This is a genomic window from Veillonella criceti, from assembly GCF_900460315.1.
GTDB classification, from domain to species: Bacteria; Bacillota; Negativicutes; order Veillonellales; family Veillonellaceae; genus Veillonella_A; species Veillonella_A criceti.
Map to the genome: position 1 here is coordinate 325,343 of NZ_UHIO01000001.1, position 230,686 is coordinate 556,028.

Consider the following 230,686-nt stretch of genomic DNA (forward strand, 5'->3'; position numbering starts at 1 on the left):
GTTATATATACATTACGCAATATTAGTGATAATGGACATAGCTGTATGCCTGCTGATGAATTAATCGGTTTAGTTTTTGATCGTTTAGGTGGATATGCTGAAGAAATTGCAACTCGTATAGAAGAATTATTAGAGTATGGTCAAATTATTGGCACTGATTATGATGGTCTCTTATATATCTACAGCCCTAATATCTATCATGCAGAGTCTGAAGCAGCGTATTTAACTCAGCAGTTAATGGCTGATAGTGAAGTCATTCCGCTAGATATGGAAGCTTTTATTGAGCAGTTTGAAAGGAATAAACAAATTCATTTAGGCGATGCTCAGAAAGAAGCTATTCAATTGGCTTTACAAAATAAAATGGCCTTAATTACGGGCGGACCAGGTACGGGTAAAACAACGATTATTCAAGCGCTGGTGGAGGCGTTTCAGCAAACACCTCAAAATCGGATTCTTCTTTGTGCGCCTACCGGGCGTGCGGCTAAACGTTTGACAGAAGCTACTGGTTATGAAGCAACTACGATTCATCGCTTGTTGATGCCTATACAAGGTAGTGATTCGTATGATTTTACAAAAAATGAAGATAATCTATTAGAAGCTGATGTTGTGATTGTAGATGAAGCTTCTATGCTTAATGTTCAGTTATATTATTCTTTATTGGCTGCTATACCCGAATCAGCTTATGTAGTGATTGTAGGAGATGTCGATCAGTTACCACCGATTGGAGCTGGTTTTGTTTTACGTGATTTGCTAGATAGTGAAGTAATACCGTTTGTACGTTTAAACACTATATTTCGTCAGAAAGAAGGGAATCGCATCGTCCGTAATGCCCATGATATTAATCATGGGGATATGCCTGAATTGACACCTGTTGGGGAATTTACTTTTAGGGAAGTGCGTAGTGTAACTGAAATGATGCATCAGATAGTAGCTTTTTATACTTCATCACTAGAGAATGTAACAGATGAATTGGATGTACAAATTATTTCACCTATGCGTCGGGGTGTGGCTGGTAGTGTAGCTATTTCAAAAATTATTCAAGAGGCAGTGAATAAGAAGTCTACTTTACGTAGTGAAGTGAAAATTAATGGCCAAATCTATCGTGTAGGTGATAAGGTTATTCAAGTATTAAACAATTATGAGTTGGAAGTGTTCAATGGGGAAATTGGTGTAATTTTTGCTATTTCAAAAACGGAAGTATCAATTCGATTTTTAGATAAAGAAGTTAAAGTTCCTATGGAGGATATGACATCTTTCATGTTAGCCTATGCCATTACTGTACATAAAAGTCAGGGTAGTGAATATGGTATCGTGATTATTCCCTTTATTCCTACATATAATCAAATGTTACAACGAAATTTATTATATACGGCCGTTACACGGGCTCGTAATAAAGTCATTGTTATTGGCACTAAGGGGGCTATACAAAAGGCTGTGCAGACGCAAAGTGGTACGGCACGTTATAGTTTGTTTAAGGAACGTTTACAGGGAGTGATATAAGTGCAGTGGCTTGATTTTTTATTTCCACCAACGTGTCCTAGTTGTGGAAGTGAAGTATGGCATGATGGAGAATGGTGCAAAACTTGTTTTGAAGAACTATATGATGTACGTTGTATTACTGATTTAGAAGGACAAAATTTAACTTGTGTATATGTAATAGGTCATTATGATAAAGGATTAAAAAGCATTCTTCGTGATATAAAATTTCGCGGTCAAAAGGAGCGAGCTGTAGGCGTCGCTCCTTTTTTATATTCTTTTATGCTTGCCTTGGCCAAATACAAATTAACACCTGATTATGTTATGCCTATACCAGTTAGTGAAACAAAGCGTAAATTAAGAGGTTATAATCAAGTTGATATTCTTTTTAAGCATTGGATACAGCAGGTAGCCTTACATAATCAAACGAGTTGGCAGTGGATAGATGGCTTAGAAAAAACTGATTCTACTCATGCTATGTTTTCCTTAGGCCGAACTGAACGACATGAAAATATGAAACATGCCTTTACGCCATTATCTAGCATATTAGCAAAGAATATTTTGAAGGATAAAGTAATTTTACTTGTAGATGATATATTTACTACAGGTGCTACCTTGGAAGCAGCAGCACAGGTACTTGTGAAGGATTATAAGGTGAAGGAAGTCGTGGGATTAGCTTTAGCAGGTGGGCATTAAACAGAAGATACAAAAAAGCAGCCTACCGAAGTAGACTGCTTGCTGTATGAATTGGATAGTTACATAATAGCTTTATTGTTTAGCCGATAATTTCAATAAAAGCTTTAACTAAATCAGGATCAAAATAGATACCAGATCCACTAAATAATTCCTGTTTAGCCGTTTTTTTGCTTTTAGACCAAGATTCTGTAGAAGGATTAATAGCGGAGTCGTAATAATCAGCAATACCAATAATACGAGCGCCTAGTGGAATATTACTCCCACAAAGATGTTTTGGAAAACCAGAACCATCCCAACGTTCATGGTGATAGCGAATATAAGGAATAATCGGTTGGCAACATGGATAGTTTTCAATCATGTTTGCCCCATTCGCTGGATGTTGACGATATTTAGACATTTCTTGACGATTAAAGAAGGGTGCTTTTTTTAAGACTGTAGAAGGCATCATAAGTAATCCTAAGTCATGCAATAATGCACCATGTCTAATCTGTTCTATTTCGTTGGCTGGTAGTCCTAGTTTAGCGGCAATACTCACAGAATAATTGGCTACATTGATGGAATGTGTATAAAGCTCGTAGCTTTTCATGCGAATCATCTGTAGTAATTGGGCGCTAATGGCTTCTAAGCTATCTTGCTCCAATTCATATAAGCCTGATGGCTGCATTAAAGATAACATAAACATAATACTGAGTCCTTCCCTTTGTGTCCCCATTTAACAAGTATACACATTATACAATATTATGAGCATTTTGGGTATAGGTCTATATTGCTATCTATGTATAAGCAATTGAGGTAAAAATGAAAGAATTTTGAGAATCTAAAAGAGAATACAATAGGCAAGGGCTTTATAAACATTGAATCCTTTAACTAATGAAAGTAGCAAGTGGAAATTATCATATTCTTATATAATTTTTGTATAGACAAAGTAAAATTCTTTGCGTATAATTTCTTCATACGGGTCTGTGGTTGAAAGTCGAGGCCAGTCGCAGGCAAAACGATCCACGTAAGTAATGTAACGACATTATGAGCATGGTGCGGCTTAGATGTAAGACCTACCGATAGAATCGAGAGAAGTAGTAGTGGGGAGCCACAGGCTTAGGAGCGAACCTTCCAGTAGGCGAGTGTGGGGGCAAAGACCAGGTCAGCCGTATATAAAAGACAGCTTTTTAGCTGTCTTTTATTTTTATACAAAAAATTCTGAATTTTTATTCAATTAACTATTGACTACTTATGCATAGTTATGTATAATCATGTCATACCAATTAGAAAAACTCAGATAAAGAGAGAGTTTGAACTTATTATTATACAATGTAGAGTAGGAGATGGAAGTTATGTTTACACAGAAAATGAAAAAAATTATGCTCACAGGTTTGGCTGTATTAGCCATGGGCGCATTAGTGGCTGGTTGTGGTAGTGATACAGCAAGTACACAAGGTGATAATGGGAAGAAAGTTATTAAGGTAGGCACGAATGCAACTTTTGTACCGTTTGAATTCAAAGATGAATCCTCTCAAGATTTAACGGGCTTTGATATTGATATGGTTAAAGCTATCGCTAAAAAAATGAATGCTGATGTAGAATTCAAAAATGTAGCATTTGATGCGTTGATTCCAAGTTTGGGAAATAAAGATATTGATATGGCCGCTTCTGGTATGACAATTACTAAAGCAAGAGCCGGTAAAGTATTATTTGCGTCGCCTTATTATGAATCCGGTATGGCTGTAGTTGTAAAAGGATCTTCTAGTATTAATAACTTGCAAGACTTAGAAGGAAAAAATATTTCTGTTCAAATGGGCACAACCGGTGCTGATTTAGCTAGTAAAATTGCTAATGCAACATTAAAACAATTCGACCATAGTAGTGATGCCCTTTTAGAACTTAATAAAGGAAGTGTAGACGCGGCTGTATTAGATTTACCAGTTGCTCAATATTATGCATCTAAACATCCAAATGATGATGTTAAAGTGATTTCGTATCCAAATACTAAAGAATACTTTGGCTTTGCTTTTGCTAAAGATAATAAAGACTTACAGGCTGCTGTAAATAAAGCCATTGCTGAAATGAAACAAGATGGTGAATTAAATGCTATTTATCAAAAATGGTTTAAAACTGATGCACCTGCAGATATGCCAACGGAATGGTCTGGTAAGTAATAATTAAAAAATAATAAAATAATTAAAGTTAATATTATAGTGATAGATATACAGTACTATGCCTAAGTCAGTTTAAGTGTAGTACTGTTTCTTTTATGAATATATATTCTTATGGCTTAAACTGTTCGTCATCCGTTTTAGTAAAGTGGATGAGTTTATGATTAAATAACTATTGACATTGTATAAAAATACAATTATAATTACCTAAGCATAGTAATATAAGTCTATGCGTATTTGTACTTGTATAAAGTTATTAATTTTAAGCGTTAAGAAAAATACTTTAAGATGTATACAAAGGAAAGGGTTAGCTATGAGTTTTGATTGGAGTTTAATTTGGGACAATTTCCCCATATTATTGCAAGGGGCCGTCATTACAATCCAAATTACAGTAATGGCTGTAGGTTGTGGTTTTTTCATTGGTATGATTGCTGCATTAGCGAATTTATCGCGTTTTAAAATTATTCGTTTATTAGTAAAATGTTATGTAGAATTATTCCGTGGTACACCACTGTTGGTACAAATCTTTATGATTTACTTTGCTTTGCCTATGGTAATCGGTCAATCCATCAATCCATATGTAGCAGCTGTTACGGCATGTAGTATTAACTCTGGTGCGTATGTATCTGAAATTTTCCGGGCCGGGATTCAATCTATTGATAAAGGACAAATGGAAGCTGGTCGTTCCTTAGGTTTAACTTGGGCACAGACTATGCGCTATATTGTAATGCCACAAGCCTTTAAAGCGATTATTCCGCCTCTTGGTAATGAATTTATCGCTATGATGAAAGATACATCGTTGGTATCTGTTATTGGCTTTGAAGAATTAACACGTCGTGGTCAACTTATTATTGCGCGTACTTATGGTTCTTTTGAGATTTGGACAGCTGTGGCCATTATCTATTTGGTAATGACATTGAGTATTTCACAGTTAGTGGCCTTCCTTGAAAGGAGATATAATATCAAATGATTAAGATGATTGATGTTCATAAAAGTTTTGGCAAAAATGAAGTGCTAAAAGGGATTAATCTTCATGTAGAACGCGGTGAAGTAGTAGTTATTATTGGTCCTTCTGGTTCTGGTAAAAGTACAGTATTGCGTTGTATGAACTATTTAGAAGAACCTACGTCTGGCGATGTTATCGTAGATGGGATGAATTTGAATAATAAAGAAAATATCAATAATGTGCGCGCTGAAGTGGGCATGGTATTTCAACGTTTTAACTTATTCCCTCATATGACGGTATTAGATAATATTACATTAGCCCCACAAAAAATTCGTAAGAGTTCTAAAGGGGAAGCTGAAACGATTGCTCTTGAGTTATTGGATAAAGTAGGGTTAAAAGACAAGGCTCATTCCTATCCAGAACAGCTGTCAGGTGGTCAACAGCAACGTGTGGCTATTGCCCGTGCTTTAGCTATGAAACCAAAAGTAATGCTGTTCGATGAGCCGACATCAGCCCTTGATCCAGAAATGGTTAGTGAAGTATTAGATGTAATGAAAGAGTTAGCCAAGGAAGGTATGACAATGGTTGTCGTAACTCATGAAATGGGCTTTGCTAAAGAAGTAGGGACTCGAGTTCTTTTTGTGGATGAAGGAAAAATCTTGGAAGAAGGTACACCTGTTGATGTGTTTGAGCATCCCAAAAATGAACGTACGCAGTTATTCTTATCTAAAATTTTATAAAGTTGTTAGTAAAACGTCTTCCTATATAGGGAGACGTTATTTCTTTTATTCATATACAAATGATTGAACATATATATATTAAAAACACAAAGAAAACGTATGTATTTCATCAAATAAATGACTATGTATTTATTGAATGAAGATGAATAAATTTGAATAATTTATAACTGATTAACTTAAAAATAATACATAAAATAAAAATAAATCTAATTTTATAAACTTGAATTTCAAAACTATAAATTCGCTGAAAAAGCCCATGGATTCTAGAGTTTTTAGCTGTTTAGAAATTATAAATCAAATTTAATAATCAACAAGATGTTTAATTTTGCATAATACTGCTATAAATAATTGTATGTATACTTATAATGCATATACAGTATAATATCCTTGTTTTTTAACACCTACTGTGCTAACATAGTTGAAGGGTACTATAGGTACTCTAATGCAGGGATTTTTTAGGAGGAATTTTTTATGCTCGGTAAAGTTAAGTGGTTCAGTGCAGAAAAAGGTTATGGATTTATTGAAAGAGAAGACGGTGGCGATGTATTCGTACATTTCTCCGCGATTCAAGAAGATGGTTTCAAGTCCTTGAATGAAGGTCAAGAAGTGAACTTTGAAATCGTTGATGGTGAACGCGGCCCACAGGCTACGAATGTCACTAAAGCATAAATAACTACACTGAAAGATCGGCTTCGGCCGGTCTTTTTTCTTTTATATTAAAACTTAAAGAAAAATTAAAAAATTTTTTCAAAAAATAAAGAGGACTTTTGTACTTCCTTGGAGAATTAATATAATATAGAAACAAGTTCGATGTTAGAACTTGGAAGAAAGGATGTTTGCATATGAAAGTAACAGTAAGAGGTAAAAATTTAGAAGTAACTGCAGCACTACGTGAATACTTAGAAAAACGTGTGGACAAGCTTGCTCGTTATTTTGATGCACCATTTGATGTACAAGCCGTGCTTTCTGTAGAAAAAGAAAATCGAGTAGTTGAATTGACTTGTTTTGTTGAAGGTGTTGTACTTCGTGGTGTAGCATCAAATACGGACATGTATGCAGCTATCGATTTAGTAGTAGATAAAATTGTTCGTCAAATTCATAAGTATAAAACTCGTTTAGCTCGTAGATTTAAGAAGGAAGCTGGTTTCAAACCAGATGCTTATGTGCCTGAAGTACCAGTTCAAGAAGAAGAAATTAGCGTAGTTCGTCGTAAACATTTTGCGGTACGCCCTATGAATGTTGAAGAAGCTATTATGCAGATGAATTTAGTTGGTCATGACTTCTTTATGTTCTATAATGCAGAAACAGAAGTAATGAATGTAGTGTATCGTCGTAAAAACGGTTCCTATGGTTTGATTGAGCCAGAGGTTTAAGGGCTACTCCAGTGGGAGAGTAAACATAGGACGTTTAGATAATTAAATATTGATGTGAAGGATCATAGCCATTACAAAGCACAGTGTGTAATTAGGTTATGGTCCTTTACATTTGTTTTAATTAATTTTTTCAAATAATTCATTCATAGGGCAGGTAATTTTTAGTTAAGCCTTGACAAATGAGAATTTAAAACCTATTATATTAGTATGTTTTAAAAAGAAACGCGATGAACAAAATAAGTACAAGCAATGAACTAGACAGAGAAACAAGCCTTGGCTGGAAGCTTGTTATAGGGTAGTTGCTATGGAATGCCTTTGTGAGCGGGAGTATCGAAGCAGAGTAGATTCTCACGGCGTCCCACCGTTATGGGGTATGAGTACAACTTAGGTTGTAAACAGAGTGGAACCGCGGGCCACCGCCTCTGTATAGGGGGGCGGTGGCTTTTTTGTGCAATTTTTAGGAGGTGAACTATGATTGAATTAAGGCATATTAATAAAGAATTTGTTGTAAAAAAACAACGAGTACAAGCTTTACAAGATGTATCGTTGACAATTAATGATGGCGATATATTTGGTATTATTGGCTTTAGTGGAGCTGGCAAATCTACTTTATTGCGTATGGTGAATGCTCTTGAAACACCTACGAATGGGGATGTATTGATTGATGGGGTTAATATTAATGCCTTAAGCCATAACGAATTACGGCAAGTACGTAAAGGAATTGGCATGGTATTCCAGTCATTCAATTTGCTCAACTCTAAGACTGTATATGATAATATTGCTATTCCCTTACGGCTTAATAAAGTGGCGGAAACGACTATAGAAAAACGAGTGAAAGAACTATTAGAATTTGTTAATTTGCCAGATAAAGCTAATGCGTATCCAACTCAACTTTCTGGCGGTCAGAAACAACGGGTAGGCATTGCTAGAGCATTGGCTACTAATCCATCGATTTTACTTTGTGATGAAGCAACTAGTGCGCTTGATCCAGAAACGACCGAAGCGATTTTGGAGTTGCTTAAACGAATTAATAAGGAATTTAATATTACTGTATTAGTGGTTACTCATGAAATTCAGGTTATTAAAGAGATTTGTAATCGCGTAGCGGTTATGGAACATGGTCGTGTTGTTGAAATGGGGTCGGTACTTGATGTATTTAGCCATCCTACACAGGCTATGACAAAGCGATTTGTTCAAACTGTTATTCCAGAGCGCATTCCTGATAGTATTGTGGCTAATTTACAAAAAGATACACGTAACTATGAAGTCATTAAAGTTCGTTTTTTAGGTGATACCGTAACAAAGCATGTCATTTATGAAATAAATCGTACCTTACTAGCGGAAACAAATATTATTTTTGCTTCGGTTAATCAATTGCAAGATTCAGCCCTTGGTATTTTTATTCTACAAGTTGTGGGTGATACTGAGGCGATTCAATCTGTGAAACAATATATTACCGAAAGTGGCTTAGAATGGGAGGTGGTGAATTTATGATGCCAGATTTAGGTGTACCTAATGATCAAATTATTTTGGCGGCACAAGAAACATTATATATGGTATTTGTATCGCTTATCATTGGTTCTATTATTGGTTTGATTTTAGCAGTAGCATTAGTATTGACAAATAAAGACGGTATTTTGCGCAATGATTATGTTTTTGTTGTGATTAATACAATCGTTAATATTATTCGTAGTGTACCGTTTATCATTTTAATGGTATTTATATTGCCGCTTACCAAACTTTTAGTGGGAACTCGTATTGGCACAACGGCCGCGTTAGTACCGCTTGTTATTTTTATAGCACCGTATTTAACGCGCTTATTTGAAAATTCCTTATTAGATGTGGATAAAGGAATTATTGAAGCTGCTCAGGCCATGGGGGCTTCTCATTTTGAGATTGTGTGGAATTTCATTTTGCCGGAAGCTAAAGCCTCCCTAATTTTGTCGGTTACAACTGGTACAATTGGGCTTATTGGTGCGACGGCTATGGCTGGCGCTATAGGGGCTGGTGGTGTTGGTGATTTAGCTCTTACTTATGGCTATGAACGACTTAATTTTCCATTAATGCTTTTTACCGTCGTAATTCTTGTAATTTTTGTACAGATTATCCAATCTATTGGTAATCACTTTGCCTTTAAAATGAGAAATCATTAATTGTAATTATTAAATTTGTTGAGAAAAGAAAGAAGGAGTAGTATGAATTTGAAACGTTTTAAAAAATTAGGTGCGTTAGCTTTGTCTGTTGCATTAGGTGCAGTGCTATTAGCTGGTTGTGGTAATGATGCTGGTTCCGCTGATAAGAAAGAATTAGTTTTTAGTAAATCGCAAGGCCCATATTCGGAATTATTTGAACAAGGCATTCAACCGATTTTGGAAAAGAAAGGCTATAAAATTACGGCTCGCGATATGTCGGACTTGGTACAGGCTGATGTAGCTTTAAATGACGGGGAAGTTGATTTCAATGTGGAACAACATACCGCTTATATGGAAAATTTCAACAATAAACAAGGCGGTCATTTAGTGGCTTTAACGGCAATTCCAACAGTACCAGCCGGTATTTATCCAGGGGCTAAAACACAATTAAGTCAAATTGCCGATGGAGATACGATTGCAGTGCCAAATGATGCTTCCAATACAGCACGTGCTTATGCTGTATTACAAAAGGCTGGTCTTATTAAATTAGATCCAAGCAAAGATTTGTCGACTGTCACTAAAGCAGACATTATTGACAATCCTCATAATTTAAACTTTGTAGAAATGAAATCTTTAACCATTCCTTCTGTTCGTACTGATTTTGCTTTTATTGTAATTACGGGCGCTATTGTTTATAATGCTAAAATTGATCCGGCTACCGCTTTAGTAAAAGAAGATATTTTACCACATCTTTTACTTCAATTAGTTGTATTGGATAAAAATAAAGATACTCAATGGGCTAAAGACATTAAAGACGCATATAATTCCCCAGAATTTAAAGAGTATATGAAAACGCATAACAATGGTTTATGGTATGTACCAGAAGATAAATAAGAAAAATAGTTAATTCATTTGACGGTAGTGAACATCATTCAATGATGTTTGCTACCGTTTTTATATACTTTGTGATATAATAAATTGAATATGTATATATGAGAATATACAGTCTTAAGGAGTTGATTTATTTGTTCGGTTTTATACAACGATTAATTGGTAATAATAGTGCGCGTGAAATAAAAAAAATGCGCGCCATTGTAGAAGAAATTAATGGCTTAGAATCTAGTTTTAGTGGTTTAAGTGATAGTTCTTTAGCAGGGAAAACAAAAGAATTTAAGAAACGCTTAGCTGATGGGGAAACGTTAGATGATATTTTGCCAGAGGCGTTTGCTGTTGTTCGCGAAGCATCGAAGCGCGTGCTAGGCATGCGCCATTTTGATGTGCAGTTAATTGGCGGTATTACATTACATCGTGGTAATATTGCTGAAATGCGTACTGGTGAAGGTAAAACCTTAGTAGCCACTTTACCTGTATATCTTAATGCGTTAACAGGTAAAGGCGTTCATGTTGTTACGGTTAATGATTATTTAGCTTCTCGTGATAGCGAATGGATGGGAAAATTATATCGTGCGCTTGGTTTATCAGTTGGTTTGATTGTAGCTAATCTTGATTATAATCAACGTAAAAATGCTTATGCAGCCGATATTACTTATGGCACGAATAATGAATTTGGGTTCGATTATTTGCGTGATAACATGGTTGTACATGCAGAACAAATGGTGCAACGACCACTTAATTATGCTATCGTTGATGAAGTGGACTCCATTCTTATTGATGAAGCGCGTACACCATTGATTATTTCTGGCCCTGGCGAACGTTCCACTGACAGCTATTATACATTAGCTAAAGTAGTGCCTCAGTTAGTTGCTGGTGAAGATTATACAATTGATGAAAAGCAAAAAACGATTGCGCCTACTGAATCAGGGATTGCTAAAGTTGAAAAATTACTTAAAATTGAAAACTTATATGATTCGGCTAACTTAGAACTTAATCATTTGTTAAATGCATCACTACGTGCGTATGCTATGATGCATCGTGATAAAGATTATGTAGTAAAAGATGGTCAAGTTGTTATTGTTGACGAATTTACGGGGCGTTTAATGTTTGGGCGTCGTTATTCGGATGGCTTACATCAAGCGATTGAAGCTAAAGAAGGTCTTAAAGTAGAACGTGAAAGCCAGACCTTAGCCGCTATTACCTTCCAGAACTATTTCCGCATGTATGAAAAATTAGCGGGCATGACAGGGACGGCTAAGACAGAAGAACAAGAATTTAACAATATTTATGGTCTTGAAGTGTATGAAATTCCACCAAATCGTCCTTTATTGCGTAAAGACTTACCTGATTTGATTTTTAAAACTAAAAAAGCTAAATATAAAGCTGTTGTCAAAGATGTAGTGGAACGCCATAAAAAAGGGCAGCCAGTTTTGGTAGGTACGACTTCAATTACTCAATCTGAAGAATTGAGTGATATGCTTCTTAAAAGTGGTGTACCTCACAATGTACTGAATGCTAAACATCATGAAAAAGAAGCTGAAATTGTTGCAAATGCTGGCCAACGAGGTATGGTTACGATTGCTACGAACATGGCTGGCCGTGGTACGGATATCTCCCTTGGGGACGGTGTGGCTGAATTAGGAGGCCTACATATTTTAGGTACGGAACGCCATGAAAGCCGTCGTATCGATAATCAGCTTCGTGGTCGTTCTGGTCGTCAAGGTGATCCAGGTTCTAGTCAATTCTTCTTATCCTTAGAAGATGATTTGATGCGAATCTTTGGGGCTGATAATATTTCGGGCATGATGGATAAATTAGGTATGGAAGAGGATGAACCAATTGAACATTCTTTGATTACTAAATCTATTGAACGTGCTCAGAAAAAAGTGGAAAACCACAACTTTAACATTCGTAAATATATCCTTGAATATGATGATGTAATGAATCAACAGCGTGAAGTGCTCTATGATCAGCGTCGTAAAATTTTAGGGAATGACTCCTTGAAAGATACGATTATGGACATGGTAGACTCTTTAGTTGTTAAAGCAATGGATCAATATGCGGATGAAAAATTGTATCCAGAGGAATGGGATTATGAAGGGTTACTAAAACATTTAGAACTTTTCTTCTTAGAACCTGGACAATTAACTGTGGCTGAAATGGAAGAATATGGTCGCGGTGAATTACAAGAGAAATTACTTTCTATTGCGCATGAAGAATATGAAAAACGGGAAAACCTTATTGGCGAAGCTAATATGCGTGAACTCGAAAAAGCTGTTATGCTTAAAGTTGTAGATAGCAAGTGGATGGAACATTTAGATTCTATGGACATGTTACGCGAAGGGATTGGTCTTCGCGCTTATGGACAAAAGAATCCACTCGTAGAATATAAATTTGAAGCATATGACATGTTTGAAGCTATGATTGAAGCTATTCAAGAAGATACAATTATGTATCTCTATCGCATTCGCATTGAATTAAATGATGAAGTGATTGAAGAAGAAGCCACAGCAGATCCCCTGGCCAATGCGCAAACCCATCATGATGATGTGTTGGAACCACAAAATGTAGACTAGATAACGCAGAATGGTTCGTTGCCGGGAGTTTTTATTTCGGCACGGCCATTTTCTGTTTTTATTGGATGTAATTAAGAAAGAGGTGAATAAATTGTTAGAGGATTTAAAAGGCCCTATTGACAATTTAGAGGAGCGAATTTATGGAATGAGGGATTCACTTTAACATCGCTCAAAAGGAAGATAGAATTTTTACTTTAGATGTTAAAATGAGTGACCCTGAATTTTGGAATGATCCTGAATCAGCTAAAGAAATTTCACAAGAAGCTACACAATTAAAAGATGCAGTAGAAGGGTACAAGGCCTTAGTCAGTGAGATTGAAGATGTGAAATTGATGCTTGATATGGCTATAGAAGAGCAAGATTCTTCAATGGAAAGCGAGCTGGCCGCTTCGATTCAACAGATTCAAGAAGAAGTGGAGCGGCGTGAAGTATTATTATTGTTAAGTGGCGAATATGATACAAATAATGCGATTTTGACATTTCATGCTGGTGCTGGCGGTACAGAAGCTCAGGATTGGGTATCTATGCTTATTCGTATGTATTTACGCTGGGCTGAACAACATGGCTTTACGATTACGATGATGGATGAACAACCGGGTGATGAAGCCGGGATTAAAAGTGCTACGTTCCTTATTAAAGGCGAGAATGCTTTTGGTTACCTGAAGTCAGAAAAAGGGGTACATCGTTTAGTTCGTATTTCCCCATTTGATGCCAATGCTCGTCGTCATACGTCGTTTGCTGCGGTTGATGTGATGCCTGAAATTGATGATACTGTTGATATTCAATTAGATATGAAAGATGTACGTGTTGATACATATCGTGCTAGTGGCGCTGGTGGTCAGCATATTAATAAAACCGATTCGGCTATCCGCATGACACATATACCAACAGGTATTGTAGTACAATGTCAAAGTGAACGGTCACAAATTCAAAACCGAGAACAAGCTTTGAAGTTATTACGGGCTAAATTATTTGAATTAGAATTAGAAAAACAAGCAGAATTGAAAGAAAAAATTGGTGGTACCTATCAAGCTATAGAATGGGGCAGCCAAATTCGTTCTTATGTATTCCATCCGTATAATTTGGTGAAAGATCATCGTACGGGCGTGGAAACAGGGAATATTCAGTCTGTTATGGATGGTAATTTAGATGCATTTATGGAAGGTTTCTTGAAAAAAGAAGCTAATTTAACAGTTTAGGAGAGTTTAGACTTATGAAAAAGTTTATCGCTTTCATTGTAGTGGTTATAATTGCTATTGTTGTAGCGGCTCAGTTCTTCTTACCTAGCTTTGTGGCTAAGCAGTTAGAACGAGAAATTAGTAATAAATTAAATCCTGAAACAATTTCTTTGCGCATTGAATCCTCACCAGCAGTGACTATGTTAGGTGGTCATGTGGACACAATGCGTGGCGTATTAGAGAATGTTAAATTAGGTCATTTAAATTTTGCAGATATTCATTTAGATGTAACCAATTTAGAATTTAATCCTATTGCGTTGTTGATGAATCAAACTATGGAAATCAATCAACTGGGGAATGGTGAAATTGAAGGTACTGTAACAGCTAGTGATTTACAAAACTTTATGGAACAGTCGGTTAAAGGCTTATCCATTAAGGACGTAGTAATTAATTCAAATGGTATTGAAGTTATTGGGTCTGTAGATATGGGCTTTGTTAAGGGGACTGCTAATATCAAAGGCTTATTAGAAATTAAAAACAACGCACTTGTATTTTCGCCACAACGTTTTGAAATCAATGGTGCAGGTATTGGTGGTTTAAATGCATCTGTATTAAAACCAATTACCATTTATGATTTTGCAGAATTTCCGATTCCTGTAAAAGCGGATCGCATTGAAACAATGAATGATGAACTTCATTTATTTGTGAATCCCATAGCAAAGTAAGAAAGGTGTTATTGTGAAGGAAGCTATTAAAAAGAAAAGAAAACATTCGTTAATACTTATCGCCATTATTCTTATTGGCTTACTGGCTGGTTTATTTTTAGTTCAACAACGACATCAAATTGAATCAGCGCAGAATCAGGTAGAGAACATTGTTGATTATGACGCAGCATTACGAGCGGCTTCCTTTGAGAAACGCAGTACTGCTGATGCCTTGCAGGCTTTAAAAGATGCTGGCGTAACAGCTATGGCCATTTATGACCGCACAATAACTAAAGCCCGTGATGCTGGTGAAATTATTGTGTATCAAGGATTGGAAGCTAATGCACTTCAATTTTATGGCACACAACCAGCACCAGGGTATACATATTTGGTGGCGGCTCATGGGAAAGAAGCCTATTTTAAGGAAATTCAAGATGACTTGGTTCAACGATTGGGTAAAGAAAAAGTAGGAATTCTATACTCTAATCGTGGCCCTGTAATCGCCCTAGGTCAACCCTATGAGGCTCTTATGGATATGAAGCTTAGCATTTCACGTTTGCAAGCTCAAGAAGTAAGTAATTTAGGTTTTAATGTCATTGTGCGACCAACCAATTTTAAACAAGTAACACGGGATAATATTGATCATGTGTTTAGCCGTATTGATGGGATTCCTAATGTAACGGGCATTGTGTTTGTTGGTAAAGAAGCACTAGGCTATCCAGACTTTATTGGTGTAACAAATGAGTACTTGCATAATTTGCGCATTCCTGTAGTGGGCATTGAAGCTGTGAACCAGCTCCAATATGAAAATCAAGTTGGATTCAATAATGATTTAGCAGTAGCGGATGAATATAGTATTGGTCGTTTATATACAATCTCTAAAGATGAATTAAAAAAATTAAGTCCAGAAGAAGTATCGCAGCGTTTTTATATTAGTGATATTGAACGAAATATTCGCTTTAATTTATTGCCAATTTATGAAGAAGGTAGTGATAATAAAACAGCGTTAGCTACGAGTATTACATATATGAATTCGTTCAAAGAAAAAATGATGGATCGTGGTTTTACATTTGGACGAGCTTCTATTTATCCTGCTTATACACCAAGTCCGATTGCCGTTGTACTGACTCTAGCGGGTTCAGTCGCTTTATTCACGTTTATGTTGAATTTGTTCTACCCTATGCGTAAGCATCGCCAGTTAGTAGTAAATTTTACATTACTTCTTATTACGGTTGTTTTATATGCTGTAACAGGCGGTACTTTGATTACTCAGATTTGGGCGCTTAGCGCTGCTATTTGTGCACCAGTAGTAGCGATTATATTGATTATGGATTGCTGGGTACGTCGTTCTACAGGCCCTGTAATAGGGCCTTGGCGTGCTACTTTGGAAGCGACTATTTATTTAGTCGGTGCTGCTCTTATAGCGGCGATTGGCGGTATTTTAATTGCTGCTATGTTAGGCAATACTCGTTTCTTCATGGAGTTTGCTTTATTCCGTGGTGTAAAATTAGTCTTTGTAGCGCCTATTATTTTGACAGCGATTGCCTATTTACAACGATTCCCATTATGGCAAGGGCGTACGGTTGACTCTTGGCCTGAATGTCGTAGTTTCATGCGTTCTTTCTTTACGTTAGATGTGAAACTGTATATGATTATTGCATTTGCTTTTATAGGCATGGCTGGCTGGATATTTGTAGGTCGCAGTGGTCATACGGCAGGGGTACCTGTTCCAGGTTTTGAAATTGCTTTGCGCCGTTTCTTAGAAAATACACTGTATGCACGGCCTCGTGAAAAAGAATTTTTAATTGGTCATCCAGCGCTTATGTTAGCTTCCTTTGCAGTACTTCGTCGTTGGCCTATGATATTCCATTTCCTCTGTACTATAGCTGGGGTTATCGGAATTGGTTCTTTAGTTGAAACTTTTTGTCATTTGCGAACTCCAGTACTCATGTCAATTGCTCGTGGTTATGATGGTTTATTAATTGGAATTATAGCTGGTGTAATCGCTATTTTAGTTTTCCGATTCTTAGCCTATATTATTACCTGGGCCCGTCGTGGGGAGGTGTCGAATGACTAGACTTGTTATTTCTGGTTATTATGGTTTTGGCAATGCTGGTGATGAAGCTATGCTAGCTGCCATTTTAGAAGCAATTCTAGAAGTAGTGCCAGATGCGGATATTACTGTTATTTCAGGAAATCCAAAACAAACAGCAGCTAATCATGGTGTGAAAGCTGTAGGTCGTTTTGACATGTTTGGTATATTAAATGCCATTGGTCGTTGCGATTTATTGATTAGTGGTGGTGGTAGTTTATTGCAAGATGTAACAAGTAAACGAAGCTTATATTACTATTTAAGTATCATTACTTTGGCTACCACGTTTGGTAAACGAGTGATGTTATATGCGCAAGGTATTGGTCCATTACGTCGTAAACGAGCTCGTCGAATTGTAGGGCAAGTGTTAAATAAAGTGACGATGATTACCGTACGTGATGAACGGTCAAAAGCTGAATTACTTGACATGGGTGTTACGAATGTGCCAATTCAAGTGACGGCGGATGCTGTGCTTGCTATGCATCCAGTAGATTTAACGATTGGTAAACGACTTTTAAAACCGTATCAATTATCAGGCGTGCGATATCGTGTGGGTGTATCTGTGCGTAATTGGAAGCAATCCATTGCTTATCGTAGTGAGTTAGCGCAAGCACTTGATCAGCTTCATGATGAGTTAGGGGCCCAAGTTGTGTTTATTCCTATGCAACATCCTGCTGATACTAAAGAAGCATTAGCTATTAAGGCGCTTATGAAAAGTGAGCCGGTTGTGCTAGAACGTATGTATAACACGACTGAATTATTATCGCTGGAAGGCTGTATGGATGTATTGATAGGTGTGCGTTTACATGCCCTAGTATTTGCTTCGCTTATGGAAAAGCCTGTAGTAGGTATTTCTTATGATCCTAAAATTACTAACTTCTTACATATGATTGGTCAAGAGCCAGTGGGTACGTTAGATGAAATTAGTGCCCATACTATTTATGCAGCAACAGCAAATTTCTTAGAAAATACAGCGCTACAACAACAGGTTGTGCAACGTATTAATAAATTAAGAGATGAATCTCTTAAGAATGCGCATATTGCGTTGTCCCTCTTAGATTCATAAAACTAGATTTTACTAAGACAAAGGGGTACAATAAGAATTGATTCCTATCATTATTTTGTATACGATTTCATATAATGAGTTTACTTATTTTCCAACTAGGAATGGAGGGTCTTTATGACAACATTAACAGCTGAACAAACATCTTTAGTTCAGGAAAAAGCGACAGCGATTCGTGTAAGTATTTTAAAAGCCGTAACTGCTGCTAAATCAGGACATCCAGGTGGTTCTTTATCGATTACGGACCTCATGTCGTTGTTGTATTTTGTAGAAATGAATGTAAATCCAAAGGACCCAAGAGATCCCAATCGTGACCGCTTTGTTCTTTCCAAAGGCCATGCAGCACCAGCATTATATGCTACCTTAGCAGAAAAAGGCTTTTTTGAAAAAGACGAATTACTTAATTTGCGTAAAATTGACTGCGTATTACAAGGTCATCCTGATATGAAACATACACCAGGCGTTGATATGTCTACGGGTTCTTTAGGACAGGGAATTAGTGCTGCTTGTGGTATGGCTTTAGCAGGACGTATTGATAAGAAAGATTACCGTGTATATGCTGTTCTTGGTGATGGTGAACTCGAAGAAGGCCAAGTGTGGGAAGCGGCTATGTTTGCTGGGCATTATAAATTAAATAATTTAACAGCTTTTGTCGATTTTAATGGTCTTCAAATTGATGGAGATATTCGTAAAGTTATGTCACCATTGCCAATTGGTCCTAAATTTGAAGCATTTAACTGGAATGTTATTGAAGTAGATGGTCATAATTTAGATGAACTTCATAATGCTATTGAAGCTGCTAAAGCTTGCACTGATAAACCAACTGTAGTAGTGATGCATACTGTTAAAGGTAAAGGTGTCAAAGAGATGGAAGGCCAAGCTGGTTGGCATGGTAAAGCGCCATCGGCTGAAGAATGTGAAAAATTTGTAGCAGAACTCTTGGAGGTGTAATATGGGAAAAGCAACTCGTGAAGCATATGGTAATGCCTTAGTGGCTGTAGGGGCCACCCATGAAAATGTAGTCGTATTAGATGCAGACTTATCAAAATCAACAAAAACTGATAATTTTAAAAAAGAATATCCAGATCGTTTCTTTAATGTAGGGATTGCTGAACAAAATTTAATTAGTGTAGGGGCTGGCTTAGCAGCCGCGGGTAAAATTCCTTTCGTATCTTCATTCTCAATGTTTGCTACAGGTCGTGCTTTTGAACAAGTACGTAATGCTGTATGTTATCCTAAATTGAATGTAAAAATTTGTGCTACTCATGCAGGGATTACTGTAGGGGAAGATGGAGCTACACATCAAAGTTTAGAAGATATTGCTTGCATGCGTGCCATTCCTAATTTGACAGTTGTTGTACCTGCTGATGAAGCTGAAACAACTGCTGTAGTGAAATGGGCTGCTGATTACGAAGGACCTGTATACGTTCGTTTAGGCCGTGCTGGTGTAGATGATGTAACGCCAGAAGGCTATACATTTACACCTGGTAAAGCGGTCGAATTAGTAGCTGGTTCTGATGTGACTATTATTGCTTGTGGTGCTTTAGTAGGCCCTGCTGTTCAAGCATCTAAACAATTAGCAGAAAAAGGCATCAAAGCTCGTGTACTCAATATGGCGTCGATTAAACCAATTGATGCTGACGCTATTGTAAAGGCAGCTAAGGAAACAGGCGCTATTGTAACGGCTGAAGAACATAATATCCTTGGTGGTTTAGGAGCGGCTGTAGCTGAAGTAGTCACTGAATTGGCACCAGTGCCAGTGATTCGCGTAGGCACTAAAGACACCTTTGGGGAATCTGGCACGCCTAAAGAATTAATGGCTAAATATGGTCTTACAGCTGAAGATATCGTAGCAGCGGCTAATACTGCTATAGAACGCAAATAGTAAAGGAAGTTATCAATGATTGATTTTAACCATGTCAACAAAGTCTACGACAATGGCTCGTTAGCTTTGGATGACGTAACTATACATATTGAGAAGGGTGAGTTCGTACTCATTTGTGGTCCTAGTGGGGCTGGGAAATCCACGTTTATAAAACTATTATCACATGAAGTCGTACCTGATTCGGGAACCGTTATCGTAAATGACATGGAAGTATCTCATTTGAAAAAACGGAAGATTCCGTATTTACGTCGTCGTTTAGGTATTGTATTTCAGGATTTCCGCTTATTACCTAATAAAACGGTATCAGAAAATATTGCGTTTGCTCTTGAGGTTATTGAAGAAAAACCTAAAGTGATTAAGGAGCGCGTTGCCGCTGTATTAGAGATGGTTGGTCTTAGTCATAAGGCTAATGATTTACCACAAGATCTTAGTGGTGGTGAACAACAGCGTGTAGCAATTGCGCGTGCTATTGTTAATAAACCATTAGTACTTATTGCTGATGAACCAACGGGTAACTTGGACCCTAATACAAGTAAAGGTATTGTTGAGCTTTTTAAAACAATTAATAATTCAGGTACAACGATTGTCATGGTTACTCATGATATGGAAATGGTTAAGTATTTGAATAAGCGGGTTATTGCATTGGAAGATGGCCGCGTAACGAGTGATAGAATGCGAGGTGCTGAATTCAATGAAGCTTAGAACATTTAGATACTTTGTGAAAGAAGCGCTTAAGTCCATGACACGGAATGGTCTTATGACATTGGCGTCTATTTCAACGGTAGCCTTATCTTTGTTTATTCTTGGTGTATTTACTTGCGGTGTTGTTAACTTAAACAATTTAGCTTCTAACTTGGAAAGCCAAGTAGAAATAAGTATCTATATGAAAGATGGCTTAACAACTAATCAAGTTATGGAAGTTGGTAAGAAGTTAAAAGCATTGCCTAAGGTTAAAAACCTCGAATTTGTTAATAAAGACGAAGCCATGAAACGATTTAAAGAACGTTTAGGTGATCAACAAGGTTTGGTATCCGCTTTAGATGGTAATAATCCATTGCCTTCAGCGTATGTAATTACCTTTGAAGATCCAGAAGAAGTAAAAAATACGGCTAAGTTAGTTGCGACTTTCCCTGAAGTTGAGAGCGCTCACTACGGGCAAGATGTGATTGAACAAATTTTCAAAATGACACAAATTATCCGTATTGGTGGTATTGCACTAATCGCTTTCTTGGCAGGCGCTACTTTATTTATCATTTCTAATACCATTCGTTTGACTGTATTTGCACGTCGTAAAGAAATCGGCATTATGAAATATGTAGGCGCTACTAACTGGTTTATTCGTTGGCCATTCCTCATTGAAGGCATGTTATTAGGTTTTATCGGTGGTGCTATTGCCACTGCTTGTGTATGGGAATTTTATCATTTTATTACAGTGGAAGTTGAAAATTCCTTGGCCTTTTTACCATTGGTACCTATGTTACCATTCTTCTATGATTTGAGTGCGATCCTTTTAGGTGTTGGTGTATTAGTAGGGGCCATTGGTTCTACTATTTCTTTAAAACAGTATATGAAAGTATAGAAAAGAAGGGTATGTATGGCAAATAATAAATTATCCATGCGTGTAGCTGCCGTTCTTTTAAGTACTACTGTATTAGCATCTATTCCATTTGGTACCTTACGAGCAGAAGATGAAGACTTAACGAATCAGTTAAGCGGTATTCAACAACAGATGGATGAAGCGAGTAATAAGAAAGCAAATGCTGAAGTTACAATAACAAATGTATCTGAGCAATTGCATCAAATTCAAGTGGAGTTGGATCAAGCGACTAGTAATTTAAAAAATTATGAACAGCAACGCATGGCTGTAGAAAAAGAAATTGTTAAAAATGAAAAACTACTGGCAGAAGCTCAAGCTCGTTTAGCAACACGAGAAGGTGTATTTAATAAACGAGTACGGGATATTTATATCAATGGACGTCTTAGTTATATAGAAGTTATTATAGGGGCTAAAGACTTCAGTGATTTTGCCAATCGTTTAGAAATGCTTAAACGTATTATTGATGCTGATATTAAATTAATCAGCAGTATTAAAACAGAACGAGAAGAAATTGCACAGCGTAAAGCAGAGTTAGAAGCGGATCGTGCTAAAGTTGTAGAACTTGAAAATAAAGCGCGGGAAGCTCAAGCTGTTATTCAGAAGAAAAAAGATGAACAATCTGCTATTTTAGCTAAGGCTCAGAATGATAAGGCAGTCGCTGAACAGATGCAGGCTGATTTACAAGCGTCTTCTAATGCGATTAAAGCCATGTTACAACAGCGAGCTGCTGAACGCGCGGCGGCAGCAGCAGCGTCTGCAGCTGCTCAAAGTGGTGGTAGTAGCGGTGGTGGCGGTTACACCTATGTACAGGGATCAGGACAGTTAGGCTGGCCTGTATCGGGTGTTATCACCTCTGATTTTGGTTGGCGTGAACATCCTATCTTTGGTCGTCAAATACTTCACTCTGGTATTGATATTGGGGTGGATGAAGGCACACCAGTTCATGCCGCTGATGGTGGTTATGTTGAATATTCTGGCTGGATGGACGGTTATGGTTATGTAGTTGTTATTGACCATGGTAATGGCATGTCTACTTTATATGGTCATAACTCTGATTTGGCTGTATCAGAAGGTGAATCGGTAGGCAAAGGCTCAGTTATAGCATATGCTGGTAGTACGGGGAACTCCACAGGTCCGCATGTACATTTTGAAGTACGTGTTAATGGTGATCCTGTAGACCCTCAAGGATATTTATAAGATGAAAGAGAATTTTATTAAGCGTTGGTTGCCAGACTCTTTAAAGTCTGGTATCCAATTTGCTATTAAATTTACAATTGCAGGTCTTGTATTTTTATGGCTTGTATTTTGGTATATTTCAGGTTCTCCTGCAGGCGCCATTAAATTCTTCTTTACCTATTTTGTAGCTAGTCACTTTTATATGGACCCTGTTGCTAAGAACACCTTATTTGAAGGTAGTTTAGCAGGTATGATTGATTCGTTAGGTGAACCGCATAGTCAATTTTTAAATGAAAAAGCATTTAACGATATTTATATGCAAACTTCAGGTAGTTATAGTGGTGTAGGTATCGTGCTTGGTCAGGACAAGGAAGGCCTTATGAAAGTCGCTACGGCTATTGAAGGACAACCGGCGGCTACAGCAGGTATTAAGTCTGGCGATATTATAGTGGCTATTGATGGTATCAAAACGAGTACCTTGGCTATGGAAGATGCTTCAAAAATGATTCGTGGCGAAGAAGGCACTCAAGTCACCCTTAGTGTAATGCGTGATAATGAGATTAAAGAGTATATAATCACACGTCAACAAATTACATTGCCAACTGTAAAAGGAAGAATGTTGGATGACCATATTGGCTATATTCGCATTAGTCAGTTTGCAGAGCCAACGGGCCCTGATTTTGCAAAGATTTATAAAGAGTTAAAAGAGAAGGGCATGACAAAACTTGTCCTTGATTTACGTGATAATCCTGGTGGTCTTCTTACAACAGCGCAGGAAGTATCTGATTATATTTTGCCAGCCGGCCCTATTGTTACCATTCAAGATCGGTCTGGACGAGTAGAATCTTATGATTCTAAAGGGTTAGAGGCAACGATTCCTCTAGTTGTTTTAATTAATCAAGGCTCAGCGAGCGCCTCTGAAATCATTGCAGGGGCTGTACAAGATGAAAAAGTAGGTACCATTGTAGGTACTAATAGTTATGGTAAAGGTACAGTACAAACAGTATTAAGTGTATTAGGTGATGAAGGTATTAAGATAACAATTGCTAAGTATCATACACCTAATGACCGTGTTATTGATGGTACTGGTATTAAACCGGATGTGGAAGTGGCTCTTCCTGAAGAGATATCATCAGAAGCTGATGACACACAACTTCAAAAAGCAATTGAGATTTTAATGACAAAATAATAAGTGGCGGTAGCTAAACTCAGTTACCGCCCATATTAGTATTAGTAAAGGATGAAAACTATGTTTATCGATCGTGCACGAATTTTTGTGAAAGCCGGTGACGGCGGCAACGGGATGAGTAGTTTCCGACGCGAAAAGTATGTTCCTAATGGCGGCCCAAACGGCGGCGATGGCGGTAAAGGAGCAGACATCATTTTAAAAGCAGACAGAAATATCAATACTCTTGTTGATTTTAGATATAAACGTCAATTTAAAGGCCCTGCTGGTGAAGGGGGACAAAGTAGTAATAAATATGGTCGTGGCGCTGAAAATATGATCATTCCGGTGCCCTTGGGAACGACTGTCAAAGACGAAGAAAGTGGTAAATTAATGGCTGACCTTATAGAAGACGGTCAGACTTATGTTGTAGCCAAAGGTGGCCGTGGTGGTCGTGGTAATGCTCATTTCCATACCAGTGCTAATCGAGCACCTACTTTTGCTGAAAAAGGGGAGCCTGGAGAAGAACGATGGCTACAATTAGAATTAAAAGTATTAGCTGATGTTGGTTTATTAGGGTATCCGAGCGTAGGTAAGTCTAGTATTATTCGTAAAGTATCTTCGGCTAAACCTGAAGTAGCGGCGTACCATTTTACCACCTTAACACCTGTTTTAGGGGTGGTTTCTGTAAGTGAGGGTCAAAGTTTTGTCATGGCCGATATTCCAGGTCTCATTGAAGGGGCTAGTGAAGGGGTAGGTCTTGGTCACTCCTTCTTACGCCATGTGGAGCGCAGTAATATTTTGATTCACGTTTTAGATGTATCAGGTATGGAAGGACGAGACCCTATTGAAGATTTCCATACGATTAATGCAGAATTGGCAAAATATAGTGAAAAATTAAGCAAAAAACCACAACTGATTGCTTTAAATAAAATAGACATGCTACAAGATGAGGAAACATTACCGCGTGTAAGTGCATATTTTAAAGATAAAGGGTATGAAGTATTTCCTGTTAATGCGCTTACTGGTGAGGGATTACCTGATTTAGTAGCACGTGCTTGGTATTATGTAGAAAACTATGTACCAGAGCCAGAAGCAGTTGATGATACTGTTTTATATGAAGCAAAGCCAGATACTGATTTTACAATTACTCGTGGTGATGATGCTTCCTTTATTATTAGTGGTCCACGTATTGAAAAATTAGTGGCTATGACTAATTTAGAAGATGAGCAAGCGCTTCGTCGTTTCCAGAAAATATGGTCTTATATGGATTTAGACCGACGTTTGAAAGAACGAGGTTGTAAAGATGGCGATGAAGTTGTCATTGGGGACCAACGTTTTACATTCCATGATTTATAAGGTAGGAGATAGTATGACAGGGAAACAAAAACGATTTTTACGAGCCTTAGCAAGCACAATGCCAGCCGTTGTTATGATTGGCAAAGGTGGTTTAGAAGCCTCTGTCGTGGATAGTGCAAGGGCTGCTATTACGGCACGGGAATTAATTAAAGTCAAAGTATTAAATAATGCACCAGTGGACCCAACAGATACATTTGAAGAATTAGCAGATATGTTAGGTGCAGAATTAGTGCAAGTAATAGGCCATAATGGCGTATTATATAAAGCCAAAAAAGAGCCTAAAATTATTTTACCTCAATAAAAAGTACAAGGAGATGCCTATGAGTGGGAGAGAGGAAGTACAAGTAGTAGAACATTGTTCTAAAGAGCGAGAGGCTCTAACTAAGGCACAGCGTATTGTTGTGAAAGTAGGCACTAGTACGCTTACTTATTCAAATGGTCGTTTAAATTTGAACCGTATTGAAGCAATAGTAAAACAATTAGCTGATTTAGCGAATCAAGGCAAAGAGATGATTTTGGTTAGTTCTGGCGCGGTAGGTGCTGGATTAGCTCCTTTGGGTTTTAAAGAAAAGCCCAAAGATATTGCCATGAAACAAGCAGCCGCCGCTGTAGGGCAAGGAATTTTGCTTCATATGTATGAAAAGTTATTTCGCGAATATGGTCATACAGTGGGACAAATTTTATTGACTCGAGAAGATAGTACACATCGCTCACGTTATGTTAACTTACGAAATACTTTATTTTCTCTCATTGATTTAGGTGTCATTCCTATCATTAATGAAAATGATGTAGTGGCTATTGATGAAGTTAAGATTGGTGACAATGACACCTTATCAGCCACTGTGGCCAGTATTGTAGAAGCTGATTTATTAATTATTTTATCTGACATTGAAGGTTTATATACAGCCAACCCGCAAATAGATCCAAGTGCTACTTTAATATCTACTGTAGAAACGATTACACCACATATTTATGAAATTTCAGGTGGTGCTGGTACCACTCGTGGTACGGGTGGTATGTTCACTAAAATAGAGGCTGCCAATATTGCCGTTAATTCAGGGGTTCACATGGTCATTGCTTCAGGTGAACATAGCGACTCTATTCAAGTTGTCGCTCAAGGGGGACTTCGAGGCACGCATTTTGTTGCTAGAGATACAAAGCCTCATATGAGAAAACGTTGGATGGCGTTTGGTTCACGTCTTAAAGGAGCCGTTTCTGTAGATGCTGGTTGTGCGACTGCTATTTTGAAAAATGGTTCTAGTTTATTACCTGTGGGGATTACTGAAGTTATAGGTGAGTTTCACGAAGGGGAGACAATTAGTATCCTCTATAATAATGAAGAAATTGCACGGGGAATGGTTAATTTTGCCTCTAAAGATATTGATTTGATTAAGGGCTGTAACTCTCATGAAATCGCAGATCGTCTACATGTGCAAACAGCTCATGCAGAAGCAATTCATCGTGATAATTTAGTTATCTTGCGATAGGAGATTCTTATGACAGATTATGCAACTATATTTAAAGACATGGGGCAACGAGCCCGGCAGGCTGCTAATGACTTACAAGCGGCTTCAACAGATGTAAAAAACAATTTATTATTAAGCATTGCAGACATTTTAGAAACGAATATAGAGGTCATATTGGCAGCTAATAAAAAAGATATGGCACAAGCTGATTCTTATAATTTGCCGGCTATTATGTTAGACCGTTTACGACTTACAGAAGAACGGATTCAACAGATGGCATTAGGTGTTCGACAATTAGTGGAACTAGCGGATCCTATTGGTGAAATTATGGAATCCAGTACACGTCCTAATGGAATGAAGATTACTAAAGTTCGTGTACCACTTGGTGTTATTGCTATGTTCTATGAGGCTCGCCCAAATGTAACAGTCGATGCGGCGGCCTTATCGCTTAAGACGGGTAACGCAGTGATTCTTCGTGGTGGTAAAGAGGCGTTTCACTCTAATCAATGTTTAGTTGACTTAATTAGACAAGCCTTGATTAAGGTACAGTTACCGGCAGATGCGGTGCAATTGGTGACGATAACCGATAGAGCAGCGGTTTCTGATTTATTGAGACAGCGTGATTATATTGATGTAGTTATTCCGCGAGGCGGAGCAGGTCTTATTAAACGAATTATAGAAGAAAGTCGAATTCCAGTTATTGAAACTGGTAGTGGTGTAGTTCACGTATATGTTGATAAAGACTGTGATGCTAACAAAATAGTGCCTATTGTAATTAATGCTAAAGTACAGCGACCTTCTGTATGTAATTCAGCAGAAACATTGCTTATCCATGAGGCGGTAGCTAACACTTATCTACCGGTGATAAGTAAGGCTTTATTTGAAAATCATGTTGAGCTTCGTGGTGATGAAGCGAGTCAAAAAATCGTGCCAGCTATTCACTTAGCGGAATCGTCTGCTTGGGCTACGGAATACAATGATTTAATTATGAATGTTAAAGTAGTTTCTAGTGTGGAGGCTGCCATTAATCATATTAATCAATATGGGACTAAGCATTCTGAATGTATAATTACTGAAAATAAAGAAGCAGCGCAACTTTTTTTACAACAAGTAGATGCTTCAACGGTATATGTGAATGTATCAACTCGTTTTACCGATGGTTTTGAATTTGGTTTAGGTGCTGAAATTGGCATTAGTACACAAAAATTACATGCCCGTGGACCTATGGGGCTATTAGCCTTGACTTCTTATAAATATTATGTGACAGGCGATGGTCAAATTCGTTCATGAGTAAACCGTGGTTCTATAAAATACAGGCGTATTGGCAGTATATGAATAGCCCTAAGGGACGTTATGAGTGGCGCTCTTATGGTGTGGCTATTTTGTTGTGGATTGTATTATCGATACTAGCAATGAGGATAATAGGTAGTTTATGAAAGAAACTGGCAAGATTGGTATTATCGGAGGAACGTTTAACCCCATTCATTTGGGGCATTTAATGATAGCTGAAATGGCACAAGAAACATATAATTTAGACCGTGTTATTTTTGTGCCTGCTTATCATCCGCCTCACAAACATGAGGATGTGATTGAGGCTCGTTATCGCTATGAAATGACAGCAGCAGCGGTTATGGATAATCCTAAATTCACTATCTCTGACATCGAATTTAAGCGAGAGGGTCCTTCTTATACAGTAGATACAATTAAATATTTTAAAGAGTTGTATGGTGAGGATAAAGAATATTATTTTATTGCTGGTACTGATACGATTCAAGATTTACCAAATTGGAAATATATTCATGAGTTGTTGCAACTTTGTCACTTTATTGGAGCTGTGCGTCCTGATGGTTCAGCGGCTATTGAGCCAATTATCCAGTTTTTTGGTGAGTTAGGCCGTGAGCGGATTCATTTATTAGAGGTCCCGCTTATGCAACTATCTGCTACTGATTTAAGGGCGCGTTTGCGAACTAAACGAAGTGTACGTTATATGATTCCTAAAGCTGTTGTACAATATATAGCAAAACATGATATTTATAAGAAGTGAGGCAAGAGTTTATTCATGTATGAAGAAATAATTGATGATTTACAGAGACGTTTGAGTTCTAAACGGTTTGCCCATACGCTGGGAGTTGCGAGAGCAGCTGTGGCATTAGCCGATAGATATGGTGAAGATCCTGAAGAGGCGTATTTGGCTGGTTTATTACATGATTGTGCCAAAGAGATTCCTTTATCACAAATGCAGGAATTGGTAGATAATAGTAGCTTGACCATCGATGTAGATATGTATGTAAATGGGGCCTTATTGCATGGTGTAAGTGGTGCTATTTTAGCTAATGCACGATATGGTGTGAGGAGTTCTTATATTTTAGATGCCATTCGTTATCATACAACCGGTCGTGTAGGCATGACAACGCTAGATAAAATTATCTTTCTGGCCGATTACATTGAGGAAACTCGTGATTTTCCAGGCGTTGAAGTATTACGTAAAATAGCTTTTGAAGACTTAGACCAAGGTGTATTGGCCGGCTATGATAATACTATTCATCATTTGTTAGATCAGGGGTTGAGTATTTATTATAAAACGATTTTAGGGCGCAATGATATTATACGTCGTATTAAGAGTCGATAGGATGAATCATTATGGAACAAGAAGAACAAAGACGACCTAAAAGGCGTGTACGAAAAAAGAACTCTGTTCGATGGGGCCGCGTATTAATAGCTTTGCTTATTGTAATCTTAGTATTAGGTGGCTTAGGATTTGGCCTTATGAAAGGCTATGAGGCTGCGAAAGGATACTTTACCGGTAATGCTGATACGGTGGTTGCGACTCCAAATACAGAGGCGACCTCTTCGTCTAATGTGCCTAAAGGACCGACAGTACCTTTGGAGCAAAAGTCTTTAGATAAACCTATGTATATTCTAGTTGTAGGTAAAGATAATTCTAATCCTGCACAAGGAGATGCATTATTTTTGATGGCGGTTAATGAACAACAGAAAAATGTTGATATCATCGGCATTCCATCAAATACAAAGATTGATAGTCGCGATAAAAAATCAGTGTCGATGATAAATACGATGTATAGTTCGGGAAATATAGAATTAACTAAAGCTGTTGTGGAAGATTTATTCCATATTCCTATCCCATATTATATCGTAGTTGATGAGGCGGCTTTCAAAAAGACTTTAGACGTGGTTGGCTCTCAAGATATGTATGTGGAAAAAGAAATGGTACACATCGATAGTAATACGGGGAATGCAGATGTAAATTTAGCCCGTGGTTATCAGACTTTAGATGCGGATAAAGCCTTACAATATGTGCGGTATGTAGATAATGATAATAATGCTTTTAGTCGGACACAGCGACAAGAACGTTTGTTAAAACAAGTATTAAGCACGCAAGAAGATACATTTACTATTTTACGAATGTGGCATATATGGCGACTTTGGAGTCATTTTGATACTAATATAGCTACTTCTGATGCTGTTAAATTAGTTATGAATTTAGGTAGTTTATCATCAACTCAAATTCAATATTACATTTTGCCAGGTACAAAAGAAACAATTAATAGTGAAATATATTGGAATTATGATCCGGTAGAAGCACAACAGTTACTAGGAATTACGTTAGGTAACGCTCCTATTGAAGGGGGTAATGATGGTAGTACTAATGAGTCTACTGGTAGTAATGCTAGTAAAGGTAAAGAAGGATAGTTATATTTTATAAAAAGGAGTATTCATGAAAGAGAAACAAGATATTAAAAAAATAACATTAGCGTTGGCACAAGCAGGTTTTGATAAAAAGGGAACTGATATTGAAATTATGGATTTAGAAGGACTATCTAGCTTAGCTGATTATTTTGTCCTTGTTAGTGCCTCTAATGTCAAACAAGCACAAAGCATTGCTGATGAAATTGAAGATAAAGGAGCTGAAGAAGGTGTAACCGTATTACATCGTGAAGGCTATCATGAAGGTGAATGGATTTTATTAGATTTTGGTGATATTATCTGTCATGTTTTTGGTGGCAAAGAAACACGTACTTTTTACGGTTTAGAACAACTTTGGAGCGATGCAGCTCGCGTAGAATTTGTAGGGGCATAATATGGCAACACAATTATCAGAAAATACTTTAGCTACCTTAAAAGTATTACGTGAAAGTGAGCAAGGCGCCTTTTTAGATGGAGGCACAGGTAACACCAATGATGATATTTTATTACATAAGGAACAGCAAACATCAGCTGTTGCTATTGGTGATGAAGTACCTGTTTTTTTGTACCGTGATCCTAAAGGGCGTTTAACGGCTAGTATGCGTTTACCAGCTATTAAAGAAGGTCAAATTGGGTATGTGGAAGTGATTAACACAACGCAATTTGGCTGCTTTGTAGAGGTAGGTACAGAACGGGGTATTTTTATGCCTCATGCTGAAATGCGCGGTCGTCCGCAATTGGGTGAAAAAGTTTGGGTCCGTTTATATACGGACAAATCAGGTCGTCTTGCTGTATCTATGGATGTGGATGATGCTATGCGAAGAGCGGCTAAGCCGGCTATAGAAGCAACCGTGGGGCAAATTGTACGAGGGGCTATTTATAATTTTACTCCTGATGGAGCTTTTTTCATTACCCCAGAGCGCTGGATTGCTTTTTTACATCGTAGTGAAATGACACGTCATCTTAAGGTAGGCGAATTGATAAAAGCACGTGTTACCTATAAACGGGAAGATGGACGAATCAACGTATCTATGCGGCCTGTGAAAGAAACCGCGTTAACGATTGATGGGGACCGTTTATTACAGTACTTATTACAGCGTAATGGACGTATGCCTTATAGTGATAAAACATCAGCTGAAATTATTAAAGATAAATTTGGCTTTAGTAAGGCCGCTTTTAAGCGAGCTGTAGGGCATTTAATGAAATCCGGTAAAGTTATCCAAGAAGAGGGGTGGACTTTATTGACGGAAACAGGCCGTGTAGCCGCTGAATCAATTAGTGAAGTCGCAGATGGTTTAGATACGCCGAAAGCGTCTACGCAAGTGAGTGAATCAATTAGTAAAACAAGTGAGGCGTAATTTTATTACGCCTTTCTTTGCTTTCCTTGTAAGTGTGTATGAGGGTTTTAATATGAAAATTATTGTTGTAGGTGCTGGAAAAGTAGGCTATTCAGTAGCACAGCGTCTCGTACAAGATGAACATGATGTATATATCATTGAAAAGTCGGCTGAGCGAATTCGTAATTTAGAGAATAGCTTAGATGTAAGTTTAGTACAGGGGAATGGGAGTAGTTTGCAACTCCTTAAAGAAATTGGCATGGATGATGTAGGCATGTTGATTGCTGTTACTGATTCTGATGAAGTTAATATGCTAGCCTGTTCAGTAGCAAAAATTGGTGGCATTCCGCGTACAATAGCTCGTGTTCGTGATAATGATTATTTAAAAGAAGAAAATCGTGAATTACAACAGCAATTAGGGGTTGATTTATTTATTAACCCAGAAATGGTCTCAGCACAGGAAATTGTACAGGTTTTACAAACACCAGCCGCATTAGATGTAGAAGATTTTGCCAGTGGTGCTGTACGGCTTATGGAATTTAAAATGCATGAAGATGTACAATATGTGGGAAAACGTTTGCGTGATATTCAATTTCCTGAAAGTGTTATTATTGTTGGCATTTTGCGTAATGGGGAAATGATAATTCCTCATGGGGAAAGTCGTTTAATGCTTATGGATAAGGTGTTTTTTCTAGGTTCTCGTGATTCGATTTTAAAAATTGCTGAAGAATTTCACGAAGAAGCGATGATGGAAGAGACGAAACGTATTGTTCTTGTTGGAGCTGGTTTGATTGGTTGTAATTTGACAGTGTTATTAGAAAAAGCAGGCTATATTGTCAAAGTAATTGAAAAGGATATGGCCCGATGTGAGCACTTAGCAGCTATGGTAGATAATGCTATGATTATTAATGGCGATGGGACTAATATGGAGCTGTTAGAAGCTGAGGAAATTTCTGATTGTGATGCTATTATTTGCTTAACTGATGATGATAAATTGAATCTATTAGTTGCTTTACTGGCAAAACATTTGGGTGTACCTAAAACGATTGTACGTGTAGGTCGCCCTGAATATATCGTTTTGATGGAACAAGTGGGGATTGACATTGTATTTTCACCACGCCTATTAACATCTGGTGAAATTTTACGTATGGTACGTAAAGGTGAAAATGTAGTTAGTATTTCTACATTTGAAGGTTCAAAGGCTGAAGCAGTAGAAGTTGTTCTAAGTCCTGTATCACCGATTGTAAATTGTGCATTAAAAGATCTTAAGTTGCCAGGGAAAGCCTTAGTTGGCGCTATCGTGCGTGATGGCTCTACCATTGTACCAACTGGTAATACCGTACTTCATGCAGATGATCATATGGTATTTTTTACATTGCCAAATCATGTTAATAAATTATTGACTTATTTAAAGCCAGTTCAGTAGAGGTGGAGTATGCGTATACAAATTGTTATGCATTTGGTGGGACAATTAATTTTAATTGTTGCTGCTATTATGTTAGTGCCATTCTGCTATGGTTTAGTATTTGAAGAGATATACGTCTCTTTTTTGTTGAGCTCATTAGTGGCAGCTATAACAGGCGGTTTACTTTACTATTATGGGGAACCTAGCACGTCTTATAGTTTGCGTGATGGTTTTTTAACGGTAAGTTCTATATGGATTTTAGTTTCCTTTTTTGCCGCCTTGCCCTTTTATTTTGGTGGCGTATTGCCTAGCTTTATTGATGCTCTTTTTGAATCCGTATCAGGCATTACGGCTACTGGTGCTTCCGTTGTACCAGATATTGATGCGTTACCACAAAGTTATGTACTATGGCGAAGCTTAACACATTGGCTAGGAGGCATGGGGATTGTAGTCTTAGTTTTGGCCTTTCTAAAGAATTTAGGGGCTGATTCAGCACATCTTTTTAACGCAGAAGCTTCAGTACCAAGACCTGGGGTTGTATTGCCTCGTATTCGATCGATGGCCTTTAAATTATGGACGATTTACTTGCTGTTTACGGCTGTTTGTTTTACTGCGCTTTGTCTGGCTGGTATGGGATATTTTGATGCGGTAAATATGACGTTTACAACAATTGCTACCGGTGGTTATACGCCAAATACGGGTGTGACTGATATTTATTCTGAAAATGGTATTATTCGTGGTATATTAATCTTCTTTATGATTTTAGCTGGTGGTAATTTTACAGTTTATTATGCCGTATTTCAACGTGGCTTACAGGCCGTATGGCAGGATTTTGAATATCGTATGTACTTACTTATTTTAGGCATTGGTATTTTTATTGTAGCCCTATCCTTATTTTTTGGTGCTGGTGAAACGATTAGCAATGCTTTGAACCATGCTACTTTTATGTTAGTGTCTATGCAAACAGGTTCTGGTCTTGTGCTAGGGAATTATGACATATGGCCGCCATTGGCACAGATGATGCTTTTTTCAGCCACTTTCTTTGGTGGTTGTAGTGGTTCTACTACTGGTGGTATTAAAATTATTCGTATTATCATTTTAATTAAAAGTGTGATTATTTATTTACGTAAAGCTATTCACCCAGATATTGTGCAATCGATTACGATTAATGGGAAACGAATGCCTCAGAAATGGGTACAGATGACACAAGAGTTTTTCTTCTTGTATATGACAGTATTTGCTATTTCTGCTTTAGGCATTTCAGCTACGGGGCTTAGCTTTGGTGAATCATTACAGTGTGTAGCAGGGATTTTAGGGAATGTAGGCCTTGCTTTTGGGGCGTTAGGTCCAGAAGGGTCATTTTCAATTTTACATCCTATAGCTAAAGTTATTTGCATTGTAGATATGCTATTAGGTCGTTTAGAATTATTTACATTGTTAGTTTTATTACATCCTGATTTTTGGCAAGGCTATTTTCTAAAACGACGTAAACGTAGTTATAAAGTATGGCAACCAACAGGGACTCACCGTCGTTTATAAAAAAAGGCATTTCATAGGAGAGGAAGGAGCTTCTTATGACACAAATTTTAAAACAACCGTTAGGTTTATATAAGGCGAATTGTTATGTGTTAAAAGAGGCTAAACAAGCTATCATTATTGATCCAGGGTTTCACGCACACAAGGTATTAGATATGGTAGGGGATGCTGAATTGTTGGCTATTGTATTGACACATGGCCATTGTGATCATATTTGTGCTGTGGATGGAGTGCGTCAAGTGACATCAGTACCTGTATATATGCATCCTGGTGATGATGAATTATTGCATACTAAACGACGAATGCCATCTGCCTATAAAGGCTTATGTCAGTCACCTTATATACCGCTTCAGGAGGGAGCCTTGAAAATAGGGTCTTTTGATCTTTACATATTTGAAACACCAGGACATAGTAAGGGCAGTGTGGTGATACAATGGAAGCAACATATTTTTACTGGAGATACCTTATTTAAAAACTCTATAGGCGCTACGAATAATTACAATGGCGATGCTGATGTATTAGCTAAGTCTTTACAACGGATTATGAGCTGGGATCCTAGCTTGATTATTCATCCTGGTCATGCAGATGATACAACGTTAGAAACTGAATTAATACACAATCCGTACTTAAAAGTTTGATTTATAGGTATTGTTGCAAAATAGGGACTTATACGAGCCTTTTAAGTGGTAAGCTAATGTCTTTTTACCGGTCTATAAAAGGGATTTTTAAACTTTGAAATAAAATTTTAAATTTAGACTAGACAAAGTATATTAAAACATGGTAGAATAATTTTCGTTGTTAAGGGTAACGGCAGTAAACAAAAACAAGCTTAAAAATCTTTTAAAAAAGTTGCTTGACAATTACTTCTGAAACACCTATAATAACGTAGTAACGTAAACGGCCCCGTGGTGTAGCGGTTAACATGTCGCCCTGTCACGGCGAAGATCGTCAGTTCAAATCTGATCGGGGTCGCCACGTTTGCCCCGGTAGCTCAGTCGGTAGAGCAAAGGACTGAAAATCCTTGTGTCGACAGTTCGATTCTGTCCTGGGGCACCATGTGTGCGGAAATAGCTCAGTGGTAGAGCACCGCCTTGCCAAGGCGGGGGTCGCGAGTTCGAATCTCGTTTTCCGCTCCACTATTTGGCGGCATAGCCAAGCGGTAAGGCAGAGGTCTGCAAAACCTTTATTCCCCAGTTCGATTCTGGGTGCCGCCTCCATATATATTCCACCCATGCCGGGGTGGCGGAACAGGCAGACGCAACGGACTTAAAATCCGTCGGTTGGAGACAACCGTACCGGTTCGATTCCGGTCCTCGGCACCATTTAGACTGAACATTCGTGTTCAGTCTATTTTTATTTTAAGAAGTTTTATTTCAAAAGCAGGAATTTTTATTCTCCGTAGCGAATTAATACAATACAGAATGAATCGTAGCAGTTATATGATTCTTTTAGCAGGTAGTTTATAGTCTGTAAGTTGTAAAGTTAAATGCTAAGATAGTGCTATCTATAGGCTTTTAAGCTAATGATTATGATGCTTAGCAAAAGGAGGATTTTGTATGAACTTTGAACTTCGGGATGGTCACAAGTATATTGATGAAGTAAAAAAACTATTTGTTGATTATGTTCGGTCGCTAGGAGTAGCCGCTGATATAAAAGAATTTGAAGGATTAGAAGAGAAATATAAAGGGGATAGAGAAGCTTTATATATTGCCTTCGTTGACGGTATACCAGCAGGTTGTGTGGCTTTGCGTCATGTTAATTATGAAACGGCTGAGATGAAACGTCTTTATGTACGCCCAGAATTTCGCCGTACAGGCCTTGGTATGAATATTGCCCATATTATAGTGGAAGAAGCCAAAGAAAAGGGCTACAAGACTTTATTATTAGATAGTTTGCCAAGTATGGAAAGCGCTAAAGAATTATATAAAGCGTTAGGATTTAAGAGCACTGATAGAAATGTAAAGAAACCAGTGCGTACAGTTGTTCATTTATCGTTACCATTAGCTTAAAGAATTAAGTAGCCTAGAAATTAGAAATAGGCGTACACACTAGAAATAGACATATATAAAAAGCGAAGTAAGGCGTTTTAGCTTTACTTCGCTTCTTTTTCTTTATAGGCATCTTATTATCATGTCCTTACGGGTCTACCGCTTCAGGATCATTCGATAATGGCTCTTGGCCTAATAAGGTTGTTAAATTGTATTTATCGAAACGATAATTTGGATTAGAGAAGTCACGACTTCGGTCATAACGATTAGAAGGCGCTTGTAAGATGCCGGATACTAAGTCATAAAGTAAATCATTTGTGAAATATTTATGCTCATGATCACGGAGAATAGAGGTTGTTTCAGGAAAAGCAGCTTCATATTCTGGTGAGACATAGACCCAGAGAGGAATGCGTGTCATATCGAAATCGAAAATATCAGGATTATGGGAATGATGCAAACTTTCACCGTGGTCGGAGAAGTAAATCATAGCTTGTAAGTTTAACTTATCCTTGGCATAGGTATAAATTTGCTGTAACAACCAATCTGTATATAGCTGGCTATTAGCATAGGCTTCTTTACCTTGCGGTACTTCGCCAATTTTCCATTTACTGAATTCATGTGGATAGCGATCATTATAGTAAATGTGACTTCCCATAATGTGAATAACGATGAAGTTATTTTTATAAGGTTCGATTTGATCTAATAATGGTAATAAAACGCCATCATATTTGTCAGAGAACATATATGCTTCATGCGCCCATAGCGGACGATCAGCTGTTTTAGCAATTAAGGAAATCGCTGTATCATATTCACCATATACGCCTTGATTGCTGAACCAACTGGTAAAATAGCCCGCTTTTTTGGCTACGTCTAAAATACTAGCTGACTCTAAGAATGGTTTATCATCGTATTGATTACGTTCTGTTAAAGCTCGCTCTAACGTTGGTACTGTTTGTACATAGGAAGAGTAAGCATTGCGGAAAAAGATAAAATTAGGATTGTTAGTAGCCATGTCACTTTGCCATGGTGTGTCATCGTATTCAAAATTAGGGTTGTACACTTTCATATAGTTTTTGGAGGATGATTCACCAATGACTAAGATGACAGTACCTGGCACTTTTTGAGCTGCTGTTTCTTTAGTTGCTAATTGCAAATCAGTGTAAATAGTTTGATGTTTTTCACTATACTGTTGGAGTTCTTTCATATAGGTGGCCACATCACACCAGTTTCTTACAATATCAGTTTGATAGAAACCAAATGGTAAGTAAATAGCACAAGCTAAGCAAATAAGACTTAAACCACCTAAACGGAATTTGGTCATTACTTGACGACGAGCTAATTTGCTCATACCTTCATTTGACCAGTAATAAAAGATAAAAAGGAGAATGGCGCCTGCCGTCATGGCAATAAGCCCCCAAACACCACCAGCGCTTTTTAAAAAGCCGAAAGCTTCTTCTGGATTAGTTTGATATAAAGCCATAAGGGTAGCCGGGGTTAGACAATGCCAAGTATTGATATAATAGCCAATTTGTATCAAGGGTATGATAGAAAGGAGCCATTGTACAAGGGCCATAATTACACTGACTCTTCGACGATAGGGCAAGTGATAAACAATGAAGTAGTGAATCAGACTAAGCCCCATAAAGAGGAGTGCTCCAAATAAAAAATCAGGAAAGAATTCATAGAAGTAAAAAGGCTTTGTATAGGACCAGTGATATAATAATGGATAGGTAAGGGCCCAACTTAGTCCTAACACGCCATGGCCTAAAAATACACGATGCCATAAGGTACTACGGATTAGTTGTTGAAATAGGGCTAACCCTAAAATGGAAGGAATCGCTAATAAGGTTAAATCTTCCCAGTCAAACCCCAGTGTAATAGGTTCATAAATGTAATAAAAGACGGCAAAGATGAGGATACACCACAAGGCTGCCTGCAAGATGGCGTTACGCCACCAAAAAGTTAATGGTTTCATAGTCAAGTCCTTTGTAATATAATATCATCAATACGATAGCAGAATTACTGTAAAATTACAAGGAGATAATGGGATTTTACGGGTTTATTAGGTTGTTAAATGGTAAATTTCTGTGATACAATGAAAAAAAGGTTATCGAGACTTCGTGACAGCAATAAAGAGGGGCGTATAACCCCTCTTATTTGTTTGAATAGTAAGATGAGGAGACAGGATGCAATCCTACGAATATAAGTTGGCCGTATTTGAAGGGCCATTGGATTTATTACTCCATTTAATTGAAAAGCATAAAATAGATATATATGATATTCCTATTGTAGAGATTACGTCGCAATATATGGCGCAACTTGAATTGTGGCAAACCTTCGATATTCAGTATAGTAGTGAGTTTTTGGTCATGGCTGCTACATTATTACAGATTAAATCTCGTATGTTGTTACCGCGGACAGCTCCGTTAAATCCAGAAGAAGCTGAAGACCCACGGGATGAACTAGTTGCTAATTTATTGGAATATAAACAAATCAAGGAATTAACAGATGCGTTAACCGCAAAGACTGAAATGAGTAGTCAAAGTTTTAGTCGCCCTGATGCGCTAAGTCAATGGGGGCAAGAATCAGTGTTTCGATTTGATATTGCACAACTATATTCCATTTTTAAAACATGTTATGAGCGCTCTCAGGAGATTGTTCCAGAGCCACCTAAAGTTAAAGTAGAAAAAGAAGCCTATAGTTTGGAGGAAATGATTGACTCCTTATTACTAAGAGCTAAACAAAAACGACGGTTTAGCTTTGTTGCTTTATTAAATGAAGTGACTGTAAAGGCGGCTAAAGTAACTATGTTTATTGCTGTATTAGAATTGTTGAAACGTCAAACTTTTAGTATTACGGCGCCTATAGTTGAAGGAAATGATGGTTCTTTACAGGATGTAACGTTAATTAGTGAAATTATATAATGTGTAAAAGTAAACTAAGAAAACAAGTAAGAAAGGTAAGAAATAGCTTATGACAGATGTGAATCAGCCTACAGATGCTATGATATTGGCCCATTTAGAAGCTGTTTTATTTTCAGCGGCTAAACCGGTACCACTGGCACTATTATGCGAGTTATTTACCCTCTCAGAGGAGGGGTTAGAACAGTTATTACAGCATTACAGCGAGCAGTTGGTAGTTAATCAGCGAGGACTTCGTTTGAAACTTAGTGGTGTTGGGGCTGAATTAGTAAGTGCCCCTGAAAGTAGTGTTTATGTAAGTCAAATCCGGCAACGGGAGGACCGTTTATCGCCAGCTGCTATGGAAACACTAGCTGTGATAGCTTTTAAACAGCCAGTAACTAAAAGTGAAATTGAAGAAATTCGTGGTGTTAACTGTGAAAAAGTATTAAAGCAGTTGAGTTCACGTGATTTAATTATAGAATTAGGACGTAAGGAAAGTATTGGTCGGCCTGTATTATATGGCACTACCGATACGTTTTTACGGAGTGTTGGCATTGAATCGGTAGAAACGTTAAAACAAGAAGTAGCTACCAAAGAGGAGTTACCCGTGAGTAAGGAGGCGTAATCGTATATGGAAACAGAACGTTTACAGAAATATATTAGTCGTTGTGGTTATGTATCACGACGAAAAGCAGAAGAATTAATTGTAGCTGGTAAGGTACAGGTGAATGGTCGTTTTATTACCGAATTAGGTGTAAAAATCAATCCAGCCATTGATCGGGTTAAAATTGATGGTCAACGGATTGAACCAGAAACATTAGAATATTATATTTTTAATAAACCAAAAGGAAGTATTACCTCTGTAGGTGACCCTCAGGGGCGAGCAACCGTTATGGATTATTTAAAAGATATTAAGACACGCGTATATCCAGTAGGGCGTTTAGATTATAATACGGAAGGCTTGTTACTTTTTACTAACGATGGGGCTTTAGCGCAGGCTTTAATGCATCCGTCTAAAGGAGTAACTAAGACCTATGAAGTTAAATTAAAAGGGCGTGTACTTGATGAACATTTAGAAGCCCTGAGTCAAGGTATAGAACTAGAAGATGGCGTGACTTCGCCTGCTGAAATAGTTGATTATGGGTTTGACAGTAAAACAAATACGACGACTGTAGAAATTACTATTCATGAAGGGCGTAATCGTCAAGTTCGTCGCATGTTTGAACATTTTAAGTACAGTGTATATAACTTGAAACGAATTGCGTATGGTGGCTTAACACTTGCTGGATTAAAGCGAGGGGCCTATCGTAAATTACAAGGCGAAGAACTCCGTCAATTGAAGGCGCTTTGTAAACTACCGTTTAGTAAACATGATAATGTTGAAGACCATAAACGGGTGGTACCGAGAGATAATAAAAAACAGTTTGGCCGTAGTGGTGCTACCCGTAGTAGTAACAGAAATAATCAACGTCGTCCAAAAGGAGGCCGTTAATGAAACATATCATTGTAGTAGGAGCGGGGGCAGCTGGTCTTATGGCCGCTACTATAGCGGCTCGTGAAGGGGCAAAAGTGACGCTTCTTGAGAAGATGAATATGGTGGGTAAGAAGATGGGGATTACTGGTAAAGGTCGCTGTAATATTACCAACGATGCCCCCATTGCTGATTTTATCGCTAAAACACCTGGTAATGGTAAGTTCTTGATGAGCGCGTATCAACAGTTTGATAATCGTGATTTGTTAGAACTATTGCATAGTTGGAAATTAGAGACTAAGGTAGAACGAGGTGGTCGTGTATTTCCTGCATCAGATTCAGCGTTAGATGTGCGCAATATGTTCATGCGTGTTTTTAAAGGCTATGGTGGCATTTTACATTTGAATGAAGCAGTTAAGCAAATTATTGTTCGCGATGGGATTGTGAAAGGTGTTATTACAGACCAAGAGACTTATTATGGTGATGCCGTTATTTTAGCGACAGGCGGTTTATCGTACCCTTTAACGGGATCTACCGGCGATGGGTATAAAATGGCTAAAGATATTGGTCATACCATTACCGATTTACGTCCTTCTTTAGTGCCTATAGAAACAAAAGAACCTTGGGTCAAAGACCTAATGGGCTTAAGCTTGCGCAATGTAGAACTATCGGTAGTGGCTAAGGAGAAAGTGCAAGCTAAGCAATTTGGTGAAATGATGTTTACTCATTTCGGGATTACAGGCCCTATTGTATTATCGCTAAGTCATACCGTAGGAAAGTTGTTAAAGAAAAAGAATATGGGTTCGATTCAACTGTTGATTAATTTAAAACCAGCCTTAACTGTCGAACAATTAGATCAACGCGTCCAACGTGATTTTATCACCTATTCTAAAAAACAACTGGTTAATGGATTAAAAGATTTACTACCACAGCGTTTGATTCCTGTTATTATTGAATTAGCTGGTTTGGCACCTGACAAATTTATTAACCAAATTAGTCGTGAAGAGCGTATGCAGTTAGTTTATATATTGCAACATATGCCATTAACATTTAAACAAATGCGTCCTATTGCAGAAGCTATTGTTACAGCTGGTGGTATATCAGTTAAAGAATTTGTCCCAAAAACGATGGAGTCAAAATTGGTTAAAGGCCTTTATGCTACTGGTGAAGTGTTAGATGTGGATGCGTTTACAGGTGGTTATAATTTACAAGCTGCTTTTGCGACAGCTTACGTGGCGGCCCAACATGCCGTGTATGGAGATAAAAAATAATAGTTGTATTTTAAGTCCATGAATTCATGTCATGGCGAGGAGTTTGTCGATATGAGTAATCAACGAATTGCAGTAGCAGTTGATGGACCAGCTGGGGCCGGTAAAAGTAGTATCTCAAAAGTAGTAGCCAAAAAATTAGGCTATTTATATATTGATACAGGGGCTATGTATCGTGCTGTTACATGGGCCGTATTGCAAAATGGTTTAGATCCTACTGATGAATCGGCTGTAACGGCTTTACTAGGAACTTTAACTTTACGCTTAGAACCAACAGAGGAAGCCTTTATTGTATTTGTAAATGGTCAAGATATTACAGAGGATATTCGTAGCCAATCTGTAAATCAAGCGGTTTCACAGATTGCTTCTATTAAAGCAGTTCGTGAGTTTTTAGTAGCACAGCAACAAGCTATGGCAGCCGCTGGCGGCGTTATTTTAGATGGCCGGGATATTGGCTCTGTGGTATTGCCAAATGCAGAATTAAAGATTTATTTAACCGCGTCTGTAGAAGCGCGTGCTAAACGGCGTTGGTTAGAAACTAAGGATAAGGAATCTATTTCATTAGAGACCATTAAAAAGAGTGTTATGGCGCGCGATGAAATGGACATGAATCGTAAAGAATCGCCATTAGTATGCGTACCAGAAGCGATTGTGGTTAACTCTGACAATTTAAGCTTTGATGAAACGGTTGATCGTATGATACAATTAATTGCAGCAGCTGAAAAATAAAGGAGTATCGCTTTATGGATAAGTTTTCAGAGTGTTTATGGCGTTCAGCCTTCCAAATTGTATATGGCTGGCTTTATAAGGCCGATGTTATAGGACGTGAAAATTTTCCTAAGACTGGGCCTGTGATTGTGGCACCAAATCATAAAAGTAATAATGATCCATGTATTGTAGGTCTTGCGTTGCCACGACATGTAAGTTTTATGGCCAAAGAGGAATTATTTAAAAATCCTATTTCTAATTTCTTTTGCCGTTGGTTAGGTGCATTCCCTTTAAAGCGCGGTGGGGTCGATAAAATTGCTATTCGCCATGCTATGGGGATTTTAAAAGATCAATTAGTTTTGGGTATTTTTCCTGAAGGCACACGCCAGAAAAGAGATAATACATTAGGGCGTTTTCATGATGGGGTTGCGTCTATGGCGCTTCGTACTGGCGTACCTGTAGTACCGGTTGCTATTATGGGCTCTTATAAAATGAAACGAGGTCAAGTAGCTACTATTATTGGTAAACCCATTCCTGTTGCCAAGGCGAAGCCAACAGCGGAAGCGATTGCGGCTTTAAATGAACAGGTAAAAATTGCGTTAGAAACTTTGATGGCTGATTATAGAGCCAGTCATCCTGAGTTTAAACGCTAATATAAAATAAAAGGAGGCAAACGTGGAAATACGTATTGCAGAAAATTGTGGCTTTTGTTATGGTGTGAAACGAGCCGTTAACATGGCACAAGATACATCAAATCATTTGGACCATAGTTATACATTAGGTCCAATTATTCATAATCCACAAGTTGTAGCTAACTTGGAGAATCATGGTGTGTATGCAGTTGATTCATTGGATGAAATTCCTAAAGGAACTGTTATTATTCGTTCTCACGGTGTAGGACCTGCTATTTATGAAGAAGCTACCGATAAAGGACTTCATGTAGTAGACGCTACTTGCCCGCATGTAAAAAAAGCACAGCAAGATGCGAAGTCGGTTATTGACTCAGGAATGTCACTTGTGATTTTGGGCGAAAAAAAACATCCTGAGGTGATTAGCATAAATTTGTGGGCGCAAAACAAAGGTATAGTCATTGAATCGGAAGAAGAAGCTAAAATTCTGCCTTTCGTGGAAAATAGGGGTGTAGTTGTACAAACTACCTTTTCACAATTTAAATTTCAAAGTATAATAGATATATTAGAGAAAAAAACTCAAAATCTAAAGGTTTTCAAAACGATTTGCACAGCTACTCAAGAACGTCAAAATTCGGCCGTAGACTTAGCAAAAACGGTGGACCTTATGATTGTGGTAGGTGGTAAAAACAGCGGTAACACTAACAGATTAGCAGAGGTCTGTCGTGACGTTGGATGTACTACTTATCATATAGAGACCGCTGCTGAATTAGAACTGGCTTGGTTTAACCAAGTCAACACGGTAGGGGTTACAGCCGGTGCATCGACACCCGACTGGATAATTAAGGAGGTCATTGACACAATGAATGAATTTGAAGAATTGTTAGCCAAAGAAGCTGACTGGGCAGAAGACTTTAAGAAAGGCACTGTAGTAGAAGGTACTGTAGTAGAAGTTGACGACGATAAAGCGTACGTTTCTTTCGGTTATAAAACGGAAGCAACTTTGAACCGTACTGAAATCGCTTATCCAGCACCTGCCTCTGCTAAAGACGTGCTAAAAAATGGCGATCATATTAAAGCCGTAATTATGAACCATATCAAGGAAGATAATCCTATCTACTTGTCCATCACACGTTTGGCTAAAGACGAAGATTGGCAGTATGTACAGGAAGCTCAGGAAAAAGACGAACCAATCATCTGTAAAGGTGTGGACGCAATTCCAGCTGGTCTTGTTGTAACTGTAAAATCCCTTCGTGGTTTTATTCCACTTTCTCAAGGGGATGTACACTTCGTTAAATCTCTTGATAGCTTAGTAGGTACTGAATTCGAAGCTAAGGTATTAGAAATCGATGAAAAGAAAAATCGTTTAGTTCTTTCCCGTCGTGCTGTATTAGAAGTAGCTCGCCAGGCTAAATTGGAAGAAGCCTTGAAAAATATTAATGTTGGCGACAACTATAAAGGTATTGTTCGTAAAATCATGCCTTATGGTGCGTTCGTTGATATCGGTGGCATTGAAGGTTTACTTCATATCTCCGATATTTCTTGGCACAAAATCAAACGCGTTGAAGACGTGTTGACAGTAGGTCAAGAAATCGAAGTTAAATTGCAATCTTTTGACGCAGAAAGCAACAAACTTTCCTTGTCCTTGAAAGCATTGACTAAGAGCCCTTGGGACGTAGCTGAAGAAACTATTAAAGTAGGCGACGTTTTAACTGGTAAAGTTGTTCGTTTGGTAGCTTACGGTGCATTCGTAGCTGTTAACGATGATATCCAAGGTTTACTTCATATTTCCCAAATTACGAAACAACGTAATGCTAAAGTGGAAGACTACTTAACTCGTGGTCGTGAAGTAGAAGTTAAAGTAATTTCTCTTAACAAAGACGAAAAGAAATTGGGTTTAGCTTTAACTGAATTAATGGAACCAGTAGAATCTGCTGATTCTGATGCTGAATAATTTTAGCAATTAGCGCAATGCGCTCATATAAAGAGCTGTAAAGCGGAATATCCGCTTTACAGCTCTTTTTGTCTATTTTATGATGGAAGATAGTCGTTAGAAAAATAAGATTTTGAGCATTTTTAGATTGTCATAACCAGTGAAGTTCTTTATGGATTACGTTGAATATGTTACAATATAGAATGATATTTTATGTTTGATTGAGGTGACAGTATGGCAAAACCATTAGTAGCAGTAGTAGGGCGTCCTAATGTGGGAAAATCTACATTGTTTAACGCCATAGTAAATAAACGTATTTCTATTGTGGAAGATATTCCTGGCGTAACTCGGGATAGAATTTATTTTGATGCAGAGTGGCTAAATAGAGAATTTACTATGATTGACACAGGGGGGATTGAGTTTATTACCGCTGATAGTCATGTGATTCCTAAAATGATGCGTTTACAAGCACAATTGGCTATTGAAGAAGCTGATGTAATTTTATTCGTAGTGGATGGAAAACAAGGTGTAGTACCGGCGGACGAAGAAGTCGCTAATATTTTACGTGCTAGCGGTAAACCTGTAATTTTAGTCGTTAATAAAATAGATAGTGTAAATCAAGAAGCTAACATTTATGAATTTTATAATCTAGGTATCGGTGATCCTATTGGCATTTCTGCCAAAAATCTAATGAATTTAGGAGATTTATTAGATGATGTAGTTAAACATTTTCCTGATGGAGCTACAACGGAGGATGAAGAAGATACAATTCATGTTGCTTTGATTGGCCGGCCAAATGTAGGTAAGTCTTCCTTAACCAATGCATTGTTAGGGCAAGATCGAGTTATCGTTAGTGATGTGGCTGGAACGACTCGTGACTCTATTGATACACATTGGACACATGATGATCAAAAGTTTGTTCTTATTGATACAGCAGGGATGCGGCGTAAGGCAAAAATAGATGCTCCTGTGGAACGGTACAGTATTGTTAGATCCCTCCGCTCTGTTGACCGTGCTGATATTGTAGTTCTGGTTCTTGATGGTGTAGATGGTGTGACCGAACAAGATAAAAAAATTGCTGGCTATGCTCATGAAGCTGGTAAAGGTATCATTATTGTAGTCAATAAATGGGATTTAGTGGAAAAAGACGATAAAACGACACTTCGTTATACCGAAGATATTTATGATGAAATGGGATTTTTGCGTTATGCACCTATTCTGTTTGCATCTGCGTTAACCAAACAACGTATTCATCGATTAGCGGATTTAATTAAATTTGTATCCGAACAACAACATATGCGTATTTCCACAAGTGTGTTGAACCAAGTATTATCTGATGCACAAAATGTAAATCCGGTACCATCTAGAAGTGGTCGTTTACCTAAGATTTATTACATGACACAAGCGTCTGTTAAACCACCAACTTTTATTCTCTTTGTTAATGAACCTGAGTTAATTCATTTCTCGTATATGCGTTTCTTGGAAAATCGTCTGCGCGAATCATTTGGGTTTGAAGGCACGCCTATTCGTTTAATTTTACGTGGCAAGAAGGGAAATGATGACGACTAATGTTTACACTGTCTACGTTTTTATTTGCTTTATTAGCCTATCTACTGGGTTCAATTCCTAGTGGCTTAATTATTGGTAAGCTGTTTTTTAACACAGATGTGCGTCAATATGGTAGTAAAAACATTGGTGCTACTAATACCTATCGCGTGTTAGGGATGAAAGCGGCCTTACCTGTATTTCTGTGTGACGCGGCTAAAGGAATGGCTGGAGTTGCTATTTTTTCACCAGAACCTAATTTAATGCTCTTAGGTGGCATTTTAGCAATGGTAGGTCATAATTGGTCCGTTTTTCTAGGCTTTAAGGGTGGCCGTGGTGTTGCCACAGGACTAGGGGTACTTATTTATTTAGTGCCAGTCATTTCTGCGATTTGCTTTGCCACTTGGGCTGTTATCGTTTATTTTACGAAATATGTATCACTAGGATCTATTATAGGTGCGGCCTTAGTGCCTATTCTTATGATAGTATTTGGTGAACCGTTTTGGTACATTATATTTGGTACAGTAGCTGCTTTGTTTGTTATTTTACGGCATCGTGAAAATATTTTACGACTTTTACGAGGCAAAGAACTTAAAGTTGAGCGAACGGAGCGTGATGATTCCTAATGAAAATTGGTATTATTGGTTCTGGGAGTTGGGGGACTGCATTGGCTTGTAAAGCGGCGCAAGCCGGTAATGAGTCGTGGCTTTATTGTCGCCGTGAAGAACAAGCGATAGCGTTGCAAACAACAAAAGAAAATAAAGAGTATCTAAAAGGTGTGATCTTACCAGATACGCTTACAACAAGTTCTAATTTAAAGCAGGTTGTTCAAGATTGTAATATTTTATTAATTGTTACGCCTTCTATTTATGTTCGTTCTATGTTACAGCAATTACGATCATTAGTGAGTGCTCATACAACTGTTGTAATTTGCTCTAAAGGAATTGAACGGGAGACTGGTAAGCGATTATCAGAAGTAGCTAATGAGGAGTTAGGAACTGTTACTTCGCGGTTAGCTATTTTGTCAGGTCCTAATCATGCTGAAGAAATTGGTCGTGATTTGCCGGCTACTACTGTAGTAGCTGCTACCACTAAGGAAACAGCTGAGTTTATACAAAAAGCATTGAGCACCTATAATTTTAGAGTCTATGTGAATGAAGATATGATTGGTGTAGAGCTAGCTGGTACAACTAAAAATATCATTGCCTTAGCTGCTGGCATTGTTGACGGTATGGCGTTAGGTGATAATTGTAAATCGGCTTTACTGACCAGAGGTCTTCATGAAATGACAAAATTTGGTGTCGCTTTAGGAGCCCGACGTGAAACTTATGCGGGACTAGCCGGTATGGGTGATTTAATTGCCACTTGTATGAGTCCTCATAGTCGTAACCGTGCAGCGGGTCAAAAACTGGCTGACGGGGAAACTATGGATTACATTATGAATCATTCCAACATGGTTGTTGAAGGATTTTTTGCTGTTAAAACAGTGTATGAAGTGGCTAAGGCGAAACAACTAGATATGCCTATTACCAGTGCTTTATATGAGGTGTTGTATCATCAAAAAGCCCCTAAGGACGCTTTAATGGATTTAATGGGACGCCACTTAAAAGATGAAATGTTCCTATAAATAATTTTTCACAGGACATGTACTTTTATTTTGTAACATAATATACTATAATTAAGAGACAAGTGTAGGCATAAAGAGGGAAGTATGAGAATTATTGCAGGTCGAGCCAAAGGGCATAATTTAAAAGCGCCAAAAGGGATGAATACGCGTCCAACTCAAGATAGGGTGCGTGAGAGCATTTTTAACGTGCTAACAAATTATGGCTTAGTAGAAGCGACAGTTCTAGATTTATTCTCTGGTACAGGCGCTTTTGGGTTAGAAGCGGTCAGTCGTGGTGCCTCACTAGCCGTTTGTGTTGATAAACGGACAGCTCGTATAATTAAAGAAAATGTAACGCATTGTCATTTTGAATCAAATGTTGAAGTGTTGCCAGTTACGATTGATGTAGCGGCTAAACAATTAGCGGGACGACAGTTTGATTATATTTTTTCAGATCCGCCGTATGAACAAGGCTTTGTGGCGGCTACGTTAGCTGTAGTAGTCAATCAACAATTACTAAAAGAAAATGGAATGCTTATTGTGGAGCATCATGAAAAGGAACCACTTGTGTTGCCAGAGGGCTGGTGTGTAGTGCGAGAACAGCAATTTGGCTATACGAAGGTTACGTATTGTGTACCCTATGAGCTTGAAAGGAGCTAGTAAAGTGCGTATAGGCATTTGTCCAGGGAGTTTTGACCCTGTTACAAATGGGCATGTCGATATTTTCGAACGAGCGAGTAAGCTTGTAGATACATTGATTGTGGCGGTTTTAGATAATCCTAATAAACATAGTTTATTCACGCAACAAGAGCGTGTTGAATTAATTAAAGCCTCCGTAGCCCATATACCAAATGTTGAGGTTGATTGTGCATCGGGATTATTAATTGATTATGCGAAGTCCAAGAATAGTTATATGATTATTCGAGGCTTGCGCGCGCTTAGTGATTTTGAATATGAGTTTCAACGGGCTTTATTTTCAAAATTTTTAGATGATGATATTGAGACTGTGTTTATTATGACGAATAATAAGTACTCTTTTGTTAGCTCAACAGGAATTCGAGAATTAGCTAAATTTAATGGCACCTTAGAGGGTCTAGTTCCTGAAACGGTAAAAGAGGCTTTGGAAGCAAAGTTTGCAAATCGTAGTAAATAGTACTAATAGGAGTGGCGAGAATGAAAACAGAAAAACTTTTAGAAGATTTGGAAAATTTAATCGAAACCAGTGGTCGCATTCCTATGACCACCAAACGGGTCATTGAAGAAGAAGAAATTATGCGTGTTTTAGACGCTATTAATGAATCCTTGCCGTTAGAGCTTGAAGAGTCTCGTCGTATTATGACTGAAAAAGATAAAATCTTAGCTGATGCACAACGTCAAGCCGATACATTAATTGCACAAGCTAAAGATTATATTGCTAAACTCACTGAAGAAAGTGAATTAGTAAAACAGGCGCAGACACAGGCAAATCAAATTATTATGCTAGCCAATCAGTCTTCTCAAGAATTGAAAGATAGCTCTATTCAATATGCGAGTGATGTATTGCGTTATGTTGAAAATAATTTAGAAAAAACATTAGAAAGCTTGCGTCAAAATCGAGAAAGTTTAAAACAATCGAATCGCGAATAAGTTAAGAAAGAGGCTCTCAGGAAGTATCCTTAGTATATAAGGAATTTCCTGAGAGCCTTTTTAAGTACATGTCTGTGTTAAAGATAGTAAAGATAGCTAAATGCAGGGTTAGAGTTATAACCTAACCCTGTATCTAGATTTAATATATGTTGTAATTTATTCATAAAGTTTAGTATTGTTATTGAAAACAGGTGCTTTGGGGTCGATAACAGCTGTTTTTTGATTGGTATAAATAACGAAGCCCAAGGGAGAAGCGGGTGGTTTTTTTATATATTTAATAGGCGTATAATCAACTGCGACTTTAGAGGACTCTCTTGCGCGGCTAAAATAAGCTGCATATTGGGCTGCTAGGGTAATCATCTCATCAGTTGCTGTAGTGCTTTCAGTGGGGCGTAAGATAACATGACTGCCTTGTACTTGTAAGGTATGAAGCCATATATCTGTGGGTTTGGCAAAGCGATGCGTTAAATACTCATTTTGTTGATTATTACGGCCAATGAAAATTTCACCACCATCAATGAGGTAGTGCATGAAGTTGTGCTTTGGCGATTTATAACTAACCGGTTTTTTAGACTTTTTAAGAAGTCCGGCTTGTTCACATTCTGTATAAATCTCTTGCACCAATTCCTTGCTGTCAGCAATGGTAAGACTATATAAGACTGATTGGAGATAGTTGATGCGTTGAGTGCTTTGATTTAGTTGATATAAGCCACTTTGCATGCGATTTTTTAATTTAGTATATTGCTTATAATAGTGTTGTGCATTTTCAACAATAGTTAATTCTGGTAGTAAAGGAATCGTAATAGGTTTTACGGGATCTACTAAAATATTGTCTAATGTAATACTGGGTTCATATTGTGTATCTAAATAGGCGTTAATCATTAGTAAATCACCATAGGATTTATATTCATCCGCTTTGTCGCTAGCATCAAGTTCAGCTTGAATCTTAGTGTGACGTAATTCTTCTTTTTTTATGGCTTGCTGTAAAACTCGTTCCAATTCATGGGTCGTTGTGTTAATGCCACCCTGTGTGGCAACAGCTATTTCAAGAGGCTCTGAAAGGGACGAATAGATAGTACGTAACTGTATGCCTTGATCTTCTAAGTAAGTTAGGGGAATGGGACTATATATTTTTTTACCTTTGTCATTTTCGTATTCTAATAGTTGGGTTGCTTTAGAAATTGATTCTTTTATATCAATTAAGGCGTTGCCTAATGCAGTAAGCTCCCTTTCATTACTTGATGAAATATTTGTTTTTTCTGTGAGTTTAGCTTTATAGCAGACTTCTTTTAATAAGGCAGGGCCAAAACCATTAAAAATACGGCGCACTGTTTCTGCCACTGTTCCTTGATTGAAGTTTTTTAATAAGTCCTTAATCTCTTCATTATTAAATTCAAATAAACTGCCACGTTCACTATTAGGTGGTAATTCATAAGGTAATTTAGGGGAAATAGACCGTTCGCGATTCATCAATGGTGTTACGTGAATTAAAGCTTCTAAAATGATGTTATCTTGTACAAAAATACAATTGGAATATTTACCCATTAACTCAATATATATGCGATTGGAAATTAAGGAACCGTCGAGTGCTAATTTATCAGCACTAATACGCAATATACGGTCTCCATTAAGTTGTTCAATAGCCGTAATACGTGAACCTTCTATATGTTTGCGTAAAAACATACAAAGGGCTGAAGGTTCCTTGGGTAAGTCAGTTATACCCTGACTTAAATAACAGGCGGGCATATTGCCAGCCGTAATTACTAAATCTTGATTGCCCTTACTTGTATTTATCTTTAGAACAATCGTAGTTTTATCTATTTGCAATAGCCGTTGAATTTGCCCAGTTACAAGATGTTGGGCTAACTCGTTAGTTAATACGGCTAAGGTTAAACCATCTAAATTCATAGTTCACTCCTTTAATATATTTAATATAATAAGTATATCACATTTATCACATATATAAGGGGTTAGATTCCTTTACCCTACGTAAGTAACATGATAAAATGAAAGAAAATGATATATAACATGAAGTGTAACTCAATAAGTTCATGAAAGCAGAATAGAAAGGATATCATATATCATGAATAGTATGACTGGCTTTGGTCGTGGAATTAGTACCGATGAAAGTTTACAGATTACCATTGAAATAAAAAGTGTAAACTCGAGATTTTTGGACCTTCATCTTAATATGCCAACGGCTTTATATTTCTTAGAAAATGCAATACGTCGTTATATTAAAGAGCATTTACAACGAGGTAAAGTGGAGGTTAATGTATCTTTAAAGAATACGAGTGATCAGGAGAAAGTGTTTACTGTTAATCATTCTTTAGCAAATCAGATCCGTGAGTTTTTAGTGGCCGAAGGCTTTTCACAGACAAAGGAACAAGCTTCGTTAAAAGATATGATGAGTATATCTAAGGATTGGTTACTTTTGGAAGATGTGCCTTTTGAAGAAGCTAAATTGGAGTCGGCTGTATTACTTGCATTGCAGACAGCAGTAACTGGTTTATGTGAAATGCGTGCGTTAGAAGGGGTTAATTTAGAACGTGAAATCGAGGGGCGCATTGCGACCTTAGAAACGGTATTACAAGAGGTAGCAGATAATAAAGATAGTGCAGTCAAAAAGTATGAAGAACGATTATTACAACGAATTTCGAACGTGTTAGAAAAAACGGATATAACGGTTAACATGGACCGTTTTTTGCAAGAAGTAGCCACTATGAGTGATAAAACAGATATTACAGAAGAAATTGTACGTTTTGGCTCTCATGTGGTACAATTAAGAAACACACTAAAAGAGAATCAACCGATTGGGCGTAAGTTAGATTTCTTATTACAAGAGATGAATCGAGAAGTAAATACAATGGGATCAAAAGGATCCGATTTAGCCATAACAGACCGTGTTGTAGTATTGAAATGTGAGTTAGAGAAAATTAGAGAGCAAATTCAAAATATAGAGTAGGTTGCAAGAGTAAGGAGTCACTAAGTATGAGTACAAAGCTTTTAAACATTGGATTTGGTAACATGGTTTCGGCAAATCGTCTAATTGCTATTATCAGTCCAGAGTCTGCGCCAATTAAGCGAATGATTCAAGATGCACGTGAAAAGAGCGTATTAGTTGATGCTACCTATGGTCGTAAAACGCGAGCTGTCTTAGTGATGGATAGTGGCCAAATTGTGTTGTCAGCAATTCAACCAGAAACAGTAGCACATCGTATTGTTCAAGCTACACCAGCTGAATCTACGGAAGCGTAGGTGCTATTATGACGGATAGAGGGATTTTGATTGTTTTATCTGGTCCTTCAGGGGCAGGTAAAGGAACTATTTGCGCAGCCTTGCGTCAGCAAATGCCAAATCTTGTATATTCTGTATCAATGACTACTCGAGCACCCCGAGTAGGTGAAGAAGAAGGCGTTAGTTATTTTTTTCGAGACAAAGAAGAGTTTAAACGTCTTATTGAAGAAGATGCATTCTTAGAATATGCACAGGTATATGATAATTATTATGGTACACCAAAACAGCATGTTATGGATTTATTAAGTGAAGGCAAAAGTGTCATATTAGAAATAGACATTCAAGGAGCAATGCAAGTTAAAGAGCGCTTTAGTGAAGCTGTATTTATTTATATTGTGCCACCATCATTAGATATTTTATCTAATCGCTTAAGAGATCGTGGAACGGATGCAGCGGAAGTTATTGATAAACGTTTATCTAAAGCTAGTTCTGAATTAGCGTTGGCACATCGTTATGATTATATTGTTGTGAATGATGTGTTGCCAGATGCTGTTGAAAAAGTAGCTTCTATTTTACGAGCTGAAGCTTGTAAAATTAAACGAAATAAAGAAAAAATACAATATATTTATAAACAATATGCAAAATAAGGAGTAATGCGTTATGATGGTAAAACCTTTATTAAAGGATTTGGAAAAACATGTAGACAGTAAATATACCTTAGTTACATTGGCAGCTAAACGAGCTCGTGAATTAACCGATGGTGATGAAGCAATGGTAACGGGGCTTGATACTGATAAGCCAGTGTCAGTAGCTCTTCATGAAATTGCTGAAGATAAGATTGGTTTTGCTCGTACTAAAGATGGTATTAAATAAACCTGTAAGAAACAGAGAATTATAATAGGTGTTGAGGATGAAAAATAAACACGTAATTGTAGGTGTATCTGGTGGTATCGCTGCTTATAAGGCAGTGGAAGTGGTTAGTCGGCTTCGAAAATTAGGGGCGGACGTTAAAGTCGTTATGACTGAAAATGCGACTAAATTTGTATCGCCCATGACATTTGGAGAAATTAGTGGGTATCCAGTAGCTGTTAAAATGTTTGAAGATGTGCATGATTGGAATGTAGAACATATTGCATTAGCTACTTGGGCCGATGCCTATATTGTAGCACCGGCTACTGCCAATGTGATTGGTAAATTAGCTTCTGGGATTGCTGATGATATGCTAACTACACAACTTATGGCAACAAAAGCGCCTATTTTCTTATGTCCAGCAATGAATACTAACATGTATGAAAATCCTGTTACACAACGGAATATGAATACCTTACGTGAATTAGGTATGCATATTTTAGAGGCTGATAGTGGCCATTTAGCTTGTGGTGTGACTGGTAAAGGTCGTTTGCCTGAACCAGCGCGAATTGTGGAATGGTTATCCTTCCATATGATGAAAACAGATTTACTAGCTAATAAAACAGTAATCGTAACAGCTGGTGGTACGCAAGAAGCCATTGATCCAGTTCGGTTTATTGGCAATCGTTCTAGTGGTAAGATGGGCTATGCGATTGCAGAGCAAGCAGCATTGGCGGGTGCTCGCACCATTTTAATTTCAGCGCCTACCAATTTACCAGTTCCTTTTGGGGTAGAATTAGTATCTGTTGAATCTGCTAGAGCTATGGAAGAAGCGGTTAATAGTCGTTATGAAGCGTGTGATGCTGTTATTATGGCCGCGGCTGTAGCTGATTTTAGAGTCGAAAATATGGCGGATACTAAAATTAAGAAGATGGATACATTAGAACTTAAATTAGTAAAAAATCCAGATATATTAAAAGGGTTAGGTGCGAATAAAACTCATCAAAAATTGATAGGTTTTGCGGCTGAAACACAAAATGTTATTGAGTATGGCAAATCGAAGGTGCTCAACAAAAATCTTGATATGTTAGTTGCTAATGATGTAAGTAAACAAAATGCAGGCTTTAATGTTGATACTAATGAAGTAACTTTAATTTATCCAGGTGGTCAAGTTCGGCCCTTACCACTTATGACAAAAATTGATGTAGCTAAGCGAATTATTTCAGCCTTGGCAGAATTGTGATTCTATTGTATAATGAATCAGTGATATGAACTATCACAATTAATTTAATAGTAACTTTTGTCTCATCAAGAGTAGTGGAGGGAAAGGCCCTGTGAAGCTACAGCAACCATTCATTTTGAAAAGGTGCTAAGTCCGACGGTAATATGCCGAAAGATGGGGTTTGATTCCTCATCGCTTGGCTGATGAGGAATTTTTTTATGGAGGTAATGGGTAAATGGCTGAAAAACATGTTTTTTTCACATCAGAATCCGTAACAGAAGGTCATCCTGATAAAATTGCTGACCAAATTTCGGATGCTGTGCTTGATGCAATCCTTGCACAAGATCCAACGGCTCATGTTGCTTGTGAAACATTGGTAACAACAGGTCAGGTTCATGTAGTGGGGGAAATTTCCACTAAATGTTATGTAGATATTAATCATATTGTCCGTGAGACGATTCGTGAAATTGGTTATACGCGTGCTAAATATGGTTTTGACTGCGACACTTGCGGTGTTAATGTAGCAATTGATGAACAGTCTGTCGATATTGCTATGGGTGTTGATGATGCGCTTGAAACACGCGAAGGTGGTAGCGATAAATTTGATAAAATTGGGGCTGGCGACCAAGGGATGATGTTTGGTTATGCAACAAATGAAACTGAAGAATTCATGCCTATGCCAATCGCATTAGCTCACCGTTTATCCCGCCAATTAACTAAAGTGCGTAAAGAAGGTGTATTACCTTATCTTCGTCCCGATGGTAAAACTCAGGTAACTGTTGAATATGTAGATGGCGTTCCTAAACGTATTGAAACCATCGTAATTTCTACACAACATGGTCCTGAAGTTTCTCGTGAACAAATTGAAGCTGATCTTAAAGAGTTAGTTATCAAACCTGTATTGCCAGAAGGTTTCGTTGATGAAAATACGAAATTCTTTATCAATCCAACAGGCCGTTTCGTAATTGGTGGCCCTCAAGGGGATGCTGGTTTAACTGGTCGTAAAATTATTGTAGATACTTATGGTGGCATGGCTCGTCATGGGGGCGGAGCTTTCTCCGGTAAAGATCCTACAAAAGTAGACCGCAGTGCAGCGTATGCCGCTCGTTACGTTGCTAAAAACATTGTAGCGGCTGGTCTTGCTGATAAATGTGAAATTCAGATTGCGTATGCCATTGGTGTAGCAAAACCTGTATCTATTATGGTAGAAACTTTTGGCACAGCTAAGGTGGCGGAAGAAAAAATTGCTGAACTTGTTAAGAAGCATTTTGACCTTCGTCCAGCAGGTATTATTGAAATGCTTGACTTGCTTCGTCCAATTTACCATCAGACAGCAGCCTATGGTCATTTTGGTCGTACAGATGTTGACCTTCCTTGGGAACATACTGATAAAGCGGATGTTCTTCGCAAAGAAGCTGGTTTATAATTAAAATATCGTCATACAAATACTTATTCGGCACTTTAGTGAACCTTGTCGTTTTGTTATTTGTATGACGATTTTTTTATGTCTTTACAGTCGGCCCTTTATTTAAAAATATCGAAAAAAATGGTATAATAAAAAATACTGCAAAGGAGGGATAGTATGCGTGTAGCGGAGGTTATTATCAATCGTCCAGCAAAGAAAATGAATAGTCCATTCAGCTATGCTGTACCACCACATTTAGGTGAGATTGCTCCTGGTACACGGGTGGCTGTCCCTTTGGGGCGAACAAAAGAGGAAGGGATTCTCATTGGCTATCGTGACTTAGCAGAAGCTCCTACCTATGAAATTAAGCCGATTCAAGCAGTGTTAGATAAAGACCCTTGGTTTACTTCTGAAATGTTAAGTACGGCCAAAAAATTAAGTAAATATTATTTATGTGCTTTATCAGAAGCGCTGAGTTTATTTACGATTGATAAAAAACAATTGAAAAGTTATGAACGCCCTAAAGAACAGTGGCTAGTAGTGCAACCGTGGTTTCAACCAGAACATATTCCTATGAAACGGAAACGGCAACGTGAATTGGGATTTTATTTACAAGAGTTAGGTACAGCTTCTGTTCATAGTTTACAAAAAGACGGTTTTACCTTGCCTGTTATTAAACAAGTCATGACTTATGAAGGTATTATAGTAGAGGAACGGTATACACAGACTAAGACGAAGTTCAATGCTTGTGTGGTAAAGGAACTACCACTTACTGAGGAGCAGCAACAGTGTTATGAACCAATCAAAAGGGCTGTAACAACTTGTACAGCGGATACGTTTTTATTACATGGTGTTACGGGGAGTGGTAAAACACAAATTTATATGAAGGCAGCTAGTGAGTGTCTTGCTAACGATCGCATTGCTATTGTGTTGGTCCCTGAAATCATGCTAACGAATCAAATTGTGACTCGATTTGTAGAGGCTTTTGGTGATGAAGTTGTTGTATTTCATAGTAAGTTAACGATTAGTGAACGTTATAATAATTGGGAACGATTACGCCGCAAAGATAGTCATATTATTATTGGCGCTCGATCAGCTATATTCGCGCCTACCGACGATATAGGGCTCATTATTGTGGACGAAGAACACGATACTTCGTATAAACAAGAAGACATGATCCGTTACCACGCACGCAAGGTTGCTAAATGGCGTTCTGAAGCGAATCATTGTCCTTTAATATTAGGCTCAGCTACACCGTCGATTGAGTCCTATTATTTAGCTATGCAGGGAATATATCGTTTATTAGAATTGAAACATCGAATTTTTCATCAACCGTTGCCTAAGGTACAGATTATTGATATGAAAGAAGAAATGATGTATGGCAATTACTCTGTCTTTTCAGGCGCTATGAGTCATTTAATTCGTCAGACTTTAGGTAATAAGGAACAGATGATTATCTTATTAAATCGTCGTGGTTATAGTACGTTTGTCATGTGTCGTGAATGTGGCGAGCCCATTAAATGTCCTCATTGTGATGTGGCGATGGTGTATCATCAAAGTGGTGAGGCACTGCGTTGTCATTATTGTGAATATCATGAACCAGTGCCAAGAGTATGTCCTCATTGCGGGAGTCAGAAGATTAAATTCTTTGGATCGGGCACGCAAAAAGTAGAAGAGGAACTACAGCGTAATTTCCCAAAGGCACGTATTGCTCGGCTCGATCAAGATGTGACAACTAAGAAGGGGCAGGGTGAACAAATTCTTGCTGATTTTGGTGCGGGACAGTATGATATTCTACTGGGTACCCAAATGGTAGCAAAAGGTCATGATTTTAAAGGTGTTACAGCCGTAGGTGTATTGACAGCAGATTCGGTACTAAATATTCCCTTATATAGTGCGTCAGAGCGAACATTTGACTTGTTGACGCAAGTGGCAGGACGAGCTGGACGCAGTAATGGAAAGGGGCAAGTAGTAATTCAAACCTATAACCCTTTACATTATGCTATAATAAAGAGTAAGGCTCATGATTATATTGGCTTTTATAAAGAAGAAATACAAGCGCGTGAAATGTTAGGATATCCACCGTTAGGTGCGATGATACATTTTCGAATTCAACATAAAGATAAAGCTAAGGCCATGGCTATAGCTGAGAAAATTGTAAACGCTTTAGAGGTGTTTCTTGTTCCTGGTGAACTTGATATTATGGGACCTTACGAAGAAGGTATCAAGAAAGTACGTGATTTGTATCGTGTGGCTATTATGGTACGAGGTAATGATTTGAAGTCAATTAAAGACTTTATATATAATTCGTGGATTTTTACACAAGAAGGATTACATATTGATGTAGATCCTGTTTGATAGGAGGATATATGGCAGTTTTAGATATTGTAAAAGCGGGACATCCCGTATTAAAGAAAGTGGCAGAGCCAGTTGACTTTGTGAATAAAAAATTACGCCAGTTATTAGATGATATGGCAGAGACTATGCGTGTGGCTGATGGTTGTGGCTTAGCCGCTCCACAGGTGAATGTGTCTCAACGTATTATTGTTGTTGACGATGGTACAGGTTTACAAGAATTTATCAATCCTGAAATTGTTAAGGCTGATGGTGAACAAGTCGGGGTCGAAGGTTGTCTTAGTGTACCTGGCTATTTTGGTGATGTAAAGCGTTATCAAGATATTGAAGTTCATTATATAGATCGACATAATAAAAAGAAAAAATTAAAGGCTGAAGGCTTTCTAGCCCGTATTATTCAACATGAGATTGATCATTTAAATGGTATTTTATTTATTGAAAAAGTAGAAACTGCTTATAAATTGAAAGATGAAAATGCAGTGGCTATGGCAGAAGCTGAAATTGTAAAAGAACCAGCACAGGCATAGGAGGCATTCATGGATTCATTACGCGTTGTTTTTATGGGAACACCGGACTTTGCAGTGCCTACCTTACAGGCACTCATTGAGGGGCCTCATGAAGTGGTAGGTGTTTTTTGTCAGCCCGATAAACAAAAAGGACGTGGTAAAAAAGTACAAATGCCACCTGTCAAGGAATGTGCGTTAGCGGCCGAATTGCCAGTCTATCAACCTATTACGTTACGCGATGAAGATTCGGAAACATTACTTCGTACATTAGCTCCGGATGTAGTTGTTGTCGTAGCGTATGGCAAAATTTTACCACCATGGTTAATTCGATTGCCCCAATATGGCTGTATTAATGTACATGCTTCTTTATTGCCTAAATATCGTGGAGCCGCGCCGATTCATTGGGCTATTTTAAATGGTGATACAGAAACCGGTGTTACTATTATGCAAATGAATGATGGCCTAGATACCGGTGATATGTTAGACATTATTCCTGTATCGATTAAAGCTGGTGAAACAACAGGAGAATTATTTGATCGCCTAGCACCGATAGGGGGACAGGTCATTAATGAAGTGCTTGCTAAAGCTATGGCAGGTACTTTGCAGCCTGTAGTTCAAGAAGATGAGCTGGCTACTTATGCGAATAAAATTACTAAGGAGATGGGCGCTATAGATTGGCACCGTAGTGCCTTTGAAATAGCCAATCAGATTCGTGGCCTTAGTCCAGCACCAGGTTGTTTTACTTTTTTTGATGAGGGAAAACGAATTAAAGTTTGGCAAGCAAGTGAAGTAACGATTGAAACTTTAGATTTGTCGTTAATTGAAACAGCCAAAACAGCTACTGTAGGGACTATTATAGGGGTAAAAGAGAAAAGTTTCCTTGTAGCGACTGGTAATGGTGTATTAGAAGTTTTTGAAGTACAGCCAGATAACAAGAAACGCATGAATGCTGGCGATTTTTGTCGTGGTCATCAAGTAAAGGCAGGACTAATTCTGAATGCGTAATCAACAACAAAGCTTAGGACAATATCCTTTGTATTTTAAATTAACTTTTGCAGTATTTGTTATTCTTACCTTATTATGGGGCGTATTAGGGTATCTACTATGGCCTGGCCTACATCGTTGGGGGGAAGGCGTAGCTATTACAGCAGAAGTTATGTTAGCAGTCTTTCCCTTGCTATGTTGGGTAATGTGGGGAAGCATGGCGTTGGCTTCAACCAATCATTTGCGAATACATCCGATTTGGCTTCGGATTAGCAATCGATGGCTTTATGCCTTTTTTCCATTAGTCTTACTAATCGGTAAAGTGGTGGGAATCACAAAAGATAAAGCAAGCCAAGCCCTCATTGATTTAATCAATCATTTAGTGGAACTTAATTTATATAAGGTACCAGCTGAACGAGTGTTATTATTAACACCGCATTGTTTACAACAGAGTGACTGTGTACATAAAGTGACAACTGATGTACATAATTGTAAACGTTGTGGCCGTTGTCAAGTAGGCACTTTGCTTGATATTGCTGACACCTATGGTTGTAAATTTGTTGTTGTTACAGGTGGTACGCTTGCTAGATTAATGATTAAAAACATTCGCCCTAAAGCCATTGTAGCGATTGCTTGTGAACGAGATTTGGTAAGTGGTATGAATGATGTATTTCCTATACCTGTTATTGGTGTATTAAATGAAAGACCTTGTGGGCCTTGTTGCAATACACGGGTAGATACAGATAGGATTAAGGAAGTCGTGGAGAAACTAATTAATGGATAAGGTACAAAAATCAGGGAGAATTCAACAAGGACAAGTTAATATTCGACGTTTGGCTGTACAGGCCTTATTAACCATTAATCGTGATGGTGCTTATGCCAATATTGTATTACAGCAGGTATTAGCTGAGCATCAATTAAGTGATGTGGATCGACGCTTTTTTACAGAGCTTGTATACGGTGTTGTTCGACGACGTAATTATTTGGATGCTATTATTGAAGCATTGGCTAAGCGACCATTACGTAAATTATCGTCTATTGTGGTAGAGATATTACGATTAGGTTTCTATCAATTGATTTATATGGACAAAGTACCAGATAGTGCAGCCGTTAATGAAAGTGTAAAATTAGCAAAGAAAATGGCCCGTGGTCTTGATGGCTTCGTCAATGGCGTATTACGTAATTTTTTGAGAAATCGAGAGGCATTTAGCATTGATGAGTTAGCTAAGAGTGACGTAGAACGACTCGCCTTTATTTATAATCAACCTATTTGGCTATTAGAACATTGGCTAGCTATTTATGGGGAAGAAAAAACAATTGGTTTATGTGTTTGGTTTAATGAACGACCTCGTTTAACAGCCCGCATCAATACTTTAAAAAATTCAATTTCTGATACAATGGTTGCTATTGAAAAAGAGGGCTGGCATGCTGTACCGACGGGTAAGGTACCAGAGGCTATCTACATTACTAAACATCGAGGCTCTTTAGAATCATCCCCATTAGTAAAAGAGGGTCTATTAACATTTTCAGATGAAGCGTCTATGGCAGTGGCCTATGTAGTGGATCCAAAAGAGGGCGAACGCGTTCTTGATTGTTGTGCCGCTCCCGGTGGTAAAACGATGCATATGGCAGCACGAATGAATAATAAAGGTCATATTGTAGCTGATGATATTCATGAACATAAATTAGGCCTTATGGAAATGAATGCTAAACGTTTAGGTGTTACTAATGTAGCATTTCAATTACAAGATGCGACACGTTTACCGAGTGAATGGGGCGGTTCCTTTGATAAGGTATTAGTTGATGCGCCTTGTTCTGGTCTTGGTATTTTACAGCGAAAACTCGATATGCGTTGGCATAAATCTGCTGAATCGTTGACTACGCTGCCTATTTTACAACTCCAAATCTTAGAACAAGCAGCTAAGGCAGTTAAACCTGGTGGCGTTTTAGTATATTCTACGTGTACGATAAATGAAGCTGAAAATGAAGATGTTGTTACTACATTTTTAGCTAGTCATCAAGAATTTTCCTTAGAGGATGCGGCTCCATTTTTGCCATTTGAAGTAACGGGACCTATGATTACCTTGTGGCCACAACGAGATGAAATGGATGGTTTTTTTATAGCTCGTCTTAGAAAACAAGGGTAATCTTATAAAATTGATTACGTAAGGATATAATTATGATAGAATTATTAGGTAAGAACCTCACTGAATTGCAAGCTATAATTGTGGAAGCAGGGTTTCCAAAATTTAGAGCTAAGCAAATTATGGATTATATATATAAGCGCTATATTTTTGATTTTCAAGCTATGCAACAGTTGCCAGGCAATATGCGAGATTGGTTAACAACTCATTGTGCGATTTCGATTCCTGAAATTGTAACGGAAAAGACGGCACCCGATGGATTAACCAAAAAACTGTTATTGAAATTATCTGATGGTAATCAAGTTGAAACAGTCTTGATGAAGCAACATTATGGCAATTCAGTTTGTGTTTCCTCGCAGGTTGGTTGTGCCATGGGGTGTGTATTCTGTGCTTCAACGACAGGTGGGTTGTATCGTAACCTGGACACTCACGAAATAGTGGCTCAAGTATTATTATTTGGATCACTCCTAAAAGAGCGTATTCACTCTATTGTTGTTATGGGGGCTGGCGAACCACTTCAAAATTATACGAACACAATTAATGCGCTTCGTTTGCTTCACGAAAAAGAAGCGTTTGATATAGGGTATCGTCGTATGACCTTATCAACTTGTGGGGTTGTTGAAAATATTTATTTATTAGCTGATGAAGGAATTCCTATTACATTAGCCCTTAGTTTACATGCACCGAATGATGCCATTCGACGTGAAATTATGCCGATTGGAGCTCACTATAATTTAGAGAATGTCTTAGCGGCAGTAAAGACGTATTATGAAAAGACAGATCGCCGAGTTACTTTTGAATATATTTTAATTGATGGTATTAATTCATCTATTGAAAATGCTCATGAACTAGGCACATTAGTAAAGGATTTCCCCAATTGTAATGTTAACTTAATTCCTGTGAATGGAAATGAACATATTCAGCTTTTTAAACCGTCTCGACGCCAAATGGAGGCCTTTAAAAATATTGTGGCCTCTTATGGTGTGGCTGTTACGGTGCGTAAGGAAATGGGCGATGCGATTCAAGCGGCCTGTGGTCAATTAAAAGTACAACATGCACAAAAACAGTCAGAATAATTGAGGCATGTGTGAAGGAGGACCTATGAAAAGTATAGGCATGAGTAAAATTGGTTTAGTGCGTCAACGCAACGAAGATCGATTTTATATTGGAGATTCCTTTTGCATAGTCACTGATGGTATGGGTGGCTATAAAGGAGGCGAAATTGCTAGTACTATGGTAGTCGACACCATTGCGGCGGATATGCAAAATTGGCAAACTGTATCGGTAGACGCATTGCGTCAAGCCGTAGCCAAAGCTAATACTGCCGTTTTTGAACGCGTTCAGGCGACTCCAGCATTAGAAGGTATGGGGACTACCGCCGTAGTTGCCTATGTGGAAGGAACAACCTTATATTGGGCCAACGTAGGCGATAGCCGACTCTATGTATTTCATGAGGGGCAACTGACACAAATTAGTACTGATCATTCTATGGTACAAGCCTTGTATGATGCGGGGGAATTAGCAGCTGATGATATGTTGCAACATCCACAGCGCAATGTATTAACTCGTGCGGTTGGTGTTGGGCCTGTTGTTGATATTGATGGTGGTGCTAAAGAATTAGCATCAGGCGATAGAATTTTGTTGTGTTCTGATGGACTCACTGGTTATATTGAAGAAGCGGTGATTGAAGAGGCTTTTCGCAAGGAAGCTAAGGATGATCGACTTGTGGAAGATTTGATGACCTTAGTCTATGATCATGGCGCTCGTGATAATGTAACAATAGTGATTGGCACCATTGACTAGGAGTGAGGTGAGAACATGAAAGAAACAGCAACAAAATTACAAGGTTTAATCCTTGATAATCGCTATAAAATTATTTCTAAAATTGGCGTTGGCGGTATGGCCGATGTGTTTAAAGGGGAAGATTTATTGCTAGGCCGGCCCGTGGCCATTAAAGTATTGCACCAAAATTTTGCTGGTGATGATGACTTTGTAGCTCGGTTTAAACGAGAGGCACAAGCAGCTGGTAAATTAAGTCATCCTAATATTGTCAGTATGTACGATGTAGGCTTTGATCAAGGCTATCATTACATCGTTATGGAATATATTGAAGGGGAAACCTTAAAAGAGTATATTACTCGACATGAACGGTTATCTATTGATAATGCTGTTAAATTTACCATTGCCATTGCAGAAGGACTAGAACATGCTCATGCTATGGGGATTGTACATTGTGATATAAAGCCTCATAATGTCTTAATTACCAAGCAAGGTCGTATTAAGGTAACTGACTTTGGTATTGCCCGTGCTATGAATGCAGGCACAACAATGATGTATACTAATTCTATTATGGGTTCGGCACATTATTTATCGCCAGAGCAGGCGAGCGGTAAACCTGTTAATGGAAGTACTGATATATATTCATTAGGGGCTGTTCTTTATGAAATGCTAACAGGGCGCGTTCCTTATGAAGGTGAAACGCCTATTAGTGTAGCTTTGAAACATGTGCGTGAAAAGTTAATTCCGCCGACCCGTTTTAATCCGAGTATTCCTACCTTATTGGAGTCGGCTGTCATTAAAGCCTTAGCAAAACGTCCAGAAGAACGTTTTAGTAATATTACTGATATGATTGCGGCTCTTCGCATGTCCCAAGGATTTGTAAATAGTAATAGCGGACGTCGGGTGCCTCATGATTTCGGAACTCAGGTTATGGTGCCAGTTACTGAATCACCTTATGGCGATGTAGACGATGAGGATACTTATTATGGTGGTGAACCGATTAAAGAGGGCTGGTTAGCTAAACTTTCACGTTTGCCACAAAAATATATTTTATTAGGTGCCTTTTTTGTATTCTTATTGGCTTTTGCCTGGGCTTTCTTGAGTTTTGGCAATTTCTGGAGCAATGCTACCGTTGATGTACCTAATGTAGTAGGTAAACAGGTATCAGTGGCTAAACATATTTTAGAAGATAACCATTTGCGCGTATCGACTAGTGAAGTTTCTAATCCTGATGTACCAGCAGGACAAGTTATTTCACAGAGCCCTGAAGCTGGCGAACAGGTGAAAGAGCAACGAACAGTTCATCTGGTAGTAAGTAAGGGTGTAGGTGATATTACAATGCCTGATTTAACAGGTATGACCTTAGATCAAGCTAAAAGCCGCTTGAAAGGTTTAGGTCTTGTAGTTGGTAAGATTACAACCGCTTCAGAAGAGGGGAAAGAAGATGGCGTTATTCTTATGCAATCACCTCCAGGTGACTCTAAAGTAACAAAAGGAACGACCGTAGATATTACAGTCAATCGCGTGAAGAGCCAGAAAGTGGAATTACCTAATTTAGTTGGTATGACCATTAAAGAGGCAAAAGAAGCCTTGAGTTCTTTAGGGTTATCGGTAGGCCCTATTGGTGGTAGTAGTGATGAGGCGGCGCTAGTTACAGCGCAAAGTCCAGAACCAGGAAGTTCTTTAGATGCTAATACAGCTGTTTCTTTAACTGGTGAGGTTAAGAAAGAAGTACCAGCTCCAACGGCCACAAATAACACAGTCACTAAGGGTACCGTTGATATTACGGTTCCTTCTGGTAAAGCTAATCAATCTGTACGCATTGTAGTGGCTGATGATGCAGGTTCACATACTGTCTTTGATGGCACTGCGCAGCCAGGCGAACGAATTGTTAAAGATGTTTCAGGAACAGGTAAGGTTCAAATTCAGGTATATTTAAATGGTGCCTTAGTACAGGATCAAACATTGTAGGAGGAATATGAATACAGGCATTGTCATTAAAAATATGAATGGGTATTTCTATGTTCAGGATGAAGTAGGCAACATGCATGAGTGTAAGGTGCGTGGTCGCTTGAAACAAGGTCGTTATTCTTTGTTAGTAGGTGATCGCGTAACCTTTGATCCGGCGGGAACAATTGAGAAAATACTACCTCGCCATAATGAATTAAAGCGTCCTCATGTGGCTAATTTAGATCAAGTCATATTAGTTGTTGCAGCTCACGAACCAGATATTAATGAGTTATTACTCAATAAATTAATTGTTATGATTGAGCATGCTGATATTCCCTTAGTGCTGTGTATTAATAAATGTGATTTACAAGATGACAATACGGCTGCTTTAGAAGCTCTATATCGTCAAATTGGTTATACTGTTATTTTAACCTCTACACGGACTGGTGAAGGTTTGGATGTTTTAAAAACACAATTACACCATAAAGTAAGTGCTTTTGCTGGACCATCGGGGGTAGGCAAAAGTAGTTTACTCAATGCCATTGAACCTACATTTGCTTTTCAAACTGGGGCAGTGAGTGATAAAATAAAAAGAGGTCGTCATACGACTCGGCATGCTTCATTGTACAGTTTAGATGGTGATTCCTTTATTATGGATACGCCTGGTTTCAGTGCTATTGATTTTAGTGATATTTCAGAAGAACGTTTAACTTCCTTATATCCTGAGTTTTTAGCTGTGGAAGAAAATTGCAAGTTTAATCCTTGTTACCATGAACATGAACCGATATGCGGAGTGAAAGAGGCCTTAGCGGCTGGTCAAATCAGTACGGGTCGCTATGAATCCTATTTAGTCATTCGCGAAGAAATTCGCAGTCAAAGGAAATGGTGAGACTATGGTAAAAATTGCACCTTCTATGTTATCCGCTGATTTTGCGCGCTTACAAGAAGAAATTAAAAACATTGAATTAAGTGGGGCTGATTTATTGCACATTGATATCATGGACGGGCATTTTGTACCCAATCTTACCTTTGGTGCTCCGGTGATAAAGTCATTGCGTAAACACACAGCTTTACCTTTTGATGTGCATTTGATGGTAACAAATCCAGCTGATTATGTAAAAGCCTTTGCTGATATTGGAACAGAATATTTTACATTTCATGCAGAAGCGACACCACATATGCATCGGTTAGTGCAAGAAATCAAATCATATGGTATGAAAGCAGGGGTATCATTGAATCCGTCAACACCTGTGGCTATGTTAGAAGATATAGCCGCTGATTTAGATATGATTTTAATTATGAGCGTTAATCCTGGCTTTGGTGGTCAATCATTTATTCCTCACGCTGTACGAAAAATCAAAAAGGCTAAGGCATTATTTGATTATTATGAAAATAGTAATGGCGTTGTTGAAGTAGATGGCGGTGTTAATCTTGAAACGGCGCCATTAGTTCGTGAAGCTGGGGCTGATATTCTCGTAGCTGGGTCGGCTGTATTTGGTGCACCTGATCGGGCTGAGATGATTCGCTCTTTGCGTGGTTAATACTAAAAGCTCCTGACCTTCAGGGGCTTTTATTTTAAATTAATTGTGACCGTATAGTAGTAACGGTAAGCAGGAAGTAAGGAATATTCATGAAAATTGGTACTGACATTATTGAAATTGAACGTATTGCTAAAGCTGTCACTAAATCTCATTTTGCAACGCGTGTGTATACCTCTCAAGAACTTGCCTATGCTACGAGTCGTGGTAAACAACGTGATGCTTCATTAGCGGGGATGTATGCGGCTAAAGAAGCCTTTGTAAAAGCATTAGGCACAGGGTTTCGAGATGGATCTTGGCAAGATTTAGAAGTGTGTCGTGATAAATTAGGGGCCCCTTATATGGTGTTACAGGGGGTATTTAAAGATTTGTATACGAGCCGTGGTTTCACTCAATTAGAAGTAACGATTAGCCACTGCCGAACATATGCCGTAGCAACAGTATTATTGCAATAGTATTATCACTGTCTTAATCTATAAAGGAAAGGAGTTTATATGCGTATTTTAACAAAAGAAGAAGCAAAATTTATTGATCAATGGGCCCCTACTAAAGGTCACTTACCGCTAGCTCTATTGATGGAAAATGCAGGCCGAGGTGTAGCAGAAGCTATTGTAACCGCTACTGAGGAAGAGAATCGGTCTTTAGATGTAGTAATTGTGGCTGGTAAAGGTAATAATGGGGCTGATGGTTTAGTTGCTGCTCGGCAACTAGAAGAATGGGGGCATGAAGTACGTGTTGTGATTCCTTGTGATGATAAAAGTGGCTCACCATTATTTCAACAACAATTAGCCGCCATTGAGGCCTTAGAAATTCCTGTATTAACTTTAGCTGATGGCGATGTTTTTGAAGCTGCAGATGTAATTGTAGATGGACTTTTAGGTACAGGATTACAAGGTGAATTACAAGGACCAATTTTAGAACTTTTAGATCGCATGGAAGCCCATGTAGATACATATCCTGATACCCTGTTAGTTGCGATTGATGTACCATCAGGTCTCAATGCAAATACTGGGGCTGTAGCTGAGGGCACATTGGGTATGGATTTAACGGTTACCTTTGGAGCCCCTAAACAAGGCATGTGTTTATATCCTGGTAAATCATATTGTGGTGAAATTATTGTAAAGGGGTTAGGCTTTGCTTGGGAGACAGCTTTATTGGATGAAAGTAATGAACATTTTCCTACAGAATTAATTACGGCTGAGTTAATTGATGCTTTATTACCAGAACGAGAACCGACTTATCATAAAGGGTCTAACGGTCACACACTTATTATTGGTGGATCTGATGGCATGATAGGCGCGCCTTTATTGGCAGCAGAAGCGGCTGTTTATGCAGGGGCTGGTAAAGTAACGACTGTAGTACCTTCCGATTGCTTACGTATGTTACAAACAAAAATTATGCCAGAAGTTATGACAGGTTCATTCGGAAATTTACTTCATCTACGTATGCATAGTTCAGAAAAACAAGCCGTTGCTATTGGACCTGGGTTAGGACGCAATGAAGAAACAACCACGTTAGTGAAGAACTTTATGACTACAACAGAAGTTCCTTTAGTTATTGATGCTGATGCTCTTTGGGCATTAGGTCATATGGATATTGTAGGCCACGAATTTAGCAAACGAGAACGACCGGTGATTATGACACCGCACCTTGGAGAATTCGCTCGTCTTACAGGCCTTACCATTGACTCTATTGAGGCAAATCGTATTGAAGTAGCTCGTCAATTTGCTATTAAGTATCAGGTTGTATTAGTTTTGAAAGGGGCTCCTACGGTAGTAGCATCACCAGATGGGTTGGTGGCCGTTAATAGCAGTGGTAATGAAGGTATGGGCACTGGTGGTATGGGGGATACCTTAACAGGGATTATAGCTAGTTTATTAGGGCAAGGCTTGGAAGAAGTCGAAGCCGCTATGGCCGGTGTGTTTCTTCATGGAGCAGCCGCTGATTTTTTATATGAAACGCGCCATGTAGGTTTTATGCCATCGGAAGTAGCCCGTCAAGTACCTTATATAATGACGGAAGTAGTAGGCAGTGAATAATTTAAGTTATCCTCTTTTTAGGTGACATGAAACTATTTTATAGTTTTAAAATTTAATATAAAGTGTTTAAGGTGATGTATGCAATATTATATTAAACGTTGGTTAACATATATTACGCTAGTTATAGTGTTAGTAGTAGGCTCTTTATCTTTAAGTGGTTGTAATTTAGAAGCTTCTATTCCTAATATGGGCGCAGCTAACCATACAACGGCGACACAAAGTAATGATTCCCTATCTGGCACACTTGACGTATATACGTTAGATATTGGTCAAGGGGATTCTCACTTAATTAAAGTGGGTGATGACTATACTTTAATTGATACAGGTGATGTGGATCATCGTGATCGATTAATCGCTTTATTAAAGCAATATAATGTCTCTTCTTTAAAGAATGTTATTATTACACATCCTCATGCGGATCATATGGGCGGTTTTTATGCATTGATAAAAGCGGGGATTCCTATTGGACATGTGTATGATAATGGTATGGAAGGATCTACTTCAGTATATAAGACCTATTTAAAGAATATTAATAAGAAACAGATTCCTCATAGTGCGCTATATAAAGGGGCAGTCGTGGATTTAGGTCATGGTGCTACGTTTACCGTTTATGCACCAGAGGAAGGAAAGTATCTCTTAGATAATAAAGGTAGGCCAGACCCTAATGACAATAGCATTGTAGGCAAATTAACATTTGGTAAATTTTCTATGCTGTTTACTGGTGATGCGTCTCGGGCTGAAGAGAATCGACTTATTAAAGAAGAAAATACAAAATTAGCAAGCCGTGTTCTTAAAGTTGGCCATCATGGGAGTGCTAGTTCTTCACAAAAAGATTTTATTCGTTCAGTACGCCCTGAATTAGCGGTAATTTCTGTAGGTTTACATAATGATTATGGTCATCCTACTTCGCAAGCACTTAAACGACTTGCTGAAGAAAAAGTATTAGTCTATCGTACTGATACACAAGGCACAATTCGTATTCACACAGATGGGAACACGTGGAGTGTAACTACGGAACGATAAATCTTGTCAAGTAAAAAGTAAAAGTCCTTTAATTAAAACATACGCTCCTATAGGGATTGGAAAGTCCTGTTATATAAAGACTTTCCTACTATGGGAGCGTATGTTTGCTTTGTGAACAGTCTATGAAAATATTGAGCTTTTCAAGATTCTAAGAAATCTTATGTTATAATAAACTAAACATGTCCATATGGTTTACTAAATTAAATTAGGAAAGTATACGGACTTGTTATAATCTGTGTTATGTAGATAAATTACTTTAAAATTAAATACGAGACTTCATTAGGTCATAGGTTAGTGATAGGAGTGAGATTGTTGCGAAAACTATGGTTAGCTCTGTTGTTTACAGTTATAGCATTTCCATTATGGGCTATGTCTGTACGTGCAGCAGATGTAACAGATGTTAATTGGGTGACACGAAATGATGCACCTATTCCTTTTGTACGAGTTGTATTAAGTTTAACAGCTCCTGTAGAAGCATCAGCTTCGATTGATAAAGCGGGGACTACAACAACAGTACAGTTAAAAAATGTAAAATTAAAAACAAAAGACACATCCATTAATATGGATCCTAAAATTGCATCTAAAGCACAGTTAAAACAAACTGGCAAACATGTAAATGTTGTTTTGAATACTCCAACATCTATAGATGTGGGCGATATTAAAGTATTTTCTTTGAAAAAAGATAAAGTTAATAATAAACCAGATCGTATGGTTATTGATATTCAACAAAAAGGAGTAGCTCCACGCAGTGTCTATTATGGTAGTACACCAAAAGTAACGACTCCTAAAACAACAACTACAAGCACAGTTAACACCAATAAAAAACCAAATAAAAAAAATACAACTACGACTCAGCCAGTAAAACCGCCAACTGTGGTAGCTACAGCGAGTCAGCCTAAAGCAGTTACCGTTGATTATAAAACAACAGGTGGCATTGCTGGTAAAGTCATTACTATTGACCCTGGTCATGGTGGTAGTGATCCCGGTGCTATTGGGCCTACTGGTTTAATGGAAAAAAATGTAACATTGCCAATTTCTATGAAATTGAAAAAAGCCTTGGAAGCTAAAGGGGCTAAAGTTAATATGACCCGTACGACTGATGTAGACGTATATGGGCCTAATGCATCTGGTCCAGATGAATTACAAGCTCGTGTAGATGTGGGCACGGCTAATGAATCAGATCTTTTCATTAGTGTTCATATTAATTCATTCAGCAATCCAAATGTAGGTGGGATTTCGACATATTACTATGATAAGACACAATATGATACGCGATTAGCTTCACGAATTCAGGCTAAAATAGCGGATGAATCCGGCTTTGGTGGTGATCGTGGTATTCAGCCTGGCAACTTATATGTCCTTCGTCGTTCCTTAATGCCAGCAGTACTTGTTGAATTAGGGTTTATTTCTAATCCAAGAGAAGAAGCCTTACTAAAAACAGATAAAGTGCAACAGGCATTTGCTGACGAAATTGCTGATGGTATTGAAAACTATTTTAGGGGGTAATAACTATGTTACGTAATGTAAAATTATTGTCTACTACCCTCTTAGCGGTGATGTTATTGGTAGTTACCGGTTGTAGTTCAGTTGCTACTGAATCATCAGAGGGGACAAAATCAGCTGTCACATCGACAAGTAGTTCACAAGATAAGAGTACAAATGAAGCTAATGATAAAATGGCTAAAATGGTGGTCTATGTACCACGTGATGATGGTAAAGGTGTACGACCTCAGACAATTACCGTAGATAGTGATAAAAAGACGTTAAAATATGCTATTTCGTTCCTCTTTGACGAAGATAGCCGTCAAAGTTATCCTGTCTTTCCAAAACAAGTGACCGTTAAAGAGGTAAGTATTAAAGACGGTATCGCTCGCATTAACTTGTCTAAAGAATTTTTAGAAGGCGGTCAAGTTGATGGCTTAAGTGCTCAACTTCGGTTAGCCTCGATTGTGAATACGGCGACTAGTTTTGATTCCGTAAAGAACGTGTTACTCTTAGTTGATGGGAAAACACTTGAGACTTATGGTGGCTATGATGTAAGTGAACCGATGAGCCGCATGGAACAGCAGATTGTTAAATAAAATACATTGTTTAAAAAGTCGCAGTTTAACTTGATAACGTAAAGGACATACCACTTGTTGGTGTGTCCTTTTACTATTTGCTCTATATAATGAGACACAATTTGAGATGGAAAGAACACTGAACCATTCGTTAAAGTATGCTATAATAATAACGATTCATAACTTGTATACTAATAATAGGAGAGGACTATGAAGGTTTCAGACACCGGTGAATTTGGTTTTATTGATGCTATTAAAACAAATACGCTCTTTGATGAGTCTACCGTAGTAAAAGGAATTGGTGATGATTGTGCCATATATCGGGCGGCCATTGGTTACGACCAATTAATAACCACGGATATGATGGTCGCAGGTATTCATTTTTCCTCTCAAACGACAACACCTTTTGATGTGGGGTATCGATTAGGGGCTGCCAATATTAGTGATATTGCGGCCATGGGCGGAATCCCGCGACAGGCTGTAGTAGCCGTTGCAATGCCTAAAGATACAGAGGTTAGTTATATAACATCTGTTTTTGACGGGCTAAAAGCTATATGCCGTACTTATGCAGTGAATCTTATAGGTGGAGATACAGTTACAACAACAGGGCCATTAACACTAACGGTAACGCTTATTGGTGAAGTTCCCGCTGGTCAGGCCCTTTTACGCAGTGGTGCCCAAGTAGGAGATATAGTGATAGTCACTCATCATATAGGTAGTAGTGCGGCTGGCTTAGCGTTGTTGTTGGCGGGCATAACCGATGAACAATTTGCCGTTTGTAAAAAAGCGCATCAACGGCCTGAACCACAAGTCATCTTAGGTCAATGGTTGCGACAACAAGGAGCGACTTCGTTAAATGATATTAGTGATGGTTTAAGTAGTGAACTTAATGAAATAGCTAAGGCTTCAAAGGTGAATATAGAAATTGATAGTACCGCTATCCCAATTCATAAATCTGCAGTACAAGTAGCTCAACAGTTAGGCGTTAATCCTTTGGAATGGGCTTTATATGGTGGTGAAGATTTTCAATTGGTAGGTACAATGCCAGCTGCGCTCCATTCTGTGATAGCTAAGGAAGAATCTATTCATTGTATTGGTCGCGTAGTATCTGGTGCTGGACAGGTTATATTAAGAACGGCAGACGGTGAAACATATCCTTTAGAGGCTAAAGGATATGATCATTTTAAATAAATAATCATAAAGGAGACATTACATTTATGATAGATAATAATACGATGACGCAATGCTTACATTGTTGTACAGCTACTGTCACAGATACAGAACAATTAGGATATCAATTAGGTAAGTTTTTAAAAACTTTTTCAAAACCACTTTGCATGGCTTTAGTGGGGGATTTGGGTACGGGTAAAACCCATTTTTCCCAAGGTGTAGCTCGTGGTTTTGGTGTTACTGATGAAGTAACAAGTCCTACATTTGCTCTTATGAATACATATGATACAGAAGCTGGTACATTGTACCATTTTGATGTGTACCGACTAGATGATGTATATGAACTAGAAAATATTGGTTTTAGTGAATTTACAGAAGATACATTAAGTTTAGTAGAATGGGCTGATAAATTTCCTGATGCACTGCCTTTGGAAGTGTTATGGATAACATTAACGGCACAAGCTGACGGAAGTCGCCTCAGTGTATGGCAAACTTCAGAGCTTACAGAAGCGGAGCTCTTACAAATAGGAGGACAGTATGTACTTAGGGATTGAAACGAGTAGCGCCGTATCAAGTATTGCCTTGATGAATGAAGCTAAATTGGTGGGAGAACTGACTGTGCAAGCAGGACTTACTCACTCAGAACAATTGGTGCCACATATTGAATTATTAATGGAACAAACGGGTGTTAATAAAACAGATATTCGAGGAATAGCTGTTAGCATAGGTCCTGGTTCTTTTACGGGACTACGCATCGGGCTAGGTACGGCTAAAGCCTTGGCGTATGCTTGGAAAGTACCTCTTCTAGGTGTCATGACAATGGATGTATTAGCTCATAATTTTTGGCAATTTGAAGGCTTACTAGCCGTTATGATTGATGCGCAAAAGAAGAATGTCTACGAAGGTGTATATCGCTGGCTTGATGGGCATATAGAATGTATTCAACCACCAACCGTAAAAGTACGAACTGAAGCCTTAACCAGATTAGGCGAACAAGAAGAAGCTGTTACCATAATAGGTGATGGCATTGTAAAAGTGGCTTCTTCAGTGAGTGAATATGGCTCTCAACTTCAAGTGGGGCCCGCTTCATTGCGGATTCCAAAAGCTAGTAGTTTATTACTAGCTGCGTTACCGCGATTTTTACGCAATGAGCCTGATGAAGCTTCGACAATAGCGCCTTATTATATTCGCCAGTCTGAAGCGGAAGTTGTTTGGGCTGCTAAACATCCAGAATTGGCTGCCAAAATGCAAGGCCAAGAGCCTACCGTCGTAGTCACTGAAGCAGCGTCTGATTTAAGCGACGAGGTGCCTCATGCTTAATTTACGAGTGGCAACCTTAGATGACAAGGATGCTATTTTTGAAATAGAAAAAGCTTGTTTTTCCATACCGTGGTCTTTAGATTCAATCACTACGGAACTATCAGAAACAGAACAACGATTATACTTAGTAGTTGAAGCCGAGGGCCAAATTATTGGTTATGCTGGTGCCTGGCTCGTATTAGATGAGGGACAAATTACTAATATTGCTATTCATCCAGACTTTCGTCGTGAAGGATATGGTGTTATGCTGACCCGTAAATTAATTCGAGAATTATTTAAGCGGGGGATGAATGAAATATTTTTAGAAGTACGCATTTCTAATGTAGCAGCCCTTACTATGTATCGCCGTTTAGGATTAACCGTAAAAGGATTACGGAAAAATTATTATACAGCGCCCGTAGAGGATGCGTATATTATGTCAATTATTAGAGAGGAGGCCCTGGTGTGAAAGATATTTATACACTAGCCATTGAAAGTAGCTGTGATGAAACATCGGCGGCCGTATTAGTCAATGGTCGCCAAGTATTATCTAATGTTATTTCGAGTCAAGTACCAATTCATCAAAAATTTGGTGGTGTTGTTCCAGAAATTGCATCACGTCATCATATTGAACAAGTGATTCCTGTAGTTGATCAAGCCTTACTCGATGCTAAGGTGAATCTAACTGATATTGATCATATTGGCGTAACTTATGGACCAGGTTTAGTCGGTTCTTTATTAGTTGGTGTGGCAGCAGCTAAAGGGCTGTCTTTTGCTACGGGAATCCCATTAATCGGTGTCCATCACATGGAAGGTCATATTTTCGCTAATTTTTTAGCGCATCCTGAATTAGAACCGCCTTTCTTGAGTCTTGTTGTTTCAGGTGGTCATACAATGCTTGTGGTTGTTAAAGATTATGAAACTTATGAAGTCCTTGGACAGACGCGCGATGACGCAGCTGGAGAGGCTTTTGATAAAATAGCGCGTGTTATGGGGTATCCATATCCAGGGGGCCCACAAATTGAAAAAGTAGGTGCTACGGGTAATCCAAAGGCCATTGATTTTCCAAAAGCATTACAAGAAAAAGGCAATTTTGAATTTAGCTTTAGTGGCTTAAAATCAGCCGTGCTTAATTATTTAAATAGTGCTAAACAAAAAGGGACACCGATTAATGAAGCTGATGTGGCGGCCTCTTTTCAACAAGCAATTATTGATGTACTGGTGCATAAAACTTGTGAGGCGGCTCATGAAACGGGCCAAACAAAAATTACATTAGCTGGTGGAGTATCTGCGAATAAGCATCTTCAAGAGGCGCTCGCTGCTATGTGTGAACAAGAAGGCTTTACTTTTTATCGACCTAGCTCTATCTTGGCCACTGATAATGCCGCTATGATTGGCTGTCGTGCATATTATATGTCTAAAGCAAACAAATTTACTGATTTACATTTAAATGCAAAACCGTCTATTCCATTAGGTCAATCATAAGGTGGCGACTGTATGTTTAGGGACCATTTACAGCAATATACTGAGTTATCTGAGTCACAGCAACGTTTATTGCTTCAAGTAGCTCAATTACTTCCTTTTGGTGCTTCATTGCCACAACAGGATGTGTGTATTTTCACAGCTACCTGTGACAATCAAATTTTGGTCTTTGGGGCTATTAAAGACTGGCCTGAACAACATATAGATACACAGAGTATCTTATTGAACCGTTATGAAGTCAGTCTTTGGCAAGAACTTTTACAGTCAGGACAAGCTGTTAAAGGATTTATGGAACTTCAATATGGGCACTTGGCTAGATTATTAGCATTTCCAATTATAGACAATGGGGGTAAATGTATTGGTGGCTTAGCTATTATTCATAATGGCTTAGAACCCAATACAGATGCCTTGTTATTAGAAGCTTCTGATGTGCTAGCTGAAACAACGTATATGGCTATGATTGTCCCTCAGCAGAACCAAAATGAACTGTATAAACCCTTGTCATATCAAGATGGTATTATTATCTTTGATGAAGCTGGCAGTATTTTATATGCAAATGAAGCGGCTGCCCATTTAGTTGACTTACTCGGCTTTGATCGTCGGTTATTAGGAACTTCTATTTATGGTGGTTCTTTAAAAATGAGCTGGGTCAAACAAGCCATTCGTGAACATCGAGGGGCTATTGCAGAAGAAATCTACGGTGATATTATTGTTGAACAAACGATTTTACCGGTAACGGGAGGCAGTCGCGCTAAACGAAGCTTTCTATTTTTAAAAGATAAAACAGCCTTGCGTCGTAAAGAGCAAGAATTATTAGTGAAAAACTCTGTTATTAAAGAGATTCATCACCGTGTTAAAAATAATTTACAAACAGTAGCTGGTTTATTGCGCATGGAAGCTCGCCGTTCTGATTCTGAAGCGGTAAAAAAAGCATTACAAGAAGGGGTTAGCCGTATTGAGAGTATGGCTTTAGTTCACGAAGTCATTTCTCATTATGAAGAAGATTATATAGAGTTACGCACTATTGCTGAAGAATTAATTCGACTTTTGAAACGAGCTTTATTACATATTGATGATGTTGTTGTCTGCGAATACGTAGGGGACTCCATTTTATTGTCATCACAGCGGGCAGGTTATGTGTCTCTGATTTTAAATGAATTGATTTCTAATAGTTTTGAACATGGTTTTGGTAAAGGTGGTCATATTACAGGGGCCGTACCAAATACTAAGTCATGTCATTGGAATGATGAGCAGGTACCGACTCTTTGTATAACAGCAAAACTTTCAGCTGGTCAAATTACTCTGACAGTGGCTGATAATGGCTATGGTTTGCCTGAGAATTTTGATTGTAATACTTCAAAACGTTTGGGATTACAAATTATAAAGAATTTAGTAACGAATGAATTAGGTGGCACGTTTCAAATTAAAAATGGTGAAACAGGCGGAACTGTAGTAACAATCCAATTTGCCGAAGGTAGCGAATAAAGACAGGGCATGGTAAATAGAAAAGAGAATAAAGAGTTTGAGGAGATGGCAATGAAAGTTTTAATTGTAGATGATGAATCCTTAATTCGTATGGATTTACGAGATCAATTGGAAGCTGCTGATTATGAGGTTATTGGGGAAGGGCGAAATGGTGTAGAAGCCCTTAAGTTAGCTAAAAAATTAAAACCAGATGTAATTTTGATGGATGTCAAAATGCCCGAGTTAGATGGCATTGAAGCGGCCAGACAAATACGACACAATCAGTGGGGCCCCGTTGTGTTATTAACCGCATATAGTCAACAAGATTTAGTAAAAAAAGCGGGGCAGTCAGGGGTTTATGGCTATTTAATTAAACCTGTTAGAGAAGATCAATTGGTACCGACATTAGAAATGGCCTATCACCGTTATGCAGAAGAGTTAGCACTAAAATTCAATATTGAAAACTTAGAAAATACGCTGGAAGAACGTAAATTGATTGCAAAAGCGACTGGAATTTTACAAAGTTTGTATCAGATAACGGAAGATGAAGCTTACAAGCGATTACGTTCTTTTAGCATGGATAAACACATTACGCTTGTTGAAACTTGTCATAAAATTATTAGTGCTAGTAAAAAACGCAGTGTATAAACATTGCGTTTTTTTATAAATAAAAAGTCAAAAAATCAAAAATAATACTTGCAATTATTTTCAATTCGGATATAATAATACTTGTAGTTAGCACTCAAGGTTAGTGAGTGCTAACAAAATAAAAATTTACAATCCATTAGTACAAAGGAGAGATTGACAATGATGAAACCTTTAGGCGACCGTGTTATAATTCGTGTCCTTGAAAAAGAAGAAAAAACAAAAAGTGGCATCTTTTTACCAGATACAGCAAAAGAAAAACCTTCCGAAGGTGAAGTAGTTGCCGTAGGTGCTGGTAAGGTATATGACAATGGTCAACGTGTTGCTCCTGAAGTAGCAGTTGGTGATAAAGTAATGTTCTCCAAATATGCCGGTACAGAAGTTAAAATTGATGGTGTAGACCATCTTGTAATTAGCGAACGTGATATTTTAGCTATTTTATAATTCACAATAGCACTAAATATCTAAGATATATTCACTAATTTATATATTGAGGTTATTTAGATAACCTTAGGAGGTAATAGATTATGGCAAAAGAAATTCTTTTCAATGAAGACGCTCGTCGTGCATTAGGCCGTGGCGTAGATGCATTAGCAAATGCAGTAAAAGTTACATTAGGACCAAAAGGTCGTAACGTAGTATTAGACAAAAAATTCGGTGCACCTACTATCACTAATGATGGTGTTACCATTGCTCGTGACATCGAACTTTCTGATCCATTTGAAAATATGGGTGCACAACTTGTTAAAGAAGTAGCCACTAAAACAAACGATGTAGCTGGCGATGGTACTACAACAGCTACTGTATTAGCTCAAGCTATGATTCAAGAAGGTATGCGCAATGTAGCAGCTGGTGCTAACCCAATGATTTTGAAAAAAGGTATTGAATTAGCTGTTAAAACTTTAGTAGAAGAAATTAAGAAAAAATCTATTAAAGTCAATGGTAAAGCTGATATTGCTCAAGTAGCTTCTGTATCTGCTGGTGACACTGAAATTGGTGGTCTTATTGCTGAAGCTATGGAAAAAGTAGGTAATGATGGCGTAATTACGGTAGAAGAATCTAAAGGTTTACAGACTGACCTTTCTGTTGTAGAAGGTATGCAATTTGACCGTGGTTACATTTCCCCTTACATGGTAACGGATCCAGACAAAATGGAAGCTGTTATGAACGAACCATACATTTTGATTACCGACCGTAAAATCAGTGCTATTGCTGATATGTTACCAACACTTGAAAAAGTAGTAAAACAAGGTAAAGAATTGTTGATTATTGCGGAAGACCTTGATGGTGAAGCATTGGCTACTTTGGTAGTAAACAAATTGCGTGGTACCTTCAAAGCCGTAGCTGTTAAAGCTCCTGGTTTTGGTGACCGTCGTAAAGCTATGCTTGAAGATATTGCGATTTTAACTGGCGGTACTGTTATCACTGAAGATATGGGCCGCAAATTGGATAGTGTAGAACTCGAAGATCTTGGTACAGCTCGTCAAGTACGTGTAACTAAAGATGAAACAGTTATCATCGATGGCGCTGGCGACAACGATGCTATTAAACAACGTGTTGGCCAGATTAAAGGTCAAATTGATGAAACTACTTCTGAATTTGATAAAGAAAAACTACAAGAACGTTTAGCTAAATTGTCTGGTGGTGTAGCTGTTATTGAAGTTGGTGCTGCTACCGAAGTTGAATTAAAAGACAAAAAACTTCGTATTGAAGATGCATTAAATGCAACTCGTGCCGCTGTTGAAGAAGGTATCGTAGCTGGTGGTGGTACTACTTTAATCGATATCTTGCCTGCTCTTGAAACTTTGAAAGAAGAAGGGGATGTACAGACTGGTATTAACCTTGTTAAACGTGCTGTAGAAGAACCACTTCGTCAAATCGCTTATAATGCTGGTTTAGAAGGTTCTGTTGTTGTAGAACGCGTTAAAAATACAGAATCTGGCGTAGGTTTCAATGCTCTAACTGAAGAATATGTAGACATGGTTAAAGCTGGTATTGTTGACCCTGCTAAAGTAACTCGTTCTGCTCTTCAAAATGCAGCGTCTATCGCTTCTTTAGTATTAACTACTGAAAGTATTGTTGCTGATAAAGTAGAAGAAAATGCACCAGCAGCACCTGCTATGCCTCCAATGGGTGGCATGGGCGGTATGATGTAATTTAATATTTACATAACTCGCTAAGTCTTATGACTAATTAGTTAGTAATTGGTTCATATATAACCTAAAAATGCTCGTATCCGTTGTGATGCGAGCATTTTTATTTTTCTATAGAATTGACGAACGGTGATTAAATTAAGTATAATCAAACATATACTTAAATTTGAAATTATATATTTATACAAGGGCTGACAATTATTACTAATTGCAAGGTCATTGAGTGAGGAGAAAGATTGATGAATGAGAAAAAACTACCGATTACGGCGGCCCGTTTAGAAGAAATTATTGCTGAATATCCGACGCCATTTCATTTATATGATGCGCAAGGTATTGTTACTAATATTCGTAAATTTATTAAAGCCTTTAGCTGGGCTAAGAATTTCAAAGAATATTTTGCTGTCAAAGCAACACCTAATCCTTACATTATGCGTTTATTGCAACGTGAAGGGGTAGGTGCTGATTGTTCATCATTAGCAGAGTTAGTATTGTGTGAAAAAGTTGGTATTACAGGGGATAATATTATTTTTTCATCCAATGATACACCTTATGAAGAATATGCTAAAGCGATGGAACTAGGCGCCATTATTAATCTTGATGATATTACACATGTGGCCTACTTAGAAGCTCATGGTACATTACCTAATCGGCTAGCCTTTCGTTATAATCCAGGCTCTTTAAAACATGGCGGTAATACTATTATCGGTTTGCCCGAAGAAGCTAAGTATGGTATGACAGGGGATCAGATCATAGAGGCTATTAATTATTGTAAAACTCGAGGTGTGGAACGTTTTGGCTTACACACGATGGTGGTATCTAATGAATTAGATATTCAAGGATTAATTGGCACTGCTGAATTAATGTTTAATTTAGCTTTACGAGTGAAAGAGGCAACAGGTATTGAAGTTGATTTTATTGATTTTGGTGGTGGCATTGGCGTTCCATATCGTCCTGAAGAATCAGCCGTTGACTTTGAAGCCTTAAGTGCTGGTATTAAAGCCGCTTATGAACGTTTAATAGAAGGTAATGGCCATAGTTCTATTTCTTTGGCGTTTGAATGTGGCCGTATGGTAACGGGGCCTTATGGGTATTTAATAGCAACTGCTATTCATCGTAAAGATATTTACAAACACTATATTGGTTTAGATGCTTGTATGGCCAACTTAATGCGACCTGCGCTCTATGGCTCTTATCATCATATTACTGTTGTGGGTAAAGAAACAGCTCCATTAGACCATGTATATGATGTAACCGGTTCACTTTGTGAAAATAATGATAAATTTGCTATTGATCGTCAATTACCTAAGATTGATATAGGTGATCGCATAGTAATTCATGATACCGGGGCCCATGGGCATTCTATGGGCTTTAATTATAACGGTAAATTGCGTTCGGCTGAATTATTGCTAAATGAAGATGGTTCTATTACACAAATTCGTCGTGCTGAAACCTTAGATGATTTATTTGCAACATTGGATTTTAGCGATTTATAAGGAAAAACCTATTAATATAGTCGATAATGTGGTATACTTAAAAAGTAATCCTATAATTTACTATTGTATAGAAGATAGTAAGAAGTCAATAAATACCATATTTTTTGATAATTTTCAAAAAATTCGATGATATAAACAAATTCATAGTAAAATAGTAGAAATTAACTTGCACTGGATACAGTTAGATTGTATAATGTTTATTAGGAATAGATGTTGTAAGATTGGCTGTTTACCGAAGTGGTAGAATATTTTTGCTGTTATAAGCGGTGTTTCACTTTGGTGGGATACCGCTTTTCTTATAAAATCTAACAAATACACTATATATGACTTAAAGACATAATTAATTATAAAAGGAGTGACTGTACTGTGTCAGAATTACTTCGCGTAGAGAATCTACACGTGTCCGTTGAGGGCAAAGAAATCTTAAAAGGTATTGATTTAACGATTAATAAAGGTGAAATCCATGTAGTTATGGGGACTAATGGGGCTGGTAAATCCACATTAGCTAATGCTATTATGGGGAATCCTGTATATGAAGTGACAGAGGGCTCTATCACATTTGATGGAGAAGACATTACGGAAGAAGCTGTTAATGACCGTGCTAAAGCAGGGATTTTCATGTCCTTCCAAAACCCAATTGCCATTCCTGGCATTACAGTAGAAAACTTCATTCGTACCTCTAAAGCAACTGTAACTGGCGAAAATGTTCGCGCCTTAGCTTTTAAAAAAGAATTAAAAGAAAAGATGGATGAATTATCTTTTGATGCATCCTATGCACAACGCTATGTAAACGAAGGTTTCAGCGGTGGGGAACGTAAGAAAAATGAAATTCTTCAAATGTCTATTTTAAATCCTAAATTGGCTATGCTTGATGAAACAGACTCTGGTCTTGACGTTGATGCTGTACGTATCGTATCTGATGGTGTAGATCGTTTCCATACTAAAGATAATGCAGTACTTATTATTACACATCACAATTCTATTTTACAAAAATTAAAACCTGATTTTGTTCACGTTTTAATCAATGGCAAAATTGTAAAAACTGGGGACGCATCCTTAGTAGCAGATATTGAAAGTAAAGGCTACGATGCTTATAAGGCGTTAGTTTAGGAGGCACTCATGGAAACTAGAAAGAAAACCTATGTGGAGGATATGGACCGTGGCGTCTATGATATAAAGAATGACTTTGAATATTCTTTTAAATCTGATGCAGGCCTTACGGAAGATATTATCCGCGAAATTTGGTCTAATAAAAATGAACCGGAATGGATGCTGGACTTCCGTTTAAAATCGTTAAAAATTTACAATGAATTAGATATTCCAACTTGGATTCCTGATATTAGTGGCCTTGATATGGGCAATATCGTTACCTATGTTAAACCAAAAGTTGACATGAAGGGTGACTGGAATGAAGTACCAGAGGATATTAAGAGTACTTTTGATCGCTTAGGGATTCCTGAAGCTGAAAAAACATCCTTAGCTGGTGTAGGGGCACAATATGACTCTGAAGTTGTGTATCACAGTATTCAAGAAGATTTAGTAAAACAAGGGGTTGTATATACCGATATTGAAACAGCTCTTCATGAATATGAAGATATTGTTCGTCAGTATTTTATGACCTTAGTACCGCCAACAGATCATAAATTTGCTGCTTTACATGGTGCTGTTTGGTCTGGTGGTTCCTTCGTATATGTGCCAAAAGGAGTGCAAGTTGACATTCCGTTACAGTCCTATTTCCGCTTAAATGCGCCAGGGGCTGGTCAGTTTGAACACACCTTGATTATTATTGAAGAAGGCGCTAAAGCTCACTTTATTGAAGGTTGTTCAGCGCCAAAATATAATGTGGCAAACCTTCATGCTGGTTGTGTTGAATTATTTGTTAAAGATAATGCGACACTTCGTTATTCTACGATTGAAAACTGGTCGAAGAATATGTACAACTTAAATACTAAACGTTGTACAGTCGGCAAAAACGGCACGATTGAATGGGTAAGTGGTTCCTTTGGCTCCAAAGTATCTTGCTTATATCCAATGAGTATTTTAGCTGGTGAAGGCGCACATTGTGAATTTACCGGTGTTACATTTGCTGGTGAAGGTCAGTTCTTAGATACGGGGGCTAAAGTAGTCCATGTAGCACCACATACAACATCTAATATTAATTCTAAATCTATTTCTAAGAGTGGTGGCGCTGCTATTTATCGTGGTGTTTTAAATATCGGTAAAAAAGCAGAACATGCAAAAGCTACAGTATCTTGTGAATCTTTGATGTTAGATGAAATTTCTCAATCAGATACGATTCCTTCCATTTCTATTGAAAACGACAACGTAGATTTAGGTCATGAAGCTAAAATCGGTCGTATTTCAGATGAAGCTATTTTCTACTTAATGACTCGTGGTATTAGTGAAGAAGAAGCACGTGCCATGTTAGTCCGCGGCTTCGTAGAACCAATTTCTAAAGAATTACCATTGGAATATGCTGTTGAAATGAATAACTTGATTTCCTTAGAGCTTGAAGGCTCTATCGGTTAGGAGGTACTGATGAGTAACGTATTATTTAATGAACTCCCTAGACCTACTTTCCGGTGGTTAAAGGTAAATCATACGGAAGGTGTAGTGGCTACTGGCAATACACCAGCAGTGGTAACAGTAGAAGCTAATGATGGGGTAGTTACAGAGTTAACGAATAAAGCTTTATTAAAAGCAGATTTTGAAGGTGCTGAAACAACGTCACTAGCCCTTGTTACTAATGAGTATACAAAAGGGTTGGCAATTAATGTTCCAGCTGGTGCTACTGAAAAAGTAGTTATTACTATTAATGCTGAAGGAGCTAGTGTAGGTGATAAAACTCGTCTAGCTATCGATGTAGCAAAAGATGCTTCTTTAGACGTATTATATGTAGTTAAAGGAGAGGCTACCGAAGGGGGCTTAAATTTATTAACTGAAGTTAATGCAGAAGAGAATGCTAATGTAGTTTTCAAAAAAGTCCAGCTATTAAGTGACGGTGTGCAACAAATTGAGCATCGTTACACGAAATTAGCGGCTAATAGTCATGTAGAATTTCTAAATGTTGAGCTAGGTGGCGGTGAAAACTTCTTACATTACACGCAAGATTTAGTCGGTAAAGAAGCGCATATTGAACATGATTTAGCGTACTTAGGTGATAATGAACAACGCTTCGATATTTCTATGCTTATGTCTCATGTGGCTCCAAAGTCGGTTAGTGATATTCATGTATTAGGGGCTTTAGCTGATAATTCTAAAAAATCTTTCCGTGGTACTTTAGACTTTATCCGTGGCAGTATAGCTGCTGAAGGGGCCGAAGAAGATACTTGTGTATTGCTTGATCCTACTGTAAAATCTGTATCGTTACCATTATTATTGTGTAAAGAAGATAATGTAGTAGGGAATCATGCAGCCAGTGCTGGTCAATTAGATAAAACAAAATTGTTCTATTTAATGAGCCGTGGTTTTAGTGAAGATGAAGCAAAACACATTATTGTAGAATCTATGTTACGCCCAGTGATTGATCGACTTGACAATGCTGAGTTAGAAGACATTGTATTAGCCACTGTACGTGCAAAAATTTAATTTGTACATACGATGAGATTGAATAGAGAAGGTGTATTATGAAGTCAGTTGCAGAAGCATATAAAGATTTTCCCATATTACAAAGAGAGCATAAAGGTCACCGCTTAGTATATTTAGATAGTGGGGCTACTACACAAATTCCAAATGATGTGATTAATGCGCTTGAAACCCATCTAAAACAGCATAATGGTAACCCTCATCGAGGCGCTCATATATTGGCTGTAGAAGCTTCTGAAGCCTATGAGACAGCTCGTGATGCTGTACAGCGTTTTATTAATGCTAAAACACGTGAAGAAATTGTGTTAACTCGTAATACGACGGAAAGTTTAAATTTAATTGCCTTTAGCTACGGCTTACATAACCTAAAAAAAGGCGATAAAATTGTCATTACTATTGCCGAACATCATGCCAATTTAGTCACTTGGCAACGTGTTGCTCAAACTACGGGTGCTACATTAGAATATATGTATTTAGATGAGTCAGGTCATTTAAAAGATGGCGAAATGGATAAAATTGATAGTCAGACTAAAATTGTATCCTTTGCTCATGTAAGTAATGTATTAGGCATGGAGTTTCCCGTAGAAGAGTTAATTAAACGAGCTCATGCTGTAGGAGCGATTGCTATTTTAGATGGTGCGCAATCAGCACCACATAAAAAAATTGATGTACAAGCGCTAGATTGCGATTTCTTTGTATTCTCCGGTCATAAAATGTGTGCCTCTCAAGGTATTGGTGTTATGTATGGTAAACGCCATCTATTAGAAGATATGCCACCATTCTTATTAGGCGGTGACATGATTGAATATGTACAGGAACAAAGCACTACCTACAATGAAGTCCCTTATAAATTTGAAGCTGGTACACCAAATGCTCATGGAGCTGTTACACTTAAAGCGGCTATCGAATACTTAGAACAATATGGTATGGATGCTATTAATGCTTATGAAAAAGAATTAGTATCTTATGTATTGCCAAAATTGTTGGCTATTCCTCATGTTCACGTATTAGGTTCTGAAGATTCAAGTGAAAAACATGGCGTAATTGCTTTTATGATTGACGATGTTCATCCTCATGACGTAGCTACTATTTTAGATAGTTATGGCGTTTGTATTCGTTCGGGACATCACTGTGCGCAACCATTAGGGGCATATTACAATGTGCCAGCATCGAGTCGTTTAAGCATGTATATTTACACTCGTAAAGAAGATTTAGATATTTTCTTAGAGGCAGTAAAGCAAGTCCGCCCAACTATGGGATTTAAAGACTAAATACACCATATCCCTAAGTATTAACTAAGGGGAAATAGCTAGTAAAAAGGAGTTCTTACTTATGGAAATGGATCAGTTATATACTGAGTTAATTTTAGAACATAATCAAGATAAACGAAATAAACGCTTATTAGATGTGTTTACAGTTTCTGAACATGGTCATAATCCAAGTTGTGGCGATGATTTAACGTTACAATTAGATGTAGAGAATGGGGTAGTAAAAGATGCTGCTTATACAGGTTCTGGTTGTGCCATTAGTCAAGCATCGGCCTCTATGATGATAGATATTGTAAAAGGTAAATCTGTAGAAGAAGCGTTTCGTTTAGTTGATATCTTCTTAGGTATGATAAAAAAAGAAGTGACTGATGAAGCTGAATTAGAAGAGTTAGAAGATGCGATTGCACTCCAGAACATTTCTAATATGCCAGCTCGTGTAAAATGTGCCGTATTAGCATGGCATACATTGAAAGAAGCACTCAAAAAAGAAAATGCTTAATACCTAGTTGATTTAAATTGAATCATGTATAATAAAAGGAGTTAACCAATAACAACCAAGTTGCTATGAGTTAACTCCTTTTTTACAAAGCCTATAGAGAATGAATTAATCTTCTTTTTTGGCACCAGGCTTTGGTAATTTGCCCATATCTTGTAGTAGTTTTACTATGCGGACACCACAATTCTTGCCACCGCAAGATCCTGTGCCAGCGCCTGTACGTTCTCGAATTTTAGGAATTGTATCACAACCATCATTGATAGCTTCCTTAATCGTTTTGCGAGAAATGCTACGACAAGTGCAGACTTTAGTATATTTATCTAAGATACTGTCTGGTACTTTTTGTTCTTCGAAATCCATACTATTACCTCCCTATACTACTTAGTATAGCTATTAATATAATATATTGTACCATAGATTTATCATTCTATGTATAGTTAAGAAAGGATTAACTTATGATTTGTGTTTTATTTGATTTAGATGGCACGTTAACTGACTCTGCAGAAGGTATTAAAAAATCTGTAGTATATGCACTAGAGAAAAAAGGAGTACCCGTACCTGCTGATGATATTCTTACTTTATTTATAGGGCCCCCTATTGTAGACTCCTTGCGTGAGCATTGTGGCATGACAGAGGCTGAAGCTGAAGAAACATATGGCTATTTTAAGGAACGTTATCATACAATTGGTAAATTTGAAAATAAAGTTTATAAAGATGTGGAGAGCATGTTAGTAACATTGCGACAAACAAATACGTATGTAGCCGTTGCAACGGCTAAACCAGAACCTTTAGCGAAAGAGGTGCTAGAACATTTTGGTTTAACTAAGTATTTTGAAATTATCAAAGGCGCTGATACTGCACGGGGAATGGTGCATAAAGAGGATATTTTAAAAGAAGCTTTAAACGATATGAAAGAGATTTCATCAAATCGTACGAAAAAAGAAATTACTGGTTGGTACATGGTAGGGGATCGTAAATATGATATGGAAGCTGCTAAAAAATTAGGTTGTCGTGCTGTAGCGGTTACCTACGGCTACGGTACCCAAGAAGAGTTAGAGGCTGCAGGCGCTGATTATATTTGTCATACACCATCTGATGTAATTTTAAATATTGCTGTAGATACTTTGTTATAATAAAAGACTATCCTTCTAGGTATATGACTTAGAAGGATAGTCTTTTATAAATTACATAGTTAAATGGGGGCTTAAGATTACAGGTTTTACACCAATACTGATTATTAGGGATTTTGCACTGAGATTAATCAAGCGGTTGTTGATGACGGTTTTTCTTAGAAATCACTTTAAATACTTTAGCGCCTGTAGATTTTAATTTGGTACCAGTTTGTTGTAAACGCATGCGCGTGCGTGTTACACGAGCTAAAGCGGATAAGGATGTTTTTTTACGTGGTTTCATATCGCGAATGGATCCAAAATCACCACGATTAATACTGGTTGCTTTTACTCGTTCAGCTCCAAACGATTGTTTTAAAACACGCATAATTAAGGTTGCTTGTAGTGGATTATTAAAGGTATAAATATCGACAGCTACATAGCCCATATCAGGATACGCATGGACGGCAATATGACAATGAGGAGACACAGCGAATAACACAACTTCATCATCTAAGACTTGGCAACTAATTTCATCAATTGGCTGTTGTGCAGCCTCTAAGGCATTAGTTACGCTTTCTTGAATAATAAGCGGTGAGTCCATAACATCTTCCAAACAAGTATATAAATCAATAAGTAAATGGGTTCCAACTGAATTAGCCACAATGACACCTTCCTTATATAATATCAATTAATAGGGGATTACTTTTACATAGAAAGATAGAATCTACTAGATAAATAGTAATCCTTTGATGAAAATCAATAGTGATTTATAAACAACATATAAGATATGAGTTTTAAGTATTTATATATCATATTATTATACCGTGAACTGTCATAATTGTAAAACATCAAATATATTTTTTAATTTAAAACTACTAATATTTTAAATATATAGTTTTTATTTTACTTAATGACTCTTCAAAATATAATTGATAAATATGTAGTGTTTATAAGGGTTTATAAGTTTTGTTGAGAAAATTTATTAATTAGATAAATAATGAGTTTAACGAATTAATGAAGCTCAAAATATAAAATTTATTCAATTCGTGTAATAATTTATGAGAACATAATTATCATTTTATTATTTTCTTAGGGATTTAGAGCATATAGAATACATATGACTATAGGTCATAGACTTTTCCTCAATTTACATGATTACTTCAGTATGCTATTCTAAGTTTATATTAAACCGTACTGTCGTGCTGAGTGGCGCAACAATAGGTAGGAGGTCCTAACAAATGAGCATACAATTGAAACGTGATTTTGATACTTTTGTATCAGAAGCCAAAAAGATTTCACCCAATCGAGTATTTACTGATTATTTATTGCGCTATGCATATGGGGTAGATGCCTCTTGCTATAGCTATTTACCAAAAGTTGTTGTTAAAGCAAATACAGAAGCTGAAGTCATTCAATTGGTGTTATTAGCAAATCGCTGTGGTACACCAGTTACCTTCCGAGCAGCTGGTAGTTCTTTATCAGGACAATGTTCTTCTGAAGATGTACTTATTGTCGCTAATGATGGTTTTAAATTTGCACAAGTCTTAGAAAATGGTAATGCCATTCGTTTGGCTTGTGGCGTTATTGGTGCTGATGCCAATGAGGCTTTGGCGCCATTTGGTAAAAAAATTGGTCCTGACCCAGCAACAATTACTACTGCTTTAGTAGGCGGTATTTTTAACAATAACTCTAGTGGTATGTGTTGTGGTACCGCTCAGAACTCGTATAAAACAGTTCGTTCTATGCGCGTTGTCTTAGCTGATGGCACTGTACTAGATACAGGTGATGATCAAAGCGTGAATGACTTCATGCGTACCCATGGCAAAATGGTAGAAGATATCCTTAATTTACGAAGCGATATCATGGCAGATAATGAATTAGTTGATTTAATTAACCGTAAATACAAAATTAAAAATACAACAGGCTATGGGATTAACTCCTTAGTTGATTTTGAAAACATTGTAGATATTTTAAATCATTTATTTATCGGTAGTGAAGGGACTTTGGGGTTTGTAAGTGAAGTTACCTATAACTGTGTTGATGATGCTAAATTTAAAGGTTGCGGTCTTTTATTCTTTGAAAAATTAAATGATGCTTCGCGTGCCGTTGTTGCCTTAGCTAATATGTCACGTGAAAAGGTAGTGGCTGCTGAAATGATGGACTATTTAAGTCTTAAGAGTGTACAACAATTACCAGAAGTACCATCTTTTGTACGTGGCGTGCCAGAGGGAACAAGCTGTATCTTATTCCAATCGGAAAGTAATGATGAAGCTACTTTAGACCAAAACTTAGAATATATTAAAGAACATTTAAAAGATATCCCAACGGTAATTCCAAGTCTATATTCTAAAGAGGCTTCGGAATATAATTCCTGGTGGATGATTCGTAAAGGCTTATTACCAATTGCTGCTGGTCTTCGTCGTCCTGGTACTACAGTTATTACTGAAGACGTTTGCTTCAAAATTGAAGACTTTACTGATGGTATTGAAATGATTACTGAACTATTCCACAAATACGACTTTGTAGATAGTGGTATCATTTTTGGTCATGCCTTAAGTGGTAATGTTCATTTTATTATCACTCCAGATTTTAATGAACAAAAAGAAATGGATAATTTTGCTGCTCTTGTAAAAGAAATGGCAGAACGGGTAGCTGGGGTAGAAGGCTCTATTAAAGCTGAACATGGTACAGGTCGTATGGTAGCGCCATTTGTAGAATTAGAATGGGGTAAAAAAGCATATGCTGTAAACCGTCGCATTAAAGAAATTTTTGACCCTCAACGACTCCTTAATCCAGATGTTATGATTACTGATGATCCAGACGTTTACAAGAAAAACCTCAAAGCCATGAATGATATTGATCCATTATACAATATGTGTATGGAATGTGGCTTCTGTGAAAAGAATTGTCCAAGTCGCAACTTAACCTTAACACCACGTCAACGTATTTCATTACTTCGTGAAGAACAACGCTTGCTTAAGGAAGGCAATACAGCTATGGCAGCAGAACTTAAAAAAGGGTATGAATACTATGGTGTTGATACGTGTGCTGCTTGTTCCATGTGTTCACAACTTTGCCCATTAGGCATTGATACAGCACAAATTGCTATTTCTATGCGTAAAATTGATCCAAAAGGCCGTGGCTTAGCACAAGCGATTTACAATAACTTTAGCACAACGTTAAAAGCCGCTAAGGTAGGGGTAACCTTAGGTGGTGTAGCTGGTAAGGTTGCTACTAAAACATTATTGGCAAAAATCTCTGAAGATGCTCATCAGTTAACTGGTTTAACACCATATTTGCCAAAGACAATGCCTAAAGCTAATACGTATAAATTAAGTAATAAACGAAATCCTTTATTCCAAAAGAATGTAGTATATTTCAGTACTTGTGCTAACCGTGCATTCCGTCAAAACCAAGGGTATGACGATACTCGTAGCTTGCAACAAGTATTTGAAAGTTTATGCGATAAAGCAGGGTATAATGTAATCTATCCACCACATATCGAAAATCTTTGCTGTGGCTTGAGTTTCGAAAACTATGAAGAAATTGATAAACAAGCGTTAGCTGATTTAACAGAGGCTTTAATGAAAGCTAGTGAAGGTGGTGTTTATCCAGTAGTTATTGACCATTCAGCTTGTTTCAATCATGCCTTCAAACATATTAAAGGTTTAAAAATTCTTGATATTTCAGAATTCTTGTATACAATTTTACCTGATTTAAATGTAACGAAATGCAATGAATCCGTTATTGTTCATAAACAATGTAAGGTAAAAACTTTACACAAAGGTGATTATATTGAAAACTTAGCACGTGCATGTACTGATAAAGTATTCAATATTAAATCCTTTGCCTGTGATGGATTTGCTGGTCAAAAAGGTTTCTTTACACCAGAACTTAATAAATGCGCTACTAAAGACTTAGCTGATGAAATTAAAAGTTATGGCTGTACTTTAGGTGTAAGCTCCAGTTCGACTTGTGAAATTGGTCTTGGTGAAAATGGCGGTATTCCATTTGTAAGTATTGCGTACTTATTGGACCGTTGTTCTACAAGAAAATAATCTTAACAGCTTACTAAAAAAAGTCCTCGATGTATGTCGGGGACTTTTTATGACTAATGACGATTGAACTCTTTAGGGCTTTATGATATAATTACTTCCGATAACGATATATTATCGGAAGTAATTATTTAGTTGTTTTTAGAGGAAATCTAGCTTATATCTTATTTTACCTCTATGTTTACAATTTGAAGTTTTTATATCTACATTTTTATAAGGAGTTTCTTTTATGAGTTCTAATAAGCATTTCTATTTGCGTGATAATGAAGCTCTTATGGCAAGTAGCAAGCTCTCTCAAAAAGCTAAAGAGAGCATTTTATTATCTAAGTCTGAAAATACGGTTGATGCTTATGAATCTGACTGGGATGATTTTGTATATTGGTGTGAATCTCGTCATGTGTCTTATTTTCCAGCTTCACCAGAAACAATTGTTAACTATATTAATGATTTAGCAGATCATGCTAAAGCTAATACTATTTCTAGACGGATTAGCGCTATTTCTGAAAATTTTAATGCTTCAGGTTTGCCTGAGAATCCTTGTAAGACGTCTTTGGTAAGTCAAGCTTTACGTGGTATACGCCGTAAAAAAGGAACTTATCAGCAAGGTAAAACCCCTATCCTATTAGAAGATTTAGAAGATATTTTTCAGGAAATGGAATCCCTTGGGCTACCTGATATTCAGAAGCTTCGTGATAAAGCCATTCTCTTAATAGGTTTTATGGGTGCTTTTAGGCGTAGTGAAATTAGCGCTTTAACAGTAGAAGATTTAACGTTTTCACCGCAAGGATTAGAAATCTTTGTACGGTCTTCTAAAGCTGACCAAGAAGGTCAAGGTGCTGTTGTTGCCATCCCTTATATTGAAAACGCTGAATTTTGCGCTGTAAGGGCCATTAAGGCCTGGCTCCGGTATACTGGTATTCAAAGTGGCCCAATTTTTAGAGGTTTTACGAAAAAAATGGATATTCGTAAAAATGCTTTGAGTGATAAAAGTATTGCAGACATTGTAAAAAAATATACATCACTTATTGGTTTAGATCCAGCAATGTATGGTGCTCATAGCTTACGCCATGGATTTGCCACTACGGCAGCCTCCTACGGTGTTGAGGAACGGAATATTATGCGTCAAACGCGACATCATAGTGTAAATATGGTACGTCGCTATATCAATGAAGCTAATAAATTCGTTGACAATCCAATTAGTACTATATTTAGTAGTAAAAAACGATGAAAAACGGTGATACCTAGCCGCCTAAGTATCACCGTTTTTATTTATATTTAATTGTCTATATAAACCCTAGAGTATAAGACTCTTAGTGGATCTATCATAAGTTTTATTCTTTATTCGTTTTGAGCTAAATAATCAACAGATATTTTATGATTCGGTGTCTTAATTGTCGGTATTTTAATCGTGCTACCAGGTTCTAAGTTGGCTGTTTCATCTAATTGATTCAAGGCTTTTACAGCATGTACCATTTCACGAACATCTATATTACTATTACTGTGCTTAGTAGCAAGCCCCCAAACAGTATCTCCAGCTTTGACGGTAACCGTACGTACATTATGTGTATCTAACTCAATCGTTGGTGTATTGACAAAATAACCAATAGTTAGTGTTAAAAACATACTGAAAACGATTAAAAAATCACGTTTCATACTATCACCTCATTAACAAACTAATCACAAGTCCCTAACCACACATAGTCATATTATTTTAAAATTAATTTCTACGAACATTACAACGGTATGTATGTTTGTTTACAGATTTAGTATACCACACGAATAAATGTTCGGTCAATAGAAAATCGAACAATTATTTGACAATACTTGTCCTTACGTTCTATAATAACAATGAAATAGTTTATATTTTTGCGACATTATATTATATTTTATATATTTTTTTAATATAGAATGAGAGGTTTTAACTGTGAGACGTCCCGCTACCGATATTAACTCTAAACAAAAAAAGATTTTAGATTTTATTACTGAATCCTTACAAAATGAATATCGCTGCCCTAGCGTTCGTGAAATTTGTAATTATATGGGCTTAAGTTCTACCTCAACTGTGCAGAGTCATTTAAATACATTAGAACGTTTTGGCTATATAAAACGAGATGTTAATAAAAATCGCTCAATTTCTGTTGTTGGTATGCAACCTAAAGTAATGCCTGAAGTAACTAAATCTGAAGACGGTCAAGTTACCTCATCAGAACCTTTTGATTTTATGTCTGTAAAATTGCGTAATGTACCATTAATTGGTACTGTACAAGCTGGCATGCCAGTTACAGCCATACAAAATCAAGAAGCTGAAATTCCCTTGCCATTAACATTGATTGGTAATTCTGAATGTTTCTTGCTTCGCGTTCGTGGTGAGTCTATGCGTGATATTGGTATGTATGAAGGCGATTTACTTATTGTTCGTAATCAATCAACTGCTAATAATGGAGATATTGTAGTTGCTCGCATTGAGGATGAAGCTACCGTAAAGCGTTTTTATCGTGAAAGTAATCGTATTCGTTTACAACCTGAGAATAGTGATTTTGAGCCTATTTACACAGAATCTTGTGTTATTGAAGGTAAAGTCATTGGTCTTATTCGTGATCATATTTAATTAATAATTTAAAACGAGTAATAAAAAACGAACACCTGTTTGATTGCCTTTTTATGGGCTAACTAAACAGGTGTTCGTTTTTTATTAGTATGTTAGTTTTATTTAATATATGGTTTAATAGCCGCATTGACTATAGCAGCTTCTTCTTCAGATGGTTCACACATTGGTAGATGGAAAGGTCCTGCTGGTAAGCCTAATTTGCGAACTGCATATTTTACAGGAATTGGATTTGTTGTAACAAACATAGCTTTAAACACGGTATATAATTCTTTATGTAACGATTTAGCTTTAGCTACCTCCCCTGCTTCATAAGCTTGAATCATAGCATTCATTTCTTTACCCACTATATGTGCGGCTACAGAAATAACGCCACAACCGCCTACGGCTAACATAGGTAAAGTTAGACCATCATCACCACTGTATATCATAAAATCTTCTGGTAATAAATGATATATTTCAGAGGCAACATTAATATCACCACTAGCTTCTTTTACAGCTGCTATATTCGCGCAAGTTTCACGCAATCTAGCCAGTGTTGCTGGCAAAATTTTGCCACCAGTACGACCCGGTACATTGTACACGATAACTGGCAATGAGGTTGCTTCCGCCATGGCTTTAAAGTGAAGAAAAACGCCTTGTTGATTTGGTTTATTATAGTAAGGAACAACCCCCATAACTGCATGAACACCAGTTTTACTAGCTTCTTTGGTGAGAGCAACAGTTTTAGATGTATCATTTGAACCTGTATTAGCCACGATTGAACCAATATGACCACATTCTTTAGCAATGATTGTAAATAGCTTCAACTTGTCCTCATTACTGATAGTCGGGCTTTCGCCTGTTGTACCACATACAATAAGACCATCGGAACCATTAGCTAATAAATGCTTAGCTAATACGACAGCGCCTTCAAAATCTACTGAACCATCTGCTTGGAATGGCGTAATCATAGCAGTTAAAACGCGACCTAAGGTTTTCATAAGAACCTCCTCTAATACATATTATTAAAAAGATTGTTTTTCAACAAGATATTCCGCAATTTGCAAGGCATTTAGAGCAGCCCCTTTGCGGATTTGATCCCCTACAATCCAGAAGTTCATACCCTTGTCATTATATAAATCTTTACGAATGCGGCCGATTTCACAATCATCTTTACCTGATGTATATAATGGCATAGGATATTCTTGTTCTTTAGGATTATCTTTGACAATAAGCCCAGGAAAAGCGTCACAAGCAGCTTTAAAATCTGCTACACTTACAGGGGATTCTGTTTCTACTAAAACGGATTCGGAATGGGAGCGAAATACAGGAATTCGGATTGTTGTTGGTACAACTTGAATTGCATCATCATGAAGAATTTTCTGAGTTTCTAACACCATTTTCATTTCTTCTTTAGTATAATCATTGTCCATGAATATATCGATTTGTGGAATTACATTAAACGCAATAGGATAATGTTTTGGTAAAGAGGCACTTGGTAAAATATTAGCTTCCATCTCTTGCTCTGCCATATGTGCTTTGGTTTGGTTATTTAATTCATCAATTCCTTCTTTACCGGCACCAGATACAGCTTGATATGTACTTACAACAATACGTTTGATGGGTGATAAATCATGTAATGGTTTTAGTCCTAGGGCCATAATAATAGTCGAACAGTTTGGATTAGCAATGATACCTTTGTGTGTGTCAATATCTTCTGGATTAACTTCAGGGACTACTAGTGGCACGTTTGGATCCATACGGAATGTGCTGGAATTATCAATGACGATAGCCCCCCGTTTGACAGCTTCTGGTGCTAATGTTTTAGAAATAGAACCGCCAGCAAATAAGGCAATATCAATCCCCTCAAATGATTCTGGCTTAGCTTCTTCTACTATATATGTTTTACCACATACTGAAAGTTCTGTACCAGCAGAGCGAGCTGAGGCTAGTAATTTTAATTCAGCAAATGGAAATTGACGTTCTTCGAATAAAGTAATAAACTCTTGACCTACGGCACCAGTGGCACCTAAAATTGCAACATTTGGTTTTCTCATGTGTATCTCTCCCAATAAAAAATTATAAATAATGTTCTAAACCATACGTAAGACCAGGTTTTTCACCAATCTTTTTACAAGCTAACACGACACCTGGCATAAAGGATAAACGACTAAGTGAATCATGGCGAATCGTTAAGGTTTCATCATAACCCCCAAATAAAACCTCTTGATGGGCTACATATCCAGGAAGTCGTACACTGTGAATTGTTACCTCATCTACTTTGGCTCCACGCGCACCAGGCAAACTTTCCTTAGTGAGATCTTCTGCACCTTTGGCACCAGCTGCTTGCTTTGCTTCATTAATGAGTTTGGCTGTTAATACGGCTGTTCCAGACGGTGCATCATATTTATGATTATGATGTAATTCAATAATTTCCACATTTGGGAAATAGGGGGCTAAATTAGCCGCCGTTTTCATCATCATCACAGCACCTAACGAGAAATTAGGGGCTACTAAACAATTTGCCTTATGGTCTTTTCCAATAGCCGCTAATTCATCACGTTGATCAGCTGTAAGACCCGTTGTACCGATTACAAGGTGTACCCCAGCGTTTAACACAGTTTTAGCATTTTCAAAAATAATAGCAGGATTTGTAAAATCAACGACTACATCAGGCTTTTTATCTGCTAAAGCGGAACTAATATCTTTATATAAAGGTAATCCTAATTCTTCAATCCCTGCATCCTTACCAGCATCGTCACCTGCTTGTTTTGGATCAATGCCACCAATAAAGGTAAGTTCTGGATCATTATGAACCGCTTTTACTACTTCTCGCCCCATTTTACCGGTAGCTCCACAAACCATTACTGTAATCATGTTCATTCCTCCTAAAAAAAAGACCAGCGCATAGCTGCCACTGATCTTGGTATGATTACCTGAACGAACCATCTTTCTTGGTATACACCAAGACTACGATAGTCAGAACAATGAGCTAGCACTCCATCTAATGATGACAGTCATACACCTATTCGATGCATAACCAGCGCTGTTTGTTGGCTCAAACAGGCTTCGGCGAAGTCTCCTTTCCTCATAGTTCAACGTGTGCCCCACTCCATATGAATACTCTTAACCTTCGCGCCTCTATCTCCAGTTATTCAATTTAAAAACTGATTACCATTAGTATACATTTATTTTTTCATATCGTCAAATGATATTATGTATACATAATCAAGTAATGCGTTTATGACTGTTTTTGTTTAAAATGTAAAATCATTTCTTTAGCTGTAGCTAACGCTGTATGTGAGAAGTTTTGCCCACTCATCATGCGAGCAATTTGCTGTACATGTTCTTCTTCAGATAATTCTGTAAGAGTAGACACAGTGCGTCCTTCTTCCTCGTGTTTGCTTAGATGATAGTGATGTTTAGCAATACTGGCAGTTTGCGGTAGATGTGTGATACAGAATACTTGCGTACTGTTACTAAGTTGTTGAATTTTAGCGGCTACTTGTAGTGCAATATCACCGCTAATCCCTACATCAATTTCATCAAATACAAGTGTTTTATAGGTTTTCGTATTGAATACAGATTTAAACGCTAAGGCAATTCGTGAAATTTCACCACCAGATGCTACTTTATGGAGTGGTAATAGCCCTTCCCCTGCATTCGCACTAAAAAGAAGTTCAATATGTTTCGCCCCTAAAGGGGTTAATTCTTCGCTTAAATCTAAGGTAAATTGTAACTCTGCTTTGGCCATCCCTAAATCCGTTAATTGCTCCTTTAAATGCGCGGCAATGGTTGCACTATTGGTTTGACGAATCGTTGTAAGTTGTAGTAATGCCTCTTTGGCTTTAGCTTCCGCTTCACTAACGGCTTTTTCTAAATCTTCTTTAGCATAGCTCTGCGCTTCTAATTCTTCTAAGCGAGCTTGTGCTTTTGTTTCGAAATCTAGAATTGCTTGAATGGAGTCTCCATATTTACGTTTTAAACCATAAATTAAAGAATCTCGTTCTTGGCAATATGCATAACGTTCTTCGTCATAAGAAATAGTGTCACGATATCGATCTAAACCTTGAGCCGCTTCTTCTAACTGAAAATAAGCAGAATTGACTAATTCTGAAAGATCCTTTAACTCTTCATCGTAACGTACTAAATCTTGAACTTCTGCTTTTATACTATTAACAGCTTCTAATATAGCATGCCGATCACTGTAAAATGCAGTATAACAAGCACCCAGCACTTTGTCTAAGTGCTCAAAACTATCTAATCGTTTTAATTCAGTAGTTAAAGCTTCGTCTTCTCCTATTTTTAATTGGGCCTCTTCAATTTCATCAATTTGAAACCGTAACATATCTAATTCGCGAGCTCGTTCGGCAGCCATAGCCTCCAAACCATCAAGTTGTTGCTTGGCAGTCTTATAAACTTTATAAGCGGCTACATAATTTTCAAAGGCTTGTTGGCCCTCTTTGGTATATTCATCTAAATATCGATGATGTACCTCTGGATTCAGTAGCAATTGATTACTATATTGGCCATGAATATCTGCTAAATAAAGCCCAATTTCACGTAATGCTTTTAAGGGGATTGCCTGATCATTTGCTAAAATAGTAGATTTACCTTGCCGATTAAAAGAACGTGATAAAATAAGCTGATTTTCTTCTACCAGGATGTTTTTACTCGCCAACAAAGACAATAAGGCGGTATCTCCTGTTACATCAAAAACGCCTTCAATGATAAAAGCATCTTTGCCGTGACGAATAAATTCATTACTAGCACGTTCACCCAGTAAAATGCTGAAAGCATCCATTAATATGGATTTACCAGCCCCTGTTTCACCAGTAAAAATAGTAATACCATCAGAAAATTGTAAGTTCATCTGTTCAATTAAAGCAAAATTGCGAATCCCCATATGTGTAAGCATAGTAAAGTGGCCTTAATCTTTCATTAAATCAGAAATACGTTTCAAAATAGGTTGTACGTCTTCGACTGAACGAGCAATCAATAATATAGTATCATCCCCTGCTAAGGTGCCAATTAATTCACCCCATTTTGCATGATCGATAGCAAAGGCGACCGATTGAGCTGAACCGGGCAAAGTGTGGAGTACAACCTGATTTAAACTGTAATCTACACGCGTAATAGAGTCTTGGAATAAACGACTAATACGATTACCAATCAGTAGTACATTTTCTTCTGGTGATAAAGCATAGCGATAGTGTCCATCACCAGTTGGAATTTTAATAAGCATCAATTCTTTAATATCACGAGATACGGTAGCTTGCGTTACTTCAATCCCCTCATCAGCTAAAGCGGCTGCGAGTTCTTCCTGTGTTTCAATAGAGCGGGATTGTACAATCTCTTTAATTTTATTATATCTGTAGCGTTTCATAGGTCACCGTCCTTTAATAATATATAAAATGGGAGGCTTGTTAATTTGATTAACTGGCTTCCACGTTGCCACGTCGTATGTTTTTTGTGGTAACGTTGTTAAAAATGTATGTACTGCTTGTGCTTCTGCTTCGCCCGTTGGTGTTCCTGGATAAGCAACTATAGTAATCAATCCTTGAGGGGCTAATTGGGAGATCCCTTTTTCTAGAGCTTCTAGTGTGCTCTCAGGTTGAGTCATTAGTTTATGAGAACTTCCGGGTAAATAGCCTAAGTTAAAAATAAGTAGATCAATTGGTGCGGATAGCCAATCATTTGTTCCTAATAAAAGCTCATGATGACCTTCGATTAAATGATAGTCTAAGTCTGTGCGAGTACATTCTTGCGCTAATTTTGCCTGAGTTGCTTGAATTGCAATAGCTTGTCGATCTAATCCCCATAATGTGGTACCTGTCTGACAGTGATTGGCTAAATAAAGAAAATCATGGCCATTACCTACCGTTGCGTCCACAATGGTTTGTGCCTGATTCAACTGATCAAGCCATAAAGTGCGTTGAAATTGTACGGCGTGATTGAAATTAATCATAAGAGTTCATCTCGTCTAGCTGACAATTTGCGGAATAAAGTGGCAAAGAATTTTTGTTCGTAGAAGCGTACGTAGCGGCTATAAAGTGCACTAGCTTCTATATGTAAGGTATCGTCACTCGTAAATTCATAATCAAAAGTACCATCAATACAAATGTGTAACTTTTCTTGACGTTTTGGCATCGTTAAATCGATACGAGCACTTTCTTTTAAGACTAGCGATACACTTTGTAATAAATGTGGTGCTATTGGCGTTACAATTATCGAATGATTATCTGGGGCCATAATAGGACCACCGGCCGATAAATTATAGCCCGTAGAGCCTGTAGAACAGGCAACGATTAACCCATCTGCCGGATACATTTGCGTATACCCTTCATTAATAGCTAAATTAATGCGAGCCATCCGTCCTGGTTTTTCATGAGTGATGACAACTTCATTGATAATAGGCGTTAATTTCTTAGCGCCTTCAGCGGTGCGAATTTCAGCAGCTAAGTGAATTCGATTTTCTACACGATAATCACCATTAGCAATCTTCGTAATACGATCCTCCATATCGGCTAATTCGATTTGATTTAAAAAGCCTAATTCACCAAGATTAATACCGCAAATAGGTACATCATGCATATAGATTTGACGTGCTAGATGAATTAGTGTACCATCACCACCAAAACTAAAAGCAATGTCCAATCGTTTGAAGATTTCTGGTCTTGGTAATACATGTTCATCTGGTACATTAAGTAGTTTAGGCAAATTAAATTCGTTAAGATCCTCAGGAAGCCAAACTTCAATACCGCACTTGTCGCAAATTCGTTTAGCCTCTTGTAGCACAGAAATTATATTTTCTTTGCCCATATTAGGGATAAAACCTACTCGCATATCATCACCTACATTTCATGAGCGGCTGCCACTACAGAGTGAACTAATTCCTCAGTAATGGGCAAAGCCCCTTCTGCTGTTTTCTTAAAAAATCCTAAAAATTCTATATTCCCTTCAGTCCCCTTAATGGGTGAATAAGTAACTCCATGTGGATATAGTCCACAGCTTTCAGCTACTTGCAAAATACGAAGTAGCACTTCTTCATGAGTGCTTGCTTCACGGACAATACCACCTTTACCAACTTTTTCACGACCAGCTTCAAACTGAGGTTTAATTAGAGCTACTAAAGAACCATTATCTTTAAGTAAAGTCACAGCTACAGGCAATACTTTATCCAGTGAAATGAAGGCTACATCAATGGAAATAAAATCAGAAAGCTCGCCTAATTGCTCAGGCGTTACAGTGCGAATATTCTGTTTTTCCATGTTAACAACGCGGGAATCTTGCCGTAAAGACCAAGCCAATTGATTATAGCCGACATCAATAGCAAATACCTTGGCAGCACCATTTTGTAACGCACAATCTGTAAAACCACCGGTAGAGGCACCAATATCTACCATGACCGCATTGGTTAAATCTATAGGATAAAGTTGTAAAGCTTTTTCTAATTTTAAGCCACCACGACTTACATAGGGCAATGTATTTCCTTTAACGGATAAATCAGCATCAATGGGAATTTTAGTGCCCGCTTTATCAACGCATACGGTGCCCATAAAAATTTGACCGGCCATAATAGCCGTTTTTGCCTTTTCACGGCTTTCAAAGATACCTCGATTCACCAGTAATACATCTAAACGTTCTTTTGTACTCATAAAACTCCCCTACATTACAGAAAATTATAATAAATGATAGAGGCTACGGCATATCCTAAGATAGCGCCACCAAATACTTCAAATGGCGTATGACCTAATAGTTCTTTAAGCATTTGACCGCCTTCAATATGAACTGGAATGTTACGTTTTTTAAAATGTTCCATTAACTGATTGAGTATTTGCGCTTGGCGACCAGCTTCTCGTCGGACACCTGATGCATCATACATAACAATTAAAGAGAAGGTCAAACAAATAACAAATAAATCTGAAGTTGGTCCATGTTCATACGCAGTAGCTGTAGATAAGGCCACTACTAAAGACGTGTGTGAGCTAGGAAATCCGCCAGAGCCAATTAGTCGCTCCCATTGTAAACGACGAATCTGCCATAGGACGATAACAAATTTTAATGCTTGTGCTAAAAACCAGCCCCAAAAAGCACTAATGGCTATGTAATTACTAAATAATTGATTTAAAAACTGCATAATAGATTCGTCCTTTAATTTGTACGGTGTACTAAATAGTCTACTAATGCTTCTAATATTGTTGTATCACCATCAACATTGGCTAACGCAACTTTAGCAGCCTTAGCTGTTTCATTAGCTTTAGTACGAGCGCCTTTTTCCCCTAATTCAGATACATACGTAGATTTATCTTGTTTTTCATCACTACCAGGCATTTTACCTAAATCTTCTATTGTTCCTGTTACATCTAAAATATCATCAGTAATTTGGAATAATAAGCCTAATTGATCACCATAGGTACGATAACTAGCTTGTACTTCTGGGGTTGCTTTACTTAAAATAAGACCAATTTCAATTGCTGCTAAAAATAAAGCACCCGTTTTACCGCGATGTAAGACTTGTAATTCTTCAAGTGGTATATGCCGACCTTCTGACTCTAAATCAAAGGCTTGTCCCCCAACCATACCTTCTGGGCCAGCTGCTTTGGCTAATGCTAATACACATTGCAACTGTTGACTTGGTGTGGCTACCTTATTTTGACACATTAATTGAAAGGCATAGGTCAATAAACCATCCCCTGCTAAAATGGCAAGGCCATCACCATATACCTTATGATTAGTTAGACTACCACGACGATAATCATCATTATCCATAGCCGGTAAATCATCATGTACTAAGGAATAGGTATGAATTAATTCAATAGCGCAAACAATTTCTTTATACGGTTCTGGTGAAACCCCTAATGACTCCATAACGGCTTTAGTTAAAATAGGTCGAATCCGTTTGCCACCCATCAATAAGCTATAACGCATTGATTCATACAGCTTAGCATATTCTGCATTAGGCGACTCTAATAGGGAGGCCAAATACGATTCAGTCCAAGCTTTACTCGCTTTTAAATATTCTTTTAACATAGTTCCTCCTACCCTATATGTATGGACCAATATAAAATATTTTTTATTAATACACCGAAACTATATAGTCAGTCTCTATCTTATTATTATACATCATTTAGTCTAATTTATACATAGTTTATTTCTGCATTTCATCGCCAATTCGCACTTCTTCAATGATTTGCCGAACTTCGCCTTCTACACTTTGTAGCATATCAGAACACTCTTTAACTAAGGTTAGTCCTTTTTTATATTGCGTAAGCAATTCATTAACTGATAATTCATTAGCATCAAGTGTTCGTACAATTTCTTCTAAAGCAGCATATTTTTTCTCATAATTTTTTAATGTATTAGCCATTAGTGTGAAATCTCCTCAATCATAGCTTTTAATATACCATCTTGCATAGTTATATCAATAGAATCACCTACTGTTACATCGTGGGATGATTGAATAGGCTGACCTTTATGTTCAATTTTAGTATAACCTTTGACTAACAGATGAAGCGGATTCAATAATTCTAATTGTTGTGCTAAGAGCGCTATATCATTTTGTTTTTGTCCAATCTGGTTAGTCATTGATGCTGTTAATTGATGTTGTAAACTTGTTAATTTACTACTTTCCTTATGAATTAAGGTCAGTGCTGGAATCCCTAATTTACGATTAAAAATAGCTTGTAAATCTTGTTTTTTTGATTCCAACATTTGCTTCATAAATTGATGTAAATATTGTTCTTTGTCTTTAATTTGTTGCCACAATAAGCTAACTGGATAGACTGTTAATTCTGCGGCGTGACTGGGTGTAGCCCCCCGTACATCGGCTGCAAAATCACATAACGTATAGTCTGTTTCATGACCTACAGCGGACACTATCGGTGTTTTACAATGGTAGACTGCTTCTACAACAGCTCTGTCATTAAAACACCAGAGATCTTCCATTGAACCGCCACCACGGCCCACAATAATAAGTTCAATGTCTTTATCCTTATCAGCTCGTTCAATGCCTTTAGCAATGATAGGGCCGGCTTTATCGCCTTGTACGGGCACGGCAAATAATTTAAAGCGTACCCATGGATTGCGTTGGGCGGCTACATGCAATATATCGTGCAAAACAGCGCCCGATTCAGACGTTACAAGACCTATGCAAGTGGGCATGATGGGTAATGGTTGTTTGTGGAGTTCATCAAAATAGCCCAGTGCCGTTAATTCCTTTTTTAGAGCTTCATAGGCTAATTGATACGGGCTTTTTTGTCCAATTTGCATATCATTACATATTAAACTTAAACGTCCTGTTTTTTCATAGAAATTAATCGTAGCACGCATAGTAACAAATAAGCCATTCTCAAGCGCACCGACGAGTCCTTTTTTTTGAGCGGTACCCGCCCAAAGGGCTACATCAATAGAGGCTTCTTCATCCTTTAAGGAAAAATAGTAATGGCCCGTACTATGACGTTTTAAATTGGAGATTGTTCCTGCTACATAGCAATTTTTTAATATATATTCACGTTCTAATACTCGTTTAACTAACGTGTTTAAACGGGCAACTGAAAATACATCCATACAAACCTCTACTTTCCTAATAAAGAAGCTCCATAAGCTACTCCGGTAGCATTATCTGAACTATATTCTGGTGGTGCAAATTGTACAGTTACGCCCTGTTTTTCTCCAAAAGCTAACAATGCTTCTCGTAAATAGCTATTAGCCATAACACCGCCTACAGCAATTAAACGATTGGCTGGTCGTTGTTGCCATTCATAGGTTAGCATTTTACAGAGGGATTGACAAATACAATGAAATACGGCTAATGCCATGGTTTGTTGCGTTTCTAACGTATAAGGACTTACCATAGGATCTATCATAGCCTTATCGTGACTCTTTAAATCTTCCTCATTCTTCGTTGTTAGGCGGGCTAAGCGACGCATAGCTTCACTACAAGGGCCTCCAAAACTAAGGGCCCCTTGTTTGACGGCCACTGGTAAAGGTATAAATGATTCCTCTTTTACTAACTGTTTCACTGTTTGTAATAAAGAAGCTGAATCTCTACATAGACCCTTTGCCAATTGTTCTAACTTTGGCCCTGCTGGAAAAGGTAATCCTAAGGCAACGCCAATACGATCAACAAATTGGCCACCATGCAAATCAATGGCCCCATTAACCAATTCTGCTGTAAAAAAATGATCCTCGTTTGGCTCACAATATAATAATTCCGTTGTGCCCCCTGATACATGAAGACTGTAAAAAGGTTCTGCTGGCACCGTTTGTAAGACACGCAAGGCGGCTAAAATATGATTTTCTTGATGAGAGAATTCATATAAGGGAACTTGATGTATGTGGCTTAAACTACGTGCTAAACCATGACCTACAAGAAAAGCTGGCATATATGAATTAGCTTCCCGTCTAGGAAACGCACTCACACCAATGCCAGCAAGGGTATAGTCCTGAGGTAACTGCTCAATTAAACTTGGTAATGCACGAGTATGTTGAAATACCATTTGTGATTGTTGCAAACCTCGTGCACCTGGTTTTACATCAAGTAATTTTCGTGCTTCCCCTATTAATTCGCCAGATTCTGAAACAAGTGCGCAGGAAGTAGTATAACAACTGGTATCTAACCCTAAGTATACTTTCATAGCAGCCTCTTAATCTTCAGGTAAAGCCGAAGTTTTTACTTTCTGTTTAGCAATGGCATCAAGCACAGCATTGACAAATTTATAGCTCTTTTCAGCTCCGTAATCTTTAGTTAATTGAATGGCTTCGTTAATAATAATTCGTGGATCGATTGCTTCGTCAGAAATAGTTAATTCCCAAGTGGCTAGCCGTAATACATTTCGCTCTACAGCACCCAACTGAGAAATTTTTCGTTTTGGTGAATGACTTTGTAATAAAGCATCAATAGTCATTTTATTAGCTTCTACACCTTGAATAATAGCTTCTGCATAAGCTACATCCATTCCTTGAGTCGGATTTACTTCTTCAGCTCGAGGTACGGAAATAATGTCTTCTGCTTTATGAAATTCTTTAGCATATAAACTTTGAAAGGCGTATAAACGGGCTTGACGACGATTACGATTTTGTTTCATTAATGGTCTCCTCTGATTTTTGATTAGGGTCTATAATATTTTCAAAATGTACGTCAATACGTACATTCTCTAAGTCTAAATTTTCTTTTAATTCCTTGCGTATTTTTTGACGAATTTGTTCCGCCATAGTCATCAAGGGATAACCGTAAAGGACATTAATATAAATATTAACTTCCAATCCTTCTTTGCGGTGTTTTACATTAATACCCGGTAAACGTTTTTGACCAAAATTACGAGCAATACCATCAACCATGCCATAGTAAAAATTACTATTTAATGAATGATATCCAGGAATTGAGGTTAACGCACGATTTGAAATTTGTAAAATTACACCATCAGATACATCAACAGATTTATTCTTAGTCTCCACTAAGTATCGCTCCTTTCTTCATTGGTCGTACTTATTACTGTATTGTCAAACGCTATATCTTGAATAAAAATATTAACACCCTCTACGGTAGTGCCAGTAAGAGTTTCAATACCTGTTTTTACATGTTCTTGAACGCGTAAAGCTACATCAGGAATGCGATACCCATAGCGTGCCACTAAATACAAATCTAATGTAATAGACGTATCGGATACATGTTGTAGTTTTACCCCTTCCCACTGGCTTTTCATGCCAATAAAATTGGCAAAATCATCACCAGCAGTCGTACTCATAGAGGCAACTCCTTTAATTTCCAACGCTTTAAACAAAGCAATAGTGCCGTATACAGTATCGCTAATTTTGGTTTTACCTTCAAAGAATGTAGTCTCTTCACTCATAGTACGCCAGCCTTTCTACCATAGCATAAAAGCATTTGCCTCTCACAACATGCGCTAAAGACAAATGCTTTTAAATTTAAATGAAATTACGCACGTTCAATGTACTGACCAGTGCGAGTATCAACGCGAAGTACATCGTCAACTTCGATGAACATCGGTACTTTTACTACATAGCCAGTTTCAAGCGTAGCTGGTTTATTACCACCAGTGGCAGTATCACCACGGATACCAGGATCAGTTTCAACTACACGAAGTTCTACGGCTACTGGTAAATCAATACCAATTACAATACCTTGGAAGAACATGATGCTTACTTCCATGTTTTCAAGTAAGAAGTTTTTAGCATCACCTAATTGTTCAAGTGTCAATTCTACTTGATCATAAGTTTCGCTATCCATAAATGTATAAGCACCATCAGCTTCATATAAGTATTGCATGCGACGACGGTCTACATGAGCTTTAGGTACTTTTTCACCAGCGTTAAATGTACGTTCTACAACAGCGCCAGTTTGCAAATTTTTCAATTTACAACGAACGAAAGCAGCCCCTTTCCCTGGTTTTACGTGTTGGAAGTCAACTACTTGCCACACGTTGCCATCGAGCTCAACTGTTACGCCCGGACGAAAATCATTACTAGAAATCATTTAAATCCCTCCGTTTAACCTTTTACTTCTATTAATTCTTTCGAGGTATGAGTTAATAATTCATAACCCTCGTCAGTAACAATAACACTGTCTTCAATGCGAAGACCAATTTTACCAGGTAAATAAACACCTGGTTCTACGGTAACAATCATATTAGGTTCTAATATAGTATCAGACTTTGGTGAAGCCACGGGTTCTTCGTGAATATCGAGGCCTACACCATGACCTGTACCATGATTAAAATATTCACCATAACTATCCTTGCGAATACTATCACGGCAAGCTGCATCCACAAGCTTGCCTGTTACACCAGACTTCACAGCCGCTAAGCCTTTCAGTTGTGCATGCAACACTACATCATATAAAGTCCGTTGTAAATCAGAAGCTTGTCCCATTACAATCGTCCGTGTCATATCCGAGTGATAGCCTTTGTAAACAGCACCAAAATCAAAAGTAACAAAGTCACCTTTTTCAATCACTTTATCAGAAGCAACACCATGAGGCATGCTGGAACGATGACCAGAGGCAACAATGGTTTCAAAAGAGGGCTCTTCTGAACCTCGACGCATCATTTCAATTTCTAAAATAACACGTGCTTCCTGCTCTGTCATACCTATTTTTAATTGCGGTAACATAGCAGCAAAAGCTTCGTCAGCAATTTGAGCAGCCTTCCTCATTAAATCTAACTCATCTGGCCGTTTAACAGCTCGTAATGAGGTTAAATTAACCGAGGCAAACTGACTATTGGTAAGTACTTCTGAAATGGTCTGATAGGTGTCTACTGGCACATAATTTCCTTCAAAAGCACAGACAGCTAACGAAATTTGCTGTTCTTCAATAATATGGGCTATTGTACACCACACGGAAGAAGTATATTGAATTACTTCATAGCCTTCACATTGTTGCTGTGCTTGTTCGGTGTAGCGACTATCTGTAATTATAAACGCTTGTTTTGGTGTTACAAAACCTACTGCCGTAGTCCCTGTAAAACCAGCAAAATACCTAAGATTGGTCTGGCTAAGCAAGAGTATGCCATCATACTGGTGCGCAGTCAAATAATCCTGTAGGCGTAATAAGCCATTCATGATAAGACTCCCTTGCTATAAATTTTTTCATTTCATGATACCACAAATTACGTATTTTGACTATAGTTTTTCCATGTCTTCCGCACTAATATCCGCAAAATCACCCAAATTTTCAAGGCCTTTTAATGTGATAGGACCTACCGTTAGACGTTTTAAATAAGTAACTTCACCACCGGCAGCTCCAATCATACGTTTCACTTGATGATATTTACCTTCTTCAATCACAATATGAGCTTTACCAGGCTCTACTATTTCAAGCGAAGCAGGCTTACACTGTGTACCATCACCGAGTAAAATGCCCTCAGTAATACGACCTATCCCCTCTTCAGATAATTCACCAGCATATTCAATATAATAGGTTTTAGGGATATGCTTTTTACCATTAATGATCTTATGTGCCCACACACCATCATTAGAAAGGAGTAAAAGTCCTTCAGTATCTTTATCAAGGCGCCCTACCGGAACAACCCCCATCGTTAAAAAATCAGGCGGCAATAATTCCATAACCGTAGGATGACGAGCATCTTCTACGGCGCATACATAACCCGCTGGTTTATTAAGTTTTACATAGTACGTTTGACGACTATCTACTAATTCTCCATTGACCGTAATGGTTTGTTCAGGAATTTGAATGGACATGTCTTTTTTAGAGGCAACTACACCATCAACCATAACCAAGCCCTGCTTAATTAAATGATAAACCTCTTTGCGGCTGCCAAACGCTTTATTGGCTAAAAATTTATCTAAACGTAAACGCATTCTATTATCCTATTATTTCTGAGTCATTGTTTCTAAATGTTTTGTATAATTCAATAAACTAAGTGTATTATGGTCGTCTTCGGTTACGCCATAAAATTCAACGCGGCTAATCGAAGTATTTCCTTGGCTAAAGTTCCAAGCAAAGCGAAGGGGTAAATTAAGCATTTTACAAATTAACGTGCGATTAGTACCACCATGTGCTACGACTAAAATAGTCTTATCTTCCCCAACATGAGTCATTTCATCTTGTAAGGCCGACCAAGCTCGTTCTTGTACATCTTGAAACGATTCTCCGTTAGAGATTTTTACTTTATCAGGACTGCGATACATTGTATAAATGGATTGTGGCCATTTAGCTTCAATTTGATCGTAAGTTAAACCTTCCCAATCACCAAAGTTAATTTCTCGCAATCGTTCATCAGTTTTAAAAGGAATTTCTCGAGTTCCTAAAATTGTTTCTGCTGTAATACGAGCACGATCTAAATCACTCGCAATAATCGAGTCAAAATGAACTGATTGCAGTTCATTGGCTACAGCTTTGGCCTGCCATATACCAGTTTCATTTAAAGGTACATTCGTATACCCTTGATAAAAACCAGTGCTATTCCATTCAGTCTGACCATGACGAACTAAATAAATTGTGTGCATAGGCGAACTCCTTTACATAAGAGATTAATAATTGATTATTTGTTCTATCTTTAACAGCTATGCGAAACCAACCAGTTCCTAGACCTTCATAGGCTTCACAATTGCGAATCAGGACATGTTTTGTTTCTAAAAAATTCATTAAATCTTGCAAACTTGGACTATTTGGCTCCCAATGTAGTAACATAAAATTCACACTAGGTGCGACTGCCTTTATAAAAGGAAAGGCTTTAATAGCACCATAAAGCCACTCTTTTTCACGGGCTACTACAGCTCGACTCTTTTGACGATATACTTCATCTTGAAGAGCGGCTCGACCATATTGAGCGGCTAAGTGATTCACAGACCAAGCAGGAATATGCTGTTGTATATTCGTTAAGACTTGTGGATGTCCTAAAAGCGCACCTAAGCGCAGTCCTGGGATCGCATAAAATTTAGTCAATGAATGTAACACCAATAGATTATCATACTCAGCCAGATATGGTCGTAAACTATGACTTTCATTAGTAAATTCAATAAAAGATTCATCGATTAATAATAAACTATTAGATTCATTAGCTAATGTGGCTAATGCTAATACTTCATGGACTGTTTGTAAACTTCCGTCAGGATTATTAGGATTTCCTAAACAAACCAAACTACGTTGCCCCTTAACGGCTGCTTCGCTTAAATATTGGCGTAACAGTTCATAAGGAACTGTAAAATGAACCTGAGGCTCCAATGCTAAAGTTAGCGGATAAGAACGTACATTTAAATCCTGCGCTTTTGCTGCTAGTGCATATTCAGAAAATCCAGGGGCTGGCACTATAACTTGTTGTAACCCCTTTACTTCCATTAACGCATATAACAGTTGGGCCGCGCCATTACCAAATAAAATATATTCATCTGGAACATGTAATACGGTTGAGGCTATATTTAATAAGTCCATATTATTCGGATCAGGATAATGAATAATTTCATCCAAATGGCTCAGTATGGCCGCTTGCCCTTTAGCGCTTAATCCTACTGGATTGATATTGGCACTAAAATCAACAATATCTTGTGGCGAGACACCTTGACTAGCTGCTGTTTTATAAATATTACCACCATGTATATTTTTCATCAGTTAGCCTCCTAGCGTTTCATAAAGGTAATTCCTTCATTAGTTGTCTCTACCGTATCTAAATAATGTAAATTAGGTAATTGCTGTAATACGGCGGCTTTACAATCAGCAAGCGCCGCCCCATCAGAAGGAAATAATAAGCCCATAATAGTACCACTATGAGCAATGATTGTACCAACACTATTAAAATGACTGCCAATTTCATGCAGTTCATATAACATAGGTTTGTGAAGAATTCGTTGATTGGCAAAAGCACTCAAAGTAGCCGCTTGACCGATTAAGGACACATCATGTTGGGCAATGCCCTCTTTAAATAAAGCAAGGGATTCTAAAATATACGGTTCTTTTTCAGCAATTAAATCGCGTAACCCTTGCTGTGCATTAAAGGCTACCGTATCTATTTCGCCCCCTTCATCAAAAATCATAATCTTCATAGGTGGGCAGTTTCCTAAGGGCTCTGTAATAACCCCTGATATGTAATCAAATTGTACAACGCCTGGATAAAAAGAAGCATCACTTGGTTCAATACTCAAGCAAATTTCTTTCAATTCATCAAGCGTTAAAGGTCGTCCATAGGCTAATGCAGTTGCCATAGCTGCGACGCTAATATCAGCACTGCTAGAAGCCATCCCCTTGCCTTGTGCTATATCAGACCGCACATAAACCATTGGTCTTTGTTTGCGGTAAAGCCAAGGCGTAATTTGATTGCCTTCATATCTCATCAATAATTGTTTGACTTGCTGAGCTGCTAACGCTGCTTTAGGTTGTAAAGAACAGAAATATGGCCTTAACGGTTGTTTCACATCGCTAAGCGCATAAGAATAACGATTAATTGGACAGGTAACCAAAAACGGTTGACCATCAATGGAACCTTGCAAAAATTCACCGCACGTTCCTGGTGCACGTACATAATATGACACCTGTCGTTCCTCCATACTAATATACAAAAAATAAATAGAAAACACAGTAAATAATTAGTAAAACTCTTGTAAATATAGATAATATAGTATTTTATAAAACAGTAAATCCCATGGCAATAGCCGCTAAAATTAATAATACTTCTGACGACTCAATAACAAAGCCATATGTATCACCAGTGACACCGCCTAGGTGTTTGGAAATATAACTATTTAATATAAAATTGATTAAAATACCTATACCTAAAAATACTGCATAATCCCAGCGAAAATATAAGACTGGCAATGTGGCAAATAAGGTAGCCCAAGCAAGGGTGGATTTCGGCGAATAGACAGCAAACGCTTTACCCATCCCCTCTGGTCGAGCATACTGAAAGAGACGTATACTGAGAACTAAAGAGTAACGACTAATAATCGGTAAAAATAAAAGTAACTCCCAAAGAAATTTAGGGTCCACATTGGCTACTAATTGCCATTTTAATAAGGTAAGAAATACAAAACCTACAACACCATTAGAGCCTACACGGCTATCTTTCATAATCTCTAGTTTACGTTCTCTATCTCGGCCAGAAAATAAACCATCACAAGTGTCCATAAATCCATCAGCATGAAGGCCACCAGTAAATAGAAATTCAAAAATAACGAGTAATAAAGCTAATAATTGTATAGGCAAATAATCAGCTAACAACCAATATAAAGCAGCCATAAAGGCCCCAATAACTAAGCCTACAAAAGGAAAATAAATTACACTTTTACCAAAATCATGAATATCCCATTCCGTTTGATTCACGATTTTAAGACGTGTTAAAAATTGTAAGCCAATAAAAAATGCCTTCATAATATCACCAAAATTCTAGAAATTAAGGCTGCTAATACAACCCCTAATAAAGAACAAACATACATCATACCAATTGTTTTTTGAATATGAATACCACGCATCGGTACATCTGGATTACCCATAAATTGACGGAATGTCATAGTATCACCATATTTATTATAGCCTCCTAGGCGAATATGTAAGGCACCTGCCACAGGTGCTTCTGCATATCCCCCATTAGGACTTGGATGTTTCGCTGCATCGCGTTTAGCAATATACCAAGCATTACGCCAATCATGACGTAAAAGAAACGCTGTAGCAATATATAGCAATAAAGTAATTCGTGCTGGGATCCAATTAACAACATCGTCAAAACGAGCAGCGACTCTACCAAAGTATAGGTATCGTTCATTTTTATAACCAAGCATAGAATCCATGGTATTAGCAGTCCGATAAAACAGAGCCCCTAAAGGGCCAAAAACGGCAAAGAATAATAAAGGCGATATAATACCATCTACTGTATTTTCAGCTACTGTTTCAATCGTAGCCCGCGTAATTTCACTTTCATTCAATTCCGTAGTATCTCGGCCAACAATCCAGCCCACTTTGCGACGTGCTTCCGCTAAATTTTTTTGTTGCAATAAACGAGCCAGTTCTAATCCTGCTTCCGCTAAGGAGCGAGGACTAATCGTAATATACACAATGATAACTTCGACTGCATAGGCAACCCAAGGATGAATCGTACCGGCAATTAATAATAATACAAAGCCAATCCCCGTTACAGTAAGAAGTGTTAAACAAACGGTTAGAGCCCCATACGCAATTTTTTTACGAGGGGAATCAGTCGTTCCATACAAAAGATGTTCATAAAAAGAAATGACTTTACCGATAAGAACAACTGGATGAAATTTGCTTTTTGGGTCACCCAATAGGCAGTCTAATAAAAACGCCCACAGCGGAATGAAATAATGAGCATTTTGTATGAACCATTCCATTAGGCTTGTTCCTCTAATAATGCATCAATATATTCCATATCTAAATGCTTCTCTACAATATCAGCCAATCGATTATAAGCCGCATCTTTGTGTTCAAAATAATGGAAAACCTCTTCCATAGGAGGGAGGCCTTTTTTAGTACGCAAAGCATTAATTAATTGGCGTCGTAAACTATCATTATCTAAAATACCATGAATATAGGTACCCATAACTTGGCCTGATTCATTAGTGAAGCCATCCATTACATTAACGGGTTGTTCACTACGCGATGTAATATTAAAACATTCTGCCACAGCACCCACACCACGAGTATCACCCATATGAATTTCATAGCCTCTTAGCTCTTGACCACTATAGTTCATACCTAAGAAGGACAAGTTTTCAGTATTAAAACTAACTTGATGTGTCATTTTGGTGCCTGTCATTGTCGTTTCAGTAGGCAATAAGCCTAAGCCTTTTAGTTCAGGAATATCTCCTTCGATACCATCTGGATCATGCAGTTTTTCCCCCAGCATTTGATAACCACCACAAACACCCAAAACTGGTGTACCTTTAGCTACTAAGGCTTGAATATCTTTATCATAACCACGGTCTTGTAAATATTTTAAATCGGCCAATGTATTTTTAGAACCTGGTAAGATAATTAAATCAGGTTCGCCAATAGCATCGCCAGGTTTTACAAAGCGAACCGATACATCTGGTTCATAGGCAAGCGCATCAAAATCAGTGAAATTTGAAATTTTAGGCGTCTGCATAACGGCAATGGTAATTTCACGATTAATGGTAGTATGTTTACTTTCAAGAGCTACAGAGTCTTCTTCATCAATATCTAGGTTTTCAATAGCAGGAATAACACCTACCACCTTACGTCCAGTTCGTTCCTCAATGAAATCTAACGCAGGTTTTAATAAATTTATATCGCCACGGAATTTATTAATCACAATCCCTTTGACTAAATCACGTTCTTCTGGTTCTAATAATTCTAAAGTACCTACAATGGAAGCAATAGCACCACCACGATCTATATCAGCAATGAGCATAACAGGACAATTAGTCATCTTAGCAACACGCATATTAACAATATCATTAGCTTTCAGATTAACCTCAGCTGGACTACCGGCCCCTTCAATGACAATCATGTCAAAATTATGATTTAAAAATTGAAGACTTTCTTTGACTTTATCAAGGGCTGTTAAGGAATATTGAGTGTGATATTCTTTAGCGCTATACACCCCTACTGGTTTTCCCATAAGGACTACTTGCGACGATTGATTACCTGTAGGTTTTAATAAGACAGGATTCATTTGTACAATCGGATCAATACCCGCAGCTTCTGCTTGTGCTACTTGGGCACGACCAATTTCATCGCCCCAACGAGTTACATACGAATTTAAAGCCATATTTTGTGCTTTAAAAGGGACCGTCTTTAACCCTCTACGATAAAAAATACGGCACAATGCCGTAGTCAAAATGCTTTTCCCTACATTGGAACTTGTTCCTTGAAACATAATTTTCTTTGCCATTATATGTGAACCTCCTTGGATTTTAGTTCTGTTGTAATGCCACTAATTGTAAAATATACTTCATCAGCCTCTTTAGCTACCGCTTGATTAACTAACCCTGCTATATCACGGAAAAAACGAGCTAACCGATTTTCTGGAACAATCCCTAAACCTAACTCATTAGTTACAAATACAACCGTTTTATTAGCTTCACGACTTTGGACTAAAATGTGTTTTAGTTCTTCCACTAAAGCATTGGCTATTTCATTACACACCGCTTGTGTGTGTGGTTCTGCTTTTAGCATAGTATTGGTGGCATACATAGTTAGGCAATCCACCAAGATAATGTCGCATTGTTCTAAAACCTTTGGCCATGAAGCGGATAAATCGAAAGGAATTTCATAATTATGCCACACCGAACCACGACGTTCTTTGTGCTTAGCTACTCGATCTTCCATTTCATCGTCAAAAATTTGACTCGTTGCTACATATCCTTTACTGCCTGATAAGGATAATACTAATTGTTCAGCAAACTCGCTTTTACCACTACGAGCGCCTCCTGTGCAAAGTATAATTTTACTCTTATTATTTATCATGAGTCGTTATACTCTCCCTACTGTTTAATTCTTGGACTCTACTTGCATTTAGAGCCTTTATAAGTATACAATAATTCATATCGCTACTTTTAAGTCATACATTGCTACTTAAAAGTATAAAACCCGTATATCCCATTATACACCGTTCATAGTATATTGAGGGAATAAAAAGGAGTGTTTTATTGTATGGAAATGAAAAATTTTTATGTTAAATTGATGGCTACCCTTTGGGAAAATACATATCGAGCTGTCATTACTGACCAAAATGAGCAATATGCAGCTACAGCCCGTGTAATTGTTAATATTCCCTTACCACCAGAAGCATTACCACCAAATGCACCACAGGTTGAAGCACAGTTATTGGTGCTTGTAGAAGATGGCACTATATCACCAGAAGATTTAATCGAATTTGAAACGATATTAGCTGCTAAAATTCGCGAAAAATTTCAATATGAAATTAGCACCGTATTCTTCTACTACCCAAGTCCTGAAGATGTATTAAATACTGGCACGATTGATCAAAAATAGAATAAAATATAAAAGCTATGTTACCGAATGATTCGCGTAACATAGCTTTTTATATGGGATGACCGTATTTCGTATTCACGCGTCAAGCAAGTATGAAGTTTCTGCCACTTCACCTATGTGAACACAATGAGTACATTGAGATGGCCTATTATAGTTCAAACTCAGCACGAGCTAGCATGTAGCAACAATCAGATAAACGATTTAAGTAGCGAATGTTAACTTCGTGAATCGCTTCACCTGATTCAGCCGCACGCAATAAAGCCCGTTCAGCACGACGTGTTACCGTACGACATTGATGCAATAAAGCGGAACTTTTTTTATCACCAGGCACGATGAATTTAGTCAGTGGTTCCATTTTAGCATCATAGCTATCAATAATTTTTTCAAGGTTTTCAATATGAGCATCTGTAATAGTAGGTTCTTGGCCTAAACTTGCTACATCAGCCATCAATTGCCATAATTCTTTCTGAATTCCATAAATAACTTGTTGTATGTCATCATGTTCAGAGAAAGCACGAGCTACGCCAAGTACAGCTTGTAATTCATCAATAGTACCATAAGCTTCTACACGAAGGGATGCCTTAGAAAGGCGCTCGCCTGTATATAAAGAAGTAGAGCCTTTATCACCTGTTTTAGTATATACCTTTGCGTTCATACTATCACCTCTTGTACTGTAAAAGAATTTAAAATTCTGGGAACCATAAAGCGACTTCACGTTTTGCTGTGTCTACCGCATCCGATGCATGCACTACATTTTCATTAATTGCTAACCCATAGTCACCACGAATCGACCCAGGATTTGCTTTTAATGGATCTGTAGCACCATTTAATTGACGTACAGCAGCCACTGCGTTTTCACCACTTAATACCATGGCAAGAACAGGACCAGATGTAATGAAATCAATTAATTCTTGGAAAAATGGTTTTTCTTTATGTTCTGCATAATGTTCAGCCGCTAACTCACACGGTACTTGCATTAATTTTAGAGCACTAATTGTTAAGCCTTTGCGCTCATATCGAGCTAAAATTTCACCACAAAGTTTCTTTTTTACGCCATCTGGTTTTACGAGTACTAACGTGTGTTCCATGATTTCCTCCTAGCGCATGCGCGCAGCTAATTCTTTTAATTTTTCAATACGAGATGTTGTACTTGGATGCGTACTAAATAAAGAGCTCGTAAAGTCCTTTACATTACTTAAAGGATTAATAATAAACATATGAGCTGTTGTGCCTACTTGTGATTCACTAGTTGGCAACGCTCCATACTTGGAATAATAATCGATTTTTCCAAGGGCCGATGCTAAGGATAAAGGTTTACCACTCATTTCAGCGCCACCTTCATCCGCTAAATATTCACGTGAACGTGAAATCGCCATTTGAATTAACGCAGCGGCAATCGGTGCTAAAATGATAGTTGCTAACATAGCAATTGGATTACCACCTTCACGGTCATCACTACGACCAAAAATGGCAAAGAACTGCATCATATTAGCAATCATCGTAATAACCCCAGCAATACTAGCAGCAATGGTACTAATCAATGTATCACGATGTTTAATATGGGTTAACTCGTGAGCTAATACCCCTTCAATCTCATCATCTGTTAATAACTCCATAATGCCTGTTGTTACCGCTACAGCCCCATGTTCTGGGTTACGGCCAGTAGCAAAAGCATTAGGTACTTTAGAATCGATAATATACACCTTTGGCATTGGTAAATTACCACGCTTGGCTAAGCTAGCTACCATATTGTACAAATCAGGATTGTCCGTCGCAGATACTTGGCGGGCATTGTACATGCTGAGGACAATCTTATCACTATTCCAATAACTGAACAAGTTCATCCCCATAGAAAAAATAAACATCGTTAGAAGACCAGTCTTGCCCGCGACTAACTGTCCAATTACCATTAATAAACCAGTCATCAATGCCAGTAAAACAGCTGTCTTTACATTATTCATAGTTTTTGTTTGCCTCTTTCTTAAATATATTGTTTTACACATGGTCGGAACGACAAGATTTGAACTTGCGACCTCTACCACCCCAAGGTAGCGCTCTACCAAGCTGAGCTACGTCCCGATGAATAGTATTATATCAACAAATTTGAAAAATATCTATTCACACTCTAATTATATAGTAATTACCTACTTTTGGCAATTTATGTAGCTAGCACCCACCGTATCTGCTTCTACTATATAAGCATGACAAGCAATGTTATTTTGAACAAATATCTCTGCCATAGCTTCCTTTACTTGGTTTACTGATTGTCTAGAACAATAAGCAATTAAAGTAGAGCCAGAGCCACTAATAGTAGCGCCATAGGCCCCCTGTTCGAGTGCTACTTTAAATACATCATCACAATAAGGGATTAGCGATTTACGATAAGGCACATGTAAATAATCTTCAAGAGCTATGCGCAAATAGTCTAACTTATGTTGTAATAAAGCCGTAACAAATAAGGTAGCATGGCTCACATTGGCTACCGCTTCTTTATGAGCAATTGCCTTTGGTAATACACTGCGAGCATATTCGGTAGACACGATTACGTCCGGTACCACTACAGCAAAAACTAACTCATCTGGCAACGTTACTGTCGTATACAATAAACCCTGTTCATGATTAACAGCACAAACTAAATTACCAAGTAACGCAGGCGCTACATTATCAGGATGTCCTTCAATCTCATTAGCAAGTAGAAGTAACTCATGTTTACTCAAAGGCGTGGCTAGAGTCGCATTGGCTAATAAAAGACCTGCTACAATTGCTGTAGAACTACTGCCTAACCCACGAGATGGAGGAATAGCAGCCTCGCTATGAATAGTGCCATATATAGGACTTACTGCAACTTTAGCAAAAACTTGTTGCATAGCATAACCAACTAGATTATTAGCTTGATCTTCCTTGGCTAATAATTCTGCATCAAAGCCGTCAAAAGTATAAGTATTACATGTCGCTGTTTCATCAGGCATAAAGGTAAATGTATTGTATAACTCTAACGCTAGGCCTAATGAATCAAATCCAGGTCCACAATTGGCACTAGTAGCAGGCACTTTTACAACAATTGGATTCATTCTTACCTCCTAATCCGCCATAATAGGGATAACGCTCCCCACTTCTCGGACAACGCGTAGATTATTAAAGGCATTGATTACATTTACAATGTAAGAGCGAGGACAGGAAGAAGTTACAATGGCAATCGTAGATGTCGTTTCACTTTCGTTACGTTGGGTAACGGCTTGCACGGAAATACGTTGTTCAGCAAGCTTTGTGGCTACTTTAGCAAGAACACCAGTGGAATTATCTACTAGAATTCGAATATAGTAAGATGATTCAATTTTACCAGAAGCATATAAGTTTTTTTCTGAGAAATAGAATGGTTGTAAAGCCCCCAAATGATGGGTTCGAATATTTTTAGCTACTTCCATAACATCGCCTACGATGGAACTCCCCGTTGGCAAACTTCCTGCCCCACGGCCGTAGAACATAGCATCGTCAATACCATTGCCTTTTACATATAATGCATTATATGAACCACGAACAGATGCCAATGGATGATCGCTTGAAATAAAGGATGGATGCACATTTAAAGACAACCCTTTTTTTGTCTCCTTAGCAATCCCTAATAATTTAATGGTATATCCAAATTCCTTGCCAAAAGCAATGTCGGTCGCATCAATTTTGGTAATCCCTTCAACCGATACATCTTCGAAGAAAATACGACGATTAAAGGCAATAGAAGATAAAATGGCCAGTTTACGTGCTGCATCTAATCCTTCTACATCTGCCGTAGGATCAGCCTCAGCATAGCCTAAAGCTTGCGCTTCAGCCAACACTTCTTGATAACCGGCCCCTTTTTCCGTCATATTAGATAATATAAAATTAGTTGTACCATTTAAAATGCCGACAATTTCTGTAATCCGATTGCCCGCTAAGGATTCATACAGTGTACGGATAATTGGAATTCCACCAAGCACACTCGCTTCATATCGCAAATCAACTTTATGTTTGGCCGCTAAATCCAATAAGAATGGCCCAGCTTCCGCCAATAAATCCTTGTTAGCCGTAACCACACTTTTCCCTAAGGTTAATGCTTTTTCTACACATTCACGAGCAAAGGTTGTGCCCCCCATAACTTCAACAACAACTTGAATCGTGGGATCTGTAAATACATCTTCTACAGATTCTACAAATTGTGTACCTTCCGGTAAAGCTATATGACTATATTTTGCTTTATTACGAACATAAATCTTAGTCACTTGAAGTGGCGCACCCACTCGATTAGCAATTAAATCGCCATTTTTTACAAGTAATTCAAAAGTTCCTTGACCTACTGTACCAAAACCCAGTAGCGCTACTTTAATTGATTCCATACTATCCTCTCTCTTTAAAGGAGTGCCCCGGCCTATGTATATAAGTCGGGGCTCTGCCTATATGTGTAATTAATGGTAATAAATTTAAACCACAAGTCATTAATTATGCTTGACCTAAAATTTCTACACGTAAAATCCCACGAATAGAACGAATATTATTTAAACATTCTTCTAACGATGTAGACAAATCTTTAGTTTCAAAAGCAATTGTTACATTCGCAATTCCTTGAAGTGGAATATCTTGATTGATAGTCAAGATACTACCATTACTTTCCGCAATGGTCCGTAAAATACTAGATAACATACCAGCTTCATTGGACATGGAGATAGTAATAGATACAATCTTACCTTGAGCAATTTCATAAAATGGGAATACATAATCTTTATACTTATAATAAGCCGAACGACTTAAATCCATACGTTCTACTGCTTCGTTAATTGTTTTAGCTTCCCCTAATTTTAAAATTTCTTTTACTTTAATCGTTTTTTTAATCGCTTCTGGAAGAATATCTTCTTGTACCAAATAAAATTTGTCTTTTTTTAACTTAGCCAATGTTCTTACCTCCATTTTCTCCTTCAGCTGCCGTCGCGCCAGCAACAAATTGACGGCCGTATAATGTAAAGACGGAATACATACCAATAAAAAATGGTAAATATTCAGCTACCACACGCCAACCAACCGCCACGATGCCAACAGTCCCTACCGGCAAGAATGAAGTAAACAAATAAATAAATAATCCCTCTGCTACGCCTGTACCACCTGGTGTAGGCGCAAAATACAAAATTAAATTTAACAATATCATACGACTGAGGATTTCCACAATCGGTATATCCCAAGTAAAGGCACACATAAGAGCTGGCGCAATAGCATATAATGCTAACAAGCTTAAACCAGATTCTATGAATACCAATAATGACTGAAATGGTTTAGCATATAATAATGAAAACCCCTCATTTAGCTCCGTTAGCTTAGCTAACCACGCCTTAGGGTTTCCTTTTTTTACCCGCTCAGCCATAAGATAGACAAACCGTTTCATTAAATTAGTTCGCAGCACATATAGACCAACAATAGTGCAAATAACCAAAAATAGTGAAATTTCTAGCAATGCTTCACGACTAATATAAGGAATTGTAATGGAGCTATGTAAAAAAATAACAGGCAACATTACAATTAAAAATAAAATAGAAAATACAGTACGAATTAGTACAATGGGAGCCCCTTTCATAACAGGCACACCATAACTTTTAAGAATGAGTACTTGAGCAACTGCACCACCACTAGCACCAGGCGTCAACATGGCCATAAAGTAGTTACCAAAGATAACACGCAAAATAGCTATAATTGGCAAATCATACCCACCAATGTGAACGAGCCGTTGTAACCGTAACCCGTCAAAATACATTCCCACAGCTAAGGCTAATAATGCTAATAATAAAGAACTAATATTAAAAGTTTCCAATGTTGCTAAAGCCGCTAAATCAATCGTAAAGTAAATGGTAAGCCCTGAGATTATGACCAACACTAAACCTAAGAAAAGCCCCCGTTTTACAACTTTATTCATTCACACTCACCATAATTAACTAGCTGAATCTGGTGGAACTGAATAAATTGTTTTACTGGTTCTGCACACATTGCGGCCAATTCGCCTTCCCAATGGTAATTCCAAGGATATAACGCATTAAGAATTCTGTCATTATTACCTGGATGTGTCATAATTTCATGACTGCCTCTAGTAGTAGCTACGCGCTGAAGAATTTCCATTAATCGTTCTTCCGTCAACTGACCACCAGCCATCATACCCCAAAAGTAACGAGGAGACCATATCTTCATTTTACTCGATAACGTATACGCCTTATCCGCTACTTCTGCTAACCCGACTTTACCAGCAAATCGCCCCCACTGATTAATGCCATTACGGAAAAAACGGTCCTCAGCGGGAATTCTCATTTTTTTAATACCATAACGACGTAATAAAGTAACCATAATTGGTGTAATTTGTGGTAATACATGAAGATGTTGATGACCATCTGCATGCGTAATCGGTAAACCAGAGGAAACAACTTTTTCAAATTGTTTGTCCAATTCTTTATACACTTCTTCAAAATTAATTTGCCCCATCATGGCTTTTTTTACAAATTCAGGATAGGACATGAGAAAGCGCCCGTTTTCTAATAAGGTTGGTACTTCCTCTTCGGCACAGAGAGGTTTTAAACCACCTACTAAGGCTGTATGTACACCAATACCTAATTGAGGTGTTGCTTTAGCAAGCGTAACAGCTTGATCAAAAGCATCGCCATTAGCTAGTAAGGATGTACTTGTAATAATCCCCTCAGTATGCCCCTTAATGATACCTTCGTTGACAGCTTCATGTAAGCCAAAATCGTCGGCATTAACTATTAATCGAATCATACGCACCTTCTATTCTTTTAATCCTTGTTCATATAAAGAGGATATATGTTATTTTAACATATGTCTATTGGTAGTGTATAGTGTTATTTTGTGATTATACTATTAATTTTAAGAATAGTTTATAAAATACACCTACATATCTTGTTGTAATTGATGCCAAATACGTTGTTGTAACTCCTTTAATGAAATTTGTAATGCTTTTGAAGCCTTATACAGATCTTCATACTCCAAAGAGGTATTAACTAGGCGTCCTTTATGATAAGCGCGCTTGATGTGAATAACATGACCTTCATAAGTTAATTCACTAAATTCTCGATCACAAATAACACGATTTACAGGATAATATCGAAACCCTATGGTCGTTGTATTTTGAAAAATAATATCACTAAGCTCATTCAGTTGATTCGTAGCCCCTAATACGCTAAGTAAAATAGCCGGTCGGCCCTTTTTCATAATAATAGGTGTTAACCACGCATCATTAGCGCCAGCTTGGAGTAATACATCAAGTAACGGACCATAAAATTCTGGATTCATATTATCGATATTAGCCTCAATTTGTATTAAATCTGTCTCCATAAAGCCGCCTCCCCTTCTTTCTTATTTAATGACAAACAGTCAAAATTGGCTATTACCGCTGACTATTAATCACATGGGCCAATCGACCAGCTCCAAAGCCATTATCAATGTTAACGACACCGACACCAGCTGCACAAGAATTAAGCATAGATAATAACGCAGCTAGTCCCTTAAAATTTGCACCATAGCCCACACTAGTCGGTACAGCAATAATCGGCTTAGTTACAAGGCCACCGACTACACTCGCTAAGGCTCCTTCCATACCAGCTACGACAATGACCACGTTAGCAGCCTGAATATCGCTTAAACGATGAAATAGCCGGTGAATACCAGCTACCCCTACATCGTAAATACGCTTTACTTCATTCCCCATTAGTTCAGCTGTTAAAGCAGCTTCTTCCGCAATAGGAATATCACTTGTCCCTGCTGTCACAACAGCAATTGAACGGTCTTCATTTTGTAAGGACCAATCACTACGTCGATATAAAATACGACTAGTTGCATCATATTGTAAATCAGGAATGAATGGCAACAATGCCTCATAAATACTTTGGCGACCACGAGTGCCCATATAAGTACCATAATGTAAATTCAATTCCTTAAATATTGTAATACACTGTTCATCTGTTTTACCTTCACAATATACAACTTCAGGAAATCCTTGTCGCTTAGCCCTGTCTAAATCAATAACTGCCTCTTGCAATGTAGATACTGTACGTTCGTCACGAATTTCATGACTTACAATATCATTAATAGCTTGTTCACAAGCTGCTAATGATATATGTCCTGCCTTATAGGCCTCTAATAATTCACTAACCGATTTATTCATTCTTTAACCAACTCTCTCTCACCGCATACATGCATAAAGCACTGGCTACTGCTAAATTCAAAGATTCGATAGGCCCATACATAGGAATTGTAATCCGCTCATGGGCAATGTCAAACCAAGGGTCACTTAATCCATTCGCTTCATTGCCCAATAACACTAAAGTGGCTGGTGCAAAATCAACATTTTGAATTGGTTTGGCCTCATCTAGTGCGGTGGCATACACAGAGACATTGTTTGCTTGTAATAGAGGTAGTACAGTTTCAACAGCTACATTCTCATAAATTGGCAATTTAGTAATAGCACTCATGGTACTGCGTACAGTTTTTTCATTATAAGGATCTACACTCCCTTTGGTTAAAAACAACCCGTTAGCACCAGCAGCTACTGCCGTCCGAATAATAGTTCCTAAATTACCTGGATCTTGTACAGCATCAAGCAGGATGTAAAGACCAACGTCAAAAGTAGCATCAGTAAGCTTATACGCTTGCTTCTTTACGATACCTATCAGACCTTGTCCATGAACAGTACTCTCTAAAGATTTTAATACAGAGTCCTTTACTTGATATACTATAGCCCCCATATGCGCTGCTTTCATGGCCACTGCATAAGCATCGCTCGTCTCATTATGACAATCACTGATGAATATAGTTGATACCAAACCAGTAGGTACCATATCAGCCACCGTTCGTACCCCTTCCGCTAAATATTCACCATACTGTTTGCGATATTTCTTTCGCTGCAAGGACTGCGCATATTTTAATGTCTTATTTTCTTTGGATGTAATAAGTTCCATACGCTTCTCCACTATAGTAATGAATACCGCACAGCAAGTAATAGCATTGCTTGTGCGGTATTAGTTATGTTCACTACATTCTATAATCTTAAATTATTATATCACAACTGACCGCGCTTCCCAAAGAGCAAAGAATGAACCTTTTTGAGCAATTAAGGATTCATAACTACCAGCCTCTACAATTTCACCTTGCTTAATTAAATAAATTTGATTGGCACTACGAATGGTTGATAAACGATGAGCAATGCTAATAATCGTCTTTTCACCACGAATGGTTTTAATTGACTGCTGAATTAATTGCTCGGTATGACTATCAATATGAGCCGTTGCTTCATCAAAAATCAGTATTTGACGATTGCGCACTAATACACGTGCCATAGCCAACAACTGCTTTTGTCCAGTCGATAATAAAGACCCTAAATAGCCTACAGGTGTATTATAACCTTGTGGCAAACGTTCAATCATAGTATGTAAGTGAGCCTTTTTGGCTGCCTCAATAAGGGCTGAATCTGAAATTGTATCATCATAAAGTGATAAATTTTCACGAATCGTCCCCTTAAATAAGTGACTATCCTGGAATACATAGCCCATAACTTCTCGCAATATAGCGGGCGCATATTGATTCGTATCATGGCCATTAATGCGAATAGTCCCTTTAGTGGGACGATAAAACCCCATTAATAAAGCCATCAATGTTGATTTACCACCACCCGAAGGACCTACAATACCAATAAACTGCCCACCATGAATTGTCATAGAAATATCTTTTAAGGCATACGTTTCAGAATTATCATAAGAGAACCAAACATGATCAAATTCAATCGTCTCAATAGTTTTAAATTCTTCTGGAATTGTAATAGATTCAATGGCAGTATCGGCTTCTTCATTAATAATCGGTACAAGTCGTTCAGCACCGGCTAAGGCACTTTGTAAATTATTATACTTTTCGGCAATTTCTTTTAAAGGCTGGAAAAATTTATCCATATATTGAATAAAAGCAAACACCGTGCCAGCTTCTGTAACTGAGTCAAACCAATTGGTAAAACTAAAAATAGCAATAAAAATAACAAATAACATGCCATCTACAATCGGTCTAAAAATAGCAAATGTCTTAACTTCAAATAAACCAGCTTGTAAAAACTCACGACTAATGCGGTCATATTGCTTAGCCATGATGCTTTCCCCAACATAAGACTTAATAACTACGATAAAATTAAGCATTTCTTGCACTGATGTATTAGAGGCCGCCAGTTTTGTGCGAACTCCTCTAAAGGCTTTTCGTGCATATTTTTGATAAACAAAAATTAAAACAGCCATTAATGGTACCAGCAAAGAAACAACGGAGGCTAATTTAACGTTTAAGAAAAACATCGAAATTAAGATGCCAATTATCATCAAGGTACTACTGCCTAATTTCAAGACCACATCCGTATATAGAGTACGCAATGATTCCGTATCATTCGTTACCCGTGTCACTAAATTACCAATTGGTAATTCACCAAAATGAGCCGGTGTACGTGCTAGTATCTTAGCAAAAACTGTATTGCGAATTTCAAAGATAATGCGTTGTCCAAACTGCTGCAACGTATAATTGTGTACAAACATAGCCACAATGCTAAATGTAATCGTCAGAAAATAAAGGCCTGCATATTCTAAAATAATGCCTACATCGCGCTGTGGAAACGCTGTATCAATGACACGTTTAATAAGCATAGGGCGTATTAATTCAAGACTAAGCGCAAATAATAGAAACAAAGCCGCCCAAATCAGTAAAAATTTATGAGGACTAATATATTGACCTAAACGTCGCAATAACAAGATGTCTTCATGTTTAGTCAATGTAGTCTCTTCTTGCACGGTATACGAACTCGTATGTTGCTTACTCATGGGGCACCTCCTTTGTCGCCATAATAGCTTCAGTCTCATCTAATGACTCATCAATTTGCTGTGCATACAACCTACAATATTCACCATTAAGCGACAATAGCTCTTCGTGTGTCCCCTGTTCGACTATAGTGCCATTTTTAAATACCACAATACGATCAGCTTCTTGAAGAGCTTCTAATCGCTGTGAAATAAATAATAATGTTTGTTTTCGGCCTTGCCGTAATGTTTTAATTATACGTCCCGCACTAATGGTATCGAGCGCTGAAAAACTGTCATCCAATAACAAATAAGGCGCATTTTTATATAAACCACGCGCAATATTTACGCGTTGTTTTTGACCACCTGATAAATCAGTACCGCCTTCTTTAAGTCGCTTGGCTGCTGGTGCTAAGCGTTCACTTAAATCACGTGTTAATGCGGCACGCTCTGCAGCTTCAGCAAGGACTAAGGTATGATTAGAAGCTTCCCCGAAGGCAATATTTTCCCCTAGCGTAGTACCTAACAAATACGGTTCAGGCGGTACGTAGGCAATACTACGACGCAATACTTGAAGCGGTAATTGAGTGATGTCTTCTTCACCAATGTATATACTATGAGCTGGTGTATCATGCAGACGTAATAATAATTTAAATAAAGTGGATTTTCCTGAACCAGGCCCCCCTACTATGCCAATAAACTCACCCGGTTTCACAGTTAAATTAACCTCGTGTAGCATAGGCTCCTTAGTTTCAGGATACGTAAATGTTAAATTTTTTATTTCAATCGTTGAAAGGGATAATTCTCGTTCATCCTGCGTCAATGCCTCTTCTTCAATCATAAGAAAGTCATAGATACGATCTAATGAGGCTAAGCCCTTTTGTAAAACAGATAACAAAGAACCAATCCCCATAATGGGACCAATAATTAAACTTAGATAGCCATTAATCGCTACAAAATCCCCTACAGAAATTTCATTAGCAATAATGAGTCGTCCGCATATAAAAATAGCAATAGCATGACACATAAAAGGTGCCACAAATGTCAAAGGAGCTAATATAGCGTCTAATAAGGCCACTAGCATATTTTTTTCATAATTAACCTTATTAATATGCTGAAAACGCCATAAACTGCGCATTTCACGATTGAACGCACGAATAACAGGCATACCTAGGAATAATTCCTGAGCAAACTCAGTCAAATCACTATAGGTATTTTGGGCTTCTTTTTGACGTTGCCGCATACGACGACTTACATAAAGCATACCAAATAAGATAAATGGCATAGGTAATAACGTCATGACAGTTAGTGACACACTTATTTCTTTAGCCATTAAAAAGAAAGAGCAAATGCCAAAGAAAATGGCATCCACTAAAATCATAACCCCAAGCCCTAATGACACCCGCAATGATGTCACGTCGTTAGTCATCAGCGCCATAACCTTACCAGGGCCATTTTTCTCATAATACGCTGTAGGAATATAAAGGGCATGATCAAAAAGACGTCGACGCAATAAAAACTCAAAACGGCGAATCGATCCTAGTAGTAGATGACGAGAACCAAACTTCAAAATAGTAATGGTAAGACCTAATATAAAAAAGTACCCTATATACGTAGTAAGGCCTTCCTTACCATAATATAAGGTGTTAATGGCTTCCCCAGTAAGTCGCGGTACATAGAGGAATAATATATTAATTGTTATCAATAGGACAATCCCTAGTAAGTAGATAGGGCCATAGCCTTTGAAGAACTGTGAAAAAATAGTAAGTTTTTTCATTATGTTTATCTCCAGTTGTCATTTTATTTATATTTGTATCTCGTAAGATTACATTATATGCTTCTATTGTATCATATAAACCACAACATCGAAAATTATCAATTTTTATTTTACTTCTGTCATACAGCATGATATACTTAATAGTGTCAAGAGAGTGTACATTTAAACGCTCTATTAAGAACAGGTATGAATTTTGAAATTAATCTTTAGGAGGTTATTTATTATGGAAAAACGTACTGGCGTAATTACTTTCGCAGGTAACCCAATGACATTAGTAGGTAAAGAAGTAAAAGTTGGCGACGCAGCGCCTGACTTTACTGTTTTAGATAATGGTTTAGCAGCAAAATCTTTGAAAGACTTCGAAGGTAAAGTAAAAATTATCTCTGTAGTGCCTTCCCTTGATACTGGCGTTTGTGACGCTCAGACTCGTTGGTTCAACAAAGAAGCGACTGAACTTTCCAACGACGTAGTTGTATTAACTATCTCTATGGACCTTCCTTTCGCTCAGAAACGTTGGTGTGGTGCCGCTGGTGTTGAAAATGTAGTAACTCTTTCCGACCACAAAGATGCAAGCTTCGGTGAAGCTTATGGTTTCTTAATTGAAGAACTTCGTTTGTTAACTCGTGGTATCGTAGTAATCGGTAAAGACGACAAAGTTGCTTATGTTGAATACGTACCAGAAGTAACTCAGGCTGTTAACTTCGATGCAGCTGTTGATGCTGTAAAAAAATTAATCTAATACGTTAATTTTACTTGTTATCCCGTTCTACGTTATTTTTTACTAAGGTAGACATGATAATATGTACGCCAAAGAGGCTGTAGCATTTGCTACAGCCTCTTTTTTATGAAAAAATTTACTTTGCAAATATTTCTGTTTTACTCATTACATCATAACGCAATTGTTCTTCGTCAATCGTTAATAATTCACGGTCTTTCATTACGACTTTACCGGCCACAATTGTCGTTTGCACGTCTGATGAATTAGCCGCATATACTAACGAAGCCACATCATTATAACGTGGTAACCAGTGCATGCCCGTTACATCATATAAACAAATATCAGCGCGGTAGCCTTCTTTAATAAGACCCAAATCTTGATAATCGAGTACTTTAGCACCTTCCACTGTACCTAATGCTAACGCTTGATGAGCTGGAATAGCTTTAGGATCAAAATGTGTTGCCTTATGCAAAGTAGCGGCTAAACGTACTTCTTCAAGCATATCAGCATTATTGTTGCTAGCAGAACCATCAGTACCAAGTCCAACGGTAATCCCCTTAGCCAACATAGCAGGTACATTGGCAATACCACTAGCTAATTTTAGATTTGATTGTGGATTATGGGCTACACGAACGTTTTTAGCTTTCATAATATCTAAATCTTCATCCGTTAGATGAACACCATGAGCCGCTACACAACCCGTATCAAACACACCTAAGTCATTAAAGTGTGCAATTGGCGTTTTACCAGTTGCTTTAACAACATTTTCTACTTCCCCTTTGGTTTCACAAAGATGAATGTGTATTTGTGCACCAATGTCATGACTCAAATCCATTACTTTACGCATATAATCATCTGGACAAGTATAAGGTGCATGAGGTCCTAACATAACTTTAATTCGCTCATGATCAAAGCCATGCCAATGTTCAAATAATTCTCGACTTTCTACTAAGGCCTGTTCAGCGGTGGGCGCTATCCCAGCCATCCCACGGGATAAAACAGCACGAATCCCCGTTTCTTTTACTACTTTAGCTGTATCTTCCATAAAGAAATACATATCACTAAAGCATGTAGTCCCACTACGGAACATTTCAGCGACGCCAAGACGAGTTCCCACTTCCACCAAATCATTAGTCAATTTAGCTTCAGCTGGCCAGATTTCATTTTGAAGCCAATCCATTAGCTCCAAATCGTCAGCATAATTGCGAAATAACCCCATAGCAATATGCGTATGAGTATTAATTAAACCTGGGGCTGCTACTCGGCCATTACCATCTAATATGTAGGCTGCATTACCGCATTCTTTAGTAATGAGTTCCTGACCAAATGGTGTTTTACTTTCTTCCTCTGTCAAAATTTTATTAATATAGCCATCTTTGATAATCAATGTTACATTACGTAACATATCTTTGCCAGATTCAGCAGATTCTCCTGTAATACAATCTATATTGCGAATTACAATATCAGCCATTATTATCTCCTTATTATGATTTACTGTATGTGGTTCTAATTTATTAAGTGATTCAGTTCTAATCTATATTTCCTATTATATTTTTATTCTACTTTACTTTAAGGCATTTAACTTGCTATATTCTACTGTACTTTATGTAAGTAATCATATTGTTCCTGAGTTAATGCATCAATATCGTACCCCATAGAATTAAGTTTTACTTTAGCGATACGTACATCTAATTCATGAGGTAAAATATGAACTGTACTTTCCATAGTCGTACCATGATCAAGTAGGTATTCAGCAGCCAATGCTTGCATAGCAAAGGATAAGTCCATAATTTCGGCAGGATGTCCATCACCAGCGGCTAAATTAACAAGACGACCGCCGGCTAACAAGTATAAAGTCCGGCCATCAGCTAATGTGTAACCTTCAATATTTTTACGAACATTTTTATGAGAAACTGCCATATCCGCTAGTTCGACCCCATTGACTTCACAATCAAAATGGCCAGCATTACACATAATCGCTTTGTCTTTCATTACTTCATAGTGCTCTTTGCGAATCACATCTTTACAACCAGTTACGGTAATAAAAATATCACCAATTGGCGCAGCTTCAATCATAGGCATAACTTTAAAACCATCAAAAACTGCTTCAATCGCTTTAATAGGGTCTACTTCGGTAACAATAACATGGGCCCCAAGACCTTTAGCACGCATAGCTACCCCTTTACCACACCAGCCATAACCAGCAACAACTACGTTTTTACCAGTTACAGTTAAATTAGTGGTGCGCATAATGCCATCCCATACGGATTGTCCCGTCCCGTACCGATTATCAAAAAGATATTTACAATAGGAATCATTCACCGCAATCATTGGGAACGTTAATTTATGTTCATTAGCCAACGCATGTAAACGATGTACCCCTGTGGTTGTTTCTTCAGAGCCGCCAATAAGACGTTCTTTAGCATCTGTACGAGTGGTATGTAATAAATTAACAAGATCGCCCCCATCATCAATGATAATATGAGGTTTATGATCTAGCGCTTTATTCAAAAACATAAAGTATTCGTCTTCAGTGCAATCATGCCATGCATATACAGTAAGTCCCATATCTACTAAGGCTGCTGCCACATCATCTTGAGTAGATAAAGGATTAGAGCCTGTAACAATTACATCAGCACCAGCTTCTTTTAATACCGTGGATAAATATGCCGTCTTAGCTTCTAAATGAACACTGACTACCACGGTTTTACCTTCAAATTTATGACTGGCTTTAAACTCTTCTCGTAAACTATTAAGAGCGGGCATAAAATTAGATACCCATTCAATTTTTTTACGACCTTCTGGTGCTAATTTAATATCTCTAATTAATGATTCCATTCTAAACCTCTTCTTTCAAACTGTATTATTTGGGTTACATTGAAATTCAACTAACGCTATGAATTTTAATAATATGATATGAGTATTATCATAGATAGACTATTTAATAATTTTTTTAGCCATATCAGCGATAGACTTATTATACGGTGCTGTCAATACACCTTCTTCTGTAATAATAGCACTTACTAACTCATGAGGAGTCACATCAAATGCAGGATTTAACACTTCAATATCAGTAGGCGCTGTAGGAATTCCTCCAAAACACAAAACTTCTTCAGGACTGCGCATTTCAATTGGAATATCGGATCCTTTTTGTAACGTAAAATCAAACGTACTGTAAGGTGCCGCTACATAAAATGGAATATTATGAGCCTTAGCTGCTAAGGCCACACCATAGGTACCAATTTTATTGGCTACATCCCCCTCTGTCGTAATCCGATCAGCACCAACAATAACAGCATCAATAAGTCCTTGTTGCATAGCATAAGCAGCCATATTATCAGTTAGTAACGTAACGGGAATACCATCATGATGAAGCTCAAAAGCTGTTAAGCGAGCCCCTTGTAATAAAGGACGAGTTTCATCGGCATATACTCGTTCTAATTGGCCCTGACTATATAATTCACGAACCACACCAAGCGCTGTACCTAGGCCTGCCGTTGCTAAGGCGCCTGCATTACAATGGGTCAAAATACGAATGCCTTTTTTACCTTCAAATAACGTAGCACCAGCTTTAGCCATAGCTTCATTTAAGCGTTGATCTTCTAAGTCAATCGCTTTAGCTTCAGCTTCAATCAGTGGTAACGCAGCCACCATAGTATCACAAGGAAATACAATATTCGTCACAATGCGATCAATAGCCCAAGCCAAATTAATAGCTGTTGGTCGAGTTTCTTTTAATATATTAGCAAATTCTAAGAAATTTGCCCGCTGTGTTACTTCATCAGGTGCTGATGCAATAGCTTCACGAGCAGCCAAAATTAAACCGTAACCAGCAGCAACACCTATTGCTGGAGCGCCCCGAACACGTAACTTTTTAATAGCTTCTGCGACTTGTCGCCAATCAGTACAATCAATATATATTTCCTCTGTTGGCAATTGAGTCTGATCTAATAAAATGAGCGATTCTCCATTCCAAGTAATACTTTTCATAGATTGACTTTTTAGTGTATTTAAGGAGCTAACTGCTTCTTGTAAACTCATAGTAAGTCTCCTTCTTTACCAAGAGCAGCTTTGAAACCACCATATTCAGCTAATCGATGATGACAAGGTAAATCTTGGTCTGGATCTAAACGTTCAATTGTTTCAAGAATTAACGCTTTAAAATTATTAGACATCTCGGCCATAATATCAAGTACTTCTTGATGCGTTAATTCTGTTGGCGAAATACCGGCCGCATAATTCGTAACCATAGAAATAGTAGCATAAGCAATTTCAGCTTCACCAGCTAATACTACTTCTGGTACATTAGTCATCCCCACCGTATCAGCCCCTAACATTTTGAACATCTTAATCTCAGCAGGCGTTTCAAAACGAGGACCTTCAGTACATACATATGTACCGCCATTATGAAGTGTAATGTCAAGTTTTTTAGCAGCTTCTTCAATCACAGTACGCAAGGCTGGTGAATACGGATTACCGACCCCTAGATGGACTACTTTTTTACCATGGCCATCAAAGAACGTACTTACACGAGATTTTGTAAAATCTAAAAACTGGTCAACCAATACAAAATGACCAGGCCCAAAATCTTGATTTAAAGAACCTACTGCTGTTGTAGAAATTATCATGGTAACACCTAATTTTTTTAGGCCCCAAATATTAGCGCGATAATTAATTAAATGAGGCGGAATTGAATGTTTCATGCCATGACGAGCTAAAAACACCACTTGTTTACCTTTATAACTGCCTTGTGTATAAGCAATGTCCCCATATGGCGTGGACATGGTTTTCGCTTCAATATTTTCAAACATTGATGGATCATACACACCAGTACCACCAATTACTGCGATTACACCCATTATAGTCACCTCTTTATAAATAATAAAATACAGTAAGTCACAAAATTGTGCACTATCACTATTTGCTATGCTAAAACACGAGTTAAATAAAAGAAAACTCCAGAGCAAGCCCTGGAGAATCCATACCTTAGTTACTGCCCTAAGGCTCGTTTATTCTATTGTACCACATTATAAGTGATTGAGTTAATCATTTGTTTTTGCAAGGTCACCTAAGAGTTATCATAAAATTTGATTAATTAAGTGGTCCTTGAGTAGCTTCATCAAACACTTTTTTTAACTCGTCACGACTAAAATGATATTTTTCATTACAATAATGACAAACTAATTCTGTAGTTTCATCTTTCAGCAATTCTTCTTTATCATGTGGCTGTAGTGTTGCTAAAATTTGTTCAAACCGTTCACGGCTACAAGTACAATTGAAACGAACTTCCCCTTCATATACTTGTTCTTTTGTTAACCCTGCCAGTACTTTATCTACTAAGCCTGCACCATCAGGATGGGCTTCTAAATATTTAGAAATAGGGCCGAGCTCATTAATATTTGCCTCTACCTGTGCTAACGCTTCATCAGTAGCATCTGGCAAGGCTTGTACCAAAAATCCACCGGCTGCTTTAGTCGTTTGATCTGTATTAACCAAAACCCCTAAACTAATCGTAGCTGGAATTTGTTCTGATGTATATAAATAATACGCTAAATCTTCAGCCACTTCACCAGACTGCATAGGGCTTTGAGAGGTATAATCTTGACGTAGCTTAGTGAAACGAGTAACCTGCACTTCACCATCATGACCAACAGCCGCTCCTACATCCAATTTACCTTCATATTTAAGCGGTACTTCCACATGGGGATTATCTACATAGCCACGCACTGTATTATCACTAAACGCGTCTACATGAACAACGCCTAAGGGACCTTTACCATTTAAACGTAAACTAACATTTTCTTCATTTTTAAAGTCACCAGCCATTAAAAGAGCGCCTGTCATAGTACGTCCTAAAGCTGCCGTAGCAACAGGGCTTAAGTCATGACGCACTCTAGCTTCTTCGACTGTATCAGTTGTAACAGCAAAAGCCAAGCGAACCCCCTCTTTGGTGGTATAACGACGAATCATATCCATATAAATATTACTTCCTTCAATTTATTTTTATTTAGTCTCTTAAATTTGTTCTAACAAGTTAACCATTTCAATAGCGCCCATAGCACAATCAAAGCCTTTATTACCGGCTTTAGTGCCAGCGCGTTCAATAGCTTGTTCAATATTTTCAGTTGTTAAAACACCAAACATAACAGGCACTCCTGTTTCAAGGCTAATATGAGCGATACCTTTAGACACTTCACTACATACATAATCATAGTGAGTCGTAGAGCCACGAATTACAGCGCCTACACAAATAATCGCATCATATTTACCACTAAGTGCTGCTTTTTTAGCTACTACAGGAATTTCAAACGCCCCTGGAACCCAAATAGTATTAATATCCTCCTCTTTTACATCATGACGAAGTAATGCATCCATAGCTCCGCCAATTAATTTAGATGTAATAAATTCGTTGAAACGAGAACCAATAATAGCAAAGCGTTTACCTGTGCCTAACAATTTACCTTCTGTAATCATTTGAAATACCTCCTGTATATATATCTTCTTATTATCTTTCTTTACTAGCTTCTTTTACTGTCTTTTACAGTTATTTTTTTACTATTTTTTACAGTTATACTGATTTTATTATAGCAAATGACCCATTTTTTCTTTTTTAGTTTTTAAATAACCTGCATTAACATTGTTAGCTTTAACAATAACAGGCACACGCTTTTTAACTTCAATGCCCCAATGTTCCAAACTTTCTCGCTTTAACGGATTATTCGTTAATAAATCAACGCTTTTAATACCTAAGAAGCGAATAATTTGAGCCGCCAAGGAATATTCACGCATATCTGGTGGGAACCCGAGTTTTACATTTGCTTCCACTGTGTCGAGTCCTTTTTCTTGAAGCGCATAGGCTTTAATTTTATTGGTTAATCCAATGCCACGGCCTTCTTGGCGCATATACACAACTACACCACGACCTTTTTCTTCAATAGTACGTAAAGCATTGTGAAGCTGTTCGCCACAATCACAACGTTTAGAACTAAATACATCACCCGTTAAACATTCTGAGTGAACCCGTACCAACACGTCTTCCTGACCCTTTATATCGCCTTTTACAATAGCTAAGTGTTCTTTATGATCCAAGTAATTTTTGAATACAAAGATTTTAAAATCGCCAAATTCGGTTGGTAAATGAGATTCCGCCGCTAATGTAATAATTGGCTCATGTAATTTACGATATTCAATCAATTCAGCAACAGATGCGATTTTTAAATCATGTTTTTTTGCGAACTCGAGTAAATCATCAAGACGGGCCATACTGCCATCATCTTTTGTAATTTCACAAATAACCGAAGCTTCTTTAAGGCCTGCTAAACGGCACAAATCGATAGACGCTTCTGTATGACCTTGGCGTACCAAGACACCGCCCTCTTTATATTGAAGTGGAAATACATGCCCAGGACGGCGGAAGTCATCAGGACGAGCATTACCTTCAACTAAAGCACGAATGGTAAGCGCTCGCTCATAAGGTGATACACCCGTAGTCGTATCTACATGGTCAACAGACACAGTAAATGCTGTTTCATGATTGTCAGTATTCTTAGTTACCATTTGTGGAATCTGCAATCGATCTAAATCTTCTTTTCTCATAGGCGTACAAACAATACCACGCGCTTCTTTGACCATAAAATTGATATTTTCCATCGTAGCAAATTCAGCGGCTACCATTAAGTCGCCTTCATTTTCACGCTTTTCATCATCTACGATAACAACAGGTTTGCCAATTTTAATATCTGCTAACACTTCATCAATTGTATTTAACGTTCTTGTCATAATAAATATCTCCTTATAGCCTTCAACTAAATGGGCTTATCTAATAACCTCTAATATATTGAGCCTACCTAACCTTTATATAAATCCCTTCGAAGCTAACCAATCTTTGGAAAGCCCTTGACGGGGCGATTCCTCACGAGTCTGGTTCATAAAATGACGAATATAACGGCCTGCTATATCCGTTTCTAAATTAACTACCGTACCAACCGTAGCTTTCGCTAAAATTGTATTAGCAATCGTATGTGGAATGATAGAAATTTCAAAATAAGTATCTTCTCGTTTAGAAACAGTTAAACTCGCACCATCTACCGCAATAGACCCTTTGTAAATAATATAGTCTAATACATCTGGTGTTGTTTCAATAGTAAAAATAACTGAATTGTCTAACTTACGAATATTTCGAATTCGTCCTTGTCCATCTACGTGACCTGCTACCATATGTCCACCAAAACGTCCATCCGCTGCCATAGCTCGTTCTAAATTAACAGCTTGTCCTGATGAAACAGTAACCAAGGTCGTCATGTTCACCGTTTCAGGCATAACATCAGCTACAAATTGTCGCCCTGTAAATGAGGTAACAGTTAAACAAACACCATTAACAGAAATTGAGCATCCAACTTCCATATCTTCAAAAATCTTCTGTCCTTCAATGGTAAGGCGCATAGCCTGAGCACTTCGTTGGGCACTTACTACTTTGCCTACTTCTTCAATAATTCCGGTGAACATTCAGTGCCCCTCCCTTCCATTACATACGATTCTAAACGAATATTATTATCTAATATGGTGGCTGATTCAAAGCGTAGTTGTATACCATCCACTAATTGATCAATACCTTGACCAGTAACAGCACCTAAGGCCTCTTGACCACCAATAATTGTATTACCAATATAAGTAACAATTTTATTAAACGCTTTCGCTTCGACAAAAGAAGCAATTACATGACTGCCACCTTCTACTAATACAGACGTAAAGCCAAGGTCACCTAATGTTTCTAAAATTTGGCCAATGTCAAGACCACTGTATGTAGCATCAACAGTTATTACCTTAGCCCCTTTATTTCTAAGGGCTTCAACCGTCTCCGCTTCGCAAGCAGGACTCACAAAAATATATACATGTCGATTAGCCTGTTTAAATATATTAGCCTCTAAGGGCGTGCGGCCTAAACTATCTAAAACTACCACATCGGGCTGATGTAATGGTGTAGTATCAACAGAACTACTTTCTTTATTATCACTTGCTAAAGTTTCTATAGGCAAACGACAATTTAAGCTAGGATTATCGCTTAATATAGTACCAATACCTGTTAAAATTACATCATGAGTAGCGCGCAGTCGATGTCCATCTTGCCGAGCTGTTTCATTAGTAATCCATTGTGAATGTCCTGTTCGAGTTGCAATTTTACCATCCAAAGACATGGCTGATTTCAATGTTACAAATGGTCGGCCTGTTTTGATATACGTTAAAAATCCTTCAATTAATTTAGCACACTCAGAAGTAAGTATACCTGTAGAAACTGTAATACCAGCCTCTCGTAACATTTCAATGCCTTTACCGCCCACAAGTGGATTCGGATCAACTACCCCTATAACAACACGCTGAATCCCAGCTTCAATAACTCGTTTAGCACAAGGTGGCGTTTTACCATAATGAGCACAAGGCTCTAATGTTACATACAAAGTTGCGCCTTTAGCTTCATCACCAGCTTGTTGCAACGCATTAACTTCTGCATGTGCTTCACCCGCCTTGTGATGAAAGCCTTCACCAATGATATGTCCATCTTTAACAATCACAGCCCCCACCATTGGATTCGGATGCGTACGTCCCGTTGCTTTAGTTGCTAATTCCAAAGCCCGTGCCATAAAGCGTTCATCCAATGCACTTGTTGTGGCCTCAAATTCAACTGTATTTAATTGTTGCGTCGATTGGTTTGTTTGTTCATCTGCCATACTATGAACTCCTAACATAAAAGGGACTATATATCTATAGTCCCTGAGTTGATTGCGTTATAAATTTCGCATTCGTAACAATTCTAAAAATAACCCTGTTTTTTGATTACTACCGTTACTGTTAGAAGGCGAACTCATACCGTGTCTTTTCCCATCCAGACTATACTGTCGGTCTCGGAATCACACCGAGTCAACCCATTTCAGAGCTTGCGGACTATCACCGCCGGTCAGGAATTGAATTGGTCCCCTCATCAACAACTAATTATTGAATTAGCCATTAAGACGCCAACTCGCACCTTGCCTCAAAGACTGTCTTTATGAAATTGTAAAATATATTTAACTTCTTATTACTAAAATAATAGTTGTATACAAATTTGGTAAAGTTGTAATGACTACTATTTCTATAGATGATTATACTATCATTTGGGAGATTCTGCAAGAGGATAAGAGAGAGGCCCTCTTCGCCTCGGAGCTCCTTTGGAGCAATGTCGTCTTCACAGGGCCTCTCTCTTATCTATGAAGTCTTACTTAGAGTTAAAATAAACGTACTCTTTACTTCGGAATCATGTTGCCACTGTCCATAAAGTTGAATTTGTCCATGCTGGTCAATATACCCCCCGCCATAGGTCAATGTTAAAAAATAAAGGCCCCATTGAAGTGATGCGGTATTAATGGCTAAACTTTTCAAATATTGTGGGGCGCCCATTGATTGAGAGCTAATAATTGTGTGCGTTAATAGTTTAGAGAGTGACATTTCAAAGGTATTAAATTGACGCTGTACAGCAGTTAACTCCCGACGAATGACTGTTCTTTGTATTGTTGTTTCTTTTGAAATACGTGACACTAGATTATCTAAACGATATATTCCATCGTGAAGTTGTAACACACGATATATAAGATGTTTCAAGTCATTATGTGAATTTGTATGGTAACTTACTTTATCGTACATATTATCATTAAACATAGTACCACCACGTATACCATTCTGATCAATGTTATTAGTATATGTTCCCTCATAATAGAGTGAGACTAGTAAGCTATGAATAAGTTTTACATTAGCCTTACAACCATCTACATAAAACTTACCACAACTAAATTCAAGATTTTCCTTTGATTTACATGTTTTTTCATCTTTGCTGTGCTTCGTTACAGCAAATAAATCATCCCATGAATATGTCTCCAACATGGTGGAAGCCGTTTGATTATGCAATAAATACCGTTGCTCATAACGCACAAGATGACATATTTTACTAATAATGATATGACCATAGGTCCAAAAATGTACCGTTCCCTGTGCTGTCAATACATGTGGTGATTCTAGCACGATAGAATATCCTTGATTAAATTTTTCAACGATACTATCTACATGACGACGCGAATAGGTCCCTGCCTTTAAAAATTCAACCAGCTTAAGATATCCTTCATTAAATGGCACCATCAACTTAGGAATCACAGCCGTATCTAATAATGATTGTTTTAATAATTCTTCTAGCGTAAGTAAGAAGAAATGGATATATTGTGGAATTTTAAAATCTTTACCAGCATCAATCAATTTAGTTCGATCATTAGCAGTCCTGATTATATCTACGGACATATTTACAACACTTCCTTACAAAAAACTTATACAAAAAGGGTACTTATATTTGTCAACTAGATATTTCTTATCAGTTAAAGCATAACAATTTCTAATTTTTGCCCACCTATCGGCCCCATTTCTCCAAAATGCCCATAATACTTGACTTTTTATTTTTCAAACAAAGATGACTCATTCTATCCTTAATACTATCAATTATGCACAAAATTTTTTATGCCCAGACTATAACCCCACTAAAATTGCCTACAATCTGTTGTATCTTTAAAAATATAAATTTTCTGGTAAAGAAAAGTAAGTTATTTTTCTATTTTTCTAAAATTTGCTACAAAAATTTTAGACTATTATACTATTACTGTGATTGCAATCTACATATAAAACTAGCTAGTCTTCGTATATGCTACAAAATATAATGATGTTAAATCAAAAAGGAGAATTTATAACGAAAATAATGATACATACTATGTTAAATCCTGTAACAAATCATCTACTACAGCCATTGTCTGAAAGAAATTACCTAGCCTTAGCCAAACAAGGCAATCAAAAAGCCTTAAAACAACTTTGCCACCAATATGAAGGCTTAATACGAAAATATGCTCATATAACAGCTGTTCATTGTGAATCAGACGATATAGAAAGTTTATTGTGGGAACTTTTCATTCGCGCCATAAAGGAATACGATACAGAAGGTACAGTACCCTTTTCAGGCTTTGTACAAAGTCGAATCCGCTATGGTCAGTACAATGCCTTTAAAAAATTACGAAGACAATGGCAACACGAGTCTTTCATCATGAACACACCTACCGAAGGGGAAGACTCAGCCATGACCTTTGAAGATCTCCTTACCCCTACTCAAAGTGCCGAGGACACGGTAATAAATGCGCAAAACAAACGTTGGATTAAAGAAGCGTTTCAGAAATTAGCTAAACCACAGCAACAACTATTATTTGATTACTATATACAAGATAAGCCACTAGCAGCATTAGCCAGACAATACGGTATTAGTCGTCAAGCTATGCAACAGCACAAAAATAGAGCCTTAACAGCCTTAACAGTCTTTTATAATGAAATATCAAATAATTTTGGGAATGAGGTGACATGCAATGAATAATTCGCCCTCTTATGGCATTGATATTAGTGAACATAATGGTCATATTGACTGGGAATCGGTAAAAAGAGCAGGTATTACCTTTGCCGTAATCCGTCTTGGCTACGGTCAAGGTCATTTAGACTCTCTCTTTTATGAACATGTGAATACAGCACTTACGGCTAGTTTAGCCATAGGAATTTACTATTATAGCTATGCCACCAATTGTGAATTAGCTGCTAAAGAAGCGCAGTATGTACTGCATACTTTACAAGGCTGTGGACTGACCCCAGCAAAACTGCCGTTAGGCGTATGGTATGATATAGAGGATTCAAGTATACTCGACGCTTGTGAAATGCCAGATATACAAAAACAAAGTGTTACCAATATTGCGAGTACCTTTGTCAATCAACTTTGGCAAAATGGGTACACGTTTACAGGTATCTACGCCAATCTTAATTGGTGGACTCACTATTTAGATATTTCACAATTAAGCTGTCCACAATGGTGTGCGCAATACAATGTGACTTGCGATTGGCCCACAGCTCATATGTGGCAATATACAAATAATTTAACCATTGGCCATAAGCAATTTGATGGCAATATACTTTAAAATGTGAAAAATGATTTTCCTTTGTCCTATTGATACCAAGGAACTAGGAAATCATAAACAATAATAAAGAGACTGTAGACCGCCGAAGCGTTCTACAGTCTCTTTTATTATGTTAGTTACCTAACAATTACCAACTTACGTTAGTATAGCTTACATACCTAAGCGTTCCATGAGCAATTTAATTTGTTCACGTTGTGCTTCTAATTCTTGACGTTGTGCTTGCAATTCAGCTTTTTGTCCAGCTACTTCTTGTTTTAAGGAAGCATTTTCTGCATTGCTAGCCGCTACCGAATCTTTCAACGCAGTATTTTCTTGTTCAAGTGCGTCTACTTTATCATCAAGAACAGCAATCGTACTTAATGGCGCTTTGCGATATTTTTGTTCATATTTGTTTTCATCGCCATCTGCACCAAGACGAAGGGAAACACCAACATTGAACATATTTTCACTGCTACCGAAAGAACCACCTACGCTGAACATAGTGTCATCATTTGGACGATAGAAAGCACCAATTGCCATAGCTTGTTTGCTTTGGAATGTACCGATACCAGCTGCAATGGATGTTTTTTCACCATTAGCAAATTCCATTGGATGAAGGGCTGCCATAGCTGCTGCGTGAGCACCAATTACATTCATGCGACTATTGAGGTCATGTTTCACACCATTTAATTGGCCTACATTCACAGCATCTGTTGGCAATATACCAGTACCTACATTTTGAATGCGGTTACCATTAGCATCAATTACTGGTGCTAAGGTATTACCATCAGCATCCTTGGATTCTGGTTTTACGGTCAATGCACCTGGCACATTGAGCCCATTACCAAAGTCTACTGGCGCCCCCTCTTTACCAGATAAGCCATTTTCGTTGATGGTTACATAGGTATTACCTTTACTATCACCAATTGTAATACCGTCTGGACCAATTTTAGTTTGATTGCCATTAGCATCAGTTACGGTTGTACCTTCTGGCGTTAAAGATGAACTATTGCCTTTACCATCACTGGTTGTAACACTATCAGCTTTGGTTTCAGTTTTATTACCATCGCCATCAGTAATTGTATTGCCACCTGCAGTCGATTTATTTTCATTGCCCTTACCATCTTTAATTGTAGAGCCATCGCTACCATAGTTAGCTTCTTTACCATCATCACCTTTAACGGTTAAACCAGTGTCACCATCAAGATTGACTTTATCACCAAGTTTGATACTGCCATCGTTGCCAAGATTAATATCCTTAGCTAATTGAATTGTCAATTTATCATCAATATTAGTAACACCAATATTACCAGCTACCAATGATGTCTTAGTTTTATCGTAATCCCCTACAATATGAACGGTGTCACTTAACGGTGCATGAACAGCTTCACCATCATTACCTTGGAAGTTAAGGCCAGCTTGGGCTACGGCTTGAAGATCTCCCTTTGTAGCTAATTTAGATAAGTCGCTACCTTCAGCCTGTAATAGACCACCTGTCTTATTACCGTTACCGTCATCTTTACCACCAATTAATTCAGTAGCACCTGGTGTACCATCTTCACCATTTTCAGCTGTGATTGCTTTGGCATCGTCCCCTAAATCACGACCTAATGCACTACTATCTGTATTAGAGCTAATCGTTGTACCTTCGGCTTTTACTGTTTCAGATGGAGTAGCTGGCATTGTATTATCGTCTATGGAAACTGGTTTGCCATCATCATTTTTGATGATATTACCTTGTTCATCCTTCGCTAGATTATCAGGATTATAATATTTATCTCCAACGTTAACTAGTGGATTACCCTCTTCATCAACTACCACAGGATTTCCATTTTCATCGACTGGATAGTAATTACCATCATCACCTTTGACTACTTTATTACCATCTTTGTCAACTAAACCAAGGCCACTACCACCAGCCAATTCTTTCGCTAAGTCTTTGAGTTGTTTGTAGTTAACAGCATCCGTATCTTCGGTAGCATCGCCAACACCTTTTACTTGGTTACCACCATTATCAAGGCCTTTGTCAGTTAAGGATACAGTATTGCCGCTTTCAGGTGTAATCGTAATACCATCTTTACCGATAACAGTTTTACCATTTTCACCATCTTTACCAGCTACCGTAATGCCATTACCTTTAACCGTTGTAGTATTACCATCTTTGTCTTTAGCCGATACACCTTCACCAGTCACTTTAGTATTGTTGCCATCTTTATCGGTTACATCAATACCGTCACCATTGTATACAGCATTACCTGTTTCTACTGGTGTACCTTCAGTTAGGTTAGCAGGTTTACCGTCTTTATCTACATATTGATTATTAGCTGGATCATATGTTAAGCCTTTCACATCATCAGCTTTGTACCACTTACCGTCATCACCTTGTGTCAATGGATTGCCATCAGCATCCACTACATTACCAGCTTCATTAGTTTGGTAATTAGTTGTTGTCACACTACCATTTGGCAAGTTAATATCTTTAGCTAATTTAAGAGCTAAGCTATCTTTGCCATTGGCTACTACACCAATATTACCTGCTGTTAAGCTTTCAGTATCGGCTTCACCATATACAGTTAATTTCTTGCTCAATGGACGATGTACATATGTACCTGCATCACCATCAAAATCAAGACCAGCTTGTGCTAAAGCTTGTAAATCACCTACAGTCGCTAATTTGCTAAGGTCAGCACCACTAGCACCGAGTAAACCATCTTTACCTGGGTCACCATCTTTACCATTACCACCAACTACAGTTTTTGCCGTTTCTTCGTCAATAGCAGGTGTTTTACCAGTATTAGGATCATCAGAGTCATCACCATTAGTGCCAATTGGTAAACCTAAACCACTCTTATCAGCATCAGAGGCTAAGGATGTATCTCCCTTAGCTGAAGATGGTGCTTCTTCAGCAGGTTTAGTACCACCATTGCCATCAGGAACTACCATGTTACCATTGTCATCTTTCGTAGCCCCTGGTGGATAGTATTTACCATCGTCACCTTTAACTAATGTATTTCCTTTTTCATCGACTGGGTTGCCATTTTCATCAACTTTGTAGTCTTTATCACCTACTGAAATGACTTTATCCCCATCTTCATCCACTTTATCTAGGTCATCAGCAGCCCCTACTTTATCTGCTAATTCTTGTACTTGACCTAATGTAGCAGCATCGGTTGGTTTAGTGCCAGGGCCTACATTAGAAATTGGGTTACCACCGTTATCTAAGCCTTTATCTGTCAAGGATACTGGCGCTTTAGTTGTGCCATCTTCACCCTTTGCTGGCGTAATTGTAATACCATCCTTACCGACAACAGTTTTACCATCTTCGCCATCTTTACCAGCTACCGTTAATCCATCAGCACCTACTGTTGTTTTACCAAGTGCATTGCCATCAGGATCTTTAGCAGTCACTGTTGTACCATTACCATCATATACAGCTTCATTTTCTTTAGCTAATGGCACGTCTTTAAGATCAGCTGGTGTATTTCCTTGATCATCAACATATTTACCTGTTTCAGGATTATATGTTAAATCATCAAGAGCACCTTCTGGATAATATTTACCATCTTCACCTTTTACAAGAGGATTACCCTCAGCATCTTGATAGCCTTTAGTCGTAACACTACCATCTGCTAAGTCAATATCTTTCGCTAATTTAATCGCTAACCCTGTTTCTGCATCAGCTACAACACCGATGTTATTATCTGTAAGTTTAGTTACATCCGCACCACCAGTAACGGCTAACGTTTTGCTCAATGGACGATGAACTACAACTTTATTACCTTCAGCATCGACTGTATCACCTGTGAAGTCAAGGCCTGCTTGGGCTACCGCTTGTAAATCGCCTACAGTAGCTAATTTGCTAAGATCAGCACCCTTAGCACCGAGTAAACCATCTTTACCTGGATCACCATCTTTACCATTACCACCAACAATTGTAGTGGCATCTTCTGGTTTAATTGCTTTAGCATCTTCACCAAGAGGCAAGCCTAAACCACTATTTGGTGCTTCTATTACGGCTGAAATAGGATTTTGAGTTGTATCAATTGGTGTAACTGGGGTTTTGCCGTCAGCTTGAACTGGATTCCCATCATTATCTACTTTTGTACCTGCTGGATAGTAGTTATCGCCGATTTTAACAACTTCATTCCCTTTGCCATCAACAAGTTTAGAACCAGAATTACCATCAATGCCATCTACTGCATCTTTTAAGTCTTGATATTGTTGGAAGTTCACTGCATCAGTAGGGTCAGTACCTGCTGCTACATTGGTAATCTTATTGCCACCATTATCTAATCCTTTATCTGTCAATGTAACAGCTTTGCCTGGATCAACAGCTGGAGTAGCAGGTTTGCCATTAGCATCTTGGAATGTACCATCAGGTTGTGCTGTTAGTGTATTACCTGCAGCATCTACTACATTACCTTTGTCATCAGTCTTATATGGAACAGCTGCTACGCTACCATTTGTAAGCACAATATCTTTGGCTAATTTAATCGCTAACCCTTTTTCTGCATCAGCTACAACACCGATATTATTATCTGTAAGCTTAGTTACATCAGCGCCACCAGTAACTGCTAATGTTTTACTTAATGGACGATGAACTACAACGTTCTTACCTTCAGCATCGACTGTATCACCTGTGAAGTCAAGGCCTGCTTGGGCTACTGCTTGTAAATCACCAACAGTAGCTAATTTGCTAAGGTCTGCACCGCTAGCACCGAGTAAACCATCTTTACCTGGGTCACCATCTTTACCATTACCACCAACTACAGTTTTCGCGGTTTCTTCGTCAATAGCAGGTGTTTTACCAGTAGTAGGATTATCAGAGCCATCACCATTAGTACCAGTTGGTAAGCCTAAACCGCTCTTATCAGCATCAGAAGCTAAGGATGTATCTCCCTTAGCAGAAGATGGTGCTTCTTCTGCAGGTTTAGTGCCACCATTGCCATCAGGAACTACCATGTTGCCATTATCATCTTTCGTAGCCTCTGGTGGATAGTATTTACCATCATCACCTTTAACTAATGTATTTCCTTTTTCATCGACTGGATTGCCATTTTCATCAACTTTGTAGTCTTTATCACCTACTGAAATGACTTTATCCCCATCTTCATCCACTTTACCTAGGTCATCAGCAGCCCCTACTTTATCTGCTAATTCTTGTACTTGACCTAACGTAGCAGCATCAGTTGGTTTAGTACCAGGGCCTACATTAGAAATTGGATTACCACCATTATCTAACCCTTTATCTGTCAAGGATACCGGCGCTTTAGTTGTGCCATCTTCACCCTTTGCTGGTGTAATTGTAATACCACCCTTACCGACAACAGTTTTACCATCTTCACCATCTTTACCAGCTACCGTTAAGCCGTCTTTACCAAGGGACGTTTTGCCTAATTCTACTGGCGTACCTTCAGTTGGATTAGCAGGGTTACCATTTTTATCTACATATTGGTCAGTAGCTGGATCATATGTTAAATCTTTTAAATCATCTGGATTATACCATTTACCATCATCACCTTGAATTAATGGGTTGCCATCAGCATCAACTATATTACCATTATTATCTGTTTGATAATTTGGTGCTGTTACACTACCATTTGGTAATGTAATATCTTTCGCTAATTTAATAGCTAAGCTATCTTTACCATTGGCGACTACACCAATGTTGCCAGCTGTTAAATTCTCTGTATCAGCTTCGCCATAAACAGTTAATTTCTTGCTCAATGGACGATGTACATCATCACCTGTATCACCAGCAAAGTCTAAACCTGCTTGAGCTACCGCTTGTAAGTCAGCAACAGTCGCTACTTTGCTAAGATCAGCACCGCTAGCACCAAGTAAACCATCTTTACCTGGATCACCATCTTTACCATTACCACCAACAATTGTAGTTGCTTCTGCTGGTTCAATTGCTTTAGCATCTTCACCAAGAGGTAAGCCTAAGCCACTATTTGGTGTTGTTGTTCCTGCTGACACTGGAGTTTTTACTTCTTCTGCTAGGGTTTTGCCATCTGCTTGAACTGGATTCCCTTTATCATCAGTTTTAGTGCCTTCTGGATAATATTTTCCACCTATTTCAACAACAGGATTACCTTCACCATCTACATAAGTAACACTACCAGCACCAGATTGGACTAAATTAGTTAATGCATCATTAACAGCATATAATTGAGAACCATTAATCGCATCAGTAGAATCAGCGGAAATACGACCTGCTGCTACATTAGTAATTGTACGATATTCAGGACCATCACCAGTTGCACGTGTAGTAACGCCTGACTTACCAACAGACACTGTTCCTACTGGCGTTGACCCTGCAAAGTTTACAGTCTTACCTGCAATAGTAGCACTTGCTGTACCAACAGCTGCGTCAGTTGTTGCGTTAGAACCAAGAGCTACGGAATTATCGTAAGTTGCAGTGGCTCCATATCCCATAGCAACAGAATTTTCACCTGTCGCTGCCGTAGAAATAGCGCCCTCCATTGTCTCTTCATTATTTTTATTAATTTCAGGTTCTGAACCACCAATCGCAATTGATCGTTTTCCTGACGCTTTTGCCATAGCCCCTAAAGCAACTGCAGAATCACCTTGCGCTTTAGACCAAACCCCTACTGCTGTCCCAAATTTCTTATCTGCACCAGCAGATTGACCTGCTACTACAGAACGGTCACCTGAAGCATTAGATACAGCCCCTAATGCCAATGCCATAAATCCAGTCGCTTGAGCACCTGAACCTAAAGCAGTAGCCTGAGATTTAGTAGCTTTAGAATTAGCACCGATAGCTGTAGCTAATGGTTCTGCTGAACTAGCCGTGGAGCCAATAGCAATACTACCACTACCTGATGCATTTGCTTTATCACCAACGGCTATAGCCGTATTAGCTGTAGCTGCCGCACTCCGTCCAACGGCAATTGTATATTGATCATATGCATGTGCATTATCACCAATAGCAATTGCACTTGATGCAATTGTTGTTACAGTACTTGTACTGCCATCAGGATTTGTAACTGTAGAAACCTTAGCTTTAGCTTTAGCAAAATTGCCTAATGCTACCGCATTAATAGAGTCTGCTTCAGCCTGGTCACCAATAGATACTGCAGAACGGGCTGCAGTACTTGAATTTACACCAATTGCGATACCACTAACACCTGTAACGCCAGCTGTACTACCAATAGAAATACCATAGCGCTGTGTTGTAGTAGTATTATATCCAATAGCAATACCAGAAGAAGAATCTACTATAGTCTCAGACTTTGTACCATCTGGATTTGTAGCCATTGCACCATTTTTATTAGCATCAGATAATTCAGAGTTTATTACTTGAGTCCCTGATCCTATTGCAATAGAGTTAGTTCCTTGCGTAATTGTTCTTTTATCAGGTGAGTTAGCAGCTTCAATAGATCCTCCAATAGATATAGAACGAGTCCCTTCTGCCAAAGTATTAGCACCTAATGCAATAGTTTTATATTCGCTAGCTGTTGCACCTGGTCCCAGTGCTGTAGCATAAGATTTTGTACCTGTTGTAGTATATACGGTGCTTTGTACAACTTTTCCTGATGTATCTAAAACTCTTGTAATATACGGATTACCAATAGCCATAGAATAAATACCTTGAGTTTCAGCTCTATTCCCTATTGCAATATTTTGACCTTTTTTAGCACTAGCTCCTTGTCCTATAGCAACAGTATATTGTTCTAAAGCTTCTGCAGCTCCACCAATAGCAATAGCATCTCCATTAGTAGCTGTCGCTTTTGCTGAATTACCAATAGCAATAGAGTTTGAGTGGGAAGCTTGAGCTACATCATCTCCAGTTAAACCACTATTTGTAATCGCAATCCCTGGTTGCCCACTAATTGTCGATGCTTCTGCCTGTACACTTTGCACACTTAATGCTGACACTGCTACTGTAGCCAAGACAGCTGTCACTAAAGCACTACCTTTCAAACCTTTACTACTACTTGACGTAGTAGCGCCTTTTGTATGGCTTTTCGCTAATTCAGAAGCCACTACATAGCAATTCTTTGTGCGACTCCAAATAATTTTGTAAATTTTGTTCACACACAATCCACCTTTCTTTTCTATTGATTAACAAATTTTATACTCTCTCTACTTCTCAAGTAATGTTAATCAACATGAATACTAGATACATCACTTCCAGAAAAAATTTATATACACATAAGTTTCAACTCATAAAACTTATGATATATACTACTGTTCTCTTATCAGTTAATAATGCCTCAACTGAAAATTAATACTTTTTTCCATTTACATTGGACATTCAACTTATAAAAATACCCATTCATGAGGAGTCTCATAAATGGGAGCCTCAAGTATTTTGATATTTGTTTTAAAAATATCTAAAACTTGCTATGTGAGATAGTAAAACTTGCAAGTACCTAGGGAGTTTTATTTTTACGTTGTGTGTGTTTTAATATATTGGTTGTCAATGAATAACTCATAACATAAGTTATACGGGGAGTGTATAAAAATAATTTGTCAATTAAGTACTTGAAAGATTTTACATCTCACATTAAAAATAATAATAGCATAAAAATCCCCCCCCACAAGACATTTATTCATAATTACCTTAAATTCATTCATATTAATTTCACATAATACAAGAATTCTTTTATTTTCATCTTAATTAAAGATAAATTTCATTCAAGATAAATCGTATTTTTTGCTTCTATTGACCATTAAAATTTATTATGTATTATTTTGATTAGGCACCAATCGTTATTTTTACTCATCTATGCTAATTTTGCATACAAAAAAGCCATACCTCTATAGTGTTAATACTATAAAAGGTATGGCTTAAAACAATTAATCAATTTTATAATCACAAACAATTTACATTCTTGAACATAACGTCTGTATAATTTTTAATATCTTCTATTCTCTCAATATTATATTCTTCTTTTATTTGTAAAAAATACTTTTCTATTTCATTCTTAGAAATAATTTCAGATGATAATTCAGTAGAAGTCAATTTTCCTCTTGTTATTATCCAAGGAGCTTCTAGATGTGTAAATTTTTCTAAAATAGCACCACTATAACAACAAATATAAGTTACAATACTTTTTATCAATGAGAATTCTAATTCCGTAATTAATTTTTTATCAAATGCAAAATTATTATTATCCATTTCATCAATAGGATTGTAAGCATACGTTTTATATTTAGTATAAATTTCACGGTATACAGGACCATGGACCCAAGCTTCACAATCTTCATTAAAAATTGCCTGTTTAAAAAAGACAAAACTAAATCCCTGTACATAGTACAAAGCTTTTTGTAAGGCTAATGGTGTTATGTCTCCACTCATATAGATTAATATACGAGCTACTATTTCAATTTTCTTTAATTTCATGTCGAGCAATAATTGATTGACTGCTTTTTTGGCCTTTTTATACGTTACTTCACTATCTAATTTATTTTTATTTTCCTCTAAAATTTGATTAAAATATATTGGATCTATAATTATTCTTTTTAAGATGTCAGAATAGCGTTGTTACAACTAATATATAAAAGCCCCTCATATGAGGGGCTTTTATATATTATTCTACTTATTTTTCTTGCAACACTTGCAATAATAAATCACGATGTCGACTAATATTTTCAGGATTATATACCGATACCTTATGCAAGAATTTCTTATTCCGTTCTTGATGGAACGGCATTTCTTTATCATACGCATAAATACAATGCATCAAAGCATCAGCTCCATCATACGCATCAAACTCACGATAAAAATACCCAATATTTTCTTTAGCTAAATATTCCGAATTGTGTACTAATGGATAATTGCCATAGATCGTTTCATAATATAAATAATTTAAACCACATTCCCATTGATACGACAATACTATATCAGAATAACGACTTAAAAATTCAGGTGTCATAAATCGAGCTTCGACAGTCATAATGTTTTCTCGAACAAGGCTCGTAAAACCAATGAAATTGAAAAAAGCATGGACGTCTTTTTTATCAACAGTACCACATAAATACACATGCTCTAATAATTCTTTATTACGTCTATGTGTTTCCTCTACAATTAGCACTGGTGTCATGCAATTTTTTAACACTGAAATATTAGGTTCCATGACTGCTATTCGACGCTTCACAGGATCCACGGGTTTATAACCAAAGGCCTCTTCTAGTTTCAATTCTTTAATCTTCTGTTCTAAGAAGAAAGGCTCCCACAAATGAGGTACTTCATGGGCTGCTACACCTGTAATAATTTCAACATAAGGTTTATTTGTCTTCATTAAGTGCGGTGTGATCCAAACGGAATCATAACGAGTTCCGTTAAAAGCACGACCATTCTTTTGAGCATGGACAAACTTTTCCATATCCATAATAAAATCGTTACCCATACGATAGGTAATAATCTTTGTACCATGCTGACGAAAAGCTGCTTCTAGTTGTGGCTCAATAGCCAACGTACCTTCAATTAATACATCTGTGCGATTAAGAACTTCCGTGTATTCATAAAATTTAAGAGTTGTATCGCCTGCTTTAAATTGATCGGGCAAACTATCTAACGTATTACCCCAATATACAAAATACACTTCGTTAACAAAGTCAATTTGTTCTAAACACGTTTTAAGAAAAAACATATTCTGCCCTGCACCATTGGACCAAATATGCTGATACGATTCACCCCAGAAAAAACTAATACCTATGTTTATTTTTCGTTCCACAAAGCAGCCTCCTCCATCTCAATACAATGTATCTCCATGCATCTCCACGCACTAAGTATCACACACTATTCCCCACTGTATAACTGCTATAGGCAAATCATAGCATAGAAATGAAGTATTTGCTAGCACAAATGAATTAGTTCTTTATTAATTTCTTCTTCATAAATTTGTAAAATTTCTATAATTGAAGAAAAACTTACCGAATTATGAAAAATCATATTTTTCATAATATTAAAGTCATTTTCAAATATTTTTAACCCATCTAATTTAGGTACTAATTTTAGTTTACCAGATTTAATATCATCATATCTTGCCCAGTTACAAGGATAAAATTTTTTCTTAAACTCAATAACATCAAATAATAAAGCAAAATTTTGTAAACTCAATTTTTTTATATCCGTCTGTAACATTTTATATACATCATAATAGTGTCTAGAATATCTAGCTGGATAATTTTCATTCACTCTATTAGCTTCTCTATGAAGAATAGTAATCTTTTCAAAAAAAGTTCGTAATGAGTCAACAACGACTACATTTATATTTTCAGAAAAAATTGTTGGATATGTATCTTCTATATATGTTGTTATTGTCCTTTTATGATAAGGAATTGGCTCTGCTAAGCACCCAATTTCTAATCTAACAATTTGTAATATAGAAGTATCATTATGTTTTCGAGGATAGGCAAAACAAATTGTCTGAGGATCATTTTGATCAATATAGAAATCAAATTTACGATTTCCTAATAGTTTTCCAAATTCACTTTTTAGTAAAGGAAGAAATTCTTTTTCAATAAAATTTGCTGTATTATCATTTAATAATTTATTAAATTTTAATTGTTGAGTATTACTTCTATTTAAATAAGGTTCTTCTTCATCAAAACCAAGAAGTTGCCAATCAAGTGCCAAATCAATATCTTCAGAGAATCTATCAATTAAATGATAAACTTTCGACAGACTAGTTCCTCCCTTAAATATAATGGAATTTTTAAATTTAAAATCTGAAAATAAATATTTAAGTAATAAACATACCCATAAATCTTTTTCAACAATTGCAGTCGATAAGTTCATCTTTTCTGCAGTATTATTAACAACTAATTCAAGTTCTTCTTCAGAAAGATCTATTAAATTATTCATAACTACGCCTCTATTTTCTTCAAAACTTCTTGAATCCAAAACGGAAGTTTTAAAATTGATTTGTTAAAATCTTCTTTCACTATTTTTCTAAAATCTGATAACTTTTTAAGATTAGAATCATTTATATTCTCTTTCCCTAAAGCTCTTATTGCCTGAATCAATATAGCTAATTCATAAGAAAAATTAGTAATATTTCTATTAGTCGTATGTTTAAAAATAATTTTTTTATTTCGATACATATACTCACGATATGGACCATCAGAAACAAAAATATATTCATTAGGGACTTGTGTCGATAAACCTGTAATATTTAATGCTAATTCTCCTGTTGGCGTAATTGTCCAGGAAAATTTATCTGCAATTTTATAGGCAACTTCTGTTGCAGTAGGATAACTTACTTCTTTTAAAATATTGCTATATTTAGGTGCTGTATATAAGCCATCAACTAATCTTACAATTTTATTTTCTTCATAAAGCCTGTACAATATAGATTTAACAGTGTTCTTTTTTCCTAAATCATAAAAATCATGAATAGAAAATATTTTTCCTTGATTAGAAGTAATTTTATTCGTTATTATACTATTTAATGTTTCCATCACATCACCTCTTTTGCACCTAAAATTATACACTTTTGGGTGCAAAATATCAATAATTACTAAAAGCTCAATGTACATGGTATAAAAATTCTACCAATATACATTGAGCTTTTCTTATTTTATCATTTTAAAATTTTTTAAATCCCTTAACTACTTTTGCTACATCATTCGCCTTTGTAATAGCAGAAATAATAGATACCCCATCAGCACCATGTTCTCGTATGGTAGCTGTCGTTTCAACGGTAATTCCTCCAATAGCTACAATAGGAATTTCAGCATCTACATTACGTACTGCTTGAATGCCTTCAGGACCGATAGGCGCCTTAGCATCTCCTTTTGACTGTGTGCCGTATACTGGCCCAACACCGATATAGTCTGCCAATTCTACCTGGGAATCCGCATATTCTTCTGGTGAATGAATAGAAAGTCCTATAATCTTATTTGGGAATCTTTGACGAACCAATTCAATAGGATCATCATCTTGTCCAATATGCACGCCATCTGCATCAAGTTCTTCTGCCAAATCCATATCATCATTCATAATAAATGGTACTTGATACGTTTCACAAAGCTCTTGTACTTTTTTAGCAAATGAAACTTTTGCCGCCCCTTTTAAAGAGCCTACTCCTTTTTCACGAAGCTGAAACATCGTGATACCCGCTTGCAACGCCATTTCAATACAACGTAAAGCAGCCGTTTCAGAATTATCAGTCTCTTTAAAATCTTGTGTACCGCAAATAAAATACACACCTAATTGTTCTCTGTTAAATGTCATATGCCAATTCTTACGTGTTTTTACATCCTCATCAGACATTCGATACAGCGCATTTAAAAACTCAATTTGAAAACTCCCTGGTTCCACTCGTTGATATAAATTTTCACATGTTTCAGCTGCCATTTCAGCCGCTACAGAATAGGCTGTTAAGCCCCATAAAGTGGCAGAAAATAAATCATATTCTTCAAGACGCTGTAACTCTTTAGAACCTATAAAGGCAGCTAAAAAACCACCTAATAGGCAACCAGTCCCTACAACTAATGGCATCATAGCCGATCCATTGGTAACTTCCACAGTCTTAAGGCCATTAGAAATACCATCTACAGGACCAGTCACTACCGTCAGTACTTGAAAGGCCTTAGCACATTGTTCCGCCAATGCGCCGGGTTTAGCCACTCCAGCACTATCAACGCCTTTAGAACTAACCTCTGCCACTTTTTCTGACTTATGGTTTACTGATGTTATTGACTCAGTGGCATTTTTACTATCTAGTTCATGTTTTGCTTGTACTAAAGCAGCAATTTCACCAGCATTACCACGAAGTAATGTAATTTTATGATTTACTAGCAAATCAAGTGCAATCTCTCGACGAAAAGCTCCGGCACTACAAGCCACTGGATCGAGTACAACAGGGACTGCTAATTCATTAGCTAACGTAACCGCTTGTTTATAAAACGCCCCAAGTTCTGGATTTACAGTACCAATATTAACCAATAAAGCCTGTGCATAGGGCAATAAATCTCTCAAATCTTCTATACACGAGCTCATAGCTGGCGACGCACCAATAGCCAATAATCCATTAGCGGTAAAATTCTTTACTACATCATTCGTTAAGCAGATAACAAGGGGATTTTTTCTCCGCAAGGCTGCTATATATGTCATATTTTTTCTTCTTTCTATTTATATATTTTCCTAAAAATCTGCAAATACGTCTCTAAATACGTTCTACAAATACTGTCTGCAAATACTGTCTACAAATGCTTTCTACAAATACCTATAGTGTTACCATATGATTCACTGGCCCATGGCCTTTACCAAGTCCCGGATTTTCTTTGATTGCTTTACTAATAAAGTCTTTACCAATCCCTACAGCCTCTGGTAATGCTTTTCCTTTACTCAATTCTGCTGTGATAACAGCTGAAAACGTACAACCTGTGCCATGGGTATGCGGTGTATCATACCGAGGACTTTCATAAGTAATACAGGATTCCCCCTTGATATATAAATAGTCTTTAGCCGTTTCACCAAAATGGCCACCTTTCATAATAACGGCCTTTGGTCCCATTTCCTTTAAAATTTGTTGTGCAGCCTTTTCTAATTCAGTTTCAGATTCAATCTTAAATCCTACTAAATATTCTGCTTCTGATAAATTTGGGGTCACTAACGTAGCCACTGGCATTAATTCTGCTTTAAACTGATCACGTGCCTTCTGATCAATCAAGTGGTCGCCACTGGTTGCTACCATCACCGGATCCATTACATACGGCACCGAGCCATCTACATATTTGCGTATAATGCGCATCATCTCTACATTGGGAATCATGCCCGTTTTAAGAGCTACTGGCGGAATATCTTCAAATACTGAAGCTAATTGTTCCTCTAACATAGGTAAATCAACATTTTGAATACATCGAACACCCATGGTATTCTGAGCCACTACACTCGTTACGACAGCCATACCATACACTTGCCGTGCCTGAAATGACTTCAAATCAGCCATAATACCAGCCCCACCCGATGGATCGGTGCCTGCTATTGTCAATGCCGTAGGAAAGCTATTTTGTTTCATGTTGTCCTCCAATTACTGTAGCAATGAACTCTCCTTAATTCATTGCCAAAACGTAATACTGTAGAACCCAATACTTAGTTCTATTTTACGTTATTCTTAAGGTTTTGACAAAAAAATTTATATATTCTCTACACCAAGTTCACGTTTTAAAGCACGTTGAAGGGCCCTAGAAAAATTTATTCCTTGCTCCTCTGCTTTATGATTTAACCAACTTGGAATTGTTAATGTTTTTTTTACAGCACGATTATCCGTTTTCTTTAAATACTCTAATTCATCCCAACGTATCAATGAAATAAATTCCCCATCTTCACAATGAATATCTGTAGGATTACTAGCTACCGGAAATGTTTCTCCTTCTTCTTTTAAAGTATATAAATAAATGCCCAATGCATCTTCAGCCATAGAAACAGCATGATTTAAATCATCACCCTCGGTTACACAACCGATTAAATCAGGAAAAGTTACACTATAACCTCCCGCTAAATCTGAACTAAATAATGCTGGATATAATACATTTTCCATACTAATCCTCCTTTATCATTGCTTGTGAAATGATGCTTTGTAACGTTTTTGGCTTTAAATCTTTACTATGAAAAGGAACTGTAACTAATCCTCTTTTTACTTCATGTTTAAAAATATAGTGTGACTCTCTTGTTCGTACTAACACCCATCCATCTCTTTTTAATATTTTTATCAACTCTTTAGGAGTCAAATAATCACCCTCTTAAAATCCACTAACATCTCTATTATTATATTAAAACTTATATATATACGTGTCAATACGTATTAAACATTGCTATACTGTATTTAAAAAAAGCCCTGTAAGCTCTCTTTACTGCGACTTTGCTCAAAAGAACTCAGAGCAGTAAGTGAGCTTACAGGGTTTTCAACCTAAAATTTAATTATAGAATATTACGCATATATTCTGCGTATTTTGCTTCCAACTCTAACATTTTTTCATTCATTTCCATTTGCAATTTAGAAGCTGTATCATAATCTTCTGCTGTAACTGCATGGGCAATACGAGTGAATAAAGATGTTTCAGAACCAGAATCTTTAGCCAAATAAAAACGCATTGCATTGATAGCATCCCAACGAGATGTATCTAAACCATCATCTCCATGAATTGGTTTCATAGCGCGAATTGTATTAATATTGGCTGGAATCAAACGATTAATTAAAACAAGTTTCCAACGATTTAAAATCCCAGCAATAAAGGATTCCATAAGATCTTTGGCAAAGGCACCACCATTCACCAATGCGTCTACTTTAGCAGGGTTATTTTTGAATCCTAAAATATTTTCCCAAACAGTAGCTGGTGGGATACCATAACGACTATTGCGTTCTTCTTCTGTATAATCATCAAATACATTCTTTTCAGAACGATAGGCACGACCTTGTTCTAAGTAATCAGCGGTATCTTCTGGCGCTTTAGATAATTCAGCCAACAAAGCATCTGGTGTTTTACCTGACGTAATGACATAGCGTAAACCATCAAGAACTGCAGAATAAATTAAAGCAAGTGCCGTATATGTATTGGTATATGGATTTGGAGAGCGAAGCTCAAAACGTGTTGCCATAGGGTTTTCAATATCACGAATTAGACCACATAAAATAGTACGGTTACGACTTGGCTCATCTGGTTGATTACCTAAAGACGTTACAATACAGATTGGAGCTTCAAAGCCTGGTTTTAAGCGATTCAAAGAATCGGTTGTCGAAGATATAAATGGATTAATAACTTCGTAGTTCTTTAAAACCCCCATAATGGCACCGATACCAAGTGGGCTCAAGAAGGCTTTTTTCATATCTTCTGGACTGAAAAGATTAACCATTTTACCGTTTTTCATTTTAGCCATTAAGCCAAAGTGTGTATGTTCGCCAGAACCAGCAACGCCGATAATTGGTTTAGCTTGGAATGTTACATCAAGCCCATTTTCACGGAATACTTCACGAACGATGATGCGAGCTTGTAGTTCATTATCTGCAGTCTGCAATGGATTGCTTGTGTACTTCCAGTCAATCTCAAGCTGTTCAAGAACATGATCCATGTGGCCTTCGTCATCAATTTTACCTTTAACGCCACCTACTTCTTTATGGCCCATTTCAGCATTCAAACCATAAGCATCCAACATTTCAACAGCTTGTTCCATAGCTGTACGAACGGCCCCATGGGTACGTTGCCAATATTGTTCTTGTAATTTCTGAGATGTAGATAATTCTTTAGTACTTACTACCTTAGATGGTGTTTTAACCCAGAATTCTAATTCAGTCGCTGTAGTAAATACTAAATCAGCAATATCATCAACATTGACATGTTCCATACCTTTTACTGTATGACTTTTTAAAAGTGTCATTAATTCAGCTTTTACGAAATCTAACGTTTCTTTTAAAATCGAACGAGAATCTACGTAACGATCACAATGTTTTAAGAACGCTGGAATACGGAGTGTCCCTGTTGGTAGTCCTGTAGCTGGATCAATGTTTTCATAGTTATAATCTACAAACCAGTTAACACTTGGATCGCCCCAAATATCGACACGAGCATTATTTAATGTAGCAATACCGGTTAAAACAACGGAGGAACCATCAGTCTGTACAGCACGGCCTTCAAAGAATGCTTCATAATCATCAAAGAACATAGCCATTGGAATTTTTTCATCGGTATCATTACCAGCTAAGTCAACGCCAACTAAAGATACGAATTTAATTTCAGGATGTTGTTCTAAAAGCGCTAATACCCCTTCTTTACCATACTGTCCAGCCGGAATATAATATAATAATTCGTTTGCCATAGTAATTCCTCCTTGTTATAAGCAAAAAGACCCCTTAGCACTGCTTATTAGCAATGCTCAAGGGGCCTTCATTGACCAGTTATTATCTTTAAAGGTATATTAACATACTTAACTTAGTATGTCAACAACAGGTTAACCGTTAACCTTTGCAATTTCTTCACGAACAATCGTATTCACAAGTTTGCCATCAGCTCTACCTTTTGTTTCAGGCATTACTTTGCCCATTACATCACCCATTTTAACTGGTGCCGTAAGGCTACTAATAGCATTTACTACGATAGTGCGAATCTCGCTTTCACTAAGTTGAGCTGGTAAATATTTCTTCAATATCTCCATCTCTTCTTTAGTCTGAGCTACGAGATCATCACGCTGACCTTTTTCAAACTCAGCCAGTGAATCTTGACGCATTTTCATTTCTTTTGCCAAAATTCCGAGTATATCTGTATCGCTAAGCTCGCGCTTTTCGTTAATTTCCGTATTTTTAATTGCTCCGTTAACCATGCGAATAACGCCTAATGCCACTTTACCAGCTTCACGAGCTTTCATGGCTTCTTTCATATCCGCCTTTAACTGTTCTTTTAAGGACATACCGTGCCTCCAAGATAAATCTTACGCTCTGAATTTGCGCTTACGTGCAGCCTCAGATTTTTTCTTTCTTTTCACGCTTGGTTTTTCATAGTGTTCGCGTTTTCTTACTTCAGACAAAACACCCGCTTTTTGGCAGGAGCGTTTAAAACGGCGAAGAGCACTTTCAAGCGTTTCATTTTTACCGACTTTAATTTCAGACATCTATATCCCTCCCTCCAATTATTCGATGGAAGTGCAGGTATTTACTATACGCACATAAGGATATTATAATATTTGACACTATGTTTGTCAATATTAGAACGCCATTATGCACTGTATTTATATACAATTTTTAGATTTCTGGCCAACCTAATTCTTGACCACCTAAAATATGAGCATGCAAATGGAATACAGTTTGACCTGCTTTAGCCCCTGTATTAAATACAACACGATAACCATCAGCCGATAACCCTAATTCTTTAGTCACGTCTTTAATAAATGGCAATATCCCTTCAACATACTCAGCTTTTTCTTCTGTTAAATGGGCAATATTAGCTACGTGATTCTTTGGAATTACCAATACATGCACTTTGGTTACAGGATTAATATCATGAAACGCTAAAAATTTATCGTTTTCTAATACTTTGTTACAAGGAATTTCACCGTTAATAATTTTACAAAAAATGCAATCATCCATGTGTCATCGCTCCTTAATGAACTAATACGTGTGAGCTTTTATTCAATAATTACTGTTTCACCATTCAAACCTACAACGGTCCCGCCAATAATTGTGCCCACTTCATGAGAACTTTCGTCTTTCTTTATTTTACCGTGAATGTATTCATTAGTAAAGCCTAGATAATATCCATCTTCTTCTCGTTCAATCAGAATCTCTGCACGTTTACCAATCATAGCTTCTGCAAATTTAATAAGCCCTTTTTGTCCTAGATTATTTAACAACGCTACCCGTGTCTTTTTGACGGCCTCTGGCACTTGATCTTCCATCACGGCAGCTGGCGTACCTTCACGTTTAGAATACGGGAAAGCATGAATATGAGTGAAACCAATTTCTTCTACTGTTTTCATAGTCTCTTCAAAATCTTCATCTGTTTCACCGGGGAAACCAGCAATAATATCCGTTGTAATCGCTAATCCAGGAATTCGACTACGCAATCTAACTACAAGGTCTTTAAATTCTTGTAGTGTATAATGACGATTCATCAATTTTAAAATATGATCTGAACCAGCTTGTAAAGGCAAGTGTAGATGCGTACAGAAACGAGGTTCTTTAGCCATTAATTCAACTAGTTCTTCAGATACCTCTACGGACTCAATAGATCCTAGGCGAATTCGTTGCAATTCGGGAATTTCAAGCAACGCTTTTACTACCTGTGCCAAATTAGGTTTTTCTGGTAATTCAATACCATAGTTACCAAGATGAATCCCTGTCAGAACAATTTCATGATAACCATGAGCCACTAACCGTTTTGCTTCTTTTACAATATCTTCAATACGACGAGATTTTAACTTGCCACGAGTATACGGAATAATACAGAATGTACAGTAATTATTGCAACCTTCTTGAATTTTCATAAAGGCCCGTGCTTTATCAATCTCGTTACCATACAGTGGCATTTCCTCAAATGTTGCTTGTTCCATAATATTTCGAACGATACTAATCTGCTTCTCTGTCGATTCTAATTGTTCTACCAATTCAACAACTTGATGACGATTATTGGTACCAATAACAAGATTAACTCCTTCAATCGCCGCAATAGCATCCGGCGCTAATTGTGCATAACAACCAGTAACAATAATATAAGCATCTTCATTTGTCCGTTTAGCTTTACGGATTAATTGTCTGGATTTACGCTCTCCCATATTAGTAACAGAGCAGGTATTAATAACATAAATATCTGCTTTTTCATCAAAATCTACAGGCTCATACCCTTTTTGTATAAATAAACCACGCATTGCATCGGTATCATATTGATTTACACGGCAACCCAAGGTCGTAAATGCTACTGTTTTCATTATTTTTTTGATTAGCTCCTCTCGCTTATTAACTACATAGTTAACTCATATATCTATCAATGACAGATGAGTTTTTCAATCTACACACTATATATTGACTAATAGTAATCAGAAATTACATATTTAATTCGTATTGTAACATACTAACAGCACTGATAGCTGCTGTTTCAGCTCGTAAAATAGTAGAACCTAATGTAACTACTTGGGCGCCTACTTCAGTCATTTGAAGCACTTCCTCTTCACTTAAGCCTCCCTCTGGACCAATGATGATGAGTACACGTTGATTGCTATTACCTTGCAATGCTTCTTTTAACGTATGACTACTTTCATTTTCATAAGCTACTAAAACCAATGTATCTTGTTCAACCTCATTAGCTAATACATCCGCTACACTTTGCTGTACTACTAATTGAGGCAACTGCTCACGCCCACATTGCTGTGCTGCTTCCTTCATTATTTTTTGCCAACGCTCTACCTTTTGTGGCAATTTATCGGCCTTGTACTGTGCTACACAATGTTTCATCGGTACTGCATATACTGTATGTACATTAAGTTCTGTAGCTTTTTGCAATACCCACTCTAATTTATCTGCCTTTAAAAAAGCTTGCACGAGCACAATTTCTATCTCTTCGGTTTCCGTTGTTGTTACTTCACCAATTCGCTTGGCCTTAGCCTCACCATCTACAACCTCTAAAATTCGATAAGTCGCCGTACCTCCTTCACTACTACTTACGAGAATGGGCTTCTCTATATTGTGACGAAACACGGTAATTAAATGATGCGTTGTTTCTTTAGGAATTATGATCTCAGTATCTAATGGAGTGGAAACAAATATCTTCTTCATTAAATACTCCTTTCTTATAATGTTACGCACTCTCTAAAATAGAGTTACATTCATAGAGTTACATTTTAGTATACCATGTTTATCGATGTTTCTCTATGGGAAAAACCTCCTACACAAGAACTTCTAGGTTCTGCATAGGAGGTTTTATTAATTTTCTGTTTTCTCTATGAATTTTATTCATTCATAACTATTATTCTGAATTTATTTTATCCCTTATATTTCAAAGCAAATGTATGCCAAGATTCTTTGGTCACTTCTTCTACTATTAGCCAATGAGCCTCAATATATGGCTTAATTTCCTCATAGCGGTCGTCAATAATACCGCTAATAATTAGTATACCCTCAGAGTCTAACTTCTTGCTAATCGCCGGTAAGAGCATTTTAAGCGGATCTACTGTTAGATTAGCTAAAATTAAATCAGCTGTTCCCGTAAAGTCAGTAGCCAAGTCACCACAAATTAATTGAGCTGTGACTGCATTCGTTTCACAATTAGCTTTTGCCTGCGCAACAGCACTCGCATCAATGTCAATGCCAATTAAATTTGGAACCCCTAGATAATGCGCCACTAACAATAAAATACCAGTGCCTGTACCAATATCTAAACAAGTATTAACTTTAGCCCCATATTTCGCCATTAATTCAGCACAGGCCTGTGTTGTTTCATGGGCACCGGTACCAAAAGAAAGGTCAGAATCAATCGTAATAACTTCTTCCCCTTGCTTCGGTGTATATTCTTTCCAAGCAGGTCGAATTACAAGATTAGGAAGAATTTCAGTTGGTTCAATGTACTGTTGCCAACTATTATACCAATCCGTATCAGTCACCTCTTTGGCCTGTAATTGTTTAAAATTGAACTGGGCTTGCTTTAATTCATGACCAATGAGTTCTTCCCATTCACTAGTGCTTTTTGATGTATCACCATATAAGGTAAATTGTACCCAATTAGGTTCATTCGGTACATCTTCTTCAATAAAACCGTTGCTACTCATAGTGTCAAAAAGAGTAGTCACCTCTTCAATGACTACTCTTTCAATGGCAACGGATATTTCAATCCATTTCATATATACCTCTTTAATCAAGACTCAAGGCATCTTTTACTTTGTCGCCAATTTTTTCTAAAATGCTCTTACTCTCTTGTAAAATTGTTACATCTTCTTTGCCTTCTTTAGCAAATTGTACTAACAATTCACGTTGTTTTTCCGTCAATTTCTTAGGCGTAGCTACTGTAACGCGTACATGTTGATCCCCACGTTGACTTGGATTACGCAAGTAAGGAATCCCTTTGCCTTTTAAGCGGAAAATAGTCCCTGTCTGTGTACCTTCTGGGATTTTTAATTCTACTTTACCATCCAAGGTATTAACCTTAATAGTCGCACCAATAGCAGCTTGTGCAAACGTAATCTTCGCCTCACTCACTACTTCATTGCCCTGACGTTCAAATTCACGACTTGGTTTTACATAGATGTAAACATATAAATCACCCTTAGGGCCACCTTTAATGCCTGGTTCGCCTTCGTTAGCTACACGCAAACGGGAACCACTATCTACACCAGCTGGGATTTTAATTTCAATTTTGCGGCGTGCTACTGTTTCACCACTACCGTGGCAAACTTTACATGGTTTTTCAATGGTCTTACCAGAGCCATGACAAGCCGAACAAGTTCGGGCTGAGCGCATTTGACCAAATGGGGTATTCTGCACTACCGTTTCTTGACCAGAACCATGACAACGGGAACAGGTTTCTACTTTACTGCCTGGTTCACCACCATTGCCATGACAATGATTACATTCTTCATGACGTTGAATTTCAATCGTCATTTTTCGACCAAACGCAGCGTCTTCAAAGCTAATTTCTACATCATGCCGAAGGTCATCCCCTTTTTGAGGACCGCGAGCTTGTTGTCCGCCACCACCGCCAAAGAACATATCAAAAATATCACCGAAACCGCCAGCTTGGCCGCCAAATCCACCAAAACCACCTTGACCGCCAAAGCCGCCGAAACCACCGGCCCCAGCACCACCACCTTGGGTGAATGCCTCATGACCATATTGATCATATTGGGACCGCTTAGTTTCATCAGACAATACTTCATAGGCTTCATTGGCTTCTTTAAATTTTTCTTCCGCCTCTTTTGGATTGTCACGGTTTACGTCAGGATGATATTGGCGAGCTTTCTTTCTAAATGCTTTCTTTATTTCATCTTGGGAGGCATTTTTATTGACTCCTAAGACGTCATAATAATCCTTCGCCATTAGTTACCGTCCTCTTAGTCTTTTTTATCGTCTTTTACTTCAGTATATTCAGCATCTACAACATCATCTTTTGATTGTGCATCGGCTGCTTCAGCACCTTGAGCACCATTAGCTGCCTCTTGCGCTGCCTGTGCTTGTTCATACATCTTAGTGGACAATTCATATAATGGTTTAGTTAATTCTTCGCTCTTAGCTTTAATATCTTCTACATTACCAGCTTCAATAGCAGATTTTAATGCATCTTTAGCTGTTTTTACTTGTTCTAATGTAGCAGCATCAGCTTTACCTTCGAAGTCTTTAATTGCTTTTTCTGCTTGATATACTAAGGAATCTGCGTTATTTTTAACTTCGATTTCTTCTTTTTTAGCCTTATCTTCCGCTGCATGAGCTTCTGCTTCTTTTACCATACGATCGATCTCATCCTGCTGTAATCCACCAGAAGAAGTGATAGTAATAGCTTGTTCTTTACCAGTGCCCATATCTTTAGCTTTTACGTTTACAATACCATTAGCATCGATGTTGAAAGTAACTTCAATTTTAGGTACTCCACGTGGAGCTGCTGGAATACCAGTTAATTCAAAACGACCTAACGTTTTATTATCAGCTGCGAAATCACGTTCACCTTGCAATACATGAATATCTACAGAAGGTTGGTTATCAGCTGCTGTAGAGAATACTTGGCTCTTAGATGTAGGAATGGTTGTGTTACGATCAATAATACGAGTGAACACGCCACCTAAAGTTTCAATACCTAAAGATAATGGCGTTACATCAAGAAGTAATACGTCTTTAACTTCACCAACTAATACCCCACCTTGGATAGCCGCACCAACAGCTACGCATTCATCAGGGTTAACGTTTTTAGTTGGTTCTTTACCAAGTACACGTTTAATAGCTTCCTGAACAGCTGGGATACGAGAAGAACCACCAACTAGTAAGATTTTGTCGATTTCACCAACACTAAGACCAGAGTCTGCCAACGCTTTGCGAGTTGGTTCAATAGTAGCTTCTACTAAGTCATGAGTTAACTCTTCAAATTTAGCACGAGTTAATGTTAAGTCTAAATGTTTAGGACCTGTTGCATCCGCTGTGATAAATGGCAAGTTAATATTAGTGCTCATTACACCAGATAATTCGATTTTAGCTTTTTCAGCCGCTTCTTTTAAGCGTTGGTCAGCCATTTTATCTTGAGATAAATCAATACCACTTTCTTTTTTGAATTCTTCAATCAACCAGTTCATAACGCGTTGGTCAAAGTCGTCACCACCTAAATGGTTGTTACCACTAGTAGCCTTAACTTCGAATACGCCATCACCAAGTTCTAGAATGGATACGTCAAATGTACCACCACCAAGGTCAAATACAAGTACTTTACCTTCTTCGTCTTTATCTACACCATATGCAAGCGCTGCCGCTGTTGGTTCGTTAATAATACGAAGTACATCAAGACCAGCAATAGCACCCGCATCTTTCGTTGCCTGACGTTGGCTATCTGTAAAGTAAGCTGGTACTGTAATAACAGCCTGTGTTACTTTTTCACCAAGATATGCTTCAGCATCAGCTTTCAATTTTTGAAGCACCATAGCGGAAATTTCTTGTGGTGTATATTCTTTATCGTCAATTTTTACTTTGTAGTCACTACCCATGTGACGTTTAATCGAAGAAATAGTACGATCTGGATTAGATACAGCCTGACGTTTTGCCAACTGACCTACCAAACGTTCCCCATTCTTTGCAAAACCAACTACGGAAGGAGTTAAACGAGAACCTTCTTGGTTCGTAATAACAACTGGTTCGCCGCCTTCCATAACAGCTACTACAGAGTTTGTTGTACCTAAGTCAATACCAATTACTTTTGCCATTTTAAATGACCTCCTATTTTATATTATATCTATCTATTGTCATATTAATTCTTTAGTAAAGCAAAGCCTCACCATTCTTTATGCTGAACTTTACTGCCTAGAATTAATCATTATGTACTACTTTTACCATAGCTGGCCGAACTGTTTTACCATCTACAGTATAGCCTGTTTGTAACACTTCACATACCGTGTCATCTTCATATTCTTCAGATGGTACACGCATAATGGCCTGATGATAATTTGGATCAAATGGCTGACCAACAGCATCAATCACCGCTAAGCCATGTTTGCTAAGCATAGCCATCAAGTTTTGGTGAATCATAACAAAACCATCTAAAAAAGCTTTAGTCTCTGCTGTAGTAGGCGCTGCTATGGCTCGCTCAAAATTATCTAATACACCAAATAAATCTTTCATTACATCAGCTTTTACAAAGCCTGCTAACTGATCTTTTTCTTGCAACGTCCGTCGCTTAAAATTATCAAAGTCAGCTTGCAAACGAACAAAGCGTTTTTCTGCTTCTGCGAGTGCCGCTTGTACAGCATCAGCTTCTGCACCAATAGCGTCACTAGCTTCAGTTGCTTCGCTAGCAGCTACATCCTCAGCACTTTCTACTGTTACTTCAGGTTCATTAGCTGTTACTTCTTCAGTTGATACAGTCTCTTGACCTTCTGTTTGTTTCATGTCGTCTGCTCCCATCGTGAGTATCACCTCATTACTTTCTATTTTTATTTTCCGCTAATGCACGCATAAACTCTTGCATATACGATAAAATACCAATAATTCGACCATACTCCATGCGAGTTGGTCCTAAAATTGCCAATGTACCAATCCGTTCATCATTATCACCAAAGTCAGCTTGAATAACGCTTAGTTCTTTCATTGTTTCTGCTTTATTCTCGCTGCCAATAGTAATACCGATGCCATCCTTTTTAGAAGAAGCTAATAATGTATTTAACTGATCTTGCTCTTCCAGCAAAGATAAAATAGGTTGTACCTTTTTAATATCTTTAAATTCTGGCTGTTCAAGTAGTTCCGTTGTTCCTACGGAATAAAAAAGTTTACGTTTTGCAATAGCACGATATAAAGTCTCAGCGAGTATCATCAATACGGCTCGCGGTCCTTCAATTAACTGAATCGTCGCTTCTAAATTATGCAATGTTAAATCGCAAATTCGAAGCTCTTTTACTGCATTAGTGAAACGCATTGTCACCGTAGCCAATACATCATCAGAAACAGCTTCTTTAAAATACATCGGTTCATTATCTAACGCACCTTGATCCGTAACTACGACCATAATGGCTCGATTATCACCGATTGGTAATACATGAATAAATTTTAACACCGAAGTATCATGAGCCGGCGCTAAAAATAAACTCATGTTATGGCTAATTTGTGAAATCAATTTAGCTACATTTAAAAAGAAATCTTCAAAATTAGCTGGCTTTTGTTGCCATATTCTATTAATCTGCTCTGCATCTTCGCGCTCTGTGCCGTTCGAATGCAACATAGCATCTACATAAAATCGATATCCTTTCGCTGAAGGAATTCGCCCTGCTGATGTATGAGGCTGCTCTAAAAAACCTAACTCTTCTAAATCAGCCATTTCATTACGAACCGTGGCAGGACTTACACCTAGATTATAATTCTTAGCCAAGGTGCGAGACCCAACAGGCTCAGCAGATTTTATGTAATCTTGTATGATTGCGTGTAAGATGCGTTGTTTACGTTCATCCATAATCACACCTCGTTGTTAGCACTCATCAAAGTCGAGTGCTAATCACAGCTATAATGTTATCATAAAACGTCAAAATGTCAAGCAGTTCTTTAAAAAATATTTCCTAAAAGTTCGCATATTTACTGATTAGTCAAAAAATCAAAGAGGCGTCCAAAAGTCAAAGCCCTTTGAACGCCTTTTGTTATAACACTTCTATTTCAAATTAAAATTGAAAAGCCTATATATTATGTGTTTTTCCTTTTCAACTTACCTATACATCACTTATTTATGCCGTGCGTTTACGAGTTGCGACTTTATAAATCAATACACATAAAGCTAAATAAATGACAATCCCTAAGTAAGTTGCTTCTGGTGTTTGTTCCCATGCTTCTAAGAACCAATCAACACCAGCAATACGGAGAACCGCACTAATTAAGCTACCAATAGCACCACCAGCTACAAAGCCAGAAGCAATAGTACCACCTTCATTAACACGAGCTTCACCTTCAGCTTCATCTTTGGCACTTCGTTTTACAAGATACGAAATAAAGCCACCAAGTAAAATTGGTGTATTGATTTCCATTGGCAAATATGAACCAAGCGCAAACGCCAATGGTGGTACTCCTACCATCCACAATAAAACAGCAAAGACAGCACCAATAATATATAAAGGCCATGGAGCACTCCCACCGGTCATAAGTGGTTCTACAATCGCCGCCATCGCATTAGCTTGTGGAGCATTTAAAGCACCGTCACCAACAAATCCATAGGCATTATTTAGAAGAATTAAAACACCTACGGATACGATACTGGACACAACAACACCAACTAATTGCCAAGTTTGCATTTTAGCTGGTGTAGCCCCAGTGAAATACGCTACTTTATGTTCTGACATAAAGTTACCAGCAACACCAATCGTTGTCCCTAAAAAGGCTGCCATCATCAAAATAGCAATAATGCCTGTAGTACCACCCATGCCAACACTCGTCAACACAACCGCACTAATGAGGATCATAAAAATGGTCATACCAGATACAGGTTCATTACCAGTAAAGGCGATAGAACTAATCCCAACGACAGATAGTAAGAAAGACATAATTAAAACAATCAAAAATGCCAAAATGGATTGCATCAACGTTTCAGCAAAGTAAATATGGAAGAAAATACCAAATAAAACGGTGGTTAAAATAATACCTAAACCAAGTAATGAGTTTGGTAAATCTCGTTCTGTACGAAGAATATTAACTGTAGTTGTTTTACCACGGGAGAACATATCTACAATAGCACGTTTCATAATCTTGCTAACCACATTAGACATAGTTAGTAAACCAATCACACCGGCCATAGCTAACATACCAATACCAATATGACGTACATATGTAGTGAAAACAGTGCGTACTGGAGCATCAGCTAATAAAATTTCTTTGCCCCCTACTGTCATTAAATGATCGCCACCAATGAAGTAAAACAAAGGAATACATACGAACCAGGCAAAGAAAGAGCCTGCTGCAATAATGGCCCCATACCGCAGACCTGTAAAATAGCCTAACCCTAATAAAGCAATGTCACTATCTAAGGCAAAAGATACTTTCGTCTTATCCTGAATTAATTGACCCCATTTAAAGGTAGTCGTAGAAAATACTTCACGCCACCATCCCAATGTATTCAATACAAAATCATAGAACAAACCTAATAGACCACTCAAAGCCATAAGTTTTGCTTTGCTACCATCATTACTACTCAATACTTCAGCAGCGGCACGACCACCAGGGAAAGGATATGCATGGTGCATTTCTACGCAGAAATATTGGCGGAAGAAAATACAAAGAAATACACCTAGCAAACCACCAAGTATAATAGGTATAATCATTTGTAAAACCGTTACATGATGAATATCTAATATAAATAAGGCCGGTAAAATAAACATCGCACCACATAACACGTTGGTACCAGAACTTGCAATAGCCTGAATATGTACTGTTTCAGGAAATGCATTTTTACGTTTAAATAAAACGGCCATCCCCATAGACAAAATAGAGACTGGTGCAAAGGCATCTACGGTTTGACCAATTTTTAAGCATAAATACCCTACTGCTAATGCAAATAATGCAGCAAAGAATAACCCCCAGAAAATAACATATCCGTTAATTTCTTCATAATTTTTGTTGGGATCCATAATAGGCCGAACTTCATCATGATGTCCTGAAGCTGCCATATCATCAACTCCTTAATCCATAAATACTAAGAACTAATAAATACTCCCACTACACCCTTCATAGCGCTAGCCCATAACAGTGCTAGCAGCTTCAATAAACCCCTTAAACAATAGTTTTGCCTCTGAAGATCGATTAATCATCATTTCTGGATGAAATTGACAAGTTACAAGCCATGGATATTCTGTGCCCTCCAAACCTTCCACAACCCCATCTTTAGCCACAGCAGTCACCTTTAATCCTTCACCCACTCGATGTACCATTTGATGATGATGTGAATTAGTTACCCAACGAGTGTTACCAATCAATTGAGCTAATTTAGAATCAGCTTCAATATCAACAGTATGAAACGCCATTGATGGTGTCTGATTTTGTACATGTTTTAATGTACAATTTGTATCATACTTTAAATCCTGATATAAAGTACCACCCATATACACATTGACGATTTGATGTCCTCGACAAATTGCCAAAATAGGAATTTCTTTCTCCATAGCCGCCTTTAAAAGCATGAAATCAAATTGATCTCGTTCTGGCCATACTTCTTCTAAGCCTTGCAACGGTTCTTCCCCATAATTTAGAGGAAAGATATCATGACCTCCAGAAAGCAGTAAACCATCCAATCGTGAAATTGTTTCAACTATCACCTCTTCATCTAATGTTAAAGGAATAATAACAGGTACCCCGCCTTGTGACTCAATAGAACGTACATAATCTTGATTCACATAAGACCGTTGTAATTCAACAAATGAACCATGATCATCTCGTAACTGACTACCGGAAATCCCAATAAAAGGTCTTTTCATAGTGTTCATCCTCTCCGTTTTCACAAAACTCCTCCCACTACGCACAAAAGAGAGGGGTCCATGCTAGCAGGAACAGCCCTCTCTTTTATCTAACTTGATTATATGTTGTATCATTATGAATGTCAATTACTAGTGTACAATTGATAACTAATTAGCATATTACCCCTTAAAGTTGGCTTAGTTTTGTGATATCCTCATTGCGGCCAATAAGAATTAACATATCCTCTTCAGTAAGTGGTTCCTTTGGATTTGGTGGCACCATTACACTTTTATGCCGTTTAATAGCTACAATATTAATACCATACCGACTTCTTAGTGACAATTCCTCTAAAGTGTGCCCTACCATAAAGGCCGGTGTATTCATTTCTACTAATCCAATATCTTGCGATAACTGAAAATAATCCACAATATATTCGCGTGTTAACATCTGAGCTAATCGGTCAGCCATATTCATTTCAGGGAAAATTACTAAATCGACACCAACTCGTTCTAATAATTTACTTTCCATATCACTGGACGCTTTAGCCACTACATAAGGAGCCTGTAATTCCTTAAGAACCATGGCTGTTAACAATTTCGCTTTCAAATCATCACCAATGGCTATTACTACCACATCAAAATCTTGCAAATGTAAGCTACGAATTGTTTCTTCATCACTAAAATCAGCTACAATACTATGCGTAATAAAGGGCGTTAACTTTTGCACCACTTTTTCGTCAATATCAATGCCACATACTTCATGCCCCAAAGCAGCCACTTGCTTTGCTAACGTGCCTCCGAACCGGCCAAGTCCAATTATACCTATTGTTTTACGTTTCATATATATACTCCTATAACAATACATTGTCTTCTGGAAAATACGCTGTTGTTGTATGTCGTCGTCTCAAGAAAAAGGCCCCGATTAATGTCAGTACACCAATACGCCCCGTATACATGACTACAATAAGCGTTAATTTACTAATCGTAGACAATTCAGAGGTAATGCCAATAGTAAGCCCTACCGTAGCAAAAGCAGATGTTACCTCAAAAAGCAAATCTAAAAACGGAAATTTCTCAATCCCAGCGAGTACAAAAGTGGCTAACACGACTAACATAGAAGAAAAGAAGACGATGCCACAGGCTTTATAAATAATAGCTTGACTTAAACTTCTTTCAAATATCTCAACTCGTCGTTTATTTGTAAATAAAGACCTCGATGTAGCCCATAAAACAGCCATTGTACTTATTTTAATACCGCCCCCTGTCGAGTTTGGCCCTGCACCAATAAACATAAAAACTACGGTAATAAAAACGGTAATGGGATGTAAGTCTGCATAGTTTAACGTAGGAATCCCCGCTGTACGTGGTGTCACTGCTTGAAATAAAGCACCTTGTAATTTAGTAAATAGAGGCATTGACTGTAATGTATTATTCCACTCTAACCCTAAAATGGCTAACATTCCCACAATCACTAAAATACCATTACCAACCAGCATTACCTTAGTATGTAAAGCAAAGCTATGAAAACCACGGTTATAGTTTTTGAAAATATCAAAAGAAGCCATATAGCCAAAGCCACCAATGATAATTAAGCTACACGTAGTTAAGGTGAATCCCCAGTTACCTACTAACTCATATGGTAAGTTATTATCGAAAAACACAAAACCAGCATTACAGAATGTAGAAATAGCTTGATAAAACCCATAATAGATTGCACTACTTCCTAAATACGGCCATAAATCAATGGCATAAGCAATGCCGCCTAAAAATTCAACGCCAAATGTTAATAGTGCTATTTGCTTAAGCACAGTATGCACTGAAATATTGTCTTCTCCAATATCTTCTTGAAGCAGTAATTTATTTTCTAACCCCACTTTTCTGCGTAAAATTAAAAATATAAAAGTAGTAAAGGTCATGGTTCCCAAACCACCGATTTGTATTAATAAAATCATGATTGTTTGACCAAATACACTCCAGTGTTGAAAGGTATCAACCGTAGCTAGCCCTGTTACTGATACACAGGACACAGCTATAAATAAGGCATCAATCCAAGATGTACTCATACCATCATTTGTCGCTATAGGTAAACTCAAAAGAACAGCCCCTAAAAGCATTAAACAAGCAAAACTAAGGGCTAACATTCGCTGAGGATTATTCATCAACGATTCGCGCCACATTCGTCGCCATGGCTTTGATTGATTATGTAAATCAGGTTTTAAAAGCATACTGAAACCTCTTCTTTATTTATTAAATTATAAATTACAAATAACAAATATGAAAATAGTATATTTGTATTATACCTAGTTTCCAGCTTTTTTAATATAAAAAACTCTTCCAAGTAAGCATTTCTAATAAGTCTAACTTGAAAGAGTTCCTATGATTATTCAGTTACAATAAACGGATTGCCTAAACGTGCTAAACAATGGTCAAATTTTTCTTTCGGCATAGCATTTTCTTTATACCATTGTAATAAAAATTCAATTTTTGCTTGGGTATCTTCAACAGACAAACCTTTGGCTAAAATTTCGCCACCCTTAGGTCGATTACCACTTTTACCACCAACTACTAGCACAAATCCATCAGGCATGCCGTATACGCCAATATCTTTAATCATTGGTTCTGCACAACAACGAGGACAACCACTAATACCAACACGAACTTTATTTGGCATCGTTTCTCCAAAATACTTCTCATCTATATACTTCGCTAACGGCATCGTTTGCATAAATGCATGAGAACATCCATCCGTACCGCGACAAGCCACTACGGAATTGACCGCAGCATGCTTCACGGGTTGAACCCCTTCGGGTAACCGTTTTATAATTGCTTCCTTCGCGTCTTTAGTAATATCATAAATTTGAATGCCAGTTACTACTACTCGGAATTTTCCATCAAATTCATCAGCCAAGTCCATAATAGCATGTAATTGATCACGGGAAAATTCACTAAATAGCGAATGTAAAATAATCGATGTTTTCATGAAAGCTCCTTAGTTATCTGATTAATGAGATCACTTATATCCTAAAAAAATCCTATACTTATTTATTTGTATCATATTACTATTCTACAAAACCGTGATAAATATCACCAAATAACTAAAAGTTATGATTAAACAACTTAACGTATAGTAGAACTTAATTATACAACATTGTATATATAGCCTTTATAACATAGTAGAAATTGTCTTATCATCCAATGTTTCTACTTTATGCTGCAAATATTTACGCCATACATATTCAGCACTAGCCGTTGCATATAAGAGAAAATAAAAATAGGCTGCACTTGATAGTGCCATAAAAATTAACGAAAATCTAGTAATCATTTCATTATCACTGACTTGCCCTGCCTGTAGTTCCGTCATAAATAAAGCAACCACAGCTATATAAAATAAAGCCAAAACAATGGCTAAAACAAGGGCAATGGCATATAAAATAAATAAAAAAGCACTTTTGGATATATGCGTATCAGGAAAACGCGTTGTTAAACCTTTCACATAAAATGGACGACATAACAAAGCAAATACTGTAATCACTACAAATAAAATAATGCCTGCCACTATGTGAAACTTATCGCCAGGCAATAAATGATACAGCCACTTATATGAAAAAAAGACTACCGCTAAACTCACTAAATCAAAACCAATGCTAGCAAAACAAGCACGCCAGCCAAATCTTACATAATCTCGCATCTTTCAAACTTCCTTACTTCTTTTTATAAATCTCTCGACGATGTGCCACTTCAAACAAAAAAATTTTCAGAACTTTATCATCAATTTCAGCAAATAAACGATAATCCCCAACTCTATAACGCCAAATTCCTTTTAAATTTCCTGTTAATGCTTTTCCATGAATTCTTGGATCGATAGTATCTACTAAATTTTTAACAATCCAATTTTTTATTACTTTAGCTATAGATTTATCTATCTTTTTTAATTCTTTTATAGCACTATCCGTAAACTCTACACTGTACATTTATATTATATTCCTAACATATCCCAAACTTCTTCATGAGAATATGTTTTTTCCTGTTTTGCTCGTTCTTTAGCTTTTAAAATTCTTTTTTCATCAAGTTTTAAATCATCTTCAATTTTATCTAACACAATATCTCTAATAAAAGACGATAAATTTAAATTATTCATTTCAACATATGATCTAATTAATTTATTTTCATCTTCTGACAATCGTAACGAAATAGTACTCATAATAAGCCTCCTATTCTTCTTAAGATAATACTGCTTATTTTATTTTACAAAAAGATGTAATACAAGTCTTACATCTTTGTATTACAAGTATAACACAATTCTATACTATTATCAATTATTTCATTTCTACAATATCATTATATATCAAGCGAGCTTTTAAATTATTATCACTTATATCATCATGAAAATGCCCAAAATACCAGCATTTGTAAATTATTTTTTTATATATCTCTGTTAAAAAATCGGCCGTTTCGCAAGGTTCGTTTTTAGTAGATAAAGCTTTTTTATATAGTGATTTAAATTGTTTAGGTGCTGTATGAGTTATTACATAATCAACTTCCCAATTACATGCATTAAGCTTGTCTATAGCATGTATTCGCTCTTCTTCAGAGCATACCTCTTGAGGCCACCAAGATAGTTTAGGCGTACGCCACTCTTTATCTGTACTCGTAGCGCCGCCAAATGTAAAAATACGTGATGTTTCCATCGTATATATTTCACCACGCATCAAATGGTAACACCCTTCTATGTTTTGTACCAGTCCACCCCATTTTTCTTCAAGGGGATATTTTGCTAATTGGTTAAAATTTTCATGGTTGCCATCAATAAAACAGGTAGTAAATGGTCCATCAGCTAACAATTTAAGTAATTTAACATCTTTATAATTTTTCCAATATGAAGTTAAAGGACTCCACCAAGGTAAACCAAAATCACCAGCAATTATTAAAATATCATCTTTTGTGGTTTCCTTTAACGTATCTAAATATCCACGTATTGTTGATTTATCGCCATGTAAATCACCAGTAATATAAAGCATAAAGTCACCTACTTTACTATTGAAAAATACTACACTTCTTTATTACTTATTTATAACACAGAGTGTATATATGGGCAACAATAAAAGACCTATCAAATTTATTACACTGAAACAGAAGTTTCCTCACTTACTTAAAGTAATAAATTACAATAGGTCTCTTTTACATATATAAAGTTATTACACAATTAACTGATATGATTTAATTGACAAATTTTAATGTTTAATTTCCTTAATTAAATTTCCTTGTGCATCAAATCTTAAAGTATATTGTTCCCGTGCTCCATCTACAGTAGTAGAAGCTGTAAATACGCCCTCATCAACGGAGTACGAGTAAAATACACCATGTTTTACTTCGCCACCTTCTATACTTTTGGCCTTCTCCTCAGATACTTTGTAAATTTCAGGCACTTTATTAAAGTCAATTGTGCTAATAGCGCCTACATTGTCAGCTAATACGCCATCACCGGTTAATTGAACCGGTTGCGGACCACTCCATTTACCATTTTCATATCGATAGCCATCAACCTTATCAGTAGTTCCTGGTTTTTGAATTTGGATTAATACTATATTTCCTAAATCCTTGTAATAATTAAAAGTAATGCCATCCATAGCTTTTAAATCATGCCCTTTTAATTCTTCTCTATTCTTTAGTTCATCAATAATTTTATTCGCTAAACCAGGTTCTGTAAGCACATTTGATTTACTACCACCCCCCGTTAAACTACTGACAGTATCCCCACAGCCTACTAAAAATACTACTGAAAATACTACTAGTAACATTACCCAAAGTTTCCTCATTGTCATGCCTCCCTGTTTAATTACAATACCAATGAAACAACCTCAAACATTCATTTATATTTCATATTATACCCTGTTCTTGAATTTTTTAATAATACCTATCTTGAAACGAAGATATTACAATCAAAAAAAGACCGCACAATCGTGCGGTCTCAATGGTGGAGATAAGCGGGATCGAACCGCTGACCTCTTGAATGCCATTCAAGCGCTCTCCCAGCTGAGCTATACCCCCATGCATTACTCCTATATATTACTAAATACATGAGGGAAATGTCAATATAATCTAAACATCTACTCTATATAATCAGACAGTTCAATGTAGTCATCTTCTTCAACAAAACACCGACGTAAATATTCATGCACACCATCAACAGCAACACGTTGACAACTACATGTTTTATAATCATGCATAAAAGTTGATTCAATAACATCCCCACAAAATTTGCATTTTATTTTATTAGTGAAGATTTTTTGCATAATAACCTCCCTAATTCTATAAAAACAACCGCCCATGAAAAGCAGCTGTTACTTGATTAACCTAGATTAATTATTTGTTATTCCGCCATTAACAGGCAGTAAGCATTTAGCAAACCGAATCATTTAGTATCGCACTATCGGCAAGCGATAGATGTGCTAGGTTAATTCCCTTTTATACCATCTACAATAAAAGGGTGTTTACTTTTTAGCTATTTGACACGTTTCTCCGCTTTTATAATTTCATTATACTATTATTTTAGATAGATTCAACATAAGCGCATGTTAAATCTATTATTTTATACTAAATCTTCAAATAAGGTCGAAATTTTTCAAAAATTTCATCTAATGATATAGGATAATAATTATGACTATCGACACCTACATCGTATCGTAATATTCCGTTAGCCACATTTCTTTCATTATAAGAACCATCAGAATGGATATGTCCATGCAAATTTATTCCCCGATTATGTCTAGAATGTAGCCATTCCATCATAGGATAATGTATCATCGAGAAAACTACATGATTATAACGAAAAGTCGTAAAATCTAAGATATCCTCAAACAACGCCGTATTATACTCTTTATCATGATTTCCTCGAATAAGAATTTTAGTTCCCTTTAATCTTTTAATTATAGAGTTCGCTTCTTCAATAGGTAAACGGAACGTTAAATCACCCAATATATAAACTATATCATTAGCATGTACTACAGAATTATAATTATTAATAATCGTTTCATTCATTTCTTCAAGTGATTGAAATGGTCTTTTACTTAAACGTATTGCATTAGCATGCCCTAAATGTAAATCACTTGTAAAATATATCATATACTGCCCTCCTCTTTAAGTTTTATATTTAATTGAACCCTTATGTCTATCGTATAAATTGACTAAACACATAATTCCCATGTTTCGCCCCATCTCGCGTTAAACACCAAGAATCATTTACTTGTTGCAATAATCCCTGTTTATTTAAGTGTTCTAATTCATTTCCAAAAATAGTTAGCAACGATTGGTTAAATCGTTGTTCAAAATTTAATTTAGATAGTCCCCATTTTGTTCTTAATGCTAAGAAACAAAAATCTTCCACAGATCGTGTTTCACTAATTGTTTCTTCAAATACTACTGGTAATAGCTCTTGCCGTAAACGAGTAATATAAGGCACTACATATGGCTCATTATTACGTCGCACATCGGTATAAAAGGAGTACGCACCTGCCCCAAAAGCCAAATACTCTTTATATTGCCAATACCGCAAATTATGATGGCTATACGCTTGATTATTGGTAAAATTAGAAATTTCATACCGTTCAAAACCATACGATGCTAATTGATCTAACATACAATCATACATTGCTTCATTTTCATCATCACTCGGTAATAATAATTGACCTTGCTCCACTTGTTTATGAAGATTAGTACCTTCTTCGAGTTGTAAGCCATAAATTGAAATATGACTCACACCTAAATCAACTAGTGTTTTAACATTTGTTTCAATATCTTTTAGGTGCTGACCTGGTAAGGCGTAAATTAAATCGCCACTAACTGACTGAAATCCTACTGACAATGCATCTGTAATCGCCTGTTTTGCCATACTTGAAGTATGTCCACGACGTAACAAAGTTAACAAACTATCATCAAAAGTTTGCACACCATAACTAAGCCTAGTAACTCCTAAGGATTTTAAATCTTGCAAATATGACTTATCTATTTCCCCTGGATTAGCTTCCATAGATACTTCAATGACATCATTACAAGGATAATGCTTATAAAGTACATTTAAAATATGTTCAATCTGAGGTATAGAAAGCTGAGTAGGTGTGCCACCACCAAAATATATAGTTTGCACTGGTATTGAAGTACTTTCTGGATATTTTTTAGCCCATAATTTAATTTCAGTACAAAGAGCTGTTACATAATCATCATAATAGGCTTCTAACCCTTCATAAGAAGCAAAATCACAGTAAGAACATTTTTTACGACAAAACGGGATATGAAGGTATACCCCCATATCCCGTGTATTTGACGTCGCAAAAGAGGGCCTGCATGTGTTATTCATACACAAACTCCTTTTTATATCGTCATAAATATTGATTGATTTATTTATCATCAACTTTAAGAATCGCCATGAATGCTTCTTGAGGAATTTCAACACTCCCTACCGCCTTCATACGCTTCTTACCTTCTTTTTGTTTTTCTAATAATTTACGTTTACGGCTAATGTCACCACCATAACATTTGGCTAATACGTCTTTACGCCATGCTTTCACCGTTTCACGAGCAACAATTTTATTACCTACCGCTGCTTGAATTGGAATTTCAAACATTTGACGAGGAATCAACTCTTTTAACTTCTCAGCCAACGCACGACCACGCATAGCAGCTCGATCTTTATGAACAATAATACTAAGAGCATCTACTGGCTCCCCATTGAGAAGAATATCCATCTTAACCATAGGGGATGTTTGATAACCAATCAATTCATAATCGAGTGAAGCATAACCTTTCGTAGCGGATTTTAGTTTATCAAAGTAATCGTAAATAATTTCGCCTAATGGCAAATGATATACGATAGATACACGGGTTTCATCCAAATACTCCATGGATTGATATTCACCGCGCTTATCCTGTGATAACTCCATAATTGCCCCCACAAAATCTTTAGGTACAATAGTAGTCGCTTTTACATAAGGCTCTTCAATGTAATCAATTTCAGTTGGTGGTGGTAATTTAGCAGGATTATCAATTTCTAAGACTTCACCATTTGTTTTATGCACTTTGTAGTTAACACTTGGTGCTGTGGTGATAAGCGTTAAATTATATTCCCGTTCTAACCGCTCTTGAATGACATCCATATGCAATAGTCCAAGGAAACCACAACGGAAGCCAAATCCCAAAGCAATAGACGTTTCAGGTTCATATTCAAGCGCAGCATCATTGAGATTTAACTTTTCTAAGGCATCTCGCAAATTATCATAGTCTTTACTATCTGTTGGATAGAGTCCGCAGTATACCATAGACACCGCTTTACGATAACCGGGTAATGGTTCTGCTGCTGGTGCCTCTGCTTTAGTAATGGTATCACCTACATGGCAATCGCCTACATTTTTAATACTAGCTGCTACGCAACCAACACTACCACAAGTTAATTCATCCACCGGTAGTAAATTAGGCGTAAATACACCAAGTTCGGTAACTTCGAAGTCTTTATTATCGTGCATCATCCGAATAATATCACGTTTTTTAATCGAACCTTCTTTTACACGAACATAAGCAATAGCCCCTTTGTAGGAATCAAAACGAGAATCAAAAATCAAAGCACGGGTAGGTTCATCCGATTTATCTGGGGGTGCCGGAATTCGCTCTACAATAGCTTCTAAAATATCTTGAATCCCTATTCCTGATTTAGCACTGGCTAGAATAGCATCTGATGCATCAAGACCGATAATATCCTCAATTTCTTTCTTTACCCGTTCTACATCAGCACTTGGTAAGTCAATTTTATTGATGACAGGAATAATTTCTAAATCATGTTCTAACGCTAAATACACATTTGCCAAGGTTTGTGCTTCTACCCCTTGTGCAGCATCGACTACGAGTAAAGCACCTTCACAAGCAGCTAAAGAGCGCGATACTTCATAACTAAAGTCAACATGACCAGGTGTGTCAATTAAATTTAACGTATATTGTTTACCATCTTTAGCCGTATGTAATAAACGAACTGATTGGGCTTTAATGGTAATACCACGTTCACGTTCTAAATCCATAGAGTCCAATACTTGGGCTTCCATCTCACGTTTAGTGAGCGTTCCCGTTGTTTCAATTAAACGGTCGGCCAAGGTGGATTTGCCATGGTCTATATGAGCAATAATACAGAAATTGCGGATATGGTCTGTGGACATCAAATTACCTCTCTCTAACAAACAGTTTCGATAACGCCTCCTCCAAGGACTTGCGTGCCGTCATAAAATACGACCGATTGACCTGGCGTGATGGCCCGCTGTGGCGTTTCAAATACAACTTCCATCGTTTCATCATCAAGTATACGAGCTACGCAAGGAGATGGGTTCGCTGCATAGCGAATTTTACCCGATGCATGTAACTCTTCAGGAATCGTACCTGATAAGAAATTATAATGTTTGCAAATCATACGATTTGTAAATAAACTTTCATCAGGACCAACGATAACTTCATTCTTTTCACCATCTAAGCGAACTACATAAAGTGGGTATTTATACGCAATACCGAGACCTTTACGTTGGCCAATGGTGTAATTAAATAAACCATTATGTTGACCTAAAATTTCACCATTTTCATGAACAATATTGCCTGACTTAGGTGCGGTTGTCAACTGTTTTTTAATAAAACCTTGATAGTTATGGTTTGGTAAGAAGCAAATATCTTCACTATCAGGTTTATTCGCTACTGGCAAATCACGATCATTCGCCATTTCACGAGTTAAAGTCTTCTTCTGTGCCCCCAATGGGAACATGAGATGACTTAAAATGTGCTGGTTCAAAGTATACAATACATAACTTTGATCCTTCGAAGGGTCATCCCCTTTATGAAGTTCATACAATTTCGTTGCTTCATTATAACGAACTTGTGCATAATGACCAGTCACCATATGTGTAGCGCCTAGTTCTAAAGCTCTGTTTAATAGCAAGTCAAATTTTATATTTTTATTACAGAATACACAGGGATTCGGCGTGCGGCCAGCGGCATATTCATTAACAAAATAATCTACCACATTATCATAAAAAATATCCCGAGCATCCACAACATGATGCTCAATACCAAGAAAATCACACATTTTCTTAGCATCTGTTACGGCTAGTGGCACATCATCAGGATCAGTGTCACTTACCCATAACCGTAAGGTAATACCAAATACCTTATACCCTTGTTCTAACAGCATTGACGCTGTTAAGGAGCTATCTACGCCCCCACTCATTGCAACTGCTACAACGTTTTCCATGCTTTCTCCTTCTGTTGGTCGCTTGACCTGTACAGTAACTCAATATACATGATACAGAGTGAAAGTCCGAATATGTATATACTGACTAAAAAATAAAAATGTAGATACAGAATGCTTTAAAAACTAAAGCAACAGATAGTATAACATAAAATAAGCTTAATATATAGAGATATTTAGAAATATAATCTAAAACAACCTTATTTTCTATTTGCCAAAATTTCTTCAGCTGCCCCTAAAATACCAAGCATTGAATGCTCAAATACTAAACCGCCTTGCATAAAGATTGTATATGGTGGTCTTACGGGACCATCAGCGCTTAACTCAATGGATGACCCTTGCACAAACGTTCCGCCAGCCATGATGATTTGATCTGTATAACCTGGCATATCACCTGGCACGGGACGTACATGAGCATCTACTGGTGAATAAGCCTGCATACCACGACAAAATTGTTCCATTTCATCTGCATTATGGAGATTAATGGCCTGAATCAAATCATAACGCGGTGAATCAACCTTCGGAAATACCTCGTAACCTAACAAGGTTCCAACAGCAGCCGTATATACAGCCCCTTTCAATGCTTGTAAAACTACATGAGGCGCTAAAAATAAACCTTGGAAGAATAACCGATACCCTGGTGAATAAGATCCCATATGATCACCTAGCCCTGGCGCCGTTAGCTCATAGGCCACATCTTCCACAAGTTCAGCTTTCCCCGCCACATAACCACCAGTTGGAGCGATACCGCCACCAGCGTTCTTAATTAAAGAACCAGCCATAATATCGGCGCCATGTTCTAAGGGTTCTGTTGTTTCAGTAAATTCACCATAACAATTATCGACAAAGCAAAGTGTCTTTGGATTCTTAGCTTTTACAGCTTGGCAGATAATTTCAATATCTTTAACCGACAATGGCTCGCGTGTACTATAACCACGTGAACGTTGAATAACAACGACACGGGTATCATCGGTAACAGCGGCCTTAATCCCCTCTATGTCGTATGTATTATTTTTTAATGGTACTTCTTTATAAATAAACCCACGTTCTACCAAAGAATTACGCACTGGATGTGGTACACCAATTACGGATTGCATAGTATCATAAGGTGCTCCAACAGCATATACAAATTCTTTGCCTCCTTTACCACTACCAAGTAAAGCAATTAAGGTCGTCGCTAACGCATGAGTACCTGACACAAAGTGAGCACGTACTAGCGCCTTTTCAGCTTTAAACACATGAGCAAACACTTCATCAAGTTTTTCACGGCCACTATCATTATAGCCATATCCACTAGAGCCATTAAAATGATAATCACTTAATTGACACGCTTTAAATGCTTCTAATACTTTCTTCGTATTATGTAATGCAATAGGTTCAAATTGTTTAAATTGTGGCTCTGCCATTCGTAAGGCTTCGTCACGGATACTTTCTAAATTCATTATCTATAAACATCCTAACATAAAATTAAATACATATATTTGCCATCCTGTGATGGGGTTTCTGATACATCATAATTACATCATATATTGAATTTGTTTACCTTCAGTTGTGCACCAATAATTGTAATCGCTTCCTCATAAACAGACTCACTCGTACGATTATTATCACAATCTAGCCATGTAATATATGGCATCCGCTTATACCAAGTAATCTGCCGCTTAGCAAAGCGTCTTGTGTTCTGTTGAATGGCTGCTATAGCCTCTGCTTTTGTATATGAGCCTTGGTAATAGGCGACCACTTCTTTATAGCCAATCCCCTTAAAAGCCTGACAATCCGGTGAAATACCACTAGCTAACAAAGTTTCTACTTCTTCAAATAGCCCTTGTTCCACCATAATTTCAACACGTAAGTTAATGCGTTCATATAGCTCTTCACGATTACGCCGTAAGCCAATAACAGGACCTTCATACGATAAACCGGCTTTGGTTTGATTGGTAAGAGCTTCATAATGACCCTGTTCCATCAGCTCAATAGCTCGAAATAATCGGTGTTTATCTGTAAAACGAAGGCTTATTTGCCCCTTTTTAGCTAGCTGTTCGCCATATGCCAATACAGCGTTTTCACCATCAACCACCCACATATCTTCTAAGCGTTTACGAATCGATGTATCAGGCCCCTCTACTGAAAAATCGAAGCCTTCCAACAAGGATTGCACATAAAAGCCTGTGCCTCCCGATAAGATAGGCATTTGACCTTGTAAATGAGCATTCGTAATTGCTTGAGCGGCTGCTCTTTGAAAATCAGCCACACTGTAACTGTCATCAGCTTCACAAATGTCAATTAACCGATGTGGTACGGATGCCAATTCCTCGACCGTTGGCTTGGCTGTGCCAATATTTAGTCCTTTATAAATTTGGTATGCATCCCCTGAAATAACTACGCCATTTAAAGCCTTTGCTAGTCGTAAAGTTAAATCAGTTTTACCTACTGCGGTAGGTCCTAAAATGGTAATTAATTGTTCCATTGGATGCCTCCTTTCTTACAAGTCCAATAGTTAATACATAATATAAAGTACTCTTATATAGTAAGCCATCGTAAACCTAAATTTCATAAACACCATAAGCTACATTGCTATAGGTGCCCCCTTCCATATAAGTGGGTGTCCAACTTTGAAACACAGAACTAAAAGGGCGCTCCTTTATAATAACACGTTGTTTGGCTACTCGTTTTGCTTCCTGTAAAATATCTTCTGTCATGGTGGTAGCCAATACATGGCCGCGTAAACTTAAAAATTGCGGGCTCTCTTTTACTGGCACTTCAAACATAGGATCAAAATATACCACATCAAAACTATTAGTAGTGGCTTGTTTTAAAAATGATTCAAAACGTATAGCACATACTTGTATACGGCGTAAAGCCATAGTCACAGCTTCAGATTTGTGCACAAAGTGTCGACAACCATAATTAGTAACATAAGCCAATAATGGATTTCCTTCAAGTGCTACCAATTGTTTAATATCTGGTCTAGCATAAGATACCAACAAACTGTCACTACCAAGACCAGCCGTGCAGTCTAAAAAAGAAGTTACAGTTTCATTACCTAGTGCCCTTATTAAATGATCGCATTGTCCTCGGTCATAAGCAATAATCCGTAATTGAGCCATAGAAAGATGGAATTCGTGGGCTTTGCCCTCGCCCGTATACAGTTTTGGCCCTTTTTTACTGAGGATTAATACATCTTCCCCTTCATATTGTGCCTGTAAATTAGGCAAGGACAGCCCCCTACGTGGCACATAAGGCAATTGCAATAAATCAGCTACTTGTTTGGCTTGTTGTGCTTCTAGCTCTTTACCTTTTTGCGAAATTGTTACAATGGCCATACTTAACTCCGCAAAAACAATTTACCCAACTCTTCTGGCGTAAATTTAATAATAGTAGGGCGTCCATGAGGACATACATACGGTTTATCCGTATGAAATAAATCTTCAATTAAAACGGTCATTTGATAGGTATTCAAATTATGACCAGCCTTAATGGCACCACGACAAGATGCATATGCTAACATTTCATGACGTAACTGAGCTTTTGTCGGCTCCTGAAAATCTTTGAGTAAAGAAAATACATAACGAAGTATCTCTTCACCTTTACTTTCCACTAAATCAATTGGTAACCCTTCAATTTTTAGCTGTGTAGGGCCTCCTTGTACCACTTGAAACCCAAGGTTTACCAGTGTATCAGCCTGTTCCTCTACAATAATTAGCTCTTCTTCATTAGCTTCTATATATTGAGGAATTAATAAATCCTGCATAGGAATTGCTTCGGCCGATTTACAAAGAGCATCGTAACGGATACGCTCATGAGCTGCATGTTGATCAATAATATATAGATTGTCACCTTTTTTAGCTAAAATATAGCATGAAGCCACTTGGCCTAGGGGCAATAATCCTGTAGTATTTACAGGCAATTGTTGTTGATGTAGATTATTAGCTAATTGCCTAAATTTCTCTTTATCTTCAGTTGTATAACTCTTAGGAACAAAGCTATTATTGAAATCACCGGACTCAACCCATGAACTTTGTTCATAGGTTGTTCGTTTTGGTGCCTCATATCCTTCCGTTCGCAACTTTTGCACAAAATCTTCTGTCTTTTCACGGGCTATTGAAGACACAGTTGGTCGTTCATAACCTTGATTTATTGATGGTTGTGCTGGCGCCCAAATATCAATATCATTTAATTTTTCAAGCCCCTGCTTAGTAAAGGACTTATCATAACTTACGGCTGTCGTAATGCTATCAGGTGATGCAGTTTCCGTAGTGTTTCTTTCATCCCAAGAGTTTTGGCCTTGTCCTTGTTGTAATGGATTTTGCAAAGCCTGCAGTACGGCATGATACACGGCTTTAAAAACAGGTTTATCATCTTCAAACTTTACTTCACTCTTTCGAGGATGTACGTTAATATCAACGCTCGCAGGGGGAACAGAAATTGTCAATAACACTAAAGGATAACCACCTTTGGGTAGTAAAGCATGATACGCATTATCGATAGCCTTCGTAATCGCTTTATCGGAAATAACCCGATTGTTCACCACTATAGTCTGCCAAATACGACTGCTTTTCAATAAGGTTGGTTTACTAACCACCCCGTGAATCGTAATACCTTCCGACTCATACGCAATGGGGAATATATCATCACTTACTTTATAGCCATATAAAGCCGATACTGTATCCATTAAATTACCATTTCCTGGCACAACTATACTTACTGTATCATTATTAATCAGTTTAAAGGCCACATGTGGGTTACTTAATGCTAATTTACCAACAATATCTTGAATTTTAGCTCCTTCAGTCCGTTCCGTTTTTAGAAATTTACGTCGAGCCGGTGTATTAAAAAATAAATCCCGCACTTCAATCGTTGTGCCTGGCTGAGCGCCAAAAGGCAAGCAATCCGTAAATTTACCACCATCAATTAAAATTTGAGTTCCCAGTTCTTGATCCACTTTACGGGTAGTCAAACTAAAATGAGAAACAGAAGCAATACTTGCTAAAGCTTCCCCACGAAATCCTAAGGAAGCAATATCAAATAAATCATCAACCGATTTTATTTTACTTGTTGCATGGCGGAGCACAGCTAAACGCGCATCTTCTTCTGTCATACCAGAACCATTATCTGTCACACGCATATACGAGGTACCACCGTCAGCGATTTCTACTTCAATAGAGGTAGCACCAGCATCTAAAGAGTTTTCTAATAATTCTTTAATAACAGAGGCCGGGCGTTCCACTACTTCACCAGCCGCTATTTTATTTATTGTTACCTCATCAAGAACATGAATGAGTGCCATTACTGGCCACCTCCCTTACGGGCTTCTTCTTGTAATTTATAAAGTACATTTAACGCTTCAATCGGTGTTAAACTCATTACATCCACAGCCAACAAATCATCAAGTACCGACGTAGTAAATAAATTAGTAGATGTCATACTAGTGGGCGATGTACTTGATACGCCATTTATCATTTCACTGGCCGTACTACTCGTATTAGCACTAACTGTACCGGTATTTAAATTAGCTAATACCTCAGCTTCGTTTACTTCAGCACTACTTTCTAAGGCACTTAAAATCACTTCGGCTCTTTTCAACACAGAATTTGGTAAACCAGCTAACTTTGCCACATGAATCCCATAACTACGATCAGCGCCACCACGAATAATACGACGTAAAAAGACAACATCTTTCCCTTTTTCTTTAACAGCTACGGTATAGTTCTTTAACTTTTCGTACTGCTCTTCTAAAGGAATTAATTCGTGATAATGAGTAGCAAATAGTGTTTTACCATGAATATGTTTACAAATATATTCCACCACAGCTTGTGCAATACTGAGCCCGTCAAAGGTGCTGGTACCTCGCCCAATTTCATCAAGAATAAGTAAGCTGTTGGAAGTTGCATTATTAAGAATATACGCCACTTCTTTCATCTCAACCATGAATGTACTTTGCCCCGTTGAAATATCATCACTGGCTCCTACACGGGTAAAAATACGATCCACTGGTGAAATCACAGCCTCGCGAGCAGGAATAAAGGAACCAATTTGTGCCATAATCATGAGCACTGCCACTTGACGCATATACGTCGACTTACCAGCCATATTTGGACCTGTAATAAGTAAAAACTCCTCACCACTGTGATTTAAGGTCACATCATTAGGAACAAATACTTCACGTTTCAAATACTTCTCGATAACAGGATGGCGGCCATCACGAATCGTAATTTGACCATTCATCGTCATTGTTGGGCAAATGTATTGTTCTTCATAGGCTACTTGTGCCAAACCAGATAGGACGTCTAAATTAGCTAATGCCCGAGCTGTTGCTTGAATTGGTTTTACTGCCTCTTTCACGGCCTGTCGTAATTCTTGATATAATTTTTGTTCTAAACTGACAATTTTATCTTTAGCACTTAATATATTGACTTCAAACTCTTTTAATTCAGGCGTAATATAACGTTCTGCATTGGCTAAAGTTTGTTTGCGAATAAAATAGTCCGGCACATCAGCCGCATTAGCATGAGAAACTTCAAAATAATAACCAAAGACTTTATTATAGCCGGTTTTAAGACGAATCCCTGTTTTAGAACGTGCCTCTTCTTCAAGTCTATGTAACCATTCTTGACTATTAGAAGCTAATGACCTTAAATCATCTAGCTCTTGATTATAGCCATCACGAATGACACGTCCATCTTTTAAAGTTAACGCCGGTTGTTCCGCTATGGCCCGATATAACAACTCATACATATCGGTATGGCAATCAATTTGACTGACTACTTCTTGTAACAACGTCCCTTCAAATTCACCTGTAATTGCTTTTAATTCAGGTAAAATACGTAAAGATTCTCTAAGAGAAGTAAAGTCACGAGGCGATACAGAACCAGTTTCAACACGTGCTAAAATACGTTCAAAGTCAAAAATAAGTTTTAACAATTCGCGTAATTTGCCCTGCTCTGATGGTTTAGCTATAAGTTCTGTTATAGCCATTTGTCTACGCTTAATATGATGAATATCCATAAGCGGGCTTTCCACCCATTGTTTCAAAAGTCGCGCACCCATAGGCGTCAAAGTTTTATCTAATACCTGTAATAAAGTACCCTTCACACCACCATCACGAAGATTATATGTTACTTCTAAATGGCGTAAACTCGATGTATCAAGAACCATACGGTCCCCAATGCGAAGGGGATGAATGTAATTAATATGAGATATATCCGTTTTAATTACAGTAGCTAAATAGGTTAGTAAATAACCAAGACCTTCTAGCACATCTTCTTCTAATAAACCGGCATCAGTAAAATGCACCATTCCCTGATTACGTATATCATCCAAGGTTAACTCGGGCGTAAACGGTGATAGTGCCACTTTATCTAGTTGCACATCAATAAAATCTTGCAATTCCTTGCCTAATGGCAAGTTACCAACTGTGACTAATTCCGATGGACGATACATAGCTAAGGCATCATATACACCACTTTGTCGTTCCCCATGACTGATTCGATCCCAAATGACTTCACCTGTCGATACATCGCAAAAAATTAAAATTAAAGCTTCATCAGTGCGATAAAATAAAGCTAAAAAATTATTTTCTCTTGCTTCAGTACCATTTTCAGTCAGTACCGTACCTGGGGTAATCACTCGAATCACGTCACGTTTTACAATCCCTTTAGCAGTTTTTGGATCTTCTACTTGCTCACAAATCGCTACTTTATAGCCTTTTTTAATAAGCTTTTCTATATAGCTTTCCGCTGCATGATACGGTACCCCACACATGGGGGCTTTTTCTTCTTCACCAGAATTACGACCTGTAAGGGTAATATTAAGCTCTCTTGAGGCTGTTAAGGCATCATCATAAAAGAGCTCATAAAAATCACCTAAGCGAAAAAATAAAAGCTCTTCTTTATATTTATCTTTTATGGAAAAATATTGATCCATCATGGGCGTTTGTTTTTTGCTCATGTACGCCTCCATCTTCTAACATAAACTATTCAGCAATCATAAAACTTATAGCATTAAAAGTATTTTCTATACGATTGTGCCATATAAAATCCAAGTCTGTGCCTTATCAACTCGTGCTTTTACAGTCTGCCCAATACTAAGACTTTCATCTTTAGGGAATAAAATCATTTTATTCCCAGACGTACGACCAAACCATACATTTTCGTCATTACGACTCGGACCTTCCACAATAATCTCGTATGTTTCACCTTCCATCGCTTTATTTAGCTCTAAGGAAATTTCATTCTGCACATCCATTAAGGCCTGCAAACGAACTCGTTTTACCTCTTCTGGCACTTGATCAGCCATCGTAGCAGCTGGTGTACCAGACCGTTTAGAGAAAATAAACGTATATGCCATATCATAGCGAATATCTTTTAATAATTGTAATGTAGCTTGGAAATCTTCTTCCGTTTCACCAGGAAACCCTACAATTAAATCTGTCGTTAATGTTAATCCTTTAATTTTTTCACGGCAGTAGTCAATTAGTTCTTTATAATGTTCCACTGTATAGCGACGATTCATTTTTTGTAAAATTCGGTTAGAACCAGATTGGATTGGTAAATGTAATTGAGTCACTACATTAGATGACCGCCCTAATGCATCAATCATGTCTTTATTCATATCCTGAGGATGACTTGTCATATAACGGATTCGTTCAATACCAGGAATACCATCAAGCGCATCAATTAAGTCACCGAAGTGAGTACCATCTTTAAAGTCTAATCCATACGAATTCACATTTTGACCAAGTAATGTAATTTCTTTATGCCCAGTAGCACCTAATTTTTTTACATCTTCTACAATGGCTTCAATGGGACGACTGATTTCACGACCACGTACATGTGGCACGATACAATATGTACAGAATTTATTACACCCATTCATAATTGGCACCCAAGCTGAGAATGTTCCAGTTGGTTTAGCTTCCAATTCATGAAGCACTGTGTTGTCCATTTCGATATTAATTTGATGCTTATGGGTACGCTGTACTTCTGCTACCATCTCATTAATATGACGTAAATTATGCGTACCTAGTACTATGTCAATGTGAGGTGCCCGTTTAAACATATCCGCTTGATTTTTCTGTGCCATACAACCGGTAATAGCGATAATTAAATCTTTGTTTTTGGCTTTTAAATGTTTTAACTCACCAATACGTCCGTAAATCTTATGTTCTGCTGTTTCACGCACACAGCAAGTGTTTAAAATAATTAAATCAGCCTCTTCAAAATTATCCGTGCCTTCGTAACCGGCTAACTCTAACTGATGAGCTAAGCGTTCAGAGTCACTTTCATTCATCTGACAGCCATACGTAAATATATAATACTGCTTCATATCGTCTCCTTAGAATCTAAGTATTTCCATCTCTATATCATTTACCCTATTTAGGGTTTACTACATTATCTACCACAATAGACAAACGCTCTACTGACATGCCTGTAATATACTCAATTTCATTAGAAATTGCTTTGTGCATATCATTCATAATTTGCTTTACAGGACGGCCTCTATAAATAGATACCCCCATATCCAGCATCAATGCATTTGTTCCTTTGGATGTTTTCTTAATCTTAATGTCGTCACACTCAGCCATATCTGGTACTTTAGATAAGCTATTTTTAATCAAAGCCTCGATGACCTGATCAGAAAAGGTTAAACGACCATAATAACTAAATACTGGACGAACCACTGATTTTTCAAAATCTTGTGGTGCCGCACCATTTGTTTTGGTTGAACGTGTGCGTCGTAATATTGATTTAATAGGGTCAATTAAATACCCTTTAAAATGAGGTTTTAACTCCATTGTTGGCACTGGAATAATATGTTTTCCTTCTTTTAAACGAGCATTTTGTGCCTTTTCAATCTCTCTTGAAGAAGCAATATCTTCAATATGTATATATCGTTCAGGTTTACCTATATCTAATGCACTCGAAATTTTACCAACCATATTTTCAGAAGTGCCTAGAATTAAAATTTTTTTTGGTTTAATAATATCTAACTGTTCTTTTACTGAACGAACTTGTTCCGGATCTTGAAATATCGCCCGCCGTACAGCCTTTAAACGACTTTCTTCCTTCTTTGCTGAAAATCCAGCCACAATACGATTATTGTGGATTAAGATGCCATCATCAATAATACATTCCGCGCCATTTTCATGAGCCACTACTAAAGCACGATGGCTTTTACCGGTACCACTAGGGCCAACAAAAGCGATAACTTCCATAGTTTTTCTCCCCATCTATCATCAATGAATATCTATTAATTAATAAATCCATATCTAAACCGAAAAGCGTTTCCAAGTAGTTTCTATTAAACTATTGAAGAATCTCTTTAAGAACGCAGTACATGTAAAAATTCAGCTACATCATCACTTTGTATTAAATAATCACCAATTGCTAAAGGTTCTTTTTTAGGAATCCCATGATAATCAGAGCCACCTGTTATGAATAGTTTATGCTTAATCGCTAGTTTACGGTACTTAGCCGAATCAGCAGCACTCTGTTTTACATGATACACTTCAATTCCATCAAATGGTAATTCTAAGAGTTCATGTACATCTTCTTCTGCACGAATTAAAACAGGATGCGCCATAACTGCCAATCCATTAGCACGATGAATTAAATCAATCACATCACTTGGTTCTGCTTTAAACTTAGGCACATAGCAAGGACTAGTTCTATGTAAAATAGTATTAAAAGCTTCACTAACAGTTTTACAATACCCTTTAGCGATTAATAATTGCGAAAGATGCGGACGACCTAGAGAATTAGCATGAGGAAACATGGCTTTCAATTCATCCACCGAAATATCATAACCATTTTTTTTACATAAATCTGTCATTTTAAAAATACGAGTTTGTCGTGATTCTTTAAAAAAAGCAACATACTCTAATAACTCTTTATTCGTATAATCAAATGCATAACCTAAAATATGGACGTCACCATTATGATATGTTGAGCTAAATTCACAACCAGGGATTACTGTAATAGATGGGTCTGGCTGTCGTAATAATTCCAAAGATCCTTCAATGGTATCGTGATCCGTTAAGGCCATAAGCTTTATTTGAGCCGCTTTATTCGCTTCACGTAAATCCAAAGGTCTCATAACGCCATCGGAAGCGGTACTATGCATATGAAAATCAACTAACATATAAATTACCTCCTAAGCTTACACTATCTATATAAAGAATCCATTAATTCACAAGGCCTTATTTCATTGATACAAAATCAATGACAAACCCTACATGTATTACTACCTATACAATGCATTGAAAACTCTCTATCTTTTTATTATGACCTAAATTCATGATTTACACAAGTAGGATTACACCTGTTATCGAAAGGAAAAACAGCAAAAGCAGTCGATAGAAACTCCACCGACTGCCACAACTTATAAAGTATTTAACGTATCTGCCACTACTGTAGTAACTTCATCAATTGGTACTTCAATGGCTTCGCCATTTTTGCGAATCTTCATTTCCACAGCACCTGATTCTAAGGTATTTTTACTTACCGTAATACGCAATGGATACCCTATTAAATCAGCATCTTTAAACTTAACGCCAGCACGCTCTTTACGATCATCTAACAGTGCATCCACACCAATAGCTTTTAATGCTTCATATACGCGAGTACTTACGTCCATAAGTGCTTCGTCCTTTGCATTAATCGGCACTACAACGACTTCAAATGGAGCAATAGCACGCGGCCAAATAATTCCATTTTCATCATGAAATTGTTCAATAGCAGCTGCCAATGTACGAGATACACCAATCCCATAACAACCCATTACAAATGGATTTGGTCGGCCACCTTGATTGAGGAACGTAGCATTTAAGGATTCACTATATTTTGTACCTAGTTTAAAAACTTGGCCTACTTCAATCCCTTTCGCAATACTTAACTGACCACCGCAATTTGGACAGGCATCATCAGCTGTAATCAAACGAATCGGTGCTACAATAATATCGTCTACATTAAAATCACGTTTTGGATTAATATTAATATAGTGTGCATCTTTTTTGTTCGCACCACCACACACATTGTAAGTTTCCATAACAGATTCATCAACAACAATTTTAAAAGTTTCAGTCTGTTTTAACCCTACAGGACTGATAAAACCCGCCGTTAAACCAGCATTTTGAAGCTCTTCTTCAGTCGCCATTTCTGGCTCAATGGTACTATCAACAGCATGTTGCACCGCAATTTCATTAACTTCATGGTCACCACGAACAATAGCTAATACAACAACACCATCTGTAGATAACACAACGGCTTTAATTGTCTTAGCTAATGGCAAATGTAACTGTTCCGCTACAGCTTCAATAGTCTTAGCATCAGGGGTTGGCACTTCTTGCAATTCCGAGGCTTCTTCTTCAACCGCCTTAATAATACCTGGCTTACCAATTTCAATATTCGCTGCATAATCACAACTATTACAGTGAATAACATCGGCTTCACCGGATTCAGCAAGAGCCATAAATTCATGGCTATTACTGCCACCAATAGCACCAGAATCAGCTTCTACGGGTTTAAAATATAAACCGCAACGACTAAATACACGTTCATAAGCATGATACATATTCCAATACGATACATCTAAGCCCTCTTCATCAATATCAAAAGAATAGGCATCTTTCATAATAAATTCGCGACTACGCATTAAACCATAGCGTGGACGACGTTCATCACGATATTTATTTTGAATTTGATAAAATGTTACTGGCAATTGACGATAGGAATTAACTTCCCCTTTGACTAGAGTCGTAATCATTTCTTCATGTGTTGGACCTAAACAATATTCACGCTCATGACGATCCTTCAGACGAATCATTTCAGCGCCATATACCTTCCAACGACCAGATTCTTGCCAAATTTCAGCAGGTTGAATAATTGGCATCATAATTTCTTGAGCATCAATACTGCCCATTTCTTCATGCACAATTTGCTCAATCTTACGAATACTCTTCCACGCCAATGGCAAATAGGAGTAAATACCGCCGGCCATCTTACGAATCATTCCGGCCCGTAACATATACTGTTGACTAATTACATCTGCATCAGCAGGTGTTTCCCTTAATGTAGGGGCATACAATTTACTAGCTAACATTTAATTCATTACTCCTTTGCTTCTGTCTCTAAATACGTTTCTATTTCATGGAATAAAGCATCCACGAGTTCACTTTCATCAACGGTTTTAATGACCTCACCTTTACGGAACACAATGCCGCGACCATCACCACCAGCAATGCCAAAATCAGCTTCTCTGGCTTCACCAGGACCATTAACAACACAACCCATAACGGCTACGCGAATAGGTGCCTTAATACTCTTTAAACGAGCTTCTACCGTTTCAGCCATACTAAATAAATTAACACGGCATCGACCACAAGTTGGACAGGAAATCATAGTCGCCCCATAATTACGAAGCCCTAAAGAACTTAAAATCGTCTTTCCTACTTCGACTTCATGAATAGGGTCACCAGTCAATGATACACGTAGAGTATCACCAATGCCTTGAGCCAGTAAAGAACCAATACCAATAGAGGACTTAACCGTTCCCTGCGAAATTGTACCAGCTTCTGTAACCCCTAAATGCAGAGGATACGGCACTTTAGCAGATAACTTTTGGTAGGCTTCAATCATCAGTGGCACATCGGTCGCTTTAATGGAAAGCTTCATTTCTTTATAGTCTAAAGATTCTAAAATTCTTACATGCTCTAAAGCCGCTTCTACCATACCATCCGCACAAGGATGACCACCATATTCTTTTAAAATATGAGTTGGCAATGAGCCTGCATTAACTCCAATACGAATAGGGATTTGATTAGGTTTAGCTTTTTCAATAACAGCCACTACATTATCAATTCCACCAATATTCCCCGGATTAATCCGTAATCCATCAATACCGCTATCAATAGCTGCCAACGCTAACGTATAGTCAAAATGAATATCAGCAATTAGAGGAATTTGCGCCTTGGCTTTAACTTCCTTAATGGCTTTAGCTGCTGCCAAATCAGGAACTGCTAAGCGAACTAAATCACAACCAGCCTCAGCCAAACGATTAATTTCTGCAATTGCTTTATCTGTTTCCACTGGATTCGTAGTAATCATCGACTGCACACTAATGGGTGCAAAATGGCCAATGGGCACATTACCTACTTTAATGCGCGTCGTTTCTTTTCTGTTAATCATAGGTAACTCCTATATTACAGACGGCTAATATCATGAGTCGTAGCATATACAAATAAGAGTAATAAAATAATAACTCCCGTCATCTGAATATACTGCAATGCCTTTACCGGCAAACGTCGTCTCGTAATTCCTTCTATTAATAATACAATTAAATGGCCACCATCAAGTGCGGGGATTGGCAACAAATTAATAACACCCAAATTCAAACTTAATAGAGCTGTAAATTGTAATAAATACATAAAACCGTTCTCGGCCATTTGTCCAGCCATTTGAGCAACACCAATTGGTCCAGCCAATTCAGCACTTGTCGTACCTGTAATCATAGACCACAATCCATCAACCATGCTAACTAATACAACACCTGTTGTCTGTACAGCCCGTATAGCCGATTCACTGATTGAATATTCTTGTACAATAGAGACAGGATTGATGCCTATCACAGCACGTCCTTCATTCCCTGTTTGCGTTGGAATCACCGACAGCTCCTGTTGCTGCCCATCACGGCTAATAACAATAGGTACCACTGTATTAGCGGTTCCCTGCAATTGTTTAGAAATATCTAACCATTCAGTTACAGGTTTGCCATTAATAGACATAATGCGATCATTAACTTGCATATGTGCCATCGCAGCAGGCGAATTGCTCATCATATTGCCAACAACAGGTTCTTTCGATGGTGTTTGTACACCATAGGAAGCATAGACAATAAAAAATATTACAATAGCAAGCAAAAAGTTAAAAATAGCACCTGCTGAAATAACGATAAAACGTTTCCACACTGGTTTATTCAAAAAGGAACGATCGTCAAGTGGTTCCTCTGGATCCATGCCAGCGATTTTATTATAACCACCTAATGGAATGGCACGAATAGAGTATAAAGTTTCACCCTTCTGTATTTTAACTAACGCAGGGCCAAACCCAATAGCAAACTCGTCTACCCGCATACCACTCGCTTTAGCCGTAATAAAATGACCAAATTCATGGATAAAAACAATGATGCCAAATACAAAAATTGTGGCAACGATAGTTAATAGCATAATCTCTCCTATTTAATCAAAGCTCTTGCTGTTTCACGAGCCCAAGCATCAATCTCTTGTAAATGAGCCAAAGTAAAAGTTGGTTCTGTTTCCATCTTTTCTAAAACTGAAACAACAGTCTTATAAATATCTCCAAATTGAATCTTTCCATCTAAAAAGGCATACACAGCCTCTTCATTGGCAGCATTAAACACAGCTGGTTTAAAACCACCAGCACGCCCTACTTCAAAGGCTAATTTTAAAGCAGGAAAGTCGTCATAACGAGGGGGAAAAAATTCTAATTGTAAAGCATCTTCAAAAGTTAACGTATCCATTTTCAATGGTTTACGTGCTGGATACGTTAATGCGTATTGAATGGGTTCCCGCATATCAGGATTACCTAGTTGGGCTAAAATAGCACCATCTTTCATCATAATCATGGAATGTACAATACTTTGCGGATGAACAGTTACTTTGATATGATCAAAATCAAAGTCAAATAACCAATGTGCTTCAATAACTTCTAACCCCTTATTAAATAAAGAAGCTGAATCAATAGTAATCTTATTTCCCATGTTCCATGTAGGATGGCGCAAACAATCCGCAGCTGTGGCTGTAGCAATTTTCTCCGATGGCCAAGTACGTAAAGGGCCTCCCGAAGCAGTAATCAACAAGGAGTCTACATTATCACGCTGTTGACCTTCTAAACATTGAAAAATCGCACTATGTTCACTATCAATAGGCAGTAGCTGTACTCCATATTCTTTACATAAAGAAGTAATCAAAGGCCCTCCAGCCACTAACGTTTCTTTATTAGCAAGACCAATTGTTTTTCTAGCCTTAATAGCTTCCACAGTAGGTTCAATACCTGCGGCCCCTACAACAGCTGTAACAACTAAATGACTACTAGACCAAGTAGCTGCTGCAATTAAAGCCTCTCGGCCCCCTATTAATTGAGTAGGGCCATTATATCGCTTTTTTAACTCAAAAAAAGCCGTTTCATCAACCAAACCAGCCATTTCAGGTTGGAATTCTTTTATCTGAGCTTCTAGTATATCCACATTATGGTAAGCTACCAGTGCTTTAACCGAAAATAAATCGGGGTGTTGTCGCACCACATCTAAAGTTTGTGTGCCGATAGAACCGGTACTCCCAAGAATACTCAGCGTTTTCATAGAAACTCCCATCCAATACAGCCTAAGCTGTACTTAATACTTATATTACAATAAATAAACTAATACCATAGGGGCGGAAAATAATAAGCTATCAAATCGATCGAGAACGCCCCCATGCCCAGGTAATAAAACGCCGGAATCTTTAACCCCACAATAGCGTTTTAATTTAGATTCAAATAAATCGCCTAATGGTGCTACTATACCTGTTAAAACACCAGCACCTAGCCCCATCATAAGCGGTAGGCCAACAATTACTGCATAAATTATACCAGTAAATAAACAACCTATAAAACCACCAACAAAGCCTTCTAACGTTTTATTGGGACTAATATTAGGCACGATTTTACGTTTACCCCATTGACGACCTGCAAAATAAGCAAACGTATCACTCGCCCAAGTTGTAAATAATAAAAGCCAAATAACAAGTTCCCCCATGTGAGCACTTACTACAGGCACTGAAAATAATTCATACACTGAGGTTTCCCGTAACATTAATAAAGCAGCAAACCCTCCATTAATGTAAAAGAATCCCAATGTGGCACAACTCACCACGGATAAGTTTAAACGAGCTGAACCAAAGATATAAAGGAGCCCCATAGTCATAGCCGCAGCCGCAGCCGTCATTATAGCCCATTTGTAAAAACCAAAGGCTAACATAATCATTAACAAACTGGTATATATATAGCCCCATCGATCAGGCACTATAATGTCAATCTTTCGTAACATTTGAGCATACTCACGCCATCCTAATAAAGCAAGGCCCAAAATGATTACATTAAATAAATGACCACCAACTGTTATAGCAAGTACAGCAATAATAAAGCCTATTAAAGCCGTTATGACCCGAGTCTTTAGCATCCTATTCCTCCGTCTTTAAACCGCCAAAACGACGTTCCCGCTGCTGGTAGGCATACACAGCATCTAATAGTGTTTGCGCTGTAAAATCTGGCCAATGCGTTTTCGTAAACCAAAATTCAGCATACGCTAATTGCCATAATAGAAAATTACTAATTCGATAGTCATTACTTGGTCGAATCAATAGATCTACATTACTAAATTCTTTAGTGTATAATCGTTCACCAAAGGTCTCCTCAGTAATATCTTCCACAGCGACTTTCCCAGCAGTTACGTCTGTTGCAACAGCCCGTACAGCTCGTACTATTTCATCGCGTCCACCATAATTAATTGCTAATTGTAAGGTGAGACCCGTATTATTCTTAGTTAAAATTTCAGCGTCACCAATAATTTTCTGAAGTTCTTCAGAAAGACCACCTATATAGCCAATAAAACGAATCCGCACATTTTTTTCATGCATATCTCGTACATTGCCTAACAGATATTCCCTAATCAAACTCATAAGCAAAGATACTTCTTGTTCCGGACGCTTCCAATTTTCCGTAGAAAATCCATATACAGTTAATGCTTTAATACCAATTTCATCAGCAGCAATAACTATTTTCTTTAATACATCAGCCCCAGCACGATGTCCCATCGTCCGTGGCAAACCACGGCGTTTAGCCCAACGACCATTGCCATCCATAATAATAGCTACATGGTGAGGTATATTATGAGGATCAAGAATAGCCTCTGAGACTTTATTCTTATCTTCGTTCTTACGTAGTAATTTCTTTAGCATATTGTACCTCATTGCAGTTTTCAAAACCACTGGCTACCATCGGGCGATACAACAATATCTGCCATATACCCGTTTCCTCTACGTACTGCACACGGCCTACGTAAAAATCATTATCTGCAACAGTGAAAAATCGATTGTAATTTTCACCGTTAGTTACTGCAAAAGGGATATTGGCAGCCTGCAACACCCGTTGTGCAAGCTGCCAAGGTAATCCAACCATTAAATTTGGCGTATTCATTATACTTCCAATACGTCCTTTTCCTTCTTATCTTTTAATTCATCAATGGCTTTAATTTTTTTATCCGTTAATTTTTGGATTTGGTCTTGGCCCTGTTTAGAATCATCTTCAGTAATAGTCTTTGCTTTTTCTTCTTTTTTAATAGCATCATTAGCATCGCGACGAATATTACGTACCGCTACTTTTGCTTCTTCAGCTTTTTTGCTTACTACTTTAACTAGCTCTTTACGACGTTCTTCCGTAAGCTGTGGAATAGCAAGGCGAATAGTATCACCATCATTACTTGGATTCAACCCTAAATCAGACTGTAAAACAGCTTTTTCAATAGGACCAATCATAGATTTTTCCCAAGGTTTTACTAAAATCAAACGTGGTTCTGGTGCTGTCACATTAGCAACTTGGTTAATTGGCGAAGGTGTCCCATAGTAATCAACCATAACTTTGTCTAATAAGGCAGTGCTAGCACGGCCGGTACGGATGGAAGCAAATTCATGTTTTAAAGCCTCAATAGTTTTATCCATACGGCTTTCTTCACGGGTTAATAACTCTTGAATTTCCATTATTCTTCACCTCTTACGATAGTACCAACAACTTCCCCTTTCGCTGCACGGGTAATATTACCAGGAATATCCATGCTAAACACTACGATTGGGATATTATTATCCTTACACAAGGTCGTAGAAGTAGAGTCCATAACTTTAAGTTCCCGACTAATTACGTCCATATAAGTAAGTTCATCAAATTTCTTAGCTTCTGGATTTGTACGTGGATCACTGTCATACACACCATCAGCAAATTTTTTCGCCATTAAAATGGCATCCGCTTCGATTTCAGCAGCACGGAGCGCAGCTGTTGTGTCGGTGGAAAAATATGGGTTCCCTGTACCAGCTGCAAAAATAACAATACGACCTTTTTCTAAATGACGAATAGCACGACGACGAATATACGGCTCCGCTACTTCTTGCATAGCAATAGCGGTCTGTACACGAGTCGCTGCCCCAGCATTTTCAAGAGCATCCTGTAGCGCTAATGAGTTCATAACCGTAGCAATCATACCCATATAATCAGCCGAAGCTCGATCCATACCTTTGGCACTACCAGCTAACCCACGCCAAATATTACCACCACCAACTACGATAGCAATTTGTAAATCTGTAGTTCTAGCAATCTCGGCAATTTCTTTTGCGATTTCTTCAACAACAACAGGATTGATACCAAATCCTTGATCACCCGCTAAGGCTTCACCACTTAACTTCAAGACAATACGTTTAAAATTTCTATTACTCATTACGTTACTCCTCTGCTATTACAAAATAAGAGAACACATGACGGTGTTCTCTTATCTCTTAAATCTTATTGACCAGCGGCTGCACGAACTTCAGCTTCGAAGTCATCCTGACGCTTTTCAATTCCTTCGCCTAAAGCGTAGCGAACGAAACGACGTACGTTAATGTTTTCACCGATTTTAGCAATTTTTTCAGTGATAACATCAGTAATAGTTTTGTCACCATCTTTAATGAAAACCTGTTCCAATAGGCAGTTTTCTTTATAGAATTTTTCAACACGGCCATTAACCATTTTTTCAAGAACTGCTTCTGGTTTTGGTTTACGACCAGCTTTTACATCTTCTTCTGCTTCTGCTTTAGCTTGTTCTAAAAGAACTGCTTTTTCATGTTCAATAACTTCAGCAGGTACTTCTTCACGATTTAAGTACGTAGGATTTGCTGCTGCGATCTGCATAGCAATATCTTTAACAAGGTCTTGGAAGTCTTCAGTTTTAGCAACGAAGTCTGTTTCACAGTTAACTTCTACAAGAACACCAATACGACCGCCACCATGAATATAGGAAGCAACCACACCTTCAGCTGCTACACGACCAGCTTTTTTAGCGGCCGCAGCTAACCCTTTTTCACGAAGCAAATCGATTGCTTTTTGGATATCGCCATCAGCTTCTGTTAACACTTTTTTGCAATCCATCATGCCTGCGCCTGTAATTTCGCGCAATTCTTTTACTAATGCAGCAGTAATCGCCATATAATATATACCTCCTACACATTAATTAAGGTAAGGTCTATTTAGCCTTACCTTAATTTTATATCGTTCTACATATTTTATCAAATAATATTTAACATATTATTTAATAAATTTTAAGTTTTAAGGTAATGTCAGTTATTAGCCCTGACCGTCTTGTACCATTTCAGTAGAATCAGCTTCCATTTGTTTCATAGCTTGATCAGCTGCTTCTTGATGTTCGCCTTGATCATCTAAAGATTCACCTTGACGGCCTTCTAATACAGCATCAGCCATTTTACCAGTTAACAATTTAACGGCACGAATAGCGTCATCATTAGCTGGGATTGGGAAGTCGATTTCATCAGGATCACAGTTAGTGTCTACAGTAGCTACTACTGGAATACCTAATTTTTTAGCTTCTGCAATGGCAATACGTTCTTTCTTAGGGTCAATTACGAATAAAGCACCTGGCATTTTAGGCATGTCTTTGATACCGCCAAGATATTTTTCCAATTTTTCCATTTCATGACGTAAGCCAATAACTTCTTTTTTAGGAAGAAGTTCGAATGTACCATCTTCAGCCATTTTTTCAAGCTGTTTTAAACGTTTAACACGTAATTCGATAGTTTTGAAGTTAGTTAACATACCACCTAACCAACGTTCATTTACATAGAACATGTTAGCGCGGATAGCTTCTTCTTTAACGGATTCTTGAGCTTGTTTTTTAGTGCCCACGAAAAGAATTACTTCGCCGTTTTGAGCTACTTCACGAAGGAAGTCATAAGCTTCTTCTACTTTTTTAACTGTTTTCTGAAGGTCGATGATATAAATACCATTACGTTCAGTGAAGATGAACTTAGCCATCTTAGGATTCCATCTTCTAGTCTGGTGACCGAAATGTACGCCGGCCTCCAATAATTGTTTCATTGATACTACTGCCATGTTGGCACCTCCTGTTAATAAACCTCCGCAGCATCATATTCAATATAAATCAGGACCATTCCTGACACAGACATTGAATCAGACTGCGTGCGTAATTTTTCATACTTTAAGAGTATATCACATGGAATATAGCTATGACAAGGGGTTTTAGTTAAAAATTCTTGCTACATTTTCGTATAACCGCCATACACATCACGGCTTTCTCTATCTTCGCTATTCACACGAACACGTTCTACTTTATAACGATCACTTGGTTTACCATGAACTAAATCCACACGGAAGCGATCTGCTTTTTCAACGGCCACCATTTCTTGAGCGAATTCTTCCGTAGCACGAGCCATATTACCATCAATAAAAGCACCATTTTGTAAGGCTCGATAAATAACAGCAGCAAACTCATAGCGAGTCATAGATTGATCACCTTTAAACTCACCATCTGGATAGCCTACTAATAAGCCTTTATCAGCCAATGTTTTCACATAGGCATACGCCCAATGATTCTCTGGCACATCTGGGAAATTTACATCTAAGGCAGTGCTAGTTTGCCCTACATTATTCACAGCCCCAGAACGTTGTTGTGCTTCCAATTGATCAATACGAGCCTTGAGAGTTTCAATTTCCTTAGCCATGGCTACACGGGAACGAGATACACCACTGCTTTGACCAATGTTGAAATTAAGGCCTGCGGAAATCATATTTTCTCCATTACCCATGGAAGATGCCACATTAACCATCACATCTTCATTTGGGCGATAGAACGCACCCACTGCCATAGCATTCGCATTGCCATAATTACCATAGCCTACAGAGAAACTCCATTTATCATCAGGATTAAAGTCTAATGGATGTAAACCAGCAAGTGCAGCTGCACCAGCACCGACTTTATCCATACGATTATCAAGACTATTAATACGTCCATCTACACCATTAACACGATTACTCAAATCATTAATCTGTTCAGTATGAGTGTTAATAGTTTGTGTATTATTAGTTACTTGTGATTTTAAATCCTTAATATCGCCAGTATTAATCGTCACTTGGTTCCCGAACACAGTCACTTGATCGCCTATAGTACTTACTTGATCACCAAGCTTTGTAATATTATTTGTATTATTGGTAATGGAATTTCTTATATCTTCAGCTAGTGAAACTGTAAAGGTATGCTTTGTAGCATTGCCTTTTTCATCTGTACCGGCTGGCGTTTCTGTTACAATAATGCCATTGCCTTGTTTTACATCTACTGCATTAGCATTTACATATTCTCTTACAGAAGTTTCTACAGATTTTAATTGCGCCACATTGACAGCATCGCTATCTTCTGAACCTGCTGCGACATGAGTAATTTGACGAGTCGCTGAATCACTGCCTACTGAAACGGCACCTAGATTGCCTTTTACAGTGGCTGCAATAGCTGCCTTAGCTGTTTCAGTGCTATTAGCTGCTCCATAGACTTGATTATTTGCGGCAGAGGCTGTATTAGTTACACTCACATTTTGTAACGCCTCACGACTCGCTACGGATTCACTGCCTAGAGCGACGCCACTCTCTACGGAACTTTTTGCATTATATCCTAGGGCCACACCATTAGCTTTTGAACTCTCTGCACTACGCCCAATCGCCACGCTATTAGTATCGGTACTTTTCGCTTCATGCCCAATGGCTACAGTATCAGTAGCCGTGGATGTAGCATTACGCCCTACAGCCACAGAATCACTTGCACTTGCTAATGCATCAGTACCAACAGCAACGGAGTAGTCACCAGATGCATTCCATTGAGCCAATTCAGTCGCATATGTACTGGTTTCACCGCCTTTAGTATACCAGCTTTTTACACTTTTGGTAGAAGTTCCAAGGGCAATAGCATTTTTACCACTCGCTCCAGCCCCCCAACCAGCGGCCAAAGCATAATTACCTGTAGCCGCAGCACCAGCCCCTAAGGCAGCAGACCGATTTCCTAAGGCTTCAGCACCATTTCCCAAGGCAGTAGCTTGCCCACCAGACGCATAACTATGGGTCCCAACAGCACTGTCTGCCTGATTCATTGCTTTTGCGTCATCACCTAAGGCAGTAGTTTGGCTGTGTAAAGCATAGGCTTTATATCCAAGTGCCGAAGCCCCCCAGCCAGATGCTTTTGTATCACCACCAATGGCTACAGCATTACCACCATGGTTTTCTAAATCGTCTAGACCAGCTGCATACTGTTGATTATCAATTCGCAGATTATCAATTTTAGCTTTTAGCTCCTTCGCATCAATTTCAATGCTAGCATTGTACACCTTCGCATTTTGTCCATATGCAGTACTTTTTACGCCATGCCCCCAAGCACCATCGCCAATGACAGTTGAACTATCTTCAGTGGCACTTACTCCATTGCCGATGGCCAGTGAATTGTACCCCAATGCATTAGCATTAGTCCCTACAGCTATAGCTTGACTTCCTGACGTATGGGCGTTAGTTCCAATGGCAATGGCATTTTGACCACTAGTCTTAGCTTTACCAGCATTTGAAAGATTATCACTATAATCTGAATCTCTAACCACATTAGCCCCAAAACCAAGAGCAATAGCATTAGCTGCAACTTCATCTATCTCTGCAGATGTACCTGTAGCAATGCTACGAACTGCTTTCGCCTTAGCGCCATTCCCTAATGCCAAGGAATTTTCTTTGTCAGCTTTAGTATTTGCTCCTACTGCCACACTATTATTACCAGTCGCTACAGGTTTATTCTCAGTAGAATTTACCACTACATAGTCAGCACTTTCCCCATATACTGCATAGTTCCCCCACAAAGAACTCACGGCACTCAATACTAACACTGCAAGTATTTGTTTATTTTTTTGTTTCATTCAATCACCTATCATACTTTAAAACATACTAATGCTCATTACATTATTTTCATATTATAAAATATAATAAATGTTTAATCAATATATTATCTAATAATATGATGTAATATACATTTCTTATATCATATAATTAGAATTCATTTCTTACATAACAAATCAAATAAAACACGATATTTAGTCATTTTATAAAATAACATATTTTTATTTGATAGTTCAAAATAGAGATTATCCATATTTTAATAATCAATACCAAATTTATATATATTCAAAAAAATTTCTATTTAATAACTAATCATATAAAATAATAAATCGTCAAATAACCAGTATAATCATTGCATAAAATTAAAATTATTATTCATGTCTAAATCGAGGTTAGTGTATCATAATTATTCATTCTCAAACAAAAAAGACATATCGAATAAACTTTTTACCATAATAGGAATCAAACCATTTATGGGCTGTTTATTCAATATGTCTTTCTTACTATTATAAATGTTACATTTACCTTAAAAATTAAAAATTAATAGAATTTAACACATGCAGCATCGTATGGTAATAAGTATCTAAATCACTGGTAAAATACCCGCCATGATGCAAAGCGGCTAAATAGTTATGTAAAGTGCTGGCATTACTCATACCATCTTCGGAATAATATGTTAAATATTTGCCAAAATAATTTGCAAAGTCAACAAAGTTATCAAATTTCATCCACCCACCTTCGGATGACATAATGCCCCCCAAATTATAGTGCGAAGCTTGAACATCAGAAGTAAAGCCACTCGTTTCAATATACCACTGTGTATATATCCATTGCGGATCAACAGTAATCCCATGTTCTGAGGCCTTATTAGCTGCAATTTTAGCCAAGTCAAAAAAATATTGATTAACTTCCATATAAAAATTCCTCCTTTAAGTAACTATAAAGCTATTTTGATGAATACCTTCTTTCTTACACATGTTAAAATCATTTTAAATTACTTATTTTCTATTATTTATTTTACATTATTACGCTTAATTTGTCTTAATTTGTCTTAATTTGTATCTACCCAATTCGCATCAACTTAATTAGCCTCTACTTAATTACTTCTTTTTTCTTCAAAACTGAACTAGCCTCTTCTATATCATCATCTGCTGTCTGCTTTAACTAATGTAGCCGCCATCTTTTCACGCACTAGTTTAGCAAAATTTTCAACCCCTAAATCATTAGGATGTACACCATCGTCACTAAGCCATTCAGGATGTTTTGAAGCTGCTGAATACCAATCAATCACGGTAATATTTTTATGGTCTTTAGCTAACTTATCAAGGTAGTCATTATTGGGCTTTTCCCATTCCAAATCTGGCGCATACGTATTAATCCAGAAGATTTCGCGATCTGGTCCTAAATAATTAATTAATGCTTTTGTTTCATCTTCATAATATCCCGTAATTGGGCCATTTGTGCCTAAACTAATTAACACTACTTTTCCTAGACGATTTTCAGCGTCCATTGCTTTAGCTATATCTAGTCCAGCCCCTACATAGCGTGAAACTTTAGCATCAATATATACACCGGGTAACGCAGTTCGTAAGGCTGGTGACGCACCTAACATAACTGAATCACCAATAGCCGCTACACCAGTCAACGCTTGATCAATTTCCGTTGGATCTACAACAGTTAAATTACGAGCTTTTTCATTCTCTTCCTGTTGAATCGCCTCATTTGCTTGTAAGCGATTTTGCAAATCGCTTAAATCAGCTATTTTCTCATCAGAAGCTGTAAATAATGCAAATAAACCTACTACCATAATAACACAACCTATGATAGATAGTATACGAATATATATCCGTTTTAACCACGCAACTAATACAGAGATAGGTACGCCTTTTGCAATCTTTGCCGATACAGCATCAGACCAAATTGTCAGCAATAGAATAATTGCAATTATAGCCAAGTTATAAATAACTTCGTTACCAAAAAATTCAATTAATTTTAATTGCTGAAATAGATATATAACAGGATATTGCCAAAGGAAAATACCATAGCTTCGTTTACCAAACCAGCCTAATGTATGCGTATTTAATACTTTAGCTACTGGTAACCGATTATACTCAGCTAAGAGAATTAAGGCGCAAAAACCAAATGTAACAAGTAGCATCATATATTGATATACAACGGGATATTGTCCATTTAATAAAGCATATGCAACAACTAAGCCTATCATGAGAGCAATAAATACTAATGTATTAATAGCTCCAATTACTGGTGACAAAGGTTGTACATGTTTACGATGAGCTCGTAAAATACCTAGAAAAGCCCCAAATAACAATGCATAAATTCGTGTATCTGTACCGTAATACAAACGTGTTACGTCTTCATTTGGCGTGTAAAGTAAAGGCATCACGGTAGCTGTCCCTAAAGCCAATAACGCAAAAGCAATAAGTCCCCCTCGATAACCAATCGTTTGACAAATTTTTCTAAATAGAAAAAATAAAATGGGCCAAATTATAAAATATTGTATTTCAATCCCCAAGAACCACAAATGTGTAAAGGGCGATGTGTTTGTTAAACGAGTAAAATAATCTGCATTCTGAAAAATCTGCCAAATATTATTATACCCTAATAAAATAGATACTATTTCTGGTCGTATACCATTAATACTTTTAGGTACCAACAAAGAATTTACACCTAAGGTGACTAAAATTACAATAAGTAAACCTGGATAAATTCGTTTAATACGTTTCCAAAAATATTCTTTAAGGCTATATCGTCTTTGAAAATATTCATTAATATTAGTATAAGCAAGTAAATAGCCTGTTAGTAATAAAAATAGAGAAACTCCTAAGTAACCGCCTGGCACGACCTCAGGCATCATATGAAACAGTGTTACCCCAATGATAGCAATGCCCTTTAATCCATCTATGCCTGATAATTTGCCTCCCTTTCGTTTGTGTAAGGGAGGTTGATTTTTAACTGAATTGCTTTCCATAAATACGATCTTTCATAATTCCTAACACATAATACACGAATCCTAATCTTTGAATTACTAATGAATATAAAATTCATTTAATTCACTTTTTCTTCACCTATTTTTTACAAAAAAAATAGTAATCTAATGTGACACTAGATAACTTAAACTACCTATTACTTTCTATTTACTATTTTGCCAATTACATACTCCTTTCTTCTCTTCAATCTTGTAACCTATTAGTTACTAACCCTCGATTATACAAACGTATGTCTCTATATTATCGTAACAAATTCAATAAGTCAATTTACTTTTTATTTACATATAATATAGAACAAATCTATGTTAATAAGAAAATAATATAAACAATACAAAAAGGCTAAATCCTCAAATGAAGTTCTTTATAAGAACCTCACAATAAAAGAATTTAGGTTCTATAATTTATTTTGGGGCGCTAAAGAGAAACGCAAACTGCGTGTCCTCTTGGCGCCTACTTTTTTATATAAAAAAAGACATATTGAATAAAATCCGTTACAATAAAAGCGACGAAACCATTATGAAAGGATGTTTACTCAATATGTCTACACTTAATTATATAGGAAATTTACTCGGAATCAAAGCAGAATATATAAAAAATATGCGTGAAACTAGCTCAGAATACTTACTTTACGTAGAAAGTCCTGTACGTCCTCATAGATGCCCTAATTGCCATTCACAAACTACACGAATAAAAGGCTATACTAACCGAAAAATTCAGCATACTACAACCAATGAAAAAACCATTCTTCTCTTATATCGTCAACGTCGTTATATATGCACGTGCGGACGCACTTTCAATGAAAAAACAGAGTTTTCTTCTCGCTATCTTAGAACAACCCCAAGACTTCGTGAAGTAATATGTCAACAACTCTCTGAAGTAACATCTTACAAAGCTGTGGCTAAGCATTGCCATGTAAGCGTAAACCAAGTACTAAGAGTCTTTAACGAAATTAACTATAGTCGCCCCTCAACACTACCACCTGTACTATCTATTGATGAATTCAAAGGCAATGCAGCTGGTCAAAAATACCAAGTCATTCTTACTGATCCAGAAACGCATAAAATACTAGATATTCTGCCTAAACGAGATACTACGGAACTAGCGAAATACTTTGCTCAATTCCCTAGATATATACGAAATAATGTAAAATACATCACAATGGATATGTCACTTCAATTTCGTTCGGTTATGAAAACTTGGTTCCCTCAAGCTGAAATTGTAGTTGATAGATTTCACTTAATACGGCTAGTTACCTTTGCCTTAGAACGGGTACGCAAAGTAGAGCAAAATCTATTATGCAATGTAAGTCGTACCTTTAAAGCCAATAAACGAGTATTAACTAAACGCTTTGAATCATTAACAGACAAAGAGTTCACTAAGCTTATGGATATGTTTCATTATTCGCCCCGATTACATCGTGCCTATACACTAAAACAATCCTTTTCTCATGTTTTAAAATTCAAAGATAAAGAAAATATTCAATGGGCCATTGATCAATGGCTATCCTTAGTTGAGGCTTCTGAATTACCTGAGTTTCAATCACTCTTAAAAACATTTACATTTTGGAGAACCGAAATTATTAATGCCTTAACATTACCCTATTCCAATGGCTTTACAGAAGGTTGTAACAACAAAATAAAAGTACTAAAGCGGTGTTCGTTTGGTTTACAAAACTTTGAACGATTTCGTAACCGGATTTTATTCATTAATGCTAAAAAAGGACACGCAACAACTGTGTCGCATGTCCTTTCCAAGAGTGCATAATCTCTTTAGCGCCCCAAAATTTGACAAAGAGCCAGAATTTAGCCTTTTTATTATTAGATATGTATAGAAACTTATATACATATCTAATCGTTATTAAATTAAATAAACAAATTCAAAACTTCTACGCCGATTAAACCACACACGGCAATCGCCGTTTCTACAGCACACCAAGTACGTACAGTCTGTTTTACGGTAAGACCAAAAAATTCTTTAAACAACCAGAAACCAGGGTCATTTGGAGGGCTAAAAATAACACTACCAGCCCCAACAGCTAATACCATAAGCTCTGGACTCACACCAGTCATAGGAATTAATGGTGCTACTATACCACCTGCTGTTAAAGCCGCTACCGTAGCCGAACCTACGGCAATACGAATAACAGCAGCAATAATCCAAGCCAACAATAATGGTGATAAATTAGCCCCCATAACGAGAGAACCAATATAATTACCCACGCCACTATCAATTAATACTTGTTTCAAAGCGCCACCAGCACCAACGATAAATAGAATCATGGCCACTGTCAGAATTGCTTTTTCAGAAGTTTCCATAATTTCTTTCGTAGTTTTACCACGGGCATAGCCAAATGTATAGAATGCTACAATAATAGAAATCGTCAATGCTACACTTGGGTCACCAATAAAATTAAAGATATGCATAACTGGCGCATCTTTGGGAATCCCCATCATTTTACCAACAGCACTAATAGCCATCAAAATAACAGGTGTCAAAGCTGTTAATATACTGCTCAAGAAGGATGGCATTTCTTCATCAGTAAAGTTTTTATCATTGTGCAAACCTTCTGGAATTTCAGTTTTAATATCCTTTACCGTATTGTATAATAACGGCCCTGAAATAATCACTGTTGGGATACCAATAATTAATCCATAGATCAAAGTTTTACCAATATCAGCATTAAAAATGACCGAAATCGCGGTAGGCCCTGGATGTGGTGGCAAAAAGCCATGTGTTACTGACAATGCGGCCGCCATAGGAATCCCTACTTCAAGTAGTGGAATATCTGCCGCTACTGCGATTGTAAATACTAATGGAATTAAAAGGACAAAACCAATTTCATAAAATAGAGCAATCCCTACAATAAATCCAGTTAAACAAACCGCCCATTTTACATTTTGACGCCCAAACATATTAATAAGAGTAGTGGCAATACGCTGTGCCCCGCCACTATCAGCCATCAATTTGCCAAGAATAGCACCAAAACCAACAACAATGGTTAAACCTCCCAATGTAGAGCCTAAGCCCTTTTGAATGGTTGGGAAAATCTTGTCAATTGGCAAGCCTTCGCCAAAAGCTAACAAAATACACACTAAAATAAGAGATAAAAAGCTATTCAACTTCACTTTTACAATAAGGAAGAACAATAGCACGATGCCTAATGCCAAGATAACCAGTGGCATAAAAGCGCCTCCTTTCACACTAAAGAAAACACATCTATTATAAAATAATGAGAAATCACAAGCCAAAATCTCTATACGTCCTATATAAAAATTCATGATACCTAGAGACGTTTGACTGCCCTTCCTACACTACTTATAAACGATTAAAAGGATGTTCTTGTTGGAAAGTAACAAGCCGTGCCAAATCATCCTTCATGTTGGCATACAAAGATTCATAAATTTTGAATAATTCATTATATATTTCACGATTAGCTACTTTTGGTGTATATACTTCCTGCGCCGTAACTAAAGTTGCCGTATCTTTAATATCTTTTAACGTACCATCAGAGATAAACCCTAATACAGCAGCTCCAAAAGAAGCCCCTTCACTATTGGTCGGTAGCGTAATGGATTCGTTGAACACATCGGCCATAATCTGAAGCCACAATTCTGATTTCGTAAAACTACCGCTTACCCGAATATCTTTAACGTCTTCAAAATCACGCAAGGCCTGCAATACGCAAAGTAAACTATAACAAATCCCCTCCATCGTAGCCCGAATCATATACGAACGACTATGATTTAAGGATAATCCAATGAAAGCACCACGCAAGTCTGAATTCCAGTAAGGCGCTCGTTCGCCCGTAAAGAATGGCATTAATAATAAGCCCCCAGAACCAGCTGGCACATGACGAGCTTTCATAGTCATCAAATCATACGGATCCACATCTAGTTGTTCCATTTGTGAGCCATGTAAGTGAAGAATACGGTCACGCATCCAGCGCATAATGATACCACCATTATTGATAGCACCACCAGCTACCCACATGTTATCTGTTAGATTATAACACCAAGTCCGTTGATTCTTATCCATACGTGCTTTTTCTGTAAGCATACGAATAGCACCGCTCGTTCCGATTGTACAACTTAATTGTCCAGCAGAAACCGCCCCAATTCCTACGTTAACAAGAACCCCATCAGTAGCCCCAATAACAACTGGCAACCCCGTAGGTAGCCCCAATCGCTGCGCCACATCGGCTAAAAGGGTATTACTATATGTAGTAGATACTACTTCTGGCAAGCGCTCTTTAGAAATACCAATAAAATCAAGAATCTCTTCATCCCAGCATTCTTTATGAGCATTATAAAGGCCGCTACTACTGGCTACCGATTTATCCGTTACCCATTCGCCCGTTAAATTACGGAAAATAAAATCTTTAATTGAACCAATGCGAGCCATCCGATCAAAAATAGATGGCTGATGTTCTTTAACCCATAAGATTTTAGCTAACGGATAGCAAGCATGAAGTGGACAACCTGTATTAAAATAGAACTCTTTACATTTTGGGTCTAATTCTAAACGACGCACAATCGCTGCACTTCGACTATCAGCCCAAGTCATCATGTTACCTAACAGTTGGAAATTTTCATCTTGAGGAATAAAGCTGTGCATAACAGAACTTAAGGCTAATCCTGAAATGGTCACTAATTTATACTGTAATTCTGCTACCGTTCCTTTTACCACTTCTTCTACAGCATCATAAATTTGCTGTGGATTCTGTTCGGCCCAATCATATTGAGGTGTTTCTAAACTATAAAATGCTTCGGTTGTAGCCACTGCCTTACCTGTAGCAGTATAAGCGGTTGCACGAACACCCGTCGTTCCTACATCAACACCTATCCATACAGGTTCTTTTACTTTTAAGGTCATAGTAATCTCCTTTATTCGTAACCTAATTAGCTTGTAACCAAGCCTTTCTTACCTCTACTATATCATATTAACCAAATAAACTCATTTGTTCATCTTCTGGCAAATCACCAAAACACCCCAAATCACGCATAGTAGCTAAAATACTTTCAGAAATCTTACACCGCCGTTGCACATCCTTTACAGATGTAAAAGGACTCTTTGCCCGTTCTTCCACAATAGCATCCGCTACCTTTTCACCTAAGCTATCAACGGCTACAAACGGTGGCAATAAGGCCCCTTCATGAATTTTAAAACGCCGTGCATCAGAATGATTTAAGTCAGCTACTAAGAAATTAAAACCTCGCTGTTTCATTTCCATAGAAACTTCTAAGGCACTCATCATATCTTTATCTTTATTAGATGCTTTTCTATCCAATGCTTTCAAACGTTCAAACTCAGCTCTTTGACTTTCTAAGGAACTGGCCATAATTTTCATATCATACGCTTTTGCACGAATCGAGAAGTAAGCCGCATAAAAAGCTAATGGGTAATTAATCTTAAACCAAGCAATGCGGAAAGCCATCATAACATACGCCACGGCATGAGCACGAGGGAATAAATAGGAAATCTTTTTACAGGAATCAATAAACCAATCAGGAATCCCCCCTGCACGCATTTGCTCTTCATAATCTGTTTCTTTTTGTCCTACTTTATTCAGTTTATCAATGCCTTTCCCCTTACGTACATTTTCCATAACCTTAAAGCACGTAAGTGGTTCAATATCACGATGCATTAAAAAGTTCATAATATCATCGCGAGTAGAAATAGCTTCATTTAATTTACAAGTACCATTTTTAATTAACGTTTGCGCATTATCGAGCCATACATTTGTACCGTGCGAAAAACCAGAAATACGCACTATATCTGAAAAATGTTGTGGCTTAGAATCTTCTAACATGCGCCGTACAAAACCAGTACCACATTCTGGCACCGCAAGGGACGCCACTTTATCCCCCATCAACTGCTCTGGCGTTAAACCAATTGCTTTAGTAGAGGAAAATAAACTCAATGTTTCAGGATCATCAAAAGGAATCGTTTGAACATCAACGCCCGTAATATCTTCTAACATACGAATAATCGTAGGATCATCATGGCCCAGAATATCAAGTTTTGTCATACAACCTTCAAAAGAGTGATAATCAAAATGAGTCGTAATGATACCACTATCTTTTTTATTGGCTGGATATTGTACTGGTGTAAATTCGTGAACATCCATATCGCGTGGGCAAACCATAATCCCACCCGGATGTTGACCAGTTGTATTTTTAACACCAGTTACCCCTTTAGCAAGGGCTTCTAAGAACCCCTGCCGCGCTTGAATATCTTGTGCTTCTGCATATTTTTTTACATAACCAATGGCTGTTTTTTCAGCAATAGTACCAATAGTACCTGCACGGAATACATTATCACGGCCAAATAATTCTTCGGTGTATTTATGAGCTCGTGGCTGATAATCACCAGAGAAGTTAAGATCAATATCAGGTACTTTATCACCATTGAACCCCATAAAAATCGCAAATGGAATATCATGACCATTTGTATTCAATGGTGTACCACATTCAGGACAATTCTTTCGAGGTAAATCAAACCCCCCCGCGTATTCACCTTTTTCAAAGAATTCACTATGTTTACATTTAGGGCAAATATAGTGCGGTGGTAATGGGTTTACTTCCGTAATATCCGCCATCGTAGCAACAAAAGACGAACCAACCGAACCACGAGACCCTACTAGATAACCATCATCTAAAGATTTTCGTACCAATTTATGAGCAATATAGTACAGCACACCATAGCCATTGCCAATAATACGAGTTAATTCATAATCTAATCGATCAGCTACAACTTTTGGTAATGGATCCCCATAAATCTCTTTGGCTTTTTTATAGCACATCTCCGTTAAATCATTATCAGCGCCTTCAATTTTTGGCGAATACGTCTTGCCTTGTGGCACTGGTTGTAACGACTCAATACTATCATTAATCATACGCGAATTGGTAACAACCACTTCATAAGCTTTTTCTTCACCCAAATATTTGAACTCTTCTAACATTTCGTCAGTTGTACGTAAATATAAAGAAGGCGTTCTTTCAATATCTTTAAAACCAGACACAGTTAACATAATTTGGCGATAAATCTTTTCATCATCATTTAAATGATGAACGTCGCAAGTTGCCACAACTGGTTTATTTAGAATTTCACCAAGTTCAACGACTTTTTTATTAATATCTACTAAGAAAGATTCTTCCCGAATCTGCTCTCCAGTTCGTCTATCATATAATAAAAAGCGGTTATTCTCTAGGGGCTGAATTTCAAGATAATCATAAAACGAGGCAATCTCTAACAAGCGTTCCTGAGACTCACCTTTTACAATAGCTCGAATTAATTCCCCTGCCTCACAGGCAGACCCAATAATAATGCCTTCTCGATGATCTTCAATAACAGCCCGTGGCAATCGAGGACGTCGTTTATAATATTGCAAATGAGAAATACTTATCATCTTGTACAGATTGCGTAACCCCACTGTATTTTTAGCTAATAAAATGATGTGAGACCGTGTATCATTCTCTTCATCTTCAATCAGATAGCCTTCTACACCATAAATCACTTTGACACCAAGTTTCCCCGCAATATCTTGTGCTTCAGGAAAAGCTTGAATCACGCCATGGTCAGTAATAGCAACCGCAGGATGTCCCCAATCTTTAATGGTTTGTAATAATTCTTTCACATTAACAAGTGCATCACGGTCACTCATCTTTGTATGTAAATGAAGTTCTACACGAGAATCTTCACGATTTTCACTTCGTTTCGTTTCTTTTTTCAATTCCTGAATGCTACGCAAAGACAGGATGTAATCTTTCTCAAATTTATCATCATAATGTACATCCCCTTGGATGCGAACACCCTTAACTGTTTGCATCATCTTAGTAAGTTCACGTGCCTCTTCTACATCATCTATAAATTTAACGAAGCGCATACTGTTCGTACCATCTACAATGCTACCTTTAATAAGGCCTTTACCTGTTTTTGTTTCAATCATTTCAATATTCACAAAAATGCCTTCAAAAATAACATTGTTCATTTCTTCATTAACAAAAGAAATAGATAATGAATCACCAGTAATAGTAGGCCCTAATAGCATGCCCGGATCCGTTACATCACGCTTAAAGCTTCGACGCCGTTTCCCCTTATAGGCAAATCCACCTTCACCACCACTGATAGGCGCTGTTGATTTAGCAGGTTCATAATCACAGACTATCGGCTCTTCATACATATCAATAGGATCGTCATCTACCCTAGAAAACGGAAAAAACTCTTCAGCAAACTCATCAAAACCGTCCGTAGCAGCTTCATCTGAATGAGAACTTTGGTGTTGCGCTGATAGTTCTTTAATTAAATCAGCTACATCATAACCACCGGCAAAAGCAAATTCTTCTGCCGTATGATCATGAATCGGTTCGGAGTCCCAACGATACCCAAATGCCGTAGACTCTTTTACGGTAACGGCATGTGCCTGAATGTGTTTAGACTTATACCAGTTATCGAGCTTATTATGTAATAATTTAAATGCTTCCTCTGAGGACAGCACATTTTTTACTTCTATAGCCTTATCATTGGTTTCAATAAGCATTGCTGTTTCTTGCTTAGCTTTTGGAACTATATGATATCGTACTTTCATGTCTATCCTTCTCTCATATAAATATCCGTACTATCTATTTTGTCTATATATCAATGAATAGCCTCATATCATTCAGACTTTTTATTTGAATTCGTTGTGTTAGAAACATCCTTAGCTTTCGTATCACTCGTCTTGTCTTCAGGTTTAGCTACTTCCTTACTCGGACGCGCAATAACGGTCGTTTCAGGATCATACGTAGAGCTAAAACTATCCGTCTTCGTACGTCCATCTTTATAAGTAAGCGATACCGTTGTATTCACACTAAGACCATCATGCCCTGCATTACGAACTTCTTCTTTTTTTAGTGTTGAATCAATGATAACTTGAGTTTCATGCGGAATTGCCGTTTCGCCACCTACGGAAACAGAGGCTTGCGTTGGTTCATCAGCAGCAAACCCTAAAATACTAATTGTCAAAGTATCACCTACTGTATGGGCTAACACATAAATAGGATGTTCGTAAGGGTTACTAAATACAAAATCAATATAGCCATAAGCTACGGTAGCATCACGACCAGCAGGAATATAACCAACAGGCGCATAATGTGGCACTCGTTCTTCAATTGTCATACCCGATAATAAAGCAGAATTAAATAGGGTAGAGCTAACTTGACAGATACCGCCCCCAATACCAGGTACAAGCTTGCCGTCCATAAAAACAGGCGCATCATCATATCCCGCTTCAGCAGTTCGTTCACCAACAATCACATTGAATGAAAAATTCTGATGAGGCTGAATGATTACATTATTAATCTTATCAGTTGCCAACTGAATATTATGAGTACGACTTGTATCACCAGCATTAAACGTCGTACTATAAGTTCCTAATACAGCATTAATACCTTTTAAATCTTCAGCCGTTACCTTAGGTTTAGCCTGTTCATCAATAACAAGTGACATACTAGTCACGTCCCCTTTTACCAGTTGTTCTTGAAGCTTAGCAATGGTTTTAGCAATATCTAGCCGTTTTCCCGTAATTTCTTTATGTAATACGACTTTACCTGCTTCTACTGTTAAATAGGCATCATGACCACTTTTAGCAATTTCCTTATTGTATGTTTGTAACAACGCTTCTAGTGCTGGTACATTAACATCATACACAATAGATTTAGAAACAGGATTAACTAACGCTTGCCAACGAGTTGCTACATACTCTTCAACAGTCGGCTCATAGCCATAAGCCATAATACTTTCAATGGTTTTATTTACATTTGGTTTTACACCAATATCTGCTAATGCCACCTTAGTTTCTTTTCCATCTTGCCATTTAATTGTCATATGAGTTGGTGCTTTGGCTGCTTCCGCTTCAATAATAGCCACCAACTCGTCTTTATCGGCCCGCGAAACATCGGTTTCACCTAAATACATGCCTTGAATAACATTACCTGTCGGATACAAAAAAGCACCAGCACTTAGGGAAACTAAACCAAGTACAGCACCTGCTATAACACCAATAGAACGTTTCATACAACCCCCACAGCCTATTTATTCAGCACAATAGGCTAAACACAAATCTTTAAAATATGACACACTACCTTCACCACGCCGACTATCTCGCATCACTTCATAAAGTCCACGCAATAACTTAGCCAAAGCGCGAATAGAAATCTGCTGACTTTGCCGATAGGCAAGCGTTATGGGATACGCTTTTACGGTTGACCCAGCTTCTTTAAATAAATCCTGTACAGCGCGCTCACTAAGTCCACTAAATCTACATTCACTAACCATTAATTGTAAGCGCAACTGTCCTTCAATATATGACATAGCCCGCTCCACTTCCTTACTTTGCAACATATAAGGAAATAAGGTGAGCAATGTATTGACATCTTTTTTAAATAAGGCTTCTTTAAACAAAAATATATTTTTTGCCCCATAATCACTACCATTAGCTACCAAAAAGGCTTGTGTAATTTCTCCCTTTGGAGGTAACAATAAAAAGTAGCGATCAAATTCAGTACGCAAAAAACTAACTGGCACATCCTGCCAAAGTTCTAACAAGTGATGGATATATTCAATGCCATCAGCACTCATCGTATAGCCATGAGAATGACAATATGTTTGTAACCATTTAACAATCTCAGGTCCCTTTAACCGATCACAAGCCTCATTAGGTACACTCTTTAAAAACTCCTTATTAGGTTTGAGCCGTTTATCGATTGTCTCATGATATAAAACGAGGACGGGGTGACTACCATCATACGTTAAGAGTAAATCATAAACTTGTTGCCACTCCTCCGTAACTCGTTTATTAGTCTTCGCAAATATAGGCGGATTCACCAAACAATACAGCGTAGGCTCACCAAACAAAGAATCTTCACTCAGCTTTTCACAAATCCGCCGAGCCCCTACTTCATCATTCAACATTTGCACGGATAAGTCTGGATAGGCTTTAAAAAAAGCTTGCTTTTTCTCCTCTATGAGCTGTGACTCATCACCATATAGTAATTGTATCGCCATAGCTTCTCCTACAATAAAAAATCCGGGATCACTTTCGTGCCCGTAATATATCGATTTTCATCAGCTGGATCTACGTCTGCTTGACTCCGGGTATTACCATTTGGCCAATACACAAGAGCTTTAGGTGCCCCCACCGTATATTCGCTATGAGTAGCCGCCACAGCACCATTCGTAGTTCCACTAATGTATGATGTCATCTCTTTTAATTTTAGATGGTTTTTACTATTTTGTCCATTACTGAATATGAATGCTCCCTGTGGTCCTCTTGCAATAAACGTATTTTGTTGCTCTTCAAATATAGCTTCAAAATCCCTTGTCCGGCTACCTATAAAAGTCCCCTCATTGATGTTACTTTTATATAAATTTTGCCAAGTCCAATGTAACGACATTACTAAGTCCGAAAGGCTTTGTCTATTCTCTGTAGTTACTGACTCTAAAGTAATTAACTGTGGTTTAGTAACACCATAATAATGAACAGCATTGATGATAGCACTTTGTGAAATAACCGATAGTGGTTTTCCTTCAGTAGCTACATGAAGCCACATCGTCCTGGCCGTAAAAGGGGCCTCCTTCAACACTAAAAAAGCAGCGCCTTGTGATAAAGGAATAATATGTATATATACTGCTGTATGTAATAAACTAGAAAAGGGAATCAATAATAAACATAATAAACCTAAACCAATGATATTTTCGTACCACAATTGGCGAACATCAGCTTTCAGCATACAATGGTATAAATAACGACAGCCTAATATATACAAGGCACCAGCTCCAACAGATAATGCTCCCCAATAGCCAACAGATCCAGGTATATTAGCAATTGTAAAATTTAAAAACAAAGCCCCTTTTAAAATGGACGCCAATATATACCATAATAAAGGTATATCCACAATGAGGTGTAATAATAATAAAATAGCCGTCCCTAAAATAGCAAAATCTAAAATAGGGCCCACAAGAATAGCCGCAATTAAAGAACCTACGCCCATAAGGTGAAAATAATACAACTGTAGTGGAAATATAAGAATTTGAGCACTTACACATAAACTTAACGGTCCCATGATATATGGCCAGCCCTTTGGTAAACGCTGATATATAGGGCGACTAAAGAATAAAATTCCATATGTCGCCCCAAAGGACAATTGAAAGCTAACATCCAAAAGGAGTAAAGGCTCAAACCACAATAAGATCGCCGCGCTAAGATGCAAAGCTTGTCGACTTTGATATAAGCGACCTTTGATAATTCCTAGCCCCATAATAATCCCCATCAAAGCGGATCGAATAACAGGTGGATTACAACCTACTAGCAAACAATATACTATAACAAATAAAATAGCTCCATAAGTAGCTCGTTTCTTATTCATGCCTAACCAAGAAGCCAATACGAATATAAACCCAAAAAGTAAAGCTACATGAGAACCTGATACTGATAATATATGAATCAATCCTGTTTTAGCAAATGCCTCCATAATCGATGAATCTAAGGCATTATAACCACCACCAAGCAGTAAACTCTGACTCATGTCACCTAATTCACCTGGTAATTGTTGTTTTAGAATGTGACTACTCATATAACGCCAATAACCTAATGATTTCATCACCTGATTCACTATGTGAGTATACCATTCAGTCTCAGGTTCAGTCACTAGACCTTGTAACTCACCTTCATATAAGGTACCCATTCTATGATTTGTAAGATAGCGAGCACGTAAATCAATCCTACCCTCTTCTGGTGCAAAGTTAACTTTAGTTATAGTCCCTTTAATTGCTACATAGCTTCCTGGTAAGATATCTGTTTGTGCTACCACTGTTGAAGGTATCACATAGACCACTACTTCTCCCTCAGCACTCAAATGCTTCGAATTAACCCCCTCTTTATCTGGCACTATCTCTACTATATCCCCTACTATCCGCCAATAAGTATGACGATTAACCATAGCCATCTCTGGCAAACTAGTTACCCGTATCGTATAAATCCCCTTAGCCCCTACATAATAAGGATTTACTGTTTCATACGCATCAATAGTTACTGCCGTTCGATACATACCAAAAACAATCAAACTTAAAATAATAAGTACGACCGCCAACATATTTCGCCTACTAGTGCTACCCTTACGCACTAAATTGACATTGATATATTCACTTTTTCTATTTTTTACATAACGCTCTATAATAAGCCAAAGAAAATACCAAGAACTACCTAATAACACGAGCATAGGATTTGTAAATCCATATCGCATGCCATAGGCCAATACAATGCCCCAAGCCGGTGCGAGCCACAATAAAGCACCCCATTCTGTATAAGTAAAGAAATACATATACAAACCTCCTAGTTTATACCGTAATATGAGGGGCTAATTTTTTAAACGTGGCTTCACCAATCCCTTTTACCTTCTTAATATCTTCAATCGTCTTAAACAATCCCGATTGTTCACGATAAGCAATAATTTTCTTTGCCGTGCCTGGACCAACACCAGATAACTTAGTTAACTCTTGCTCATTAGCTGTATTAATATTAATTTTTTGTTTACGCAATAATTCCTCAGGATTCCCCATAAAATTAAAAGCCACATGAATATGACTACCACTGGCTGCTACTTCAGCCAAATTAATCGTATCTACTGATGCATAAGGTAATAAACCGCCACAAGCCTGAATCACATCCCCCACCGTTTGTCCGCCTTGCAGTTTATATAGACCAGGTGTTTCTACCGCCCCTGTGACATATACATATTCATTATCCCCATTCATATTTTTTTTATCCTCTGTATTTTCCTCCGTTTGTATATTAGGGCCCTTAGTTTGGCTCTCTTCTGTCACCATAACACCATGAGTGCTATTCATTTGCGCTTCTGAATCTGTTATAATAGGCCGTAGTACCAAAAGGTACACCATACAGGCTATACCTAAACATAGCCATAATTTTTTATATTTTTTTAGTTGCTCCACGTAACACGCCTCCTAGTCAAAGTATGATTTAATACAATGATGTTTAATCATATTTTATTCTTACTCATAGTTTCCCTTTTATTTGTGAAACTCCTGCTAATTCATACCACGAGTATCAATTAGCACAGAGCGTGTTACTATACGAAAGGATACATTTATGGAAACAAGTCGTTTACAAAAATATGCAAATGCGCTATTAACTACAGGCGTTAATTTGCAAAAGAATCAAACATTAGTCATTAATGTTGATGTAGAAAATCAGAATTTTGCTCTTGTTGTAACTCAAGAAGCATATAAATTAGGTGCCAAAGAAGTGGTTGTTAATTGGCGCTCAACCACAATTGGTAAAGAGCGTCTACTCCATGCGGCCGATGAAGTTTTATCAAATCCAGCCCCTTGGATTCCAGAATATTATAAAACTTATGTAGAAGCAGGTGCTGCTTTCTTATCTTTAATTAGTGCAAATCCTAAAGCTCTAGCCGGTGTCCCTTCCGAACGTATTGCCAGTCAATCGCGCCATCTTAATAAAGCTCTCCACTTTTATCACGAAGCAATTATGGACTCTACCCTTACTTGGTGCGTAGCCTCTGTTGCTACCTTACGCTGGGCTGAACTGCTAGGTTTCACAGGAACAGACGAAGAAAAAATAGATGCCTTATGGGCCGAAATCTTCACTTTATGTCGCATTGAAAATGTAAGTCCCACGGAAAAATTAGCCCCTCATTTACAACGATTAGAATCTCGCACCAAAGCTATGAATCAACATCATTTCCAAACACTTCATTACACATGCTCAAATGGTACAGATTTAACAATTGACCTGCCTAAAAATCATGTATGGCAAGGTGGTGCTGAGGCCTCTAAAAGTGGCATTATCTTCGATGCCAACATTCCAACGGAGGAAGTTTTTACAGCACCGCAATATGATGGTGTTAACGGAATTGTATATAGCACCAAACCTTTAATCTATCAAGGCAATGAAATTAATGATTTTTATTTCACTTTTGAAAATGGTAAAATCATTAACTTTGATGCTAAGGTTGGCAAAGAACATTTGAAGCACCTTATTGAAACTGATGAAGGTTCAGCCTATCTTGGTGAAATAGCATTAGTAGATCACTATTCACCTATTAGCCAGTCCAATCGCATTTACTTTGAAACACTGTTTGATGAAAATGCCTCCTGCCATTTAGCCGTTGGGGCTGCCTATCCAACGTGCTTAGCTAATAGTGACGGCTTAAGCAAAGAGGAGCTGAAACAAGAAGGCCTTAATCATTCCTTAACCCATGTAGACTTTATGATTGGTCATGAGGATATGAATATCGAAGGAGTTACCACTGCTGGTGAAACTGTAACAATTATGAGTAAAGGCAAATTATTAATCTAAATACTGCACGTAAAAGAAGGAATAGCCCAGCTTCTCCCCACGCATCACCATCTTTAACACTATACTTGCCTTGCTAGTAATAGGGAGTATTCTTATAAATTAACTATATGCAAAAAACTCGTCATACAAATTACGAAACGACTTTGTTCGCAAGAACTCGGAGTAAGTAATTGTATGACGAGTTTTTATTATCTAAATCAAGTATAATCCCTATCACTAGCCACAAGCTATAGGTTAATATTCAAGGTGCGCCCTGTAGGCATATATTCACTAATTTGCACACCAGCAGTTCTAAGCATGCGTTTTGATGCTATCACCTCAGGCGTGTCTTTATATTTATCCTGCCAATAAATCACTTCACGAATACCACTTTGAATAATTGCTTTAGCACATTCATTACAAGGAAATAATGTAACATAGATTTTACTACCTTCTAATGAACCGCCACGATAATTTAAAATGGCATTCAATTCACTATGTACAATATAAAAATATTTATTATCCTTACTAGCATCTCGTTCCCAGGCAAATTCATCATCACTACAGCCACAAGGCATACCATTATAGCCAATGGATAAAATTTTATTATCCTCACTTACAATACATGCCCCTACCTGTGTATTTGGATCTTTAGACCGTTGAGCTGCTAAAATAGCAACCCCCATAAAATATTCATCCCACGTTATATAATCACTACGTTTAGGCATCTTTACCTCCTAAATATATAAATTAATACTGTACTTCATTATTGTATAAAAAAACTCACAAAGTCAATATATTACTTTGTGAGTTTTTCATATGCAACTATTTTACAACAATATTCACAATTTTATTTGGAATAATGATAACTTTAGCCACTGTTTTATCAGTCGTAAATTCCTTAACACGATCTAAATCTAATGCTAACGCTTCTAAATCAGCTTTAGGCATATCTACAGGAATGGTGATTTTATCACGAACTTTACCATTTACTTGAACGGCAATTTCAATTTCATCAATCACAAGCGCTGCTTCTTCATAAACTGGCCATTCTTGCTGATGAATACTACCTTCAAACCCTACTTCATGCCACAATTCTTCCGTAATATGTGGTGTAAAAGGCGCTAATAATAAAAGTAATTTTTCTACTAATTCATTAGCCAATGTAGCTTGTACTGTTTCATGAGAATCTTTGAACTGATACATAGCATTAACTAATTCCATAATACTAGAAATCGCTGTATTGAAGTTAAATTTACCATCTAAATCAGCTGTTACTTTTTTAATTACACGATGTAATTCACGACGAAGAGCAAACTCTTCTTTAGATAATTTATCACTATGACCAGTCTTAGCCCATTGCTGATAAGCATCAACAATACGCCATACACGACTTAAGAAACGATACGAGCCTTCTACCCCTTCATCGCTCCAATCAAGGTCACGTTCTACAGGGGCTGCAAATAAAATGAACAGACGAGCTGTATCAGCACCATATTTGGCAACAATTTCCTCTGGAGATACAACATTGCCTTTTGATTTAGACATTTTACTGCCTTCTTTAAGCACCATGCCTTGCGTCAACAATCCTTTGAATGGTTCATCATAGCTAACAAGACCTAAATCATGAACAACTTTTACAAAGAAACGGGAATATAACAAGTGCAAAATAGCATGTTCAATCCCACCAATATACTGATCGACATTCATCCAATAATCAGCTAATTGTTTGCTAAAAGCTTCTTTGTCATTACGTGCATCTGTATAACGAAGGAAATACCAAGAAGAATCAATAAAGGTATCCATGGTATCAATTTCGCGACGAGCTTCACCGCCACAGCATGGGCAAGTCGCTTTAACAAAATTTTCAGAAGTAGCTAATGGCGAAATAGCACCACCATCGAAGACTACATCTTCTGGTAAACGAACTGGTAATTCTTCTTCTGGCACCAATT

213 protein-coding genes, 7 tRNA genes, 1 pseudogene, 3 riboswitches and 1 other annotated feature (2 of these 225 cut by a window edge) are annotated in these 230,686 nt (G+C 37.5%); of the genes and pseudogenes, 98 read left to right on the plus strand and 123 right to left on the minus strand.

What is annotated here, in order from left to right:
* Together recD2 and DYE54_RS01465 are read left to right on the plus strand one after the other, a co-directional pair.
* A protein-coding gene (gene recD2 / locus DYE54_RS01460; protein WP_115309564.1) for an SF1B family DNA helicase RecD2 crosses the window boundary here: on the plus strand, positions 1 to 1,500 show its 3' portion. 645 nt of this gene lie to the left of the window's left edge; only the last 1,500 of its 2,145 coding nucleotides appear in the window; the start codon falls outside the window, past its left edge; the stop codon is at positions 1,498 to 1,500.
* On the plus strand, positions 1,501 to 2,172 hold the full coding sequence (locus DYE54_RS01465; protein ID WP_115309565.1) for a ComF family protein: 672 nt from the start codon (positions 1,501 to 1,503) through the stop codon (positions 2,170 to 2,172).
* Positions 2,173 to 2,251: 79 nt separating this feature from the next.
* Here DYE54_RS01465 and DYE54_RS01470 read toward each other — a convergent pair whose 3' ends face one another.
* Entirely contained in the window at positions 2,252 to 2,854 is a 603-nt protein-coding gene (locus DYE54_RS01470) for an HD-GYP domain-containing protein (RefSeq protein ID WP_115309566.1), read from the minus strand.
* A gap of 649 nt (positions 2,855 to 3,503) precedes the next feature.
* Here DYE54_RS01470 and DYE54_RS01475 point away from each other — a divergent pair.
* The 37 genes from DYE54_RS01475 (at position 3,504) to DYE54_RS01655 (ending at position 36,660) form a co-directional block, all read left to right on the plus strand.
* Positions 3,504 to 4,325, plus strand: coding sequence for a basic amino acid ABC transporter substrate-binding protein (locus tag DYE54_RS01475; RefSeq protein WP_115309567.1), 822 nt, complete (start codon positions 3,504 to 3,506; stop codon positions 4,323 to 4,325).
* Positions 4,326 to 4,635: 310 nt separating this feature from the next.
* On the plus strand, positions 4,636 to 5,292 hold the full coding sequence (locus tag DYE54_RS01480) for an amino acid ABC transporter permease (protein ID WP_115309568.1): 657 nt from the start codon (positions 4,636 to 4,638) through the stop codon (positions 5,290 to 5,292).
* A complete protein-coding gene (locus tag DYE54_RS01485) occupies positions 5,289 to 6,008 on the plus strand; it encodes an amino acid ABC transporter ATP-binding protein (protein WP_115309569.1) in 720 nt (239 codons plus the stop codon). Before DYE54_RS01480 ends, DYE54_RS01485 begins: the two co-directional genes overlap by 4 nt.
* Positions 6,009 to 6,479: 471 nt before the next feature.
* The gene (locus DYE54_RS01490; protein WP_115309570.1) at positions 6,480 to 6,677 is read left to right on the plus strand and encodes a cold-shock protein; all 198 of its coding nucleotides are present in this window, start codon (positions 6,480 to 6,482) and stop codon (positions 6,675 to 6,677) included.
* Between the two features lie 173 nt (positions 6,678 to 6,850).
* Positions 6,851 to 7,381, plus strand: coding sequence for a ribosome hibernation-promoting factor, HPF/YfiA family (hpf, locus tag DYE54_RS01495; protein ID WP_115309571.1), 531 nt, complete (start codon positions 6,851 to 6,853; stop codon positions 7,379 to 7,381).
* A 218-nt stretch (positions 7,382 to 7,599) separates the two neighbouring features.
* Positions 7,600 to 7,808: a binding site (T-box leader), on the plus strand.
* A gap of 44 nt (positions 7,809 to 7,852) precedes the next feature.
* A complete protein-coding gene (locus DYE54_RS01500) occupies positions 7,853 to 8,875 on the plus strand; it encodes a methionine ABC transporter ATP-binding protein (RefSeq protein WP_115309572.1) in 1,023 nt (340 codons plus the stop codon).
* A complete protein-coding gene (locus tag DYE54_RS01505; protein WP_218564749.1) occupies positions 8,872 to 9,534 on the plus strand; it encodes a methionine ABC transporter permease in 663 nt (220 codons plus the stop codon). The genes DYE54_RS01500 and DYE54_RS01505 overlap by 4 nt, the downstream gene beginning before the upstream one ends.
* 42 nt (positions 9,535 to 9,576) lie before the next feature.
* Positions 9,577 to 10,407: a MetQ/NlpA family ABC transporter substrate-binding protein gene (locus DYE54_RS01510; protein WP_115309573.1), complete on the plus strand. Its 831-nt coding sequence runs from the start codon at positions 9,577 to 9,579 to the stop codon at positions 10,405 to 10,407.
* Between the two features lie 131 nt (positions 10,408 to 10,538).
* Positions 10,539 to 12,983, plus strand: coding sequence for a preprotein translocase subunit SecA (gene secA, locus DYE54_RS01515; protein ID WP_172460539.1), 2,445 nt, complete (start codon positions 10,539 to 10,541; stop codon positions 12,981 to 12,983).
* A gap of 91 nt (positions 12,984 to 13,074) precedes the next feature.
* A protein-coding gene (prfB, locus tag DYE54_RS01520) for a peptide chain release factor 2 (RefSeq protein ID WP_245935675.1) occupies positions 13,075 to 14,182 on the plus strand; the annotation gives its coding sequence in 2 pieces (ribosomal slippage) (positions 13,075 to 13,131 and positions 13,133 to 14,182; 1,107 coding nt in all).
* A gap of 14 nt (positions 14,183 to 14,196) precedes the next feature.
* Positions 14,197 to 14,886 carry an LmeA family phospholipid-binding protein gene (locus DYE54_RS01525; protein ID WP_115309575.1) on the plus strand — a complete coding sequence of 230 codons (690 nt, stop codon included), beginning with the start codon at positions 14,197 to 14,199 and terminating at the stop codon, positions 14,884 to 14,886.
* Positions 14,887 to 14,899: 13 nt separating this feature from the next.
* The gene (locus DYE54_RS01530) at positions 14,900 to 16,942 is read left to right on the plus strand and encodes a DUF5693 family protein (RefSeq protein ID WP_115309576.1); all 2,043 of its coding nucleotides are present in this window, start codon (positions 14,900 to 14,902) and stop codon (positions 16,940 to 16,942) included.
* Complete coding sequence (gene csaB / locus DYE54_RS01535) at positions 16,935 to 18,023, plus strand: polysaccharide pyruvyl transferase CsaB (RefSeq protein WP_115309577.1); 1,089 nt, start codon at positions 16,935 to 16,937, stop codon at positions 18,021 to 18,023. Before DYE54_RS01530 ends, csaB begins: the two co-directional genes overlap by 8 nt.
* A gap of 114 nt (positions 18,024 to 18,137) precedes the next feature.
* Entirely contained in the window at positions 18,138 to 18,971 is an 834-nt protein-coding gene (locus DYE54_RS01540; RefSeq protein ID WP_115309578.1) for a transketolase, read from the plus strand.
* Position 18,972: 1 nt separating this feature from the next.
* Positions 18,973 to 19,905: a transketolase family protein gene (locus DYE54_RS01545; RefSeq protein ID WP_115309579.1), complete on the plus strand. Its 933-nt coding sequence runs from the start codon at positions 18,973 to 18,975 to the stop codon at positions 19,903 to 19,905.
* A gap of 15 nt (positions 19,906 to 19,920) precedes the next feature.
* Entirely contained in the window at positions 19,921 to 20,607 is a 687-nt protein-coding gene (gene ftsE / locus DYE54_RS01550) for a cell division ATP-binding protein FtsE (RefSeq protein WP_115309580.1), read from the plus strand.
* Positions 20,597 to 21,484 carry a permease-like cell division protein FtsX gene (ftsX, locus tag DYE54_RS01555; RefSeq protein WP_115309581.1) on the plus strand — a complete coding sequence of 296 codons (888 nt, stop codon included), beginning with the start codon at positions 20,597 to 20,599 and terminating at the stop codon, positions 21,482 to 21,484. Before ftsE ends, ftsX begins: the two co-directional genes overlap by 11 nt.
* Before the next feature lie 15 nt (positions 21,485 to 21,499).
* Positions 21,500 to 22,699 carry a murein hydrolase activator EnvC family protein gene (locus DYE54_RS01560; RefSeq protein ID WP_115309582.1) on the plus strand — a complete coding sequence of 400 codons (1,200 nt, stop codon included), beginning with the start codon at positions 21,500 to 21,502 and terminating at the stop codon, positions 22,697 to 22,699.
* A gap of 1 nt (position 22,700) precedes the next feature.
* Positions 22,701 to 23,867 (plus strand): S41 family peptidase, encoded by a 1,167-nt coding sequence (locus DYE54_RS01565; RefSeq protein WP_115309583.1) that lies wholly within the window; start codon positions 22,701 to 22,703, stop codon positions 23,865 to 23,867.
* 60 nt (positions 23,868 to 23,927) lie between these two features.
* Positions 23,928 to 25,202 (plus strand): GTPase ObgE, encoded by a 1,275-nt coding sequence (gene obgE, locus DYE54_RS01570; RefSeq protein ID WP_115309584.1) that lies wholly within the window; start codon positions 23,928 to 23,930, stop codon positions 25,200 to 25,202.
* Between the two features lie 13 nt (positions 25,203 to 25,215).
* Positions 25,216 to 25,503 (plus strand): ribosome assembly RNA-binding protein YhbY, encoded by a 288-nt coding sequence (yhbY, locus tag DYE54_RS01575; protein ID WP_115309585.1) that lies wholly within the window; start codon positions 25,216 to 25,218, stop codon positions 25,501 to 25,503.
* Positions 25,504 to 25,522: 19 nt separating this feature from the next.
* Positions 25,523 to 26,689, plus strand: a complete 1,167-nt coding sequence (proB, locus tag DYE54_RS01580) for a glutamate 5-kinase (RefSeq protein WP_115309586.1) — start codon at positions 25,523 to 25,525, stop codon at positions 26,687 to 26,689.
* A gap of 9 nt (positions 26,690 to 26,698) precedes the next feature.
* On the plus strand, positions 26,699 to 27,958 hold the full coding sequence (locus DYE54_RS01585; protein WP_115309587.1) for a glutamate-5-semialdehyde dehydrogenase: 1,260 nt from the start codon (positions 26,699 to 26,701) through the stop codon (positions 27,956 to 27,958).
* 142 nt (positions 27,959 to 28,100) lie between these two features.
* The gene (gene nadD, locus DYE54_RS01590) at positions 28,101 to 28,712 is read left to right on the plus strand and encodes a nicotinate-nucleotide adenylyltransferase (RefSeq protein WP_115309588.1); all 612 of its coding nucleotides are present in this window, start codon (positions 28,101 to 28,103) and stop codon (positions 28,710 to 28,712) included.
* Between the two features lie 15 nt (positions 28,713 to 28,727).
* Complete coding sequence (gene yqeK, locus DYE54_RS01595) at positions 28,728 to 29,297, plus strand: bis(5'-nucleosyl)-tetraphosphatase (symmetrical) YqeK (RefSeq protein ID WP_115309589.1); 570 nt, start codon at positions 28,728 to 28,730, stop codon at positions 29,295 to 29,297.
* Positions 29,298 to 29,308: 11 nt separating this feature from the next.
* Positions 29,309 to 30,379: an LCP family protein gene (locus DYE54_RS01600; RefSeq protein WP_115309590.1), complete on the plus strand. Its 1,071-nt coding sequence runs from the start codon at positions 29,309 to 29,311 to the stop codon at positions 30,377 to 30,379.
* A gap of 25 nt (positions 30,380 to 30,404) precedes the next feature.
* Positions 30,405 to 30,767, plus strand: coding sequence for a ribosome silencing factor (rsfS, locus tag DYE54_RS01605; protein WP_115309591.1), 363 nt, complete (start codon positions 30,405 to 30,407; stop codon positions 30,765 to 30,767).
* A gap of 1 nt (position 30,768) precedes the next feature.
* Positions 30,769 to 31,731 carry a CvfB family protein gene (locus tag DYE54_RS01610; RefSeq protein WP_245935676.1) on the plus strand — a complete coding sequence of 321 codons (963 nt, stop codon included), beginning with the start codon at positions 30,769 to 30,771 and terminating at the stop codon, positions 31,729 to 31,731.
* A 52-nt stretch (positions 31,732 to 31,783) separates the two neighbouring features.
* Positions 31,784 to 33,136, plus strand: a complete 1,353-nt coding sequence (trkA, locus tag DYE54_RS01615) for a Trk system potassium transporter TrkA (protein WP_115309592.1) — start codon at positions 31,784 to 31,786, stop codon at positions 33,134 to 33,136.
* Positions 33,137 to 33,145: 9 nt separating this feature from the next.
* On the plus strand, positions 33,146 to 34,654 hold the full coding sequence (locus DYE54_RS01620; RefSeq protein WP_115309593.1) for a TrkH family potassium uptake protein: 1,509 nt from the start codon (positions 33,146 to 33,148) through the stop codon (positions 34,652 to 34,654).
* A gap of 35 nt (positions 34,655 to 34,689) precedes the next feature.
* Positions 34,690 to 35,289, plus strand: coding sequence for an MBL fold metallo-hydrolase (locus tag DYE54_RS01625; RefSeq protein ID WP_115309594.1), 600 nt, complete (start codon positions 34,690 to 34,692; stop codon positions 35,287 to 35,289).
* Positions 35,290 to 35,550: 261 nt separating this feature from the next.
* Positions 35,551 to 35,626: transfer RNA gene (locus DYE54_RS01630), tRNA-Asp, on the plus strand.
* A 5-nt stretch (positions 35,627 to 35,631) separates the two neighbouring features.
* A tRNA-Phe gene (locus DYE54_RS01635) sits at positions 35,632 to 35,707 on the plus strand.
* 5 nt (positions 35,708 to 35,712) lie between these two features.
* A tRNA-Gly gene (locus DYE54_RS01640) sits at positions 35,713 to 35,787 on the plus strand.
* A gap of 6 nt (positions 35,788 to 35,793) precedes the next feature.
* A tRNA-Cys gene (locus DYE54_RS01645) sits at positions 35,794 to 35,868 on the plus strand.
* A 16-nt stretch (positions 35,869 to 35,884) separates the two neighbouring features.
* Positions 35,885 to 35,973 (plus strand) — tRNA-Leu (locus DYE54_RS01650).
* Positions 35,974 to 36,207: 234 nt separating this feature from the next.
* Positions 36,208 to 36,660, plus strand: a complete 453-nt coding sequence (locus tag DYE54_RS01655) for a GNAT family N-acetyltransferase (protein WP_115309595.1) — start codon at positions 36,208 to 36,210, stop codon at positions 36,658 to 36,660.
* Positions 36,661 to 36,787: 127 nt separating this feature from the next.
* On the opposite strand, the gene DYE54_RS01660 is transcribed toward DYE54_RS01655, so the two are convergent.
* Positions 36,788 to 38,614 (minus strand): phosphoethanolamine transferase, encoded by a 1,827-nt coding sequence (locus DYE54_RS01660; protein ID WP_115309596.1) that lies wholly within the window; start codon positions 38,612 to 38,614, stop codon positions 36,788 to 36,790.
* 211 nt (positions 38,615 to 38,825) lie between these two features.
* Here DYE54_RS01660 and DYE54_RS01665 point away from each other — a divergent pair, with 211 nt between their 5' ends.
* The 13 genes and pseudogenes from DYE54_RS01665 (at position 38,826) to DYE54_RS01725 (ending at position 50,328) form a co-directional block, all read left to right on the plus strand.
* Positions 38,826 to 39,563 carry a segregation and condensation protein A gene (locus tag DYE54_RS01665; RefSeq protein WP_115309597.1) on the plus strand — a complete coding sequence of 246 codons (738 nt, stop codon included), beginning with the start codon at positions 38,826 to 38,828 and terminating at the stop codon, positions 39,561 to 39,563.
* 49 nt (positions 39,564 to 39,612) lie between these two features.
* A complete protein-coding gene (gene scpB, locus DYE54_RS01670; protein WP_115309598.1) occupies positions 39,613 to 40,167 on the plus strand; it encodes an SMC-Scp complex subunit ScpB in 555 nt (184 codons plus the stop codon).
* Between the two features lie 6 nt (positions 40,168 to 40,173).
* A pseudogene (locus tag DYE54_RS01675) lies at positions 40,174 to 40,890 on the plus strand (pseudouridine synthase); the annotation flags it as partial.
* Positions 40,891 to 41,033: 143 nt separating this feature from the next.
* Positions 41,034 to 42,284 carry a BaiN/RdsA family NAD(P)/FAD-dependent oxidoreductase gene (locus DYE54_RS01680; RefSeq protein WP_115309600.1) on the plus strand — a complete coding sequence of 417 codons (1,251 nt, stop codon included), beginning with the start codon at positions 41,034 to 41,036 and terminating at the stop codon, positions 42,282 to 42,284.
* 51 nt (positions 42,285 to 42,335) lie between these two features.
* Entirely contained in the window at positions 42,336 to 43,010 is a 675-nt protein-coding gene (gene cmk / locus DYE54_RS01685; protein WP_115309601.1) for a (d)CMP kinase, read from the plus strand.
* A 14-nt stretch (positions 43,011 to 43,024) separates the two neighbouring features.
* The gene (locus tag DYE54_RS01690; protein WP_115309602.1) at positions 43,025 to 43,642 is read left to right on the plus strand and encodes a lysophospholipid acyltransferase family protein; all 618 of its coding nucleotides are present in this window, start codon (positions 43,025 to 43,027) and stop codon (positions 43,640 to 43,642) included.
* 22 nt (positions 43,643 to 43,664) lie between these two features.
* Positions 43,665 to 45,572, plus strand: a complete 1,908-nt coding sequence (locus tag DYE54_RS01695; protein ID WP_115309603.1) for a bifunctional 4-hydroxy-3-methylbut-2-enyl diphosphate reductase/30S ribosomal protein S1 — start codon at positions 43,665 to 43,667, stop codon at positions 45,570 to 45,572.
* Between the two features lie 213 nt (positions 45,573 to 45,785).
* Positions 45,786 to 47,120: a ribosome biogenesis GTPase Der gene (gene der, locus DYE54_RS01700; RefSeq protein WP_115309604.1), complete on the plus strand. Its 1,335-nt coding sequence runs from the start codon at positions 45,786 to 45,788 to the stop codon at positions 47,118 to 47,120.
* Positions 47,120 to 47,722 carry a glycerol-3-phosphate 1-O-acyltransferase PlsY gene (plsY, locus tag DYE54_RS01705; RefSeq protein ID WP_115309605.1) on the plus strand — a complete coding sequence of 201 codons (603 nt, stop codon included), beginning with the start codon at positions 47,120 to 47,122 and terminating at the stop codon, positions 47,720 to 47,722. Before der ends, plsY begins: the two co-directional genes overlap by 1 nt.
* A complete protein-coding gene (locus tag DYE54_RS01710; RefSeq protein WP_115309606.1) occupies positions 47,722 to 48,723 on the plus strand; it encodes an NAD(P)H-dependent glycerol-3-phosphate dehydrogenase in 1,002 nt (333 codons plus the stop codon). The genes plsY and DYE54_RS01710 overlap by 1 nt, the downstream gene beginning before the upstream one ends.
* A gap of 84 nt (positions 48,724 to 48,807) precedes the next feature.
* A complete protein-coding gene (gene rsmD / locus DYE54_RS01715; protein WP_115309607.1) occupies positions 48,808 to 49,362 on the plus strand; it encodes a 16S rRNA (guanine(966)-N(2))-methyltransferase RsmD in 555 nt (184 codons plus the stop codon).
* Between the two features lie 4 nt (positions 49,363 to 49,366).
* Positions 49,367 to 49,855: a pantetheine-phosphate adenylyltransferase gene (gene coaD, locus DYE54_RS01720; RefSeq protein WP_115309608.1), complete on the plus strand. Its 489-nt coding sequence runs from the start codon at positions 49,367 to 49,369 to the stop codon at positions 49,853 to 49,855.
* Between the two features lie 20 nt (positions 49,856 to 49,875).
* On the plus strand, positions 49,876 to 50,328 hold the full coding sequence (locus DYE54_RS01725; RefSeq protein ID WP_115309609.1) for an ATPase: 453 nt from the start codon (positions 49,876 to 49,878) through the stop codon (positions 50,326 to 50,328).
* A gap of 156 nt (positions 50,329 to 50,484) precedes the next feature.
* Here the strand turns inward: DYE54_RS01725 and DYE54_RS01730 are convergent, their stop codons facing one another.
* On the minus strand, positions 50,485 to 52,236 hold the full coding sequence (locus tag DYE54_RS01730) for an Rqc2 family fibronectin-binding protein (RefSeq protein ID WP_115309610.1): 1,752 nt from the start codon (positions 52,234 to 52,236) through the stop codon (positions 50,485 to 50,487).
* Positions 52,237 to 52,411: 175 nt separating this feature from the next.
* On the opposite strand from DYE54_RS01730, the gene DYE54_RS01735 reads away from it, so the two are divergent.
* The 36 genes from DYE54_RS01735 (at position 52,412) to sufU (ending at position 88,477) form a co-directional block, all read left to right on the plus strand.
* Positions 52,412 to 53,293, plus strand: a complete 882-nt coding sequence (locus DYE54_RS01735) for a YicC/YloC family endoribonuclease (RefSeq protein WP_115309611.1) — start codon at positions 52,412 to 52,414, stop codon at positions 53,291 to 53,293.
* A gap of 26 nt (positions 53,294 to 53,319) precedes the next feature.
* The gene (gene remA, locus DYE54_RS01740; protein WP_115309612.1) at positions 53,320 to 53,586 is read left to right on the plus strand and encodes an extracellular matrix/biofilm regulator RemA; all 267 of its coding nucleotides are present in this window, start codon (positions 53,320 to 53,322) and stop codon (positions 53,584 to 53,586) included.
* Between the two features lie 8 nt (positions 53,587 to 53,594).
* Positions 53,595 to 54,212, plus strand: a complete 618-nt coding sequence (gmk, locus tag DYE54_RS01745; RefSeq protein WP_115309613.1) for a guanylate kinase — start codon at positions 53,595 to 53,597, stop codon at positions 54,210 to 54,212.
* 13 nt (positions 54,213 to 54,225) lie between these two features.
* On the plus strand, positions 54,226 to 54,438 hold the full coding sequence (gene rpoZ / locus DYE54_RS01750; RefSeq protein ID WP_115309614.1) for a DNA-directed RNA polymerase subunit omega: 213 nt from the start codon (positions 54,226 to 54,228) through the stop codon (positions 54,436 to 54,438).
* Between the two features lie 37 nt (positions 54,439 to 54,475).
* On the plus strand, positions 54,476 to 55,657 hold the full coding sequence (gene coaBC, locus DYE54_RS01755; protein WP_115309615.1) for a bifunctional phosphopantothenoylcysteine decarboxylase/phosphopantothenate--cysteine ligase CoaBC: 1,182 nt from the start codon (positions 54,476 to 54,478) through the stop codon (positions 55,655 to 55,657).
* Between the two features lie 59 nt (positions 55,658 to 55,716).
* Positions 55,717 to 55,817, plus strand: a riboswitch (SAM riboswitch).
* A gap of 54 nt (positions 55,818 to 55,871) precedes the next feature.
* Positions 55,872 to 57,062 carry a methionine adenosyltransferase gene (gene metK, locus DYE54_RS01760; RefSeq protein WP_115309616.1) on the plus strand — a complete coding sequence of 397 codons (1,191 nt, stop codon included), beginning with the start codon at positions 55,872 to 55,874 and terminating at the stop codon, positions 57,060 to 57,062.
* 156 nt (positions 57,063 to 57,218) lie between these two features.
* A complete protein-coding gene (gene priA, locus DYE54_RS01765; protein WP_115309617.1) occupies positions 57,219 to 59,399 on the plus strand; it encodes a replication restart helicase PriA in 2,181 nt (726 codons plus the stop codon).
* An 11-nt stretch (positions 59,400 to 59,410) separates the two neighbouring features.
* A complete protein-coding gene (gene def / locus DYE54_RS01770) occupies positions 59,411 to 59,923 on the plus strand; it encodes a peptide deformylase (protein ID WP_115309618.1) in 513 nt (170 codons plus the stop codon).
* A 9-nt stretch (positions 59,924 to 59,932) separates the two neighbouring features.
* Complete coding sequence (gene fmt, locus DYE54_RS01775; protein ID WP_115309619.1) at positions 59,933 to 60,907, plus strand: methionyl-tRNA formyltransferase; 975 nt, start codon at positions 59,933 to 59,935, stop codon at positions 60,905 to 60,907.
* Positions 60,900 to 61,670 carry a DUF116 domain-containing protein gene (locus DYE54_RS01780; RefSeq protein ID WP_115309620.1) on the plus strand — a complete coding sequence of 257 codons (771 nt, stop codon included), beginning with the start codon at positions 60,900 to 60,902 and terminating at the stop codon, positions 61,668 to 61,670. The genes fmt and DYE54_RS01780 overlap by 8 nt, the downstream gene beginning before the upstream one ends.
* Positions 61,663 to 63,033 (plus strand): 16S rRNA (cytosine(967)-C(5))-methyltransferase RsmB, encoded by a 1,371-nt coding sequence (gene rsmB / locus DYE54_RS01785; protein WP_115309621.1) that lies wholly within the window; start codon positions 61,663 to 61,665, stop codon positions 63,031 to 63,033. The genes DYE54_RS01780 and rsmB overlap by 8 nt, the downstream gene beginning before the upstream one ends.
* A gap of 32 nt (positions 63,034 to 63,065) precedes the next feature.
* Positions 63,066 to 64,106 (plus strand): dual-specificity RNA methyltransferase RlmN, encoded by a 1,041-nt coding sequence (gene rlmN / locus DYE54_RS01790; protein ID WP_115309622.1) that lies wholly within the window; start codon positions 63,066 to 63,068, stop codon positions 64,104 to 64,106.
* Positions 64,107 to 64,131: 25 nt separating this feature from the next.
* The gene (locus DYE54_RS01795; RefSeq protein ID WP_115309623.1) at positions 64,132 to 64,833 is read left to right on the plus strand and encodes a Stp1/IreP family PP2C-type Ser/Thr phosphatase; all 702 of its coding nucleotides are present in this window, start codon (positions 64,132 to 64,134) and stop codon (positions 64,831 to 64,833) included.
* Positions 64,834 to 64,848: 15 nt separating this feature from the next.
* Entirely contained in the window at positions 64,849 to 66,780 is a 1,932-nt protein-coding gene (gene pknB / locus DYE54_RS01800; protein ID WP_115309624.1) for a Stk1 family PASTA domain-containing Ser/Thr kinase, read from the plus strand.
* Between the two features lie 7 nt (positions 66,781 to 66,787).
* On the plus strand, positions 66,788 to 67,648 hold the full coding sequence (rsgA, locus tag DYE54_RS01805) for a ribosome small subunit-dependent GTPase A (protein WP_115309625.1): 861 nt from the start codon (positions 66,788 to 66,790) through the stop codon (positions 67,646 to 67,648).
* A 4-nt stretch (positions 67,649 to 67,652) separates the two neighbouring features.
* Positions 67,653 to 68,300 (plus strand): ribulose-phosphate 3-epimerase, encoded by a 648-nt coding sequence (rpe, locus tag DYE54_RS01810; protein WP_115309626.1) that lies wholly within the window; start codon positions 67,653 to 67,655, stop codon positions 68,298 to 68,300.
* Positions 68,301 to 68,389: 89 nt separating this feature from the next.
* Positions 68,390 to 68,752: a holo-ACP synthase gene (gene acpS / locus DYE54_RS01815; protein ID WP_115309627.1), complete on the plus strand. Its 363-nt coding sequence runs from the start codon at positions 68,390 to 68,392 to the stop codon at positions 68,750 to 68,752.
* Positions 68,753 to 68,791: 39 nt separating this feature from the next.
* On the plus strand, positions 68,792 to 70,336 hold the full coding sequence (locus tag DYE54_RS01820) for an NAD(P)H-hydrate dehydratase (protein WP_115309628.1): 1,545 nt from the start codon (positions 68,792 to 68,794) through the stop codon (positions 70,334 to 70,336).
* Between the two features lie 78 nt (positions 70,337 to 70,414).
* Entirely contained in the window at positions 70,415 to 71,359 is a 945-nt protein-coding gene (locus DYE54_RS01825) for a ComEC/Rec2 family competence protein (RefSeq protein WP_115309629.1), read from the plus strand.
* A 303-nt stretch (positions 71,360 to 71,662) separates the two neighbouring features.
* Positions 71,663 to 72,865, plus strand: a complete 1,203-nt coding sequence (locus DYE54_RS01830) for an N-acetylmuramoyl-L-alanine amidase family protein (protein ID WP_479694052.1) — start codon at positions 71,663 to 71,665, stop codon at positions 72,863 to 72,865.
* 5 nt (positions 72,866 to 72,870) lie between these two features.
* Complete coding sequence (locus tag DYE54_RS01835) at positions 72,871 to 73,440, plus strand: GerMN domain-containing protein (protein WP_115309631.1); 570 nt, start codon at positions 72,871 to 72,873, stop codon at positions 73,438 to 73,440.
* 189 nt (positions 73,441 to 73,629) lie between these two features.
* Positions 73,630 to 74,610: a thiamine-phosphate kinase gene (thiL, locus tag DYE54_RS01840; protein ID WP_115309632.1), complete on the plus strand. Its 981-nt coding sequence runs from the start codon at positions 73,630 to 73,632 to the stop codon at positions 74,608 to 74,610.
* A 26-nt stretch (positions 74,611 to 74,636) separates the two neighbouring features.
* The gene (gene tsaE / locus DYE54_RS01845) at positions 74,637 to 75,143 is read left to right on the plus strand and encodes a tRNA (adenosine(37)-N6)-threonylcarbamoyltransferase complex ATPase subunit type 1 TsaE (RefSeq protein WP_245935677.1); all 507 of its coding nucleotides are present in this window, start codon (positions 74,637 to 74,639) and stop codon (positions 75,141 to 75,143) included.
* Positions 75,127 to 75,909, plus strand: a complete 783-nt coding sequence (gene tsaB, locus DYE54_RS01850; protein WP_115309633.1) for a tRNA (adenosine(37)-N6)-threonylcarbamoyltransferase complex dimerization subunit type 1 TsaB — start codon at positions 75,127 to 75,129, stop codon at positions 75,907 to 75,909. Before tsaE ends, tsaB begins: the two co-directional genes overlap by 17 nt.
* Positions 75,902 to 76,357, plus strand: coding sequence for a ribosomal protein S18-alanine N-acetyltransferase (gene rimI, locus DYE54_RS01855; protein WP_115309634.1), 456 nt, complete (start codon positions 75,902 to 75,904; stop codon positions 76,355 to 76,357). The genes tsaB and rimI overlap by 8 nt, the downstream gene beginning before the upstream one ends.
* A gap of 5 nt (positions 76,358 to 76,362) precedes the next feature.
* Positions 76,363 to 77,373 (plus strand): tRNA (adenosine(37)-N6)-threonylcarbamoyltransferase complex transferase subunit TsaD, encoded by a 1,011-nt coding sequence (gene tsaD / locus DYE54_RS01860; protein ID WP_115311064.1) that lies wholly within the window; start codon positions 76,363 to 76,365, stop codon positions 77,371 to 77,373.
* A 12-nt stretch (positions 77,374 to 77,385) separates the two neighbouring features.
* Complete coding sequence (locus tag DYE54_RS01865; protein ID WP_115309635.1) at positions 77,386 to 78,855, plus strand: sensor histidine kinase; 1,470 nt, start codon at positions 77,386 to 77,388, stop codon at positions 78,853 to 78,855.
* Between the two features lie 51 nt (positions 78,856 to 78,906).
* A complete protein-coding gene (locus tag DYE54_RS01870) occupies positions 78,907 to 79,482 on the plus strand; it encodes an ANTAR domain-containing response regulator (protein WP_115309636.1) in 576 nt (191 codons plus the stop codon).
* Positions 79,483 to 79,641: 159 nt separating this feature from the next.
* Positions 79,642 to 79,923 (plus strand): co-chaperone GroES, encoded by a 282-nt coding sequence (gene groES / locus DYE54_RS01875; RefSeq protein WP_115309637.1) that lies wholly within the window; start codon positions 79,642 to 79,644, stop codon positions 79,921 to 79,923.
* Between the two features lie 83 nt (positions 79,924 to 80,006).
* Entirely contained in the window at positions 80,007 to 81,635 is a 1,629-nt protein-coding gene (groL, locus tag DYE54_RS01880; protein ID WP_115309638.1) for a chaperonin GroEL, read from the plus strand.
* Positions 81,636 to 81,871: 236 nt separating this feature from the next.
* A complete protein-coding gene (locus tag DYE54_RS01885) occupies positions 81,872 to 83,125 on the plus strand; it encodes a diaminopimelate decarboxylase family protein (RefSeq protein ID WP_115309639.1) in 1,254 nt (417 codons plus the stop codon).
* A gap of 366 nt (positions 83,126 to 83,491) precedes the next feature.
* Entirely contained in the window at positions 83,492 to 84,235 is a 744-nt protein-coding gene (sufC, locus tag DYE54_RS01890; protein WP_115309640.1) for a Fe-S cluster assembly ATPase SufC, read from the plus strand.
* Between the two features lie 9 nt (positions 84,236 to 84,244).
* Positions 84,245 to 85,654, plus strand: coding sequence for a Fe-S cluster assembly protein SufB (gene sufB, locus DYE54_RS01895; RefSeq protein WP_115309641.1), 1,410 nt, complete (start codon positions 84,245 to 84,247; stop codon positions 85,652 to 85,654).
* A 9-nt stretch (positions 85,655 to 85,663) separates the two neighbouring features.
* Positions 85,664 to 86,713 carry a SufB/SufD family protein gene (locus DYE54_RS01900; RefSeq protein ID WP_115309642.1) on the plus strand — a complete coding sequence of 350 codons (1,050 nt, stop codon included), beginning with the start codon at positions 85,664 to 85,666 and terminating at the stop codon, positions 86,711 to 86,713.
* A gap of 38 nt (positions 86,714 to 86,751) precedes the next feature.
* The gene (locus DYE54_RS01905) at positions 86,752 to 87,981 is read left to right on the plus strand and encodes a SufS family cysteine desulfurase (RefSeq protein ID WP_115309643.1); all 1,230 of its coding nucleotides are present in this window, start codon (positions 86,752 to 86,754) and stop codon (positions 87,979 to 87,981) included.
* Between the two features lie 61 nt (positions 87,982 to 88,042).
* On the plus strand, positions 88,043 to 88,477 hold the full coding sequence (gene sufU / locus DYE54_RS01910) for a Fe-S cluster assembly sulfur transfer protein SufU (RefSeq protein WP_115309644.1): 435 nt from the start codon (positions 88,043 to 88,045) through the stop codon (positions 88,475 to 88,477).
* A gap of 105 nt (positions 88,478 to 88,582) precedes the next feature.
* On the opposite strand, the gene DYE54_RS01915 is transcribed toward sufU, so the two are convergent.
* A complete protein-coding gene (locus DYE54_RS01915; protein WP_006556772.1) occupies positions 88,583 to 88,834 on the minus strand; it encodes a (2Fe-2S)-binding protein in 252 nt (83 codons plus the stop codon).
* Positions 88,835 to 88,929: 95 nt separating this feature from the next.
* Between DYE54_RS01915 and DYE54_RS01920 the strand changes: the two genes are divergently transcribed.
* Positions 88,930 to 89,607, plus strand: coding sequence for an HAD hydrolase-like protein (locus DYE54_RS01920; RefSeq protein WP_115309645.1), 678 nt, complete (start codon positions 88,930 to 88,932; stop codon positions 89,605 to 89,607).
* A 124-nt stretch (positions 89,608 to 89,731) separates the two neighbouring features.
* Here the strand turns inward: DYE54_RS01920 and DYE54_RS01925 are convergent, their stop codons facing one another.
* On the minus strand, positions 89,732 to 90,247 hold the full coding sequence (locus DYE54_RS01925; RefSeq protein WP_115309646.1) for an S-adenosylmethionine decarboxylase family protein: 516 nt from the start codon (positions 90,245 to 90,247) through the stop codon (positions 89,732 to 89,734).
* A 577-nt stretch (positions 90,248 to 90,824) separates the two neighbouring features.
* Between DYE54_RS01925 and DYE54_RS01930 the strand changes: the two genes are divergently transcribed.
* Both DYE54_RS01930 and DYE54_RS01935 read left to right on the plus strand, forming a co-directional pair.
* Complete coding sequence (locus tag DYE54_RS01930; protein WP_115309647.1) at positions 90,825 to 93,644, plus strand: FAD-binding and (Fe-S)-binding domain-containing protein; 2,820 nt, start codon at positions 90,825 to 90,827, stop codon at positions 93,642 to 93,644.
* A gap of 226 nt (positions 93,645 to 93,870) precedes the next feature.
* Positions 93,871 to 94,869, plus strand: a complete 999-nt coding sequence (locus tag DYE54_RS01935) for a site-specific integrase (RefSeq protein WP_115309648.1) — start codon at positions 93,871 to 93,873, stop codon at positions 94,867 to 94,869.
* A 110-nt stretch (positions 94,870 to 94,979) separates the two neighbouring features.
* Here the strand turns inward: DYE54_RS01935 and DYE54_RS01940 are convergent, their stop codons facing one another.
* A complete protein-coding gene (locus DYE54_RS01940) occupies positions 94,980 to 95,294 on the minus strand; it encodes a LysM peptidoglycan-binding domain-containing protein (protein ID WP_115309649.1) in 315 nt (104 codons plus the stop codon).
* Between the two features lie 271 nt (positions 95,295 to 95,565).
* Between DYE54_RS01940 and lexA the strand changes: the two genes are divergently transcribed.
* Positions 95,566 to 96,249 carry a transcriptional repressor LexA gene (lexA, locus tag DYE54_RS01945; protein ID WP_115309650.1) on the plus strand — a complete coding sequence of 228 codons (684 nt, stop codon included), beginning with the start codon at positions 95,566 to 95,568 and terminating at the stop codon, positions 96,247 to 96,249.
* Positions 96,250 to 96,347: 98 nt separating this feature from the next.
* Here the strand turns inward: lexA and dapA are convergent, their stop codons facing one another.
* From dapA to cobU, 26 genes are all read right to left on the minus strand, one after another.
* Positions 96,348 to 97,229 (minus strand): 4-hydroxy-tetrahydrodipicolinate synthase, encoded by an 882-nt coding sequence (dapA, locus tag DYE54_RS01950; RefSeq protein WP_115309651.1) that lies wholly within the window; start codon positions 97,227 to 97,229, stop codon positions 96,348 to 96,350.
* Positions 97,230 to 97,253: 24 nt separating this feature from the next.
* Entirely contained in the window at positions 97,254 to 98,285 is a 1,032-nt protein-coding gene (locus DYE54_RS01955; RefSeq protein ID WP_115309652.1) for an aspartate-semialdehyde dehydrogenase, read from the minus strand.
* Between the two features lie 22 nt (positions 98,286 to 98,307).
* The gene (gene dapB, locus DYE54_RS01960) at positions 98,308 to 99,105 is read right to left on the minus strand and encodes a 4-hydroxy-tetrahydrodipicolinate reductase (RefSeq protein ID WP_115309653.1); all 798 of its coding nucleotides are present in this window, start codon (positions 99,103 to 99,105) and stop codon (positions 98,308 to 98,310) included.
* 108 nt (positions 99,106 to 99,213) lie between these two features.
* A riboswitch (Lysine riboswitch) is annotated at positions 99,214 to 99,380 on the minus strand.
* A gap of 89 nt (positions 99,381 to 99,469) precedes the next feature.
* Positions 99,470 to 101,146, minus strand: a complete 1,677-nt coding sequence (recN, locus tag DYE54_RS01965) for a DNA repair protein RecN (protein ID WP_115309654.1) — start codon at positions 101,144 to 101,146, stop codon at positions 99,470 to 99,472.
* Between the two features lie 12 nt (positions 101,147 to 101,158).
* Positions 101,159 to 101,614, minus strand: coding sequence for an arginine repressor (gene argR / locus DYE54_RS01970; protein WP_115309655.1), 456 nt, complete (start codon positions 101,612 to 101,614; stop codon positions 101,159 to 101,161).
* Between the two features lie 3 nt (positions 101,615 to 101,617).
* On the minus strand, positions 101,618 to 102,196 hold the full coding sequence (gene mnmM / locus DYE54_RS01975; RefSeq protein ID WP_115309656.1) for a tRNA 5-(aminomethyl)-2-thiouridylate-methyltransferase MnmM: 579 nt from the start codon (positions 102,194 to 102,196) through the stop codon (positions 101,618 to 101,620).
* Entirely contained in the window at positions 102,193 to 103,074 is an 882-nt protein-coding gene (locus tag DYE54_RS01980; protein WP_115309657.1) for an NAD(+)/NADH kinase, read from the minus strand. Before DYE54_RS01980 ends, mnmM begins: the two co-directional genes overlap by 4 nt.
* Before the next feature lie 8 nt (positions 103,075 to 103,082).
* Entirely contained in the window at positions 103,083 to 103,886 is an 804-nt protein-coding gene (locus DYE54_RS01985) for a TlyA family RNA methyltransferase (protein WP_115309658.1), read from the minus strand.
* A 14-nt stretch (positions 103,887 to 103,900) separates the two neighbouring features.
* Positions 103,901 to 104,368, minus strand: coding sequence for a divergent PAP2 family protein (locus DYE54_RS01990; protein WP_281267704.1), 468 nt, complete (start codon positions 104,366 to 104,368; stop codon positions 103,901 to 103,903).
* Between the two features lie 14 nt (positions 104,369 to 104,382).
* Positions 104,383 to 105,261, minus strand: coding sequence for a polyprenyl synthetase family protein (locus DYE54_RS01995; RefSeq protein WP_115309660.1), 879 nt, complete (start codon positions 105,259 to 105,261; stop codon positions 104,383 to 104,385).
* A 118-nt stretch (positions 105,262 to 105,379) separates the two neighbouring features.
* Positions 105,380 to 105,598: an exodeoxyribonuclease VII small subunit gene (gene xseB / locus DYE54_RS02000; protein WP_115309661.1), complete on the minus strand. Its 219-nt coding sequence runs from the start codon at positions 105,596 to 105,598 to the stop codon at positions 105,380 to 105,382.
* A complete protein-coding gene (gene xseA, locus DYE54_RS02005; protein WP_115309662.1) occupies positions 105,598 to 106,797 on the minus strand; it encodes an exodeoxyribonuclease VII large subunit in 1,200 nt (399 codons plus the stop codon). The genes xseB and xseA overlap by 1 nt, the downstream gene beginning before the upstream one ends.
* An 8-nt stretch (positions 106,798 to 106,805) precedes the next feature.
* Positions 106,806 to 107,867, minus strand: coding sequence for a tRNA (adenosine(37)-N6)-threonylcarbamoyltransferase complex transferase subunit TsaD (locus DYE54_RS02010; RefSeq protein WP_115309663.1), 1,062 nt, complete (start codon positions 107,865 to 107,867; stop codon positions 106,806 to 106,808).
* Between the two features lie 9 nt (positions 107,868 to 107,876).
* Positions 107,877 to 108,317, minus strand: coding sequence for a transcription antitermination factor NusB (gene nusB / locus DYE54_RS02015; RefSeq protein ID WP_115309664.1), 441 nt, complete (start codon positions 108,315 to 108,317; stop codon positions 107,877 to 107,879).
* Positions 108,301 to 108,687, minus strand: coding sequence for an Asp23/Gls24 family envelope stress response protein (locus tag DYE54_RS02020; RefSeq protein ID WP_115309665.1), 387 nt, complete (start codon positions 108,685 to 108,687; stop codon positions 108,301 to 108,303). The genes nusB and DYE54_RS02020 overlap by 17 nt, the downstream gene beginning before the upstream one ends.
* A complete protein-coding gene (locus DYE54_RS02025) occupies positions 108,687 to 109,082 on the minus strand; it encodes an Asp23/Gls24 family envelope stress response protein (RefSeq protein ID WP_115309666.1) in 396 nt (131 codons plus the stop codon). Before DYE54_RS02025 ends, DYE54_RS02020 begins: the two co-directional genes overlap by 1 nt.
* Before the next feature lie 86 nt (positions 109,083 to 109,168).
* The gene (efp, locus tag DYE54_RS02030) at positions 109,169 to 109,726 is read right to left on the minus strand and encodes an elongation factor P (RefSeq protein WP_115309667.1); all 558 of its coding nucleotides are present in this window, start codon (positions 109,724 to 109,726) and stop codon (positions 109,169 to 109,171) included.
* 14 nt (positions 109,727 to 109,740) lie between these two features.
* Positions 109,741 to 110,811 (minus strand): M24 family metallopeptidase, encoded by a 1,071-nt coding sequence (locus DYE54_RS02035; RefSeq protein WP_115309668.1) that lies wholly within the window; start codon positions 110,809 to 110,811, stop codon positions 109,741 to 109,743.
* 60 nt (positions 110,812 to 110,871) lie between these two features.
* Positions 110,872 to 111,570: a pseudouridine synthase gene (locus tag DYE54_RS02040; protein WP_115309669.1), complete on the minus strand. Its 699-nt coding sequence runs from the start codon at positions 111,568 to 111,570 to the stop codon at positions 110,872 to 110,874.
* A gap of 12 nt (positions 111,571 to 111,582) precedes the next feature.
* Complete coding sequence (cobC, locus tag DYE54_RS02045) at positions 111,583 to 112,218, minus strand: alpha-ribazole phosphatase (RefSeq protein WP_115309670.1); 636 nt, start codon at positions 112,216 to 112,218, stop codon at positions 111,583 to 111,585.
* Positions 112,181 to 113,317, minus strand: coding sequence for a pyridoxal phosphate-dependent aminotransferase (locus tag DYE54_RS02050; RefSeq protein WP_115309671.1), 1,137 nt, complete (start codon positions 113,315 to 113,317; stop codon positions 112,181 to 112,183). Before DYE54_RS02050 ends, cobC begins: the two co-directional genes overlap by 38 nt.
* Positions 113,318 to 113,328: 11 nt before the next feature.
* Positions 113,329 to 114,237, minus strand: coding sequence for a GHMP family kinase ATP-binding protein (locus DYE54_RS02055; protein ID WP_115309672.1), 909 nt, complete (start codon positions 114,235 to 114,237; stop codon positions 113,329 to 113,331).
* Positions 114,238 to 114,328: 91 nt separating this feature from the next.
* Entirely contained in the window at positions 114,329 to 115,072 is a 744-nt protein-coding gene (cobS, locus tag DYE54_RS02060) for an adenosylcobinamide-GDP ribazoletransferase (protein ID WP_115309673.1), read from the minus strand.
* Positions 115,069 to 116,046 carry an adenosylcobinamide-phosphate synthase CbiB gene (gene cbiB, locus DYE54_RS02065; RefSeq protein WP_115309674.1) on the minus strand — a complete coding sequence of 326 codons (978 nt, stop codon included), beginning with the start codon at positions 116,044 to 116,046 and terminating at the stop codon, positions 115,069 to 115,071. The genes cobS and cbiB overlap by 4 nt, the downstream gene beginning before the upstream one ends.
* Positions 116,046 to 117,569, minus strand: a complete 1,524-nt coding sequence (locus tag DYE54_RS02070; RefSeq protein WP_115309675.1) for a cobyric acid synthase — start codon at positions 117,567 to 117,569, stop codon at positions 116,046 to 116,048. The genes cbiB and DYE54_RS02070 overlap by 1 nt, the downstream gene beginning before the upstream one ends.
* Entirely contained in the window at positions 117,569 to 118,144 is a 576-nt protein-coding gene (cobU, locus tag DYE54_RS02075) for a bifunctional adenosylcobinamide kinase/adenosylcobinamide-phosphate guanylyltransferase (RefSeq protein WP_115309676.1), read from the minus strand. Before cobU ends, DYE54_RS02070 begins: the two co-directional genes overlap by 1 nt.
* Positions 118,145 to 118,330: 186 nt before the next feature.
* On the opposite strand from cobU, the gene DYE54_RS02080 reads away from it, so the two are divergent.
* The gene (locus tag DYE54_RS02080) at positions 118,331 to 118,672 is read left to right on the plus strand and encodes a hypothetical protein (RefSeq protein WP_115309677.1); all 342 of its coding nucleotides are present in this window, start codon (positions 118,331 to 118,333) and stop codon (positions 118,670 to 118,672) included.
* Positions 118,673 to 118,820: 148 nt separating this feature from the next.
* Here DYE54_RS02080 and DYE54_RS02085 read toward each other — a convergent pair whose 3' ends face one another.
* From DYE54_RS02085 to DYE54_RS02150, 14 genes are all read right to left on the minus strand, one after another.
* Entirely contained in the window at positions 118,821 to 119,327 is a 507-nt protein-coding gene (locus tag DYE54_RS02085) for a cob(I)yrinic acid a,c-diamide adenosyltransferase (RefSeq protein WP_115309678.1), read from the minus strand.
* A 28-nt stretch (positions 119,328 to 119,355) separates the two neighbouring features.
* Positions 119,356 to 119,760 carry a nucleoside-diphosphate kinase gene (gene ndk, locus DYE54_RS02090; protein WP_115309679.1) on the minus strand — a complete coding sequence of 135 codons (405 nt, stop codon included), beginning with the start codon at positions 119,758 to 119,760 and terminating at the stop codon, positions 119,356 to 119,358.
* 9 nt (positions 119,761 to 119,769) lie between these two features.
* On the minus strand, positions 119,770 to 120,633 hold the full coding sequence (gene htpX / locus DYE54_RS02095) for a zinc metalloprotease HtpX (protein ID WP_115309680.1): 864 nt from the start codon (positions 120,631 to 120,633) through the stop codon (positions 119,770 to 119,772).
* 41 nt (positions 120,634 to 120,674) lie between these two features.
* Positions 120,675 to 120,751 (minus strand) — tRNA-Pro (locus DYE54_RS02100).
* Positions 120,752 to 120,816: 65 nt separating this feature from the next.
* A complete protein-coding gene (gene thrB, locus DYE54_RS02105) occupies positions 120,817 to 121,743 on the minus strand; it encodes a homoserine kinase (RefSeq protein ID WP_115309681.1) in 927 nt (308 codons plus the stop codon).
* A gap of 9 nt (positions 121,744 to 121,752) precedes the next feature.
* Positions 121,753 to 123,042: a homoserine dehydrogenase gene (locus DYE54_RS02110; protein WP_115309682.1), complete on the minus strand. Its 1,290-nt coding sequence runs from the start codon at positions 123,040 to 123,042 to the stop codon at positions 121,753 to 121,755.
* 103 nt (positions 123,043 to 123,145) lie between these two features.
* Positions 123,146 to 123,595 carry an ACT domain-containing protein gene (locus tag DYE54_RS02115; protein WP_115309683.1) on the minus strand — a complete coding sequence of 150 codons (450 nt, stop codon included), beginning with the start codon at positions 123,593 to 123,595 and terminating at the stop codon, positions 123,146 to 123,148.
* On the minus strand, positions 123,588 to 124,604 hold the full coding sequence (locus DYE54_RS02120; protein WP_115309684.1) for a lysylphosphatidylglycerol synthase transmembrane domain-containing protein: 1,017 nt from the start codon (positions 124,602 to 124,604) through the stop codon (positions 123,588 to 123,590). Before DYE54_RS02120 ends, DYE54_RS02115 begins: the two co-directional genes overlap by 8 nt.
* Positions 124,601 to 125,452, minus strand: coding sequence for a ChbG/HpnK family deacetylase (locus tag DYE54_RS02125; RefSeq protein WP_115309685.1), 852 nt, complete (start codon positions 125,450 to 125,452; stop codon positions 124,601 to 124,603). The genes DYE54_RS02120 and DYE54_RS02125 overlap by 4 nt, the downstream gene beginning before the upstream one ends.
* Positions 125,453 to 125,584: 132 nt before the next feature.
* Positions 125,585 to 126,028 carry a nickel pincer cofactor biosynthesis protein LarC2 gene (gene larC2 / locus DYE54_RS02130; protein ID WP_115309686.1) on the minus strand — a complete coding sequence of 148 codons (444 nt, stop codon included), beginning with the start codon at positions 126,026 to 126,028 and terminating at the stop codon, positions 125,585 to 125,587.
* Between the two features lie 52 nt (positions 126,029 to 126,080).
* On the minus strand, positions 126,081 to 126,857 hold the full coding sequence (gene larB, locus DYE54_RS02135) for a nickel pincer cofactor biosynthesis protein LarB (protein WP_115309687.1): 777 nt from the start codon (positions 126,855 to 126,857) through the stop codon (positions 126,081 to 126,083).
* Positions 126,850 to 127,650: a TrmH family RNA methyltransferase gene (locus DYE54_RS02140; RefSeq protein ID WP_115309688.1), complete on the minus strand. Its 801-nt coding sequence runs from the start codon at positions 127,648 to 127,650 to the stop codon at positions 126,850 to 126,852. The genes larB and DYE54_RS02140 overlap by 8 nt, the downstream gene beginning before the upstream one ends.
* Before the next feature lie 96 nt (positions 127,651 to 127,746).
* Positions 127,747 to 129,537 carry an ABC transporter ATP-binding protein gene (locus tag DYE54_RS02145; RefSeq protein WP_115309689.1) on the minus strand — a complete coding sequence of 597 codons (1,791 nt, stop codon included), beginning with the start codon at positions 129,535 to 129,537 and terminating at the stop codon, positions 127,747 to 127,749.
* Positions 129,530 to 131,290, minus strand: a complete 1,761-nt coding sequence (locus tag DYE54_RS02150; RefSeq protein ID WP_115309690.1) for an ABC transporter ATP-binding protein — start codon at positions 131,288 to 131,290, stop codon at positions 129,530 to 129,532. Before DYE54_RS02150 ends, DYE54_RS02145 begins: the two co-directional genes overlap by 8 nt.
* Before the next feature lie 223 nt (positions 131,291 to 131,513).
* On the opposite strand from DYE54_RS02150, the gene tpx reads away from it, so the two are divergent.
* Positions 131,514 to 132,029, plus strand: coding sequence for a thiol peroxidase (tpx, locus tag DYE54_RS02155; RefSeq protein ID WP_115309691.1), 516 nt, complete (start codon positions 131,514 to 131,516; stop codon positions 132,027 to 132,029).
* A gap of 115 nt (positions 132,030 to 132,144) precedes the next feature.
* Here tpx and DYE54_RS02160 read toward each other — a convergent pair whose 3' ends face one another.
* The 10 genes from DYE54_RS02160 to DYE54_RS02205 all read right to left on the minus strand — a co-directional run bounded on the left by DYE54_RS02160 (position 132,145) and on the right by DYE54_RS02205 (position 143,327).
* The gene (locus DYE54_RS02160; protein ID WP_115309692.1) at positions 132,145 to 133,479 is read right to left on the minus strand and encodes an amidohydrolase; all 1,335 of its coding nucleotides are present in this window, start codon (positions 133,477 to 133,479) and stop codon (positions 132,145 to 132,147) included.
* 122 nt (positions 133,480 to 133,601) lie between these two features.
* Positions 133,602 to 134,846, minus strand: coding sequence for an adenosylhomocysteinase (locus DYE54_RS02165; protein ID WP_115309693.1), 1,245 nt, complete (start codon positions 134,844 to 134,846; stop codon positions 133,602 to 133,604).
* 99 nt (positions 134,847 to 134,945) lie between these two features.
* Positions 134,946 to 135,998 (minus strand): S-methyl-5-thioribose-1-phosphate isomerase, encoded by a 1,053-nt coding sequence (gene mtnA / locus DYE54_RS02170; RefSeq protein ID WP_115311065.1) that lies wholly within the window; start codon positions 135,996 to 135,998, stop codon positions 134,946 to 134,948.
* 47 nt (positions 135,999 to 136,045) lie between these two features.
* Complete coding sequence (mtnP, locus tag DYE54_RS02175; RefSeq protein WP_115309694.1) at positions 136,046 to 136,867, minus strand: S-methyl-5'-thioadenosine phosphorylase; 822 nt, start codon at positions 136,865 to 136,867, stop codon at positions 136,046 to 136,048.
* Between the two features lie 232 nt (positions 136,868 to 137,099).
* A complete protein-coding gene (gene hslO / locus DYE54_RS02180; protein ID WP_115309695.1) occupies positions 137,100 to 137,984 on the minus strand; it encodes an Hsp33 family molecular chaperone HslO in 885 nt (294 codons plus the stop codon).
* 39 nt (positions 137,985 to 138,023) lie between these two features.
* Positions 138,024 to 138,482, minus strand: coding sequence for a 6,7-dimethyl-8-ribityllumazine synthase (gene ribH, locus DYE54_RS02185; protein ID WP_115309696.1), 459 nt, complete (start codon positions 138,480 to 138,482; stop codon positions 138,024 to 138,026).
* 108 nt (positions 138,483 to 138,590) lie between these two features.
* Positions 138,591 to 139,787: a bifunctional 3,4-dihydroxy-2-butanone-4-phosphate synthase/GTP cyclohydrolase II gene (locus tag DYE54_RS02190; RefSeq protein ID WP_115309697.1), complete on the minus strand. Its 1,197-nt coding sequence runs from the start codon at positions 139,785 to 139,787 to the stop codon at positions 138,591 to 138,593.
* 75 nt (positions 139,788 to 139,862) lie between these two features.
* The gene (gene ribE, locus DYE54_RS02195; RefSeq protein WP_115309698.1) at positions 139,863 to 140,513 is read right to left on the minus strand and encodes a riboflavin synthase; all 651 of its coding nucleotides are present in this window, start codon (positions 140,511 to 140,513) and stop codon (positions 139,863 to 139,865) included.
* Positions 140,486 to 141,646 carry a bifunctional diaminohydroxyphosphoribosylaminopyrimidine deaminase/5-amino-6-(5-phosphoribosylamino)uracil reductase RibD gene (ribD, locus tag DYE54_RS02200; RefSeq protein WP_245935723.1) on the minus strand — a complete coding sequence of 387 codons (1,161 nt, stop codon included), beginning with the start codon at positions 141,644 to 141,646 and terminating at the stop codon, positions 140,486 to 140,488. The genes ribE and ribD overlap by 28 nt, the downstream gene beginning before the upstream one ends.
* Positions 141,647 to 141,872: 226 nt before the next feature.
* A riboswitch (FMN riboswitch) is annotated at positions 141,873 to 141,996 on the minus strand.
* A gap of 251 nt (positions 141,997 to 142,247) precedes the next feature.
* Entirely contained in the window at positions 142,248 to 143,327 is a 1,080-nt protein-coding gene (locus DYE54_RS02205; protein WP_115309700.1) for a hypothetical protein, read from the minus strand.
* A gap of 460 nt (positions 143,328 to 143,787) precedes the next feature.
* Here DYE54_RS02205 and DYE54_RS02210 point away from each other — a divergent pair, with 460 nt between their 5' ends.
* Positions 143,788 to 144,435 (plus strand): RNA polymerase sigma factor, encoded by a 648-nt coding sequence (locus DYE54_RS02210; protein ID WP_172460540.1) that lies wholly within the window; start codon positions 143,788 to 143,790, stop codon positions 144,433 to 144,435.
* The gene (locus DYE54_RS02215) at positions 144,428 to 145,024 is read left to right on the plus strand and encodes a GH25 family lysozyme (protein WP_115309702.1); all 597 of its coding nucleotides are present in this window, start codon (positions 144,428 to 144,430) and stop codon (positions 145,022 to 145,024) included. Before DYE54_RS02210 ends, DYE54_RS02215 begins: the two co-directional genes overlap by 8 nt.
* Positions 145,025 to 145,174: 150 nt before the next feature.
* Here the strand turns inward: DYE54_RS02215 and DYE54_RS02220 are convergent, their stop codons facing one another.
* The 58 genes from DYE54_RS02220 to DYE54_RS02510 form a co-directional block, all read right to left on the minus strand.
* Positions 145,175 to 153,064, minus strand: coding sequence for an ESPR-type extended signal peptide-containing protein (locus DYE54_RS02220; protein ID WP_147285255.1), 7,890 nt, complete (start codon positions 153,062 to 153,064; stop codon positions 145,175 to 145,177).
* Positions 153,065 to 153,845: 781 nt separating this feature from the next.
* Positions 153,846 to 154,376, minus strand: coding sequence for a Panacea domain-containing protein (locus DYE54_RS02225; protein WP_115309704.1), 531 nt, complete (start codon positions 154,374 to 154,376; stop codon positions 153,846 to 153,848).
* A 196-nt stretch (positions 154,377 to 154,572) separates the two neighbouring features.
* The gene (locus tag DYE54_RS02230) at positions 154,573 to 155,709 is read right to left on the minus strand and encodes a DUF2827 family protein (RefSeq protein ID WP_115309705.1); all 1,137 of its coding nucleotides are present in this window, start codon (positions 155,707 to 155,709) and stop codon (positions 154,573 to 154,575) included.
* Positions 155,710 to 155,831: 122 nt separating this feature from the next.
* Positions 155,832 to 156,842 carry a nucleotidyl transferase AbiEii/AbiGii toxin family protein gene (locus DYE54_RS02235; RefSeq protein WP_115309706.1) on the minus strand — a complete coding sequence of 337 codons (1,011 nt, stop codon included), beginning with the start codon at positions 156,840 to 156,842 and terminating at the stop codon, positions 155,832 to 155,834.
* A gap of 2 nt (positions 156,843 to 156,844) precedes the next feature.
* A complete protein-coding gene (locus DYE54_RS02240; RefSeq protein ID WP_115309707.1) occupies positions 156,845 to 157,438 on the minus strand; it encodes a DUF6088 family protein in 594 nt (197 codons plus the stop codon).
* 127 nt (positions 157,439 to 157,565) lie between these two features.
* Complete coding sequence (gene thiE / locus DYE54_RS10315) at positions 157,566 to 159,095, minus strand: thiamine phosphate synthase (RefSeq protein WP_245935678.1); 1,530 nt, start codon at positions 159,093 to 159,095, stop codon at positions 157,566 to 157,568.
* Positions 159,096 to 159,207: 112 nt separating this feature from the next.
* On the minus strand, positions 159,208 to 160,002 hold the full coding sequence (gene thiD, locus DYE54_RS02255; RefSeq protein ID WP_115309708.1) for a bifunctional hydroxymethylpyrimidine kinase/phosphomethylpyrimidine kinase: 795 nt from the start codon (positions 160,000 to 160,002) through the stop codon (positions 159,208 to 159,210).
* Between the two features lie 117 nt (positions 160,003 to 160,119).
* On the minus strand, positions 160,120 to 160,524 hold the full coding sequence (locus DYE54_RS02260) for a type II toxin-antitoxin system HicB family antitoxin (protein WP_115309709.1): 405 nt from the start codon (positions 160,522 to 160,524) through the stop codon (positions 160,120 to 160,122).
* Position 160,525: 1 nt separating this feature from the next.
* Positions 160,526 to 160,714: a type II toxin-antitoxin system HicA family toxin gene (locus DYE54_RS02265; protein WP_115309710.1), complete on the minus strand. Its 189-nt coding sequence runs from the start codon at positions 160,712 to 160,714 to the stop codon at positions 160,526 to 160,528.
* Between the two features lie 190 nt (positions 160,715 to 160,904).
* Positions 160,905 to 162,797 (minus strand): type I glutamate--ammonia ligase, encoded by a 1,893-nt coding sequence (locus DYE54_RS02270; RefSeq protein ID WP_115309711.1) that lies wholly within the window; start codon positions 162,795 to 162,797, stop codon positions 160,905 to 160,907.
* Between the two features lie 132 nt (positions 162,798 to 162,929).
* The gene (locus DYE54_RS02275) at positions 162,930 to 163,385 is read right to left on the minus strand and encodes a GatB/YqeY domain-containing protein (protein WP_115309712.1); all 456 of its coding nucleotides are present in this window, start codon (positions 163,383 to 163,385) and stop codon (positions 162,930 to 162,932) included.
* Positions 163,386 to 163,406: 21 nt separating this feature from the next.
* Positions 163,407 to 163,586, minus strand: a complete 180-nt coding sequence (rpsU, locus tag DYE54_RS02280; RefSeq protein ID WP_004695751.1) for a 30S ribosomal protein S21 — start codon at positions 163,584 to 163,586, stop codon at positions 163,407 to 163,409.
* Between the two features lie 130 nt (positions 163,587 to 163,716).
* The gene (locus tag DYE54_RS02285) at positions 163,717 to 164,061 is read right to left on the minus strand and encodes a histidine triad nucleotide-binding protein (protein WP_115309713.1); all 345 of its coding nucleotides are present in this window, start codon (positions 164,059 to 164,061) and stop codon (positions 163,717 to 163,719) included.
* Positions 164,062 to 164,099: 38 nt separating this feature from the next.
* Positions 164,100 to 165,398 (minus strand): tRNA (N(6)-L-threonylcarbamoyladenosine(37)-C(2))-methylthiotransferase MtaB, encoded by a 1,299-nt coding sequence (gene mtaB, locus DYE54_RS02290; protein ID WP_115309714.1) that lies wholly within the window; start codon positions 165,396 to 165,398, stop codon positions 164,100 to 164,102.
* 115 nt (positions 165,399 to 165,513) lie between these two features.
* Positions 165,514 to 166,242, minus strand: a complete 729-nt coding sequence (locus DYE54_RS02295) for an RsmE family RNA methyltransferase (RefSeq protein WP_115309715.1) — start codon at positions 166,240 to 166,242, stop codon at positions 165,514 to 165,516.
* A gap of 206 nt (positions 166,243 to 166,448) precedes the next feature.
* Entirely contained in the window at positions 166,449 to 167,303 is an 855-nt protein-coding gene (locus DYE54_RS02300; protein WP_115309716.1) for a 50S ribosomal protein L11 methyltransferase, read from the minus strand.
* Between the two features lie 10 nt (positions 167,304 to 167,313).
* Positions 167,314 to 168,495 (minus strand): molecular chaperone DnaJ, encoded by a 1,182-nt coding sequence (gene dnaJ / locus DYE54_RS02305; RefSeq protein WP_115309717.1) that lies wholly within the window; start codon positions 168,493 to 168,495, stop codon positions 167,314 to 167,316.
* Between the two features lie 14 nt (positions 168,496 to 168,509).
* Positions 168,510 to 170,357 (minus strand): molecular chaperone DnaK, encoded by a 1,848-nt coding sequence (gene dnaK, locus DYE54_RS02310; protein ID WP_115309718.1) that lies wholly within the window; start codon positions 170,355 to 170,357, stop codon positions 168,510 to 168,512.
* Between the two features lie 103 nt (positions 170,358 to 170,460).
* A complete protein-coding gene (gene grpE, locus DYE54_RS02315) occupies positions 170,461 to 171,039 on the minus strand; it encodes a nucleotide exchange factor GrpE (protein ID WP_115309719.1) in 579 nt (192 codons plus the stop codon).
* Between the two features lie 31 nt (positions 171,040 to 171,070).
* The gene (gene hrcA / locus DYE54_RS02320; RefSeq protein WP_115309720.1) at positions 171,071 to 172,093 is read right to left on the minus strand and encodes a heat-inducible transcriptional repressor HrcA; all 1,023 of its coding nucleotides are present in this window, start codon (positions 172,091 to 172,093) and stop codon (positions 171,071 to 171,073) included.
* 265 nt (positions 172,094 to 172,358) lie between these two features.
* Positions 172,359 to 174,287 (minus strand): OPT family oligopeptide transporter, encoded by a 1,929-nt coding sequence (locus DYE54_RS02325; protein ID WP_115309721.1) that lies wholly within the window; start codon positions 174,285 to 174,287, stop codon positions 172,359 to 172,361.
* Between the two features lie 66 nt (positions 174,288 to 174,353).
* Positions 174,354 to 175,091: a gamma-glutamyl-gamma-aminobutyrate hydrolase family protein gene (locus DYE54_RS02330; protein ID WP_115309722.1), complete on the minus strand. Its 738-nt coding sequence runs from the start codon at positions 175,089 to 175,091 to the stop codon at positions 174,354 to 174,356.
* A gap of 166 nt (positions 175,092 to 175,257) precedes the next feature.
* On the minus strand, positions 175,258 to 175,911 hold the full coding sequence (locus tag DYE54_RS02335) for a potassium channel family protein (RefSeq protein WP_115309723.1): 654 nt from the start codon (positions 175,909 to 175,911) through the stop codon (positions 175,258 to 175,260).
* 10 nt (positions 175,912 to 175,921) lie between these two features.
* The gene (locus DYE54_RS02340; protein ID WP_245935724.1) at positions 175,922 to 177,247 is read right to left on the minus strand and encodes a TrkH family potassium uptake protein; all 1,326 of its coding nucleotides are present in this window, start codon (positions 177,245 to 177,247) and stop codon (positions 175,922 to 175,924) included.
* A 203-nt stretch (positions 177,248 to 177,450) separates the two neighbouring features.
* On the minus strand, positions 177,451 to 178,050 hold the full coding sequence (locus DYE54_RS02345) for an NAD(P)/FAD-dependent oxidoreductase (protein WP_115309725.1): 600 nt from the start codon (positions 178,048 to 178,050) through the stop codon (positions 177,451 to 177,453).
* Between the two features lie 183 nt (positions 178,051 to 178,233).
* Positions 178,234 to 178,758, minus strand: a complete 525-nt coding sequence (locus DYE54_RS02350; RefSeq protein WP_115309726.1) for a hypothetical protein — start codon at positions 178,756 to 178,758, stop codon at positions 178,234 to 178,236.
* Between the two features lie 13 nt (positions 178,759 to 178,771).
* The gene (locus tag DYE54_RS02355) at positions 178,772 to 179,041 is read right to left on the minus strand and encodes a type II toxin-antitoxin system RelE family toxin (RefSeq protein WP_115309727.1); all 270 of its coding nucleotides are present in this window, start codon (positions 179,039 to 179,041) and stop codon (positions 178,772 to 178,774) included.
* Positions 179,042 to 179,046: 5 nt separating this feature from the next.
* Entirely contained in the window at positions 179,047 to 179,271 is a 225-nt protein-coding gene (gene relB / locus DYE54_RS02360; RefSeq protein ID WP_115309728.1) for a type II toxin-antitoxin system RelB family antitoxin, read from the minus strand.
* 115 nt (positions 179,272 to 179,386) lie between these two features.
* On the minus strand, positions 179,387 to 180,088 hold the full coding sequence (locus DYE54_RS02365; RefSeq protein ID WP_115309729.1) for a metallophosphoesterase family protein: 702 nt from the start codon (positions 180,086 to 180,088) through the stop codon (positions 179,387 to 179,389).
* Positions 180,089 to 180,301: 213 nt separating this feature from the next.
* Positions 180,302 to 180,886: a hypothetical protein gene (locus tag DYE54_RS02370; RefSeq protein ID WP_115309730.1), complete on the minus strand. Its 585-nt coding sequence runs from the start codon at positions 180,884 to 180,886 to the stop codon at positions 180,302 to 180,304.
* Positions 180,887 to 181,042: 156 nt separating this feature from the next.
* A tRNA-Ala gene (locus tag DYE54_RS02375) sits at positions 181,043 to 181,118 on the minus strand.
* Between the two features lie 59 nt (positions 181,119 to 181,177).
* The gene (locus tag DYE54_RS02380; RefSeq protein WP_115309731.1) at positions 181,178 to 181,363 is read right to left on the minus strand and encodes a DUF7695 domain-containing protein; all 186 of its coding nucleotides are present in this window, start codon (positions 181,361 to 181,363) and stop codon (positions 181,178 to 181,180) included.
* Between the two features lie 301 nt (positions 181,364 to 181,664).
* Positions 181,665 to 182,192, minus strand: coding sequence for a metallophosphoesterase (locus tag DYE54_RS02385; RefSeq protein ID WP_115309732.1), 528 nt, complete (start codon positions 182,190 to 182,192; stop codon positions 181,665 to 181,667).
* A gap of 46 nt (positions 182,193 to 182,238) precedes the next feature.
* Complete coding sequence (hemW, locus tag DYE54_RS02390; RefSeq protein WP_115309733.1) at positions 182,239 to 183,423, minus strand: radical SAM family heme chaperone HemW; 1,185 nt, start codon at positions 183,421 to 183,423, stop codon at positions 182,239 to 182,241.
* 40 nt (positions 183,424 to 183,463) lie between these two features.
* A complete protein-coding gene (gene lepA / locus DYE54_RS02395; protein ID WP_115309734.1) occupies positions 183,464 to 185,266 on the minus strand; it encodes a translation elongation factor 4 in 1,803 nt (600 codons plus the stop codon).
* 14 nt (positions 185,267 to 185,280) lie between these two features.
* Positions 185,281 to 186,342, minus strand: coding sequence for a tRNA 2-thiouridine(34) synthase MnmA (gene mnmA, locus DYE54_RS02400; RefSeq protein WP_115309735.1), 1,062 nt, complete (start codon positions 186,340 to 186,342; stop codon positions 185,281 to 185,283).
* Between the two features lie 197 nt (positions 186,343 to 186,539).
* A complete protein-coding gene (locus DYE54_RS02405) occupies positions 186,540 to 187,781 on the minus strand; it encodes a methionine gamma-lyase family protein (protein WP_115309736.1) in 1,242 nt (413 codons plus the stop codon).
* 80 nt (positions 187,782 to 187,861) lie between these two features.
* Positions 187,862 to 188,806 carry a tRNA (adenosine(37)-N6)-dimethylallyltransferase MiaA gene (gene miaA / locus DYE54_RS02410; RefSeq protein ID WP_115309737.1) on the minus strand — a complete coding sequence of 315 codons (945 nt, stop codon included), beginning with the start codon at positions 188,804 to 188,806 and terminating at the stop codon, positions 187,862 to 187,864.
* A gap of 76 nt (positions 188,807 to 188,882) precedes the next feature.
* Positions 188,883 to 189,662 carry a class I SAM-dependent methyltransferase gene (locus tag DYE54_RS02415; protein WP_115309738.1) on the minus strand — a complete coding sequence of 260 codons (780 nt, stop codon included), beginning with the start codon at positions 189,660 to 189,662 and terminating at the stop codon, positions 188,883 to 188,885.
* 2 nt (positions 189,663 to 189,664) lie between these two features.
* Positions 189,665 to 191,626 carry a DNA mismatch repair endonuclease MutL gene (gene mutL / locus DYE54_RS02420; protein WP_115309739.1) on the minus strand — a complete coding sequence of 654 codons (1,962 nt, stop codon included), beginning with the start codon at positions 191,624 to 191,626 and terminating at the stop codon, positions 189,665 to 189,667.
* Positions 191,626 to 194,286: a DNA mismatch repair protein MutS gene (gene mutS, locus DYE54_RS02425; protein ID WP_115309740.1), complete on the minus strand. Its 2,661-nt coding sequence runs from the start codon at positions 194,284 to 194,286 to the stop codon at positions 191,626 to 191,628. Before mutS ends, mutL begins: the two co-directional genes overlap by 1 nt.
* A 66-nt stretch (positions 194,287 to 194,352) precedes the next feature.
* Positions 194,353 to 195,663 (minus strand): tRNA (N6-isopentenyl adenosine(37)-C2)-methylthiotransferase MiaB, encoded by a 1,311-nt coding sequence (gene miaB / locus DYE54_RS02430; protein WP_115309741.1) that lies wholly within the window; start codon positions 195,661 to 195,663, stop codon positions 194,353 to 194,355.
* A gap of 46 nt (positions 195,664 to 195,709) precedes the next feature.
* The gene (locus DYE54_RS02435) at positions 195,710 to 196,552 is read right to left on the minus strand and encodes a hypothetical protein (protein ID WP_115309742.1); all 843 of its coding nucleotides are present in this window, start codon (positions 196,550 to 196,552) and stop codon (positions 195,710 to 195,712) included.
* A 107-nt stretch (positions 196,553 to 196,659) separates the two neighbouring features.
* The gene (locus DYE54_RS02440; protein ID WP_115309743.1) at positions 196,660 to 197,478 is read right to left on the minus strand and encodes a PHP domain-containing protein; all 819 of its coding nucleotides are present in this window, start codon (positions 197,476 to 197,478) and stop codon (positions 196,660 to 196,662) included.
* A 240-nt stretch (positions 197,479 to 197,718) separates the two neighbouring features.
* Complete coding sequence (locus tag DYE54_RS02445; protein ID WP_115309744.1) at positions 197,719 to 199,437, minus strand: proline--tRNA ligase; 1,719 nt, start codon at positions 199,435 to 199,437, stop codon at positions 197,719 to 197,721.
* 8 nt (positions 199,438 to 199,445) lie between these two features.
* Positions 199,446 to 200,522 (minus strand): flavodoxin-dependent (E)-4-hydroxy-3-methylbut-2-enyl-diphosphate synthase, encoded by a 1,077-nt coding sequence (gene ispG, locus DYE54_RS02450; RefSeq protein WP_115309745.1) that lies wholly within the window; start codon positions 200,520 to 200,522, stop codon positions 199,446 to 199,448.
* Between the two features lie 14 nt (positions 200,523 to 200,536).
* Positions 200,537 to 201,559, minus strand: a complete 1,023-nt coding sequence (rseP, locus tag DYE54_RS02455; protein ID WP_115309746.1) for an RIP metalloprotease RseP — start codon at positions 201,557 to 201,559, stop codon at positions 200,537 to 200,539.
* Positions 201,560 to 201,567: 8 nt separating this feature from the next.
* Positions 201,568 to 202,713 (minus strand): 1-deoxy-D-xylulose-5-phosphate reductoisomerase, encoded by a 1,146-nt coding sequence (locus DYE54_RS02460; RefSeq protein ID WP_115309747.1) that lies wholly within the window; start codon positions 202,711 to 202,713, stop codon positions 201,568 to 201,570.
* 45 nt (positions 202,714 to 202,758) lie between these two features.
* Complete coding sequence (locus tag DYE54_RS02465) at positions 202,759 to 203,571, minus strand: phosphatidate cytidylyltransferase (RefSeq protein WP_115309748.1); 813 nt, start codon at positions 203,569 to 203,571, stop codon at positions 202,759 to 202,761.
* Position 203,572: 1 nt separating this feature from the next.
* Positions 203,573 to 204,349 (minus strand): isoprenyl transferase, encoded by a 777-nt coding sequence (locus DYE54_RS02470; protein ID WP_115309749.1) that lies wholly within the window; start codon positions 204,347 to 204,349, stop codon positions 203,573 to 203,575.
* Entirely contained in the window at positions 204,327 to 204,587 is a 261-nt protein-coding gene (locus DYE54_RS02475; protein WP_115309750.1) for a hypothetical protein, read from the minus strand. The genes DYE54_RS02470 and DYE54_RS02475 overlap by 23 nt, the downstream gene beginning before the upstream one ends.
* Positions 204,587 to 205,147: a ribosome recycling factor gene (frr, locus tag DYE54_RS02480; RefSeq protein WP_115309751.1), complete on the minus strand. Its 561-nt coding sequence runs from the start codon at positions 205,145 to 205,147 to the stop codon at positions 204,587 to 204,589. The genes DYE54_RS02475 and frr overlap by 1 nt, the downstream gene beginning before the upstream one ends.
* Complete coding sequence (gene pyrH / locus DYE54_RS02485) at positions 205,147 to 205,875, minus strand: UMP kinase (RefSeq protein WP_115309752.1); 729 nt, start codon at positions 205,873 to 205,875, stop codon at positions 205,147 to 205,149. Before pyrH ends, frr begins: the two co-directional genes overlap by 1 nt.
* Positions 205,876 to 205,940: 65 nt before the next feature.
* Positions 205,941 to 206,621: a translation elongation factor Ts gene (gene tsf, locus DYE54_RS02490; protein WP_115309753.1), complete on the minus strand. Its 681-nt coding sequence runs from the start codon at positions 206,619 to 206,621 to the stop codon at positions 205,941 to 205,943.
* Positions 206,622 to 206,759: 138 nt separating this feature from the next.
* Positions 206,760 to 207,542: a 30S ribosomal protein S2 gene (gene rpsB, locus DYE54_RS02495; protein ID WP_115309754.1), complete on the minus strand. Its 783-nt coding sequence runs from the start codon at positions 207,540 to 207,542 to the stop codon at positions 206,760 to 206,762.
* 164 nt (positions 207,543 to 207,706) lie between these two features.
* Positions 207,707 to 210,388 carry an S-layer homology domain-containing protein gene (locus DYE54_RS02500; protein WP_115309755.1) on the minus strand — a complete coding sequence of 894 codons (2,682 nt, stop codon included), beginning with the start codon at positions 210,386 to 210,388 and terminating at the stop codon, positions 207,707 to 207,709.
* A 513-nt stretch (positions 210,389 to 210,901) separates the two neighbouring features.
* Positions 210,902 to 211,282: a glucosaminidase domain-containing protein gene (locus DYE54_RS02505; RefSeq protein WP_115309756.1), complete on the minus strand. Its 381-nt coding sequence runs from the start codon at positions 211,280 to 211,282 to the stop codon at positions 210,902 to 210,904.
* 230 nt (positions 211,283 to 211,512) lie between these two features.
* On the minus strand, positions 211,513 to 213,357 hold the full coding sequence (locus tag DYE54_RS02510; protein WP_115309757.1) for an acyltransferase family protein: 1,845 nt from the start codon (positions 213,355 to 213,357) through the stop codon (positions 211,513 to 211,515).
* 556 nt (positions 213,358 to 213,913) lie between these two features.
* On the opposite strand from DYE54_RS02510, the gene DYE54_RS02515 reads away from it, so the two are divergent.
* A complete protein-coding gene (locus tag DYE54_RS02515; RefSeq protein WP_115309476.1) occupies positions 213,914 to 215,140 on the plus strand; it encodes an ISL3 family transposase in 1,227 nt (408 codons plus the stop codon).
* A 98-nt stretch (positions 215,141 to 215,238) separates the two neighbouring features.
* Here the strand turns inward: DYE54_RS02515 and DYE54_RS02520 are convergent, their stop codons facing one another.
* From DYE54_RS02520 to DYE54_RS02550, 7 genes are all read right to left on the minus strand, one after another.
* Positions 215,239 to 216,558 (minus strand): gluconate:H+ symporter, encoded by a 1,320-nt coding sequence (locus DYE54_RS02520; protein ID WP_115309758.1) that lies wholly within the window; start codon positions 216,556 to 216,558, stop codon positions 215,239 to 215,241.
* Between the two features lie 133 nt (positions 216,559 to 216,691).
* Complete coding sequence (locus DYE54_RS02525) at positions 216,692 to 218,248, minus strand: gluconokinase (RefSeq protein ID WP_115309759.1); 1,557 nt, start codon at positions 218,246 to 218,248, stop codon at positions 216,692 to 216,694.
* Positions 218,249 to 218,315: 67 nt separating this feature from the next.
* Positions 218,316 to 221,963, minus strand: coding sequence for a PolC-type DNA polymerase III (locus tag DYE54_RS02530; RefSeq protein WP_115309760.1), 3,648 nt, complete (start codon positions 221,961 to 221,963; stop codon positions 218,316 to 218,318).
* A 68-nt stretch (positions 221,964 to 222,031) separates the two neighbouring features.
* Complete coding sequence (locus tag DYE54_RS02535; protein ID WP_115309761.1) at positions 222,032 to 223,429, minus strand: VanW family protein; 1,398 nt, start codon at positions 223,427 to 223,429, stop codon at positions 222,032 to 222,034.
* A gap of 18 nt (positions 223,430 to 223,447) precedes the next feature.
* Positions 223,448 to 224,419 carry a DNA polymerase III subunit delta gene (gene holA / locus DYE54_RS02540; RefSeq protein ID WP_115309762.1) on the minus strand — a complete coding sequence of 324 codons (972 nt, stop codon included), beginning with the start codon at positions 224,417 to 224,419 and terminating at the stop codon, positions 223,448 to 223,450.
* An 8-nt stretch (positions 224,420 to 224,427) separates the two neighbouring features.
* Positions 224,428 to 226,734, minus strand: coding sequence for a ComEC/Rec2 family competence protein (locus DYE54_RS02545; RefSeq protein ID WP_115309763.1), 2,307 nt, complete (start codon positions 226,732 to 226,734; stop codon positions 224,428 to 224,430).
* A gap of 16 nt (positions 226,735 to 226,750) precedes the next feature.
* Positions 226,751 to 227,365 carry a ComEA family DNA-binding protein gene (locus DYE54_RS02550; RefSeq protein WP_115309764.1) on the minus strand — a complete coding sequence of 205 codons (615 nt, stop codon included), beginning with the start codon at positions 227,363 to 227,365 and terminating at the stop codon, positions 226,751 to 226,753.
* A 157-nt stretch (positions 227,366 to 227,522) separates the two neighbouring features.
* Between DYE54_RS02550 and DYE54_RS02555 the strand changes: the two genes are divergently transcribed.
* Positions 227,523 to 228,752, plus strand: a complete 1,230-nt coding sequence (locus DYE54_RS02555; RefSeq protein ID WP_115309765.1) for an aminopeptidase — start codon at positions 227,523 to 227,525, stop codon at positions 228,750 to 228,752.
* Positions 228,753 to 228,979: 227 nt separating this feature from the next.
* On the opposite strand, the gene DYE54_RS02560 is transcribed toward DYE54_RS02555, so the two are convergent.
* Together DYE54_RS02560 and leuS are read right to left on the minus strand one after the other, a co-directional pair.
* Positions 228,980 to 229,459 (minus strand): deoxycytidylate deaminase, encoded by a 480-nt coding sequence (locus tag DYE54_RS02560; RefSeq protein ID WP_115309766.1) that lies wholly within the window; start codon positions 229,457 to 229,459, stop codon positions 228,980 to 228,982.
* A 97-nt stretch (positions 229,460 to 229,556) separates the two neighbouring features.
* Positions 229,557 to 230,686 carry the final stretch of a leucine--tRNA ligase gene (gene leuS, locus DYE54_RS02565; protein WP_115309767.1) on the minus strand. 1,339 nt of this gene lie beyond the right edge of the window, so the window shows 1,130 of its 2,469 coding nt (coding positions 1,340–2,469); its start codon lies beyond the right edge, outside the window — the gene reads right to left on this strand; its stop codon occupies positions 229,557 to 229,559.

Bases quoted from the DNA above. Each gene is read 5' to 3' on its own strand.
- DYE54_RS01625 (WP_115309594.1), top strand. From the start codon at position 34,690: ATGACACAAATTTTAAAACAACCGTTAGGTTTATATAAGGCGAATTGT.
- DYE54_RS01995 (WP_115309660.1), bottom strand. From the start codon at position 105,261: ATGTTAAAAGAATATTTAAAAGCGAGTAAAGCTTGGACTGAATCGTAT.
- DYE54_RS01710 (WP_115309606.1), top strand. From the start codon at position 47,722: ATGAAAATTGGTATTATTGGTTCTGGGAGTTGGGGGACTGCATTGGCT.
- DYE54_RS02225 (WP_115309704.1), bottom strand. From the start codon at position 154,376: ATGAAATTAAAGAAAATTGAAATAGTAGCTCGTATATTAATCTATATG.
- gmk (WP_115309613.1), top strand. From the start codon at position 53,595: ATGACGGATAGAGGGATTTTGATTGTTTTATCTGGTCCTTCAGGGGCA.
- DYE54_RS01865 (WP_115309635.1), top strand. From the start codon at position 77,386: ATGTTTAGGGACCATTTACAGCAATATACTGAGTTATCTGAGTCACAG.
- DYE54_RS02560 (WP_115309766.1), bottom strand. From the start codon at position 229,459: ATGCCTAAACGTAGTGATTATATAACGTGGGATGAATATTTTATGGGG.
- DYE54_RS02035 (WP_115309668.1), bottom strand. From the start codon at position 110,811: ATGAATGGCTTATTACGCCTACAGGATTATTTGACTGCGCACCAGTAT.
- dnaK (WP_115309718.1), bottom strand. From the start codon at position 170,357: ATGGCAAAAGTAATTGGTATTGACTTAGGTACAACAAACTCTGTAGTA.
- DYE54_RS02520 (WP_115309758.1), bottom strand. From the start codon at position 216,558: ATGCCACTGGTTATCTTGGCATTAGGCATCGTGCTATTGTTCTTCCTT.
- DYE54_RS01735 (WP_115309611.1), top strand. From the start codon at position 52,412: ATGAATAGTATGACTGGCTTTGGTCGTGGAATTAGTACCGATGAAAGT.
- DYE54_RS02470 (WP_115309749.1), bottom strand. From the start codon at position 204,349: ATGCTAAAGAAATTACTACGTAAGAACGAAGATAAGAATAAAGTCTCA.
- coaBC (WP_115309615.1), top strand. From the start codon at position 54,476: ATGAAAAATAAACACGTAATTGTAGGTGTATCTGGTGGTATCGCTGCT.
- DYE54_RS01795 (WP_115309623.1), top strand. From the start codon at position 64,132: ATGAAAAGTATAGGCATGAGTAAAATTGGTTTAGTGCGTCAACGCAAC.
- DYE54_RS02370 (WP_115309730.1), bottom strand. From the start codon at position 180,886: ATGAGGAAACTTTGGGTAATGTTACTAGTAGTATTTTCAGTAGTATTT.
- DYE54_RS01990 (WP_281267704.1), bottom strand. From the start codon at position 104,368: ATGCAGTTTTTAAATCAATTATTTAGTAATTACATAGCCATTAGTGCT.
- holA (WP_115309762.1), bottom strand. From the start codon at position 224,419: ATGGCGATACAATTACTATATGGTGATGAGTCACAGCTCATAGAGGAG.
- obgE (WP_115309584.1), top strand. From the start codon at position 23,928: ATGTTTATCGATCGTGCACGAATTTTTGTGAAAGCCGGTGACGGCGGC.
- pyrH (WP_115309752.1), bottom strand. From the start codon at position 205,875: ATGAGTAATAGAAATTTTAAACGTATTGTCTTGAAGTTAAGTGGTGAA.
- DYE54_RS02475 (WP_115309750.1), bottom strand. From the start codon at position 204,587: ATGAATACGCCAAATTTAATGGTTGGATTACCTTGGCAGCTTGCACAA.
- mnmA (WP_115309735.1), bottom strand. From the start codon at position 186,342: ATGGAAAACGTTGTAGCAGTTGCAATGAGTGGGGGCGTAGATAGCTCC.
- DYE54_RS01660 (WP_115309596.1), bottom strand. From the start codon at position 38,614: ATGAAACCATTAACTTTTTGGTGGCGTAACGCCATCTTGCAGGCAGCC.
- rsmB (WP_115309621.1), top strand. From the start codon at position 61,663: ATGGATAAGGTACAAAAATCAGGGAGAATTCAACAAGGACAAGTTAAT.
- DYE54_RS02160 (WP_115309692.1), bottom strand. From the start codon at position 133,479: ATGGCTGATATTGTAATTCGCAATATAGATTGTATTACAGGAGAATCT.
- tsf (WP_115309753.1), bottom strand. From the start codon at position 206,621: ATGGCGATTACTGCTGCATTAGTAAAAGAATTGCGCGAAATTACAGGC.
- DYE54_RS01565 (WP_115309583.1), top strand. From the start codon at position 22,701: ATGAAAGAGAATTTTATTAAGCGTTGGTTGCCAGACTCTTTAAAGTCT.
- DYE54_RS01540 (WP_115309578.1), top strand. From the start codon at position 18,138: ATGACAACATTAACAGCTGAACAAACATCTTTAGTTCAGGAAAAAGCG.
- DYE54_RS01665 (WP_115309597.1), top strand. From the start codon at position 38,826: ATGCAATCCTACGAATATAAGTTGGCCGTATTTGAAGGGCCATTGGAT.
- DYE54_RS02365 (WP_115309729.1), bottom strand. From the start codon at position 180,088: ATGCTTTATATTACTGGTGATTTACATGGCGATAAATCAACAATACGT.
- nadD (WP_115309588.1), top strand. From the start codon at position 28,101: ATGAAAGAAACTGGCAAGATTGGTATTATCGGAGGAACGTTTAACCCC.
- rpe (WP_115309626.1), top strand. From the start codon at position 67,653: ATGGTAAAAATTGCACCTTCTATGTTATCCGCTGATTTTGCGCGCTTA.
- thiE (WP_245935678.1), bottom strand. From the start codon at position 159,095: ATGACATATATAGCAGCCTTGCGGAGAAAAAATCCCCTTGTTATCTGC.
- DYE54_RS01655 (WP_115309595.1), top strand. From the start codon at position 36,208: ATGAACTTTGAACTTCGGGATGGTCACAAGTATATTGATGAAGTAAAA.
- cobU (WP_115309676.1), bottom strand. From the start codon at position 118,144: ATGATAAATAATAAGAGTAAAATTATACTTTGCACAGGAGGCGCTCGT.
- DYE54_RS01920 (WP_115309645.1), top strand. From the start codon at position 88,930: ATGATTTGTGTTTTATTTGATTTAGATGGCACGTTAACTGACTCTGCA.
- DYE54_RS02435 (WP_115309742.1), bottom strand. From the start codon at position 196,552: ATGGAAGTTATCGCTTTTGTTGGCCCTAGTGGTACCGGTAAAAGCCAT.
- DYE54_RS02110 (WP_115309682.1), bottom strand. From the start codon at position 123,042: ATGGAATCAATTAAAGTAGCGCTACTGGGTTTTGGTACAGTAGGTCAA.
- DYE54_RS02535 (WP_115309761.1), bottom strand. From the start codon at position 223,429: ATGAAACGTTCTATTGGTGTTATAGCAGGTGCTGTACTTGGTTTAGTT.
- DYE54_RS01600 (WP_115309590.1), top strand. From the start codon at position 29,309: ATGGAACAAGAAGAACAAAGACGACCTAAAAGGCGTGTACGAAAAAAG.
- ftsE (WP_115309580.1), top strand. From the start codon at position 19,921: ATGATTGATTTTAACCATGTCAACAAAGTCTACGACAATGGCTCGTTA.
- ftsX (WP_115309581.1), top strand. From the start codon at position 20,597: ATGAAGCTTAGAACATTTAGATACTTTGTGAAAGAAGCGCTTAAGTCC.
- DYE54_RS02355 (WP_115309727.1), bottom strand. From the start codon at position 179,041: ATGTACAGTGTAGAGTTTACGGATAGTGCTATAAAAGAATTAAAAAAG.
- DYE54_RS01560 (WP_115309582.1), top strand. From the start codon at position 21,500: ATGGCAAATAATAAATTATCCATGCGTGTAGCTGCCGTTCTTTTAAGT.
- DYE54_RS01930 (WP_115309647.1), top strand. From the start codon at position 90,825: ATGAGCATACAATTGAAACGTGATTTTGATACTTTTGTATCAGAAGCC.
- DYE54_RS02125 (WP_115309685.1), bottom strand. From the start codon at position 125,452: ATGATTCGATTAATAGTTAATGCCGACGATTTTGGCTTACATGAAGCT.
- larB (WP_115309687.1), bottom strand. From the start codon at position 126,857: ATGAATAAATCGGTTAGTGAATTATTAGAGGCCTATAAGGCAGGACAT.
- DYE54_RS02525 (WP_115309759.1), bottom strand. From the start codon at position 218,248: ATGACCTTAAAAGTAAAAGAACCTGTATGGATAGGTGTTGATGTAGGA.
- DYE54_RS02120 (WP_115309684.1), bottom strand. From the start codon at position 124,604: ATGAATAAAGTTGTAAAACGGGGGCTTTTCTTAGGTTTAGTGTTGGTC.
- hemW (WP_115309733.1), bottom strand. From the start codon at position 183,423: ATGAATAACACATGCAGGCCCTCTTTTGCGACGTCAAATACACGGGAT.
- rimI (WP_115309634.1), top strand. From the start codon at position 75,902: ATGCTTAATTTACGAGTGGCAACCTTAGATGACAAGGATGCTATTTTT.
- DYE54_RS01690 (WP_115309602.1), top strand. From the start codon at position 43,025: ATGGATAAGTTTTCAGAGTGTTTATGGCGTTCAGCCTTCCAAATTGTA.
- rlmN (WP_115309622.1), top strand. From the start codon at position 63,066: ATGATAGAATTATTAGGTAAGAACCTCACTGAATTGCAAGCTATAATT.
- DYE54_RS02465 (WP_115309748.1), bottom strand. From the start codon at position 203,571: ATGCTAAAGACTCGGGTCATAACGGCTTTAATAGGCTTTATTATTGCT.
- argR (WP_115309655.1), bottom strand. From the start codon at position 101,614: ATGAAACGCTACAGATATAATAAAATTAAAGAGATTGTACAATCCCGC.
- mutL (WP_115309739.1), bottom strand. From the start codon at position 191,626: ATGGCACTCATTCATGTTCTTGATGAGGTAACAATAAATAAAATAGCG.
- larC2 (WP_115309686.1), bottom strand. From the start codon at position 126,028: ATGGAGACAGATTTAATACAAATTGAGGCTAATATCGATAATATGAAT.
- DYE54_RS02440 (WP_115309743.1), bottom strand. From the start codon at position 197,478: ATGTTAGTTGATTTTCATATGCATAGTACCGCTTCCGATGGCGTTATG.
- DYE54_RS02345 (WP_115309725.1), bottom strand. From the start codon at position 178,050: ATGAAAACATCGATTATTTTACATTCGCTATTTAGTGAATTTTCCCGT.
- mutS (WP_115309740.1), bottom strand. From the start codon at position 194,286: ATGAGCAAAAAACAAACGCCCATGATGGATCAATATTTTTCCATAAAA.
- sufB (WP_115309641.1), top strand. From the start codon at position 84,245: ATGGAAACTAGAAAGAAAACCTATGTGGAGGATATGGACCGTGGCGTC.
- efp (WP_115309667.1), bottom strand. From the start codon at position 109,726: ATGATTTCTAGTAATGATTTTCGTCCGGGCGTAACAGTTGAGCTCGAT.
- DYE54_RS02445 (WP_115309744.1), bottom strand. From the start codon at position 199,437: ATGTTAGCTAGTAAATTGTATGCCCCTACATTAAGGGAAACACCTGCT.
- DYE54_RS01620 (WP_115309593.1), top strand. From the start codon at position 33,146: ATGCGTATACAAATTGTTATGCATTTGGTGGGACAATTAATTTTAATT.
- DYE54_RS01935 (WP_115309648.1), top strand. From the start codon at position 93,871: ATGAGTTCTAATAAGCATTTCTATTTGCGTGATAATGAAGCTCTTATG.
- rsgA (WP_115309625.1), top strand. From the start codon at position 66,788: ATGAATACAGGCATTGTCATTAAAAATATGAATGGGTATTTCTATGTT.
- rpsU (WP_004695751.1), bottom strand. From the start codon at position 163,586: ATGTCTGAAATTAAAGTCGGTAAAAATGAAACGCTTGAAAGTGCTCTT.
- DYE54_RS02165 (WP_115309693.1), bottom strand. From the start codon at position 134,846: ATGGAATCATTAATTAGAGATATTAAATTAGCACCAGAAGGTCGTAAA.
- nusB (WP_115309664.1), bottom strand. From the start codon at position 108,317: ATGAAACAAAATCGTAATCGTCGTCAAGCCCGTTTATACGCCTTTCAA.
- acpS (WP_115309627.1), top strand. From the start codon at position 68,390: ATGAAAATTGGTACTGACATTATTGAAATTGAACGTATTGCTAAAGCT.
- DYE54_RS02350 (WP_115309726.1), bottom strand. From the start codon at position 178,758: ATGCGAGATTATGTAAGATTTGGCTGGCGTGCTTGTTTTGCTAGCATT.
- ribD (WP_245935723.1), bottom strand. From the start codon at position 141,646: ATGGCACGGGCTTTGGAATTAGCAACTAAAGCAACGGGACGTACGCAT.
- cobS (WP_115309673.1), bottom strand. From the start codon at position 115,072: ATGAAGGCATTTTTTATTGGCTTACAATTTTTAACACGTCTTAAAATC.
- DYE54_RS02235 (WP_115309706.1), bottom strand. From the start codon at position 156,842: ATGAATAATTTAATAGATCTTTCTGAAGAAGAACTTGAATTAGTTGTT.
- pknB (WP_115309624.1), top strand. From the start codon at position 64,849: ATGAAAGAAACAGCAACAAAATTACAAGGTTTAATCCTTGATAATCGC.
- DYE54_RS02205 (WP_115309700.1), bottom strand. From the start codon at position 143,327: ATGTCCGTAGATATAATCAGGACTGCTAATGATCGAACTAAATTGATT.
- DYE54_RS01610 (WP_245935676.1), top strand. From the start codon at position 30,769: ATGGCAACACAATTATCAGAAAATACTTTAGCTACCTTAAAAGTATTA.
- rpsB (WP_115309754.1), bottom strand. From the start codon at position 207,542: ATGGCAGTAGTATCAATGAAACAATTATTGGAGGCCGGCGTACATTTC.
- groES (WP_115309637.1), top strand. From the start codon at position 79,642: ATGATGAAACCTTTAGGCGACCGTGTTATAATTCGTGTCCTTGAAAAA.
- DYE54_RS01915 (WP_006556772.1), bottom strand. From the start codon at position 88,834: ATGGATTTCGAAGAACAAAAAGTACCAGACAGTATCTTAGATAAATAT.
- tsaE (WP_245935677.1), top strand. From the start codon at position 74,637: ATGATAGATAATAATACGATGACGCAATGCTTACATTGTTGTACAGCT.
- metK (WP_115309616.1), top strand. From the start codon at position 55,872: ATGGCTGAAAAACATGTTTTTTTCACATCAGAATCCGTAACAGAAGGT.
- DYE54_RS02085 (WP_115309678.1), bottom strand. From the start codon at position 119,327: ATGAACGCAAAGGTATATACTAAAACAGGTGATAAAGGCTCTACTTCT.
- DYE54_RS02025 (WP_115309666.1), bottom strand. From the start codon at position 109,082: ATGAGTGAAGAGACTACATTCTTTGAAGGTAAAACCAAAATTAGCGAT.
- ribH (WP_115309696.1), bottom strand. From the start codon at position 138,482: ATGATTACAGAAGGTAAATTGTTAGGCACAGGTAAACGCTTTGCTATT.
- remA (WP_115309612.1), top strand. From the start codon at position 53,320: ATGAGTACAAAGCTTTTAAACATTGGATTTGGTAACATGGTTTCGGCA.
- DYE54_RS02040 (WP_115309669.1), bottom strand. From the start codon at position 111,570: ATGCGTTTACGTTTAGATAAATTTTTAGCCAATAAAGCGTTTGGCAGC.
- DYE54_RS01900 (WP_115309642.1), top strand. From the start codon at position 85,664: ATGAGTAACGTATTATTTAATGAACTCCCTAGACCTACTTTCCGGTGG.
- DYE54_RS02080 (WP_115309677.1), top strand. From the start codon at position 118,331: ATGGAAATGAAAAATTTTTATGTTAAATTGATGGCTACCCTTTGGGAA.
- tsaB (WP_115309633.1), top strand. From the start codon at position 75,127: ATGTACTTAGGGATTGAAACGAGTAGCGCCGTATCAAGTATTGCCTTG.
- DYE54_RS02500 (WP_115309755.1), bottom strand. From the start codon at position 210,388: ATGAAACAAAAAAATAAACAAATACTTGCAGTGTTAGTATTGAGTGCC.
- DYE54_RS02335 (WP_115309723.1), bottom strand. From the start codon at position 175,911: ATGAAACGTAAAACAATAGGTATAATTGGACTTGGCCGGTTCGGAGGC.
- DYE54_RS02295 (WP_115309715.1), bottom strand. From the start codon at position 166,242: ATGAAGAAGATATTTGTTTCCACTCCATTAGATACTGAGATCATAATT.
- DYE54_RS01475 (WP_115309567.1), top strand. From the start codon at position 3,504: ATGTTTACACAGAAAATGAAAAAAATTATGCTCACAGGTTTGGCTGTA.
- DYE54_RS02145 (WP_115309689.1), bottom strand. From the start codon at position 129,537: ATGAGTAAGCAACATACGAGTTCGTATACCGTGCAAGAAGAGACTACA.
- DYE54_RS01980 (WP_115309657.1), bottom strand. From the start codon at position 103,074: ATGCGAGTAGGTTTTATCCCTAATATGGGCAAAGAAAATATAATTTCT.
- recN (WP_115309654.1), bottom strand. From the start codon at position 101,146: ATGCTTACACATATGGGGATTCGCAATTTTGCTTTAATTGAACAGATG.
- DYE54_RS02150 (WP_115309690.1), bottom strand. From the start codon at position 131,290: ATGAAAAAACTTACTATTTTTTCACAGTTCTTCAAAGGCTATGGCCCT.
- dapA (WP_115309651.1), bottom strand. From the start codon at position 97,229: ATGAAAACCTTAGGTCGCGTTTTAACTGCTATGATTACGCCATTCCAA.
- lepA (WP_115309734.1), bottom strand. From the start codon at position 185,266: ATGTCCACAGACCATATCCGCAATTTCTGTATTATTGCTCATATAGAC.
- DYE54_RS01525 (WP_115309575.1), top strand. From the start codon at position 14,197: ATGAAAAAGTTTATCGCTTTCATTGTAGTGGTTATAATTGCTATTGTT.
- DYE54_RS01545 (WP_115309579.1), top strand. From the start codon at position 18,973: ATGGGAAAAGCAACTCGTGAAGCATATGGTAATGCCTTAGTGGCTGTA.
- DYE54_RS01505 (WP_218564749.1), top strand. From the start codon at position 8,872: ATGATGCCAGATTTAGGTGTACCTAATGATCAAATTATTTTGGCGGCA.
- DYE54_RS01485 (WP_115309569.1), top strand. From the start codon at position 5,289: ATGATTAAGATGATTGATGTTCATAAAAGTTTTGGCAAAAATGAAGTG.
- DYE54_RS02555 (WP_115309765.1), top strand. From the start codon at position 227,523: ATGGAAACAAGTCGTTTACAAAAATATGCAAATGCGCTATTAACTACA.
- priA (WP_115309617.1), top strand. From the start codon at position 57,219: ATGCGTGTAGCGGAGGTTATTATCAATCGTCCAGCAAAGAAAATGAAT.
- rseP (WP_115309746.1), bottom strand. From the start codon at position 201,559: ATGCTATTAACTATCGTTGCCACAATTTTTGTATTTGGCATCATTGTT.
- DYE54_RS01820 (WP_115309628.1), top strand. From the start codon at position 68,792: ATGCGTATTTTAACAAAAGAAGAAGCAAAATTTATTGATCAATGGGCC.
- cobC (WP_115309670.1), bottom strand. From the start codon at position 112,218: ATGCACACAATTTATTTAGTTCGTCATGGTCAGACTGAATGGAATAGC.
- DYE54_RS02380 (WP_115309731.1), bottom strand. From the start codon at position 181,363: ATGCAAAAAATCTTCACTAATAAAATAAAATGCAAATTTTGTGGGGAT.
- DYE54_RS02545 (WP_115309763.1), bottom strand. From the start codon at position 226,734: ATGTATTTCTTTACTTATACAGAATGGGGTGCTTTATTGTGGCTCGCA.
- htpX (WP_115309680.1), bottom strand. From the start codon at position 120,633: ATGAATAATGTAAAGACAGCTGTTTTACTGGCATTGATGACTGGTTTA.
- thiL (WP_115309632.1), top strand. From the start codon at position 73,630: ATGAAGGTTTCAGACACCGGTGAATTTGGTTTTATTGATGCTATTAAA.
- DYE54_RS01510 (WP_115309573.1), top strand. From the start codon at position 9,577: ATGAATTTGAAACGTTTTAAAAAATTAGGTGCGTTAGCTTTGTCTGTT.
- DYE54_RS02325 (WP_115309721.1), bottom strand. From the start codon at position 174,287: ATGGCAGCTTCAGGACATCATGATGAAGTTCGGCCTATTATGGATCCC.
- mtnA (WP_115311065.1), bottom strand. From the start codon at position 135,998: ATGAAAAGTATTACTTGGAATGGAGAATCGCTCATTTTATTAGATCAG.
- cmk (WP_115309601.1), top strand. From the start codon at position 42,336: ATGAGTAATCAACGAATTGCAGTAGCAGTTGATGGACCAGCTGGGGCC.
- DYE54_RS01870 (WP_115309636.1), top strand. From the start codon at position 78,907: ATGAAAGTTTTAATTGTAGATGATGAATCCTTAATTCGTATGGATTTA.
- DYE54_RS02340 (WP_245935724.1), bottom strand. From the start codon at position 177,247: ATGTGGCGCGAATCGTTGATGAATAATCCTCAGCGAATGTTAGCCCTT.
- DYE54_RS01905 (WP_115309643.1), top strand. From the start codon at position 86,752: ATGAAGTCAGTTGCAGAAGCATATAAAGATTTTCCCATATTACAAAGA.
- DYE54_RS02260 (WP_115309709.1), bottom strand. From the start codon at position 160,524: ATGGAAAATGTATTATATCCAGCATTATTTAGTTCAGATTTAGCGGGA.
- dapB (WP_115309653.1), bottom strand. From the start codon at position 99,105: ATGATTACAGTAATGGTTTGTGGAGCTACCGGTAAAATGGGGCGAGAA.
- DYE54_RS02270 (WP_115309711.1), bottom strand. From the start codon at position 162,797: ATGGCAAACGAATTATTATATTATATTCCGGCTGGACAGTATGGTAAA.
- xseB (WP_115309661.1), bottom strand. From the start codon at position 105,598: ATGGCTAATACATTAAAAAATTATGAGAAAAAATATGCTGCTTTAGAA.
- DYE54_RS01470 (WP_115309566.1), bottom strand. From the start codon at position 2,854: ATGTTTATGTTATCTTTAATGCAGCCATCAGGCTTATATGAATTGGAG.
- ispG (WP_115309745.1), bottom strand. From the start codon at position 200,522: ATGATTAACAGAAAAGAAACGACGCGCATTAAAGTAGGTAATGTGCCC.
- miaA (WP_115309737.1), bottom strand. From the start codon at position 188,806: ATGGAACAATTAATTACCATTTTAGGACCTACCGCAGTAGGTAAAACT.
- scpB (WP_115309598.1), top strand. From the start codon at position 39,613: ATGACAGATGTGAATCAGCCTACAGATGCTATGATATTGGCCCATTTA.
- plsY (WP_115309605.1), top strand. From the start codon at position 47,120: ATGTTTACACTGTCTACGTTTTTATTTGCTTTATTAGCCTATCTACTG.
- rpoZ (WP_115309614.1), top strand. From the start codon at position 54,226: ATGATGGTAAAACCTTTATTAAAGGATTTGGAAAAACATGTAGACAGT.
- DYE54_RS02275 (WP_115309712.1), bottom strand. From the start codon at position 163,385: ATGTCCTTAAAAGAACAGTTAAAGGCGGATATGAAAGAAGCCATGAAA.
- DYE54_RS01680 (WP_115309600.1), top strand. From the start codon at position 41,034: ATGAAACATATCATTGTAGTAGGAGCGGGGGCAGCTGGTCTTATGGCC.
- DYE54_RS02300 (WP_115309716.1), bottom strand. From the start codon at position 167,303: ATGAAATGGATTGAAATATCCGTTGCCATTGAAAGAGTAGTCATTGAA.
- DYE54_RS02505 (WP_115309756.1), bottom strand. From the start codon at position 211,282: ATGGAAGTTAATCAATATTTTTTTGACTTGGCTAAAATTGCAGCTAAT.
- thrB (WP_115309681.1), bottom strand. From the start codon at position 121,743: ATGAATCCAATTGTTGTAAAAGTGCCTGCTACTAGTGCCAATTGTGGA.
- DYE54_RS01490 (WP_115309570.1), top strand. From the start codon at position 6,480: ATGCTCGGTAAAGTTAAGTGGTTCAGTGCAGAAAAAGGTTATGGATTT.
- frr (WP_115309751.1), bottom strand. From the start codon at position 205,147: ATGGAAATTCAAGAGTTATTAACCCGTGAAGAAAGCCGTATGGATAAA.
- ribE (WP_115309698.1), bottom strand. From the start codon at position 140,513: ATGTTCACCGGAATTATTGAAGAAGTAGGCAAAGTAGTAAGTGCCCAA.
- DYE54_RS02240 (WP_115309707.1), bottom strand. From the start codon at position 157,438: ATGGAAACATTAAATAGTATAATAACGAATAAAATTACTTCTAATCAA.
- DYE54_RS01985 (WP_115309658.1), bottom strand. From the start codon at position 103,886: ATGAGTACAAAAGAACGTTTAGATGTATTACTGGTGAATCGAGGTATC.
- cbiB (WP_115309674.1), bottom strand. From the start codon at position 116,046: ATGGAATGGTTCATACAAAATGCTCATTATTTCATTCCGCTGTGGGCG.
- DYE54_RS02415 (WP_115309738.1), bottom strand. From the start codon at position 189,662: ATGGCCATTGTAACAATTTCGCAAAAAGGTAAAGAGCTAGAAGCACAA.
- hslO (WP_115309695.1), bottom strand. From the start codon at position 137,984: ATGGATATGATTCGTCGTTATACCACCAAAGAGGGGGTTCGCTTGGCT.
- DYE54_RS01725 (WP_115309609.1), top strand. From the start codon at position 49,876: ATGAAAACAGAAAAACTTTTAGAAGATTTGGAAAATTTAATCGAAACC.
- miaB (WP_115309741.1), bottom strand. From the start codon at position 195,663: ATGAAGCAGTATTATATATTTACGTATGGCTGTCAGATGAATGAAAGT.
- DYE54_RS02190 (WP_115309697.1), bottom strand. From the start codon at position 139,787: ATGACAAGAACGTTAAATACAATTGATGAAGTGTTAGCAGATATTAAA.
- dnaJ (WP_115309717.1), bottom strand. From the start codon at position 168,495: ATGGCGAAGGATTATTATGACGTCTTAGGAGTCAATAAAAATGCCTCC.
- DYE54_RS02210 (WP_172460540.1), top strand. From the start codon at position 143,788: ATGTTAAATCCTGTAACAAATCATCTACTACAGCCATTGTCTGAAAGA.
- mtaB (WP_115309714.1), bottom strand. From the start codon at position 165,398: ATGAAAACAGTAGCATTTACGACCTTGGGTTGCCGTGTAAATCAATAT.
- DYE54_RS02070 (WP_115309675.1), bottom strand. From the start codon at position 117,569: ATGGCAAAGAAAATTATGTTTCAAGGAACAAGTTCCAATGTAGGGAAA.
- DYE54_RS02140 (WP_115309688.1), bottom strand. From the start codon at position 127,650: ATGGAACTTATTACATCCAAAGAAAATAAGACATTAAAATATGCGCAG.
- DYE54_RS02515 (WP_115309476.1), top strand. From the start codon at position 213,914: ATGTCTACACTTAATTATATAGGAAATTTACTCGGAATCAAAGCAGAA.
- trkA (WP_115309592.1), top strand. From the start codon at position 31,784: ATGAAAATTATTGTTGTAGGTGCTGGAAAAGTAGGCTATTCAGTAGCA.
- sufU (WP_115309644.1), top strand. From the start codon at position 88,043: ATGGAAATGGATCAGTTATATACTGAGTTAATTTTAGAACATAATCAA.
- mnmM (WP_115309656.1), bottom strand. From the start codon at position 102,196: ATGATTAATTTCAATCACGCCGTACAATTTCAACGCACTTTATGGCTT.
- DYE54_RS02215 (WP_115309702.1), top strand. From the start codon at position 144,428: ATGAATAATTCGCCCTCTTATGGCATTGATATTAGTGAACATAATGGT.
- DYE54_RS01955 (WP_115309652.1), bottom strand. From the start codon at position 98,285: ATGAGAAAACCAAATGTTGCAATTTTAGGTGCCACTGGTGCCGTAGGT.
- xseA (WP_115309662.1), bottom strand. From the start codon at position 106,797: ATGGATGTATTTTCAGTTGCCCGTTTAAACACGTTAGTTAAACGAGTA.
- DYE54_RS01500 (WP_115309572.1), top strand. From the start codon at position 7,853: ATGATTGAATTAAGGCATATTAATAAAGAATTTGTTGTAAAAAAACAA.
- hrcA (WP_115309720.1), bottom strand. From the start codon at position 172,093: ATGGATGAACGTAAACAACGCATCTTACACGCAATCATACAAGATTAC.
- DYE54_RS02530 (WP_115309760.1), bottom strand. From the start codon at position 221,963: ATGAAAGTACGATATCATATAGTTCCAAAAGCTAAGCAAGAAACAGCA.
- thiD (WP_115309708.1), bottom strand. From the start codon at position 160,002: ATGAAACAAAATAGCTTTCCTACGGCATTGACAATAGCAGGCACCGAT.
- rsfS (WP_115309591.1), top strand. From the start codon at position 30,405: ATGAAAGAGAAACAAGATATTAAAAAAATAACATTAGCGTTGGCACAA.
- DYE54_RS01940 (WP_115309649.1), bottom strand. From the start codon at position 95,294: ATGAAACGTGATTTTTTAATCGTTTTCAGTATGTTTTTAACACTAACT.
- DYE54_RS01825 (WP_115309629.1), top strand. From the start codon at position 70,415: ATGCAATATTATATTAAACGTTGGTTAACATATATTACGCTAGTTATA.
- DYE54_RS01835 (WP_115309631.1), top strand. From the start codon at position 72,871: ATGTTACGTAATGTAAAATTATTGTCTACTACCCTCTTAGCGGTGATG.
- def (WP_115309618.1), top strand. From the start codon at position 59,411: ATGGCAGTTTTAGATATTGTAAAAGCGGGACATCCCGTATTAAAGAAA.
- DYE54_RS01780 (WP_115309620.1), top strand. From the start codon at position 60,900: ATGCGTAATCAACAACAAAGCTTAGGACAATATCCTTTGTATTTTAAA.
- DYE54_RS01885 (WP_115309639.1), top strand. From the start codon at position 81,872: ATGAATGAGAAAAAACTACCGATTACGGCGGCCCGTTTAGAAGAAATT.
- proB (WP_115309586.1), top strand. From the start codon at position 25,523: ATGAGTGGGAGAGAGGAAGTACAAGTAGTAGAACATTGTTCTAAAGAG.
- DYE54_RS02405 (WP_115309736.1), bottom strand. From the start codon at position 187,781: ATGAATTTAGAAAGTATCCGTGACGAAGCCTTACGAATGGCAGAGCCA.
- hpf (WP_115309571.1), top strand. From the start codon at position 6,851: ATGAAAGTAACAGTAAGAGGTAAAAATTTAGAAGTAACTGCAGCACTA.
- grpE (WP_115309719.1), bottom strand. From the start codon at position 171,039: ATGAAACAAACAGAAGGTCAAGAGACTGTATCAACTGAAGAAGTAACA.
- DYE54_RS02330 (WP_115309722.1), bottom strand. From the start codon at position 175,091: ATGAAAAGACCTTTTATTGGGATTTCCGGTAGTCAGTTACGAGATGAT.
- DYE54_RS02010 (WP_115309663.1), bottom strand. From the start codon at position 107,867: ATGAAAGTATACTTAGGGTTAGATACCAGTTGTTATACTACTTCCTGC.
- groL (WP_115309638.1), top strand. From the start codon at position 80,007: ATGGCAAAAGAAATTCTTTTCAATGAAGACGCTCGTCGTGCATTAGGC.
- fmt (WP_115309619.1), top strand. From the start codon at position 59,933: ATGGATTCATTACGCGTTGTTTTTATGGGAACACCGGACTTTGCAGTG.
- der (WP_115309604.1), top strand. From the start codon at position 45,786: ATGGCAAAACCATTAGTAGCAGTAGTAGGGCGTCCTAATGTGGGAAAA.
- DYE54_RS01585 (WP_115309587.1), top strand. From the start codon at position 26,699: ATGACAGATTATGCAACTATATTTAAAGACATGGGGCAACGAGCCCGG.
- yhbY (WP_115309585.1), top strand. From the start codon at position 25,216: ATGACAGGGAAACAAAAACGATTTTTACGAGCCTTAGCAAGCACAATG.
- csaB (WP_115309577.1), top strand. From the start codon at position 16,935: ATGACTAGACTTGTTATTTCTGGTTATTATGGTTTTGGCAATGCTGGT.
- yqeK (WP_115309589.1), top strand. From the start codon at position 28,728: ATGTATGAAGAAATAATTGATGATTTACAGAGACGTTTGAGTTCTAAA.
- DYE54_RS01730 (WP_115309610.1), bottom strand. From the start codon at position 52,236: ATGAATTTAGATGGTTTAACCTTAGCCGTATTAACTAACGAGTTAGCC.
- mtnP (WP_115309694.1), bottom strand. From the start codon at position 136,867: ATGGGTGTAATCGCAGTAATTGGTGGTACTGGTGTGTATGATCCATCA.
- DYE54_RS02050 (WP_115309671.1), bottom strand. From the start codon at position 113,317: ATGAAAAATATACATGGTGGTAATATTTATAAAACAGCAGCTAGTCAA.
- rsmD (WP_115309607.1), top strand. From the start codon at position 48,808: ATGAGAATTATTGCAGGTCGAGCCAAAGGGCATAATTTAAAAGCGCCA.
- DYE54_RS01480 (WP_115309568.1), top strand. From the start codon at position 4,636: ATGAGTTTTGATTGGAGTTTAATTTGGGACAATTTCCCCATATTATTG.
- relB (WP_115309728.1), bottom strand. From the start codon at position 179,271: ATGAGTACTATTTCGTTACGATTGTCAGAAGATGAAAATAAATTAATT.
- ndk (WP_115309679.1), bottom strand. From the start codon at position 119,760: ATGGAACACACGTTAGTACTCGTAAAACCAGATGGCGTAAAAAAGAAA.
- DYE54_RS02510 (WP_115309757.1), bottom strand. From the start codon at position 213,357: ATGGAAAGCAATTCAGTTAAAAATCAACCTCCCTTACACAAACGAAAG.
- DYE54_RS02285 (WP_115309713.1), bottom strand. From the start codon at position 164,061: ATGGATGATTGCATTTTTTGTAAAATTATTAACGGTGAAATTCCTTGT.
- DYE54_RS02460 (WP_115309747.1), bottom strand. From the start codon at position 202,713: ATGAAAACGCTGAGTATTCTTGGGAGTACCGGTTCTATCGGCACACAA.
- tpx (WP_115309691.1), top strand. From the start codon at position 131,514: ATGGAAAAACGTACTGGCGTAATTACTTTCGCAGGTAACCCAATGACA.
- DYE54_RS02385 (WP_115309732.1), bottom strand. From the start codon at position 182,192: ATGATATATTTTACAAGTGATTTACATTTAGGGCATGCTAATGCAATA.